Source organism: Streptomyces sp. AC555_RSS877, assembly GCF_019049245.1.
GTDB lineage: Bacteria > Actinomycetota > Actinomycetes > Streptomycetales > Streptomycetaceae > Streptomyces.
Genome location: NZ_JAGMUK010000049.1, coordinates 43544 through 224322 on the forward strand (window position 1 = coordinate 43544; position 180779 = coordinate 224322).

Consider the following 180779-nt stretch of genomic DNA (forward strand, 5'->3'; position numbering starts at 1 on the left):
ACCTGCCACAGCCTCTTTCCCTATAACTGCGAAGCAATCCGCCGGAGATGGCCGACGTGACCTCGGCCGGGACACGCGGTCTAGGAACGCCCCCGCCTCGCCATCGCAATGGCTGTCCCGACTCCCGCCATCACCAGCCCGATCCCACCGAAGATCAGCGGCAGCAGCCAGAGCGAGGTGAATCCGTTGATCTGCGCATCCTCGGGGGCATCGGCGCGGTACAGCACCTCGACCCGCTCGCCCTCCTCGTACGAGGGCGGATTGGAACCCGTCGAGCTCCGGAACGTCCGTTGCGTACCGTCCGCCGACGTGAACTCGACCACCGGGTACGCCGCGGGCTTGTCGTTCTCCCGCTTCTTGCGGGATACGCCGTCGTGGTCGTTTCGCCACTCCAGCGCCACCACCGTGCCCCGGGCACGCTCCGCGTCCGCCAGGAACGACACCGACACCCCCGCCAGGATCACCCCGACGACCAAGAACAGCGCTCCGAACGCGATCAGCGCGAAGGCGATCCACCGGCGGGCACCACCCCGCCCACGCACCTCAACCTGCACGATGTCCCTCTCACTTGTCCGGAGTGAGAGGGACGCTATCCCAGGTACTCAGGTACTCAGGTCGCCGCCTCCCGCCCCCAACCGCTCGGCATCGTGCCGCCGTTCAGGAACACGAACCCACGCGCCCGAAAGACATCCCGTCGGACTCTGCACGACACCATGCAGGATGGGCTCCATGAGTGAGCTCGAGCCGTACACCCCAGTCCCTGCCAAAACCCGACCGCGCGCGTTCAACAGCCCGTCCTTAGAGCGATGAAGGCCGTCCTGATCGTGGCGGCCGTAGCGGCTGCGGCGCTGCTGCTGTACATGGCTCTCTTCATCGGCGTCTTCGTCCTGGCCAGTTGAAGGTTGCGCCGGTGCCCCCAGGCTGGCCCGCGGCGTTACAGAGCGATCAGACCCGCTGTCGTCTCGTTGAAGCCGCAGGCATCGAAGTAGAACGAACGCAGGTGCTCTTCGAAGTCGACGTGGAGCCATTCACACTGTGCGGCACGGGATTCTCGGGCCGCCGTCGCGACAAGCGTGGCGCCGACTCCTCTCGCCCGGCAATGCTGGGCGACCACCGTGTCGAGGATGAAGGCGTGCACGCCACCGTCCCATGCAACGTTGACGAAGCCGATCAGAGAGCCGTCCTCCCACGCACAGACCCAGCCGAGGCTGTGGCGTTGCAGTCGTTCTCTCCAGTCCGTCTGAGCGACCGGATGGCCGAATCCGGCAGCGTGGAGAGCGTTGAGGGCAGCATTGTCGAAGTCGCCCCGCCACTCGTACTTGATCGTCACGCCTCGATCGTATTATCCAGGGCGCCGGTCCCGCTGAGCCTCGTGCACGGCGGCGGTACGCCCGCACGGCTCTCTCGGGTAGACCCTGGTCCCCGGCTATTACAGTGCGGCCATGGAGATCACGTGCACGCAATGCCAGGGTGTTGACCTTCAGGCCGGCTTCGTCGAAGACGGCGGCGACCACTCCAACGGGTACACACGCTGGATACCCGGGCCGCTGGAGCGTGGGCTCTTCGGAGGAGCCAAGCGCTGGGGCCGCCCCCGGTACCAGATCGACGCCTACCGATGCCCGTCCTGCGGTCACCTGGAGCTCTTCGCCCCGCACGAGGTCTGAACCAACCGGACGCACCCGCCTGAACGCCTCGCCTCGCCTCGCCATGAGGAGAGCATTGGTTCCCAGCCCTACCGCCACGTCTCCGGTCAGACGCGAGTCAGCGCCGCTCCGCCGCGCCGAGAAATTCGACTGCGTGGTCGGGACGGGGCCTCTAGGGTCCGCGCATGGACTGGCATGTGTGGCACGGCGACTACGACGGCCCGGCCTCCTTCCTTGGGCGGCGGCTTGACGTCGTCCAGGAGCGGATAGGACTGGCTCTGGAGGCGAGCCCTCCCGGCCCTCTTCGGGTGGTGAGCATCTGCGCCGGCCAGGGGCGGGACCTGCTCGGAGTTCTGCCCGGTCATCCACGTCGTGGGGATGTGGTTGCGCGTCTGGTGGAGCTGGATCCGCGCAACGTGGCGGAGGCCAGGCGAGTCGCCACGAGTCTTGGCCTGGATCAGGTCGAGGTGGTGGTCGGTGAGGCCGCCGTGACCGACCACTAGGAAGGAAGGGCACCAGCGGATCTGGTGCTCGTTTGCGGAGTGTTCGGCAACATCTCCGACGCCGACATCGAGCGCGTCGTCGGCTTCTGTACCCAACTGTGCGCGACGGGCGGGGTGCTGGTGTGGACTCGCCATCGCAAGCAGCCCGACCTGTCCCCGCAGATCCGCCGCTGGCTTGAGGAGCGTGGCTTCACCAGGGGGTGGCTGTCCGAGCCGGGCGCCGGGTTCGGCGTCGGAGTCCACCGCTTCACGGGCCGGCCTCAGCCGCTGATATCGGGAAGGCGCATGTTCACGTTCGTCGGATACGACGTACTGGCGCGGCGGGCAGCGGCCAGTGACACGGGATCAGCACCATCCGCGTGACGGCGAGGACTACGGTGTTCCGTCGCTGCGGCGTCGCGTCATTGCCCAGGAGGGGCGCCAGGCTGCCTCGGGGAGCGGTGTCAGGCTTGCGAAGTGGTTGATGACGGCCCGGAGTCCTGGGTGTGGGTTCGCTCGGGGGAGGATGAGCGAGAGCGGGTATGCGAGCGTCGGATTCACGATCGGGATGCGGCGTAGGTCGTGGTTCGTCGGCCAGATGTACCGGTCGCGCGAGCCTACGAGGGTTGCCACGTCCGCGGAGTCCGCGAGGACGTCGAGGAGGACCTCGTTGCCGAAGTTCGGGCCCGCGGCGTCAATGCGCAGGTCGAAGGCGGTGACGAGCTGATCGTAGAAGTCCGCCCATTCGCTTCTCGGCGCGATACCCGGCACCCAGATCCGGTGCCGACGCAGCTGGGATGGTGTCAGTGTTCGTGCGGAGGCGAGCGGGTGCCTCGGGCCGACGAGGAGTTCCAGCGGGGAGTCGAACGCGTGGACCATTTGCACGTCACGCGGCAGTGCGGCCGGATCGGTGACCGAGCGGAACGAGGCGTCGATATCGCCTGCCTGGACGGCGGCGACCGCCACGCGCGGGTCGTTGGCCCTGAGGGTCACCACGTCGAGGTCCGTTTCGGGGTGCGACCGCCAATAGTCGTGCAGGACGACGGCCTGCGCGGATCGCAGGCCGAGAACGTCGACGCGTAGGGCTCTCGAACCCGGTCTGATCGCGGTGATGGCGCGATCGACACCCGTGACGATGTTCCGGGCGTGCGGGAGGAAAGCCTGGCCGTCGAGTGTCAGCTCAACCCCTCGGGCGGTGCGGGTGAACAACCGGACGTCGAGTTCGCGCTCGAGGGATGCGATCCGCTTCGACACGGCCTGTTGCGTGACGCCGAGCTCGCCGGCCGCGTGTTGCAGCTGTCCCAGCTCGGCGGCGCGGACGAACGATCGCACCGCCTCGGTATCCATTGATCCAGCCTAAGCGTGCCCAACTGATGGTTGTGGCTCGCCCGGGAGCCGGTTGTTTGATCCCGCGACGGTGCGACCGGTGTGATGCGGAGACCCAAACATCGGTTGTCCCGAGGGAGTCGCATGCGCGTGCAGTTGGGGCGCAGTTTCTGCCGGCTGTGGTCGGCCTATGCCGTCAGTACGTACGGTACGTGGATCGCCTTCGGCGCCTTCCCGCTGATCGCGGTGGGAGTGCTGCACTCGTCGGCATTCGCGGTGTCGGTCCTGGAGGCAGCCGGGCTTGCGGTCGCGGCGATTGTCGCGTTGTCGCTCGGGCCGTGGGTCGAGCAGCGGGCCAAGCGTCCGGTGATGATCGCGATGGACCTGATCCGGTTCGTCGCGATGGCCAGCGTCCCGATCGCGTACGTTCTCGGATTGCTTTCATACGGCCAACTGCTGGTCGTCTCGGTCGTCTCCGGGACCGCCGGTATCGCCTTCACCGCCGCATCCGGCGCGTATCTGAAGTATCTCGTCCCCAGCGATCACCTCATTGTGGCGAACGGGAGATTCGAGGGCACGAGCTGGGTGGCGACCGCGGCGGGCCCGCCCCTCGGCGGTGCACTCATAGGGATGCTCGGCCCGGTCATCACTGTCATGGCCGACGCACTCAGCTACCTGCTGTCCGCGCTCGGGGTCCTCCGCATCCGCGGAGGCGACGTCGCGGCACCCCGCGAGGGGGCCACCAGGCTGCGGGGAGGCGACCTTCTCGGCGGCTGGCGGTTCATCTTCCGCGACCCCGCGCTGAGGCGCCTGTTCCTCAACTCGATCCTGGTCGGCGGCCTCATCATGGCCACCGTCCCGCTCCTGTCCGTCCTCCTGCTGGGCCAGTACCACTTCCCGGCCTGGCAGTACGGTCTCGCCTTCGGCATCCCGGCACTCGGCGGCTTCGTGGGCGCCCGCCTGTCCTCACATCTCGTGACCCGCTTCGGCCGCCACCGGGTCATGATCGTCTCCGGCTGGTTGCGCTCGGTCTTCCCGCTCGGTCTCGCGTTCGTCCGTCCCGGCGTCCCCGGACTCCTCACCGTGATCATCGTCGAAGGCCTGCTCATCACCTGCATGGGCATCTTCAACCCGGTCTACGCGACAGAACGTCTGCAACGGACTCCCGCGCATCTCACCGCCCAGATTCTCAGTACATGGAGTGCCGTCAGCAAACTCCTCCAAGCTGCCCTGATGGTGATCTGGGGCATTCTCGCCACCCTCACCAGCCCACTCGCCGCGATCGCCCTGTCCGGCGTGCTCCTGCTCTCCACCCCGCTCTTGCTGCCCAGGCGGATACATGTGTCCGCCCCCGAGCCCGTCACGTCGGCCGAAGACGTCCGGTTCGTATAACTCACCTTCCGGTGAGCGGAGTGATGAAGTGCGTGATCTTGGGAAGACGGCGGGAGTGATCTTCATGTCGATCTCTGTGGGGGGATGCACTGCCGTGGCCACGTCCATACGTCCTTTCCGATCCGCGAACCGTCGCCGCCGCCCGTTCGATCTCCGTCGGACAGCAGCCTTCTTCGGCCTCCTCGCTCTCGTGGTGATCGCCGTGGGCCTCTCGGCACGTGCGGTGGCCGGTGCCGTCGAGCGTCGCCCCGCCTGGGCGCTCGTGTTGGGCTTGGTCGGTGTCGCGGTCGCCATGTCCCTTTGGCACCGGCGGCGTCGCCTCTCCGTTTCAAGGGTGGCGCGGCGGGCCGCCGCAGCACTCGACGAGGGGGCAGGTATGGCGGTCGCCGTGCTGGAGACGCCGTCATCCACGGAAACGGGCCCACGATCCACCGCCGTCGGCGTGGATGGTGACGAGACGGTCGTCCTCCCACGCGGCGTCGCGGCCGCCCATGACGCCCTTGACCCGGAGGAGTTCGAGGAGGCGATAGCCGCCCTGTGCGAGCGGGACGGCTGCTCGCACGTCGAACTCGTGGGCGGGGCAGGTGATCTCGGCGCGGACATCCTGGCCGTCGCTCCGGACGGACGCCGCGTGGTCATCCAGTGCAAGCGCTACGGCGGCACGCACCGGGTCGGCTCCCAGGACCTCCAGCGCTTCGGCGGCACGTGCTTCACCATCCATGAGGCCGACGTCGCCGTCGTCGTCACGACGAGCGGCTTCACTGCTCCGGCGGCCGAGTACGCCGAGCAGTGCGGGATCGTGTGCTGGGACGGGCAGGCGTTGGGGGCGTGGGACGCCGGCATCGGTCCAACGCCGTGGGACGCGCAGGCCGAAGGGGTTGTGGACTGACAGCCGGCGGCGATGTCCGCGCGCCGGGCGGGGCCCGTGACGACGTCCTGATCGAACGGAGGCAGGGGCCTGGGACGCGGCCTCAATCCCCGGAAGGATGAAGCCGGCTCAGCTGCCGTCCGGCCGTTCGGCGCTTGCCGGGCGGAAGCACGCCGTCACCGTCTTGCCGTGCCGCTGACACTTCATCTCATATCCATCAGCGAGCATCCGCACGATGCCCACTCCGCGACCGGACACCTCGCCCGCCTGCGGGTGACGCTGCCTCGGCAGTGTCGGGTCCTCGTCATGGACGCTCACATGGAGGCAGTCGCCATCCCAGGTGAGGACCAGATGCGCGTCGCTGTGCGCGTGGACGTGAGCATTGGTGATCAGTTCGGACACAGCCAGGACGACAGCATCCACCGTCTCCGGCTCAGCAGCGGTCCACGGCAGGGAAGCCAACTGCGTTCGCGTCCATTGCCGTCCGGCGCGTACACCACCAGACATGGGAAACGAATGCGCCCAACCCATCGCCTTGACAGCCACCCCCGCGCTCCTCTCCCTGCCGGTCCACACTGATACGTACACACACCGTGTACCCCTCGCTCGCGGTCGCAGGCACTCAAGCGGTCAGCCCTCTGTCCCCACGGATCGGCGCAGTCTCGCTGCCCGTGCCTGGACTTCGTGACCCGTACGAGTGGAGACGATACGCATCGTCTTGTATGGTGGGGGCATGGTCTTCTACTACTTTCTCTGAGTCCGGGCACGGCCGACGCCGCCGTTTCTGCTGCCCGTAGACCCTTCGCATTCCCAGGGAAAGTGACATGCGCGAACGCGCCCATACCGCTGTGCCCGCTGCCGTGGCGCAGCTGTCCGTCAAGGACGTGACCAAGTCCTACGGCACCCGAACCGTCCTCGACCAGGTTTCCTTCACCGTCCGCCCCGGCGAGAAGGCCGCCGTCATCGGCGAGAACGGCTCCGGCAAGTCCACCCTGCTGCGGCTGCTCGCCGCGGCCGAGGTGCCGGACGCCGGGGAGATCACCATCAGCTTCCCCGGCGGCACCGGCCACCTCGCCCAGACCCTCGACCTCGACCCGCACTGCACCGTGCAGGACGCTGTCGACTTCGCCCTGGCCGAACTGCGCGGCATGGAGCGCCGGTTGCGGATGGCGGAGGAGCGCCTCGGCGAGGCGTCGGAAGAGGAACTCACCGCGTACGGCGAGCTGCTGAACGCCTACGAGGAACGGGGCGGATACGGGGCGGACACCCGTGTGGAAGCCGTCATGCACGGGCTCGGGCTCGCCGGGATCACCCGCGACCGCCTGCTCGGCTCGCTCTCCGGCGGCGAGCAGTCGCGGCTCGCGCTCGCCTGCGTACTGGCCGCCGCCCCCGAGCTGCTGCTCCTCGACGAGCCGACGAACCATCTCGACGCGGCGGCCGTGCGCTGGCTCGAGGAGCATCTGCGCGCGCACCGCGGTACCGTCGTCGCGGTCACTCACGACCGTGGCTTCCTGGAGCGCATCGCCACCGCGATCCTCGAGGTCGACCGGGATGCGCGCACGGTGCACCGGTACGGCGACGGCTGGACCGGCTACCGCGCCGCGAAGGCCGCCGCCCGACGCCGGGCGGAGCAAGAACACGTGGACTGGCTGGAGACGGTGGCCCGCACCGAAGAGCTGCTTGAGGCCGCCGGGAAGAGGCTGGCCACGACCGGCGGGGACCCGCGACAGGGCTTCGGCAAGCACCGCCGATCGCATGAGGCAAAGCTCGGCGGGCAAGTGCGGTCGGTCCGGGAGCGGTTGGCCCACCTGAAGCGCAACCCGGTGTCGGCGCCGCCCGAACCGCTGCGGTTCACGGCGGCGCTGTCGGCGTCGGGCGGCACGCATTCCGTCGAGCCTCCGCTTGTCGAACTGGACGGCGTGAGCGTCGGAGAGCAACTGTGTCTGGACGGACTGCTGGCGATCGCGCCCGGGCAGCGGCTGCTGGTCACGGGCGAGAACGGGGCGGGCAAGACGACACTGCTGCGGGTCCTGGCGGGCGACCTGGAGCCGGACGCGGGCACGGTACGCCGTCCGGCTCGGATCGGGTACCTGGCGCAGGAGCTGCCCGCACGCTCCACGCGTCTTCCGCTGCTCGCCGCCTTCGCGGCCGGGCAGCCAGGGCTGCCGGAGGAGTACGCCGATCAGCTGCTGGCGCTGGGGCTGTTCCGCGCGGAGGATCTGCACGTCCCGGTCACGGCACTGTCCGCCGGGCAGCAACGGCGGTTGCAGTTCGCGAGGCTGGTCACCAGGCCCGTGGACCTTCTCGTACTCGACGAACCGACGAACCACGTCGCGCTCGACCTGGTCGAGGACCTGGAGGCGGCGCTCGCGGCCTACCCGGGTGCGGTGGTCGCGGTGTCGCACGATCGCGGCTTCCGCGAGCGCTTCCCTGGGGAGCGGCTGGAACTGCGGGGCGGCCGCAGATGCTGACCCGCGAGCACCAGGCGGGCTCGCATCGGGTCGGGTCGGGTCGGGTCGGGTCCGCCGGGTGGGTGTCGCCGGGACGGCGGACCGCACCTGCTCCGGCCGGGCCGGGTCGGGTCGGCTCCTCCACGAACCGCCTGCACGCCGAGCCCCCCCGCCTCACCCGACCCAACAGTCAGAAATACACCTGGAGGGATTGCGTCATGACCGATTTCGCGACACCACAACACCGGGCCCGCCGCACCTCCGCCGCAGTCGACGCGGCTGTCGGAGCAGGGCGTGCTCTCGGTCTCGCCGTGGCTGATGCCACGGTGCTCCACGACGTCTTCTCCGTCGTCGTGCACCTCGCGCCCTCACCGGTCGTGGCCCGGATTCCCACCGTCCTGCCGCCCCGCGAAGACCTCGATTCCCTTGCGCGTCGCCAGCGGGCGGAACTGGACGTGACACGATGGCTCGCCGACCAGGGAACCCCCGTGATCCCACCCAGCCCGTGCGTGCCTCGGGAACCCGTTCAGCGCGACGGGTTCTCGATGACGTTCTGGCAATTCGTCGAGGAGGACCGGGGCAGAGAACCCGACTACGTCGCGAACTCCGAAAGCGTTGCCGACCTGCACGCTGCGATGCGCGCATACCCGGGCCGTCTGTCGTTTCTGTCCGCGGCCGATCCGCGGTTCGTCGCGGAAAGCCTCACTCTGCTCGAAGGGTTTCCCAGCCTCATCGGCGCGTCCGAGCTGGACCGGGCACGACGCGAGTGGCAGATCCTGGAACCCCTGGTGCGCTCACGCGCTGCGTTTGAAGAGACGTTCCCGGGTATCGACCTCCAGCCCATCCACGGCGACTCTCCACCCGCGAACATCTTCTCCGGGGTCGACGGGGACCTCTACTCGGACTTCGAGCTGGTCACGTTGGGCCCCGTCGAGTGGGACCTGGCCGCTCTCGGACCGGTCCACGAATCCGCCTACAACCGCGGCGCGCGGCGCAACGGCACAAGACTGCTGAACGAGGATGTCCTGAGCTTCGTGAACGCCGTGGGGATGCTGCGGATCATCGCCTCCCTCACGCTCGTGCCGCAACTGCCCGAGTTGGTGGACTACCTCAAGCCGGCCGTCGACCAATGGCAGAGGATGCCGTTCGCCGGGGGCATGCTCGACTGAAACCGACAGGTACGCGGCAGCAGCCGGACACCTCCGCCGCTGATCCCCTCCACGCCGCCCGCGCCGCGGAGGTGACGTCACTGTGGCGTCTCGTCGGCAACTGAGGATCAGCGTCGGCCGGCAGCGGGGACGAGCGGGAGGCCGCCGGGACCGGCCGGAATGTGGCGGGATGGCTGAGAGGCTTTGCGCCGTGCATCGGTCACGGAGGCGGCCGACGGATCCGGTACGCGCCAATATCATCCACGGGCACCACAGGGCCGTCCGGTCTCACCGGCCTCCTGGAACCGCCGCTGCCTCACCCTCCCCACGTGCGCTTATGCGGGCACACCGACGACCACACGACTTCGCCATATGATCTTCACGCAACACGCGCTTCCGGCCGGGTGGCGTCGACCGCCTCCCTGCCGGGGCAGACGGTGCATTCGCCGGATGCCTAGCCTCCCGGCCATGCGATCACTCCTGATGAGACGTCTCGGCCTCGGTGCCGTCCTCGCTCTCGCTCTTGCCACGTTCGGCCTGGCGCCCAGCGCGAGCGCGGCCGACCCGGCACCGGCCGAGCTGACGTTCGCCACCGACATTGCGACCACCACGCCCGGCGGTACGGTGAATCTGTCGATGACGATCACCAACAACAAGACCTACGACATCTGGTTCATGTACCAGACGATCGAACCGACGTGGCTGACCACTCAGCGCCCCGACCTGAAGTACGGCTTCACCGGGTGCAGCCTGGCCACGGCCGCCGGCTCCACCCCCTGCTCCGGGACCGGTCCCGCCAACCTCGGCGGCAACTACGGCGCCACCGTCCCGCCCGGCCAGAGCCGTACCGTCACCCTGACGCTGCAGGTCGCCGCCGACTCCGGCTGCAACGGCAACATCGGCTTCTACTCGTACTTCTACGCCGAGTTCAGCGACAGCACGAACACCAGCGGTGGGCCGGTCTACACGCCCGAGACGCGAGTGCTGTGCGCCTGACGGCCCGTCGAGTGCGTCGGCCGCCGTGCCGAGGGTGACCTGAAAACGCTCTTCGACCAGGCGCGCACAGTGGTCTGAACCACTGGCACTCCGCACCGGCGGGCCCGGCGGACCGCCGGTGCGGTGCGCAGGGCCCGGACCAGCGCGACGGGCTTTCGGGGCCCTCGGGTCCGGCCGTCCGGCCGCCCCCGAGGCGTCACCGGACGACTCAACTCGCCTTCGCCTCTGCCCTATTGGTCACCTGCATTTTTCCGTCATGTTTCGCAACATGACCACTAAAGCTACACACAGACCTCACTATTGGCGGAACGGATGCGTCGACGACTGGTTTCTGAGGGGGACGCCGGCGTCGCGCAAGGGGGTCGGTCCGCTCTCCATGGGAGCTGTGCTCACCCCTGCCCGGGGAGGGGACTTCACCGCATGAAGCGGACCATACGCACCGCCGTGCTCACGGCCGGTGCGCTGATCGCCGCGCTGGGCCTGCCGGCCGGCGCGGCCCAGGCCGACACGAGCACACCCCGCGTCGACCTGCGGGTGCTGGTGGTGAGCGACGGGGGGCCGTCCACCGACGCGATCGCAGCCGAACTGACCGCGGCCGGCACGCCGTACACCGAGGTCGATCTCACGCAGTCCGGCCGGCCCGTGATCGACGCCGCCTTCCTCGCGGACACCGTCGACGACCGGCCGCGCGCCAGGTTCCAGGCCGTCGTCCTGCCCAACGACAACCCGTTCGGGGCCGGTTCCGCGGAGATGGCGGCACTGGCGGCGTACGAGCAGACCTACGACATTCCCCAGGTCGACGCCTACACCTACGCACGTCCGGAAGCCGGTTTGCAGTATCCGGTCTACGGCGGTTACTCCGGTGGCGTCGACGGGGTGCAGGCGGAGGTGACCGCCGCCGGGAAGTCGGGCCCCTTCGACTACCTCGACGGCGCGGTGCCCTTCGAGGACAACGACCCCGCTGTGGGCGAGAGTTACGCCTATCTGTCGACACCCGTGCCAGGCGCCGACTTCACCCCCTACGTCGACGCGGCGATCCCCGGGAAGTCGACGCGAGGCTCGCTGGTGGGCGAGTACCGGCACGACGGGCGGCGTGAGCTCGTCGTCACCTTCGTCTACAACCAGTACCAGCAGCAGTTCCGGTTGCTGGCCCGCGGCATCGTGGAGTGGATGACCGGCGGCATCCATCTCGGCGCCTCCCGCAACTACTTCGCCGTGCACGTGGACGACGTGTTCGCCGCCGACGACCGCTGGAGCACCGAGCTCAACTGCACGCCCGGCGACGTCGACTGCACCGACCCCAACGCCACGGCCGACCCGATCCGCATGACGGCCGCGGACGTCGACCACGCCACTGCCTGGCAGGACAGCCGCGACTTCACCCTCGACTTCGCCTACAACGGCGCCGGCAGCGTCGACCAGCGCGAGGCCAACAACGGAGTCGACGCGCTCGCCGACAGGCTGATCGCGGACCGGGGCGAGTTCCGCTGGATCAACCACACCTACTCGCACCCCTTCCTCGGCTGCGTGCAGGACACCGCGACGGTGCCCTGGAAGTGCGCCACGAACACCGACGGCAGCACCCGGTGGGTCAGCCGCACGGAGATCTCCGACGAGATCGCCACCAACCGCGTGTGGGGGCAGACGGCCGGACTCCCCCTGGAGAACGACGAGCTGGTCACCGGCGAGCACTCCGGCATGAGGGTGCTTCCGCAGCAGACCGAGGACAACCCCAACCTGGCGCTCGCCCTCGACGACAACGACATCTCCTGGCTCGGCTCGGACAACTCCCGTGAACCCGGCCAGCGTCAGGTCGGCCCGGCCACGACCGTCCCCCGCTACCCGATGAACGTCTTCTACAACGCGGGCAAGGCGGCCGAGCAGGTCGACGAGTACAACTGGATCTACACCAGCCGTGCCCAGGGCGGCAGTGGCATCTGCGAGGACAACCCGGCCACCACCACCTGCCTCGCCGCGCCGCTGGACACCACCACCGGCTACACCGACCAGATCGTGCCGGTGGAGAAGCGCATCGCTCTCGGACACGTCCTGTCCAACGACCCGAAGCCGCACTTCATCCACCAGTCGAACCTGGCCGAGGAGCGCATCGCCTACCCCGTGCTGAGCGGCGTCCTCGACGGCTACAACGCCCTGTTCGCGGACAACACCCCCGTGGTCAACCTGCGGATGAAGGACATCGGCACCGAACTGCAGCGCAGAGCCGCCTGGCAGTCCGCCCTGCAGGCCGGCCAGGTGACCGCCTACCGAATCGGTGACACGGTGACGGTCGAGGCACCGGACGCAGTGGCCGTGACGGCGACCCTGCCCACCGGCACCACGCTGGCCGGCTCCGCCTTCGGCACGGCGTACGCGGGCCAGTTGTCCGGCTGGGCGCCCTCCGCGGGCGCCCCGCTCGACCTCACCCTGCCGGCGTCCGCCCCGGCCCCGGCCGTCGGCTCCTCCGATCCCGCCGCCCCGGCCACGGATCCCGCACCGGACACCCGCGTTCCCGCCGGCGTGACCGAGCAGGTCCCGTACACCGCGGGCGACTGAACGGGACACCGACCCAAGGACCGACCGAGGTCCCGGCCGCCCTTCTGCGGCCGGGACCGGCACGAAGAGCCCACACCTCGGCCCCGTGGAGCACATCCATGCACGTTCCCCACGGCGCGCGACGCCCCAGCGCAACGCGCGTCACCCTGCTCACCGAAGGCACCTACCCACACAGTCACGGCGGCGTGAGCGTCTGGTGCGACCAGCTCGTCCAGGGCATGCCCGATCTCGACTTCGACGTCATCGCCGTCACCGGCACCGGACGCGAACCCGTGGTGTGGGATCTGCCAGCGCACGTCTCGCGCGTGCTGTCCGTCCCGATGTGGGGCGACCCGCCCGAGGGCCGCCCGCCCCGGGGACGTGCCCGCAACCAACTCGCCGCCGCCTACGAGCGGTTCCTGACCGCCCTGCTCGATCCCTGCGCCGAGGACGAGTTCGCCCCCGCTCTGTACGCGATGGCCCGGGCCGCCGCGGACGGGACGCTGAGCCCGTTCCTGCGCGGCGACCGCGCGATCGCCCTGCTGACGGCCGTGTGGAACCGACGCGGTCTGGCCGTGCGCGAGGCCGGTCCGACCCTCCACGACGCGCTCGCCGCGACCGCGCTGCTGGAACACGCCCTGCGCCCCCTGGCCGCACCGCTGCCCGAGAACGGGGTCGCGCACGCGGTCAGCGGCGGCGTCGCCGCACTGCCGGGCCTCGCCGCCCTCGAACAGCACGGCGTCCCGCTGCTGTTGACCGAGCACGGCGTCTATCTGCGCGAGCGCTATCTCGGCTACCGGATCGCGCCCTACCGCTGGCCGGTGAAGGCAGTCGTTCTCGGCTTCTTCCGGCTGCTGGCGGAGGAGACCTACCGCCGGGCCGCCCTGATCACCCCGGGCAACCGCTACAACCGGCTGTGGGAGGAACAGGGCGGTGCCGATCCGGAGTCGATCCGTACGGTCTACAACGGCGTGGACCCCGCCGCGTTCCCGCCGGCCGGCCCCGAACCGGACCGGCTCACCCTCAGCTGGGCGGGCCGCGTCGACCCCATCAAGGACCTGGAAACCCTCATACGGGCCTTCGCCCTCGTCAGGGACCGACTCCCCGACGCGCGCCTGCGGCTGTTCGGCGGCACCCCACGCGGCGGCGAGGCCTATCGGGAACGCTGCGAGGCGCTGGCCGCCGAGCTCGGACACGCGGACGCCGTCACCTTCGAGGGGCGCGTCGACGACATCAAGGACGCGTACGCGGCCGGCAACGTCGTGATGCTCTCCAGCATCAGCGAGGGCTTCCCCTTCACCCTGATAGAGGCCATGTCGTGCGGCCGGGCGACCGTCTCCACCGACGTGGGCGGGGTGAGGGAGGCCGTCGGCGACACCGGGCTCGTGGTGCCGCCCCGTGATCCGGCGGCGATGGCCGCCGCCGCGCTGCAACTGCTGGGCGATCCCGGACGACGCAGGGTGATGGGCGAGGCGGCGCGGCTGCGGGTCATCGAGCAGTTCACGCTGCGCCAGACCATCGACACGTTCCGGTCCATCTACCGGGAACTGCCCACGCTCGGACGGCGGTCGGCGCCGGTACCGGCCCCCGCGGCGCCACCGCTCACGCCCGTGGCCACGGGGAGCCTGACCGGATGAGCGGGCCGATATCCCTCGAACCCGGCGGCGCCGAACACGAAACGCTGACGCTCCGGCTGGCCGAGACGCGCCCGCCGCGCCGCCGCCCGCGCTGGGCGCTCGACGACAGCGCCACCCTCGCCATCCGGTTACCCCGGCACGGCCCGGACGAGGAGGCGGTCAGCGAGCTCGCCGCCGAACTCGCCGACCGTGTCGGCCCCGCCGTCCACCCCTACGAAGTGGCCGCACTGCTGGAGGCCGAGGGCCTGTCCGCATCCCTGATCAAGGAGCGGTACGGCCACCCGAACCTGTTCTCGCTCGCCTCCGCGCTGTACGAGCGGGTGCCGCGGACCTTTCCCGAGCCCGCGCCGCCGGCCGACCCGTGGCGCCCGGACACCGTGCGCTGTCTCCTGCGGGGCGTGCTGTTCGCGCTCCCGGGACTCGCCTACCTGCTGACCGCACCGCTGTGGAACGCCTCAGCGAACGCCTCGGCCCTGATCGTGGCGGGACTCGTCTCCTGGGCCTGGGGGCAGGCACTCGGCCACCGCGCCCACCTGCGACTGGCGACCGGGCGGCGCGAGGCCGGCCGTACGCTCCTGGTCGGTGCGCCGGTGGGGGCGGCGGTGGCCACGGCGATCGCGGCGCTGCCCGCCGGGGGCGGCCCGGTGACCCTGGCGGCGGCCGGACAGTCGGCGTACCTGGCGGCGGCGGGCATCCTGCTGGTGCTGGGCCGGGAACGGCTGCTGCTGGCCGCGCTCAGCCCGCTGATCGCCGGTGCCGCCGTCCTGCCGTGGTGGGAGCCCGGCACCCCGCTGCGGGTCGCGCTGCCCCTGCTGGCGCTGCTCGCCACGCTCGCCGTCACCGGCCGGACCCTGTGGGCCACCCGCGCGGTCCCGGCCGCGTCCGCCGCCGCCCGCCCGCGCCTGCTCTGGTCCCTGCCCTACGGACTGTTCGGGCTGGCCGCCGGTGTGCTGGTGCTGTTGGAGGGCCGGCAGGAGCCGTACGCGGTGATCGTGCTGACGGTGAGCATGGGGCCGGCGGAGTGGCTGCTGTACCGCTACCGCGGGCTGTCGATCGCCGCGCTGCGCGCCACCGCCACGCCCGCCGGGTTTCTGCTCCGCTCGGCCGGCATCCTCGGTCTCTGCCTGCTCGCCTACCTCGCGCCGCTGCTGCCCGCGGCCCTGCTCACCGGCGCCGATCCGGCCACCCTGCTGCTGCTCGCGGCCACCCTGTGGACCGCCCTGCTGCTCCAGGCGTTCGGAGCCGCCTGGCCGTCGGCCGCGATCTGTCTCGCGGCAGCGGGCGGCGCCGGGGCGGTCACCGTGCTGGACCTGCCACCGGGCTCGGCCGCACTGCCCCTGCTGTGCGGCGCGGCCGCCCTGTGTCTGTCGGCCTGCACGCTGTGGTCCCTCGGACGTCCCGCCCCGCACGCCTGACCTCACCGGCCGACCCCGCGCTCTCTCCGCCTGCCCAACCAACCGGAAGGACCCCTGAGTTGACCTCCGCACCGCTCGCCGCAGTCACCGGAGCCGAGGGTTTCATCGGCTCCCACCTCACCGAGGCGCTGGTCGCCTCCGGACACCGGGTCAGGGCCATGGCCCAGTACAACTCCTTCTCCTCCTACGGCTGGCTGGAGACCCTGCATCCGGACGTCCTCGACCAGGTGGAGATCGTCCTCGGCGACGTGCGCGACCCCGGGTCGGTCCGCGGCCTGCTCGAAGGCGCCGACACCGCCTACCATCTGGCCGCCCTGATCGCGATCCCGTACTCCTACCAGGCACCGCACAGCTACGTGGACACCAACGTCACCGGCACGCTCAACGTGCTGGAGGCGGTGCGTGCCCTCGGCACCCCCCGGCTGGTCCACACCTCCACCAGTGAGACGTACGGCACCGCGCAGACCGTACCGATCAACGAGGACCACCCCATCAACACGCAGTCCCCGTACGCCGCTTCGAAGGCGGGCGGGGACCGGCTGGCCGACAGCTACCACGCCAGCTTCGACACCCCGGTGGTGACGCTGCGTCCCTTCAACACCTTCGGGCCGCGCCAGTCGATGCGCGCGGTCATCCCCACCGTCATCGGCCAGGTGGCGGCCGGGGAACGCACCATCACCCTCGGCGACCTGCGTCCCACCCGCGACTTCACCTTCGTCAAGGACACCGCCCAGGCGTTCCTGGCCGTGGGCACCGGGCCCGCCGAGCAGGTCGTGGGCCGCACCTTCAACGCCGGCACCGGCGGGGAGATCTCGGTCGGCGACCTCGTCGCGCTGATCGGCAAGGTGATGGACACCGCCCTCGACGTCCGCGAGGACACCGCGCGTATCCGCCCTGCCAACTCCGAGGTGATGCGGCTGGTCGCGGACGCGAGCCGGCTCGCCGACGCCACCGGCTGGCAGCCCGCCCACACCCTGGAGCAGGGCCTCGCCCACACCGTGGAGTTCTTCCGCGACCCGGCCAACCTCGCCCGTTACAAGACCGGCATCTACAACATCTGACCCGCCCGGCACTTCCCGTACAGCCCCGCACATCGATGAAGGAGGAGTTCCCATGCACGTTGTGATCCTGGCGGGAGGCAAGGGCGTGCGGCTGCGGCCGTACACCACGGCGCTGCCCAAGCCGCTCGTGCCCATAGGCGATCAGCACGCCATCCTGGAGATCGTGCTGCGACAGCTCTCCACGGCCGGCTTCACCCGCTGCACCATCGCCATCGGCCACTTGGGCGAGATCATCCGTGCGTACGTCGGCGACGGCTCCCAGTGGGGGATGAGCATCGACTACGCCACCGAGGAGAGCCCGCTGGGCACCATGGGCCCGCTGCTCACCCTGCGCGACCGGCTGCCCGAGACGTTCCTGGTGATGAACGGCGACATCCTGACCGACCTCGACTACGCCGACGTCCTGCGCCGGCACGGGGAGTCGGGCGCCCCGCTGACCATCGCCACGTACGCCCGCAAGGTACACATCGACTTCGGGGTGCTGACCACCGACAAGGGCAGGGTCGTCGCCTTCACCGAGAAGCCGAGCATCGACTACCGCGTCTCCATGGGCGTCTACGGCCTGTCCCGCTCGACGCTCGACGGCTACACGCCCGGACTGCCCCTCGGCTTCGACGAGTTGGTCCTCGACCTGCTGGCCGCCCAAAGCCCGCCGCACGCCTATGACTTCGACGGGTACTGGCTGGACATCGGGCGCCCGGACGACTATGACCGGGCCAACGCCGAGTTCACCACCCGCAAGTCGCTTCTGCTCAAGGGAGCCTGAGTACCGCATGCGCATTCTCGTCCTGGGCCACACCGGCTACCTGGGCAGTCACGTCGTCGAGCGGCTGCGCACCCTGCCGGGCACGCTGGTCCTCGGCGGCGGCCGCTCGCCCGCCGCCGAGTTCCCCGTCGACCTCGCCACCGTCCGCCCGGAGCGGCTGGCGAAGACCGTCGAGGCGGCCGCACCCGACACCGTGATCAACTGTGCGGGCGCGACCGGCGGCGACGCCGTGACCCTCGCGGAGGTCAACGCCCGCGGCCCCGCGGTGCTGTGCGCCGCCCTGCGGGCCGCGGCACCCTCGGCGCGTCTGATCCATCTGGGCTCGGCCGCCGAGTACGGCCCCGGAGTCCCCGACGTCCGCGTGACGGAGACGGCGGCCACCCACCCGGTCGGCCCCTACGGAGCGACCAAGCTGGCGGGCACGGCCGCCGTGACCGCCTCGGGCCTGGACGCGGTGGTGCTGCGGGTCGGCAACCCGGTCGGGCCCGGGGCGCCGCCCACCGGGCTGCCCGGCCGGATCGCCGGACTGCTGCGCGCGGCCGGCCCCGATCCGGACGCGGTGCTGCGGCTCGGCGACCTGTCCGCGTACCGCGACTTCATCGACGTACGTGATGTGGCGCGGGCGGCGGCGTACGCGGTCACGGCTCCCGCTCCGCTGCCGCCCGTGCTCAACATCAGTGGAGGCCGGGCCGTCCCGGTGCGCGACCTGGTGCGGGGGCTGGCCGACAAGGCCGGGTTCCGGGGGCGGATCGAGGAGACCACCACCGGCTCGGCCCGCTCGGCCGACGTGTCGTGGCAGTGTTCCGACATCACCGCCGCCGACAAGGCCCTGGGCTGGCGCCCGGCCCACACCCTCGGCGACGCGCTGGCCGCGTTGTGGGAAGGCGATGCCACCCCGTGAACCTGCTGATTCCGCTGTATGTCCACCCGGCCGAGGACCCGGGTGCCTGGCACCGTCTGATCACGGCCGCGACCCGCACGTACGGCGTCGTCCTCAACCCCGCCAACGGTCCCGGAAACGGCCCCGATCCCGCGTTCACCGCGGCGGCCGAGGCGCTGCGCACGGCAGGGGCACGGCTGCTCGGCTACGTCGACACCGACTACGGGATGCGTGACAGCGCCGAGATCGCCGCCGACGTGCGACGGCACCAGGAGTGGTACGCGGCCGACGGCTGCTTCCTCGACCAGGTGACCGCGACGCCGGAGGGGCTGTCGGCCTGTCGCCGCCTGGTCCGGACCGTACGCCGACTCGGTGCCCGGACGGTCGTCATCAACCCCGGGGTCCACCCGGCGCCCGGATACGCCCGCCTCGCCGACCTGACCGTCACCTTCGAGGGCCACTGGTCGACGTACGTGTCGGCTTTCAGCAGACCGGCATGGACCGCGCGGCATCCGCCCGAGGAGCTGTGCCACCTCGTCTACGGCGTGCCCGAGGCGCTCGTACCGCTCGCCGTACGCACGGCGCACGAGCGCGGTGCGGCGGTCTGCGGGCCCGTGACCGGGCAACCCCCCAACCCCTGGGCCGAGTTGACGCCCGCCCTGACCGGGACGGAACGATGAGGAACACGCGGCTGTCCTTCGCGACGCTCCTGGCGGCTCTCGCGGCTCTGGCGGCGTCGGCGCTGACGGGCTGTTCCGGCGGCGCGGAACGGCCTGCCGACGCGCACGGTACGACGTCCGCTCCCTCGCGCACGACCACAGCGGCCGCGACGCCCGGCACCGGGGAACCGCCCACACCGAGGACGTCCTCCTCCCCTTCCCCGTCTTCGTCCACTTCCCCTGCCGACAAAGCCCCTGCCGGGCGCGGCACTTCGGCAAGCCCGGCCAAGGCCCTGTGGAAACCCCGGCCCGGGCTGGCCTGGCAGTGGCAACTGGACGGAAAGGCCAGTCCCTCGGCCGACGTGCCCGTGTACGACATCGACGGCTTCGAGAACTCGGCGGCGGACGTGGCCCGTCTGCACCGGGACGGCCGCAAGGTCATCTGCTACATCAATGTCGGTGCCTGGGAGGACTTCCGGCCCGACCAGGACGCCTTTCCGCGTTCGGTGCTCGGTGAGCCCAACGGCTGGTCGGGCGAACGGTGGCTGGACATCCGGCAGATCTCCGTCCTGCGGCCCCTCATGGAACGACGCTTCGACATGTGCCGCGACAAGGGATTCGACGCGGTCGAGCCCGACCTGGTGGAGGGCTACGGCAACGACACCGGCTTCCCGCTCACCGCACGCGACCAGCTCAGATACAACCGCATGATCGCGGCCATCGCCCACGAGCGCGGACTGTCGGTAGGGCTCAAGAACGACCTGCCGCAGATTCCCCAGCTCCTGTCCCACTTCGACTTCGCGGTCAACGAGGAGTGCGCACAGTACGACGAGTGCGCGGAGCTCACCCCGTTCATCGCGGCCGGCAAGGCGGTGTTCCACGTGGAGTACACGGAACCGAGGAGCAGCTTCTGCCCGCGGTCCCGACGGCTGAACCTGTCGTCGATGGTGAAAGAACCGGAACTCGGGGTGTGGCGGAAACCCTGCTGAGACAGTCGGGTCGGGGTCGGACCGCCGACCTGTGCGGCCCACTGGAACGCTGAGTCAGAAGACGGCGCGGTCGGCTGCTTGCCTGATGGCGGCGATGCCTGGTTCTGACTGTCTCGTGGAGAGCCAGGCCATGGCTGCGGTGGAGGGCGTGAGGTCGGTGACGTCGAGGTAGCGGACGCTGGGGCGGGGGAACAACTCACGGGCGGCTGCGGGGAGGAAGCAGATCGCTTCTCCACCGGCCACGATGTGGAACAACGACTCCATATCGGTGGCGACCGGCCCGTAGCGCACGGGGCTGCCGTCGGGACGAGGGTCCACCGCCCAGAAGTCCCACCACACCCGCGGTACCTCTTCGGGCATGGCGACTACGGGATGGTCGGCGAGCTGGGCCAGCGTGAGGCGGGGCAGACCGGCCAGCATGTCGTCTGCCGGAAGACAGGCGACACGGGGTTCGGTGGCGAGGTGATGCAGCTCTATGCCCTCCGGTACCGGAGGGCGCAGGAAGACCACATCGACGTCCTGACGGAGCAGGGCGGCGATGTGCTCGACGAAGTTGAGACTGAGCAACTGCACCGTGATGCCGGGGTGGCTGTCGTGCAGCGCCCGCAGAACGGCGCGAGTGTGGGGCATGGCGGCCTCGGCTCCGATACTCCCCACTAGCAGCCGGCCCGAGAGTTGGCGGGTCTGCGCGTCGGCTGTACGCCGTATACGGTCGGCGGCTTCGACCGTCGCCCGGACATCGGGAAGCAACGCCCGTCCGGCCGCTGTCAGGGCGACCGTCCGGCTGGAGCGCGTGAAAAGCCGCACGCCCACGCGGACCTCCAAGTCCCGGATCTGCTGACTCAGTGCGGGCTGGGTGATGAACAGGCGGGCGGCGGCGCGCCCGAAGTGCAGTTCTTCGCTCAGGGCCAGGAACAGGCGTAATTGGCGAATGCTCGGGTCCGCAGCCGGCGCGGCACCTGCACGGGTCGTAGCCACGGTCTGTCCCCCTGTGGTCATAGGGATGATCTTATGGATCGACTGGAATCCCGCATGTCTGTGACTGCTGACAACACGAGTTATTTCATGTGAGCGTTCGTATGATCCGATACGGTCGGTGGCAGGCAGTCCAGGAGACGGGAAGATGTGTGAACCCCCTTCACTTCGGCGCCGCACTGACCGGAGCGCAGGAGTCCGGTTTCACCGCGTACGGCGGCGACGATGCGGAACTGGCAGAGCTGAGGGGCCGATGAGCGGCGTAGTGGTCCATCTTCCCCCGGAGGGCGACGAGGGCCCGGTGACCCTGAGGCTGGGTCCTGGGGACGTGGCCCGATTCGGACGTGGCTCCGGTTCGACACCCGTCGAGCTGCGGCTGATCGACCCGGCGGTCTCCAGGCTGGCAGGAGAGATCCGGGTGACCGACGACCACTGGCAGCTGAGCAACTACAGCTCCACGCACAGCTATCTGGTGGAGAACCCGGAAGGGGCGGGGGAATACCTGAGGGTGCCGCCGCGCCGCGTCGGCGCGCCCATTCCCTTCGAGTTCGCTCGTGTTCTCCTGCCGACCAGGGGCTCCACGGTCGGCTTCCAGGTGTTCGCGCCGGACCACGTCTACCTCGACCCGGACAGCAGGGGCGGCCGGTGGGGGACGCAGACCCTGACCGCGTACTCGCTCGACGAGACCGCCGCCTACTTCCTGGTGCTGGTCGCGCTGTGCGAGCCCCGGCTGCGCGACGAGTCGGCGGTCGCCGTCCCGACCACGCCCCAACTCGTCGAAAGGCTGCGGAACCACCCGGAGTACAGCCAGTTGACGGCTCGCGCGATCAGCTCCCACATCGACTACCTCGCCGAGGAGAAACTCCGCATCGAGTCACCGGCCGCACCGGAACCGGGGCAGGGCGCGCGCCGCAACGGCAAGCGCGAGGCGGTCGTCGGACTCGCACTGCGTTTCGGGCTGGTCCGCGAGGAACATCTGGCGCTACTGCCGTCCCGTTCGGCGGGGCGGGTGGGAACGGTGGGGACGGCGGGAACGGCAGGTCCGGTGGGGTCCAGATGAGCGAGTCCGTGAGCGTACCCCTGGAGCGAGTTCCGCGCGGCTACCGGGTCGGCCCATTCGAAGTCACCGAACCGATAGCGGCCGGGGGCTGGGGGACGGTCTACGAGGGTCGGTTCGTAGGATCGGACCCGGCACCGGGCGACAGCCCCGAGGCGGGCCTCAACGGCGCGGGAAACGACGGCGCCGGGCAGGGCTCAGCCACAGCGATCCGTTCCGGTGGCGTGGTCGACGCCGAGGGCGGCGCGGACGACACGGGTGGTCCGGATGGCACCGGTGGTCCGGACGGCACCGGTGGTCCGGACGGCACCGGCCGATCCGGTGGGGCGGAAGGTCCGAAGAACCCGCCCGGCGAAGGACAGGTCGTCGCGCTCAAGTTCCTGCCCACCGCGGGGCTCGCGCCGCGCCAGGTGCGCGGGCTCGTGGAAACCGCCCGGCGCGAGATCGAGTTGGGCCGCCGGGCCCGCCATCCGCGGCTGATCCGGCTGCTGGACTCCGTCGTACTGAGCGAACCCGGGGATCCCGCTCTCGACGGGGCCGTCGTCCTGGTCATGGAACGTGCCGAGCGGAGCCTGCGTCAGCTCATCGAAGCGGAAAAGGACCTGGGAGAAGGCGAGAAAGGCCGGCTCCTCACCGGGATATTCGAAGGGCTGGCCCATCTGCACGGTCTCGGCTGGGTGCACGGAGACCTCAAGCCCGACAACGTTCTTCTCATGGCGGACGGCTCGGTGAAACTCTCCGACTTCGGGCTCGCCGCGGAGCTCGAGGGCACCCACGGCACACACGGCTACATTCCGCCCTTCGGCACCCCTGACTATCTGCCGCCCGAGCGCTGGCAGGCTCCGCTCGGCGAGCGGGGTGTGCAGGTGCGGCCGAGCGCCGACATCTGGGCTCTGGGCATCGTGATCCATCAGGTGTTCGCGGGCGGCACCTCCCCGTTTCCCGGTGCCACGCCCATGGCGCGCAGGGCGGCCGTGCAGGAGTACGCCAAGGGGCGAACGCCGCTTCGCGTGGACAACGCCGTACCGCCCTTCTGGCGTGAGCTGATCGGCGACTGTCTCGCCCCGACGCATGCGGCCCGCGCCGAGCACACCGCCGCGAGTCTGCTGGCCCGTATCGAGGCGGGCGGGGCGGCGGCCGGTCCCGGTGGCCGCGTCCGGGTGCGCCGGAAGGCGTTGCTCGCTGTCGCGGTGGCGGCCGCCCTGTGCGGAGCGACCGCCGCCGCCTGGTCCTACGCGGCCCCCGCCGATGACGACCGCTCCTCGGGTGCGCGTCCGGACCGCACCGCCGCTTCAGACAGTGCGGAACCGGCCGGCCGGGTCGAGGTGTTCAACGTGGAGAAGGGGTGCCGCGACCGCGCCGAGGAACGCGACCAGCAGTGCAGTCTCGGTCTCGCGGTGGATCCTCTCGCCGCGTACACCGTCGACAACGTCGTGGCGACCCGGGTGTGGCACGGAGACGTCCTGTCCGTCGACTGCCGGATGCCGCAGGGCCTGCCGGTCATGGACGAGGCCGGTAGCCGGTCCACCGAGTGGTTCCGGGTCCGTCTGCCGGACGCCCCGAGCGGGACCGCCTGGCTTCCCGCCGTACGGACGCGGGACCTTCCCACCGTCCCGGAGTGCGCGTGACTCAGCACGAACGGATCTCGCGTCCGTCGTTGTCCTTCGCCTCGTCGTTCCCCCAGCGCTGCAGGTAGTACGCGGAGACATAGGCGCGCCCCTGGCCCCCGGGCGTCACCTCGTCGAGGTCGGTCAGCAGCCACCAGTGGTTGTACGAGCCGCCGGCCCGCACCTCGTCGCCCCACTTCTTGCACAGGACGTAGTTGGTGCCCTGGAGCAGCGTTCCCTGGGCGGTGCACTCCGGCCTGGTGTCGCCGACGCAGTCCACGGCGGCGTATCCGGTGGCGTCGGCGAAGGTGTCGACCCAGTACTTGTCCGGGTCGCCGCTTCCTCCGCAGGCATTGGTACTGGTCACGCGGGGGAACGGCCCGTCGGGTGAGAGCCGGTACTCGGTGCCCTGGAGCACCGGGTTGACCATCTCGTCCGTCTCCCCGTCGTTGTCCCCGTTGGTATCGTAGAGCTGCTCGTAGTGCAGATGTGCCGAAGTCGTGCCGACCAGCCCGAGTCGTCCGAGCGTCGCCCCGGAGGCAACCTGCTGCCCGAGGCGCACGTCGATGCGGTCCATGTGCAGGTAGACCGTGAACCAGCCGCCGCCGTGGTTGATCTCCAGCCCGCCGGGCTCGAACAACTCGGTGACCGTGCCGGCGGCTGAGGCGGCGACCTGGGCACCGAGGGTCTCGCCGCCGACGCGGTACATGTCGAGTTTCTTGTCCTCCGGAGTGTGTCCCCGGTACGTCTGCAACTGCCAGGTCTGCCCGCAGGCGAACGGCAGCTTGAAATCGGGCCGGGCGGCGGGCACGGCGGCCGCTGTCGCGGGCGCCGCCGTCATACAGAGCCCGAGCGTCATCAGCAGTGCGAGCACCGCCGCCCAGCCCGAACGTGTCCCCCGTGGGAGCCGCATGGAACCTCACCCCTCTTTGGTGTCCTGTCTGCCAGGACAGTGCCGTACGAGGGCCGAGAGCGGACTCCCGCACGTTACGGAATCAGCTGGAACACCGGGTGGTCACACCGCCCTTGTCGTCGCCGGTGAGGAAGATCGCGCTGACGTAGCCGACCCCGCCCGCCCGCAACGGCAGTTCGACCCACTTGTCGTTGGTGTAGCCCTCGGCCGTGACTGTCTGGCCGACCTTCCAGCAGTTCGCGGGGTAACTCTCGTTCGCCTGCACCGTGCTGACCACGTCGCACGACGTCGACGCGCAGCCACGCACATTGGCCTGTGTCCACGCCGTGACCGTCGTGGGACCGCCACCGCCGTCCGTGGGCTGGAAAGTGACGTCCACCCAGTCGTTGTCCGTCATGCCGAGGCCGTCCCAGAAGGTGCCGTCGGCGAGATCGATCCCTGCGGGGTTGGCGACCCTACGGCCGAACTCGTCCCGGCCGCCGTTGTAGCCGTTCTGGTACGCCGCCTGGGCCTCGGGCCTGCCCTGAGGCAGGTCGCCCCACATCTCACGAACGGAGGACGGGTTCCAGTAGTCGTCCTTGGTGTTCCAGGGGCCGACGTCCCACACGGGTGCGGTCTCGCAGCGGCCGGTACGCGGATAGCAGAGCCGCACCTGGTACTCGTGGCCGCCGTTGCTCGCCAGCATCCGGCGCGAGGGCAGGGCCACGAAGTGGTCGCGGGGCTTGATGACATGGCCGTTCGCGGTGGTGCGTCCCTCCAGGCCCTCGCGGGTCGCGAAGAGGCGGTACGTGGTGGCGGTGGCGCCCACCGCGCTGCGCGCACCGGCCGAGGGCCTGGGCTGTTCGCGGTCCGCGTGGACGGTGACGTCCGAGACCGAGGGGCCGGCGTCCCGGTTGCCGAGAAACGTCAGCCGGACCTGGAGCACGGAGACCGCCTCGGCGAGCACGAACTTCCCGGCCCGGTCCGGCGTACGCCACTCCGTCCAGGTACCGGGATGAGCGCTGCCCCGTACCTCGGTCAACAGCCGGGTGCCGGACGGCACTTCGGCCTGGCTGCGGAGGGTGAAAGCGCTCGCTTGGCGGCCGAGGCTCTGCACGGGCGCGGTGTAGACCGCGAAGGACGCCTCGGGCTCCGACGGAGTGCGCACACGGGCGCTCTTGACGGTGATGCTGTCGTCCGGGCGGTGTCCGATGTTGCGCTGGTCGGCGGAGGTACTGGTCAGGTCCACCCGCCAGCTGTTTCGCGGGGTCTTGTCGGCCGCGGTTTCCGCGACGGCGGTGGCCGGTGGCAGGCCTGCGAGGACAAGCAGGGCACACAGGCTTCCCAGCAGCCTGCGGGATATCGGTTTCACGTGGTTCTTCCCCCAACTGATCTTCAAGCCGCTGCGATTCAGCGAGCTACAGAGCCCTATCGGGGGTCGCGGTGCGCTGTCATTCCGTAACGTTCCGGATGCCCTCCCCCGGTGTCGCACGGATACGTTCCGAGCCGTTCGGTTCAGCAGTCACACAGGAACCGGACAGCAACTGTTCGGGAACCTCTGGGAGGAAGCACTCGTGCGTCTTGGTCTGCCCGGCTTCAATCTGCGTGCCGGTCTCACGGCGGCAGCAACCCTGCTCCTGCCGCTCCTGGCGGCGGCACCCGCCGCGGCCGAAGCACCCGCCCAGCCCAGCGGAGCCGCCGCCTTCGCCGCCTCGTGCCCCGCTGCCGGCACCGTCAGTCAGGGCTACAGCAGCACCCACGACGGCGTAGACATCGCCAACGCCGTCGGCACCCCCATCCACGCGGTCGGCGCCGGCGAGGTCATCGCCTCCGGTCCGGCAAGCGGCTACGGCCAGTGGATCCGCATCCTGCACTCCGACGGCACGGTGACGGAGTACGGCCACATGTACCAGCGGGACGTCTCCGTCGGCCAGCAGGTCCAGGCCGGCCAGCGCATCGCCCTCATGGGCAGCGAGGGCGAGTCCACCGGACCGCATCTGCACCTGCGCGTCAGGATCGGCACCTCCACGACGATCCGCGGCATCGACCCCGTCCCGTATCTGCGCGACCGGGGCGTGAGCCTGCCCTGCACTCCGGGAGGCGGTGGCGGCCAGACCACGGTGACCGCCTGGACGGAGGCCAACGTACGCAGCTGCGCGTCGACTTCGTGCGATGCGGTCAGCAAGGTGTACCCGAACGAGAGTTACCCGGCGAACTGCTGGGTCACCGGCCAGCTCGTGAACGCCGAGGGCATCTCCAACGACAAGTGGGTCCAACTGCCCCTGCGCGCGGGTGGCGTGGGCTACGTGAGCGCGATCTTCCTCAAGGGCGACGAGACGGGCGGCGTCCGCCGTCAGTGCGCCTGATCCGAGGCAGGCACGGAGAGTCGAGATGAAGCTGAGAATGTTGCGGTGGCTCTGCGCCACGGTGGTGTGCGCGGGTCTGGTGGCCGCGGCCGTCCTGACCGGCGGCGGCGACGGCTCGGCCGCCCAGCCGCCCCAGGTGGGCCACGACCGGCTCCGAGAAGCGACGAGCGCGGAACTGGACGTCCTGCACCGGGCCGAACAGCTCCTGACCCGCGGCTGCATGGCGGAGCGGGGCTTCGCGTACTGGCCCGTTCCACGGATCCCGGCGCCGGACTACCGCACGTTCCCCTACGTGGTCGACGACGAGAAGTGGGCCGCCCGGCACGGGTACGGACGGGACATCCAGAAGCGGCTCGATGAGCAGGACCGCGACTCCCCGTCGGCGCGCTACCTCCACGGCCTGGCCAAGGAGCGCTACCAGGCCTGGGGCGTCGCCCTCGACGGCCCGTCCTCGGACCGCACGGCACTGCGGGCCGAGGTTCCCATGGGCGGCACCTTCAGCCGCAGCGACCAGGGGTGCGTGGTGGACGCCTGGCGCACCCTCTACGGCGACATCCGCGCCTGGTACCGGTCGACCCGGATGGTCGACAACCTGCCCGGCTTCCGCATCGGCCGGGTGAGCGAGGACCCCGCGTTCAGGAAGGCCGTCCGTTCCTGGAGCGGCTGCATGGGCCGGCACGCGATCAGCGCCGGGACGCCTGCGGCGCTTCGCGGAGAACGGCTCGCCGACAAGGGCCCCGGCGCCCAGTCCGAGGACATCCGCGTCGCCACCGCGGAAGCCCGCTGCGCGCACACGTCCGGCCTGGCTGCCACCGCGGCACGGCTGGACCAGAAGTACGCCGATGAGCTCTACGACGAGCACTCAAAGGCTTTCGACACGGTACGGCGCCTCCAGCAGGCCGCCCTCCCCAAGGCTCGCGACATCGTCCGTAAAGGCTGACGTCGCGGTGAGTACAGCTATCGACAACCGAGAGGTGAACGAGAGAATGTCCAAGATCCGCACCATGCTCGTGGGTACCGTCTTCGCCGCCACCGCGGTTCTGGCCGCCCCCGGCATCGCCCAGGCAGCGCCCTGCAGCACGGGTGAGTTCTGCGCCTGGGCCGACGGAGAGGGAGAGCTGCACGCCCAGGGCAACACCGCCGACTGGCCGGACAACGTGCAGAACAAGGTGGACGAGGTCCAGAACAGCGGCACCTCGGGTGGCCGGGACGACGTCAACATCTACTACAACGAGTCGTACGCCAGCGCCTACGCCTGCCTGCCGCGCGGGGAGACCTGGAACCTGCGCGACGGCTCGAAGATCTTCAGCTGGGTGAGCAACCAGGTGGACTCGAACAAGCGCTACCAGGGCTGGAACGCGGGCGTCCACGACAACGCCGCGTCCCACAAGTGGGTCACGGACTGCGGCCCCAACACCTGATCCGCTGCGCTGAGCAGCCCACGATCAGCACATGAAGGCAGGGCCTCCGGCCGCTCGAGGTTGTCGAAACCAACCGATGCGCCGGGGGCCCTGCCGTCGTTGTCGCGTGATGTCCGCGCCTCGACTTGATAGGCAAGTGAATAGTTGCCTATCCTGGGGTCGTGGCCGACGACGTGTTCAAAGCCTTGGCCGACCCGACCCGCCGCACCATCCTCGACGAGCTCACCCAGAAGTCCGGGCAGACACTGTTCGAGATCTGCTCTCGACTGAGCATGAAGCACCAGCTCGGCATCTCGCGCCAGGCGGTCTCCCAGCACCTAGCCGTGCTGGAGGCCGCCGGGCTCGTCGAGACCAGGCGAGACGGCCGCTACAAGTTCCACGACCTGAACACGGCCCCGCTGCGGCAGATCACCGAGCGATGGCTCGCGCCCGACGCACCCGGACCAGGGAAGAGCACCCCATGAAGATCCATCTGACCAGCGTCTTCGTCGACGACCAGGCCAAGGCCGAGCACTTCTACACCGAGATCCTCGGCTTCGTGAAGAAGCACGACGTCCCGGTGGGCGAGAAGGACCGCTGGCTGACCGTCGTCTCGCCCGAAGAGCCCGACGGCACCGAACTCCTCCTCGAACCTGCCGGCCACCCCGCCGTCAAGACCTACCGGGACACGCTCGTCGAGGACGGCATCCCGCTCGCCCAGTTCGCCGTCGAGGACGTGACGGCGGAGTATGAGCGCCTGCGCGGCCTCGGCGTCCGCTTCACCCAGGAGCCCTTGGAGATGGGCCCCGTCACCACCGCCGTCTTCGACGACACCTGCGGCAACCTGATCCAGATCGCGACCAAGCCGCAGTAGACGGTTGCCCCCCACGTGCAGCCGATCCGGCCTGCCGGGCCGACGGGTGCAGGCGCTTCCTTAATCCGGTGTACGAAACGCTGCGTGCCACCTACGGTGAAGCGCGATGACACTCCTACACGTTCATGACTACGGGGGCGATGGCCCCCAACTGGTTCTCCTGCACGGATACGGACGGTCACTCACCGACTGGGACGCCGCAGCCGCCCTGCTCACCGTCGGGCACCGTGTCCTCGCCGTCGACCTTCCCGGGCACGGCCGCTCTCCCGGCATCACCCCCTGGACCATCCCCACCGTGGTGCGGCACATCGCGGACACGCTCGACGCGCATGGCGTGCCGGAGGCCGTTGTGGTGGGCCATTCCCTCGGCGGACTGGTCGCGGTCGAGTACGCCCGGGCTAATCCGGACCGTGCCCGTGCCCGCGGCGCCGTGAATCTCGACGGCTTCTGGTGGGGACCCGAGTACCCCGGCGCTGAAGGGGTGAGTGAATGGCTGCTGGCGTCGGCCGGGGCCATCGCACCACCCGAGTACATCGAGATGCAGCTCACCCACTCCGCCCGACTCGGGATTCCCGCCGACCGTGCGGAGGCCGCTATCCGCGCGGCCGTACGCCCCTTGCCCGACGGCAGGTGGCAGACGCTGCCGGAGCGGAAGGATGCGCTGGGGATCCTGGACGAACTCCACAGGCTCGGCGCGCTCGGTGTCACCACATGGCTGGACGGGGTCGACCGCCCGCTGCTGCTGGTGCAGGCGGACCGTCGGCCACCCCCCGCGCCCGGCATGGAGTGGTTCGGCGAATTCAGCACCGGATTCGCACGCGAAGTCTCCGATCAGCTGGCCGCGCTCTCCCGCACCCGGTCGGCGATCAACGTCAACCGGATCGACGCCACCCACGTCATGCACATGGAATTTCCGGAAGCGGTGGCGACGATGGTCGCCGGTTTCGTTCGAGGACTGCCCGAACTCCTGGTCCGATGACCCCGCAGCAGTTTCGCGGCCACCGTCCGTCCGTCAGGGCGGACGGTGCCGGCCCCGGCCTCCGACCAGATCGCGCGCTTTCCGGTTCCGGCCGGGAATTCACAGCTCTGGCAGGATCGACCGAATACCGTCTGATGTCAGGCTGGAGCTGCCGATGGACGAGACCGGGTCGGCGCATTCCGCGCGGGTTTCCGCATACGCGACCGTCGGAGCACGGCTGTCCCTGTTGAGCGACCGTCGACTTGAAGATGCGGTGGCCGCCGCACCGAGTCTCGGCTCCGGTATCGGCGGTAGGTCCGCGGAGATGGAAATCGAGGGGAAACGCGTCTTCGTCAAACGGGTCCCGCTGACGGACATCGAGCTGCAGCCGGAGTGCGTACGGTCGACCGCCAACGTGTACGAGCTTCCTCTCTTCTACCAGTACGGGGTGGGTTCGGCGGGATTCGGTGCCTGGCGGGAGCTGGCGGCGCACATCATGACGACAGACTGGGTGCTGAAAGACGAGTACGCGGGCTTCCCGCTGCTCTATCACTGGCGGGTCTTGCCCGACACTCCCCCGGCCGACTTCGCTGACGGACTCGGAGGCATCGAGGGGGCCGTCGCGCACTGGGAGGGCTCGCCGGCCGTGCGCCGCCGGCTGGAGGCCATCGGAAGGTCCTCCTCCAGCCTGGTGCTCTTCCTGGAGCATGTGCCCCAGACGCTCGCCGCCTGGCTCAGCGACACCCATGACGCGGCCCGTCCGGAGCCGGGAGGCGAGTCGCTCTACCGGTGGGTCGAGGATGCGCTGCGGAGAGGGACGGAGTTCATGAGCGCGCGCGGACTGGTCCACTTCGACACGCACTTCGCCAACCTGCTCACCGACGGCCGGCGGGTGTACTTCGCGGACTTCGGGCTCGCGTTGAGCCGCGACTTCGAACTCTCGGCGGAGGAAGGCGCCTTCCTCGCCGATCACCTCGTGTACGACCGCACCTACGCGCCAAGTCACCTGCTTCGCCACCACCTGCCCGGCGCGGTGCGTGCCGGCACCGAACACGGGGCTTTCCTGCGCAGCTGGTTGGAAGGTCACCCACCCGTCGGCGTACCACCCGACATCGGCGAGATCATCGACCGCCACGCCCCGCACGCAATCGTCCTGGACGACTTCCACCATCGACTGCTTACGCGGAGCAAGCGCACGCCCTTCCCTGCGGCTGAGGTCAGGAGGGCCTTGGCACGCGCATCACGGTCGCCTTTGGCGTGAGAGCTCGTCGCGATGACGTGGGCGTTCCAGGCGATGCTCAGCGTCGGCCCTCGGTGTGCCATCCGGAGGACCCGCGCTGAGGCCTTCTGAGTACAGGAACTCATGTGCGAGGTCATTTGCCATGGGCAGACTGTGGTGTCCATGACGGATCAAGAAGGAGCGAACGTGGGACGGATGAGGAAGGCGCTGGCGGTGGCGGCGCTGGCGGCGTTAGGGCTGACGGGTGTGACGGCGGGGCCTGCCGCCGCGTCAACCGACGTCTTGTTGCCCCACCCTGGCCCCGAGGGCTTGGTGTGGGTGCCCGAACGCACCGGAGATGGCGGTGTCGTGTCGGGGGGCGCGTGGGAAGGGCTGCCGACCGTACTCACCGTGGCCTGCGAGGGTGGCGGGAACGTGGGGGTGACGATGGAGTCGCAGCGAGGGCAGGTTGCCGCGTTCTCGGTCGATTGTCCGGCCGGAGATGCCGGGGTGGGCTCGGTAACGATGAAGGCCGGCGCGGTTCGTTCGGGATCCTTCTCCGTGGCTGTAGACGCTTCGACCGAGTCGATCAGGTGGGCGCTGACCGTGACACAGCCGGAGTAGCCCTCTGCCGATGCGTGGTCACCCGCCCGCGGGCGGGTGACCACGCATCAGTCCTCGGGGACCCGGACCCCCGGTACCTGCTCAACCTGCCCGCCAGGTCAGCGTCTTCGCGCCTTTGCCCTCGCCCTGGAACGACACCATCGCCGGCTTGTCGCCCTTCGGGAGCAGGTGGACGGTGCACAGGGTCAGCGCGGAGTTCGGCTCCAGGCGGGTGTTGGGGATGCTGCCCCGGCATTCGTCGATGCCCTCGCCCGCCCCGGTGTTGGAGAAGGAGAGGTCGAGCAACGCCAAGGGCTGGACATCGCGGCCGCCGGCGCTGCGCAGGCTGACGCCGTCGTCCATGGTCGGCAGGAGCTTCTCCGTGCCGGCGTTGCGGTACGCCAGGGTCACGTACCAGGGCACCATGTTCTTCTGGGTGTCGCTCAGTTCGTAGTCGCCCAGGTCCTTGAGGCTCCCGGCGCGCACGCTCTTCGGGGTGACACGGATCGGTACGGCGCCGGACTTGGTGGTGAGGTTCTCGTACGTCGAATCGGCGGTCGTGCCCGCGGCCAGCAACCGGCCCCCGTTGTCATCGCCCTTGCCGTCGCCGACCTTCCACAGAAGGGTGTCACCGGCCTCGTCGGCGTACGCGACCGCGGCGGGCTCGTGCCCCTTGGGAACCAGCACCAGCCGACAGACCTTGGCCGTGGCGCCGGCCGCCACGGAGGCGGGACCCGCCTTGTCGCAGTCGTCAGGAAGGGAGGAACTAGGTCCGGTGGCAAGGGAGTTGGAGTTCCACAGGAAGACCGCCTTGCCGGGCGTTCCGTCTGCGAGGGTGACGGTGAAGTTCGCCTCCGGGTCCGGCTGTTGCAAGGGCGCCGAGCCGGTGTTGGTGTAGGAGACGGTCAGGTAGTACGGGACCATCCCCTTCAGGTCCGCTTCCAGCTGTACGTCTTCCAGGTCCGCCGCCGTGCCGCGCGCGAGTCGGCTGGGCGCGAGCGTCAGCTGATACGTCGCAGTCCGGTCGGACCACGTCGCCTTCCGCGCCGTCGACTCGACCGGTAGCGCCGTGGCCGCTTTGCTCGTTCCCTTGCCGGAATCCGAGCCCGTCCCACCGCCGGAACCGGCAGAGTCCGAGCCGCCCGACCCGCACGCCGTGACGACCAGCGCGAGCACGCCAGTCCCCGCGATGCCGGCCAGTGTTCTGCGCGTCCGCATGTGCATCCCCGTGAATTCTCGTTGTTCCGTTCGCAACGCGATCAGCTTACTTGTGCAGAGATCGACCAGCGGTCGACCCAGGTTCCGTCTGGCAGATGATCACCACCGGACACCCCCGTGACTCGGATCAATGACCTTGCCGCGGTGGTGCCGGGCCAGAGATGCTGGGCCGGTGCCAGGGCAGCGGAAGAGGAAACGTCGGCAGCAGGACGCGGGGCAGCGGGCTGCCATGCGCACGGATCCCGGCACGGGTCACTGGCAGGTGATCTTCGAGACCCGGGACGAGTCGGAGTGGCACGCTCACCTGCGGCGCCTACGCGCCGGGGCGGAGCGAATCGACTGGGCGATGACTCGGATCGACACCCTCTGCGGACGCCTGATGCACCCGACCACCTACCGGCTGAGTCTCTTCGTGCCTGGCCCTGCGCGCGATCCCAGCGGAGACCACCCTGGAGGCGGAACGCCCGCCACAGACCCGCAGGCCACATACCCGCACGCCACGAAGGGCCAGCGCGGGGCTCCGGACGGCCACGTCATCTGAGCCATCGGACAGAGCCACGCTTGAGCCGCAGGGCAGGCTTAGCCATGGCCGCCCCTCTATGCGATCGTTCGCCCATGAGTAGCGACTACGACCGCATCCGCGCCGGCATCGAGTTCATGACCGCCTACGTGTCAGGAGATGACCTGCTGTCGGAGTACGTCGCCGAACGGCGACGTGAGGACCCCATGGCGACCGAGGCCCTCATGGACGGTACCGCGGCCCTGTGCGCGCAACTGCTGCGCACGATGGCCCGGATGACCGGGAAGAGCGAGCACGACATCCTGCAAGAGCTTGCCCGTGGGACCCACCGGCATGAACAGCAGTCCGGCGACTGACACGCTCCGAACAGAGCCCGAACCCGTGTGGCCCGGCACGCTGCTCCCGCCGGGCCACCCGGAATGAGCGAGGACCGTCCGGACGGATCCGGTCCGCCGGAAACGGGCATGCGTCTCGGGAGTCCACCCACAGTCAGTCAGACGCCGACAGAACCTGGCGGCTACGTTCCCGGACAACCAACGCCGTTGGCGGGATGCCCACGGCGTCCAGCCGAGACAGGAGATCGGGCTCCTCCTCCGTACGGGCGGCATGGGACAAATGGCAACTCGCTTGGTCCTCCTAGCAGCCCGCCTCGACGCCGCTGTTCACGAACGAGTCGATGTTGATCGAGTAGCCGGCCCCGGTGGTGAGGTCGGGGCGGCTTCCGTGTCCGTCCTCCGCGAGGAGCTCGGCGGTGAGGAAAACGACCTGCAGGACCATTTCCTCTCTGGTGAAGCACAGGTCGTCGGGCAAGGCTTCGGGGCCCGCCTTCCATCCGTCCCGTACCGCCGCCGCCCGGTAGTGTGCGGCGACTTCGGCCTGCGAGCCTGGGAAGGCGTACGTCCGGCCGGCATACACCGAGACATCGCCGCTGTCCGCCCAGCAGCCGGCGTCAACCTCCTCGAAGCCCCGGGCGACCGTGGCCCCGGCGGGGCGGGAGTCGAGGATGTCGAGCGCCGCCACCTCCTTCACCCGGTCGTCGGTCCCCTCACAGTCCTTGGTGAGTTCCAGCAGCGCGCAGCCGGTGAGCGTTGCGGCCGCGAGAGCGGTCGACAGGAGCAGAACTATCGGGCGGGTGGTACCGGTCCGCAGAGGCAAAGCGGGCTCCAGGTGAAGGCCGGGGCGGAGGGAGGCGGGGATCCGCCCGACAAAGAGTTGTCCGTGCCCGCTCCAAAGTGGGCACCGCCCAGTTCTACCAAGCAACCGTCACCCGCGCATCGCTCAGCCGGTTCTGGTGACGGACACCGACCTCCGACCGCCGTGGAGGCAGGACGTGATCCGTGATCTGCGGGAGCGCGTGACCTGCGGGAAGGGGCCCTAGTCCTTGGTGGCGGGTTCCGACGCGACGCCCGGACGCGTCCCGGGGGCGGCCGGCTGTCGTTCCTCGCGCCTGCCCAGCGCCACCAGGGTCAGGGTCACGGTGACCGATCCGGTCGCCATCAGCGTCATCGCCGTGGCCGGGGAGGTCAGTTGGGCCGCCGTGCCCGCGAGGACGGCACCGACGCCCTGCAGGGCGGCCATGCCGGTGGCGTGCAGGCCGAGGGCCTGACCCGCGAGGTCGTCGGGGGTGAGGGACATCAGGCGTTCCTGCAGGACGAGACTCGCGGCGAAACCGACGGAGGCGACGGTGACCGCCACGGCTGACAGCGCCACTCCCGGCCGTAGGACGAAGAACAGGTAGGGAGCCGCCAGCAGGAGGCGTAGCGGGGTCGCGAGACGGGTGCGCACCGCGGGCGGTACCAGGCGGCCCACCGCCATGTCGCCCACGAACATGCCCAGCGCCCCGAACGCGTACAGCGTGCCGGCGGCTTGGGGAGCGTAGGACACGTAGAGCGAATCACCACCGACGATCAGGCCGTTGGGGACCCACAGGCCCAGGTAGGTCAGGCGGCGTGGGCGTGAGGACCACAGGAGGGCGTTGGTGCGCCAGGTCGCCGAGACGGACGGGCGGCCGGAGGAACGTGGTGGGCGGGCCGTGAGCCCCAGGCGGGTGACGATGGCCGACATCAGGTACAGCGCCGCCGCGAGGAGCAGGCAGGTCCGTGGGGACAGGAGCGTCAGCAGTGCGCCGCCCGTCGCGAAACCGGCCATCTGTGTCAGTCCCCAGAGCATGTTGGACACCGAACGGCCCAGGACATAGCCCTCCTTGGACAGGATGTCGTTCAGCAGGCCCCCGCGCACTCCCCCGCCCAGCGACGCGACCATGCCCTGCAGGAGTACGACGGCGAAGACCCCCCAGACCGGCAGGCCGGGCAGCGCCAGCACCGCCGTGCCGGCCGCGAAGACGAGGGCGAGGCCGGACAGGCTCGCGCGCGCGGGCAGACGGTCGGCGCCCGAGAGCAGGAACGCGCCCCCCAACAACTGCGCCAACTGCGGGCCGAACATGCTCACCGCCGACAGGAACGGGGAGCCGGTGGCCCGGAAGACCAGCGTGGCGAGGGCCAGGCCGCCGAGCGTCTGGGCCGCGGCGAAGGCGGCGAAGGAGAGCAGATACGGGGTGAACTCCGGGGTGCGGAACAGGGATCTGTAGCTGCGCATGGGGCGAAGTATCGGAGCGGCCCGGCAGCCATGTTTACTGTTTCGCCGACACGCGAAAGGTCGTACGCATGGGCTTATGGCAGATCGACACCGACACCCTCGCCCGCAGTCGGTTCGTGCTCTCGCCGTTCGCCGAGACCTTCGCGAGCCTGAAACTGCTGCACGCGGGGACCGGCGCCCATCCGGGCGAGGAGGCCTGGCTGCGCGCCCATCTGCCTGGCTACTGCGCGCGCCTCGCGGCCGACCCGGTGGCCGCGCTGCTCGTGCAGGCGGCACTCGGCACGTCCTGGATCGCCGACTTCTTCTGCCCCACCTCGTGCGTCGGGGAGAGCTTCGAGGAGACCGTGGCCCGGGTACGGGCGGCCGGGGCCGGGGAGGCGCGGGCCAACCTCCGCGTGTCTCTCCGGGGCCCGCTCCCCGCCGCCCTGGAGCGGGACGACCTGCCCGAGCGGGCGACCGCGCTCCTGACCCACGTCTGGGAGGAGACCGTACGGCCGTACTGGGAGCGTCGGCGGCGCGTTCTGGAGGCGGACGTCGTCGCGCGGACCGCGCGGGTGGGCCAGGGCGGCTGGGCGGCCCTGCTGGACGAGCTGCGGCCGTGGACGCGGTGGCTCGGGGAGAACGGGTTCCAGGTCAACCCGCACCCGTATCCCCCGCGGGAGGTCGCCGCCGGAGCCCAGCTGCTGTTCATGCCGGTGACGACGGGGGCCGGGTGGGTCTCGTGGGAGGGACGGGAACGGTACGCCGTCGTCTACCCGTGTCTCGGTGTGCTCGCCGAGGACCACGACCGGCGGCCCGTCCCGGCCGGGCTCGGTGCGCTCATCGGGACCTCACGGGCCGGATTGCTGGTGCTGCTCGGGACTCCCATGAGCACGACGCAGCTGGTCGCCGTGACAGGCCAGGGGCTGGGGTCGGTCGGGCGGCATCTGCGGGTGCTGCTGGACGCCGGGCTGGTGGAGCGTCGACGGGCCGGGCGGTCGGTGCTGTACGTGCGGACGGCTGCCGGCGAGGTGCTCGTGGAGGCGTCGGGGGCAGGGGCCGGAGGCCGGTGACCCGGAGGGCCGGAGTCGGAGTCGGGACTCCCGTGCGAGTCGGCTGTGGAAATCGGTCCCCGGTATGACGTCGCTCCCGTACGGCTGCCCAGCAGTGGCGGGACCGTGCGGCGAAACGCTACGACCACCTGGTGCTGCGCCACCCGGAGGCGTACGCCGACCACGCCGCCGACTTCTGGCTCATGGTGGGAGCGAACGTCGACCGAGGACTCCAACTGGCCTTGCGGGCCCTGGTCATGCGCCAGACGACCCGCTCGTACGCCCTGGTCCAGCGCGCCACCACTGCGCGCAACCAGACGGCGCGCGACGCACCGTAGGAAGCGGCACCTCCGCGGAACATGCGAGTCACGTGCCGTCTCACGGAAGGCTGCCCTACACCGAACTCGCCGCCCTGTGACGCGAGTTCACCGATCAGCTCCATGGTGCGAGAGCGCCGCCGCATCGGCCATGCTCATGCCGCCCGCAGGGTGTTCCGCCGTCGCGCCTACACTGCACGGCACCGTGGCCGCCCTGCAAAGGCAACAACACTTCCGACTAGCAGCAACCCCGTTTCCTGGCTGGTTTCTTCGGCGGGTCGTTCGATGAGGACGGGCCCAGCGGACCTCTTCGGTCCTAGGATCGGACCATGAGCAGGACCGACCGCGCCAACCGGGTGATCGCGGCACCACCGACGACTGTCTACGGCGCACTCCTCGACCGGGAATCGCTCGAGGCCTGGCTGCCGCCGGACGGTATGAGCGGGCGGATCGAGCGGTGGGATCCCCGGCCCGGTGGCGGGTTCCGGATGGTCCTCACCTACCTCGACCCCACCGGCAGCCCCGGCAAGTCCTCGGAAGCGACGGATGTCGTCGACGTCGGTTTCGCGGACCTGGTGCCACCGGAGCGCGTGGTGCAGCGGGCGGTGTTCGAGGCAGACGACCCGTCGTACGCGGGCACCATGACGATGACCTGGTACCTCGCTGCCGCCGGAGACGGGACCGAGGTGACCGTCACCGCCACCGACGTGCCACCCGGCATCGACCAAGCGGCCCACGAAGCCGGCATCGCCTCCTCGCTGGCCAACCTGGCGTCGTACGTCGAAGCAGCCCGCTGACCCGAGCCGGCTGCGCCCGGGCCCGGGCCCGGCCACGATGCCGCGCGACATGGCCCCGTCCCGGCGCAGGGCGGGCAGCGGGCGCAGCTCAGAGGTATCCGACGTACGTAGTACGAAGTCGGACGGGAAGGTTCACACCGGGCAACCGGACACGAGGCAACCGCACGACAAGGGAGCGTCCAGGCCATGGGAACCGCAGTCCACGTCCCCCAGACCCGGGACATGATCGGAGAAGAACTCTCCGGCGACGAAGCGTTCACCGCGCTGCGGCACTACGGAGGGCTGCGGCTGCTGACCGACTCCTTCGCCCGGTTCCGTTACGCGGACGGCTTCACCAACGCACGCGCGCTCGCCTTCCAGGTGGTGCTCGGTCTGGTGCCCTGCACCGTGGCGCTCGTCGGGCTGGCCACGTCGGTGCACACGGAGGGGGCGGGCCGGATCATCGAGCTCACCCTCGGCCGGATCGTGCCGGGTGCGAGCGCGCACGTCGTCGAGGACGCCTTCGACGGCACCCGGCGCACCGCCGACGGCGACGTGTGGAGCACGCTCGCCCTCTGGCTCGGTCTGGCCTTCGCGCTGCTGAATCTCGCCTCGGCCATGGGGCAGATCGAGCGCGGCGCCAACCGCATCTACGGCATCGAGCGCGACCGTCCCTTCCCGCGCAAGTACGCCAGGGCGCTGGTCCTGGCGCTCTCGGCGGGGCTCCCCCTGGTGCTGGGCTTCGTCGTACTCGTCGCCGGTGAGGCCGTCGGCGCCGCGGTCGCGGAATCCGCCGGCCGGGAGGACGGCGGGCCTTCATGGTGGGGCGTGCTCGACATCCCCGTGGGACTCGCGCTGGCCTGGGTGGCCTCCGCCGTGATCTTCCGCTGGTCGCCCCGTCGCGTGCAGCCGGGCTACACCTGGCTGGCCTTCGGCTCTGCCGTACACCTCCTGCTGTGGGTCTCGGCCACATGGCTGCTCGCGCTCTATGTCGAGAAGAGCGGTGCCTTCGGCGCCGTGTACGGGCCGCTCACCGCTTTCATCGCTCTGCTGCTGTGGGCCAACCTCACGGCCGTCGCGCTCTTTCTCGGCATCGCGTTCGCCGCCCAGCTCGAAGCGGCCCGTGCCGGCATCGAAGCGCCCGTGCGTCCGGATCCAGGCCCGGGTGCGTGATGCGTCCTTCTCACGTCCGTGTGGGGACTCCCCCTGGGTCGCCCTCTGTGGCCTGCCCGGGATGGCTGCTTTCCCTCCTCAGGCGCTGAGGGAGGCGCGCCTGATCGCGTCGAGCGCGCGCGTCACGTCGTCGTCGGTCGTCGACCAGTTGCTCACCGAGATCCGCATGACGCGCCGGCCTTTCCAGGTGGAACCGCTGATCCACGCCGTGCCGTCGTCGAGCAGCCGGGTGAGTACCCGTTCCGTGCGCTCGTCGTTGCCGAACTCGGCGCAGACCTGGGTGAACACCACGTCGTTGAGCACTGTCGCGCCGTCGATCCCGGCGATGCCGGTGGCGAACGCGGAGGCGTGTCGGCACAGCCGCTCGACGAGGTCGGCCACACCTGACCGGCCGAGGGACCTGAGTGCTGCCCACACGGTGAACGCCCTGCCGCGCCGGGAGAGCTCGGGGACCTTGTCGATGGGGTCGCCGTACTCGTCCTGGATGAGATAGTCGCCGTGCAGGCCCATCGCCGCCCGGATCGCGGACGGGTCGCGCACGACGGCGAGGCCGCAGTCGTAGGGGACGTTCAGGGTCTTGTGGGCATCCGTCGCCCAGGAGTCGGCGTTCGCGCAGCCCGCCGTCAGGTGTGCGTGGATCGGGGAGGCGGCCGCCCACAGTCCGAAGGCGCCGTCGATGTGCACCCATGCATGCGCGTCGCGAGCGGCACGGATCGCCTCGACGAAGGGATCGAAGGCGCCGGAGTGGATGTCTCCGGCCTGAAGGATCACGATCGTGGGGTCCTGACCGCCGGCCGCCAGGGTGTGCCGAAGGGCCTCGGGCTCGATGCGTCCTTGATCGTCCGCCTTCACCAGTTCGGGTCTGCCCAGTCCCAGGTAGCGCAGCGTCAGGTCGATGGCCATGTGCCGGCTCTCGCCGACGACGACGCGTACGGCCGGGCCGCCTACGAGTCCGTCGCGGGCGATGTCCCGGCCGACACGCCGCAGCACCGCGTCCCGCCCGGCGGCGAGACAGGTGAAGTTCGCCATCGTGGCACCAGTGGTGAAGCCCACGGCGCTGCCGCTGGGCAGGCCGAGCACATCGAGCAACCACGTGCTCGCGATGTCCTCCGCCGCCGTGTACGCGGGCGACACGGCACGCATCACGCAGTTCTGATCCCAGGCACTGACCAGCCAGTCCGCGGCCAGCGCGGCCGGCTCGGTGCCACCGACCACGAAGCCGTAGAAGCGGCCGCTGGGAAACGCGGTGAGCCCCGGTTCACATGCCGTGACCAGCAGGTCGACGACGTCGGCGGGCGCGCTGGGAGCGTCGGGCAGCTCGGCACCGAGCGCGCGCACGATCTCGTCGACCGAGGCGCGGGCGGGAACCCGGCGGTCGGACAGGCTCGCCAGCCAGCGGACGGCATGGCCGTATGCCTGGCGGAGCGCCGTCTCGCGCTCGTCCATACCTCGGACTATGGGACAGTCGCCGCGCCGGCGCAAGCCACGATGTGCTCGACCGCTCCCCCGGCCTGATCCATCACCGAACAGCAGCGGAACGCATGCTTCACACATCCGGCGACGGCTCCCGCATGGCTTCCGGCCGGCACGCGTGCCCAGGAACGGGAACGGCCTAGCCCGGTTGCCTGATGCTCTCGATGATGCGGGCGAAGCCTTCCTCTCCATGGCCCGCCTCGATCTGGCGTTGGATGAGCCGCTGGACCGTGGCGAGCAGCTCGGTGCTGATGCCCTGGTCGGAACTGGCGGCCAGGAGATGACTGAGGTCGGAGAACCGGAGGCTCTGTTGCCCTTCGACGGTGTAGTCCCCACCGTCGATGACCTCGGCGAAGCCTTCGAAGCCGCTGGTCATGGCAGTCAGCCAAGGTGTGGCCCGAGCGGCGAACTCGCCCGCCGTCACCCCCGCCGGGGCGACCATGGCGGCCCCGTGCATGAATCCGGCGAACATGACGTACATACCCGCGAGCAGAGCGAAGTCGTACAGGGACGCCAGTCCGGCGTCCTCACCGAAGTAGGTGCTGGTTCCCCACAGGTCGAGCAGCGGCTTGTTCTCACCGAAGACCTCGGCCGATCCGCTGTAGAGGATCGATGCCGCAGGCAGGCCGATCATGTGCGGTACGGCCATGATGCCGCCGTCCAGATACGCGGTCCCGGCCTGGGCGGCCCAGGCGGCCAGCTCCCGTGACTGGGCCGGTGACGTCGTGGTCACGTTGACCAGGGTTCGTCCGGCCAGCTCGTCGGAGAGCGGATCGAGCACCTCGTGGACCGATGCGTGGTCCAGCAGGCATGCGATCACCAGCCGGCTGGAGCGGACCGCGTCGCCGGCCGTGGCAGCGGCCTTGGCGCCCTGCGCAACGAGGTCGTCCGCCTTCCCCGGTGAGCGGTTCCAGACTGTTGTCGCGTATCCGGCCTTCACCAGGGCGCCCGCGAGAGCGCCGCCCATCGCCCCGAGCCCGAGAACACTCACGTGAACGCCGTTGTTGGTTGTCATTTTTGGGATTCCCCCTCGTGTTCGTGGTTCGACTGAATCCTCTCCGCCGCCGATAGGATTGACCAGTACGGACTAATTAGTGAGGTACTCACTCGTGGGTAAGCACGTCTCGGAGGGGCGAATGGCGACATCAGCACGACGTGGTCCCTACTTCTGCGGCATCGACGCGGCGATGGACGTAGTCGCCGGCAAGTGGAAGTCGCTGATCCTCTGGGAGTTGAGCCACCACGGGACCCGCCGGTTCGCCGAGCTTCGACGCGGTCTGCCGGGCGTCAGCGAGAAGATGCTGATTCAGCATCTGCGGGAGATGGAAGCAGACGGGCTCGTGCATCGTGAGGTGTACCGGGAAGTGCCACCGAAGGTCGAGTACTCGTTGACGGAGCACGGCGTCTCGCTCAACGCGGCCCTGGCCTCGCTGGGAGCATGGGGCACTGACCGCATGCGGCGCATCGGGGCCGAGAAGGTCTCCGTCAACTAGGACATCCTCGTGGGGCCCGCTGCAGACGTCCGGTGCGAGGGTCAGCCCCTCGGCCAGAGAGGCATGTCTGCGTGCCGGACCCGGTATCCCCCCTTCGTGACAGGTGCGAAGGCGGCGGGTGCCATGCACGAATTCACCGAATCCATGTGTGTGTCGGCGCCGATCGTCCAGTTCACCCCGTCGTCCCAGGGGAATCCCACCCGGTCCCGGGGCATCCTCCCGGGCTTGTTCTCGCCGCCGTCATGGACACTGAACCCCAGTCGCTGTCCCAACCATTTCGGACCCCCGGCGCTCACGTCTGTGATGACCGCGCTCAGGGTGGCGCTGCCGGGCGCGGTGACCAGACAGTCGACCGTGCCTTCGGCGGTGTACGTGATGCCCCGGTCTGCCGAGAAGTGAGAGATCTTCACCGTTCCGTGCGCGTCGGTCGGCAGTCCGCTGGGCACACCGGGAATCGGTCGGCTGAAGGGTGCGGCTTGGGCGTCGAAAGTCAGCGAGCGGAGGTCGGCGTCCTCCATGTACGGCAGACGGAACGCAGCGGACCCGTTGACGCTCGCCTGTAACGGCCGCTCTTGCGGGCTGCCGGACGCTGCTGTGGCGCCGGTGACCGCGGTGGCCGAGGCCGCCACCGCGACGACCATGGCCAAGCATGCGGCCTTACGGGTGCGGAGCAGGGAACTCACAGAACACATGGGGCCTCCGGTCGGCTGGTGCGGGAGAGCGGAGGATGGCCTGCCCCCTCGCACCCATCCTCTGGTCAGCGCATGCCGAGCGCGTCACCCCGAAGAAGCGACCGTCCATGGGGGCTGAGGTCGTACGGCCACGGCACGCGTGCGCCCAGAGGCTGACCCGGTGCGCGCGGATGTCAGTAGACGATGGACACGATCTGGCAGGCGGCTTCGGCAATCTGACGCTCTCCGCTGATGCGGGCCCGGGCGAGGGCAGTGCCGGGGTCGATGCCGCGGGTGCAGAGTCGCCAGGCGGTCTCCGGATCCAGCCGCACTGACGCGGCCGGCCGGCCGCTGGCTGCTTGGGCCAGGGACCAGCGGTCCGCGGTGGCGGTCACGGTCCAGGTGCCGACAGCCGGCTCACCGATGACCATCTGGAGTTGTGTCCCGGCGGGTGCCGGCGTGTTGCGCAGGGTGTGGGGCAGGGCCCGCATGAAGGTGTCCAGGACTGCGGACAGAGCCTCGGGCTCCGGGTCGGTGTCCCGGCCCGTGGCGTGGCGGATCTGCTGTCGGTGGGTCCAGTACTCGGTGAACTCCCGGGCGACGTCCAGCCACTTGGGCGCCGGGTCGGCCCCTGCCCAGGACACTCCCAGGCCCGTTGAGGCGAGGTCTGTGCCCTCGAATTGACGGGTGACCCGGGTCCCGGCCAGTTCCAGGGCCTGGATGAGCTCGGCGGGGCTGTGCTCGGCGTGCAGGTCGATCCACTCCTGGTTGACGCGGTGGATGAACGCCTCCAGCGTCTCTCCGGCCGCCATGGCGCGCGTATGGCTCTCCGAACTCCAGCCGAGACGGCCGTGGTAGTCGCCAAGGATGTGGGCCGCAAGGTCGTGCACGGTCCAGTCCGGGACCGCAGTCCTGCTCCACTCACTGCGCCGCAGACCGCGTAGCAGGTCGAGGAGCGACGCCAGCTCCGGCCCGAACAGCGGGCGGGCGTCGGTCGGTTCGCCCAGCCAGGCGAGGTCGGATACGTCGTGGAGCTGGAGACTCATGGTCGAAACCTGACAGCCGGGAGGCTCGGTCCTCCATCGAATACCCCCTCATCGCACGGAGGGAAGGTGTCTGCCTGTATCCCTCCGACGGACCGACCGAGGGCGTCGCTGTCCGGGTCGCCCAGCACGTCCTCGCCTCGGCCGCCACGATCCGGCGAGGCCACCACAGAAAGCACCCCCTGGGGACGGAGACCGCCCCAAGGGGTGCCAAGTCACGCGCGCACCAGGGCCTGGACGTACGGCACCAGCCGGACGGGGCCCGTGAGCCCGTACGCCTGGCGGGCAGTGGTGCCGAAGACGGCCGGCTGGGCGACGCGGAGGCGGTTGATGAGCGGGGTCGCCACCTCGACCTCGATCACGTTGCCACCGCGCCGCAGGCGCCCGCCCAGGTCGACGACAGGGTGGAGTCGGTCGGCGGGGGCCAGCCGGGTGCCGTTGACCGTGACCCGGAAGGTGTCGCTGACCTGGCCGAGTTCGAGGTACGCGCCGTGGGACGAGGTCCATGCGGAGGGCAGGACGACGGTGGTGCGGTAGCGGCCGATGCCGGCGGAGTCGGCCAGTTCGGGGATCTGCGACCAGGGCCGCAGGGTGTCGAGGGTGAGCGTGCGGCGGACGATGTCGGTGCTGGTCGCGTCGGCGCCGGGGTACCAGTCCTCGACGTCGAGCTGCCAGCGGTCCGGTGTGACGGGGTCGGGCACGGCGGGCACCTTGGTGGTCACCGTACGGCCCCGGGAGAGGCGGGTGGTGTAGGTGCCCGGTACCGAGACACGCACGGCCAGACCGCGGTCGGTGAACAGCACCTGGTCGGCGTCGCCGGACACCGCGTGCGGGCTGCTCCCGTGTCGGTCGCCGAAGAGTCCCGGTCTGCCGAGCGCGACGACCGTGGCCTGGCCGGGGCCGAGGGTGACACGCACCGTGATGGCGTCGCCTTCCTCGGTGTAACGGCCTATGCGGGTCGCCTCGCCCGTCCACGGATCGAGCTGGTAGGGCACGGTGGCGCCGCGCCTGGTGCGGTGCAGGGTGACGTCGTGGTCGATGGTCGCGACGGGCGGCTTGACGGTCTCGGCGTGCTTTCCGTTGCAGAGGTAGTAGAAGTCGGTGTCGCCGCTGACCCGGTGGTTGTTGAGGAGCGTGGAGTGCGTCGCGTGGCGCACGTCCGGTGTGACGCCGAGGGCGGTGAGGGCGTCCCCGACGGCGGCCTTGTCGGTGACGGCGATGACGTTCGGCAGGGCGAGGAGATCGGCGAGGACGCCGCGCAGCCGTACCGTCTCGTCCCGGTCGGGCACGCCCGGCGTGAGCGCCTGGTCGAAGGTGCCGAGCAGCACCAGGGGCAGTCCGGCGCGGGCCAGTTCCAGCAGCTTGCGTGCGTCGGTCAGGGCGAGGGTCGGGGTGGAGCCGTAGAAGAAGTCCCCCTCGACGAACAGGGCCTTGTATGCGGGGCCGTCTGGGGCGAGGCGGCCACCGCAGACGCGGGCGGCAGGCAGGTCGAGGAGCGGTCCGCTGAGGAACTGGTGGGTCCAGCCGAGCGGCACGCCGGTCGCGGTGAACCAGGAGGCGCCGATGCCGGTGGCGGTGTAGCCGGTCTGGCGGAAGACGGCGACGTCGGTGCGCGGGGTGCCGGTCTGCAGGACCTGGTGGACGCGGCCGAGATAGCCGGTGATGTCCTCGGCGTGCCGCCAGGTGGGCTGCCGGGGTCCCCAGGACTCGCCGTAGCCGGCCGCACCGTTGTAAGGGCTGAAGGCGGCGAAGCCGGGCCAGCTCACCCCGGGGGCAGTGGCGTACGAGAATCCGTGCACGACCGTCTGGTTGACGCCGGCCGCGTAGGCGCCGCCCATGGTGCGCAGGAACCTGTCCCATGTCGTGCTGTACGCGGAGCCGTTGTAGGCGCCCGACTCGCAGGACAGCACGGTGTGGCCTGCCATGTCCCGACCGCCTGCCAGGCAGCGGTAGTCGTCCAGGTTCTTGAAGCCGAGCGACTCGCCCTCCGCGATGTCCAGGATCGCTGCGGAGGCGATGGCGTCGGTCTGCAGTCCGTACGGCTGCGCGCGCAGCGACATGCCGAGCGAGTGCGCCCAGTCGCGCAGGGCGGTGACGTGGTGGGTGTTGAACAGGTGGGAGACGGTCTCCCAGAAGTCGTGCCGGATCTGCCGGGTGAGCTGGGCCTCGAACGCGAAGACCTGGTTGCTCCTGTCGAGGACGAGCGCGGGCAGACAGGGCAGGAGGGAGCGGCCGGTGCGCTGCTCGAAGACGTCGGGCAGGGCGGAGGTCCACACGAGGGAGTCGGTCTCCAGCTCGATGGAGTCCTCGAAGAAGGCGCCGCCCGCGGCCTTGAGCAGTCGCCGCAGGGTGCCGGTCAGGACGGTGCGTTCCCAGAAACCGGTGACGGCGGCGGTGCCGGCCGGGCTGAAGTGGTCGACGACGTAGGCGGCCGGGGAGGAGTGCGGGCCGGACTCGGGCTGCTGGGCGGTACCGCGCTGCCAGTAGGAGATCAGCACCCAGTCGCCCTCCGCGGGGGCGGTCCAGGTCAGGGTGGCGTCGCGGACGGTGGCGGTGAGGTCTCGGACACTGGCGAGGTCGAGGCCGGTCTCCTTGCGGGTGGCGTTGGCGGGCTCGACGCGGGCGGCCTGGACGGCGAGCAGGCGGCGCCGGGTGACGGTGGAGGCGGCCTTGTGCACGGGTTCGGGGACCGGTCCCTGGTACGTGGTGCCGGCGGCCACGGAGGCGCGGCCGTAGGCGAGTTCCTGGGCGGCGGTGTCGTCGTCGGGGGTGACGCCGGGCACGGCGACGGGCCAGCTGGGGCCGAGGGTGAGGTCGATGGTCAGGCCGCGTCGGGCGGCCTGGCGCAGGGCTGTCACGACGCCGTCGCGCCAGGGCGCGCTGCCCCAGCCGTGGTGGGCGGTGTCCAGGACGGACTTGTCCTTGATGCTGTGGTGGACGGCGGCGATCTCGGCTCCGCCGAAGCCGGCGTCGGCGATCTGGTCGATCTCACGGGCGATCTCCGCCGGGTCGACCAGACCGTCCGGCCACCACCAGCGGAACTTGGGGCGCACGGACCGCGGCGAGGTGGCGAACCAGTCGCCGGACAGGTTCTGACGACCGGTCAGAAGGACGGCGCCGGCATCCGTCGAGCCGACGGCGGCGAACGCCGTGGTGGCGCCGGCGGCCAGGGAGGCCGCGAGCATCGTCCGCCGGGATATCCCGCCACGCTGCGGAATAGACTTCTGCATGTGTCGCCCCAAGTGATTGAATCGTTTCAGTTCCCTGTAAACGCGGGAACGTTAAGCCCGAAATCCACGAGGGTCAAGATCGACGCCCCAATTCCCCGCTGCGCGCGGCCTCTTGACGTCCTTGGTCCAGGCTGCTTTAGCCGTCGGGGGAACAGCCCACGCGGCATCGGCGGGGCATCCTTGTGATGCCCCGCCGATACTTGTCGTCACTCTCAGCGAAGTCCGGTGAGGAACGGCGTGAGGGTGTGGGTCAGGGTGTTGTGCCGCGCGGCGGCGAACAACGGGTCGAGATGGTTCATCCCGTCGTCAGACGCGTATTTCCCGTACGGGATACGGGACTTGGCCACCACCTCGCGAGCGGACGACACGATCGTCCCCCTCGCGTAGCTCGTCTCGAAGGCGTACAGCGGGACGTCAAGTTCCCCGGTGTGCCGCAGCCGCAGCCCCAGTGAGCGGGTCAGGCCGGTGTCGGCGTAGGGATCGACGACGTCGAGGTCCACCGACAGCCGGGACGGCCAGTACCACTCCCACACCAACGGCTCCGGGCCACCCGCATAGGCCGCCGCCACCCGGCTGATGGGCGTGATGCCCGTGTCGACCCAGCCGCGTACCTCACCGCTGTCGGCAAGATGCCCGGAGTGGACGCTGATGTCGTTGGGCCAGCCGAATCCGGCATCCACCAAGGTGCCCAGCAGACCGGCGTTGGTGACGGGATACGGCGGTTGCAACGCGCCGGGCAGCCGGGCCTGGAGGACCGAGCGGCCGCCCGGGTCGCGGTGTGCGTACCAGCCCGCGAGCTGGTACCAGATCTGTGTGCTCTCCGCCCGGTCGCCCAGCCCGACTCCGCTCAGGGGCATGTCGAAGACCGCCCCGCCGTCGACGGCGGCCAGCCGTTCCCGCACCTCCTCCGGAGAGTTGTGCACCGGCTGCCCGGTCCCGTCGAAGGCCCCGTGCACGCCGCCGTCGACAAGGACGAGCGCGGCGAGGTCCCGGTACCCGGGGCGACCGTCGAAGTCCCATGCGGCGTAGGCCATCGCGGCGGAGGCGCCCCAGGAGTGGCCGCCGAGCACCACCCGCCGCGGGCCGCCGCGGGCCGCGGCGGCTACGACCGTGCGCAGGTCCTCCACGGTGCGGGAAAGGCCCCAACGGGCGGCGAAGGTGGAGGTTGCGGGGTCCTGGGAACGGTAGCGGCCGTCCAGGTAGTACCCGACGGGGTCGGCGGTGGTGAACCCCGAGCGGTCGGCCAGGTTCTCCTCGCGCCGGTCGAACGCCCACACCTGCACACCGGGCACAGCCTGGACGAGGTCCCGGGCGAGCAGGCGGAAGTCGCCCGCCGCCCCGAACATCCCCGGGACCAGCACCAGCACGGTGTGGGCCGTGTCCGGACCGAAACCTTGAGCACGTGGACCCGGTCCGATCCTGCCGGCCCACCTCCGCCGGCCACCGCCAGCGGGACGTACGGCTCGCGGTCCCGCCCGGCGGCGACGGCCGGGCCGGCCGGCAGGACGTGAGGGCGAGCCCGCCGACGAGCCCGCCCAGCACCGCCCTGCGAGGCAGGTCTCCCGTCATGAGGCGCACCCGCCGACCCGCTTGCTGCTCAGTGCCACGTCGTCCATGCGGACGTCGTACGAGGACGGCGTGGGGTCGGACTGGTACAGCTGCCCCCCAGCTTGAGTGTGTCGAAGTGCGGGAAGACGAAATCGTCGCTCGTCCCGCCGTGGTCCTTCGTGGAGACCGTCAACTCGGACTGCTCCGCCCCGTCCAAGTAGACGGTGACGCGGTTGTCACGAGCGTCGAGGTGGAACTCGAAGCACTGCCATGTCGCCGCGGTGGCGGGAGCGGAGGTCTTCCAGGCGGTCCAGTCCCCGGTGACGCCGAGATCGGAGCCGGCTCCCCTGAAATTGGCGCGCGAGGTGCGAACGTACTGACCGCCCAACGGGCGTACCAGCGTGGGGACATCGGACCGGATGCCTCGCGACGGTCCAGTGCGCCCAGTCCGGGGCCGTCGGGAAGTCGTTCACACGCAGCCGCAGCCGGGCCCAGAAGCTGTTGCCGCGGGGAGCGAGGTCGGACAGGACCATGAAGGCACGGCCGTTGCCCTCTGTGCGGAGCCGCAGTTCGCGGCCGTGGCCGGTGGTGCTGGGCTCGACGGTCAGCGAACCGTCTGCGGTGTCGGCGGTCCAGCCGCGGCCCGCCGTCACCGGGCCGAGAGGGAGACGGTCGAAGCTCTCCTTGAAGTGGGTGGTGTGAGTGGTCGGGGTGGTGGAGGCGGAGGTGGTGGGGGGTATCGCGAGCAGCGCGGCCGATGTGGCCGGCAGAGCGGCGGCGACCTTCCTCGTGCGAGCCATGCGGTCAGCCTGCAACATCCGTCACTGCGTTCACACAGTGCGTCTCTCGTAGCAGCAAAGGCCCACGACCGCCTAGCAGCTGGGTGCCCGCCTGTCGGGCGCTATCGTCTTCCAACGGTTCAATTCCCCTCCGGCCCAGCTCACTTCGCGGCCGAGGCCGATCGCGGCAGGCGCGGAGTCGGCCAAGCCGGGTCCCACCTCCATTCGGCCCAGGCGTCGGCCTCCGCGAAGGGGCCGGAGCGTTCCTCGATCATCGCCAGGACCTGGGCCCGGGCGACGTCCACGGCCTGGTGCTCGGAGTCGGTCACGATGCCCAGCCGTCGCACGTGGGCGTACTCGTCTTCGTCCTTCCACGTGAGGGTGGTCAGATCAGGGTCGACGACCAGGTCCACGGTCAGATCAAAGGTGTCGAACCCGTCGACGGTCCGGACCGTGGGGTGCTCGAAGTTCACGTACCAGTTCCGCAGTCCGGCCGACGTGTAGAAGGCGTAGATGCTGAACCATGTGGCCGGCGGCTTCCACAGCAGCAGCTCGGTGTCCTGCCACGACCCGGGCGAGAGGTCCCACTCCCCCGTGGCCAGCGCCTCGAACGCCTCGGTACGCATCGATCGGTCGTTGTCGGCGCGGGCCTTGGCGTACAGGGTGGGCCAGCGGGCGTCCGCCCCCGGTGCGCAGGCTGCCACCAGGGCCTCGCTCGTGTCGGCGACGACCCGCATGGCCTGCTCACACCACACCCGCCCGGTCCGGTGCACGTCACGCCGTACGACCGTCTGCCCTGCCTCGAAGATACGCACCGCTCTTCCTCCGTCCCGGCCGGGATGCCCGGCAACGGGCAGCAGTTCAGCGCCTGGGCGGGCGCTTGGACAAGCCGCCGCGCGGGCTTTGAAGGGTCGCTTCGGGTCGCTTCAGGTTTCCCCGGGCAGCAATCGACGAGAACCCGGCACCGACACCGCTGCTGCGGGACTTCTGGGTGAGTGTCGCGGGGAGCCCGGGTGTGCTGACCGGGCAGGTGGGTGACGGCTGGACTGCGGCGAGGAGACCTGGTCTCCGGGACGAGGGTTTTCCTTCAGGGAGGGTGGTCGGCACCGACGTTCAAACTGGCCAACTGAGGGGAACTGGCCGCGCTTTCGTGCCTCGGTCACAGGCTCGCGAGGAGGTCGTCGAGCGGGGCCGGTACCTGTCCGGGGTCCAGGGTCTCCACCAGGAGAGAGCCGTAGCGGATCTTGCGGCCCTTCTTCGTGCCGAGGAAGCGCCGCAACTGCTGGTGCCGAGGCCGACCGAGCTGTGCGGGCTGGCGCTGGAAGGTCTGCCAGGCCCGGGAGTCTCCCTCGGCCCGGATGATCTCCTCGACCCGCGCCGTGCCCAGCGCGCGGATGAGCTCGTCCTCCAGGTCCGCCGCGCACACGAAGAAGCCCCGGTGCGGCGCCCGGGCCCGCTCCAGACCGCGGTCGTAGAAGCGCTGCTCACCCTCGTCGCACAGCCCTCTCAGGTGCAGGCCGAGACCGGGTGGCCCGAGAAGACCGGCGTAGCGGCCGACACTCATCGCACCGCCCATCGGCACGACGCACACCCCTTCGGCGGCCAGGTCCCGGCCACGCCGTGCGGCCAGCGCCTCGACGGCCGCAAGGTCACTCGGCCCTTCCAGCAGCACCGCCGTGCGCAGCCCCAGTTGTACCGCCAGGTCACTCGCCGTATCGCCGGGACCCCCGGCCGCCCAGCGGCTGACCTCGTCCCGGAATGCGCGCATGTCCGCCATGGAGGGAGTCTGCACTCCCACCGACCACCAACGCACTGCATATTCGACGGCTCCCCACTCGACAGGCCCGGCGCCCTCGTCACCCTCGGCCTGACGTCCGCCCCTGTCACTTGCGCCACTGAGCCGGCGGAGGCTCAGCACCTGTCGGGCTCCTGAAGGGAGAGGACATCCGCACCGCTGTGAGCACCTTGTTGATCCGGCCGTCTCTCCGCACGGGCCGGGCTCTCGGCAAAACGCGCCGGCCGTCAGGGGGAGCGGAGCAGGAGCGCCTGCCTACGGGGAGGCCAGTTTCCGCAGGAGCACCGCGGAGACCGGCGTGGGCAGGGCACGCAGGGTGCGGGCCAGCGCCGCTGTGGGCCAGGGGAAGTACGCCTGCGCCGGTTCCTTCTCCAGGGCGCGTACGACGTGCCGGGCCGCCTGCTCCTGGCTGATCTGGAACGGCTTGGGCAGGCCGTCCTCGCTGATGCGCTCGGTGGCGACGAAGCCGGGGTGGATCGTCGTGAAGCGGATGCCCCGGGGTGCCAGTTCGACGCGCGCGGCATCGATGAGCGTGCGCGCGGCCGCCTTCGCCGCCGAGTACGGTCCCTGGCGAGGGATGCCCAGCAGCCCTGCCAGCGAGCTGGTGTGGGCGATCAGCCCTCCGTCCTTCTGGCTTCCCATCTGCCCGATCAGCGGGATGAGGTAGTTGACGACGACGTCGTAGTTCAGCGCCATGATCCGTGAGACATCGTCCACGGTGACCTGGTCCATGGACATGTCCGGTCCCTGGCCGGCGTTGAGCAGCGCTATGTCGATGGACCCGTACTCCGCCGCCACGGCCGCAACGACGTCTGCGGCAGCCCGTGGATCCAGGGCGTCGGCGGCGATGTCCAGGCAGTCGCTGCCCGCGGCTCGTATCTCGCGCGCGACGGCGGCCAGCTCGGGAGCGCGCCGTGCGGTGATGACGAATCGGTTGCCACCGGAGGCGAGGCGGCGCGCCACCTCGGCGCCGATGCCCGACGAGGCGCCGACAATCAGGATGGTTCTGCCGATGATGCGCGCCATTGCGTTCCATTCGCTCGAAATCCCGTGCCGCGTCACAGCAGCCACCGGTGTCACAGGCAGTGTCACGTCTCCACGCGGTTCCTGGACACGGTGCCGACAGCCCCGCTGCCCCTGCCGCGCGGGTCGGTCGTCGCCCCTCCGGCGAAACCGCGTACGCCACGCGCATGCCCGGAAGTCAACACCAGGCCGCCACTGCACCCCGTTCGAGGACTGAGGGACAGAACGCGAGTACGCCCACGTCCGGGCGATGCACCAAGCGCACACGTGAGACTTCTGAGTTTCAGATCTCCGCCTCCCCTGGCTCGCTCTACACTCAGCGCGTGGGGCTTGCTGGCCGCGGAGAGAGCGGTGCCGGACGGGCCCCGTGACGTGTTCGCTCCTATCGTGGAACGGCACAGTGACGCTCGGCGCCGAGGCAGGCAAAACATGAAGGAACCGCACATCGACTATGCGGTGGTCTTCCGGGCTCTGCCCGGCATGGTGGCTCTGCTCACCCCTGACCTGGTGTACGCCGACGCCAACGACGACTTCCTGCGGCTGGCCGGGCGTACCCGCGAGCAGCTGCTGGGCCGCTACATCTTCGACGTCTTCCCCGAGAACCCGAACGACCCGGCGGCGGCCGGCATGCGGGAAACCCGGGAGTCGATGCTGCGGGTGGTGGCCACCGGCGAGCGCGACACCATGGCGCTGCTCCGCTACGACATCGAGGATCACCAGCGGCCCGGGCACTGGCAGGAACACTATTGGAGCCCGGTCAACGCACCCGTCATCGGCCCCGACGGGCAGGTGGCGCTGATCGTGCACCGCGTCGAGGAGATCACCGAACTCATCCGCGCCCGCGGCGGCCCGGGCAGAGACAGCCGAGCTCGTGTGCTGGAGGCCGAGCTCTACACCCGCGCCCGCGAACTGCAGGAGGTCAACGAACGCCTGCGCAAGGCCCACGCCCACGAACGCGAGGTCGCCCTGGCTCTGCAGGCGGCGATGCTGCCCGCCCCCAGGCCCCTCGGTCACCACCAGGCGGCCGTGCGCTACCAGCCCGCCATCGGCGCCCTGAACGTGTGCGGCGACTGGTACGACCTGGTCGAGCTCACCGGCGGGAGGCTCGCCGTCGCCGTCGGCGATGTCGTCGGCCACGGCCTCGCCGCCGCCTGCGTCATGGGACAGCTGCGCAGCGCCCTGAGCGCTGCCTGCCGCGTCGCCGCCGGCCCGGCACAGGCCCTGGACGCTCTCGGCCTGTACGCCCGCTTCGTCGAGGGCGCCGAGTCGGCCACCGCGGCGACGACCTACATCGACTGGAACGACCGCTCCATCACGTACAGCAGCGCCGGCCACCCGCCGCCCGCCCTGCTCCATCCCGACGGCACCGTGGTCTTCCTCGACCAGGCCACCGACCCACCGCTCGGCGCCCGGCCCGAACCGGTGCCCCGCCCCCAGGTGCGCGCGCCCTTCACCGAAGGGTCCAGCCTGATCCTGTACACCGACGGCCTGATCGAACGCCGTACCGAGGACATCGACACCGGTCTCAACCGCCTCGCCGACTCCCTCACCCACCATCGGCACGCCGCCCCCGAGGCCCTGGCCGACGCCCTACTGACGGACCTCCTCCCACCCACCGGCAACACCGACGACACCGCGCTGATCGTCCTCCGCCTGTAGCCCGAACCCACTCGGCGGCCCGCGGCAGGAGGAGCCGTGGGAAAGCGCCGGCGAGCGGAGCGGTACGGAGCCGGTGCCCGCGTCCCCCGGCCTTGTCATGGTCGAGCGCGACGGTCGCCGAGGCCGCGGTCGCCTGCCTCGATCCCAGCCGTGGTTGGCCCGACTAACCTACGGTGCTGCCGGTGTTCCGGATCATCTGCTGGAGCACCTTCAGAGTGGTGACGTAGTCGGCGTCGTCGATGCCCCGGTGGATCTGGTCGCGGATTGCCGGCGCGTGCTGCTTGAGACCGGCACGAGCCTCGTCCCCCGCCGAGGTGATCCACAGCCGTCCCTCGCCGTCACGGCTGAGCCAGCCTCGCTCCAGCAGGACTTCCGCCTCAGCTCCCAGATCGTCCTCCGGCCTGATGTAGGAGTTCATGGACTGCTTGAGTTCGGGAATGGTCATACCGTGGCCGTCGGATGACAGGTCGTTCTTCGACAGGTTGCGCAGCAGCCAGTACTGAGGCTGGGTGAAGCCGTGCTCAGCCTGCCGGGCACGGGTGAACGCGATGAGGGCTTCATAGGCCATGCCGGTCCAGTACGCAGCAGGCTGTGCGGAGAGCTCGGTGTCGGAGGCGTGTTCTGTCCGCATGTGCGGTCCCTCGTCTCGGTGATCGCTGATGGCTGATGGCTGATGGCTGATGGCTGATGGCTGATGGCTGATGGCTGATGGCTGATGGCTGATGGCAGCACCGTAGAACCTGAAGTCAGGTTGAGGGCAAGGCTGCGGCTCGGGCAGCCTCGCTGCGGGAACCTTGACGCCCGCACGGCAACGAGGCGGCATGTGACCGCAGTTCCGCGATGACTGCGGCTGGAGAAGGGCGCGGACTGTGCGGTTGGATGACCCGATGGATCGTATCGAGGCTGAGCTGTTCACGGACCGGGGAAATGACGCGGTCATCCGTCTGCCCCCGCGCAATTTTCCCGGCGTGCTGATCCAGGGCGATTCCCTGGCGATCATCCGCACCGACGTGGCCGAGATCCTGGAAGCCTGCGATCACGGCGACTTGGGCGCGGCTCGAGAGACTGCGGCCATCCTCCTCTCCGACCTTGACGACCTGTTGGCTCGCTACGCCACCGCCCTGGAAGCACACGGCATCCCCCTCCCCTACTGACCGGCGGACACTGGTCTCCAGGTTCCCGACCGTCTCGAACGCCGACTGCCGACTGCCGACGTGCACGAAGTAATCGTGGGCCAAGTAGTCGTGGTCCAGGCAGGATGCCCTCTGTGAATCACGTCCTGTGCGGGCTCGCTGCCAATACGGCCCTGCCGTCCTACCTCGTCGACCGGCTGATCGCGATCGCGGACGCCGACATTGCCGTGCACCTCGCCGGTCGTCCGGACCTCGGCCACGCGCAGGCGGTTGCGCTGCTCTCGCGCGTCGAGGAGAGCGGTGTGCAGCTCGCGTACCAAGGGCTGTTGACCGCCGCCGACGTCGATCCTGCGGCACAGCCGGACGCCGCTCTCGCCTTGCTCGACGAGCGCGCCGGCAGCCCGGAGTGGGCGCGTCTCCTCGTGACGGATCCGCTCTCGGAGCGCCGGGAGAAGCTGGCCGGCTGTTCCGCTCTCCCGGCCGATGTGGTGGAGGCACTCGCCACGGACGGGGACGTACGCGTTGTCGCGGAGCTCGCGTTGTGGACCACACCGGAAGTGGCCGCCGGGCTTGCCGGGCATCCGCATGCCGAGGTCCGCCGCGCGGTTGCCGCCAACGAGGCGACTCCTCCGGACGTACTCACGGCGCTCCTCACCGGCGAGGGGCTGCCTCCGGCGCGGCGATACCTGGTCTGTGACCATGAAGCGACGCCGTTCGTGCACGAGCCGCAATGCCCGTGGCCCGACTGCCAGTTGGTGTCAGGCGCCTCCTGCGACGGGTCCCACGAGTCCACCCTGCACGCCATACAGGAGGCGGCGCTGCGGAACCCGTCGACACCCGCGGAAGCCGTCGTCGGTTTCGCGGACCATCCTTCGGTGCTCGTTCGTTGGGCGCTCCCCGCCCGCCTTGATCTGCCCCCGGAGGTGTACCGGCGGCTGGCCGCAGACCCGGTTCCCGGCATCCGAGCAGACCTCGCGGAGAATCCCGCGATCGACGACGCCCTCATCCGCACACTGGCCGACGACCGCGGCAACGACGTGCAGCGCAGGCTCGCGCACAACCCACGGGTGCCGCTCGATGTACTCACCCGCCTGGCCGGCGCGGCCAGGATCGGCGCCACGCTGCTGCCCCGGATCGCCGCCGCATCTCCTGCCGAGGTCCAGATGCTGGCTCAGTCGCCGGACCCGGCCGCCCGCATGCTCCTGGCCCAACGGCGCGATCTGCCGTCTGCGATCCGTGACGCGCTGGCCGGCGACTCCGACACGAAGGTGGTCAAGGGCATCGCTCCGCACCGGGGCCTCACCGAAGCACAGTTGCGCGCCATGGTCGACCGCCACGGAGTCCGGGTCCTTGCCAAGGTGGCGTGCAACCCGGACGCGAGTCCGGCGCTGCTGGAGGACCTGACCCGGCACGAACCATCAGCGCAGAAGGCGCTTCGCGAGATCGCCCGGCACCGAAACGCGACGGCCCAGGCCCTGCTCGCCTGCTTGGCGGACAGACAGGCAAGGCCCTGGGCCGCCGGCCATCCGGCACTCCCGCCGCCGGTCATCGTGGAACTGCTCACCGACGCCGACTGGCAGGTGGCGGAAGCAGCAGCAGCCAACCCGTCGCTGCCGCTTTCCGTGATGACGGATCTCGTGCCCCAACGGCAAGCGCCTTGAGATGACATCGAACGCTTTCGAAGTCCGAGTCCCGAGAGTGCCGCTGCTGCTAGGCCGTGCTCGGCGCCGCCGTCGGGCCGATACCCCGCAGTTGCTGGATCATCCCGCCGAGCTTGTTGCGGAACTGCTCCAGCATCTCCGGCTCTTTCGCGCTGACGATCCAGCGGGAGCCGACCAGGTACTTGCCCCCGTAGACGGCGGCGGACTCCAGCCAAGCCTGCTTGTACCGCTCCTCGGGGAAGGTGGTGATGAGGTAGTCGACCTTCGGCGTGTGGCACAGTCCCTGGCGCAGTTCATCCGCCTCGATGCGGATCTTGGCCTTGCAGCCGGTCAAAGAAGCGATCACCTCGACCTGCGCCGGGGCCACCACACCAGCCGCCGGGGCGGCGGAGACCTCCGACGGCTTGCCGCTCGCCGAAGTGTTGTCCTCATCGCCACCGCTGCAGGCCGTGGCAAGGGGAAGAAGAGCCAGGCTTGCGGCCAGCGCGGCACCGCGTGTGAGGCGGGCCGTGGGCAGACTACGGCCGGTGCGTCCTCGCCGTGGCTGCTGTGAGTGCTCGGGGTGCTGTGGCACGTACCTCTCCGTGTCCGGGTTTGTTCCTGCTCGCATGAGCGGCTCGTGTACGACAAGGGGTACGAGTGAACGCCGGGGGCTGTTCATCCGCAGCATTGGATTCGGGAGCAGTGCGAACTCGACGCCCGTCTTCACGGGCGGGCGGCGGCGGCGCGGTCGACCGCGGCATCTCCCGACGGATACGGGCGGCGGTGCGGTCGACCCGTGGCACCTCCCAGCACCACGTCATCGGGGGTGCGCAGAGTTGCGACAGTCCTCAGGCCGGACGGCCATGCTCCGCCACGGCGCGGGCGCGACGACACGTCGCCTCACATGGTGATGACGATCTTGCCGCGTGCGTGGCCCTGCTCCAGATGCCGGATGGCTTCCGGAACCTCGCCCAGCGAGTACGTCCTCTCGATGACCGGCGTGACCTGGCCGGCCTCAATGAGCTGTGTCAGGAACTCAAGGTCCGCGCTGCGTTCCGCGGACATCAGGCCGCGCAACTTCTGCTTGGTGAACGGCGACAGGACCATCGCCTGCAGGGTGCGGTCCACACCCTGCAGCCATCGCCCGTCCCCCTCGCCGCCCACCAGGACAAGGGTTCCGTCCGGGGTGAGGGCGCGTCGGAGGAGGGACAAGGGGCGGTTGCCCGCGGTGTCGAGGACGAGGTCGTAGCGGCGGGCCCCGTCCGTGAAGTCCGTGAAGTTCTCGAGGGTGTAGTCGATGACGTCGTCCGCGCCGATCGACCGGACCAGTTCCGTCTTCGTCGTACTGCACAGGCCCGTGACGTCCGCCCCGAAGGCCTTGGCCAACTGCACGGCGTACGTACCTATGCCTCCTGCCGCGCCGATGACCAGGACCTTGTGCCCTGGCCGGACCTTTCCCCTGTCGCGAAGGCCCTGGAGGGCGGCAAAGGCAGCGATGGGAACGGCCGCCGCCTGCTCGAACGTGAGGTTGGCCGGCTTCGGTGCCAGCCTGTCGTGCCGACCACTCGCGTATTCGGCGAAGGAGCCGTCGCAGACGCCGTACACCTCGTCGCCCGGACGGAAGCGCGTCACGTTCGTGCCGACCGCCTCGACCCGTCCCGCGACATCCAGGCCGCGGACGCGGTTCTTGGGCGCGCGCAGGCCGTATCCCATCAGACGCATCAGGTAGGGCAGGCCCGTCATGCAGTGCCAGTCGGCCGGGTTCACTCCTGCCGCGAGCACCTGCACGAGCACGTCGTCGGGGCCGGGCTCCGGCTTGTCGATGTCCCTGAGTTCCAGGACTTCCGCCGGGCCGTACGTGTCCTGAACAACTGCCTTCATGGTGTCTCCTCTTCGTGGTCCGAGTACTGGAACACGTCGTCCAGCGGGACTTGGAACACCTTGGCGATCTGAAATGCCATTTCCAGGGAGGGCGAATAGCGGCCCTGCTCGATGGCGATGACGGTTTGGCGGGATACACCGATCAGGTCCGCCAATTGCGCCTGGGTCATTTCTCCGTGCGTGAATCGGAGGGAACGGATCGAGTTCGTGACTCGGGTGGTGGGCTTGGGCTTCGACTTGGGTTTCACCACGGCTGGAAGCCCCGGCGGTAGGCGACGATCCTGGCGGCGGACCCGAGGATCGCGGACAGGACGAACGCCAGGTAGATGGTGTTGGAGATCCAGAAGTGGTCCAGCTCGGCCATCGACATGCCGAGGGCCGACACTCCGCCCACGACGAGGAACGACTGGCCGATGTATTCGCCGAACCGAATGATTTCCTTGTCGCGCTGGTCCTTCTTGCGGGCGTCTTTCGGCGAGAACGTCGCGACGAGGACGTGCAGCACGATCGACGCGGCTATCGAGGCACCGACAGCCCACAGCATCGTCGACACGTACGCCACGTCGGCGAGGGGAACGCCTCCCGCCCGCCCAAGAATGACGGCGCCGTAACCCGCATATGTGCCGATCGCGAGGACCGCCATGATCCACGCGCTCTTCTCTTCGAATGGCATACCGTGAATGTAAAGCAACATTGACATGGTGTCAAGATTTCTTTACATGACCGAGCGAGCGTGCTGGCTGGTCACCCGTGGCGCGGTGCCGACTCCTGCCGATACGCGGCTGCGATCCGCTCCCGGAACGGGCGGCGGCGTACCGCGTCCGCGACCTCCGTCAGCAGCTCCGCCAGCGGCATCGAGAGTTCCGCGTCCAACTCGGCCATCGCCGCCACCGTCGCGTCCCACTCCGCCTTGATCTGCGGCACTAGAGCATGAGCCTTGGGCGTGAGCTCGATCAGCCGACGGCGGGCGTCCAGCGGATCCGGGGTGTGGGTGACCAGGCCGGCGCGGGCCATCTGGGCCGCCGTCTGGCTTGCGGCCGAGTGCGTCACACCCACCGCCGCGGCCAGGTCGCGGACCGGCAGCGGGCCTTCGGACAGGAGAGCCCGTACGACCGGGGAGAAGCGGGGCCGGTACTCGGCGAGGTCCAGCTCCTCGTAGACCTGGGCCACGTCACCGTCGAGCAGTTCGAGGACATGGCGGAGCAGGGCGCCTACGGCGGCCGGGTCCGGATGATGCTTCATGCGGCTAATCTAACAGCACTGTCAGATATGAGAAGGGTGGTGCGTCTCAGTGGCCGAGCTATATCCCCCTGCCGAACCGTACGAGCACGGCATGCTCGACGTCGGCGACGGCAACCGCGTGTACTGGGAGACCTGCGGGAATCCCGCGGGTAAGCCCGCCCTCGTCCTGCACGGCGGACCGGGATCCGGGGCGGGACCGTTCTGGCGCCGGCTGTTCGACCCCGCGGCGTACCGCATCGTGCTCTTCGACCAGCGCGGGTGCGGGAGGAGCACGCCGGACGCCGCCGATCCACAGACCGCGCTCGCCGCCAACACCACCCCGCATCTGATCGCCGACATCGAGCTGCTGCGGCAGCACCTCGGCATCGACGCGTGGCTGGTCCTCGGCGGTTCCTGGGGTGTGACCCTCGCGCTGGCATACGCCGAGCAGTACCCCGGGCACGCATCCGCGTTGGTGCTCTTCAGCGTCACCAACACCACCCGCCGCGAGGTGGACTGGGTCACCCGGGACATGGGGAGGGTCTTTCCCGAGGAATGGGCCCGGTTCTGCGACGCCGTACCGGAGCGGGAGCGCGACGGCAGCCTGGTGGAGGCGTACGCCCGGATGCTCGAAGACCCCGATCCTGCCGTACGGGATCGGGCGGCGAGGGAGTGGTGCCGATGGGAGGACGTGCACGTGTCCACTCACCGCGGGTACAAGCCGGACCCTCGTTTCGAGGACCCGCACTTCCGGCTGCGCTTCGCCCGTCTCGTCACGCACTACTGGCGGCACGCCGGTTTCCTGGAGGACGGGGCGCTGCTGCGCGACGCCGGTGAACTCGCCGGCATCCCCGGCGTGATGATCCACGGGCGGATGGACATCAGCGGGCCCCCGGACGTCGCGTGGCGGCTGGCGCAAGTGTGGCCGGATGCGGAGCTGGTACTGATCGACGAGGAGGGGCACGGACTGTCGGGGGATGCCACGACGGAGGCACTGTTGGCGGCTACGGACCGGTTCCGGACGGCTCAGTAGGACACAAGTCCGTGCCTGAGCCCCCACGTTGCTGATTCATGCAAGGCGCTGGAGAGCGAGGGTCCATGGATCTCGAGGCTCAGTATCTGCTGTCGCTGGGAAGCCGGCAGGGGAACGCCCACGTGCACTGGCACATCGCAGGACTGCCGACCGGCGTCCCTTACGAGCGCCAGCAGTTTCCTGCGCTGATGGCCGAGAACGGGGTGTTGACCTCCACTCCCGAGCAGAGCGCCGATACGGGAAGGCGGCTACGCGAGGCGATCAGCGGCGGCCAACGCGCCCAGCGGGGCTGGCTGTGATCCTCACGGAATTGGAGACCTCAGGGGCACCCGGAACGGGGCCGTAGGCGGCGTCGGCGGGCCCAGGGGCATGTTCCGGGTGTGGTGCCTGACCTCTCAGCCGACCGCTCTCCGGCGCGCTCTCACTCGCCCGTCCACGGCCTCAGCGAAAGGGCTTTGACCTGGTGTTTTCCTGGATTCTGCCTAAAGTGGGGAGGTCTGCCGGATGCCATGGGAGGGGACTTCGTGAGTGGGGAAGGCGCAGGGTACGACGTTGCCCGGATCGAGGTGCTGGAGGGGCCGGAAGCCGTTCGGAAGCGGCCCGGGATGTGGGTCGGCTCGATCGGCGAACGCGGTGTGCATCAGTTGGTGTTCGAGGCCGTCGGCCGGGCGGTGAACCAGGTCCTGGCCGGGGGCGGCGGCTCCGTCGACGTCACGCTCACGCCCGACGGCGGCGTGCGAGTCGCCGACGACGGAGCGGGAGTTCCCCTCGAGGCCGTCGGGGACACCGGCGGGCCGGGCCTCGAAGCGCTGCTGACCGGGTTCTCCGCCGGGCCCGAGCCCAGCGGCCGGCACATCGCGGCCGTGGGCCATGTCGGTTCGGGCCTCTTCGTCGCCAACGCGTTGTCGAGCCGGCTGACGGCCGAGGTGCGGTGCAAGGGCGTCCGCAGGGTGCAGAAGTACGCGCGCGGTGTCGCTCTCGCCCCGCCCGCCGCCGTGGGGCCCGCGACCGGGATCGGGACGACCATCGCCTTCTGGCCCGACACCGAGATCTTCGATACGACGCGGTGCTCGTTCGCCGTGCTGGCGGAGCGTTTCCGGCAGGTGGCCTTCCTCAATCGCGGCCTGGGCATCTCACTGACCGACGAACGCCCGGCGGGCGAGCCCCGGGCGGTGCTGTTCCGGTTCCCGGACGGAGTGCGGGACTTCGTGGCCGCCCTCGACGCGGAGGCAGGGGCGGACCTCCATCCGGACGTCATCGGCTTCGAGCGGGAGGACCCGCGGATGGCGGGCACCATGGAGGTGGCCCTCCTGTGGAGCGGCTTGCGCGAGGAGCGGATACGCAGCTTCGTCAACAGTCGGGCCACTGCCCAGGGCGGCACGCATGTTGACGGCCTCCGCGACGGAGTGGCGGCCGCGGTCACCGCGTACGCGCGGAAACGGGGGCTGCCGGCAGCGGCGGACCCCGAGCCCGGCGCCGACCGGATCGGCCACAACCTCACGGGGGTCGTGTCGGTGAAGCTCGACCGTCCCGAGTTCCTGGGCGCCACACGCGCACTGCTGGGCAACAACGATGTGCGGGTTTGTGACGGGGAGGCCGTCCGGGAGCACCTCGGCAACTGGTTCGAGGAGCAGCCGGAGCGAGCCGCGGAGGTCGTCGACCGAATCTTCCACCAGGAGGGAAACAGCAGCGGAGGGGCCCGGCAGCAACCGCGCGACGGCGTTGCCGGCTGTGACTGAGCGCTGCGGTTGGCTGTGCCCTCGACGCGGTGGCTGATCGAGTCGACGCAGGACGGCGATGATGCGGGGGTCGTAGCCGTCGCGGAAGCGCGGCCACAGCCACGTACGGCGGCCGCCTCGCCGCCGAGCGACAGGGTCGATCGACGCGCTCAGCGACGGGGCCGGCCCGGGACGTCACGGGACGGTCTGGGGTCTCGCGCCGGCGGCGCTTTTAACACATGCCGCGCCTCCGCGCATGACATGCGCACTCCCCCATACGGCCCCATCCTGGGAAGCAGCACCATCGGCTGCACAGGCCGACCATCCCCCGGGAGGTCCTGTGATCCTGCTCGTTCTGCTCGCGCCCGCCCTGATGATGGCGTTCCTCTTCGCCATGGACGCTCTCGAGGAACGTCTGTTTCCCCGCCTGCCAGGGGCGGATGACGTGGGACCTTCAGCCGACGACACACCAGCGTCCTCTTCCTCTCCCTGACAGCGGCATGGTGAGGATCCCTCGACGAGGTGGGGCGTGCCACCGCCCCACCCAGGGACGCAAGTCGGGCATCCTCGCGTGAACTGCGCGGATGCGGGCCGGTGCGGCTCGGATGATCCTGGAGCCATGGCCGGACAGCTGCGCGTCATCGTGTATCCGCCGTCACCGACGGGCGGCCGGCGCGTGCGCGTCGACGGCGAGATCCTGGGCCTGGCCCACAACCTCTCCGACATCGCCGAGTTCCTTCGTCGCGCCGGGTTGGACATCGATGCCGCCGAGCTGCCTCACTCCCCTCTCATCGACTGGCGGGGTTCCGGCCCTCAGTACTGGAGACCGGAGCCGGATAGCTGAGTCATTCGAGACCCTCGATCGACGCGGACGTGCACGGGTTGCCACAGTGCCGCGCCTTCCTCGGGGTGACTCCTCGAATCCATCCGTTGCCGGCGGGCATAGGCGTGGCGGTGATCGCCCCACCTGCGCTCCGGTGGCGTAGCGTTCGAAGTAGGGACGCCCGCTACGCCGGTGACTGCGCCGGTGTCAGTGGCGGCCGCACTGGAGGTTTCCTTCGGACGTTGGACTCCGTCGCCCCGGTGGCACGACGAGACGCCGACGAGGGCCGCGGCCCCGTGAAGGAACCTGAGATGAGCGCCGACGACACATATGGCAACAGTCACCTCACCCAGTGGCTGCTGGAGACCGACTCGCTGGAAGACTTCCTGCAGACACTGGCCGACGCCGCCCTCGAGCTGTCCCGCGTCCAAGGCGCCGGCCTCACCCTGGAACGCGACGGGCGGCCGCTGACCGTGGTCAGCGCCGGAACCGTGGCCACGAAGCTGGACGAGAAGCAGTACGGCCAGGACGACGGCCCCTGCCTGCAGGCTTTGCGTACCGGCGAGGAACTGCTCGTCCGGGACATGCTGCAGGAGTCCCGGTGGGGCGACTATCCCCCCTACGCCGCGGCCTGCGGGATCCGCTCCTCCCTCTCCTTGCCGATCGCCGCCCACACGCACACCGCATGCGCCATCAACCTCTACGCGGCCCCGCCGGACGCGTTCGGACAAGCGGATCTCACGGCATTGCGTTCACTCGCCGCGGAAGCCACCGGCGCCATCTCGTTGGCCCAACGCATCGCCGACACCCAGGAATTCGCCGACCAGCTGCAGACCGCCATGCATTCCCGCAGCGTCATCGACCAGGCCCTCGGTGTGGTCATGGGACAGCGCCGCTGTTCCGCCGACGAGGCTTTCGGCATCCTGCGGTCAGCCTCCCAGCACCGCAACATCAAACTCCGTGACCTGTGCGCCGAGCTGATCACCAATCTCACCGGCCGGCCGCCGACCGCTCCGGAACTGCGCCCCCGCCCCTGAAAGGGCGGTCCACGCGTTCCTCATGGCCGGACACCCTCACGTGCCGCCATCTGGTCGGCGCGTCCGCCCGCTCCGAGTGGGCCGGTGGAGCGGAAGGGTGCGTCGGCCTCGAGTCGGGGCAGCCGACGCCGGGACACGCGTAGCACGACGGGCGGCAGCGCGGCACGCCCCGCCTGGACGAGGCGCAGCCAGGCGGGCATGTAGACGGCGGTACGGCGGTGCTCCACGGCCCAGGCCAGGCATGCGGCGACCCGGTCGGCCGGATACACGCGGCGAGCGGGCGCGGGCATGGCGGCGCGCAGTTCCCGCAGCACCGCGTACCGGTCGGCGTCGCGGATCATGTCCGTGTCCGTCCAGTTGATGTAGGCGACCCCCACGGCCACTCCGTGGTGGGCCACCTCGGCGCGCAGGGCGTGGGCGAAGGCCTCGACGCCCGCTTTGGAGGCGCAGTAGGCGCTCATCAGGGGCGCGGCGCCGAAGGAGGCGAGTGAGCCGACCTGGAGGTAGTAACCCGCCGTCTCCATGAGGTCCGGCAGGAAGGTGCGGGCCGTCAGCGCGCTGCCGGTCAGGTTCACGTCGATGACCCGGCGCCAGTCGGCGGGGTCCAAGGCGGCGAACGGGCCGCCCTGCGAGATGCCGGCGTTCGCCACGACGGCCGAGACAGGGCCCAGACGCGCCCGTACCTCCTTCGCGGCCCGGGCCAGCGCCTCCCCGTCGGTGACGTCGGCCTCAACGGCCACGGCCGACGTCCACAGGGATGCCGCGACGTCCTCCAGCCCGGCCTTCTCGTGGCCGAGCAGGGCCAGCCGGGCCCCGCGACGTGACAGGTCCCGGGCCAGGGCCGCCCCCAGCCCGCGGGCGGCTCCCGTCACAACCACGGTGCGGTTCTCGAGCGGGCTGCGTGTCATGGGCCGTTCCCTTCGTGCCGACGCCCCGTTCAGTCCGGGCTCATCCTCCGCTTCCGGCCAAGGCCCCGCACCGGATGCGGCTCACGCCTGTGGCGTCCCCTGCCGTAGGTCCGTCGTCGATTGGTTCCGCTCCCGTGCGGAGGTGTCGGGCTCGCGCGTGGTGTCCGAACGGGCGGTGTGATCGGGGTGGCCGACCGTGCGGCGGGCTTCCTTCAGCTCTGCCTCGTACAGGTGGTCGCGGCCGTCGGCGAGTTCCTCCACGGCGGCATGGGCGAGGTCCTTGAACGGCTGGTAGTAGGTGCTGTCGTAGGCCTCGACGATCTGGAAGGTCCAGTGCCCCGGAATGACGTTGCGGCCCAGGACCTGCGTCCGCACCATCTCGGCCCACTCGGGACGACCGGCCTCACGCAGCAGCCGCACCGCCCGGTCCAGTTCGAAGTCCGCGGTCCCGGTCAGCTGGTGGAAGCTGTAGAGGTGGCCGCGGGCGCGCTCGGTCGTCTCCAGCGCCTTGGACAGTGATCCGAGAGCCTCCACCGTCTCGTCGGTGACGCCTTCAGGCCGCTGATGGTCACGGTCGGGCCCGTCGCCTTTCATGGTCATGGTTCGCCTCCAACGGTGTGGCACGGAAGGGTCCTCCCGCAGGCCGGTGGGGCCGGCCCCATGCCCACGACTGGCGCCCGCTGCCGCTGCCCGGGGTGCCCGGGTCTGCCGACCGGCCCGGTACACCGGACAACGCGCTCGTTCGGCGCGCTGTGCCCGCTCGGCGCGGGGCTCATCCGTCGTCCGCCTGTCGGTCGCTGTGCGCACGCCGAGAGCCGGTGCGGTCACGGCGGGCCAGGATGCGTTGTGCCTTGCTCCCGCCCGGTGGCAGACGCCGACGCAGTGCGGCGCGTGCGGCGTTCGCGCCCGGAGCCCCGTGGACCCCGCCGCCCGGATGCGCGCCCGCGGACGCGAGGTAGAGGCCGCCCACAGGGGTCTCCGGCCGCCCGGTACCGGGTATCGGGCGGAAGAGAAGCTGCTGGTGAAGGGCGGTGGTACCGCCGTTGATGGCTCCGGCGACCAGGTTGGCGTCGAGTGACTGCAGCGTGGGCGGAGCGAGGATCCGGCGGGCCCGGATCAGGGAGCGGAAGCCGGGGGCGAACCGTTCGACTTGACGTTCGACGCGGTCGGCCATGATCTCCTGTTCCCTCGCGTCCCAGCTGCCCGTCAGGCCCTCTGCACCCGCGTCGCCGCCGACCTCGCGGGGCACGTGGGTGTACGCCCACGCGGACTCGGTGCCGGTCGGCGAGCGCGAGGGGTCGGACGTCGTCATCTGGCCGAACAGGGAGAAGGGGCGGTCGGGGACCTGGCGCATGGCGATCTGCGCGGCGAAGCGGGTGAGTTCGTCGACGCCGTCGGCCAGGTGGACCGTCCCGGCCCGGGCGGCCTGCGCGGCCTGCCACGGCACCGCGCCGTCGAGGGCCCAGTCGACCTTGAACGTGCCGAAGTCCCATTGGAAGCGCCGCAGGTCGTCCAGCAGCTGGGCGGGGAGGTGCTCCTCGGCGACGAGTTCGCCGTACAGAGCGGGCACGGACACGTCCGCGAGCACGGCGCGCCGGGCCGGGACCGATTCGCCGCCGGCGGCACGCACGCCTACGGCGCGTCCCTGCCGGACGACGACTTCCTCGACTCGCTGCCCGCAGCGCACGGTGCCGCCCAGCGTGTCCAGCCGGCGGGTCAGCGCTGCGGTGAGGGCACCGGAGCCGCCGACCGGAACGGGAAAACCGTAGGTCTGTCCGAGCATCGACATCAGCCAGCCGAAGCCGCCGCTGCCCGCGGCTTCCGGCGCCAGGTCGGCGTGCAGCGCATTGCCGGCCAGCAGCAGCCTGCCACCCTCGCCCCGGAACTCCTCCTCGCCCATGCGCCGCACCGGCAGCAGCAGGCTGCGCGCCAGACGCAGACCTCCCGCCCCCCGCAGGCGTAGGGCGAGGCGCGCCCCGGCACGCACCGGCGGGAAAGGCGTGAACAGGGCCCGCAGAAGGTCCTCCCGCACGCCCTGCCACACCTCGTGCAGACCGCGCCAGGCGGCTCCATCGCCCGGCGCGAAGGCCTCCAGCGAGTCCGCGGTGACGTCGAGACGCCGGTCGAGGACCGCGCAGCTGCCGTCGGTCAGCGGGTGCGCCAGCACGTGCGAGGCGTGGCTCCACCGCAGCCCGTGGTCCTGCAGGCGCAGCCCGGCCAGGATCGGGGAGGCCGCGGCCAGTGGGTAGAAGGAGCTGAAGAGATCGCTGACGAACGCGGGGTCGACGCCTCGGTCGTGGCGCACGGCACCGCCGGCCTCCGTCTGCTCCTCCAGGACGGTCACGCTCCACCCCGCGTCGGCGAGCAGGTTCGCCGCCACCAGTCCATTGGGGCCGGCCCCGATCACCACCGCATCAGGCATGGCCGCTCTCCGCTGGGCCGATGTTCGCACCCGCGTGCGACTCGGCACCATGCTCGCGCCGCTCGGCGTCCCCTTCGCACACCTTGGCGAGCCGGGGGAGCATCGCGCGGTGCCGCAACTGGATCAGTGCCTCGGTCCCCACGGTGTGCAGCGTCCCGCCGACGCCCCGCAGGGGATGCTCGTCCACGATCACCAGACAGTGCTCGCCCCAGGGGCGCAGCTCGATGGCGATCCGCGCCGTGCCCAGCCATCCGGCGTGGGCTTCGAGTTCCAGCGCGGTCCCCTCCTCGCATCGCCGTACCACGGTCTCGTTGGTCAGCCGGGCCGGACCCAGCCGGACCTCGTAGGTGATCGCCGCGCCCTTGTCCGGCCAGCGTCCCCGCAGTGGGGTCGAGTCCGACGTGCCCACCACCCACTCCGCGTACCGGTCACCGTCGGCAAGAACGGCCCACACCGTCTGTGGGCTGGCCGTGATCAGACGATGGCGTACCGCCATTCGAACCTCCCGCGCTCGGTGTCCTGTCCGTCGTCATCGCGGAGTGCCCTGCCCGCCCGATTCAAAACGGGCCATTCCGGGCGCGAGCGATGACGACTCGACCGGGGGCACCGTCACCTTCGGTCCGATCGGCGGCCGGTGGCGAGGGGAGTCATCTCTCTTCCCTCAACGGCGACTCCCTTCCCTTTTTATGGTTACCATGTATCCGTAAAGCAGGCGCGCCCACTCCTCCTGGAGGCAGATGATGAAGGCAGCAGTAGTGGCAACGGCGGGTGGCGCGGTGCCCGAGGACCGGGACTTCCACGATCCCGAGGCCGGAGAGGGCCGGCGGATCGTCGACCTGGTCGCGACCGCGATCCACCCCGTGGTGCGCGCCAAGGCGTCCGGCGGGCACTACAGCAGCACCGGGCAGTTCCCGCTGGTGCCGGGCGTGGACGCGGTGGCCCGCACCGCTGACGGCACGTTGGTGTACACCGGTGACGTCGAGGAGCCGTGGGGCACGTTCGCCGAACGGATGGCGGTCAGCATGGCGCTCCCGCTTCCGGGCGGGACCGATCCCGTCGCCGTGGCGGCGGGCATGAACCCGGGCATGTCGTCCTGGATGCCGCTCACCGGCCACGTGGACGAGCACCGCACGCCGGACACCGTGATGATCCTCGGGGTGACCGGGGCGGCCGGCGGTCTCGCCGTGCAGAACGCCCAAGCGCTCGGCGTGCCGCGCATCATCGGCGTCGGCCGCGGCGCGGACGACCTCATGCGGGTGGCGGGCCTCGGCGCCGAGACCGTCCACATCGTCGGCTCCAAGGAGGCGGACGCGGCGGCCATCGGTGCGGCCCTCGACGGCAAGGCGCCCGACCTCGTTCTGGACTTCCTGTGGGGAAGCGCGGCCGAGTCCGCCTTCCAGGCGCTGGCGGACATTCCCGGCGGCGCCACCAGCTACGTGGAGATCGGCGGCGCGGCCGGCGAACAGGCCACCGTGCCCGCCTCGCTGCTGCGCAGCCGCCCCTTCCGCCTCAGCGGCAGCGGCATCGGCTCCTTCGACATGCGCCGCTATGTCCACCAGGTCTCCACGTACGTCCAGCTCATCGCCGACGGCAAGGTGAAGGTGGACGCCCAGGCCTACCCCCTCTCCCGGGTCGGCGAGGCGTGGACGGCTCCGGCAGGCCCCCGCCCCGTCCTGATCGCCGGCTGAACGGCCACCCCGGCCGCACCTTGGCGTTCTCCCGGCGCCATCGTCCGGCTCCCGGTCTTCGCATGGGGGTGAGCCGGGCACTGGTGGAGGTGGGCGGCGTCTTTGTCATGCTGCCTTGCGGGCGGTGACGAGACCGCCAGGCTCGACTGGATCGGCTGGTACTGAGCGGTGAACCCGTCGACAACGCCGGCGCGCGACCGCGATCCCGGAGGGCAGGATGCTCCTTGGGGACCACGGTCGTCGGCGACGGAGGACGACACCACACCCATGCCGCACGGGACCACACGTACTGGCGGGCTCAATGCCCCCTGGCATGCCCCCTGACCTCTTCAGGCTCCTGCGACGAGTTGCGTCTGACCTTTTCCAACCCGTCGAGGAGCAGGTCCAGGCCGAATCGGAACTCCTCGTGCAGCGGTACGGAGGTCAGCTCGTCGGCCGCAGCCGTCGTGGAGGGATAGGAGTCCGGGTCAAGCGCGTTGTAGTAGTCCCGCAGCTGTGACTGCTCCTCGGGACGGGGTGTCCCGGGGCCGTGCTGCTGGATGGCGAAGCCGATCACGTAATGTCCGAGGGCCGTGAAGGCACGAGCGGCCAGGCCGACCGGGAAGCCATGGCTCAGGAACAGCGTGATGAGCCGTTCCCTGGCCCGGAGACCGTTGGGGCCGACGGGAACCTGGGCCGCCAGCAAGGACAGCGCGTGGGGGTGCCGGCACAGGGTGCCGTAGAACGCCTCGGCCGCGACGGTCACGGCTTCCCGCCAGGACAGTCCGTCCAACTCCTCGGGCGGGACGCGGACTTCGCCCAGGATCCGGTCGGCGACCAGGGCGAGGAGTTCGTCCTTGCCATCGAAGTGCCGGTAGAGCGTCGCCGTGCCCGAGTCCAGGGCGTCGGCGAGCATCCGCAGGGTCAGCGCCTGGATCCCGACCTCATCGATGAGCTTCAGAGCCGTGTCGACGATCCGCCCGACGTCCATCGGAGGGCGCCCGCGCCGGTACGCGGGGGCGGGCGTCCGGCTCGCCCACCAAGCGGGACTTCCCGGAACCCGCTGGGCCTCCGAAGCCATGAAGCGGTCACCCTTCGACCAGGTCCACTGCGCGCACGCATTCCGAAACAGGAATTTCGGCCTTATCGTATCCGGAACTCCGGCTGGGTCACCCGGCCGTGCGAACCGTCAGTGGTGGGCCGCCCGTGCCGGTGTTCCGCGAGGACGTCCAAGCCGAAGTCGGAGGCCGGGTCGTGTCATACCGAGTGGGCGTGGTTGGCCTGCCGTTGGGTCTTGTCGTACTCGACGAGGATGCCCTGGGCCCGTGGAGCCGGTAGGGGTGCGGTTCGCCGGCGTCCAGGCTGTCGGCCCAGCTGAAGTGGACCTCGTCGAGGAAGCTGTCGCTGGCGTAGTGGGCGCCGTAGTCCTCGGCAAGGTCCTGCGGAGCCCGGCCGGTGTACAGGCACAGCAGCCGCCGTAGCCCGTGGCGTTGCTCCTCGTCCAGGTCGCGTGCGCTGACGCCCCGAGGAGGGACCGTGATCGCCACGCGCGCGTGATCGTCCTCGGTGTACCCGGGCGGGGTGGGCCAGGCACGCCTGCCCAAGGGCGCCATCCGCTGCTGACGCCGGGGTCGAGGCCAAGGAGGCACCCTCACCTCAGCCCAGGCGCAGATCCTCCGCCGATGCCCGATCCGGTTCGGCTTCGGCTTCACTTGCGCGGTCCGGACGGAACGTGACCGAGTGGCCCGAGAAGTGGGCGCTCAGGCCGGTTGCCGTGGTGGTGACGGTGCGCAGGTGCAGGCCCGCGGGGATGTTCCGCAGCTGGATCGGCTCGTCCCAGGCCTTGTTGAGCAGTTCTTCCCCTACGGCCGGCAGCCGCCCCCGGTGACGTGGAAGTCCTTGAACGCGATGCTGTTGCCGGAGGCCGCCGAGACGCTCGTGGTCACGGTGACCTCGTCGCCGGGAGGCAGCAGGACGGCCGCACTCACCTGGCCGGGACGTGCGCCTTGGGAGATCTCCACGCCGAGGGCGTTCGACACGTCCGTGTACGACAGGTGAGCAATGGCCTCCGCCGAGCGCGCGCGTGCCGCACTGTCGTCGTCGGATTCCGCACGTCGTCGAGGCGGAGGGCGAGTTCGGTCACCGGTAGGGGACGCCCGGTTCCCTGGGCCGGTATGTCGTGCGCGGTGATGTCCACGTGGCTCAGGGTGCCGTCAACCAGTTGGGTCAGGACGGGAAAGCCGCGCACGTGGACCTCCGGCGGCAGCGGGATGTCCATGCCCTCCTGGAACGCCTTGGCGGTGCGGGCCTCCACCCAGGCTGTCGTCAAACGGTCGGCCGAGGCGACGAGGAAGGCCAGCGTGAGGAGAGCCGCGGCGGCGATGACGTTCGTCCGCAGAGGCCTGTGGTCCACGGGGCGTTGATACATGGGGACTCCTGGAGAGGTGGGGTGCTCTTACGGTCTGCCGGGCCGGGTGGCGCGCAGGCGGTGGACCGTCGAGGCCGCGACGCCTGTGTCGACGCCCGCGGCGATCAGCGCCGCGGTGGCGGCGCTCGTGCCGTCGTCGGCCCAGATCCCGGAGTGACGCTGTCGAGCAGGGCCAGCAGGTGCGCTTCCAGGCCCCTGCCGAGCGGGCCGGGCGGCACGCTGGTGTGGAAGACGTCCCGCTGCAGACCGGCGTACGGCTGCTGCCGTTGGCCGGCGCGGTCTTCGTCGGCGCCGCTCTCACCGGCCGACTGACCCCGCTGTTCGGCATGAAGACGTCGGTCGTCGCCGGCATGGTGATCGGCACCGCAGGGGTCCTCCTGCTCACGCAGGTCGACAAGAGCTCGACGTACACCGACTTCCTGGCGCCGATGATGATGCTCGGTTTCGCGATCGGACTGAGCGTGTCCCCGGCCACGGACGCCATCATGGACTCCTTCCCCGAGACCGAGCTGGGCGTCGGCGGCGGCGCCAACGACACCGCCCTGGAACTCGGCGCCTCCCTCGGCATCGCGGTCCTCGGCTCACTCCTCGGCACGAGCTACCGCGACGAGCTGACCGGCCTGGTCGGCGGTCAGCTGCCGACCGCGGCCCTCGACACCGCCAAGGATTCGGTGGGCGGCGGCCTGGCCGTCGCCGAGCAGGTCGCCAAGGATCCGGCCGCGGGGCCGCAGCAGGCCCAGGTCCTCGTCGACGCCGTCCATCAGGCATTCGCCCATGGTGTCGCCCAGACCAGCATGGTCGGCGGGGTCGTCATGGCCGCCGGTGCCCTGATCGTCCTGGCGGTCCTGCCCGGCCGCTCCGGCGCGGGGAAGCGCCGGTCGGAAGACGCGGTCGCACAGGGAGCGGACTCGACGGAACTGCACCACACGCACGTCGGCTGAAGCCCGGCCCTTGTGCCCCCTCCCGAGCGCCTCCGGCCGCTACCCGCGGTCAGGCCAGGTCGGGCAGGGGGCGACGGGCGATGTCGCGGGCGTCGGCGGCGGGAATCCCCAGCATGCGCAGCACCATCGCCGCCAGGCTGGCGGCCGCCTCGTCGGTGTCGAGCTCGGGCGGGCGAAGCTCGGCACCACCTGGGACAGCAGGGACCCGCCGAGCGCGGACAGGGCGACGGTCGGGTCGACGCCGGCGAAGCGGCCCTCGGCGACAACTCGCTCCAGGTCCCGCAGGGCTCGGGGCGCCAGCCCCCGGTCGGAGTGGATGTGGCGAGTCCGCGGTGACGCAGTACCTGCATGGGCTCCGGGTGGGAGTCGACCGCATCCAGAATCGGGGTCAGGCCGAGCGATCGCCGGCTCGGCGGCCGGATCACCTTGACGGCGGCCAGGCCCGTTCCGCCCGTGCCGGTCGGTTCCAGACGGCGTCGAACCGGCTGACGATCCGGCGCAGTTCACGGGCGCTTCGAGGTGAGACGGCCTGCATCACGGTGTCGAGAAGCGCGCGGGCTTCGAGAGGGCTGGCGCAGCAGTACCAGTGCACGTTGCCCCACTCGTAGTCGTGCCACAGCTGGCCTTCGGGACGATGGACGTAGTCCTTCCACAGGCGCACGGCCGCGCTGACGTCTCCTGGCTGCAGATAATTGCGGGTGTTCTCGAGACGGAAGATCTCGGACAGTGCACGCGAGGACAAGCCGTCGATGACCGGCTGTGCGTCTGGTGTCCGGCGGCGGGAGGAGCCGGTCCGGACGTGCCCTGGCCGGCTACGCGGCATGGACCTTTCGGTTCGTCGTCATGCCGCACATGCTGCCACGGTTTCGAACGATCTCGCGAACGAGTTCGCTCGGCTGGGATTCGCCGGACGTACGCGCTGCCGTTCCTCCCCTCTGCGCTCCGACCCCGACCAAAGGGCATGTGGCCCCTCGAAGACGCGTGACGTACGAGCCGATCTCCGTCTGCCGGCCGTCATAGGCCAGGATGGGTCACATGAGCGTAGTCAAGATCAACGTACTGACCGTCCCCACCGAGCAGCGCGAGACGCTGGAGAAGCGCTTCGCCTCCCGAGCCCACGCCGTGGAGAACTCCGACGGGTTCGAGTGGTTCGAACTCCTCCGCCCCGTCGAGGGCACCGACAGCTACCTCGTCTACACCCGGTGGCGTGACGAGGAGTCCTTCCAGGCATGGATGGAGGGCCCCATGAAGGCGGCCCACCAGGGCGGTGACGCCCAGGGCGGTGAGCGTCCCAAGCCGGCAGCGAGCGGATCCACGCTGTGGTCCTTCGAAGTGGTGCAGCAGGCGGAGCCGAAGAACGCGTAGCAAGCCGTTACGGGCAGCGAGGGCGCGATAGCCGCAGTCCGGCCCCGCCGGGACGGCGGCGGAGCCGTCCGTTCCCGACCACGGGTCACGGGTTGCTCCCCTGTCCGGCGGCCATGAGCCGTTCCCCTGACTGCAGCCTTCGCCCGACAACGAGTGCGGCGGTCCGGCGTCCCACCCCCTCATTGCGGGGAGTGGGTGCCGGGCTGCCGGACCGCCGCCGCTGTTCAAAGTAAAGCCCACAGCACCACTCGTGCCTGGTCATCCGACCGGGCACCGTCACCGCACCAGAGCCGGCCGGCGCGGTTCGACGCACTTCATGTGGCCCCGCGGCGCCTCTGGTCCCGAAGGTGACGAGGGCGGCGAGTCCGGCGACCAGTACCAGAAGTCCGAACACCCGCGGGTGGCCGCCCAGGGGTGCGACCAAGGCGGCGCCGACGAAGGGGGCCAGTGCGGAGGTTGCCGCGGTGGGCGCGGCGAGCAGCCCGGACAGACGGCCGTAGTGGGTGGTGCCCCAGCGGTCGGGGATGGCGGTGGTCTGAAGGAGGGTGAGGGTGCCGCGCTCCATTCCGGCCACGACGGACAGGGCGACCAGCAGGGCGTACGGTCCGGGGACGAGCGCGAGGAACATTGTGGTCAGCGCACCGAGCGCGATCAGTGCGGTCGTGCGGGTCGCTGTGCCGGTGCGGCGGGCGATGGTCGCGTACAGGGAGCGGCCCAGGGTCTGGCCGACGCCGCCGAGGCCGAGCGCACGGGCGGCTTCGGTCGTGGAGTAGCCGCGTTCGAGGAGGAGGGGCACGAGCGCGACGACGACGGCGGAGACGGCGAACGCGGGGAGGGTCAGGGCTCCGGCCAGCATCCGGAAGGAGTGGCTGCGGGACACTTTTTCCGCGCCTGATCCTCGCCCACAAGGCCGGTCTGCACAGCTTTGCCGGTATCGCCCTCGACCCCGCCTCCACCGCCAACTGAGGAGTACGCCATCGCGTGAGAGCCGGTCTGCAGCATCACTCCGTGGAGAGGTGCCACGACGAACGGTCCGCCGAAGCCCGGGTCAATTCGGCGTCGTACTGGTCGGCGTCGAAGTGAAATGCCGGGGGCCGCGCTTCGTCGCCGGGCACCTGCCAGTCTGACCACTCCACGACGCCCCCGTGCCGCTGCACGAACACCGAGAGGTAACCGCAACATCCGCCGGTGCACTCAGGCTCCCCCACCACCACCCGTCGCCCCTCTCCGGTGGCCCACAGCGGGCTGCGGCCGTCGGCGGGCAGCATCTTCTCCGCGAACGGGCCACGGCCTCCCCCGCCCACCACCTCTGCCACCACATCCTCGCCGTCGATCCGCAACTGCAACTGGGCGGCCCACCGAGGCCCCGGCGGCAACGCTCTGACCTCAATCCTGTTGAACATCCGATCACCCTAGGGGCTCGTGACACGAGTGCCCTGGTAGGGCGTGACCGACAGCCCTCGGCGTGCAGGTGCACAGTCGCCGTATCGGCGCCGAAGTCGACGAACCTGAGCGCGGCCCCGGTCAGGCTGACGGCGGGTTGTTCTGCCGTCGCGTCTACGTGACAGTGAGGGCATGACTGCGCCCTTCGTACAGCCGCCATTCCCTCGCATGGTCGCCCTCGCGCGCGGCGACGCCGAGAGGAATCGGCCCCGTGGGTGAGGTCGAGGCTGTCGAGAGCTTCCGGCGACGTATCGGGGTGCCCGGGCTTGTCGACGTGCACACGCACTTCATGCCGGAGCGGGTCCTGCGCAAGGTGTGGGAGTACTTCGACGCGGTCGGCCCGATGACCGGCATCGAGTGGGGCATCACCTACCGGCAGGAGGAAGACGAACGGGTCGCGCTGCTGCGGCAGTTCGGAGTGCGCGCCTTCACCGCGATGCTCTATCCGCACAAGGGCGGCATGGCATCCTGGCTGAACGAATGGGCCGCCGACTTCGCGGAACGCACGCCCGACTGCCTGCACACGGCCACGCTCTATCCCGAGGAGGGCGTGGAGGAGTACGTGCGCGCGGCGGTCGAGTCGGGTGCTCGGGTCTTCAAGTCCCATGTGCAGGTGGGGGCGTACGACCCCACTCACGAACTGCTGGACCCCGTGTGGGGGATGCTGGCCGAGGCGGGAGTCCCCGTGGTCATGCACTGCGGCTCGGGTCCCGCGCCCGGCAAACACACCGGTCCGGAGCCGGTGGCACGGCTCCTCGCCCGGCATCCGCGCCTGCCCCTGATCGTCGCGCACATGGGGATGCCGGAGTACACCGACTTCCTGGACCTGGCCGAGCGGTACGACGAGGTGCGTCTGGACACGACCATGGTGTTCACGGACTTCAGCGAGCGCTTGAGCCCCTTCCCGGCGGCCGAACTCGGCCGGCTCGCGGACCTCGGCGACCGGATTCTCCTCGGCTCCGACTTCCCCAACATCCCCTATGCGTACGTCCACCAGCTCGAAGTCCTTGAACGGCTCGGACTGGGTGACGAGTGGTTGCGCGGGGTCTGCTACACGAACGGGGCGAGGCTCTTCGGGCTGTAGCCACCCCTGCACCGACGCCGGGGGACGGGCGGCGGTCAGCCGAGCCAGCGGCCGTCGCGCATGAGGTCGCGTCCCTGCAGCTCGTTCGCCTCCCGCCAGGCCTGGATGCGCCGCGGCCGGATCCGGAAGTACTGGTAGGGCTCGTCGAGTTCGCGCGGATCGAAACCGGTCCTGGTCGCGAACGCGTCGCCCGTCTCCGGGTCGAGGCCTGCGATGTCCACCGGCTCGGCGGTGCCCTCGACAACGACGACGTCGCGCGTCGGCCCGAGGCTGAGGCGCACCCGGCTGTCCGCCAGCAGGTTGCGGCCGGTGATCGAAGCACGCGCAGTCGAGACGAGAAACGCGGTCCCGTCCCAGAGGTACGAGAGCGGGATGAGGTGGACGCCGCCCGGGGAGCCCGACGTCGCGACCCAGAGATCGACGTCGCCCTCCAGCCGTGCGCGAGTGTCCCGCAGTCGCTCCTCAAGCCCACGCGGCGGCGCGCCCGTCATGCTTCCTCCAGTCACTTCGTCAGGAGTCCCTTCCTCCGGGAAAGTCTCCGTCGCCAACGGTCGGTTCACCCGACGGCCGTCTCGTGATCGGCTGCCGGGCAGGGCGGACAACAGTGCCACATCAGGGCGCGGGCGTCAGCGACGCGGCCTCCCATGCGAAGCCGTCCGGGTCGGTGAAAGGCCCGGCCGCGCCGCCGATCGCGAGCCGGTGCGATCCGCTGCCGTCGGGAGAGACGCCGGCGTCCTTGGCAAGGGCACGACGTCGGTACAGCGCCAGCTTGACGGGACTCGGTCCGGCGGCGAACTCGATGTACATGCGACCGAAGCTCTTCGCGACAGCAAGGCCCTGGCCGACGTAGAACCGCTTGCTGGCGGCCACGTCCGCGACTCCCAGCAGGAGCACGATCTCTTCGATCTGACGGGTGGCAGGGCCGGTGTCCTTCTTCGCCGAGGTCGCGACCTTCCAGATCGTCCCGTCCGGGGCTTGTACGACACCGCCGTAGCCCCAGAGCGACTTCGCGGCAGGCTTCAGCGGCGTGGCGCCGGCGTCGAGGGCGGTGTCGATGAGGCTGTCGACAGTCGCCGACTGGGACACGGTGAGCGACAGAGTGAACCCGCGGAAGCCGGTCGTCGGTGCCTTGGAGGCCCGCAGGCGTATCTGCGTGTCCAGCCCGAAGGCGGCGGTGTAGAAGCGGTTGGCGGCCGTGGGGTCGGCCACGCCGAGGGTGACGGATTCGATGGATGCCATGGCCATCACGCTAGGTGCGGTTCGCCGACCGGCGCTTCTTCATTCCTGACCGATCCGGCGGGCTGCGCTCAAGGCCGGCGGCACCGGACGCGTACGGCCGGCCGGTCGAGACGGCGGCAGCGTCCCCGCTCATGTCGGCGGGCACAGAGAGGCGCCTTCGCTGCTCACCGGTGGGCTGTGGTCCGCCCGTCCCTCGCGTGGTCCGGTCCCAGCATGTCGGGTTCCGGCGTGGAGAGGGACGTCCGGAGGAATCGGCGCAGAACCGGGGAGTCCTCGTCAGCAGGAGCGCTAGGCGAGGCCGCCGTTGCTCATCAGCAGCTGTCCGTTGACCCACTGGCCCTGCGGTGAGCAGAGGAAGTCCACGAGGTGGGCGGTGTCCTGCGGGACGCCGAGGCGGCCCAGCGGTGTCTGGCCACGTACGTACTCGCGCACCTCGTCGGACATCCAGCCGGTGTCCACCGGCCCCGGATTGATGACGTTGGCGGTGACGCCGAGGTGAGCGAGCTCGCGAGCGGCGGCCATGGTGATGCGGTCCAGGGCTCCCTTGCTCGCTCCGTAGGGAAGATTGCCCACGGTGTGGTCGCTGGTGAGGCTGATGACCCGTCCGGTTCCGGGAGCGCCGGTGAACCGGCGGCCGTATTCGCGGATCAGCAGCCAGGTGGCGCGGGCGTTGACCGCGAAGTGGCGGTCGAAGCTCTCGACCGTGGTGTCGAGCAGGCCGGAGTCGACCGACTCGCAATGACACATCACCAGGGCGGTGACCCCGCCGAGGTGACGCTCGGCCTCGTCGAAGATGCGGGCGGGCGCGTCCGGATCCGTGAGGTCGGCCTCGACGGCCACCGTGTCCGCGCCGCGCGCCGTGAGCTCTCGGGTGATGTCGTCAGTCGCTCCCTCCTCGACGCCCCAGGGCATGCGCTGGTCATAGGGCGTCCAGTACGTGAAGGCGATGTTCCAGCCGGACGCCGCGAGTTGGCGAGCCGTGCCGGCGCCGATGCCGACCGTGCGGCCGACGCCGGTCACCAGCGCCAGCGGCCGAGGTCCGTCAAAGCCGTGTGCGTCTCCGGCGCTTGTCACAGCACCAGATCGTTCGCGACCGGCGCCGGTGAGGCAAGCGCTTTTGTCCGCACGCTTCCCGTTGCCCGGACGTTCCGGGCTCGCGAGCCCGGCCTGACTTCACAAGCCTGTGACCAGCCGATGCCAGCCAGAAGCGATACATGCCAAGGGTGTTGACCGCGACGGGAGTTCGGGTGGTGCGCGACCTTGGCTAATCTGCACGGGTGACCACCGACCTGACCTTGCTGCCGCGTGTCGCCTGTCGCGGACAGGAAGTCACCGCGCCCCGGCTCCGCGGCCTCCTGGCGCTGCTCGCGGGTGACTTGCGCACGGGCTGCAGCGCCGAGCGGCTGGTGGCTGGGCTGTGGCCGGACGCGTTGCCGGAGCGGCCCGGAAAGGCGCTTCAGGTCCTCGTGTCCCGGGCGCGGGCGCAGCTGGGCGCCGACGTCATCGCCAGCACGCCGACCGGATACCGGCTCACCCTCACCGAGCAGCAGGTCGACAGTTCCGCTCTGCTGCTGCACGCCGCCGCGAGCGCGGACCGGGCCAGGGCCGGGGACCACGCGGGTTCGCTGGCCGCGGCCGAGGCCGGGCTCGCGCTGTGGGAGGGCACCCCTGACGGGGGCGGCGACAGCGACGACCCCGTGGTCGCGCTGCGCAGCGAGCGCGCCCCCGTCCGCGACGCGATCGTCCGCGCGCGGGCCCTCGCGCTCGCCCGGCTGGGGCGGCACGCGGAAGCGGCCGGGCCGCTGGCCGCGGCCGCCGCGGAGCATCCACGCGACGAGGAGGTGCTCGCCGAGTTGCTGCGCTGCGAGGCGGCGACGGTGGGCCCGTCCGCCGCGCTGACACGGTACGAGGCCTACCGCCGTCAGCTGCGCGATCAGCTCGGGACGAATCCGGGCGCCGGCCTCAAGGCCGTACAGCAGGAGCTCCTGCGCGGCGAGGCGCCGGTGGTCAGGCACGGCGTGCCGCACGAGCCGAACCCGCTCGTCGGCCGGGACGAGGACGTCGCGGCGGTGCAGCGGCTGCTGCACACCTCCCGCGCCGTCACCGTCGTCGGCCCCGGCGGCCTCGGCAAGACCCGGCTCGCCTACGCCGTCAGCCGCCGGGCCGAGCAGCGCGTGGTGCATTTCGTGCCGCTCGCCGGTGTCACCTCGGACGCGGACGTGGCCGCAGAGGTGGCCTCCGCGCTCGGTGCGGGCGAAATGCGGCCGGGCGCCGTGAGCGGCCACGCCGCGGCCGACCCGGTGCCCGGCATCATCGGCGCGCTCGGCTCCGGGCCCGCGCTGCTGGTGCTGGACAACTGCGAGCAGGTCATCCAGGGCGCCGCCGACCTCGTACGGGCCCTGGTCTCGTCCTCGAAGGACCTGCGGGTGCTCGCCACCAGCCGGGCCCCGCTCGGCCTCACCTCGGAGGCGGTGTACGCGCTGCCGGAGCTCGGTCTCGACACCTCGGTGGAGCTGTTCACGCAGCGGGCCCGGGCCGCCCGGCCCGGCGTGGAGCTGCCACCGGACGCGGTGGCCGAACTGTGCCGTCACCTCGACGGGCTGCCGCTCGCCGTGGAGCTGGCCGCGGCGCGGGTGCGGGTGCTGTCGGTCCCGGACATCGCCCGCCGCCTCGGTAACCGGTTCGCACTGCTGCGCGGCGGGGCGCGGGACGTGCCGGAGCGCCATCGCACGCTGCACGCGGTCGTGGAGTGGAGCTGGAACCTGCTGGGGCCGGACGCCAGGGCGGCGATGCGCATGCTGTCCGTCTTCCCCGGCGGTTTCTCCGGTGAAGCGGCGGAGCAAGTGCTGGGCGAGGACGCGCTGTTCCTGCTGGAGCAGTTGACCGATCAGTCGCTGCTCACCGTCGCCGACACCCCGGCCGGCGTGCGGTTCCGGATGCTGGAGACCGTACGGGAGTTCAGTGCTGCCCGGGGCGCGGAGGCGGGTGAGGAAGACGAGGCCGTCGGCCGGTTCCTCGGCTGGGCGCGGGACTTCGGGGTCGCGAACCACGACTGGCTCTTCCGCTCGGAACCGCTGACCGACTTGGAGCGGATCAGGGCCGAGCAGGACAACCTCGTGCTGGCCCTGCGGCACGCCCTGGCCCGTACGGACGGCCCCACCACCGCCGCTCTCACCGCCGTCCTCTCCGCCCTGTGGTCCATCGGTTCCAGCTACCCCCGCCTCGCCGCCCTCGCCGCGGACACCGGCCCGCCGCTGTCCCACTACCACCCCGAGCCCGAATACGTCGAAGTCGCCCGCGCCGCCGCGGTGTTGTGCACGACGAGCCTGTTCATGGGCTACGGCCCGGTCGCCATACGCCAGCTCGTCACCCTCCGGCGGCTGCCCCCGGCCCCGCCGGACACGCTGCTGCGCGCCATCGCGCTGGTGCTGAACGCGGTCCCCGAGATGCTGCCGCCCGACTACGAAGTGCTGCAGAAGCTCTGCGACAGCGAGCAGCCGCTGCTCGCCGGCACCGCCGAGTGCGTCGCCACCTACGTCTGGGAGTCGGAGCACGACATCGACCGCGCACTCGCCTCGGCTCGGCGGATCATCGTCGCACTGGGGCCCGCCGACAGTCCGTTCCTGCAGGTCATGGGCCACTCCCGGCTGAGCGAGCTGTGCTTGCAGACGGAGCGGGGCGAGGAAGCGTACGGACACCTCAAGGCGGCGCTCCAGGCGCTGCTGCGGCTCCGCGACGAGCACGACCTCATCGGCATCCGCTGGGGCCTCGTCCTCGCCTGCCTCCAGCGCGGTGACCCCGACGAGGCCGAGTACTGGCTGCGGCAGGCGGAGGGCGCCACCACCACGCAGCAGGACGACTACAGCATGGACCTCCTCGGGCGCGCCGAGATCGCGCTCGCCCGCGGACTGACGGAGGTCGGGCTGGGCCTGTGGCGCAGCGCCGTGCAGCCGCTGCCCGCAGTCGGCTCGATACATGGCGGCGACCCCTTCTTCGACCGGTGGGTGCTGGAGATCCTGGCGGTGGCGGTGACCGCGCACGCGCACGCCGGCCGTCTCGAGCTCGTCGCGGAGCCGCTCGACCGGCTGCGGCAGGGGCTGACGAGCCTGCTCTCCGGCCCGTCCGGCTCGCCCATGGAGCTCCCGGTGCTCGGTACGGTGCTGCACGCCCTTGGCATGGCGGGTCTCGCGTCCGGTGACGCCACTGCCGTACGGATGATCGCGCTGGCCGAACGGCTGCGGGCGCTGCGCTCGTTCCAGCCGACGATGTCGGCGGACCGTGCACGGAAGGCGGCCGAGGACGCCGACAGGGCGGCATACGCCGACGCGGTGTCGGAGTACGCCGCCCTGGGGCGGGACGAGCTGCGGGAGGCGGCCCGCGCTGTCATGGCGGTTACTTCGGGTCGCGGTTGAACAGCGACGTGGACCAGCGGTAGCCGAGCGCGGTCAGGCCCACGCACCAGGCGATCGCGATCCACCCGTTGTTGCCGATCTCGGTGCCGAGCAGCAGGCCGCGCAGAGTCTCGATGGCGGGCGTGAAGGGCTGGTACTCGGCGATCGGCTGGAACCAGCCCGGGATCGCGTCGATGGGGACGAAGGCGCTCGAGATGAGCGGGAGGAGGATCAGCGGCGTTGCCATGTTGCTGGCCGCCTCGGGGTTCGGGCTGGCCATGCCCATCCCGACCGCGATCCAGGTGAGCGCCAGTGTGAACAGCGCGATCAGCCCGAACGCCGCCAGCCACTCCAGCGCCGAGGCGTCCGTGGACCTGAAGCCGATGGCCACGGCGATGGCACCGACGAGAACCAGGCTGGCCAGCACCTGAAGCACGCTGCCGACGACGTGTCCGACGAGGACGGAGCCGCGGTAGACCGCCATCGTGCGGAAGCGGGCGATGAGGCCTTCGGTCATGTCCATGGAGACGGAGATCGCGGCCCCGATCACGGTGGAGCCGATGGTCATCATCAGGAGGCCCGGGACGAGATAGGCGATGTAGTCGGAGCGGTCGGCGCCGCCGCCACCGATGCCCGCGCTCATCACCCCTCCGAAGACGTAGACGAAGAGCAGCAGCAGCATGATCGGCGTGAGCAGCAGGTTCAGGGTCATGGACGGGTAGCGCCGTGCGTGCAGCAGGTTGCGGCGCAGCATCGTGTTCGAGTCGCGTACGGCGAGGGAGATCCGGGTCGGGCGGGCGGGAGTCAGGGGGGCGCTCATCGGACGGTCTCCTTGGGCTGGTTGGTGACGTTGGTCCCGCCGGTCAGGGCGAAGAACACGTCGTCGAGGTCTGGGGTGTGCACGGTCAGCTCGTCCGCCTCGACGCCGGCCGAGTCCAGCCAGTCGAGGATGGCGCGCAGTTCGCGCTGGCTGCCGTCGCTGGGGATCTGGAGCGACAGCGCCTCGTCGTTCCGGGTGGCCTCGCGCAGGGCGACGGCGGCGGACTGGTACGCGGCCGGGTCGGTGAACCGCAGCCGCACGTGCCCGCCCGGGATGAGCCGCTTCAGCTCGTCGGCGCTGCCCTCGGCGGCGATCTTGCCGTCGTTCAGCACCGCGATGCGGTCGGCGAGTTCGTCGGCCTCCTCCAGGTACTGGGTGGTGAGGAACACGGTGACGCCGTCGGAGACGAGTTCACGGATGATCTGCCACATGTTGTGGCGGCTCCGCGGGTCGAGGCCGGTGGTCGGCTCGTCGAGGAAGATGATCCGCGGGTTGCCGACCAGCGTCATGGCGATGTCGAGGCGGCGCTTCATGCCGCCGGAGTAGGTGGAGACGGGCTTCTTCGCGGCCTCCACCAGGTCGAATCGCTCAAGGAGTTCGGCGGCGGTACGGCGGCCCTCGCCGCGGGAGAGGTGGTGCAGGTCCGCCATGAGGAGCATGTTCTCCTCGCCGGTGATCAGGCCGTCGACGGCGGAGAACTGCCCGGTGACGCCGATCGCTGCCCGTACGGCATGCGGGTCGGTGGCCAGGTCGTGTCCGCCGACGTGCAGATCGCCGGCGTCGGCGGTGATGAGGGTCGAAAGGATTTTGACGGCGGTGGTCTTGCCGGCGCCGTTCGGGCCGAGCAGGGAGAAGACGGTACCGGTCGGCACCGCGAGGTCGATGCCGTCGAGGACCGTCTTGTCCCCGTAGGCCTTGCGCAGCCCCTTGGCCACGATGGCGAGTGAGTGCGATGTCGTTGTCGTCATGCCGCAGAGAGTGCGGCAGGGCGCATTCACCGCGGTTTCACGATGGTTTCAGCGCCCTGGAACCGGGGGTGCTTCGGGCGGCTGTGGCGCGCCGGAGCCACGGAGAATCGGTTTGCGGCGGGACGACGTCACTCGATGATGGGGGGATGACCGAGCAGCTGGCGATCAGTACCTTGACCTTGCAGCACAGAATCCTGAACGACTGGGCTGCGGACCCCTGGGCCGAGGTGCGGCCTCTGATCGACGGCGTGGATGTCCTGAAGGAGGTCCATCCGGATGGGGTGGCGCTGAGTTGCCGGTACTGGAGAGGCCCCGCCGCTGGCTGGCCGCTGGCGGTCACGGAGGAGCCTCGCAGGATCATGATCACCGAGCCGACCTGCACCGCCGGCTGCTGCGGCGCCCTGTACGTCACCATGCGCCGCGAGGGCGATCGGGTGATCTGGGACTCCTGGGAGAACACCAGCAACATCACTGCTCTGCCGGCGGCGATCCGCTTCGACGCCGCCCAGTACGAGGCCGAACTCGCCCGGGCCGCGGCGGATCGCAGTTGGGAGGAGCCGCTGGACACCATCGCCCGGCTCCTCGAACAGGCCCTCGCGGAAAGCGGCTGGTTCGAGCGGTGGGGCTGCGTCCTCACGAGTGTCTCGCCCCGACGCGAGGAGCCCGACATCCCGGCGGAGCTCACAAGCCCCGAGGGCGTCGATGTCGAATTCCAGGAGGCCCAGGAGTCAGGCGGCCGTACGGATCATTACGAGTACGAGTTGTTCGTCACCCGCGACCAGTCCGTGGAGGAGCAGGTACGCAGGCTCGCGGCCTCCATTCTGGCCGATGATCCGCGCAAGACCGCTGAGCGGCGAGATTACTGAGGAGACGTTCGCCGAGTGGCGCAGCCGGTCGAACAATTCGACCAGGCACGGCTGTCCACCCTCACGCTCGCCGACATCGCCCGACCCCATATCGCCGAACTCGCCGGCCAGGTGAAGGAATCGGTTTCGCTCGCGGTCCCTGCGCCCCCAGGCGCTGACCCCCGCACACCCTCACCTCGCCCGAGGCGCTCGCCGCCGCCATGGAGCGGGCCGTCGACGTAGGCTTCGCCCTGGTCGAGCGAGAGATCCGCGCAGGCGCCGGACCTACCATCGAGGCATGCCCCTCGACCTCTTCGCCGGTATTCCCGTCAACGACTACGCAGCGGCACTGACCTGGTATGAACGGCTGTTCGGCTCCCCGCCGACGTTCGTCGCGAGCGACACGGAGGCCGTATGGGAACTCGCGGAGCACCGGTCAGTGGTCATCGAACAACGGCCCGAGCATGCCGGCCACGCCCTGCACACCATCTTCGTCGGGGACCTCGACACCCTCGTCGCCGGGATCACCGGCCGGGGACTGGAGCCCACGAAGCGGGAGACCTACGCCAACGGCGTACGCAAGGTCACATACCACGATCCCGAGGGAAACGAGATCGGCTTCGGCGGCGCTCCGCTCCGTACCGAACCCGGCTGAGTCAGCCCCGCGGCATGTCGGCGGTGGGACACGGCACGACGGCCGTCACCGTCTTTCCCGCCGCATGGACCCGGACCCGCACCTCCGTCGACAGTTCCTGCACCACGTGGCAGCCGAACCCGCCGGGCTTCGCGGCATCCCATGGCATCGGCCGCAGTGGCAGCCGGCTGGCGTCCGCCACCGCCACCGTCACCCTCCCCGGGCCCGCGTCCAACCGGAATCCGGTCACCCCGCCGGCATACTGCACCGCGTTGGCGATCAGCTCCGACACCACCAGCAGCACCGCCTCCACCCCGCTTCCGCCGTCCGGCGCGGCAACCGACAAGAAGCCACGGGCCACGTTCCTGGCCTGCTCAGCCGTCCGCACGCTGCCGTCGTCGGCGGGATCCTGCTCCTGCCCGGACGCATACACCATCGCGATCTCCGGAGTTTCGGCACCCAGACCCCTCCGCCTGCCCCCCTACGGGACACTTCACGCACAAATTCAGCCACTGGCTGACATTCTTCGCAGAGAAACGGACTACCAGCCCGTCGAGGGAGAGGGCCTTTCCGGGCACACCGCGTGTGTTGCCGACGGCCGCGTCCCATAACCTCGTGCATGGAAACGTCCGATGCCGTGGGTATGTATGCACTCTGGGGAGGCGATGGTGCTCGGTAGGGGCACGTATTTGCTCGCGGGCGCCGTGATCGCGGCCTGCATGGTGGCCATCGGCCCCAGTGCACCACGCGGTGCCCTCTTCGCCGGGTCGCTGCCCGTCGAAGCCGTCAAGGATGTCGTACCGAACCGGGTCATGACGTGGAACATCTGCAATCCCTGCGAGGTGAGCAACGTCGACCGGGCAGCGGAGATCGCCACGTATGCGCCGCAGGTCATCGGCCTGCAAGAGGCGTGCGTGCGGGACGTCGAGAGCATCCGGGACTATCTGAAGAGCCGTCACGGGCTGGTCTACCACGTCAAGTACGGGTCGGTTCTTCGGAATTGGGGCCGCTGCGGGGGCGCGCTGTGGAGTCCGGGGGGCTACGGCCAGGCGGTTCTCTCGGCGGCACCGATGACGGACCACGTCACCGTCGAGTACCCCGACGGTGGATCCGAAGACCGTGGGTACATGGCGGTCACCACCACGGTGGACGGCCGGTCCGTCCGGGTCTTCAACACACATTTCGCCGAACGGCGTCAAGAGGCAGTCCGAGCAGACCAGGCCGGCGTACTCGCCGCAGCCGTCGCCCGGCACGACCGCGCGATCGTTCTCGGCGACTTCAACGCCGTGCCAAACGCCCCCGAACTCACCAGGATGTGGGCACTGGCCACGGATACGGATCCCCAGTGCCGTCCCTCGGCCATCGGCGACTGCAAGACGACCACCGACTGGCAGAGCAAGTTCGACTACGTCTTCCTGCGAGGCATCGTCCCCGTCGAGCACCGTGTGCATCCGACCGCCTCCTCGGACCACCACCTGCTGCACACCGACGTGGACATGACTTGAGTGGGCATCCTGGCCTGCCCTAACGCGTCCTCACGAACCGGGCCCGCCGGCCCGGCGCCAGGCGCTCGGTCGCGTACCGCACAGTGATCCGCGGCAGCTCGGCGAGATGCCGGTCGAGGAAATCCACCAACAACTGCTCGTCCCGGCGGCCGATCTCCCTCAGCATCCACCCCAACGCCTTGTGGATCAGCGGCTCCGGATCGCGGCGCAGCCCGAGCACGAGCCGGAGGGTCGGCTCGAAGCGACCGGCCCGGATCAGGGCCAACGTGGCCAGCACGGCGATCCTGCGGTCCCACAACCGCGTCGACCCGGCCAGCTCGTCGAGCACGTCCGACGCGTCGAGCGGTCCGTCCAGCAGCCACGGCCCCAGTACGACATGCGCGGAACCGTCCACCAGATCCCAGTTGTCCACGCAGTCGGTGCGCGCCAGATAGAAATCGGCCAGTGCCTTCCGGTCGGCGCCCCGCGCACTGCGTACCTGCTCGGCCAGGACCAGCAGACCGGTGAACCGCTCCTCATGCACCCGGCTGTGCAGCAGAACGTCCACGTCCCCCAGCGACAACTCCCGGTAGTGCCGGGCCAGTCCGCGCATCACCGGGACGCGTACGCCGATCAGCTCGTCGTCGTCCGCGGGGCTGAGCACCCGCACCAACTGCGCCCGGACACGGGGCTCCGCATGATCCCTCAGCTCGGACCGCAAGGTGCTCAGGGCGCCAGTCGTCATGCTGACGAACGCTAGCGCCCGAAGCGTGCGATCTGTACCGAGTTCGGCGAGCTGACAATCAAGTCCTGTGTCGAGTCAGTTCCCCTCGGATGTCGCATCCGACGCCGCTCAGTCCCCCGACCGGCGCGCGAGCATGCCGCCGCGTTTCAGCGAGCTGAGGACGAGCGAGGTGTCCACGGACGCCACGTCCCGCAGCCAGGGGGCCCGGGTGACGAAGTCGTACAGCGCCGACTCGCTGGGCAGCGCCGCCAGCACCAGGACCTGGTGCTCCCCGGTGACGAAACTGGCGTACCGGACGTGGACGTTGTCCGCCAGCGCCGCGGCCACCGCCTCGGCCCGGGCCGGACCGACGCGTACCCGCAGCATCGCCTCCACCGGCAGTCCCAGCAGTGCCGGCTCGATCACCGCGCGGATGCGTACCCTGCCCTCCCGCCGCAGCGCGCCGAGGCGCCGCCGTGCGGTGGCTTCCGACACCCCCGTGACGCGGCCGAGTTCCTCATAGGTGCACCGCCCGTCTCGGCGAGCGCGTTCAGGAGCAGCCGGTCCGACCGGGAGAGTTCGTGTGTCGTGTCGGCGGGCGGCATCACGTCTGCGTCGGCCGAGGACGGTGCGGGCGCCTCGGAGGGGTCCTCGAGCGTGGCGATCTCGTCGTCGGTGAGCAGACCGGAGTGCCACTCGCGGATCGTACGGATGTGGCGCAGCACCGGCAGCGTGAACGTCTCCAACATGCCGGGCAGGCCCGGCAGTTCGTCCATCACCAGGCTTGCCAGTCGGTCCTGGGGACAGAGCAGCTCCGCGACACAGTCCGGGGAGCCGGTCAGCACATGGGTGAAGACGCAGTCGGACCGGCGGGCCAGCGCGCTCGCGACCATCCGCGCCTGTCCCGGGGCGCAGCGCACACCGACCACCGTGCTGCGGCCGTGCAGTGCCATGGCGCCGATCCGCACCAGCCCGGAGTCCAGCAGCCGGGTCCCCCGGCGGACGACGGTGCGCTCGGCCTCGCCCAGCGCTGCCGCGATGCGGTGCCACGAGGCCCTGCCGTCGATCTGCAGGGCGCTGATGATGCGACGATCCAGCGAATCCGCCACGGGACCGGTCCTTACGACGGTGTGGACGTCGACGCCGCCGCCGCGCGCGGTGTGGTGGTCACCCACACCCCCGACGTACTCGCCGAGACCACCGCCGACGTGGCGATGGCGCTGATCCTGATGGCGCGGCGGCGCCTGGGCGCCGGCATGGACGCGATGCGGCGCGGCGAGTGGGGGGCCTTCAGGATGGACGCCTTCCTGGGGCTGGACGTCCAGGGCGCGACGCTCGGGCTGATCGGCTACGGACAGATCGCCAAGGCTCTCGCGCACCGGGCGGCCGGCTTCGGGATGCGGGTCCAGCACCACCATCCGCGCCGCAAGGAGGACGACGGGCTGTCCCGCTGGGTCACGTTCGAGGAACTGCTGCGGACCAGCGACGTGGTGTCCGTGCACACTCCGCTGACGCCCGAGACCACCGGCATGATCGGCGCACCGGAACCTCGCCCTGATGAAACCGACGGCGACGCTCGTCAACACCGGACGGGGCGGAGTCGTCGACGAGGCGGCCCTGCTCACCGCTCTGCACGACGGGAGCCTGCACTCGGCGGGGCTGGACGTGATGACGAACGAGCCGCGAACGGATCCGTCCGATCCGTTGTTCGCCGAACCGCACCTGGTGGTGCTGCCGCACGTGGGGTCGGCAACGGAGGCGACACGCGCGGCGATGGTGGAGCTGGCGGCACGCAACATCGAGGCCGTCCTGGACGGGGAAAGGGCGCCGACCCCCGTGCCGGGGACTCCTGGACGCACCGATCTCCCGTAGGTGTCCCGCCTGCCGGTCACGAGGGCGTCCGCGGTCGGAGGGTTGGCCGTGCACCTCGCGGGTACTCCGACGATCTTCCGTTGAGCCGCGAGAAGCAGGAAGGTGCCGGTGCCTGACAAGAACGTGAACGATGCGAAGAACATCTTTGTGATCGGCCTCGACGAGGCCAACCTGCCGACACTCCAGGCGGTGCCGGGTGCGAAGTCACTGCGTTTCCACCCTCTGCTGTCGACGGAGGAGCTGCAGGGCGGCGAGGTGTCGGTGCCGGAACTGATCGACAAGGCGCAGGAGGTGCTGGACGCCTTCGACGGAGGCATCGACGCGATCGTCGGCTACTGGGACTTCCCGGTCAGCACGCTCGTCCCGATCCTCAGCGAGCGCTACGGCACCCGCAGCACCAGCCTGGAGTCGGTGGTCAAGTGCGAGCACAAGTACTGGAGTCGGCTCGAGCAGCAGAAGGCCACCGACCGGATTCCGCGGTTCGGCAAGGTCGATCTTGAGTCCGACGACCCGTGCCCTCCCGAGGGCGTGCGGTTTCCCATGTGGCTCAAGCCCGCCCTCTCGTACTCCTCCGAACTCGCCTTCGGTGTCAAGGACATGGACGAGTTCCGTGCCGCCGTCGCCGAGATCCGTGAGGGGATCGCCCGGGTCGGCCGGCCCTTCGAGTACATCCTCGACCGAATCGAGCTGCCGCCCGAGATGGACGGCGTCGGCGGCCAGGTCTGCCTCGCCGAGGAAGCGATGTCAGGTATCCAGGTCGCCGTCGAGGGCTACGTCCATCAGGGCGAAGTGACCGTCTACGGCACCTTGGACTCCATCAACTACCCCGACACCTCCTGCTTCCTGCGCCACCAGTACCCCTCGACGCTGCCGCCGCAGGTGATCGACCAGCTCCACGACGTCACCGGGCGGGTGATGCGCCGGATCGGCTTCGACTCGGCCACCTTCAGCGTGGAGTACTTCTACGACCCCAAGACCCAGCAGGTCAGTCTTCTGGAGATCAACCCCCGCCACTCCCAGTCCCACGCCGAACTGTTCCAGTACGTCGACGGCGTACCGAACCACCACTGCATGGTCAGCCTCGCCCTCGGCGACGACCCGCACATGCCGCACCGTGAGGGGCCGTACGCGACGGCCGCGAAGTGGTACTACCGCTGGTTCACCGACGGTGTGGTGGGCCACGTGCCCTCGCCCGAGGACATCGCCCGTATCGAGCGTGAGACGGACGGCGTACGCGTGGACGTCACGCCCCAGGAGGGGCAGCCGCTGTCGGGTCTGTCCCAACAGGACAGCTACAGCTTTGAGTTGGCCCACGTCTTCACCGGCGGCAACAGCGAGGAGGAGCTGCGGGAGAGGTACGACCACTGCGTGGCCTCACTGGGATTCACCTTCGACGAGAGCCCGCAAGAGTAAGGAGCGCGTCGGCCTTATGCGTTACGTGACCAACCTGCCGTACGCCACGAAGGAAGAGGAGCACGTCAGCATCCCCATGCCCGACGGCGTACAGCTGTCGGCACGCGTCTGGCGTCCCACGTCCTCGGACAACGAGCCCGTGCCCGCGGTGCTGGAGTACATCCCCTACCGCAAACGCGACCTCACCTCCGTACGGGACTCCATCCACCACCCGTACATCGCCGGGCACGGCTACGCCTGCGTCCGCGTCGACGTACGTGGCACCGGCGACTCGGACGGGGTGCTGAAGGACGAGTACCTGGAACAGGAACAGGCCGACGCGGAAGCCGTCCTCGCCTGGCTGGCCGAGCAGCCCTGGTGCGACGGCACCACCGGCATGATGGGCATCTCCTGGGGTGCCTTCGCCGCCCTCCAGGTGGCCGCCCGGCGGCCGCCGAGCCTGCGCGCCATCGTCATCGCGTCCTTCACCGACGACCGGCACGCCGACGACATGCACTACATGGGCGGGGCGATGCTCTCGGACAACCTCGCCGAGGCGGGCACCATGTTCGCCTACGCCACCTGCCCGCCCGACCCCGCCGTGGTCGGCGACCGGTGGCGCGACATGTGGCACGAGCGCCTGGACAACACCGGCCCTTGGGTCCTTCCCTGGTTGCGGCACCAGCGCCGCGACGACTACTGGCGTCACGCCTCCGTCTCCGAGAACTACCAGGACGTCCAGTGTCCCGTCCTCGCCTCCAGTGGCTGGGCGGACGGCTACTCCAACGCCGTGACCCGTCTGCTCGGCAACCTGGACGTGCCGCGCAAGGGACTGATCGGCCCCTGGTCGCACAAGTTCCCGCACCTCGGAGAACCCGGGCCGGCCATCGGCTACCTGCAGGAAGTGGTGCGGTGGTGGGACCACTGGCTCAAGGGCGTCGACAACGGCGTCATGGACGGCCCCATGCTGCAGACATGGATGCAGGACAGCGTGCCCCCGTCCACCTCGTACGAGGAGCGGCCGGGCCGTTGGGTCGCTGAACCCACGTGGCCGTCTCCGCAGATCCGCCCGGTCACCTGTCCGCTGACCCGGCACCGGATCGGCTCTCCGGGCGAGGACGGGGCGGCCGGCGAAGGGGACGGCGCCGCGATGACGGTGCGCTCGCCCCTGTCCGTCGGCCAGTTCGCGGGCAAGTGGGCCTCGTACAACGCACCCCCGGACCTGCCCTACGACCAGCGTGAGGAGGACGGCGGCTCCCTGGTCTTCGAGACCGAGCCGCTGACCGAACGGCTGGAGATCCTGGGCTCGCCGTCCGTGGAACTCGACATCTCGGCCGACGAGCCGGTCGCGATGGTGGCCGCGCGCCTGTCCGATGTGAGCCCCGACGGTGCCGCCACCCGTGTCACGTACGGCCTGCTCAATCTGACCCGGCGGGACAGCGCCGAGGACCCCGAGCCGCTGGAGCCGGGTCGGCGCTACCGCGCGACCGTCCATCTCAACGGAGTGGCGCAGGCGTTCCCGCCCGGACACCGCATCCGCCTCTCCCTGTCCACGTCGTACTGGCCGCTCGCCTGGCCGCCGCCCAAGCCGGCCCTGCTCAGCGTCCACGAGGGCTCCAGCACCCTCACGCTCCCCGTCCGTCCGACGGACGAACCCGGCGAGGTGCCCTCGAAGCCGTTCGACGAGCCCGAAGGAACGCCGCCACTGGCCGTGTCCCGGCTGACGCCCCCGGAGCAGCGGTGGGACGTGAAGCGGGACCTGATCGGCTACCACTCCGAACTGGAGATCGTGAAGGACCAGGGACTGATCCGCTTCGACGAGATCGGACTCGATGCCGGCCGTCGCGCCTACGAGCGCTATGGGACCGTCGCCGACGACTTCACGTCGGTCCGCGGCGAGTCCACCTGGACCATGCGGTTCCGACGCGAGGACTGGGACGTTCGGGTGGTGACGCACACGCGGCTCAGCTGCGACGAGCAGGACTTCTTCGTGGACGCCACCCTGGACGGCTACGAGGGTGACCGCCGGGTGTTCTCCCGCACCTGGAACGAGACGGTGCCGCGCGACCTGCTCTAGGCGGCGGTTGCCCTGGGGAGGGTTCACGCGGCAGTCGGCCGTGGTGCCGATAGGCCGGTCCTGACGGGGTATCCGGGAATCGGCAGCGGTGTCACGTCGATTCCGAGGAGGTACGTGCCATGCGCGCCTTCAAGCGCTGGCTCGACCGCAGTCTGATCGCGCAGGCGGTCCTGGTCTTCCCGTTGGCGGTGGGGATCGCCGCCCTGTTCCGCCGGGACGAACATCCGGTCCTGTGGGTGGTTCATGGTGCGAGCTACGCAGCCGTCACCATCGCGTTCCTGGCCGTGCAGCGGCGCAGGGTCGGCCGTGCGGTCGGCACCGACCCGGCTGGACTGGCCGCTCTCAACCGGAAGATCCGGCACCGTGAGGTGCCGAGCGATCCCGAGGAGCAGGCGACCATGCGGCGGCTGGTCGCCGAGCAGCTGGGGAAGATGGAGCGGGGAGGCCGGTGGCTGCCGTACTGGCTGGGCCTGATGGGCCTGATCGCGGTCGGCATGCTTGCTCTCGGGGTGGCCTCCGGCTCACTGACCTTTCCGTTGGTCTTCGCGGTCGCCATGTCGGGGTTCTGTTACGGGGTCATCCGGATGCGCCGCGTCGCCCTGGACCGTCATCGCTACATGCGCTCGGCTCTGCAGGGCCAGAGCGAACGGGTGTCGTGAGGTGCTGACGTAGGCCGTCAGCGCATGGGAGGCAGTCCGGGCTCCGGCTGTACCTGCAGGGAGTTCAGAGCGAACGCCAGCAGATGGTAGTGGCCCACGAGCATCGGCAGTTCGATCAGCTGGCGCTCCGTCAGGTGCTCGGACAGCCCCTCCCACGTCGGCCGGCTGATCCGTGCCCCGGAGCGCAGCTCGTCGGTCGCCCGCAGCAGGAGTGACTGCCGTTCCGTCCAACCCGGAGCCTCGGGACCTGCCGCCACCCGAGTCATGTCGTCCGGTGACAGCCCGGCCTTCGCGGCGATCCTCACGTGCTGGCCCCACTCGTAGGGCGAATCGCAGTTGCGCGCCACCCGGAGTATCACCAACTCGCGGTCGGCGAAAGGAAGTTCGCCTGCGAGCAGCAGTTGGCTGCTGAACGGAAGCCAGGCGGCGAACAGCTCCGGATGACGGGCGAGGGTGGCGAAGACATGCGCCTCGCCGAGCGAAGACACGCCGAGCCCCAGTGAGCCGATGTCGGCGGACAACGTCTCCCGTACGGACTCGTCCCACTCCTCGGCAGGCTGCGGAGGAATCCTGGGCGCGGCGGGCGGCAGCGGCGACTCTGACACACGGCCACGCTACGCCACACACGGACAGGAGGAAACGCCGACGACAAGCCACCTCACGAGCCCGCTGCCCCGCCCTCGGCCAGTGGGCCTCCCCCGATCGTCGCGCCGGCCACCGTCATCACCTCGGCGTCAGGATCCCGCAGGCCCGTGCGCACCGGGCCCACTGTCCGCCGAAGCAAATGACCCGCAGTCGCGGCCAGTTGGGCCCAACAGTGGCTGACGCGCAGCGGTGCCCGGCTCCGCTTCGAGGGCCGCGTTCGCCGGGCCGTCGCCCGGATCCGCCTGCAATCGGGCCGAGTCGTGCCCATGCATTGACCCCTGGCAGGCGGCGCGCTTTCATCGCGTGAGTCCTCGTGAGTCCTCTGCGCCGGGCCGAGGCACGGGGACATCAGAGGGACGGCTGCGGCCGTCCCCGGCCGAAGGGGGAACCACCTGATGAGACCTTCCTTACGCATCTCCATGACCGCCGCCCTGGCGGCCGCTCTCACCTGTCTCGCCTGGCCTGCGGGGGCGGCGAGCGAAGACCCGGTCCCACGTACCGAACGGATCAGTCTGGCCCCCGACGGCACCGGCGGCAACGGCCACTCGACGGAGCCGGTGGTCAGCGCGGACGGACGCGTGGTGGCCTTCCAGTCGTCGGCGACCAACCTGGTACCCGGCACCGACGTGAGGAACAGCGTCTACTACCGCACGGCCCCCGGCGCACCGCTGCAGCGTGTGGTGGTGCCGGGCGAGACGACGTCGACGCCCCAGCTGTCCGAGTCGGGGCGCTACCTGACCTTCAACTCGTACTCGACCACGACCGGAACGTCGTCCGTGCACGTGACGGACCTGCGCACCGGGCGCACCGAACGCCTGGCGCCCGCGGTGGACGAGGGCTACCACCTGTCGTACGGGATCGCCCCGATCAGTGCGAGTGGGCGGTACGTTGCCTTCGTCGCCCGGCCCACCGTCGCCGAGAGCGGCGCGTTCTGCCGGGTCATGCTCCTGGACCGCAGGACGCAGGACGTGCGGCGGGTCAGCCGGCCGGCGGACGGATCGAAGACCTCCCACCAGTGCCAGCAGATCTCGATGAGCGCCGACGGCCGCAAAATCGCCTATCTGGAGGGCCATTCCGGTCCGGCCGCCGGCGACCAGGGCGACATCCTGGTGTACGACCGGGTGACCGGGCAGACCGTGCAGGCCGACGCCACTCATGACGGTGCGCCGGCCGACATGTCGTCGATCGCCCCGGTGCTCAGTGCTGACGGCTCCAAGGTCGGCTTCAACTCGCAGGCCACCGGCCTGGTCCCGGAGGCCGATGCGAACAACGGCTGGAACGCCTTCGTCCGGGACCTGCGCACCGGCACCCTGCGGCGGTACGACGGCCACTCCCCCGCGGATCTCACCCTGGTGTCGGACCTGTCGGTGAACGGCTCGAAGCTGCTCCTGAACACGGCGGACGCGGACCGCAGGACACTGGGGTTGATCCTGCGCGATCTGCGCACCGGCCACGAGGAGTTGCTGTCCCCGGGAGAGGACGGCAAGCCCGTCACCGTGGGGCGAGCGGCCCTGAGCGCGGACGAGTCGACGGCCGTCTTCGACTCCTACTACCCCGGTCTGGTGGCCGATGACACGAACCTGACCGGGGATGTCTTCGTCCGCACCCTGCGCTGAACCGCCGGGCCTCAAGGGCGACGGCACCGGCCACGACGGCGACCCCGGCCGGTGACCGCCGGTCTGCGGTACCAGCCACGGGTACCGCAGACCGGTCACGTCGACTCCCCGTACCGCCCTAGGCCTGTCCGGCGGATCATGCCGCAGACGCGGGGCCTGGCACGCCGATCTGCGGCGTTGTCGTCGGTTGCCGACTCCCCCACTCTCGACCTCGCTCGAGCGGGGGGACCCCCATCGCGTCGACGCCCTCCTCCGCCTCGCAACTCGACGCACCAGGCCCCGCTCACCTGCGTCGACGAGGCGCCGCGCATTTCCTGCGACCTGATCCGCCGGACAGGCCCTAGTCGGGAACGCCCACGGCTTACACCCTGGCCGACGGGCTCAGTGCCTGGCCCGGACGCCGGTCGCTTCCCCTGCAGGGCGGTGCTCCACGCGAAGGGTGCCGCACCCGGTTGAGCGGGACTGTCACGTGAACGAAGGCCACCCCACAGAGCCCGACCCCAAGGAAGCGATGACACACCCATCATGACAGGTCGGAGGGTGTTTTGCGTAGGACGGACGGCACAGGCCACCAGGCTTGTTCGGCCCTCTCCGAGACGCCCAGAATCTCCGTCATGAATCACTCGGGGAAAGTCGATCAGGACGACATCATGCGGGCGCGCAATGTACTGCTCGCGTCGGGACGCCGCACTGCACGCGAGGAAGTCGACGCCTACCGGGTGCTTGCTCAGGTCAGCCCCGCCTCCTACCTGCCCCGCTTGGTCAAGGCCCTGCAGCACCTGAGTTACGACTCGAGCTCCGGCCGGCCGCATCCGGCTTCTCTCGCGTTGTGCGAGGAGGCGGTGGCCGCGGCGCGGGCCGTCGATCCGGCCGACCCCGCCCGCGCGGATCTCCTGTACGGCGCACTCGACACGTGCCAGAGAGAGCTGTTCACCGTGGGCCGACGCACCGAAGGGCTCGCCCTGCGCGCCGAGATGCTCGCCATCGGCCGTGCGCAGGCCGAACTGTCCCGTAACCCCGCGGTCAGGGGGCTGCGTGACTGGGCTGCCGGTCTCTCCGAGGAAGGCAGACATGCCGAGGCTGCCGACGCCCTGACCGAGTGGGTCGCGGCGGTCCTGCCCGGCGGGCCCGCCGGTGGAGGGCTCGCCTGGTCACTCCTGGAGTGGATCGGTGCTCTCGATGACGCCGGCCGGTCCGACGAGGCACTCGCCGCGTTCGAGAGCCTCGTCGGCATGATGGGGGCCGAGGCCGCGGACGACCGCGGCTGGATGACCTGTCACCTCTACTGCCTGATCGGGTACGCCCAGATGCTCGACACGTACGGCCGAGGCGAGAAGGCGGTCGCCGTACGGCAAGAGGCACTCGCCTTGCTGACGGAATTGGCCGCCACCGGGGAGCGCACGTCCTGGAGTGATTATGGGGCGTCCTATTGGGCGGTCCTGCTGTCCCTCTCCGGCGCCGACAGCGAGCGGTCGACGACCGGTGGTCCGCGTCCTCCCTCGGGGGCGACGCCCATGGAGTGGTCCCCTGATGTCAAGCGGCGCTACTTCGACAGCCGTGTCACTCTGCGGGAAGAGGTGGACACCCTTGCTCCGCGAGCCATCGAAGATCCGGACCAGCACCTGGCCGAACTGGTCCGGCTGCACCGGGTCCTCACCGTCCGCTCCGCTGTCTACTGGGAGCACCGCACCCATCTGTTCGCGGAGCGAGTGCGCTCCCTGTTCGATGACGGAGTGGGCCTGGCCCGCCGGCTGTCCCAGCACCGTCCGGCGGACGGAACCCCCACACTGGCCAAGGTCCTGATGGACCGCTCGACCTTCCACACCGCTGCCCGCGAGTTCGGGCCCGCCCTCGATGACTTCCGCGAAGCTTTGAGCTGCCTGGGGGAGGCCGACTGACGCGAAACCGGGCGACGTCCGCACCGCTACGCGTGCGCACGAGTCAGCTCGCGTCAGGTCGAACGCTCCGAACTCGATGGCGGGCGAACGGCTTTGGCTCCGCCGAATACTCGGATGCGGGTGACACCCGCTCACCCTTAGGCTGCCGCCCGAGGGGCTGACGAGGCGCCCTGTCGACAGCGGTCAGTCAGTGGATCGGAGATGCGCAGGGTAATGACTTGTCAACTGTTCGCGATCTGCTTCGATGCGAGCGAGCCGCTGGATCTCGCGCGGTTCTGGTCCGGGGTCCTGGGTCGGGAGACGGCCGACGATCCCCATGACGGCGCCATGATCCTGCCGGGTGATGACACCGAGTTCCGGATCCGGTTCCTTCCGACTCAGGAGCGGAAGGTCGGCCAGAACCGGATGCACTTCGATCTGACGAGCGCGTCCCTGGAGGACCAGCAGCAGACGGTGGCCAGGGCACTGGCACTCGGCGGACGGCACATCGACGTCGGCCAGCTCCCGGAGGAGGATCACGTGGTGCTCGCCGACCCCGACGGCAACGAGTTCTGTGTCGTCGGGCCGGGCAACAAGTTCCTCGCCGACTGCGGATTCGTCGGAGCGCTGGCCTGCGACGGTTCGCAGGAAGTCGGATACTTCTGGAGCGAGGCGCTGGGGTGGCCGTTGGTCTGGGACCAGGACCAGGAGACCGCGATCCAGTCGCCGCACGGCGGTCCGAAGATCACGTGGGGTGGTCCACCGGTGGCGCCCAAGACGGGCAGGAACCGGCTGCGGTTCGACCTCGCTCCCCCTGTCCACGGTGATCGGCAGGCAGAGGTCGACCGTCTTGTCTCCCTGGGGGCGACTCGCGTCGACACCGGCCAGGGCGAGGGCAGTTGGGTGGAGATGGTCGATCCCGACGGCAACGAGTTCCGTGTGTTGACGCCCCGGTAGCCGGCGCGGAGCCGTTCGTGGCAGCAGCGGGCGGCGGCGAGTCCGCCAGGTGACGGTCCGGAAGGTTCCTCGACCGGCACGGCCCGCGACCGCCCCGTCCGCCGGGCACCGGACAGACGCCCTCACCGGGTGAGTCCGGCCTCGTCGCAGGCGGGGCGGAGTTTCCGGGTACAGATCTGGTCGATGGTGTACACGCCGTCCTTGACGAGTGTCTGCTCGATGTTGTCGACCGTCACCGCGGTCGGAGTGAGCAGGACGGACGGGATGTCCCGGGTGGTGGGACTGTCGGTCGCCGTCCTGGCGACGTCGCGGGCGTCCTCGCCGCGTCCCAGGGCGACCGCCATGGCGGCGGCCGCGGAGGCTTCCGCTTTGAAGGGTTTGTACACCGTCATGTACTGCTCGCCCCTGATGATGCGCTGCACGGCCGCGAGTTCGGCGTCCTGGCCGGTGACCGGGGGAAGCTCGCGCACATGGGCGCCTTTGAGGGCGGAGATGACGCCCGCCGCCATGGCGTCGTTGGCGGCCAGGACCCCGCCGATCCCGTCCGGGCCCAGACCCGACACGGCGGCGGACATGTTGGCGTGGGCGTTCGCGGAGCTCCAGCCCAGGGTGTCGTACGACCTGGCGATCTTCGCGTTGCCCTTGAGGACGGACAGGGCGCCCTGACGATACGACGCGGCGTTGGGGCTGGTGGGATCGCCGTTCATCATGACGACGTTCTCGTCCTTCGCTCCGTCACCCATGGCCTCCAGAAGCGCCTCGCCCTGGAGCTTGCCGACCTGCACACCGTCGAAACTGACGTATCCGGAGATCGGCCCCTCGGCGAGCCGGTCGTAGGCGACGACGGGGATACCCGCCTGCCGCGCCTCCCGGATCGCGGAGCGCAGCGCCCTGGTGTCGGCGGCGTCGAGGATCAGGACCCGGACCCCCTTGGTGATCATGGAGGTCATCTGTTGCAGCTGTGTCGTCGCGTCGTTCTCGGCGTTGGCGTACTCCATCGTGCAGCGGGGGCAGAGCTTCTTCAGCTGCTGCTCGATGAAGGGCTTGTCGGAGTGCTCCCAGCGCGGGACCGTCCGGCTCGGCAGCAGCAGGCCGACAGTGAAGCCGTCCGCGCCCGCCTCGTCGTCGCCTCCGCAGGCGGCCAGAGGGATCGTCATGAGGCCGGCGACGAGCGCCGCGACGACATACCGGGTACGTGTCCTCACGGCGTGACTCCTCGTCCTGCCCGGGACTCCGGGTCCGCGGGAGCGGGCTCGCTGCTCTGCACGGTGATCTCGCTCCATACCTGCTTGCCGCCGGCGACGGGCATCGAGCCGAAGGAGTCCGACATCGCCTCGACCAGAAGCAGACCCCGGCCGCCGGTCGACTCCCAGTCCACGATCACCGGCTTGGCGGGTGCTCGCGGCGAGGAGTCGCTCACGCTGACGCGCACCCGGTCACCGCGCAGCGTCAGGTCCACGCGGACCGGGCCCTGGGTGTGCACCAGCGCGTTGGTGACCAGTTCGGACACGACGAGGAGCACCGCGTCGGCCGCTTCCTCGGTCTTCCAGCGGCGCAGGGTGCGGGCGGTGAAACGGCGGGCGTGCATGACGGCGTCGGGCAGCCGCCACACCACCCAGTCGGCCCGGATCGGCCGGGTCTTCAGGCCGTCGTAGCGCAGCAGCAACAGCGCCACGTCGTCCTCACGGCGGCCGGCGTCGCCGAGCAGTTCGTCGGCCATGCGCCCCGGGTCGGCCGGGTCGGCCGCGGCGAGTGCGGTGCGCGTGCGCCGCATACCCTCGTCCAGGGGCAGGTCGGATGCCTCGACCAGGCCGTCGGTGACCAGGGCGAGCACCGTGCCGGGCTCCAGCGCGACCGCGGTCATGGGGAACTCGGCCTCGGCGAGGATGCCGAGCGGGAGACCGCCCTCGACCTGCACCTCCTCGGTACGTCCGTCAGGGTGGCGTACCAGCGGTGAGAGGTGGCCGGCCCGGACGAACAGGGTGTTGCCCTCCTCCAGGTCCAGTTCGACGTAGCAACAGGTGGCGAACAGGTCGGTCTCCATACCGACCAGGAGGCGGTTGGCGTGGGAGACGACCACGTCGGGCGGATGGCCCTCCACCGCGTACGCCCGGACCGCGGTACGCATCTGGCCCATGATCGTGGCGGCTCCGGCGCTGTGTCCCTGCACGTCACCGATGACCAGCGCGACCCGCTCCTCGGACAGGGCGATGACGTCGTACCAGTCGCCGCCCACCTGCAACCCCCGCATGGCGGGCAGATAGCGTGCGACGGCCGTGCACCCGGGCAGTTCCGGAAGGCGTCGGGGCAGCAGACTGCGCTGGAGCATCGTCGCGAGTTCCTGCTCCGCGTCGTGCGCGTGCGCACGCTTGAGGGCTTGTCCGACCAGCGCGGCGGTGGCGGTCAGCAGGGTGCGTTCCTCGGGGACGAACTCGTGCGGCTGGTCCCAGCCGACCAGACACACGCCGGCGACCCGGCCCTTGGCGGGGAGCGGCAGCACGGCCAGACCTCCGCTGCCGATGCCGGCCAGTCCGGATTCGAGGGCCGATCCGGCGGGCCACAGGTCCATGCGTCCGTCCCGCAGGGCCAGCTGCAGGGTGGGCAGAGCGCTGACCGGCGCGTCGGGCCATTCCGAACGCCACTGGGAACGCCATATCTCCGGCCAGGAGGTGGGCTGCGGCGGATCCAGCACGGTGACCATGAGCCGGTCGTCCTGCAGTTCGGCGAGGGCGACCCGGTCGGCGCCCAGCGGCTCGCGCAGCGCGGTGACGGCGACGCGGCCGACGTCACGGACCGTCGCGGCGGCATCGAGCGCGGCGGTCAGCCACTGGATGCGGGAAACGTCATCGGCGCTCCGGCTCAGGACCGAGGTCGCCGTCACCACGCCCAGCACCTGCTCCGGCCGGACCTCGGTGCCCGTCGCCACCCGGCAGCTCAGACTCAGCCAGCGCATCTCGCCGGTGGGGCGCCGGACACGGAACTCCAACTCCCGCCGTCCGTACGCCTGGCCTCGCGGTTCCAGGACCGACATCAGCGCGTGCATGTCCTCGGGGAAGGCGTGCGCGAGCAGGGTGTCGGCCTTGCCGTCGAAGTCGTCCGGCGTGATGCCGACCAGTTCGAGCAGCGTCTCGTCCGCCTCGATCAGCCCGGTGTCCGGCACCAGGACGAAGGAGCCCACGCGCAGCCTCCGCAGCGCGGGATACAGTACCGCCGAGGGATCGGGCCGACCGGTCCCGGCCTGCAGCATGTCGGCGATCACCTCGGCATAGCGCTCCAGGAAGCGCCGTTGCTCGGCCGCGAAGCCGTCCACGGACCCGCCCATCACGACGAGGCAGCCCAGCCGACGGCCTGCCGGCGCGAGAGGCAGCGCGCCGAGAGCCATCTCCGCCCGCGGCGGCGTCGGCGCGTTCTCGAAGTAGGAGGTGAGCACGGCGGGAGTGAGCCACACAGGCCGGTCGGTGTGGAAGGCGTGGGCCGCGGGCGAGCCACCTGACAGTGGCAGGCGCTCCGGCACCCCCTCCGGCACTCCGTACCGGGGAGCGGCGCGTCCGGCTGTCTCGGACAACCGCAGCTCTTCGCTTCCGGCATCGGGCACGTAGACCGCTGCCAGCTCCACGCCGGCGAATGTCAGGGCCCGAGCGCTCACGGCCGCTTCCGGCATCGCAGGCTGAGGAGAACCCGTGCCTGCCGTGCCGGCCTCGGCTGCCCGCAGCTCGGTGACTCCGGCCCGGGTCCGGCCGTCATGCGGCATGTCCGCAACGTACCTCCCGCCCATGGCGCAGGTGCCGACGCGCTGGGAGACCCACGCACTCACCTACAGAGTCTCATATGCGAACGAAACGGACAGATCTCCTTCCGTGGTGACCGGCCGCGGACCGCCGGTCCGTTCGCAGATCACCGCCCCCGGTGCCAGACTGACGACGTGGTCGTCTTGCTCCTGCCACGCGGTGCGGTTCATCCCGGCTTTCGGCTTCGGCATCACGGCAGCCCGCCGACTGCCGATGCCGGGACCGTCGGGCGGAGGTTCCAGCGTGCCGGTGGGACCCGCCGCGCGCCGCTCAGGGTCCCGGCCTCGCGTGAGGGTTCCGGCCGCTTTTCGCCCGGCTCCCCTGCCGACGTGGCGAACCGACTCGATGCACCGAGTGCCGTCGTACCGCGTCACGCACGGCCGGTACGGTCCCGGCCTCGCGCGGGCCGACGGGGCGCAGCCGTTGGACCTCACGCCCGGCGGAGGCCGGTCACGGGCAGCCGAAGAAGGAGGCCCCCCGCATGAAGGCCTGCACACGGGAGGCGGCCCTCGCCATGACCGCCGTCTCCACCGCCGTCGCCCTCGCGGCCTGCGGATCCGACGCCGGGAACGACGGCGGCGGGGAGGACGCACCGAGGATCGGCCTGCTCCTGCCGGACGCCACGACGGCCCGTTGGGAGGGGCAGGACAGACCCCTGCTCGAAAGGAAGATCGCCGAGTTGTGCGCCGAATGCGCGGTCGAGCACACCAACGCCAAGGGCGATGTGGCCATCCAGCAGGAACAGATGGACTCGATGATCACCAAGGGTGTCGATGCCATCGTGCTCGTGGCCGTCGACGCCAGATCACTCGGCGCCACGGTCAGGAGGGCCGACGAGGCGGACATCCCGGTCATCGCCTACGACCGTCTCGCCGAGGGCCCGATCGCCGGCTATGTCTCCTTCGACGGCGAGGAAGTCGGCAAGCTCCAGGGCAGGTCGCTCCTCAAGGCCATGGGTGCCACGGTGAGGGGCGGCCAGATCGTCATGATGAACGGCGATCCCAGTGACCCCAACGCGGTGTCGTTCAAGAAGGGCGCGCTGTCCGTGCTCGAGGGGAGAGTGAGGATCGGCAAGGCGTACGACACGCTCCAGTGGCGGACCGAGACGGCGAACATGAACATGTCCGGTTCCATCTCCGCCCTCGGCGTCGGCAACATCAACGGGGTCTATGCCGCCAACGACGGGCTCGCCGCCGGCAGCATCGCCGCTCTCAAGGCGAACAAGGTCGATCCGCTGCCCCCCGTCACCGGGCAGGACGCCGAACTCGCGGCCGTCCGGCGCATCGTGGACGGCGATCAGTACATGACCGTCTACAAGCCCTTCGGCCCCGAGGCGTCCGCCGGAGCCGCGTTGGCCGTGGCCGCGGCCCGTGGTGAAAGCGTCGACCGGGTCGCCACGGACAAGGTGAGGACCAGGAACGGCGAGGAGGTTCCGGCCGTCATGCTCGCCCCCGTGGCCGTGACGGTCGGCAACATCAAGGACACCTTGGTGAAGGACGGCGTGTACACGGTCCAGGAGATCTGTACGCCCCGGCTGGGTGCCGCCTGCAATGAGGCCGGCCTGACCTGACAGGCCGGTTCCTCACCAGGCCCGGTCCGGGAAGGAGATGTTCTCCGTGCCGCATCCCCCCTTGCTGGCGCTGCACGGCGTGTGCAAGCGCTTCGGTGTCGTCGAGGTCCTCTCGGACATCGAGCTGGAGATCCGCGCCGGGGAGGTCGTGGCCCTGCTGGGCGACAACGGGGCCGGCAAGTCCACCCTGGTCAAAGCGATCTCCGGGGTGTCGCCCGCGGACCGGGGCGTCATCGAGTGGGAGGGCCGGACGGTCCACATCAAGCGCCCCCACGACGCCCGGGACCTCGGTATCGCCACCGTCTACCAGGACCTCGCACTGTGCGGAAACCTCGACGTCGTCGGCAATGTGTACCTCGGGCGGGAGATCCGCCGGTTCGGCTTCCTCGACGAAGTGGAGATGGAGCGCCGCACCCGACACCTGTTGGAGGGCCTGACCAGGGGCATCCCCGATCTGCGTGCCCCCGTGGTCTCGCTGTCCAGCGGTCAGCGGCAGACGGTCGCCATCGCCCGCTCGCTCCTGGGCGACCCGCGGCTGCTCCTCCTGGACGAACCGACCGCCGCGCTGGGATTCGACCAGACGACCGAGGTTCTGGATCTCGTCGACCAGTTCCGTGACCGCGGTCTGGGAGTGCTGCTCATCAGCCACAACATGGGGGACGTCAAAGCGCTCGCGGACCGGGCCGCCGTCCTGCGGCTCGGTCGCAACAACGGCTTCTTCAACGTGAACACCGCTTCTCAGGAACAGATCATCTCCTCCGTCACCGGCGCCACGGAGAACGTGCCCCGCCGGATGACCCACCGGGAGGCGGGATGGTGAAAGGGACGCGCAACATGGCGGACAACACGCAGCCCGAGCCCGCCGCGCCCACCGCCCGGACCCGTCAGCCGCGCCGCGGGCAGGCCGTCACCCGTGCCGTGCAGGGCTGGGGTGGCGTCGTCCGGCACAAGCTGAGCGCCGGCGAACTGGGCTCGCTCCCTGTCGTCCTCGTCCTCGCCACGGTCTGGATCATCTTCCAGGCCCTCAACGAGAACTTCCTCTCGCCCCGGAACCTGTCCAATCTCAGCGTGGACATCGTCGGCACGGGCTTGATCGCGGTCGGGATCGTCTTCGTGCTGCTGCTCGGTGAGCTCGATCTGTCGGTCGGCTCGATCAGCGGTCTCGCGGCTGCCGTCTTCGCCGTATTGAACGTGAACAACGGCGTGCCGGAATGGCTCGCCCTCATCATCGCCGTGCTCGCGGGCACCGCGGCGGGAACCGTTCAGGGCTACTCCTTCGCCAGGACCCGGGTACCGGCCTTCGTCGTCACGCTGGCGGGACTGCTCACGTGGAACGGCTTCATGCTCTACATCCTCGGGACCAGCGGCACCATCAACCTCGACGAGAACGGGCTGGTGGCCAAGCTGACCAGCCACTACTTCACCCATGACGGCGCCGCCTACGGACTGGCGGCGGCCGCGGCGGGTGCGGTCTTCCTCGTGTCCCACCAGGACAGACGGCGGCGCATGGCCGTCGGCATGCCGCACCGCTCCCTCCGCGGGATCGGAGCGCGCACGGGAGCGCTCGCGGTGATCGCGTTCGCGGCGGCGTACGTGCTCAACCGGTTCCAGGGCCTGCCGCTCGCCCTCCTGCTGTTCCTCGTCCTCGTGGCCGGCCTCGACGTCGTTCTCCGCCGCACGCACTACGGGCGGCAGGTCTACGCGCTGGGCGGCGGTGTCGAGGCGGCCCGCCGCGCCAGCCTCAGTGTGACCCGGGTACAGACCGCGGTACTCGCGGTCTCCGGCACCATGGCCGGGATCGGCGGCCTGTTCCTGGCCTCGCGGATCACCTCCGTGAGCCAGAACTCCGGCTCCGGCATCCTGCTGCTCAACGCCATCGCCGCGGCCGTCATCGGCGGCGCGAGCCTGTTCGGTGGACGCGGCTCGACGTGGAACGCGGTGCTCGGCATCCTGGTCATCCAGTCGATCGCCTCGGGCATGTCGATCACGGACACGCCCACCGCCGTCCAGTTCATCATCACCGGCGGAGTGCTCTTCGCCGCGGTGGTCATCGACTCCCTGTCCCGGCGGTCGCACGAGGCTCACGGGCGGGCATGAAGGTCCGGGGGCGCCCTCAGTCGTCGGACTCGCCGTCGCCCTCCGGCTCGCGCCGGGCGCCATCGACACCCTCCAGCGGCTTGCCCGCCGTCGTGCCGTGCTCGGACCGGTAGCCTCGTGGCTGTGCGCCCGGTCGTAGCGGACTTTCGGAGTCCCCTGCGACCAACACCGCAAACGGTGCCGCGTCACGTCGCCGACCGGTCCTGACCCGGCCTGCGCAGCACCGTGAGCAAGCCGTCCCGGGTGGCCAGCGCCTCGAGGGACAGCGTGTGGTAACCGGCGTGGTCGAACAGAACAGTGATGCGGTCCCGGTCCTCGCTCAGCACCGTGCCCTCGCCCCATTGCTCATGCCGTACCTCGGTCCCGACGGGATACGTTGCCGCCGCGGGGTGGGCGGTCGGCTCCCCGTGCCCCTTCTCGGCGCCCTCCTCGTCGCCCTCCTCGTCACACGTGTCGCAGTTCCCGCACGATGCCGCGTACTCCTCTCCGAAGTAGCCGAGCAGGAAACGCCGCCTGCAGCCGGTCGTCTCGGCGTACGCCCGGGCCATCTCGACGCGTGACTTGTCGCTCCGGCGATGCGCCTGCGCGGCCTGCGCGGCCTGTTCCGCCGCCTGGCCGGGAGACACGCCGGGAGCCGGATGTATCTCGCCCTCGTCTCCCGTGGCGACGGCGTCGACCTCTTCCAGGAGATTCACCGCCGCGGTGACCCGGTTCCCGGACAGGCCCGTTTCCTGACGCAGCTCGTCCAGACCGGCGGGGTCTCCACGGCGGTCGTGGACGGCGTCGGCCACCTCGGACAGGGTGTCGCGCCCGGCGCCGCGGGCGGCGAAGTAGGTCTGCATACCCGTGTCCTGTGCGCGGTAGTGCAGCACGGCGAGGGCCCGACGGCCGTCCCTGCCGCAGCGGCCGATCTCCTGGTAGTAGGCGTCCAGGGAACCCGGCAGCGAGGCGTGGAGGACGAACCGTACGTCCTCCTTGTCGATGCCCATGCCGAACGCCGAGGTCGCCACCACGACGTCCGCCGCACCGGACAGGAAGGCGTCGTGGATCCGGGCGCGTTCGGTGGCGCGCAAGCCGGCGTGGTAGCCCTCGGCAGCCAGCCCCAGGGAGGCCAGTTCCGCGGCGTAGAACTCGCTGTCCTTGCGGGTCGCGGCGTAGACGATGCCCGGCTTCGGCTCCGTGGCGGCCCGCTCCACCAGCGCTCGGCGCCGGTCGTCCTCGTCGAGGAAGCGGCGGACCTCGAGCGTGATGTTCGGTCGGTCGAAGCCGGTCACCATCAGCCGAGGCCGACGCATGCCCAGGCGCTCGGTGATCTCCTTGCGCACCGGTGGCGCGGCGGTCGCGGTCAGAGCCAGTACCGGGGGTCTCCCCACCCGGCGTACCGCCTGTTCCAGGCGCAGGTAGTCGGGGCGGAAGTCGTGGCCCCATGAGGACACGCACTGGGCCTCGTCCACCACGAACAACGCGGGACGCACCGCGGCCAGCCGCTCCACCACCTCGTCCTTGGCCAGCTGCTCCGGCGACAGGTACATGAACCCCGCGTCGCCGCGACGTACCGCCTCCCAGGCGGCCTCCGTCCTGGCTGCCCCCAGGTCGGAATTGACCGCGACGGCACCAGGGGCGCGGTCGCCGTCCGGCAGGCCGGCGATCTGGTCCCGCTGCAGGGCCAGCAGCGGCGACACCACCACGACCGGTCCGGACAGCATCAGGGCGGGCACCTGGTAGACGGCGGACTTGCCGGATCCGGTCGGCATGACGACGAGGGTGTCCTCGCCCGCCAGCACCCATTCCATGGCCGTGAGCTGCTCGGGCAGGAGCGTGTCCCAGCCGAACACGTCCGCGGCGATCTCACGCAGGCGCGCGGCTCCCCCCTGCCCTGTCCGCGGTCCTTCGAGTCCCATGGCGCGCTCCCTCACTGCTCGTGCGGACGCGGTGCGGAAGGTCGCGCCCATGGCGCCCCCTGAGTACCCGCAGGGCCGGCGGACACGCTGTCATCATCCCCGGCAACGCGCCGGCCGCCCTGCTTCGGCCGGCTCCCCGACCCGGTCGGCACACCGGTCCGCCGGACGGTCGACGACGGAGTCGGCGTGTGTCACCTCACCGGCAGGCCCTGCGAGGCGGCCCGCTGCCAGGCCGCGTCCCTCAGTAGCCGCAGCCCGTTGAGGCCGACGATCACGGTGGACCCCTCGTGGCCCGCGACGCCGAGCGGCAGGGGCAGGGTGCCCGCGAGGTCCCAGACGACGAGGCCGGCGATGAACACTCCGGCGATCACGAGGTTCTGCACGACCAGCTGCCGGGCACGCCGGGAGAGGGCGATCACGGCGGGCACGGTGGCGAGTTCGTCGCGGACGATCACCGCGTCGGCGGTCTCCAGCGCGAGGTCGGAACCGGCCCGGCCCATGGCGACGCCGATGTGGGCGGCGGCCAGCGCCGGGGCGTCGTTGACGCCGTCCCCGACGACCAGGACCTTGCGGCCGGCGTCCTGAAGCTCCCTGACCGCCTGCACCTTGTGCTGCGGCAGCAGTCCGGCCCGCACATCCTCGATACCGACCTCGTCGGCCAGGCGCGCCGCCGCCCGCGGATTGTCGCCGGTCAGCAGTACGGGCGTGGTGCCGGTGAGCGCCGTGAGGGATACGACCGTGGCGGCGGCGTCCGGGCGCAGACGGTCGGCGATTCCCAGGACGCCGACCGGCACACCGTCGGCTGTGACAAGGACGGCGGTACGCCCCTCCTCCTCCAACTCGGCGGCCAGGGTCACCGCGTGAGCGGCTGCCGCGTCGGACGCCCCGTCGAGCACCCGGGCCGGTGCACCCACCGCGACCACTCGTCCGTCGATGGTGGCGGTCACTCCCACGCCGGGCGTGGAGGTGAAGTCCTCCGCGGGTGACAGCCGCAGGCCGCGCTCTCGCGCCGCCTCCACCACGGCCCGCGCCAGCGGATGCTCGCTCGGATGCTCGGCCGCGGCCGCGAGCGCCAGCAACTCCCGCTCCCCCAGCCCCGGTCCGGCCAGCGGCCGGACATCGGTGACCCTCGGCACGCCCTCGGTCAGCGTGCCGGTCTTGTCCAGGGCTACCGCGTCGACCTGCCCGAGCCGCTCCATCACCACCGCCGACTTGACCAGCACGCCACGCCGTCCGGCGTTGGCGATGGCCGACAGCAGGGGCGGCATGGTGGCCAGCACGACCGCGCACGGCGACGCCACGATCATGAAGGTCATGGCCCGCAACAGCGCCTCGCTCAGTTCCTCACCGAAGGCGAGCGGGACGAGGAAGACGGCGAGCGTCGCCGCGACCATGCCGAGTGAGTAGCGCTGTTCGACCTTCTCGATGAACAGCTGGGTGGGTGCCTTGGTCTCGGACGCCTCCTCCACCATCCGCACGATCCGCGCGATCACCGTGTCGGAGGCGTCACGTTCGACGCGGACGCGCAGCGCGCCGGTGCCGTTGAGGGTGCCCGCGAACACCTCGTCGCCGGGCTCCTTCGCGACGGGGAGCGGTTCGCCGGTGATGGTCGCCTGGTCGACCTCGCTGGTCCCGTCCAGGACGCGGCCGTCACCGCCGACGCGTTCGCCGGGTCGTACGAGGATGGTGTCCCCGACCGCCAACTCCGCGGCGGGGACGGCCTGTTCGCCGCCGTCCGGGGTCAGCCGGGTGGCCGTGGCGGGGGCCAGGTCCAGCAGGCCGCGGACCGAGTCTGCGGTACGGGCCGTGGCCAATGCCTCGAGGGCGCCGGAGGTGGCGAAGATGACGATCAGCAGGGCGCCGTCCATCACCTGACCGATCGCCGCGGCGCCGAGCGCGGCGACGACCATCAGCAGGTCCACGTCGAGGGTCTTGTCCTTCAGCGCCTTCAGGCCCTCCCAGCCCGGCTCCCACCCGCCGGTGACGTACGCCAGCGCGTACAGCGGGCCCCACAGCCAGGCCGGCGTGCCGGTCAGGTGCAGCGGCAGCGCGAGCAGGAAGGAGACGGTGGCCGCACCAGCCCAGCGCACCTCGGGCAGCGCCAGGATCCGCGTGCGCCGGCGGGGCGCACCAGCTTTCCGTACGGGCGCGGCCAGGCCGGCCGGAGACGGACTGAGGGTGGAGGTCATCGGAGTGGAAGGTCCTTCACGAGGGGGCATATGAGGGCATAAGGGCACGCGGCGCACCGCCGCTCCCGCACTCTCCACACCATACAGGAACACATGAATACCCATTCATTTCTTCATGGACAGTGAGCCTCAGGCTCCCACGGGCCGCTCCACCAGGCGGCGTGAGCGGTTGAACCCCGAACAACACATGCATGAATCGCCATATGTTAATGTCGCCATGTACGGCCTGCGGAGCACTAGCCGCAGGGACCCAAGAGCACCAGCGGGAGCACCACATGACCAGCGCCACCGAGCACCGCACCCACGACAGCCACACGCACACCCACGGCGAGGGCTGCGGCCACGTCGCCCTCCCCCACGGCGATCACACCGACTACGCGCATGACGGCCACGTCCACCGGGTCCACGAGGACCATGTCGACGAGTGCGCGAACGCGAGCCACGCCGCCCACGAAGGTCACGACCACGAGCACGGCGAGAGCTGCGGCCATGTCGCCGTCCCGCACGAGGACCACGTCGACTACGTCCACGACGGCCACCGCCACGCCTCCCACGACGGGCACTGGGACGATCACTGACCGGGCCGGCGCGTCGCGCGCCAGGGAAGCCGGAGTCGGAGTCGGAGCCGGAGTCGGAGCCGGGGTCGGAGCCGGGGTCGGAGTAGGTAAAGCGAACGTCAAGCGAAAACCATTGTCACATGCTAATGTGTGCATGTGACACCCACTCCGCCCTCCTCGACACCCTCGACCGACGAGCCGCTACGCGACCTTCAGGCCGCCAGTGACCTGCTGAAGGCGCTGGCGGCTCCGGTCCGCCTCGGCATCGTGCGCGAACTGTCCCAGGGCAAGAAGTACGTTCACGAACTGGTCACCGCCCTCGGGGTGAGTCAGCCGCTGGTCTCCCAGCACCTGCGGGTGCTGCGCAACTCCCGGATCGTGACGACCCGGCGCCAGGCCCGCGAGATCCAGTACTGCCTCAACGACGACCACATCGCCCACATCGTGCTGGACGCGATCCGGCACGCACAGGAGTAGGCCCCTTCCCGACAGGCGAGGTCACCGGGGGTCAGCACTGCCGAGGAGCGGATCCGGGACCGCCGTCCATCCGGCCCGCCCGTGGGACAGCTCCGCGACCGTGAGCAGGGCCGCGTCCAGAGCCTCCCGGATCTCCTGCCCGGCGAGGGTGATGCCGGTCAGGGCGATCTCGTTGCGGCGTTCGCCGTAGTAGTCGTCCCAGAACCAGGAAGCGAGAGTGCGGCGTTGCGGGGAAGCGGCCGCCCAGGCTGCCGCGTCCAGCGGCTCCAGCCAGCGGTCCGCCTCCCTCAACTCCAGGGATGCCCCGGCCGAACACCAGGTCACGACCGCGTCCGGACGGCTGCACAGCCACAGGTGGCCCCGGCCGCGGACGACACCCCGCATCACCACGGGAAGCGCGTCCGCCAGCCGCCCCGGATGCAGGGGGCGACGGGACCGCCAGAGCACCGACTCCACTCCGCGGTCGGCGTCGCATCGCGCACGCGGTACCGTCACCGGCTCCAGCCGTGCCCGCCACTCGCCCTCGACACCTGAAGGCACGGCCCGCATCAGCGAGGCCCGCGACTCGGGCCCGGCTCCCTCCAGGCCCGATGTCACCAGGCGGGCACGTGCGTTGAGATGAGAGGCCACCGCGGCGGCAGCGGGCGCCTGCTCCTCGTCCTCACTCGCGGAACCCGGCACGATCAGCACGTCCGCCGCCTCCACCTGGCGAACGGCGGCCTCGGCCGGGCTCAGGGCCTCACCGCGCTCGCGTCCGTTCCACAGCCGTACCGCCTGATGGACGCATCCGATGTCCACCATGAACGACGCCGGCTCGACACCGACCACCACAGGTGCCGATTCGTAGGAGTCCCCGAGATAACCGCTGGCGACGCGCGCACGCCACAACTCCACCAGGAACGGCAGGACATCAACGTCTCCCGGCAGGGCGAGAACCACGTGCACCGGCCCGGAGCCGCGCCGCAGGGACATCAGATCCTGGCGGAGAATCACCACCGGGTCGCCCGTGGCACTCCATGACGCCTCCCGGACGGACGCGTCGTGGCCCGACAGGAAACGCTGGACGACCGGATACCCCTTGTCGCGCCCCTGGATGGACACGGACAGCAGCACGGCGCGCGGGGAGAGCCGCCGCAACCGGTCGACGACATCGGCCCGGATGCCGGGAGTGTTGCCGGCCACCACGCTCAACAGACCCTTGGGCACACCCTGGTCCCTCAGTTGAGGCGGGCGACGTGCTGGGGGGCGGGCGCCGCGCGGAGCCGGTCGGGCAGCGTGCCGTCGTCGGGCATTCCGGCCCGCAGCCAGGTGCCGACCGCTTCGGCGTCGGCCGCGGTGACGAGCGGACCGAGCCGTACGACGGCACCGGCGGGCCTGCGATCCGCCGTGCACGGTTGCACGGCCGCATGGAGTCCGCGGTCGCGTCGGCAGTGCAGAACCTTCGCCAGGCAGCCGGTGGAGACCAGGACGCCGTGGGGGCAGCCGCGGACTGCCCGGCGCAGCCCGTCCATCAGCCGGCTGGTCCCGGCGTGGCAGGACGCGCAGACGACGAGGGTGAACGGACGGCTCCGACGGCCGTGTGCGGCGTCATCCATGCCCGGCCCCCTCTCAGTTATTGAAAATGGTTTCCATTTGTATAGCACACCCCGGGCGTCCGGACGAGACCCTCCTCGCCGCGAGCACCGCGAGCGTCAAGCCTTGGCAATGGTTTTCATATCGATCGGTTTCAGCCATGTTCTGACATTCATTTCCATCTAGCGTGTCGCATGTCCGGTCCACTCCGGGCTGACCAGCTCCCGGGAACACCCCTGTTTCCGCCCGTCCGTGAAGGACCACCCATGCCCATGCCCCCGTCCCGGCGCCTCGCCCTGGTCACCGGCGCCTCCCTGGTCCTCCTGGCAGGCTGCGGCAGTTCGTCGGACTCCGGCAGCGACGGGAACGCCTCCCAGCGCCCGGCCTCCTCGTCCTTGATCCCAGTGGTCGCCTCGACGAACGTCTACGGCGACATCGTCGAGCAGATAGGCGGGGCGAAGGTCGACGTCACGTCGGTCATCAGCGACCCCGACCAGGACCCGCACTCCTACGAGGCCAACACCCAGAACCAGCTGGCGCTGTCCAAGGCGAAGGTCGTCGTCGAGAACGGCGGCGGCTACGACGACTTCATCGACCGCATGCTGAAGAGCAGCAACTCCTCCGCCGAAGTGATCAACGCCGTCAAGGTCTCCGGCAAGACCGCCCCCAAGGGCGGAGAGCTCAACGAGCACGTCTGGTACGACTTCCCCACCGTGCGCAAGATCGCCGACAACGTGGCCGCCGCCCTGGGCAAGGCCGACCCCGGCAGCGCCGCCGCGTTCACCAAGAACGCCGAGACCTTCAAGGCGAAGCTCCAGCCGCTGGAGACCAAGGAAACCCAGATCAAGAAGGACCACGGCGGCGAGGCCGTCGCCATCACCGAGCCCGTGCCGCTGTACATGATCGACGCGAGCGGTCTGGTGAACAAGACGCCCGCGGAGTTCAGCGAGGCCATCGAGGAGGGGGACGACGTCTCCCCCAAGATCCTCCAGGCGACGCTGGCCCAGTTCACGGACAAGCAGGTCAAGGCTCTGGTCTACAACGAGCAGACCTCCGGCCCGCAGACCGAGAAGGCGGAGGCCGCCGCCAAGGCGGCCGGAATCCCCGTCGTGCCCGTGACCGAGACCCTGCCGCAGGGCAAGGACTACCTCGGCTGGATGACCGCCAACGTCGACGCGCTCGCGAGCGCGCTGGACAAGTGAGGCAGCCGGGTGTGGCCTCCGTACCCCAGGCCCGCCAGGGTGAGCCCGACACCGGCACGGTGATCAGTCTGCGCGGGGCGGCCGTGTCCTACGGCGAGCGCGTGGTGTGGCAGGGCCTCGACCTGGACGTACGGCCCGGGGAGTTCGTGGCCGTCCTCGGGCCGAACGGCTCGGGCAAGACCAGCTTCGTACGGGCTCTGCTGGGCCGGCAGCCCCTGTCCGCCGGAACACTGTCCGTCCTGGGCCGGCCCCCGCGCGAGGCACGCCGGCACCTCGGCTACGTCCCCCAGCAGGCGGAACTCTCCGCGCAGGCCATGCTGCGCGCCCGCGACCTCGTTCGCTTCGGGATCGACGGCCACCTCTTCGGACCACGGCTGCGCACCGGCGCCGTCCGCCGTCGCGTGGACGAGATCCTGGAGTCGGTCGGGGCCTCGGATTACGCCGACGTCCCCCTCGCCCGACTGTCCGGAGGCGAGCGGCAGCGCGTGCGCATCGGCCAGGCGCTGGCGACCGATCCGCGAATCCTGCTGTGCGACGAACCGCTGCTCTCCCTCGACCTGAACCACCAGCGGGCCGTCACCGAACTGGTGGACGCCCGCCGCCGCTCCCACGACACCGCGGTGATCTTCGTGACCCACGAGATCAACCCGGTCCTCGGCCTGGTCGACCGGGTGCTGTACCTGGCACGGGGCGGTCACCGGGTCGGCACACCGGAGGAGGTGCTGACCTCCGAGTCGCTGACACGGCTGTACGGCACGCGGGTCGACGTCGTCCGCGTCCAGGGCCGTGTCGTGGTCGTCGGAGCCCCCGACGAGACGGCCGCACCACCGCACCACCCCCATGAGACCGAGGAATCGCGCACATGACGCTCGCCGACGGAGTCTGGCACCAGATCTTCAGCTTCGAGAACTACGGCGAACTCCTCGCGCTGGTGCGCAACTCCCTCATCGCAGGCGCCGCGCTCGGCCTCGTCGGCGGTCTGGCCGGGGTCTTCGTCATCATGCGCGACCTGCCCTTCGCGGTGCACGGCATCAGCGAGCTGTCCTTCGCGGGCGCGTCGGCAGCACTGCTGTTGGGGGTGAACATCGCGGGAGGCTCGATCGTCGGCTCGCTCCTTGCGGCGGGCGTGATCGGCTTCCTGGGTGCGCGCGCCCGCGACCGCAACTCGGTCATCGGCATCATCATGCCGTTCGGCCTCGGTCTGGGCGTGCTCTTCCTCGCCCTCTACAAGGGCCGGGCGGCCAACAAGTTCGGCCTGCTGACCGGCCAGATCGTCGCCGTCGACACCCCGCAGACGACGTGGCTGCTCGGCACCTCCGCCGTCGTCCTTCTCGCCCTGGCGATCGTGTGGCGGCCGCTCACCTTCGCCAGCGCCGACCCGGACGTGGCCGAAGCTCGCGGCGTACCCGTGCGCGCGCTGTCCTTCGCCTTCATGGTCGTGCTCGGCCTCGCGGTCGCCCTGTCGGTGCAGATCGTCGGCGCACTGCTCGTCCTCAGCCTCCTCGTCACCCCCGCCGCGGCCGCCGCCCGCGTCACCGCTTCGCCGGTACTGCTGCCGCTGCTCAGCGTCGTCTTCGCCGTGCTCTCGATCGAGGGCGGCATCCTGCTCGCGCTGGGCAGCAGCATCCCCATCAGCCCCTACGTCACGACGATCTCCTTCACGATCTACGCCGTCTGCCGCCTGCTCGGCAGCTACCGCTCCCAGCGCCGGGGAGCCAGGAGAGCGGCACCGCAGCCGGCGTGACGGACCTGGTTCGGCTTCCGGGCGGGCAGTTTCATCAGATCCGGGATCGACTGGCTCGATCAGGTGGTCGGACGACGTAAGACTTCCGTCATCTCTGCGGGGTTACGGGACATCCGCCCTGCTGCGTTGAATGGGGCGGAGATCAGGCGACTCTCAAGAGGTGGGGCGGGGATGGGGCGCGTGCGGAAGGTACTGACCGGGCGTTTGGCCGTCGGAGCACTGGTGCTGGCGATCGCCGGGGCCGGCTTCGGACTGTACTGGTTCCAGCCGTGGAAGCTGTGGCAGGACGAGACCGTCGACGAGGCTCTGCCCGGGGTCGTGCAGGCCTCCGAGCCTCCTGCGGCGGCACCCTCCGGAAAGCCCTCCGAGGCGCCTTCCCCGCCCGCTCGGCCGCAGGCGCTGGCGAGCGGTGAGCTGATCAGCCACGAGCACGCGACATCGGGCAGTGTGAAGCTCGTACGGCTGGCCGACGGCTCCCACGTCGTCCGGCTGGAGAACCTCGACACCAGCAACGGGCCTGACCTGCGCGTGTGGTTGACCGACGCGCCGGTGAAGGCGGGGAAGGCCGGCTGGCACGTCTTCGACGACGGGGAGTACGTGAGCCTCGGCAGACTCAAGGGCAACAAGGGAAGCCAGAACTACACCCTTCCCGATGACATCGACGCCGCCCGCTACACCAGCGTCAGCATCTGGTGCGACCGCTTCGACGTGTCCTTCGGTGCCGCCGAACTCGCCCGCGCCTGACACCGGGGGACGGTGGGAGGCGATCCCGAGTATCAGAAGACAGGCGCCGGATCCGCCACCATCCGTGCGGCACTCAAGTCCGCCAAGGACGCGGGCGGGCACTTCGTCACCTCCTCGGGCATCCGAGCCACCACCCGCGATTCGGCGACCCGCCGTGCGGGGGTACCAGGCTCCCGCACGGTCCGCCCGCCCGGTCGCCCGAAAAACGCCCATGCGGTCTGGATGGACCGGACTCGGAGTCCTACTCTGCGAATTCTGCATGCAGGAACCACGATTCCGCAGAGGGGGACCTGTTGGACGACTTCCGTTCCGAGGCCGAGAAGATCTACGAGACCACCCGTGACACCGACACTCGTGGCATCATCGCCGCGGTTCTGCACCTGGCCGACACCATGAACCCGGCGGCCGCCGGATACGCACATCCGGTACCGGAACGCGCCGCGTGGCAGAGCGCGGCGCTGTCCTACCTCCTGGGCAAGCCCACGCGGCGGAAGACCGCCGACCGCATCGCTTCATGGCTGACCGCACAAGGATTCGAAGTCGACGCCTGGACCGTCAACCAGGGCATGTGGCAGCTCGTCGCCGACGGCAGGGTCGCGGCCGACACCTCCGGCATGGAACCGGTGTTCGCCGCCGTCCGCGACTGATCCGCAGCGCCGCCGGGCGGTACGGGGGGGCGGGTCGACACGACACGGTTTCTGCTGCCGGCCAGGGCGCGCCCCCTGGCCCTACCCGGCCACGTCGGTCAGCATCCGCCAGCCCGGCGTGTAGTTGCCGTGCAGCACCAGGGACGCGGCTCCGACCGCGCCCACCGTGTCGCCGATCAGGCTCTGCTCGACGGTGACCGCGCGGATCGTACGGGCGACGGACGTGCGGTTGACGGCGGCCTCGATCTCCTCCCGCATGATCGGCTCGATGCCGCGCAGCGCCTCGCCGCCCAGCACGATGCGGCCGACGTCGAGCAGGCTGGCGGCACCGCGTGCCGCCTGGCCGATCCGGCGGGCGGCGCGGCGGACGACGTCGCAGGCGTCGGGGTCGCCGGCGCGGGCGGCGCGGCGCAGGGCTCTCCAGTCGTCGTGGACGGAGTCGGGCGTGCCGGTCAGGCCGATGCGGTCGGCGGCCGTCCGCCCGTGGCGGCGCAAGAGGTCGTCGATGAGGGCGGGTGGGCTGCAGTACGGGCCGAGGCAGTCGGTGGCGCCGCAGTGGCAGACCCGGTCGCCGGGTTCGACGGCCATGTGGCCGAACTCGCCGGCGTTGCCCGAATCACCGTGCAGCACGGCGTTGTTGAGGACGATGCCGGCCCCGATGCCGGTGCCCAGGTAGATGAAGAGAAAGCTGCCCGCCCGGTCGGCGCCGCCGATCCAGCGTTCGCCGATCGCGGCGGCGGTGGCGTCGTTGTCGAGGGCGACGGGCAGGCCCGTGGCCTCGACGAACATCTCCGTCAGGGGGACGCGTCCCCAGCCGGGGAAGTTCGGCGGGGACACCACGGCGCCGGAGGTGCCGTCGACCGGTCCGGGGGCGGCGACGCCCAGGCCGAGCAGGCGGGCGCGGTCCACGCCGCTCCGGTCGATGAGCCGTTGGGCGGCTCGCGCGACACGGTCCACGACGTCGGCGGGGTCGCCGGAGTCGGTCAGGCGCAGCCTGCGGGTGCCGATCACGTCGCCGGCCAGGTCGACCACCACGATCACCGCGGCCTCGGGGTCGAGGTGGACGCCGACCGCGCAGGCGCCGTCGGCGCGCAGGGACAGCAGGGTGCGGCGCTTTCCGCCGCTGGAGGGGGCCTGGCCGGACTCCGCCACCAGGCCGGCGTCGAGCAGTTTGCGGACGACGTTCGAGACGGTCTGGTTGGTCAGGCCGGTGAGCGCGGCCAGCTCGACCCGGCTCACCTGGTCCCTGGTCCGGATGGCGTCCAGGACCACGGCCTGGTTGTAGCCGCCGACCCTCGGCAGATTCGTACCGCTGAGCGTCGTCACCTGTTGGTCACCTGAACCCCTCACGTCAGCCCTGGTCCTGGGGCCGCCCTTGTCGCCGCGGGTGTCCGCGTCCCTCACGGCCGACCGGGGATGGTCTCCCACGGGCGCCCCAGGGCGAAAGTTTACAGGTTGGAAGCATTGACTTAATCCATCAATTGGATTTAGCTGACGCCACCAAAATCGGCCACACAGGCCAGGCAGCGCAAGGTGGCGCCCAGCTCGGGGCGCTGTCCGGCCTGGCCTCCTTGGCCGGAACTCGCGGCTTCCCCTCAGGTTTCGCGTCCCGGAGGAACCACTGTGCGCTCAAGACTCATCACCGCCGCGGCCCTCACCGCCGCCACCTCTCTGGCCCTCACCGCCTGCGGTTCGGACTCCTCAGGCAGCTCGGCCAAATCGATCAAGGTCGTCTACTGGCAGAACCTGGACAGCACGAACAAGCTCCAGGCCAACTACCTCGCCACGATGGTGAAGGACTTCACCGCGGCCAACCCGGGCACCAAGGTCAACCTGGTGCCGGTGACCGCCTCCGAGAACGACTACTACACGAAGATCCAGCTCATGATGCGCTCCCCCGCGACCGCTCCCGACCTGGTCTACGAGGACACCGCACTGATCAACTCCGACATCGCGGGCGGCTACCTCAAGCCGCTCGACGCGTACACCGCGAAGTGGGCCGACTGGTCGCAGTACGCCGACGCCGCCAAGGGCGCGGTGACCGGCGCCTCCGACGGCAAGGTCTACGGCGTCCCGGACAACACCGACACCCGCGGGATCTGGTACAACAAGCAGCTTTTCCAGCAGGCCGGGATCTCCGTGCCCTGGCAGCCGAAGACCTGGGCCGACGTCCTGAGCGCCGCCAGGACGGTGAAGGCCAAGCTTCCGGACGTCACCCCGCTGAACCTGTACACCGGCACGGCGGGCGGCGAGGCGTCCTCCATGCAGGGCTTCGAGATGCTCCTGTACGGCACTCCGGCCGGCGACAAGTCCCTGTACGACGCCTCGCAGAAGAAGTGGGTCGTGGGCAGCAAGGGCTTCAAGGACGCGCTGGAGTTCGTGCACACCGTCTACAGCCAGGGACTCGGCCCGGCCAAGGAGCAGGCGCTGGGCGCCAACTTCGGCACCACCGTGGGCACCGAGCTGATCCCCGAGGGCAAGCTGGCGATGGACATCGACGGCTCCTGGATGCCCAACAACTGGGGCCCCTCCAGCGCCAAGCCGTGGACCGAGTGGCAGTCGACGATGGGCACCGCGGCCATGCCCACCCAGAACGGCCAGGCGCCCGGCCGGACCAGCATGTCCGGCGGCTGGGCGTGGTCGGTCCCGGCCAAGGCCAAGAACCCGGACCTGGCCTGGAAGTTCCTGTCGACCGCGCTGGGCACGAAGACCAACTCCGCGAAGTGGAACGAGCTCAACGCCACCATCGCGGTGCGCACGGACGTCGCGGCCGACCCGACCTACCTGAAGTCGGTGTCCACCAACGAGTTCTTCACCGAGCTGGTGACCGACACCCACTACCGGCCCGGTCTGCCCGCCTACAACCAGGTCTCGACCGCGATCCAGAAGGCCATGGAGTCCGTGACCACCGGTCAGTCCTCGGTCGACAAGGCCGCCGAGACGTTCGACAACGATGTCAAGTCCGCGGTGGGTGACGACAAGACCGTCGAGGGAACCTCGTGACCGCCGTCGCCCCGGCGCCCCGCGGGACCGGCGGTCACCGCCGGTCCCGCGGGGTGTCCACCCCGGCCGTCCGCACGCTGCTGCGCGGCCTGCCGACACTGCCCGCCGCGTTCCTGCTGGCCGTCTTCCTCGGCGGCCCGATCCTGTACTGCGTCTACTACGCGTTCACCGACATGCAGCTCACCGGCGCCTCCGGCACCCGTTTCGTCGGACTGGACAACTTCACCCGGGCGCTGCAGGACACCGACTTCCTGAACGCGGTCACGCTGACGCTGGTGTTCGTGGTCGGCTCCGCCGTCGTCGGCCAGAACACGCTCGGGCTCGCCCTGGCCGTTCTGATGCAGAAGGCCACCAAGCCGGTGCGGGCGCTGGTCAGCGGCGTGGTCATCGCCGCCTGGGTGCTGCCCGAGGTGGTCGCCGGCTACCTGATGTACGCGTTCTTCTACGACCAGGGTTCGCTCAACTCGCTCCTGGAGGCCCTGCACCTGCCGCAGCAGAACTGGCTGTACACGATGCCGATCCTGGCGGTGTGCCTGGCGAACGTCTGGCGCGGCACCGCGTTCTCGATGATGGTCTTCACCGCCGCCATCAACGACGTGCCCCAAGAGCTGGTGGAGGCCGCCGAGATGGACGGGGCGAGCCCTTGGCAACGGCTGTGGCGGGTCGTGCTGCCGGTGATCAGGCCGTCGATCCTCACCAACCTGATGCTGATCACCCTGCAGACGCTCTCCGTCTTCGGCCTGATCTACACCATGACCCGGGGCGGACCCGGCAACAAGAGCGAGACCCTGCCGATCTTCATGTACCAACAGGCCTTCCAGAACAGCCTGATCGGGTACGGCACCGCCATCGCCCTGGTCCTGCTGGTGGTGGGCGCCCTGTTCTCCGTCGTGTACATCCGGCTCCTGAAACTGGAGGACGACTGATGGCCGCCGTGGTCACGCCGCCGCCCCTCACCTCCGCCGGGCGCACCGCCGTCGTGCCCGCCACGCGGAGGCGACGCCGCCTGCGGCCCGGCCGCGTCGCGGTCAACGCCGTCCTGCTCGTGGTGTCGGTGCTGTACGTCTTGCCGCTGCTGTGGATGGTCCTCGCCTCGGTGAGCGACACCAACTCCTTCCGTCTGACGCTGCCCTCGTCGCTCACCCTCGACAACTTCGACGCGGTCCTCAACGTCGACACCACCTACCGGCCGATGCTCAACAGCCTGCTGCTGTGCGGCTTCGGGACGGCGGTGACCGTGGTGGTGTCGGTGTTCGCCGCCTATCCGCTGTCGCGCTACCGCTCGCGGCTGCGGCGGCCCTTCCTTTACACCATCCTGTTCTCCACCGGGCTGCCCATCACCGCCGTGATGATCCCCGTCTACAGCATGTTCGTGCAGGTCAACCTGATCGACTCGATGCCGGGCACGACCCTGTTCCTGGCCGCCTCCGCGCTGCCGTTCGGGATCTGGCTGATGAAGAACTTCATGGACGGCGTACCGGTCGTCCTGGAGGAGGCGGCCCGGATCGACGGCGCGAACACGCTTCAGGTGCTGTGGCGGGTGGTGCTGCCCCTGATGCGGCCCGGCGTCGTCGTGGTCACCATCTTCACCTTCATCGGCATGTGGGGGAACTTCTTCGTCCCCTTCATCCTGCTGCTGTCCCCGGAAAAACTCCCCGCGTCCGTCAGCGTGTTCACCTTCCTCAGCGCCCACGATCAGACGCAGTACGGGCAGTTGTCCGCGTTCTCGCTGCTGTACTCACTGCCCGTCGTCCTGCTCTACCTGCTGCTGGCCCGCAAGCTCGGCGGAGGCTTCGCACTGGGCGGCGCGCTCAAGGGCTGACCCCAGGCCGACCCCACGCGCACGGCCGTACCCCCACCCGCCCCGCCACCACGGAGAAGACACCCCATGCACAACGACCGTGACGTCACCGAACAGCGGCTCGCCCGCGTACTCAACGAGCGTCTGCGGCCCGCGGTCCATGCCCGTTCCGTCCCTCTCGACGTAGAGGTCTGGAACGTGCCCGGCGAACCGGTGCCGGTCCACGAGGGCCTGGCCGCGCCCTACCGCCCGGCCCGCGTCGGCGACCGGTGGGGACCTGCCTGGACCACGAGCTGGTTCAAGGTCAGCGGCCGGATCCCCGCGGAGTGGGCCGGCGCGACCGTCGAGGCCGTGCTCGACCTCGGCTTCTCCCCCCACTCCCCCGGTTTCTCCGCCGAGGGCCTGGTCTACCGGGCCGACGGCACCGCCGTGAAGGCGCTCAACCCGCGCAACACCTGGCTGCCTGTCGCCGAAGCAGCAGCAGGCGGCGAGGAGTTCGTGGCCTTCGTCGAGGCCGCCGCCAATCCGGTCGTCATGCACACCGGCCCCGACGAACTCACCTTCGGGCCCACCGCGGTCGGCGGGCCGGCGCCCTGGCTCGGCGACCCCGCCGCCGACCCGGGCGAGCCCCTGTACCGGCTGCGACGGCTTGACCTCGCCGTCTTCGACCGGGTCGTCCACGAACTCGTACAGGATCTGGACGTCCTGGGTCAGCTGATGCACGAGCTGTCCCCCGAGTCCCCGCGTCGCTGGCAGATCCTGCGGGCCGTCGCGCAGGCCCTGGACGCCATCGACCTGCAGGACGTCAGCGGCGGCGCGACCGCGGCGCGGGCCGCCCTCGCCCCGGTGCTGGCGGCTCCCGCGCACGCGAGCGCGCACCGGCTCTCGGCGGTGGGACACGCCCACATCGACACCGCCTGGCTGTGGCCGCTGCGCGAGACCGTCCGCAAGGTGGCCCGCACCGTCTCCAACGTCACCCAACTCATGGATGACCATCACGAGTTCACGTTCGTCATGTCCCAGGCGCAGCAGCTCGCCTGGCTGAAGGAGCACCGGCCCGAGGTGTACGCGCGGGCGCAGGAGAAGGTGAAGACGGGGCAGTTCCTGCCCACCGGCAGTCTGTGGGTGGAGCCCGACACCAACATCACGGGCGGTGAGGCCCTGGTGCGCCAGTTCGTCCACGGCAAGCGGTTCTACCTGGAGGAGTTCGGCGTCGAGACCGAGGAGATGTGGCTGCCGGACACGTTCGGCTACAACGCGGCCCTGCCGCAGCTGATGAAGCTGGCCGGGGTGCGCTGGTTCCTGACCCAGAAGATCTCCTGGAACACCATCAACAAGTTCCCGCACCACACCTTCTGGTGGGAGGGCATCGACGGCACCCGGATCTTCAGCCACTTCCCGCCCGTCGACACCTACAACAGCGACCTGTCAGGTGCCGAAGTCGCCCACAGCGTACGGAACTTCCAGGACAAGGCCGCCGTCAACCAGTCTCTGATCCCGTTCGGCTACGGCGACGGCGGTGGCGGCCCCACCCGCGAGATGCTCGCCCGCGCCGCCCGGCTGAGGAACCTGGAGGGCTCCGCCCGGGTCGAGATGGACAAGCCCGCCGACTTCTTCGAGCGCGCGCACGCCGAGTACGAGGAGAACGGCGGCGCCCCGGTGTGGTCCGGCGAGCTGTATCTGGAGTTCCACCGGGGCACCCTGACCAGCCAGCTCGCCACCAAGCAGGGCAACCGGCGCAGCGAACACCTGCTGCGCGAGGCCGAGTTGTGGGCGGCGACGGCTGCCGTGCGGCACGGGCACCCCTACCCGTACGAGGCGCTGGACCGGCTGTGGAAGACCGTTCTCCTGCACCAGTTCCACGACATCCTGCCCGGCACCTCTATCGCCTGGGTCCACCGGGAAGCCGAGGAGACCTACGAGGCCGTCGCCCAGGAGCTGACGCAGCTGATCGGCGAGGCCCAGCGCGCGCTGGCCGGGCCGCCCGGAGGAACGGTCGTCTTCAACGCCGCACCCCACGCCCGTGGCGGCGTCCCGGCACTCGGCGCCGGCCTGCGCCCCGAGCCGGCCGACCCGCCCGTGCCGCCGGTGGCGGACGCGGACGGGGGCGGGTTCGTCCTCGACAACGGCCTGGTCCGGGTGACGGTGGACGGCCGCGGCCTGATCACCTCCGCCTACGACATCACCGCGGGCCGGGAGGCTCTGGCTCCCGGCGCGGTCGGCAACCTGCTCCAGCTCCATCAGGACTTCCCGAATCAGTGGGACGCGTGGGATGTCGACGTCTTCTACCGCAACACGGTCCGCGACCTCACCAAGGCCGAGTCGGTCACCGCGACCGGTGACGGCATCCGTGTGGTCCGCGGTTTCGGCGATTCGCGGATCGAGCAGACCCTGACCCTGCCGGCCGGCTCCCGGCGGCTCGTGGTCGACACCGTCGTCGACTGGCACGAGCGGGAAAAGCTCCTCAAGGCGGCCTTCCCGCTGGACGTACGGGCCGCGCACTCGACCGCCGAGATCCCCTTCGGGCACGTGCAGCGGCCCACCCACACCAACACCAGCTGGGACGCGGCCAAGTTCGAGGTCTGCGCCCACCGCTTCCTGCACGTCGGCGAACCCGACTGGGGCACCGCGCTGGTCAACGACTCCTCCTACGGCCACGACGTCACCCGGGACGTCCGCGCCGACGGCGGTACGACCACCACGGTCCGGCTCTCCCTGCTGCGTGCCGCCCGTTTCCCCGACCCCGACGCCGACCAGGGCACTCACCGGCTGGCCTACGCGCTCGTGATCGGCGCGGACATCACCGACGCCGTGCGCGAGGGCTACCGCTTCAACCTGGCCGAGCGCACCCTGCCGGGCAGCGCGGCCGTCGCCCCCCTGGTCTCCGTGGACCACGAAGGCGTGGTCGTCGAGGCCGTGAAGCTCGCCGACGACCGCACCGGCGACATCATCGTCCGCCTCTACGAGGCCCGCGGCACGCGCGCCCGCGCCACCCTCACGCCCGGGTTCCCTCTGGCCTCGGTCGCCACGACCGACCTGCTCGAACGCCCCCTCGACGACCCGTCGAGCCACCAACTCACCCATGGGGCGGTCCAGTTGGCCTTGCGCCCCTTCCAGATCCTCACCTTGCGGATGCGGCCCCTGCCACAGGACTGAGGGGATCATCCGGCTCGGTCACCCCAGGCGGCCTCCCCGGGGCGGCGTCCGTCACATTCGTACGCGCAGGGCGGCTTCGCCTCGGAGAGAACCGCAGTTCAGGTGCTCGAATGCCTTCAGATCATGGATCACTTTGAGTCCAGGCATTGGACGCATGCATCCCTGGTCTCCCATGGTGGTCCGTGTCCCCAGTTCCCGACCGTTGAGGAGTAGTCATGGGCACGCGGAGGAACGCCGTCGATGGTCTGATCCGAACGACCGCCCGCGGACATGCCGTGCTGAACAACCCCCGTCTGAACCGGGGCACCGCCTTCACCCGGCAGGAGCGACAGGATCTGGGCCTGGAGGGCCTGGTGCCGCCCCAGGTGCTGACCCAGGACCAGCAGGCCGCCCGCGCGTACACGCAGTTCCGTTCCCAGCCCGACGACCTCGCCAAGAACGTCTATCTGACGGCGCTGCGCGACCGCAACGAGGTGCTGTTCCACCGGCTGCTCGCCGACCATCTCGCCGAGATACTGCCGATCGTCTACACCCCGACCGTCGGCACCGCGATCGAGCGCTACAGCTACGAGTACCGCCGCCCGCGCGGCGTGTACCTGTCGGTGGACGCGCCCGAGGACATCGAGTGCTCCCTGCGCGCGTCCGGGCTGGGCCCCGGTGACGTCGACCTGATCGTGGCGACCGACGGCGAGGCGATCCTCGGCATCGGCGACTGGGGCGTGGGCGGTATCGACATCGCCGTGGGCAAGCTCGCCGTCTACACCGCCGCCGCGGGCGTGGACCCGGCCCGCACGCTGGCGGTGATGCTGGACGTGGGCACCAACCGGCAGGAGCTGCTGGACGACCCGCTGTACCTGGGCAACCGGCACCCGCGCGCGGACCGCGAGAGCTACGACGCCTTCATCGACGCGTACGTCACCGCGGCCACCGAGCTGTTCCCCGACGCCCTGCTGCACTGGGAGGACTTCGGCCCGGCCAACGCCCGCCGCGTCCTGGACCGGTACCAGGAGAAGGTCTTCACCTTCAACGACGACATCCAGGGCACCGGCGCGGTCAACCTGGCCGCCGTACTGTCCGGGGTGCGCGCAGGCGGTGTCCCGCTGCGCGAGAACCGCATCGTGCTCTTCGGCGCGGGCACCGCCGGCATCGGCATCGCCGATCAGCTGCGCGACGCGCTGATCGCCGACGGGCTGACGCCCAGGGAAGCCACCGCACGCATCTGGGCCGTCGACCGTCACGGCCTGCTCACCGAGGGCCAGCAGGATCTTCGCGACTTCCAGACGCGCTACGTCCGCCGCGGCGCCGAGGTCTCCGACTGGCGGCGCGACGACAGCGTCGGCGGCATCCCGCTGGCCGAGGTCGTCGACCGCGTGCGCCCCACCGTTCTCATCGGGGCCTCGGGGCAGGGAGGGGCCTTCACCGAGGACATCGTGCGCGCCATGGCCGCGCACACCGACCGCCCGATCATCCTGCCCCTGTCCAACCCGACCCGGCTGGCCGAGGCCGTCCCCGCCGACCTGCTCCGCTGGACCGACAGCCGGGCCCTGATCGCCACCGGCAGCCCCTTCGACCCGGTCGAGATCGACGGCGTCACCCACCACATCGGACAGGCCAACAACGCGCTGGTCTTCCCCGGCCTGGGGCTGGGCGCCGTCGTCGCCCGCGCCGAACGCATCACCGACGGCATGCTCGTCGCCGCGGCGCGCGCCGTCGCGGACCAGACCGACGCCGCCGCGCCTGGCGCGCCGGTGCTGCCTCTGATCGACCGCCTGCGCGACACCTCCACCGCGGTGGCCGTGGCCGTGGCCCGCGCCGCCACCGAGGGCGGCGTCGCCCGGGAGACCGCCGACGACACCGTCGAGGAGCGCGTCCGCGCGGCCATGTGGCACCCGGTGTACCCGCCGATCGAGGCCGTCTGACACACACCGGGCCGCGGACAGGGCCACGCCCGCAGCAACCGACAAACCGTAAGGACTCGGCTCTCTGACGTGTCGTCACCGGCCCCGTGGCCGAGCCCCCTTTCCAAAGGATTGACGCAGCATGTCTTTCGCCGAGATCTTCACCGTGGTGGTGCCGGTCTTCCTCATCATCGCGGTCGGCTACGGCACCGGCCGCCGCGCGCTCTTCGACGCCGGCGGGGCGCAGGCGCTGCGCGAGCTGACGATGCAACTCGCCCTGCCGGCCGCCCTCTTGCTGAGTATCTGGCAGACGCCACGGCATGTGCTGGTCGAGCAACTGCCCCTGGTGGGCCTGCTCGCCTTCGGGCTGCTCGGGGTGTACGCCGTCCTGCTCGGCGTACTGCGCCTCGCCGCCCGCCGTCCGCTCCGACGGGCGGCCCTGTTCGCCCTGGCGTGCGTCCAGCCGCAGTACGCCTTCATGGGTACGTCCATCCTCGGAGGCCTGTTCGGCAGTGCGGAGGCCGCCGTGCCGATCGCCGTCGCGGGCATCCTCGTCAACGTCGTCCTCGACCCGGTCGTCCTGATCCTGCTCGGCATGCCGGAACACCCGGCGCGCGGGACGGCCGCCACCACGGCGGACTCCACCTCCGCGCTGCGGCAGCCGGCCCTGGTGACGGTCGGCGGCGGCGCGCCCGCGGAAGCCGCCCCGCCGGTCGCCGCCGGAGGCGCGTCGCCCGAGGACCGTCCCTCCGTGCTGCGCACCGTGGGACACGCGCTGCGCGAGCCGTTCTGCTGGGGCCCGGTCCTGGGTCTGATCCTTTCGGTGAGCGGGGTCGGTCTGCCGGAGGTCGCCGACGCGTCGCTGACCCTGCTCGCCGGGGCCTCGTCGGCCGCCGCGCTGTTGTACGTCGGTGTCTCCGTGTCCCGCATCGGCCGTCCCAAGCTGACCCCGGCGGTGTGGGCGATCTCGCTCACCAGCGTCGTCGTCCTGCCCCTGCTCGTCTACGGTGTCGGTCTGGCCGTCGCCTCCGCGGCCGACGCCGCCCAGGCCGCGCTGATCGTCGCCTTCCCCGTCTCCCCCGTCCCCCTCATGTTCGCCGCCCGCCACGGCTCGAAGGCCGACATCCAGGCCATCGGCTCCGCCGTCGTGCTGAGTCTGCTCCTCTCCTTCGTCACCCTCCCGCTCCTCATCGAGCTGGTCGGCTGACTTTGGCCTCGGGGCACCTGCAAGCCAAGTCGGCCCCCGCCCACGCGAAAGTCCGCCCCCGCGACCGAAAGGACAAGGCCGTATGACGCCGGCAGCAAACGCGCGACCGCACCGTCCGCCCCGTACGCCCCGTCTGCGGTGGCCGCGTTCCGCCGCCGGCGTCGCGCCCGTACGCCTGCCGCTCGCGGCGGCCGCGCGGGGCGCCGTCGCTCTCGCGCTGCCGCTGCTCGTCGGGCTGCTCACGGGATGGGTGGTGCCGTCGGTGATCGCGGCGATCGGCGCGCTGTGGGGCGTGAGCCAGGACGGTTCCGATCCCTACCGGGTGCGGGTGAGGCGGCTGGGCTGGACCGGCGTGTCCAGCGCAGTCGGCCTGCTCGCCGGTGAACTCGCCCTGCGCAGCGGGGAAGGGGCAGCCGTGGCGGGATGCCTGGTGGCTGCCGCGCTCGTGGCGGGCACCCTCGGTCTGCGGGGGCGGATCGCATCCGTGTCGGGCATGCACCTACTGCTCGGCGTCACGATCGGCAGTGGCATCCCCGTGCCGGGGCCGTGGTGGCAGCCGCCGCTGGCCCTGCTCGCCGGTGTCGCCCTGGTCCTCGTGCTGTCCACGGCCCCGTGGCTGTGGCGCCGGCACCACGTCGAGCGGGCCGCCGTGCTCGCCGTGTACCGGAGCGCGGCCGAGGCGCTGACCGCGGCCGGCACGCACGACGCCGAAGGAGCCCGCCGACGGATGACGCTGGCCCTCAACCACGCCCACGAGGTGATGGCAGCCCACCTCGCCCCACGGACCCGGCAGCGACAGCAGGCGGAGCTCCGGGAGCTGGTCCGGGCCTTCCACAGCGCCGTACAGCTGGGCGAGGCCGTGACGGCACTGATGTGGGAGGCGCGTCCGCTCCCGCCCGCCGTGACCGGCGTACCGCTGCACCTGGCCGAGCGCCTGCTGCCCGGCCACTACTCGGCTCCGGCCCCGGCCGTTCCGGCGACCGAGCAGGCGGTGCCGGCACTCGACACCGACTCGCCGGGCAGGCGCGCCCTGGCCGACGTGTGCGCGGCCGTCGACAGCGAAGCCGACGCAGCCGACCCGGCGCTGCGCCTGCCGGCGCACTCGTGGCCCGGGCGGGCGGCGCACCTGCGCTACGTCACGCTGCTGACCGGCTGCGTGCTCGTCGCCCATCTGCTCGCCGAGACACTGCACGGCCCCCGTGGCTACTGGCTCCCCATGACGGTGGCCTTCGTCTACAAGCCCGACTTCGGGCCGGTCTTCACCCGGGCGCTGCACCGCTGCGTCGGCACGGTCGTCGGCGTGGCCGCCATCGGGGCGGTGTCCCTGCCGTCGCCCGGCGCCTACACCGTGATCGGCGTCGTGGCCGCCTTCGGCGCCCTGATGGCCGTCGGCGTGCGCCATCACTACGCGCTCGCCACGCTGGGCCTGACGGCGGTCGTGTTCGTGCTCCTCGACCTGCTGGGCGACGACCGGCCGCTGTACGGCACGCGCATTGTGGACACCGCCCTGGCGTCCGCGCTGGTGCTCGTCGCGCACTTCGCGGTGTGGCCCGACTCCGCGGCGCACCGGGCCGAGGCGCAGACCGAGGCCGCCGTCGCCGCCGCCCGCCGCTACCGCGACGTCGCCCCCGAAGCGGGCCAGGTCCAGCGGCAGTCGCTGCGCCGGGCCGCGTACCACCAGCTGGCCGATGCGCGCCGGGCCGTGGCCCACGCCCGCGGTGAACCGGCCCGCCCCGGCCGGTCGCTGCCCGATCTGGAGGGCGCGATCACGGCGGCGGAGCGGCTCTGCGACAAGGTGACCGCGCAGGCGGTGGCGGGCACGGCGGCCACGAACCGGTAGACGTCCTGCGCGCCGGCACGGGCGATCGAGGCTGCCTCCTGCCCGTGCGGTCGGTGATCCATGCCGGTGCCGCCCGGATCCTCCCTGATCCATGACCGGGGAGAATGGCCGGATGGACCTTGAGGTACTGCGCTCCTTCCAGGCCGTGGCAGAGGGAACGACGGTGACCGACGCCGCGGCCGACGCCCGGATCACCCAGCCCGCCCTGTCTCGGGCCCTGAACCGGCTCGAGGACGAGGTCGGCGCGGAACTCCTCCAGCGCGTCGGACGCGTTCTGCGTCTCACCCCCGCCGGTCGGGTGTTCAAGGAGTACGTCGACTCCATGCTCGCCAGTTACGACCGGGGCCGGCGGGCCGTGGCCGAGATGGTCGACCCCGACGGCGGTGTGGTGTCGCTGGCCTTCCTCCACACCCTGGGCACCTGGCTGGTGCCCCGGCTCGTCACGGAATTCCGGCAGGTCCTCCCGCAGGCCCAGTTCGAGCTGCATCAGGACGGCGAGACCGGTCTGACGCGGCACCTCCTCGACGCCACCGCGGACCTGATCATCACCGGCGTCGAGCCCGCGCACCCGCTGATCACGTGGCGGCGTCTCCTGGTGGAACCCCTACGGCTGGCCGTGCCCGCCGGTCACCGGCTGGCCGGGCGCCGCCGGGCCCGCCTGGCCGAGGTGGCCGAGGAGCGGTTCATCCTTCTCAAGGCCGGATACGGGCTGCGTGACATCACCGAGACGCTCTGCCGCGACGCCGGCTTCACCCCGCTCGTCGGCTTCGAGGGCGAGGAGGTGGAGACCCTGCGCGGCCTGGTCGCCGCGGGTCTCGGCGTGTCCCTGATCCCCTCGTCCCCGGACGGCACGGCGACCGCGGACGCCCCGATCCGCTACCTGGAGATCACCGACGTACGCGGCGCCCGGGACATCGGGATCGCCTGGCTGAACTCCCGCGCCCTGCCGCCGATCGCCCAGCGCTTCATCGACCACGCCCTGGAGTCGGCCGACGCGTCCGCGACCGCACGCGCGACCGAAGGGGACTGACGCCTTTTCAGGTGCGTCCAGGGACGGCGACGCGAAGGTCCAGGAGCTGTTGGGTGTGTCCTGGCACGTGGTCCGTGGCGAGGCCGTCGCTGAGGGCCTCGAGCGGAATCGGCTGGTCCAGCACGAGTGCCCCGTTGGACAGCAGGAGCGACGGCACCAGGACCGCGGCGGCCTCCTCGTTGAGCAGGTCGGCGATGTCGCACAGGACGGCGGCCTGGCTCCGGACGTGCCCGGCCAGGTCCGCCCTGCCGGTGTGCTCGGCGACGATCCGGTCGAGGTTCCAGGTGTCGAGGGAGATCCGGTTGTCGAAGGTGGGGCGCGAGCCGGCGCCGACACCGAGAGCGACCGCTGCGGCAGCGGCGTCGACGCTGAGGAGATGGGCCAGTATCCGGTCGGCGTTCCATCCCCCGTCCGCCGCGTCGCCGAGGTCGGGGCCGGCCGCCACGTCGAGCAGTCTGTCGTAGGCACCGCGAAGGGCTGTCGTATCCATGGCGTGCTCCTCTCGGCCGGGTTCTGTCGAGCGCGCGGCCCGTCGGGGACCGACGCCGCGGCCCCCGGTGTGTGGCCAGGGTCCGTCGGCGGGGCTCATTCGGGTCCTGTCGAGCGCGAGTCGCGCTCCGCTGCCTCGGCGACGCGTTTGATGTTCGCCAGCCGTCGGTCCCAGTCGGCCGCGAGCGAGGCCATCCACCGCGCCGTCGCGTCCAGCGCCGCGGGCCGGACGGCATAGCGCACCTCGCGTCCCACCCGGCTGCCGGACACCAGGCCGGCGGCGTCCAGGACGGCGAGGTGCTTGACCACTGCCTGCCGTGAGACGGGGAGGGGTTCGGCGAGCGTCGTCGCGGTGGCCTCGCCCCGCGCGGCGAGCAGGTCGAGCAGTTGGCGTCGGGTCGGGTCGGCGAGAGCGGCGAGGACGCTGTCGACCGCCTCGCCGGTGTCGCGGTGTTCCGGTGTCACGCGGAGGGCTGTTCGGCGCGCGTCCTGAGCGCGTCGAGCTCCAGCGGCCAGCCCTGGGCGTGGTCCTTCAGGTTCTGGCTGCGCAGCTCCTGGGACCCGGCCAGTGCCGCGAAGCCGCTCTCCACGACGCGAAGCCGCGTCCCGTCGCCCTCCGGGGTCAGTGTGAACTCCACGAGGGTGCTGTTGTCCTCGCGCAGTTCCTCACCCGGGAACGCGCTGGTCCAGCGGTACGCCAGATACGTCGGCGGCTCGACCTTCTCCACGCGCACCGGGAAGTCCCCGTGTTCGGCGTTCTTCGCCACCATCGACTCGCCTTCCTTCGCCACGGTGCCGGGCAGGCTCGCCTTGTCGGCCACCCAGAACCCGGGCTGGGCCACCAGCGACCAGACCCGCTCCAGGGGTGCCGCGATCAGGGTTTCGCGTTCGATCCGGTCCTCGCTCATGAGGGAACTCCTTCGTTGCCGTCAGCGGGTGTGCAACTCCAGAGTTGCACGTCGAGACCCCAGGCGCAACCCGCAGGTTGCACTACCGGTGGTGCCCCGTTGACAGGGCACTGCCCCGCTCACACAATCGTCGCCATGACCGGACACTGGTTCGACACGACGGGACCGTCGCTGGTCCCCGATCGGACCGGATGCGAGCGCTCAGGGCGCTAGCGGACTGCCGCCGAGCCGTGTGCTCGCCGTGCGTGGCAGCCCGGGCCGGGCCGGTCCTCTTCCTTCCTCATGCTCCGGACGACTCGGGGCACAGGTCCGCACCACGTCACGAACCCCTCCGTTCGCGGAACGCGAGGACACGCGTCTTGAGGCAGCTGCCGTCCGTCACCCGCGGAACGCGTACGAGGAGAGGGATTCGATGACTGTCACGAACGCCGGGCCGCAGCCCACGCTGCGCGAGGCGCGCGTACCGGAGGACGGGATGTACGAGGGTGCGCGTGTCCTGCGCCGCGTGCCCGAGGGATGGGAAGAGCGCCCGTACGAGCACGTCGAACTCGTACCGCAGGGACGCACGATCGGGGCCGAGATACGGGGCATCAGTCTCGCCCGGCCCTTGGGGGACGCGCTGCGCGAGGAGTTGCACCGCGCGCTGCTGGAGTGGAAGGTGCTCTTCTTCCGCGGCCAGCGGCTGACCTCCGCGCAACAGCGTGACTTCGCCCGGCAGTGGGGGGCGTTGGAGACCAACCCGCTGCTCGCCCAGGGTTCCAGCGAGGACGTCGTGCGCTTCGACAAGGGCGATGGCGCCGCGCCCACCTTCGAGAACGTCTGGCACGCCGATGTGACCTTCCGGGAGCGGCCGGCGCTCGGCGCCGTGCTCCAGCTGCACGAGGTGCCGCCGTTCGGCGGGGACACCATGTGGGCGGACATGGCCGCCGCCTACGACAACCTGCCGCAGGAGGTGAAGGACCGCGTCGACGGGGCCACCGCCGTGCACGACTTCATCCCCGGCTTCGCCCGCTTCTACCCGCCCGAGCGGCTCCAACCGTTCCAGTCCGCCTTCCCGCCCGTGGAACATCCCGTGGTGCGCACCCACCCGGAGACAGGGCGGCGGCTGCTCTTCGTCAACACCTCGTTCACCACCCGGATCACCGGCATGGAACGCGCGGAGAGCGACCGGCTGCTGCGCTACCTCACACAGCAGGCCCACGTGCCGGAGTACCAGCTGCGCTTCCGGTGGCAGCCGGGCGACGTCGCGTTCTGGGACAACCGGGCCACCCAGCACTACGCGGTGAACGACTACGCGCCGCACCGACGGGTCGCGGAACGGGTCGCCATCGCCGGCGACCGCCCGTTCTGACACCTCATACCCGCAGGGTCACTCCCGCCCCCCTTCACCACCGAACTTCCGCCGTCCTTCGGCTGGTTCACAGTGAGGGAGCCGCGCGGCACGACACGGGCCGCGCGGCACACCGTTGTGAGGTTTCCGGGTCAGAGGACGGAGACGAGCAGCGACACGGCGGACTCCTGCCTGCCGATGCTCGCCTGGTCGAACGGACCGGACCAGCTCGTCCCGTACTGATCGGAGCTGTTGCGAGCGTATTGGTAGGCGGAGCGGGCCTGGGCGAGCAGGTAGCCCCGGTAGGGACGGCCCGGCAGCAGGGCGTCGAGTTCGCCGAGATTGCGGGCGAAGATTCCAGCCATGGCCGAGCGCGCCGCGGCGCTCGTGCCGGACGAGAGTGTGATCGTGCTGGACATCGGTACCAGCACCCAGCGGATCGCCCGCCGGCTGAAGGGCCGGCCCGTCACCGTCATCACCAGCAACCTGGCCGTGGTGGACGAACTGCGGGACGACGAGGCCGTCCGGCTGATCCTTCTGGGCGGGGTCCTGCGCCGCAACTACCCGTCCTTCGTCGGCTCGCTGACCGAGACGGCACTGCGTCAGGTCAGCGCCGACCTGGTGATGCTCAGCTGCACGGGGGTACGCACATACGGACACGTCGTGGACGACATGGCCGTCGAGGCGCCGATCAAGCAAGCCATGATCGAGGCGGCCGACCGGGTCGTCCTCGTCGCGTCCGAGGCGAAGTTCCCGGGCACGGGCTCGCTGCGCATCTGTTCGCTCGCCGATGTCGACGTCGTGATCACGACCGGCGGCGCCGATCCGCACACCCTGGACCTCTGCCGACGGGCGGTGGGCGAAGTGGTCGTCGTCTGACCGTCGCCGGTCGCGCGGACGGCAGGGGCGCACGCACCGGAGCGGGCGCCGTCAACTCGCCCGGCCGCCTTCGGGTTGCCGATCACCGGCACGGGGCATCAGGAGTGGGCAGGACCGGCCGCGCAAGACCTGTCGCGGCGCCGGCGAGCGGCCAGGCCGCGGATGTGCCGGGTGTCCCAGGAGGGGAAGTGATCCGCCATGCGTGCGCATCGGCGTACCCATCGGCGTTCCGTACGCGTGGAGTATCTGCTGCCCGACAACGCCGAGTCGGCCGGACGGGCGCGGAAGCTGACCACCGCGTTCCTCGCCCGCTCGCGCCCCCGGATGGCACGGGTGGATGCCGGGCAGATCGACGACGCGACGCTGATCGTGTCCGAGTTGGTCGCCAACGCCACCCTGCACGGACGCGGCTCCTGCCGTCTGCGCCTGCAGGTGTCCGACGAGCGGGTGACCGTCGAGGTCTACGACGACAACCCGGCCCCGCCCCGGGTGCGGCCGTTGACCGACGGGGGCGAGAGCGGGCGGGGCCTGGCCATGGTCCGGTGTCTGGCCCAGCGCTTCGACGTCGCCCCGGTCCGCGGGGGCGGCAAGATGGTGCGTGCGGTCCTGGCGCTCTGAACCACGCCGAGCCCCTGCCGTCGCGATCCGCGTTGCCGCCCGGGCCGTCCTGGGAGGCGGGGCCCCGCCGGCGCGGTGCGTCCGGCGGGACCCCGTGGCCGGGCGACAACCCGGCCGGGCTCAGCGGAAGTTGACGTCGCTGCACAGGAAGTACGTCTGGTCCATGTGCGACGCCTGCCAGATGGCGTAGACGACGTGGCGGCCGGTGAGGCCCGAGGTGCTCACGTCGATGGAGTAGTTCTGGCTGGGGGCGTACGTACCGGTCCGGGCGACGAGTTGCAGGTCGCTCCAGGTCAACGGCTGGGTGGTGGGGTCGAAGCCCTGCCGGGTGACGTAGACCAGGAAGTAGTCGGCGCCGTGGCTGGCCTGGTCGTACAGCCGCAGGGTGAAGTTGCTGCCGACGTCCGTGGTCTTCCACGGACCCACGGTGTCCAGGGAGTTGTAGCGGCCACCCTCGGTCCGACCACCACTGCACAGCTGGCCGTCGGGGACGACCGCCTGGAAGTTGCCGGCGGAGCCGTTGCGGTACAGGCCGTTCCAGTTCCACATGGCGTTCGGGTTGTCCTGCCATGCCTGCCAGCACATGGGGTCTTCCTGTGCCATGGCCGGGTTCTGGAAGTCACTCCCCCAGCGGAGCCAGCAGCCGTAGTTGCGGGACGCCGGGTCGACGACCGAACCGTGGGCCACGGCCGTGCCGCTCCAGGGGATCAGACAGAGCAGCACCGCGACGAGCATGCTCAGGGAGAGTGTCAGACGTGCACCGACTTTCTTGTCGTGATCATGACAATTCATGATCTCCCTCTTTCCGAGTGGGGGGATGTGGGGTGTGGGTTGCGCGGGACGCCAGTGGGAGCGCTCCCATATGAAGCAGGCTGCGCCCGGTGAAACGAAGCCGCAACACCCGATTGCGCCACTTTCTCGCCCCGCATGGCGCGTTCGGTTCGCTGGACAGGCCGGTTGCGCCCACCCGCGCCAAAGGCCGGCCGACCATGGAACTTCGGGGAGTCGGAAGGAGTTGGCAGAAGGAGGCGCGGAACAACGCGGCCGACCGGAACGACACGGGCGAAGCAGAGGTAGTACAGATGGCGATGTGGGATCGGCTCAAGGACCAGGCCAAGGGTCTGCAGCAGCAGGCGCAGGGCACGCGGAGCGCCGGCGGACACGGGCGGCCGGGTTCGGGGTCCTCCGGGGGATCGAAAGCGCAGCTGGTGAACACACTCAAGTCCCAGCTCACTTCCCTCAAGACCGAGCTGAAGAGCGGCGCCTACCGAGACGCCAGCATGGCCATGTGCGCCCTGGTCGCCGCCGCCGACGGGCATGTCGACCCGGCCGAGCGGCAGCATGTGGAGTCGCTGATCCTGAGCAACGACGTGCTGCAGAACTTCCCGTCCGAGCAGCTGCGGCAGCGCTTCAACAAGCACGTCGACCAGCTGGCGGTCAACTTCCAGCAGGGCAAGGCCGAGGCCCTGCAGGAGATCGCCAAGGCCGCGAAGAAGCCGACGGAGGCCAGGGCGGTCGTCCAGACCGGCTTCGTCGTCGCGGGTGCGGACGGATACGTCGCGCCGGCCGAGGAGCAGGTTCTGCGTGAGGCATGTTCGGTACTCGGCCTGTCCACCCAGGAGTTCGGCCTCTGACGGAGACTGCCGGGGGCGCCCGCCGGTCCCGGGAGAGAACCGCCTGGGCCCTGTCGTCGAATTCCCGTCGTCCGCCCGGAGGGCGGGCCTCGCGGCGCCAGGTGCGTGCTCTCGGCGTGCCGGGCACAGGCCCTCGTACTGGTCGTACGCGGGTCTGTGCCCGGTGCGGCGAGAGTGCGTGCATGGCGCCGCGAGGCAGGCGGGAATTTGACGACAGGGCCTAGAGGCGCGGCGCCCCCGTCACCGACATCATCAGTGAGTACAGGGAGGTGGTGGCCGTGATGAACAGGCGGTTGTTCTTGGCGCCACCGAAGGCGATGTTGGAGACGGGTTCGGGCAGGCGCAGCCGGCCGATGAGGGTGCCGTCGGGGTCGTAGCAGTGGACGCCGTCGTCCAGGGCGGCGGCCCACAGGCGGCCCTCGTCGTCGAAGCGGATGTTGTCGAAGTGGACGTCGCCGCGCGCCGCGGCGAAGACTCTCCCGTCGGAGAGCGTGCCGTCCTCGCGGATGTCGAACACGTGGATCCGGGCGCTCCGCGAGTCGGAGACGTACAGCTGCTTCTCGTCACCGGACAGGATGACGCCGTTGGGCCCGGCGAACCCGTCGGCGGCGAGACGTACTTCCTGCGTGGCGGGGTCGATCCGGTACACGTTGCACGCCCCGATCTCGGATTCGGCGCGGTGGCCCTCGTAGTCGCTGGTGATGCCGAAGTCCGGGTCGGAGAACCAGATCGTGCCGTCGGAGCGTACGACGGAGTCGTTCGGGCTGTTGAGCCGCTTGCCGTCGTAGCGGTCGGCGAGGACGGTCACCGTCCCGTCGGGCTCGGTGCGGGTGACACGGCGGTTGCCCTGCTCGCAGGTGACCAGGCGGCCCCGCGGGTCGAGGGTGTTGCCGTTGCTGTGTCCGGCCGGGGTGCGGAAGACGCCGACCGTGCCGGTGGCCTCGTCCCAGCGCAGGATGCGGTCGTTCGGGATGTCGCTCCAGATCAACTGGCGCCAGGCGGGGAGATACAGCGGGCCCTCGGCCCAGCGGCAGCCGTCGTACAGGACCTCCAGCCTGCTGTCGCCGTTCGCGCAGCCTCCCGTGCGGAAGCGCTCGTCCAGGATCTCGTACAGGCCGTCGGCGGGCATGGCGTCCTCCCAGAGGGATCGATCAGGATGTTGTTCAACGTAATACGCCCAACGCCGAAGCCTATATGGTCGACACATGAAATCAGTGGATGCCATCGACCGTCAGCTGATCGCATTGCTCCAGCGGGACGCCACCCAGCCGTACGCCGCACTGGGCAAGGTCGTCGGCCTGTCGGCGGGTGCCACGCACGAGCGCGTACGCAAGCTGCGCGAGCAGGGGGTCATCCGGGCCACGACGGTCGACGTCGACCCCGCGGCACTCGACCGCGGGGTCCTGGCCTTCGTGCTCGTCGACTCGACGTCGTGGATGGGCGACCGGGCCGAGGACTTCGCCGCCGTCCCGGAGATCCAGGAGGCGCACGTCATCGCGGGCAGCGCTGCCGTCCTGGTGAAGGTGCGCACCGCGACCACCGAGCGGCTCCAGGACGTACTGCGCCGCCTCTACGCCATCGACGGGGTCAGCGGGACGCAGGCGACGGTGGTACTGGAGACCTTCTTCGAAAGGCCGTTGGACGCCGGTTAGGGCGTGCCCCATGGCCCGCGCTCGGGGACTGCGGGCACGGCCCGCTCACGACCGGCCGGGATTCCCGGAGGGATCATCCGCGGGGCCGGAGTCTGCGTATGCGCCTGCGGACCTGCCGCACCGTCCCCCTGGCGACGGACGGCCGGGGCTTCGACGACGGCATGACCCGCCGGCTCCCCGACCAGTCCGGGACGGTGACCCTGTACGTCTCGTCGGGAATACCCGTCCGCCGGTCGCGGAAATACGGATAGACGAGGTGCAGTTTTCCGGCTCGGCCGTGGTGGACCGCTTCCGGCACCGTCTTGGCGCGGATGAATTCCAGAATGTCCTTCAAGGCGTCCAGCCTGCCCATGGCGACGCAGGTGAGTATCAGCCGTTCGTTGACCTTTATCCGGTCGGCGACTCCCGTGGTCCAGTACGCCGCCGTCATCGGAGCGGCGAGTTCCATCCTGTGTGACTGCTCGCTTTCCGGCTGTTTCAGCAGGCCGGCCCCGAATTGCTGCAGCAGGCCGACCGTGAAGGGCCTGACCATCAGCTGATCCCGCTCGGCACCCGGCGGCACGAGTCTCGCGATCAGGTCCATCAGCGCGTGAATGGCGGCGAAGCGGGCCGTGTAATCGCCTCTTCGCGTCGCGTGTTTTCCGTCGTCCCGGCCCACCAGGTAGTAGCAGACGTAATCGGCGACGACGGACACGCCGTTGCCGCTCAGATACGCCTCCATGGTGAAGAGCGCGTCCTCACCGGTGGCGAGGCTCTCGTCGAACCTGAGGCCCAGGCGCAGGAGCAGCTCGCGCCGGAACAGCTTCTGGGCGCTCAGCGCGAAGATGACCTGCGAGGTGTAGACGTCGGCGCGTTCCTGGGTCCGGGTGAACATCGACCTCGCGACCCCGCGGTTGACTCCCTCCATCTTCCCGAGCACCACGTCCGTGCCGGCGCGGTCGGCCATCGCGACCATCCGCTCCAGTGCTTCGTCCCCCAGATAGTCGTCGGCGTCCAGAAAGAAGACATAGCGGCCGCGAGCCAGCGACAGCCCGACATTGCGCGGGCCGCTGGGACCACCGGAGTTGGCCTGACGCACCACCCTGGTGGGCACCTTCGACGCGGCGGCGAAATCCTCCAGATATTCGCCGGTGCCGTCACTCGATCCGTCATCGACGGCGACGATCTCTAATCGGTCCGCACCCAGTGTCTGTGTCTCGACTGATTCCAGACAGCGGACGAGATAGGGCATGGCTTCATACGCCCCGACAATAACCGTGACGTCGGGCACAGGTTGACTATTCATAAACCGCAAGACAACTTGTCGTGAACGAAGGTTGTCCGGAATTACAAGATCCGGATATCGTGATCGGTAGGTGACCTTCCGAATCTTCGGCGCCGCAGAGCGAAGACAGCAACCGCTCGTCCTACTGAAGGCGGACGGCCATCTCCACGGCCACCTCGTCACCTGCCGAGAGGCCCTGCGGTTTGCGCACAGCGTTCTTGAGCGGCAGCAGGTAACCGCCGTCCCTGGGGAAGAGCGACGTCGTGAAGGCGACCTCGCCGATCCGGGCCTCGACCGGGATCACGCCCCAGCCGTACGTGGCCATGGCGGCCACCTCGCGGATGTCGGCGGACTCCTCGTCCGGCACGGCGACGAAGTAGTACGGCGACGGCCCACGCCATTCGATCACCCGGCCTGCGAAGGCGAACTCCATGGGGTCGGTGTCCTTCCGCGCTGACGGGCAGGTCGCGCCCAGCGTACCCACGGTGCCGCCACTGCCGGTCGGGGAACGACCGGCAGCAACCAGCAGGAACCGTGCGGCACTCCGGCCGGTTGACCTCCCGCGCAGGAGATCGTCAGTGCCGGAGCCGGTCGTAGCGGAAGGGTGTCAGGGCCCCGGGCCGGTGGCCGGTGAGGACGTACTCGGCGAGTCTGTGCCCGGTGACCGGGCCCAGCGTGACTCCGAGCATGCCGTGGCCGGTGGCCGCGAAGGCGTTGTCGTGGCCCGGGACGCGGTCGATGACGGGGAGCCCGTCGGGGAGGAACGGCCGGCCGCCGACCCACGGGTCCCTGATCAGGCCGACCAGGTCGTCCGGATCGTCGAACCAGCGGCCCAGGTACTGCCGGCTGGCGAGGGCGACGGCGACGATGCGACGCCAGTCGAGGCGGTTGTTGTTGCCGCTCAACTCCATCGTGCCGCCGATCCGCGTCGTACCGCCGATCGGTGAGGCGACGGCACGGCGCTCGCCGAAGTACAGGGTGTGCGACGGGGCCTGGTCCAGGTCCACCGAGAAGCTGTAGCCCTTGCCGGCCTGCAGGGGCAGCGTCTGTCCCAGGGAGCGCAGCAGGCCGGGAGAACGCGTTCCGGCGGCGATGACGACGGCCCCGCAGGGAATGTCGCCCTGCGCGTTTCGCAGCGCGGTGACCCGGCCACCCGCGGTCCGGAAACCGATGGCCTCCGCGTTCTCGTGGACCTTCACCCCCTGGGCGGCGAGTGCCTCGCCGAGCGCCCGGGCGAACGCCTCAGGGTCGACCACCCCCTCCCCTTCGACGAGGTACGCCGCACGGACCCGGGGCGACAGCGCCCCGTCCAGCAGATGCGCTTCGGGCCCCGTGGTGACGTCGGCGGGCATCGGGTAGTGGCCGTCCGCCATCTCCCGCTGGAGTGCGTGGTGGTGACGGGCCTCGGCCTCCGAGAGGAAGGCGTGCACCATGCCGGGCCGGGTCAGGGTCGTGTCGACTCCGGCCGCGCGCAGGCCGTCGAAGAGGTCGAAGGTGCCGCGGTTCAGCTCGGCGATGGCCGCGTACCCGCGCCGGAAGGCGGCCGGGGTGCTGCTGCGCCAGAACCGCCACAGCCACCGTACGAACGCGGGATCGGGAAGGGGGCGGAGGTAGAGCGGTGAGTCCGGGCGCCCCAGGGAGCGCAGGGCGTAGCGCACGATCCCCGGGGCCGGGACGGGAGTCGAATGGCTGAGACAGACCCATCCGGCGTTGCCCCGGGACGCCCCCGAGCCGAGGCCGCGCCGCTCGACGACCTCCACCGCGACACCGGCCGCGGCGAGGTAGTACGCGGTGCACAGCCCTATGACTCCGCCCCCGACGACCACGACGGGTCCGGCACGGTCGTCGAACGCCTGGGTCATGACGCGGTCCCGTACGAGGCGAGGAACTCACGGGTCCGGGTCCGGGCAGGACGGTCGAGGACCTCCTCGGGCCTGCCCTCCTCCACGATCCGGCCGCCGTCGACGAAGACGACGTGGTCGGACACCTCGCGGGCGAAGGGCAGTTCGTGGGTGACCAGCAGCATCGTCATTCCGTCCGAGGCGAGTTCCCGCATCACGCTCAGCACCTCCCGGGTGGCCTCCGGGTCGAGGGAGGAGGTGGGTTCGTCGAAGAGCAGTACTTCGGGTTTCAGGGCGAGGGCCCGCGCGATCGCGACGCGTTGCTGCTCGCCGCCGGAGAGCTGGTCGGGCTGGGCGAGGCCGCGGTGGGCCACCCCGACCCGGCGCAGCAGCGCGACGGCCCGCTCCAGTGCCTCCTGTTCGGGGACGCCGGCCTTGCGCTGCGCCAGTACGACGTTCTCCACGGCCGTGAGGTGGGGGAACAGGTTGAACCGCTGGAAGACCATGCCGACGGTGCGGCGCAGCGCGGGCAGGTCGCGGCAGACCATACGGCCGCCGCTGTGCACGATCTGGCCGGCGACCTCGACCGTGCCCTGGTCCGGGCGTTCCAGCAGGTTGACGCAGCGCATCAGGGTCGTCTTGCCGCCGCCGCTCTGCCCGATGACGCTGACGATGCGGCCCCGGCCGACGGTGAGATGGACGTCGTCGAGCACCAGCCGGCCGTCGAAGGACTTGCGCAGCCCTTCGATCCGTACGACGGCTTCGGCGGGAGTGGGGGCCGGGGCCTCGGTGGTGATGACGGGCTCGGTCATACCGCCGCCTCCTTCACGGCTACGTCCGCGGTCGTGCCGCCGGCGAGCAGGGCGCGGGCCGCGCGCATCCGCCGCCGTCGCCACGGGGACAGGGGAACGCCGGTCCGTACCTTCCGTTCCAGCAGGAGCAGAAGCTGGGAGAGCGGATAGCACAGGGCGAAGTAGATGGCCGAGATGACCAGGTACACCTCCAGCGCCCGGAAGGTGGCCGAGGTGATGAGGCGCCCCTCGGACATCAGCTCGGCGGCGGAGACGGTGACGAGCAGTGAGGTGGATTTGAGCAGGTCGACCAGCATGGTGTTGGTGCCGGGCAGCGCCTGTCGGAGGGCCTGCGGCAGGATGATGTGGCCGAAGATGCCCACTTTGCCGAGGCCCAGCGCCTCGCCCGCCTCGGTCTGTCCGGCGTGTACCCCGCTGATCGCGGAGCGGAAGATCTCGGACAGGTAGGCGGCGTAGAAGACGACGAGGCTGAGGCAGCCGGCCGTGAACACGTCGAGCCGGATTCCGGCCGAGGCCAGTCCGAAGTAGGTCAGGAAGATGATGGCCAGCAGCGGGATGTTCTTGAAGACCTCGGTGTAGACGGCGGCGACGGCGCGTGCCGGCCATGCCTTGCTCAGTCTGAGCAGCGCCACGGCCAGGCCGAGCGCCACCGCGCCGACGAAGCTCACGACGGTGTAGGAGACGGTGCGCCCGAGCGCGTCGAGGAGGTCGGACTGGTAGTCGGACCAGGGGACTTGGAAGAGACCGGACATGTCTGTCATCGCCTCACTGGGTCGCGACGGACGGCGGCGTCCAGTCCCGGGGGCGGTCCACGCCTCGCCGCGCGGTGGCGACGTCGGCGGCCGGCGTGAGGAACTGCTCGGGGTCGCCGCCGTACTTCTTCACGAGCTTCGCCATCTCGCCGTTCGCGTACATGGCGTCGATCTGCGCGGAGATGGCCTGCTCCAGCTTGGTGGCCTGCTTGGGCAGGTAGAAGCCGGTCTGGTACGGCTGGAAGTAGGCGTAGGCGGGCTTCGCCTCGACCTGCGCGGCGGTCGGCGGCGTCAGGTACTGCGTCTCGATCTTCAGTTCCGGGCGTTCCTTCTGCGCCGCGATGATGATCAGCGGGTCGAGGAATCCGACGTCGACCCGGCCGGCGCCGAGATCGTCGAGCACGCCGTTGGCGTCGGGGTAGGCGTGCAGTTTGGCACCGGGCACGGCCTGGATCGACTTGACCCAGACGTACCCCTCGACCGTGCCGAGGTCGAGGCCCTCCAGGTCCTCGACCGTCTTGTACGTCTTGCCGGACCGGACGGCCATCGCCGGGGGCGAGTAGTAGGGCGGGTCCGTGAACAGCCCCTGTTTCTGCCGGTCGGCGGACCAGGCGACGCCGCCGATGGTGATGTCCACCCGGCGTGACTGCACCCCGGCGAGCATGCCGGCGAAGTCGGTGACCTGGGGCTTGACCTCAAGGCCGAGCTTCTTGGCCGCGTAGTTGAGGATGTCTCCGTCAAGGCCGACGATTCTGTCGCCCTGGACGCTGGTGTAGGGGGCGTACGGCTGGACGGCCACCTTGATCACGCCCGGCGTGAGCGTGCCCAGCGCGGCGGTCTTCGCGGACACGTTCTTGGGGGCGTCGTCGTCGCCCGAGCCACAGGCTGCGGCGGTCGGTATCAGGAGAACCGCTGACAAAGCGGCAACAAGTGAACGCACACGGATCATCGGCTTGGGCCTTCCGGAACGGCGTAACGGCGTGTGGGCGGATCGGCGTGTCGGCGCTGAAGGGACCCGCCGTTCACCGCGCTGTGCCCCCGGCGGGGAGGTGATGGAGCCATACGCTATGGACCGGCCTGCGGTACGTCACCGGTCACTTCGTACGAACTTATGGCCGAAATCGCTCGCTCAGCTGTACGGTGCGTCCATCCCCGCCACGGGAGGAACGTTCGTGCTGAGTCCGTCACTCGCGCAGGAGATCGCCGGGGACACCACCGCGGTCATCGGCTTCAACGTGCTGATCACCGACGCGCAGGGCATGGTCATCGGCAGCGGTGACAGCAGCCGGGTCGGCACCTTCCACGAGGCGTCCGTCGACGTGATACGCACCAAGGAGCCCGCCACGCACAACGCGTCGCAGGCCCAGCAACTGCGCGGAGTGCGGCCCGGAGTGACCCTGCCGCTGGTCACGGGAGGGCAGGCGGTCGGCACGGTCGGCATCACCGGGACTCCCGCCCAGGTGCGCCGGTTCGGACTGCTGGTGAAGCGCCAGACGGAGATCCTGCTCAGGGAATCCGTGATGCTGCGCTCCCGCCTGCTCGCCGAGCGGGCGGCCGAGAAACTGCTCGCCGACATCGCCTCGTACGATCCGCAGGTCGTCGAAGGCGACTTCCTCGAGTTCCGGGCGGCCGAACTGGGCTTCGACCTGCGGCTGCAACGGGTCGCGGTGGCGTTCGAGGTGAGCGTGCCGCCCGTGCCCGACACGGGTTCTCGCCGCCAGGCCGTTCCTCCCGCCCGCGACATGGCGCTGGTCCGCTCGGAACTGCTGCGCACGGTCCGCGACGTCTTCGCCGACCCCCAGGACGTCGTGGCCGGCACCTCGCCGGGATGGATCGGCGTACTGCATCGGCTCCCGGCCCGCGGCCCGGCCACGTCCGTGGCCGACGACTGCCGGCGCCTCATCGACGTCATAGCCGCTCAGGACGGGCTCCTGGCCCGCGCGGGAATCGGCGAACCGGCCACGTCCGTGGGCGGCTTGCACGATTCCTACCAGGACGCGTGCGACGCGCTCCGCCTGGGCGCTCGTCTGGCCGGTGACTCTCCCGTCCACCTGATCACGGAACTGCGCGTCCACCAGGTTTTGGCCGCCGTCGGCCAGCCGGCCCGCAGCCGCCTGCTGGATCGCACCGCCGCGGAGCTGCGTGCCCAGCCGGACTGGCCGGTGCTCCGCGACACGATCACCGCCTGGTGCGAGAGCGGCTTCAATCTCGTCCGAGCGTCCGCGGCCCTGCACATCCACCGCAACACCGTCGTCTACCGGATGAGCAAGATCGAGCAGATCACCGGCCGCCCCCTGCGCGACCACCGGTCCGCCATGGCCCTCTACCTCGCCTGCCTGGCAGACCGACTGGGCGGCGGCAGCACCCCTGCGGGCGGGTGACCACGGGCGCGGGCCGCCCGGTGACCGTGTCACCGGGCGGCCCCACGTGCCGATGCCCGCACCCTCTCATGGGCGCACCGCGAGGGTCAGCCGATGTGGTAGCTGTCCCCGTACACCTTCCAGTCCAGCGGCGGGTTCAGGTCGAGGTTGCCCTGACGCAGGAAGACGCGCTGCGCGGTGTCGACCCGGCTGGTGTCGCTGTGGGCCTCCTCCTGCTTCATCGCCCACACCCGCGCGTCGAGGAAGGCGTTGAGGTACGCCGTCTCGTCGCCGCCCTGCGCCGGCGGCTTCGCCGTGCGCAGGGCACGCTTGCGGATACTGCTGAAACTGGCCGAGTCGTCCCCGTCGCCGTGCATGACGATGGCGTCGTAGTAGGCGAACTGACCGAGCGCACGCAGGCCGTCCGCCTTGCCCCGCCTGACCGCGGGGCCGAAGTAGACGCGGTCGCGTTCGTCGTTCTGCGCGGACCGGAACACCGTGTCCTGCGCGGCTTTGCGCCAGTCCTTGGGGAAGTTCGGGTCGAGGCCGTCGTGCGAGTCGGTGCCGTCGACCCGGCGCAGTGCCGGCAGGTACTTGGCGAGCACGTTGCCGGGCCGGCGCTCGGCGTAGAGCTCCACGAGGTCGAGCATGTCGCCGGTGCCGGAGCAGAAGCCGATGATGCCGGCGGTGTAGCCGCGGCCGTCGCCGATGTCCTCGATGTACTGGTACTGGGCCTTCCAGTCGAGCGTGGAGTTCTCCGCGCTCGACACCAGTTTCATGGCGATCTCCTTCTTCGCCGGGTCGTCAAGACCCGGGGCGGCGGCCGGCACCGCCGCTACGGGCGGGGCGCCGAGCACGGTGACGGGGGTCAGTGCGCCGACGCCGATCACGGCGAGGAGGGTGCGGCGGGAGGGAGGGGCGGGGGCTGCTTTCCCAGGTTCCACGGGAACTCCAAACAGGGTGGGGGGTTGGAGGTTTGGTCCAGACCTGAATCATTAGGAAGGTTTCCTATCAGGCCGAACGCACAGCGGTAACCCGCCCCGCAGGAATTCGTAGGATCAGATGAACAAAGTTCGGCTCCTGCCCGGACCCTGCCGCCACGCACGCACCCTCGACATACCTTGACCGCATGACAACTCCAGCCAGTGCAGGCACCGCCTTGGTCACCGGGGCTACCCGTGGCCTCGCAGCCGTCATCGCCCGCCGGCTCGCGGCCGACGGGCACCCGGTCGCGGTCAACTGCCGGGCGGGCACCGAGGCGGCCCACGAGTTGGTGGCGGACATCCGCGCACGCGCGGGACCGCCGAGGCATTCGCCGCGTACGTCACCGAGGAGACCGCTGTCACGGATCTCGTCAGGGACGTCACGGCCCGCCTGGGCCCCGTCGCCACTCTTGTCGTCAACGCCACCGGCCGGCAACCCGAGCAGGATCCGACAGAGGTGACATGGGAGACCCACCTCGCCCAGCTCACGTTCTTCGTCAAGAGCCCCACGCAGCTGATGCAGGCGGTGCTGCCGGCGATGCGGCAACGCGGCGGTGGCCGGATCATCCAGATCGGCTCGGACGTTCTGGAGCGAGCCCTGCCCGAGATGTCCGCGTACGTGGCCGCCAAGGCCGCCCAGCACAGCCTGACCGAGTGCTGGGCCCGCGCACTGGGCGGGTACGGGATCACGGTGAACACCATCGCCCCGGGCTGGATCCCGGTCGAACGGCACGCCGGAGCGAGTCCCGCGTCCCTGGCCGCCTACGCCGCCGACGTGCCGATGGGGCGCATGGGCCGGCCCGACGACGTGGCCGCCGCCGTGTCCTTCCTCGCCTCCCCGAGGCGGCTTTCGTCACAGGCGAACGCATCAGGATCAACGGCGGTCACACGCTCGGCTGAGTGACCGCCGAGCGAGACGCTTCGCACCTGGGGACGGTCAACGCCCCCAGGCGCCGGCCCGACAGGTTACAGACCGTCACGCACCATGGCGGCGACGATCTGGACGTGCCGATCGCCCGCCGTGTTCGAGAACTCGTTCTCGTAGTTCAGGCCGTAGGGCCAGAAGTGCCCACCGCCGGTGGACAGTTTGGCGGCCGAACCGTCGAACTGCTTGACCAGTGCCGTGGCCTGGGCGCCGCTCCAGACCCCTTGACCGGTGTGGGAGGACCAGCCCGAGCTGGTGCCCACTCCGATGGTGTGGGCGATCTCGTGCAGCGCGGTCCTCTCCGTCATGTAGCTGCGGTTGCCGAAGCGAATGGTTCCGTTGATGTTGCCGTCAGCGGTGGGCACGCCGGGGTCGTAGCGGACGGTGATGCTTTTCCCCAGGTCGCTGAGGTTGTTGTAGCGGGCCACCGCGGCGTTCATGGCCGCCGTGATGAGGTCGTACGCGGTCCGTTGGTCCTGGGTGGGGTTGCTCGCCCGTTCCAGGTTCCAGGTGATACTGGCCGCCGCCACCTGCTCCCGGGGCGCCGATGCGGCCGGCGGGGCGGCCTGCGCGACGCCGGGACCGGCCAGCACGGCGGCCGCCAGCGCGGCCACGACCATCTTGTTGCGCCACGGTACGGCCGTGCGTCCGCTGGTGGGCTCCGGGGTCTGTCGTGAAGTCATGTGGGGATCTCCTGTGGGGGGGCCGCCGGGTGTGGGGACGACGGCACGATCGGTGCGTCCGCCGGGGTGCGGTTCGGTAACCGAGGGGCGGGCCCCGGGAAGTTGGCGGAGAGGTGGTTCAGGCGCCGAGCTTCCCGACACCCGCGCCGGCCCGCACGAGAGAGGGAACGTCGGCCGCGGGGTCCAGGGTGTACGAGTAGTAGGTGCGCGGTTCGATCACCGTGCCGTTGATCTCGCACGGACCGGAACCGGTGAAGACGTTGCCGCGCTGCACCAGCCGGCCCGGCCCCGACTCGTCGTAACCGGCGGCGGAGTAGCAGGGGTGGGGAACGCTGTCGAAGTAGTTGCCCTCGACCAGCACGCCGGCGTTCATGGTGGAGGCGACGCCGTACAGGGCGTTTCCCTTGTAGTAGTTGTTGTAGACGTGCACGGGCTCACCGAACCGCACCCGTGGATGCCGCTGCCGCGAGCCGTCGAAGAAGTTGTGGTGGATGGAGACCTTCAACTTGCCGGCGTCCTGGCTGCCGTTGCCGTCGGAGTGCCCGAGCAGCATGCTCTTGTCGGTCCGGTTGAACCAGTTCCACGACACGGTGACGTACTGGGAGCCGCGGACGACGTCGATCGCCCCGTCCAGGGGCGCGACGAACTCGTTGTGGTCGATCCAGATGTGGTGCGACTCCTGGCCGACGTTGACGGCGTCGTCCTCGGCGTTGGTGAACCTGATGTTCCGCACGATGACGTTGTAGGAACGGTAGAAGTCCAGGCCGCCGCCGTTGATGACGGCCGAGGAACCGACTCCGATGATGGTCTTGTTCGGGCGCACACCCTGCTTGCTGGTGATGTCGATGGTGCCCTGGACCCGGATGACCAGCGGGCCCGTGGTGTCGATGTAGTCCAGGAACTGTTGCGTGGTGGTGGCGGTCACGGTCGGTCCGGCGGCTCCGCCGGTGGTGCCGTTCTGACCGAGCGCGTTGACCGCGGCGAAGCCGGTGGGGGACGTCTCCGCGAGGGGTGCCGGCGGCGCCTGGGTCTGCGCGGCGGCGCTGCCGCCGCCGGCCGGTACCGCCGTGGCGCCGAGCAGCAGGGCGAGCAGGAGAGCGGGAACGCCGCGCTTGCGCGGCGGGGCCGTGCGGGGCGCCGGGCGAGTGCGTAACGACGACCTCATGTGGTTCCTCCCGGGGGTTGGGCGGATCTTCTCGGGTCGTGCGGGAGCGGGAGCTCAGAGCGAGGAAAGCGCTTTCTCGATTTCCCGAATGCTAAGCAGGTGTTTTGGGCATGTCAACGAAACCTGCTCACCTCTGTGTTGTGGAAGGAAGTGCCGTGTCCCATCGGCATCGCATCATCCGGGCTTTGGCGCCGGCGGTCCCCCTGATGCTCGGCGCGGGTCTCGTGGCCGCACCCCCGGCGAGCGCGGACTCGTCGCCGCGGAGCGCGGTCACCGTGCGGATCGACCCGTCCTACCAGCAGCAGGAGTTCGAGGGATGGGGCACGAGCCTCGTCTGGTTCGCCAACGCCACGGGCCGCTACCCCGAGCCCATCCGAAGACAGCTCGTGGACATGCTGTTCGGCGAGGACGGCCTCGGCCTCAACATCGCGCGGTACAACATCGGCGGCGGCAACGCCCCGGACGTCCGCAAGGACTACATGAAGACGGGCGCGACCATGGAGGGCTTCTGGAAGGCCCCCGAGGGAACCACCCGGCAGGACACCGACTGGTGGGATCCGAACAACCCGGACCACTGGGACTGGGGCGCCGACGCGGGCCAGCGCTGGTGGGTGGACCAGATCAAGGACAAGATCACCCGCTGGGAGTCGTTCAGCAACTCGCCGCCCTGGTTCCAGACGGTCAGCGGATACGTCTCCGGAGGCTTCGACGCGAGCGCGGACCAGATCCGCCCGGACCGCGTCGACGAGTTCGCCACCTACCTGGTGCGCGTGACCGAACAGCTGGAGAAGGCGCACGGCATCGAGTTCGACACCATCGCCCCGCTCAACGAGCCCAACACGCCCTACTGGGGCACCCAGCTCGGAGCGGACGGTCAGCCCACGGGCGGACGCCAGGAGGGCGCGCACGCGGGACCGGCACTCCAGCAGCAGGTGCTCCTCGCGCTCGACAAGGCGCTCGACGGGGCGCGGACCGACGCCGAGATCTCCGCGATGGACGAGACCAACCCCAGCATCTTCACCCAGAACTGGAACGCCTACGGCGCCCCCGCCCGAGCCGCTGTCGACCAGCTCAACGTGCACACCTACGGCACGGGCATGCGCACCAGCGCACGCGACATCGCCAAGGGCGCGGACCAGAAGCTGTGGATGAGCGAGGTCGAGGGCACCTGGGGTACCGGCACCGACTTCACCGGCATGGATCCGGGGCTCGGCATCGCCACCCGGATGGTCGACGACATGCGGGAACTGGAGCCCTCGGCCTGGGTGTTCTGGCAGCCGATCGAGGACGCCGTCCCCCAGGCCGCGGCGGGCAAGAACTGGGGCAGCATCCACGTACCGTTCAACTGCACGGCCGAGGACACCCTGGAGACCTGCCCGATCCGGGCCAACTCGAAGTTCCACACCATCCGGAACTTCACCCACCACATCCGCCCCGGCGACCACTTCGTGAAGGTCGACGATCCGTCCAGCGTCGCCGCGGTGAAGAAGTCCGGCCGTGCGGCGACCGTGGTGCACGTGAACAGCGGCACGTCCGCGCGCTCCGTCACCCTCGATCTCTCCCGCTTCGGCAAGGTCGCGCCCCGGGCCACCGTCACACCCGTGGTGACGAGCGCCGACGGGGCCCTCGTCAAGGGCGCACCGGTCCGGGTGACCGACCGTTCGGCCACGCTCGCCGTCCCCGCGAAGTCCGTCACGACCTTCCTGGTCGAGGGTGTCGGCGGTGTGGCGAAGGACGCCGCCCTCGTTCAGCCCGGGCATGTCTACCGACTCCAGGGCGCGCAGAGCGGAAGGTCGTTGGCCCCGTCGGACGACGGCAGCGGTGTCGTCATCCGCACGACCGACCCCGGCAGGGCGCAGCAGTTGTGGTCCGTGGCGAAGCTGACCCGCGGCACCGACAACCGTGAGCGTTACGCTCTCACCGCCGCCACGACCGGCAAGCGGCTCGCAGTGCGTGACAACCGGGCCGTGCTGGAGGACCCGGAAGGCAGCCAGGTCCCCGAGGCCGCGCAGTGGATCCTGTCGACGACCGGCGACAGCACCTGGACGTTCGTCAACGTCGCCACCGGCCGGCTGCTCGACGTCGCCGGACAGTCCTCGTCGGACGGTGCCACCGTGTCCACGTACACCCCGACCTCGGCGGCGAACCAGCGCTGGGGCATGACCGACGAGACGGTGCTGCGCACCGAGCGGGCCGAGGCGTTCACCGTCCCCGGGCTGCGTCCGGAGCTGCCGACGACGGTGACACCGGTGTTCCGGGACGGCGCCCGGGGCTCGCTCCCCGTGGTGTGGAGCCTTCCGTCGGACCGGAGGTGGCGCGGCCCCGGGACGGTACGTGTCAGGGGCGAGGCGACCGACTCCCTCGGGCGGAAGATCCCTGCGACGGCGCTGGTCACCGTCGACACGATCGCCTCGACGCTGCCCGGCCGTGCCAAGACCTACGTGAGCGGGAAGCCGGAGCTGCCGGCCACGGTCGTCGGCGTCGGCGAGAACGGCGGCCGGACCGACCTGCCGGTGACCTGGAAGCCGGCGTCCGACGGGGCGTTCGACACGGCCGGGGTCGTGACGCTGCGGGGCGTCGCACAGGTCGTCGGCGGTGGCACGGCCGACGCGGCCGTGCGGGTGCAGGTCACGGAGGCGGCGGAGGCCGACATCGCCTCGGGCGACGGTGTCTCGGTGGCTGCCACGTTCACCGAGAGCGGCTACTCCGCGGAGCGCCTGCGCAATGGGGACCTCTCGGACAAGGCCTGGTCCAACTGGAAGCCGGGCAACACGAAGAATGCGTCGGACGCCATCACCTTCGCCCTGCCCGAGGCACGCGACCTGAACCGGATCGTCGCGCACTTCCACCGGGACGGGAGCACCGCATCCTTTCCCGAGAGCCTGAAGGTGCAGGTGCGGACGGCCGACGGCTCGGCCTGGGTCGACGCGAGCGACGTCATCACGGTCGGGGCCGAGGGCACGCCCGTGGTCGACGTCCCGCTGGACGCAGGACCGACGACCGGGGTGCGCGTGGTCATGACGGCACGTCAGGGCGGCTACATCACGATGAGCGAGATCGAGGTGTACGCCAAGGCCCCCGGTGTCTCCTCGGACGCCGCCGCCACGTCCATCGAGGTGGCCGGTGCCCCGATCGCGTCGTTCGACCCGGACACGACCACCTACCGGGTCGTCACGGCCGACCCGCACCGGAGCGCGGTCACGGCGACGGCACGCGACCCCTACGCGAGCGTGGCCGTGGACAGGGCGGGCGAGTCCGGCCGGACGTCGTCCGTCGTCACGGTGACCAGCGAGGACGGTTCGCAGACCCGGAAGTACCGGATCGACCTCGTACGACGCTGAGGCGTGCGCCTTCGCTGCGGACCGGGCCAGGGCGTGAACTGCCGTGGCCCGGCTCGCAGCGGCGCGGGAGACCGCGTGGCCACGCGGCCACGCGGCCGCGTGCGGTGGCGGGGCCCGTAAGGCGGCGAAGCCCCGTTGGGTCACATACGCGTACCGGCCCCACTCGGGACCGGCGTCGCCCACCACCTCACTGCCCCACCCGCGGGACGTGCGTCGAGGAGGGCGGCCGTGCGCGAACCCAGCCGAACAGCACCACCGAGCACATCGCCGCGAACGCGCACCAGGTCGAGACGAACTCCAGCCGCCACAGAGCCCAGCAGACCAAGGCGCCCACGGCGACCAGGACTCCCATCACCAGCAACCGCCGGTCGCCGGACAGCAGCAGGGAACCCACGGTGGCCAGGAGGTAGCCGATGACGAGCAGAAGGGGATGGGAAAGGTCGACTGCGTAGCCGACCGTACGACCGCGGATCTCGGCGGTCACCGGAGCGGCGGCGAGGCCGTGTGCCAGCATCGCGGCTGTCGCGGTTCCGGCCGCGAGAAGGACCGTCAGCCGGGGCCGGGCGTGCGGTGGGGCGGCGCACAGCACCCCCGCGGGCACCCACACCGCCAACACGGGCAGCGCGATGACGGCCCAGATGACGGTGGCCGGTCCGCTGCCCCCGTCCGAGGCCCAGACCACCGACTCGACGATCTGATGGGCCCCGAGCAGCAGCGGCAGTGCGGCGAGCGGCAGGTCCCGGACGCTGCGCACCCGCGCCACGCAGGCCACCCCGACGGCCGCGACACCGACGCCCGCCACCAGATCGGCCCTCGCACTCCAGCACATCACGCCACCATGGGGTCGACCGTCGTGTGTATCCGCCCTGCCGTGCGGACCACGCTACGTCGCGCCCGGCCGGCGCGGCGCGGGTGACACGAGGACCGCGTGACGATCCCCGCGGCCTCACCGACCTGACTGCCAGCGAGGTGATGGACAGGACCACGAGCAGGACACCGAGGGCGATGCCGGGCAGGGAGCGGATCCCGTAGATCAACAGGCAGGCGACGGCGACGCCCGTGGGCGGCCACATGGGGGTGACCACGGCGCTCTGGACGACGAGCTGCCGCACGAGGCCCAGCCGCCCCGCAGCGAAGTAGCAGGCGGCGACAGCCAGCGTCTGGAGGGCGAGGACGGCCGGTCGACGCAGATCCTTGATACCCACCACAGCAGTCATCAGATACCGGTGCCGCCCGGTCGGCGAGCCGAGAGGGCGTTGCTTCCTACTGCCGGTCGTCGGGTCCGTCGTACCCGACGACCAGGACGGCCGCGTCGTCCTCGTGCCCGACCCGCTCCGCACCCTTGATCGCGGCGGCGGCGAGGGAGCTCGCGTCCATGCCCGCCACGGCGGCGACGACTGCGAGCCTCACCACCTGGTCGAGGCCTTCGTCGACGTTCAGTGAGGGCCCTTCCACCACGCCGTCCGTCAGCAGGACGAACACTCCGCCCGTGCTGAGCCGGTACCGGGTCACCGGGTACTCCTGCCCCTTCTGTACACCCAGGGGCGGTCCCCCTTCGTCCTCGGCGATGCCGGACCTGCCGTCCGCGGTGGCCCAGACGCAGGGAGTGTGTCCCGCCCGGGCGCTTTCCAGCACGCCGGTGGACGGATCGAGCCGCATGAAGGTGCAGGTCGTGAAGAGGTCGGTGCCGAGGGACAGCAGCAGATCGTTCGTTCTGGCCAGGAGTGCGCCCGGCTCGCTCGTGACCGAGGCGAGCGCGCGCAGTCCGACCCGGACCTGCCCCATGAACGCGGCGGCCTCGATGTTGTGGCCCTGCACGTCGCCGATGGAGAGTCCGATGCACCCGTCGGGCATGCTGAAGGCGTCGTACCAGTCGCCCCCCCCCACGTTGAGACCGTGGAAGGCGGGCGAGTACTGGACGGCCAGGTGGAACCCGGGGGCGACAGGCAGGTCTCCGGGCAGCATGCCGCGTTGCAGGGCGACGGCCAGTTCGACCAGGGAACGCTGGAGCTCGGCCCGCTCACGCGCCTGAGCGGTCAGCGCCCCGAGCCTGGCCAGCAGTGCGTCGCCGTCGTCGGTCGAGCGGTTGCGGGGCATTGACCACTCCGGAAAGTTGGCGTCCCTTTGACTACAAAAACCCATTTTGACCCATTCGGATGAGGTCGGCCGACGGCGCGGCCTCGGGCGTCGGTACGGGGCCGAAGTGCTGGATGGCCTCCGGCCGTGTACGCCGAGGCGAGTAGGCGGGGTTACTCCCGCCGCCAGACGTCCTCGTCGTGCCCGCCCGGCACTGTGTCTCGGGTGAAACTCAGCCGCCCCGCACGCCGGGCCTCCCTCGTCGTCCATGCCGCCGCCTCCGCAGGCTGGCTCGGGCTCACGCTCGGGCTGTTCGCACTCGGGGTCACCGCGGCCACCACCGGCTCCGCGGTGACCGTGGAGGCCTCCGTCAGAGCCATGAAGCTCTTCGCCGACTGGCTCCTGCTCCCCCTCGCGTTCCTCACCCTTCTCAGCGGCTTGCTGCTCGCCCTCGGCACCCCGTGGGGCCTGGCGAGGCACCGGTGGGTCTACACGAAGTTCTGGCTCACGCTGGCCACGACCACCGCCACGGTCTTCGCGCTGCGCCCCGGGGTGAACGACGCGGTCTTCGCCGTGGCCGCGGGAGAACCGGTGCCCGACGCCGGCGACATCCTGTTCGGGCCGGTCGTCTCCCTGTCCGCCTACCTCTTCATGACCGTGATCTCGATCCTCAAGCCCTGGGGCTTGACCCGGCGCGGCCGCAGGCTGCGGGCGTCCGCCGACTCGCGGAGGGACGCCCGCGGCGCCCGGCAGACCGCCTGACCGGTGGCCGGGTCGGCTCGTGCACGGTCTCTCCGGCGAGTGCGAGGAGGTCAGCGGGTCCGCATGAGGAGTCGGCAGCCGCCGCCCCACCGGGTTCGTCTCGTACGAGGCCGCACTCCCGTCCGATCCCAATTGGCCTCCCTGTCACATACGTTGACCACCATGTGCTGCAACAGCACAATGAGCGCGCACGCTTGAGAGCGCTCTCAACACCGCCATGCCCCATGTCCAGCACCGCGTCCCACACCTTCGAGGAGACCAATGACCGGCAGCCAACGCCCGGGACTCAGCCGCCGTGCACTCATCGGGACCGGACTCGGTGTCGGTGCCGCGGCCCTCACCGCGGCCGGCTCCGGCGCGGCCCAGGCCGCGGAGCGCCCCTCCGGCAGCGGCGGCTCCGCGCAGCGCCGCGCGTACGCCTTCCTCGCCGCCGCCATGGACGGCTATCCGGATCACGGCACCGTCCGGCTCGCACAGAGCTACACCGACCAGTCCGGCCTGTTCAGCACGGCGTTCACCTACGACAACGCGCTCGCGATCCTGGCCCACCTCGCCTCGCGCACCGAGGACCGCCGCTCCAGAGCCGTGGCCCTCGGCGACGCGCTCCTCTACGCCCAGGCCCACGACCCGGTGTACGACGACGGCAGGCTGCGTCAGGCCTACAACGTAGGGCCGTACACCTTCTACGACGGCTCCCCGCAGCCGGACGGCTTCGTCCGAGCGGACGGCACGGCCAACGTCGGAACGCAGTTCGGCTTCACCGGCACCGCCGTGGGTGACATGGCCTGGGCCGGAATCGCCCTGGGCGCGCTCGCCCGCCGGACCGGAAAGCGCCGCTTCCTCACGGGTGCGGTGCGCATCGGCGAGTGGATCGAGCGTGTCGGCCGTACCGACGAACCCCTCGGCGGCTACAAGTTCGGGGTCAACGGGGCCGGCGAGAAACTGCCCTTCACCTCGACCGAGCACAACACCGACCTGATCGGCCTGTTCGGGCAGCTCGCCCGGCTCACCGGGGACCGGGTGTGGCTGCAGCGGCGTGCGCGCGCCCAGGCCTTCGTCACGAAGATGTGGGAACCGTCCGAAGGCTTCTTCTACACCGGCACCAACGACGGCGTGACGATCAACAAGTCCCCGATTCCCGAGGACACGCAGACCTGGACCCAGCTCGCCCTCTCCTCCCCCGCCCATGCCCGGTCGCTGGACTGGGCCGCGAGCCGACTGGCCGTCCTGGACACGGCCGAGCGGCCCAACAGCACCGTCCCCGCGGGCCAGTCCTACGACGGGGTCACCTTCAGCTCCGCCAGTCTCCTGGCGAACGAGGACGCCCCGATCGCGGAGGGCCAGCCCAAGCCGAACCGCAACGGCGTCTGGTTCGAGGGAACGGCCCACCTCGCGCTCGCCCTGCGGAACCGGCGTGCCCCCGGGGACGAGGCACGCGCCCGACGGCTGATCGCCTCCATCGAGGGGGCCCAGGACCTTCTGGGCGACGGCCAGACCATCGGGAGCAGGGCGGTCGCCCCGGGCTCCGGCGTGGTGTCGGCGAGCAGCCCGCTCGACACCGGTTTCGGGTTCGGCTACTACCCCTACCGGCACACGGGCGCCACCGCCTGGTACCTGCTCGCGGCGACACGCACCAACCCGCTGCGCGCCTGAACCCGACTCACGATCCGGCCCGCCCGCCTGACGAAATGTCCCCTTGCGCGTGGTGTGCCCCGGCTTCACACCGGACTCTTACTCCTCCCCCAACTCCCTTGCGCCGCAGTCCATTTGCCTCACCGCAGGGCCCTGAGTGCCGCGGGATCCCTCCCAGGGATCATCGTCGCGGCTAGTTAGGTTTGCCTACACTCAGCTCGCCCTGGCCGGACTGCGACCGGGCCGTGCCCGAGAGGAGTTCCCCCGGTGTGGGACAACGCGCTCCCGAGCTTCCTGATCGGCCTGCGTGAGGGCCTGGAAGCCGGCCTGATCGTTTCGGTTCTGGTGGCCACCCTCGTCCGCTCCGGGCGCCGCTCCCGGCTGCCACACGTGTGGACGGGGGTGTTCGCCGCGGTCGGGGTGTCGATGGGGTTCGGTGCGGTGCTGACGTTCACCTCGGCCGGCCTTACCGGGCAGGCCCAGGAGGCGTTCGGCGGTGCGCTCAGCCTGGTCGCGGTCGCCTTCGTCACCGTCATGGTGTTCTGGATGCGCCGGTCCGCACGGAGTCTCTCCGGCGAGATCAAGGAGAAGGTCACCGCGGCCCTGGGCATGGGCTCGGGTGTACTGGTCGTCACCTCGTTCCTCGCCGTCGGACGGGAGGGGCTGGAAACCGCCCTGTTCCTGTGGACCACCGGGCAGGCGGCCGGCGAGTCCGCCGGGCCGCTCATCGGTGCCGGAGCGGGCCTGCTGCTGGCCACCGCGGTCTGCTGGGGGCTGTACCGAAGGGTCCTGCACCTCAACCTGACCCGGTTCTTCACTCTCACCGGTGCCGCGCTGATCGTGATCGCGTCCGGGGTGCTCGGCTACGGCCTGCGTGATCTGCAGGAGGGCGGTGTGCTGCCGGGGGCCGCGGCGTACGCCGTCGACCTGTCGGGAAGCATCGATTCCAGCTCCTGGTACGCCACCCTGCTCAGCGGCACACTCAATCTGACGCCGCAGATGACATGGCTTCAGGTCACCGCCTACGGCGCGTATCTCGCCGTGGTGATGACGCTGTTCGTCCGGGGCGTGCGCGGCGCGGACGCGCCCGTCACCACCCCTCCCGTACCGGCGGCGCCTGCCTCCGGGTCCCTCGCCGAACCGGCCGCCCCACGTCCCGCCGTCGCCCGACGCCTGCCCCGGTGGGTTCTGCCGGTGGCCGCGCTCGCCGCTCCTTCCCTGCTCGCGGGCGTGCTGGTGGCCGTCGGCGACGCGAAGCAGGCCTCCGCCGCCACCATCGCCGTCTCCCCCGCGCACTGCGGCAGGGGTTTCACCGCGCCCCAGCGCGGCCGGCAGTCGTTCCAGGTGCGCAACAGCGGCAACACCACCGTCGAGGCGTACCTGATCGACCCGGCCACGGCGGCCGTCTACGGCGAGGCCGAGGGCATCGCACCCGGCACGACCCGCGCGCTGATCGCCACGATCGGCGGCGGGAGTTACGCCTGGCGCTGCGTACCGACCAGCGGTGCGGCCGTCACCTCCGCCGCGGTCACAGTCACCGGCGGCGGCACGGTGAAAGCCGTACTGCCCGTCACCGAGAAGGACCTCGCCGCACCGCTCGCCACCTATCGCGCCTACGTACAAAAGGGCCTGACCGTCCTGCTGACCAGAACCCGGACCCTGCAACGCGACATCGAGGCCGGCCGGCTCGACCGGGCCCGTGCCGACTGGCTGCCCGCTCATGAGCAGTACGCCTCGCTCGGAGCCGCCTACGGCACGTTCGGCACCTTCGACGCGCGGATCAACGGGACGACAGCCGGACGGCCCGACGGGCTGAAGGACCCCGGCTTCACCGGTTTCCACCGAGTCGAGTACGGCCTGTGGCACGGCGAGCCGGCCGCCTCGCTCGCCCCGGCCGCCGGGCGGCTCACCGCCGACGTCACCGCCCTGCAGAAGGACTTTCCCCGCCAGGACTTCGACCCGGCCGACCTGCCCCTGCGTACCCACGAGATCCTTGAGGGCACCCTTCAGCACGAGCTGACCGGTGCCACCGACTACGGCAGCGGCACCGAACTGGCGACCACCGAGGCCAACATCGACGGCACCCGGGAACTGCTCGGCCTGCTGCGCCCGCTGATCGACGCACGCGACCCCCAGGTCTCCCCGGCGGTGGCCGGCTGGCTGCGGCGCACCGAGCAGCTGGTGCTCTCCGCGCGCCGCGCCGACGGGAGCTGGACGCCGGTCGGCGAGCTCCCCGGCGACACGCGTCGGCGGCTCGACGGTGCCATGGGCCAGCTGCTGGAGGAACTGGCCCCGATTCCCGACCTGTTGGAGATCCGCAAGGCGGCCTGAAGACCCCTGCGCCTCACCACTGCCCGCACCGCCGCACGCCAGGAAAGGACCATCCGATGACGCCCCAGCAGCCCGGCACAGAAGCAGGTGACGGGGGTGCCCGCCCCGCGGGCCGTCGTACGTTCGTCAGGACCGCCCTCGGCATCGGCGCGGCCGGCGCGGCACTGGCCGGGGCCGGACTCGCAGGGGCGGAGCTCACCGGCGGGCAGGCCGGAGCTGCCGACGGCACCACCACGGCCGCCGGCCCCGTGCCCTTCCACGGCGCCCACCAGGCCGGGATCACCACCTCTCAGCCGGCCGCCGCCGCTTTCGTCTCCTGCGACGTCATCGCCGAGGGCCGCGCCGAACTCACCGACCTGCTGCGCACGCTCACCGCCCGGGCCCGCTTCCTGACCGCCGGCGGCGCCCCCGAGGACCTGGGCGTGGGCGCCCCGCCGTCCGACAGCGGCATCCTCGGCCCGGACATCCCCGCCGACGACCTGACCGTCACCGTCGGGGTGGGCTCCTCGCTCTTCGACGACCGCTACGGCCTCGGCGCCGACAGGCCACGTCATCTCGCACCGATGCGCACCTTCCCCAACGACGACCTCGACGCGGCCGAGTGCCACGGCGACCTGTCCCTCCAGATCTGCGCGAACCACTCCGACACCGTGCTGCACGCCCTGCGCGACATCGCCCGGCACACCCGCGGTGGCCTGCAGGTCAAGTGGCGCGTCGACGGCTTCCAGAACCCCTCCCGCCCGTCCGGCGCGCAGCGCAACCTCCTCGGTTTCAAGGACGGCATCGCCAACCCCGACATCGCCTCCGCCCGCGAGATGAACAAGCTCGTCTGGGTCACGGGCGCCGACGGTGAGCCGTCCTGGGCGGTCGGCGGCAGCTACCAGGTGCTTCGGATCATCCGGATGCGCGTCGAGTTCTGGGACCGAGTCTCCCTCACCGAGCAGGAGCAGATGATCGGCCGGCGCCGGGACAGCGGGGCCCCGCTCGACGGCGCCCAGGAGACCGACACGCCGCACTACGCCAAGGACCCGCACGGCCAGGCGATCCCGCTCGACGCCCACATCCGACTCGCCAACCCGCGCACCGCCAGGACGGACTCCTCGCGCATCCTGCGCCGCGGCTACAACTACGACCGCGGCATCGACCCGGTCGGCAACCTCGACATGGGGCTGGTGTTCTGCTGCTACCAGCAGGACGTGGTCCGTCAGTTCGAGGCCACCCAGCAGCGGCTCGTCGACGAGCCGCTGGTCGACTACATCACCCCCACCGGCGGCGGGTACTTCTTCGCGCTTCCCGGCGTACGCGACCGGTCCGACTGGCTCGGACGCTCCCTGCTGCACGGCTGAACCGCCGGGACGGCCCGGCACCCAAGACGTCATCGGCCCGGACACGGTGGTGGCGAGCAGTGACGTGAAACACGGTTTCACGTCGCCCGGAAGCGGTGAGGCGGCTGGGATGCCCCGCTCGAACGCCACAGCCACGCAGGCCGCGCACAGCCATGTGACGGTGATCGGGGCGCCGGCCGCTGCCCCGGCCGCGCCCGACCGGACCAAGCAGCGCGACGCCTTCTTCGACAACGCCAAGTACCTGGCGATCGTGCTGGTGGCGATGGGCCACGCCTGGGAGCCGCTGCGCTCCGGCAGCCGTACCGTCACCGCGCTCTACATGATCGTCTACGCCTTCCACATGCCGGCGTTCATCGTGATCTCCGGGTACTTCTCGCGCGGCTTCGACGCGAGCCCGGAGAAGATCAAGCGCCTGGTCACCGGTGTGGTCGTCCCCTACGTGGTCTTCGAGACGGCGTACACCCTCTTCACGAGGTGGACCGACGGCGTTCCGGACCGCCCGGTCAGCCTGCTGGATCCCCTGTATCTGACCTGGTTCCTGGCGGCACTGTTCATCTGGCGGCTGACCACCCCCCTGTGGAAGAGCGTGCGCCGTCCGCTGCCGCTCGCGCTCGGTGTCGCTGCGCTCGCAACGCTGGCGCCGTCCATCGGCGACGACCTCGACCTGCAGCGCACCCTGCAGTTCCTGCCCTACTTCGTGCTCGGCCTGTGCCTGAAGCCGGAGCACTTCCGACTGGTGCGGCGTGGCGAGGCGCGGGTTCTGGCCGTGCCGGTCTTCGCCTGTGCTCTCGCCACGGCGTACTGGGCGGTTCCGCGGATGAACTACGCATGGTTCTTCCACCGCCGCGGCGCCGAGGAACTCGGCGTCCCCGCGTGGTACGGGCCCGTCATGACGCTTGCCCTCTTCGGCTGCTCGCTGACCCTGGTCGCCTGTTTCCTCGCCTGGGTGCCCGGCCGCCGGACCTGGTTCACCGCGCTGGGCGCGGGCACGCTGTACGGCTATCTGCTGCACGGCTTCTTCATCCAGGCCGCCAACCACTGGCACTGGTCCCACCTCGAGTGGACCCACCGGCCGCTCGGGGAGATCACCGTCACCCTCGTCGCGGGCGCGGTCGTGACCGCACTGTGCACGCCTCCCGTCCGTCGGCTCTTCCGCTGCGTGATGGAGCCGACGATGGCGTGGGCGTTCCGGCCGGACAGAGCCACCGGCCCCCGCCCTGAACGGCCGTCACGCCTCGCCGGGACCCTCGCTCGACACGAGCGGTGACGCACCGGTCACGGCGTCATGACGCCGCGGTCCTCGTCACCTCCACGGAGAGCTCGTTGTCGACCGTGTAGTAGGGGCGCAGGACGGCGTCGCCGGCCGTGGCCTTCGGGTAGACGAACACCTCCTTGCGGTCCGCGACGTCGTCCAGAAGGCGGGCGAGGCGGATGGCGGGGGCCTGCGCCGCGGGCCGGACGAAGGCGTCCCAGACGCCGGTCCCCTCACCCGCACCGGTGCCCAGCTCCTCGAATCCGACCGTGAAGGAGAAGCTTCGGCCGTCCGGTGCGGCCTGTGGCTCCACGGTGCGTTCGGTGCCGCTGCCGCCCCGCAGACGCAGGCGCACGACGGCTCCCTCCTGGAGCGAAGACCCGTGCAGGCGTGCGCCGACCGTCATCGAGCGGTCCGTCAGGTTGATGTGGCCGACCTCCGCGTGGGCGGGGCGCAGCCAGGCCCGTACGGCGAGATAGCCGTCCTTGGTGACGTAGGGGACCCGGACGGCCAGTGGTGAATGCCGATCGCGGAGGTGTCCGTCGACGAGGGCCCGTGTGTCACGCGGGCCCGGGCGCAGTCGCTGCCGCTGGGAACCCGGTTCCTGGAGCAGGTACACGTCCCACCGGCCCTCCGTGAGGACGGGTTGCGCGCCGAGGACGGCGTGGTGGTGACCGTCGTCTGCGGGCTCCAGATCGAGGACGTGGAGTGTCTTCTCGGGCTGCCCCTTCTTGGGGCGCCACCGCAGCAGCAGCTGCCGGCCTTCGGCCGAGCCCGGCGGCAGGTCGAAGGCGATGGTGCCGTCCGCGTCGACCAGGCAGGCGACGCGTGGAAGCGCACTCTGTTGCTCCGTACTCACTGCTGTCCCTTCCGTACCATGCGCAGCGCGCCGCCGGCCGCGCCGACCGCGGCGTCGCGGACGGCGAAGCCCTGGCTGACCAGGGCACGGCGTGCGCCGGTGCCTTCCCGTGCGGCCGCTCGTCCCGTCCTTCTCGCCGAGACCGCCTCGTCGAGAAGACGCTCGGCCTGCTCGACCACGGGACCGGGAGCGAACCGCCGCGCGTTCTCCATGGCGGCCCGGCCCATCCGACGGCGTCGTTCGTCGTCGCCGACCAGTTCCAGCAGGGCGGCGCCCAGCGCGTCGCGGTCACCGACGGGCACGAGCCGGCCGTCGGCCCCGTCCTGGATGATCTCACCGGGTCCGTAGGGGCAGTCGGTGCTCACCACCGGCAGTCCGCAGCGCATCGCCTCGACGATCGTCATGCCGAACGGCTCGAAGTTGGAGGCCGCCGCACCGATCGAGCCCTTCACCCACTCCGCTTCCATGGGGGCCGCGGCACCCATCAGGAAGACGTTGTTCCACAGCCCCAGGTCCGTGATGAGCCGGCGCAGCCGATCGTGTTCCTCGCCCTTGCCGTAGATGCGCAACTGCCAGTCCGGGTGTTCGGCGGCCACCAGGGCGAAGGCCTGTATGAGCAGGTCGTATCGTTTCACCGGGACCAGCCGGCCGGCCGCGACGACCACCTTCGCGGTGCCGTCCGCGGCGCGCAGCACGGGATCCGGCACGCTGTTGGGCAGTGCCTCCACCCGGACACCGGGCAGCCTCATCTTGAGTCGGTAGGAGGCGGCGTCCGCCTCGGTCACCGTGGTGAGTACGTCGAGCCTGCGGTATGCCCGGCGCAGCGCGTTGCGCAGCCGGGGCGGATGGTTGTCCAGGGTCAGGTGCTCCTGCCCGATGCGCCCCACGTGGCTCGGAGCCTGGAGCGCGAGATGCACGTTGAGCCCCGGCCGGGTGCCGATCACCACGTCGGCGTCGACCGTCGCGAGGCATTCGCCGATCCGCTGGTCGGTCAGCTCGCTGTACTGCCCGTACCGGTACTCGGCTCGGGGAAAGACCTTTGCCGGTCTCAGATGTAACGGATGCTCCTTCTCCTGTCTGAGATCCACCAGAGGCCGCAGGCCCACCCGCGGGTCCAGGGTGAAGTTCGGGTCCTCCCGGTGCCGCAGCACGGAGATGATCTCCACCTCGTGCCGCTCGGCCAGTGCCTGGGCCAGGTTGAAGGTGGTGGCGATCGTGCCTCCGATCCCATAGGCGTTGTGAAGCAGGAAAGAGATCTTCATAAACGGACTAGACCACGCCAACTCCCCTTGCGGTTGCCTCTTGTTACCACTTCGTAGTAATCAACGACGTCCCTGGGACACCCAGCGGTGGGACCGGGGGAAACGGAGTTGCCGCGTCCGGCCGGGCGTGGATAGCGTCACCGCGCGCGACAAGCGCGTGAGCACATGCGGCAAGGGAGGTTGATGAATATGGCTGCCGTCGGCCGTGTTCAGCATGCCCTTGTCCGGTCCGCGTTCTACCAGAGCGTGGTCCGGGTCGTCCCAACGACCAGGAGTGTCACGTGCCTTCGTCTCTCACACCCGCCCACGCCGCAGATCTGCTGACCGGCCGCCTCGTGCTGCGGCCGTGGTCCGCTGCCGAGACCGATGCCGTTCTGCGCGGGATCCGGCTCGGCCATTGGGCCGATGACTTCCCCGCGGAGGGCGATCAGGTCGTCGCGGGTCTCTTCGCCGAACATCCCGGGTGGCTCGGCGAGTACGGCCACCGTCAGGTCGTCGAGCGGGCCAGTGGTCTGGTCGTCGGCTCGGTCGGGCTGTTCTGGCCGCCCGCCGACGGCCGACTGGAAATCGGCTACGGAATCGTGGCCGGCCGTCGAGGACTCGGCTACGCCTCTGAAGCCACCCGAGCCCTCACGGAATTCGCCCTCACCGCACCCGGCGTGCACGCGGTGCACGCCGACGTGGAGCAGTCCAATCCGCCGTCGGTCCGCGTGCTGGAGAAGGCCGGCTTCCGCCTGGTGGGCTCCGAGGAGCAGTTGCTCCGGTTCCGGGTCACGAGGGCGGACCTGGCTCAGCGGTGATCGCCGGGCTTCGCCGCCCTCGGTGGTGTCGTCTGCCGTGATGCCCGTGCATCGGCCGCTGCGTGCGGGGACCTGCCCGCGTACGGCCGCCCCACGGCCGTGATGGCGATGTCCCGGACAGAGCACGAGCGCTGTCCGGGACAGGTGGACTGGTGGAGGCGGCGGCTCCGTACGCCGGGGCTCGCCGCCCCGGGGATCAGACCAGGGGAGCCGGGTAGGTCGGGTACTCCACCCCGGAGACGTGCTGGACGACGCGGATGACCTGGCAGGAGTAGCCGAACTCGTTGTCGTACCACAGGTAGAGGATCGCGTTGTTGCCGTCCACCTTGGTGGCGCCGGCGTCGACGATGGAGGCGTGGCGGGAGCCGATGAAGTCGCTGGAGACCGCGTCGGGGGCGGTGGTGAAGTCGATCTGGCGCTTGAGCGGCGAGGTCAGCGACACGTCGCGGAGGTGGTCGAGGACCTCGTCGCGGGTGGTCTCGCGAGCGAGCTGGAGGTTGAGGATGGCGATCGAGACGTCCGGTACGGGAACGCGGATCGAGCTGCCGGTGATCGGCGCCTTGAGGTCGGGCAGCGCCTTGGCGACGGCGGAGGCGGCACCGGTCTCGGTGATGACCATGTTGAGCGGCGCCGAGCGGCCCCGGCGGTCGGCACTGTGGTAGTTGTCCAGCAGGTTCTGGTCGTTGGTGAACGAGTGGACGGTCTCCACGTGGCCGCGCAGGACGCCGTACTCGTCCGCCATCGCCTTCAGCGGCGGGACGATCGCGTTGGTGGTGCAGGAGGCGCAGGACATGATCTGCTCCTCCGGCTTGATCGTGTCGTGGTTGACGCCGTGCACGATGTTGGGGACGTCGCCCTTGCCCGGCGCGGTCAGGACGACCTTGTCGACGCCGGGGCGCAGGTGCTGTGACAGGCCCTCGCGGTCGCGCCACTTGCCGGTGTTGTCGATGAGGATGGCGTCCTTGATGCCGTACGCCGTGTAGTCGACCTCCGACGGGTCGTTGGCGTAGATCACCTTGATCTCGTTGCCGTTGGCGATGATCGTGCTGTTCGCCTCGTCGACCGTGATCGTGCCCTGGAACTGGCCGTGGATGGAGTCGCGGCGCAGCAGCGAGGCGCGCTTCACGATGTCCTCGTCGGCACGGCCGCCGCCGCGGACGACGATGGCGCGCAGTCGCAGGCCGTTGCCGGAGCCCGACTTCTCGATGAGCAGGCGGGCGACGAGACGGCCGATGCGGCCGAAGCCGTACAGGACGACATCGCGTCCCTCACGACGCTCGGTCTTGTTCGCGTCCGTGGCACCGGCGACGGCCTCGGCGGTGAAGTCCGCCACCGACAGGCCGCGGTCGTCGCTCCGGTACGTCGCGGCCAGCATGCCTATGTCGATCTGGGACGGGCCGAGGTCGAGCGTGGTGAGGGCCTGGAGAAACGGCAGGGTCTCGGTGACCGACAGTTCCTCTCCGGCGATCTGCCGGGCGAACCGGTGGGTCTTGAGAATGCTGACCACTGACTTGTTCACCAGGGAACGGCTGTGGAGCAGCACGGTCACGTCCCGCTCCCGGTGCAGCCTCCCGATGATCGGGATCATCGACTCCGCGATCTCCTCGCGGTTCTTCCAGTTGGTGAACGAGTCCTCGTTGACAGTCACAGTTTTCTCTTTCGAGCTAGGTGGCGCTCATATGCTAGTACCTCTCTGTTTCGGTCACTGTGGCGGGGTTCCGGTGGTACGCCATGGTCATCGCGTCGGGTTTGACCGTGACCACGGCCTGGGGGCGCGGGGCGCGTGAGGTGAGTTCGAGGACGGGCCAGGTCCTGAGAACGGTGGCCAGGATGATCTGGAGTTCGGCCCAGGCGAAGTTCTCCCCGATGCACTTGCGGCGGCCGTCGCCGAACGCGAGGAACGAGCCGCGGGTGCCCGCGGCGCGGCCCGGCTCCCAGCGGTCCGGGTCGAAGGTCTCGGGCTCGGGGAAGTGGGCGGGGTCGTGCTGGTGGAGATACGGGCTCCAGACGACGTCCGCGCCCTGGGGGATCCGGTGGTCTCCGAGGTCGACGTCCCGGGTGGCGGTACGGGTGACCATCCAGGCGGGGCCGTACGTGCGGATGGTCTCCTGCAGCACCTGCCGCGCGTACGGGAGCCGGTCGACGTCCTGGTACCGCAGGGGGCGGTTCTCGCACACGGCGTCGAGTTCCTCGCGCAGTCGCTGTTCGACCCCGGGGTTGCGGGTGATCTCGTACAGGGTCCAGGCCAGCGTGGTGCCGGTCGTCTCGATCGCTCCGGTCAGCAACGTGATGGCCTCGTCCTGCAGTTGCTGCCGGCTGAGCGGTTCCTCGGCGGTCAGCAGGGTCTTGAACAGGCCTGTCCGTTCGGACTGTTGGGCCGCGGCGTGCGGGCATGCGGCGGGGGCCGCGGTCTCCGTCGCGTCGGCGTGGTGGTCGATGGCCTGGTCGATGAGGGCGCGCAGGCGCGCGACGCGTTGCGCGTGGGCGCGGTGGGCGGGCAGCGGCAGGGCGGCGATCCAGGAGGGCAGGATCGTCTGCCGGATCGTTCCCTTCATGATGGCCGGCATGAGGGCGGTGAACTCGCCCTGCAGGTGCTCGGGCAGGTCGGCGCCGAACAGGGCGACCAGGAACGCGGCGAGCGTGATGTCGTTCATGTCCGCGTACACGTCGCGGGCCTCACCGGCCGGCCAGGCGCCGACCATCGCGTGGACCTGCTCGATCATCGCGTCGCCGCGCTCGGCGATGTGGGCCTTGTTGAACATGGGCTGCATCAGGCGGCGGTTGCGCAGGTGGGTGTCGCCGTCGGCGACGGTCGCCAGCCCGTCCCCGAAGAAGACCCGCAGGGCGTCGATGATCTTGCCGCCCTTGGCGAAGTGCGCGGCGTCCGTGACCAGTACCCGGCGGGTCAGGGCCGGGTCGGTGACCACGTAGGCGGGTGTCGGTCCGATGCGTATCCGCACCACGCTGCCGTGCTCTCGCAGTGAGGTGAAGAACGGCAGCGGATCACGGGCGAGCCGGTGGGCGTGGCCGATCAACGGCCAGGCGCCGGGGGCGGTGGTGGTGGGGGCGGGTGACGTCGCGGGGGCACTCATCGGGTGCATCACTCCTCGTGGGGGCCGACAAAACCCCCGAATGCATGCCCGACATCGCGGCGCGGAATGCGAGCCGACCGTGATCGGAACGTCACATTCACGGATGTTTGCGCGGGCGGCGTGCTCTAGCCGAGGGAGCGCAGTGCCTCGCCGAGTGCCGCCACCCCTTCGGCTATGGCACCGGGTGGGGTGGCCGCGTAGCCGAGGACGAGACCGGGGCGGCCGGGGAGCTGGCGGTGCCAGGAGAGTGGCTGGCACTTCACACCCCGGGCCAGTGCGGCGGCGGCCAGCTCGCTGTCGGGTACCTGCGGCGTGTACGTGACGGTCAGGTGCAGGCCGGCCGCGGCACCGTGCACGGTCGCGCCCGGCAGGTGTGCGGTGATGGCGTCGATCATCGCGTCACGTCGGCGGCGATGCCGGCCACGCAGCAGTCGCAGGTGGCGTTCCAGGTCCCCGGAGTCCATGAGCCGGGCGAGCACCAGCTGCGGCAGGACGGCGTTGCCCAGGTCCGTGAAGCGTTTCGCCTCGGTCAGCGCGTCGCGGTAGCGGGGCGGGGGTACCAGCCAGCCGGTCCGCAGGGCGGGGGCGAGGAGCTTGGAGACGCTGCCCGCGTAGCACACGTGGTCGGCGAGCAGGGCGCGCAGCGCGGGGACCGGCGGCCGGTCGTAGCGGTGTTCGGCGTCGTAGTCGTCCTCGATGATCAGGCCGCCCTCCTCCGCCCAGCTCAGCAGCTCGCGGCGGCGTTCGCCGCTCATGACCACGCCGGTGGGGAACTGGTGGGCGGGGGTGAGCAGCGCCGCGCGGGCGCCGGTGGCGCGCAGGGCGTCCACGCGGACCCCGTCGTCGTCCACCGGTACCGGTGGGGTGGACAGGGCTCCGTTCACCAGATGCTGGCGGGTACCGAGCGAGCCCGGGTCCTCCACCGCGACGCTGTCGATGCCTGCCGCCCGCAGCACGGGGTGCAGCAGGGTGAGCGCCTGTGCCGTGCCGGCGACGATCAGTACCTCGTCCGGTTCCACCCGGATGCCCCGGCTGCGCGCCAGCCACCGGGCGACGGCCTGGCGCAGCTGCGGGGCGCCGCGGGGGTCGCCGTAGCCGAGGTGTTCGGCGGACAGGCCGGTGAGCACGGCCCGTTCCGCACGCAGCCAGGCCGTGCGGGGGAAGGCCGCGAGGTCGGGCTGGCCGGGGGTGAAGTCGACGCGCGCGCGGACGGCGCGCAGGGCGTCGAAGATCTCGGCGCCCGGTTCGCCGACGAACAGCGTGCCCGGTACGGCGTCGTCGACGGGACCGGCGGGTCCCGTGGGGGACGCGGGCGGTGGCACCGCGGGGGCCGCGACCACCACCGTCCCGCCGCGCCGACGTCCCTCGACGTGGCCGTCCTCGGTGAGCCGCCGGTATGCCTCGGTGACCACCCCTCGGGAAACGCGCAGCTCACCGGCGAGCACCCGGGTGGGCGGCAGCCTGCTGCCCACCGCCAGCCGGCCGTCGGCTATGGCCTGGCGCAACCGCGCGGCCAGCCAGTCGGCCTTGCCCGAACCCGAGGCGTCACCGGCGTCGAGCTGGAGGAAGTCGGAGCCGTAGGCCGGAGGGCCGCCGTCCGGCGGCGGGGCCGCATCGCGGCCCTGGGACGCGGAACCGTCGTTCCGGAGCGGGGCCGCATCGGCACCCCGGGACGCCCAACCGCCGTCGCCCGACGGGGCGCGGCCTGAGCCGTACGCCCCAGAACCGCCGCTCCGGGGCGCGGCGGAGGCGGTATCGGGCACAGGACGGCCGTCGCCCGACGGGCGCTTGCCGGAGTAGTCGGGCACAGAACGGCCGTCGCCCGACGGGCGCTTGCCGGAGTAGTCGGGCACAGAACGGCCGTCGCCCGACGGGCGCTTGCCGGAGTTGTCGGGCACAGAACGGCCGTCGCCCGACGGGCGCTTGCCGGAGTTGTCGGGCACAGGGCCTCGGTCTGCCTGCCCGGCCTCGCCGGAGCCGTACACCCGGCTCCGGCTGTCCGTCGACCGGCCGGCTGCTTCAGCGCCGGGCACCGGGCCCCCGCCGACCGCCGACGGGGCGGTGCCGGAGCCCTGGGCCGGCCAGGCACCGTCCCCCGGTGTGGGCTCGGCGGCGGCGCGGCGTCCGTGCGATGTCCGCTCCCCCTCGTTCATCCGGCCAATGGTGTCACGCGCGCCTCTGCGCCTCGGGCGGGACCTGGTCACCGAACGCGAACTCCGGCGCGACGCGGGTGAGGACGGCCGACGCGGTGGTCACCGGCCAGTGTGCGGTCAGTTCCTCGGCGACGGTCTTCAGCAGCTCGGGCACGGCATCCGCGCCGCCCTCGTGCATCGCTTCCGTCACGACGAGGATGCGGCTGGTGTGCTCGCCGACCGCTGAGTGGCCGCTCTGGCGGTTGGTCCAGCGGCGGGCGTGTGCCCGGCCGGCCGAGTCGGCGAAGGTCACCTCGCCGGGTGCGGGGTGCTCGGTGCCGCCGCCGAAGGTCGTGTAGTGCTCGCCGCCGTGGGCCTGGCGCACTTCGAGCAAGGGGCCGGAGATGCGGTCGACGTCGAGGACCGCGACCGGTACGCCGTACGCGACCGAGAGTGCGTTGCACAGGTCGACCACCGGGTGGATGCCGGGCAGTTCGCCCTCCTTGCGCAGTCGCCGCAGCAGCGATTCCGAGGCGCACCGGTACTGCGTCGGCTTGAGCCCCATCCGGGAGAAGGCCCGCCGCCAGGCCAGCACCTCGGGGAAGGCGCTCTCGGATGCGCCGGCCAACCTGGTCATGGCCCGTGAGGTGTACTCGGCGACGCGCGGGGCGACGTCGGCGATGGCGTCGATGCCGGTGGCGTGGAGCGCGCCGGCGGAGAGTTCCGGGTAGTCGGCCCAGAGGGCGTCCGCGTGTCGGAAGAGCATGCTCACGCCACCGCCAGTCGTGCGCTCAGGGCCACGAAGGAGACGGCGAACACCCGGCGGATGCCGGTCATCACCTGGGGGCGGGCCAGCACGCGGTGGCGTACGGCGGCGGCGCCGATGCCGTACGCGGCGAAGACGACGAAGGTGAGGGCCATGAAGACGGCGCTGAGCCGGAGCATCGCGCCGAGGGAGCCGGACTCACCGGCGGGCACGAACTGCGGCAGGAACGCCACGAAGAACATCGTGAGCTTCGGGTTGAGCAGATTCAGCAGCACCCCCGAGGCGATCACGCGGACCGCCGGTCGTGGCTCGGACTGCGTCTCGACCGTCAGCGCGTCCTTGTCGCGCAGTGTCGCCCACGCCATGTACAGCAGGTATCCGACGCCGAGGTACTTCACCGTCTCGTAGGCGACGGCGCTGGTGTGGAGCAGTGCGGCGAGGCCGGTGACCGTCGCGATCAGGTGCGGCACGATGCCGAGGGTGCAGCCGAACGCGGCGATGACGCTCGCGCGGCGGCCGTGGGACAGTCCGGCTGCCAGGGTGTAGACCACGCCGGTGCCGGGGGTGACCACCACGACGAGGCTGGTCAGTAGGAACGCGATGCTCAAGGAGGGCCTCCGCAGGGTTCGTTGTCCTGCCACCCTGTCGCGGTCATGGCCCGGCGGACAGAGCCAAAGTGGGCGGGGTTCAGTGGTCCATAAAACGTTGCGCCGTTCGAGTGGTGCATCACCGGCCACGGCCGTAGCGTCGGTACCGACACGGGCGCGGACGGCCGGGAGCGGGACATGCGCGGACTCGCGGTGACCAAGGCGGCGGCACTGTGTGCCGCGACGGCGTTCGTGGCGGCCATGGGCCCGGCCTCCGCCTCCCCCGCGGCGGCGCCGGCGTCGTCCGGGCGGGCCGCGGTTCAGCAGGTCAGGCCCACGGTGCTCGTCGACTGCCTCTCGAAGCCGCAGGTACGTCCCGTCGACTTCATGCTGGCCTGCGGGGACGGCAACAGTCGCCTGGCCTCGCTCCGGTGGGCGCGCTGGGACGCCGCGTCGGCGGAGGCGAAGGGCGTCAACCGGGTGAACGACTGCAAGCCGTACTGTGCCGCGGGGACGTTCCACTCGTATCGCGTCGTCGTCCGGCTCGACGAGCCGCGGAGCTGGAAGAAGGATCCGCAGCAGAAGCACTACACACGGATGACGCTCACCTACACCGGCGACAGGCCGGAGCGGCTGGCGCGCACGGTGACGTACACGCTGTGGAACTGAGTGACGCCCCGGCAGGACGGCCCGTCGGCCCCGGCCCTCACCCGGCCTCGTCCGGCTCTCGCCCCAGCAGGTCGGCGAGCAACTGGCCGCTGGTGACGGTCTTGTCGTCCTTGTGGGCGTGCCACCGCCCGAAGGTGTCCGCCGCGGCGTCGGCGAAGGAGCCCGGCAGGCCGCTCTCCCGCCAGGCGTCGGCGATCTCCCTCATCTCCGGCTCCCAGCGCCAGGCCCGGGGGCCCGCGCCCGCCAGTTGTTCCGGCCGGGCCAGTGGGGTGTCGGGCAGCAGGTGTGCGGCGACGTCGAGGAGGTCGTCCAGGACGCCGTGGTCTTCCGCCAGGGCGCAGGCCTCGGCGGCGAGGGCGTACGAGATCTTGTTGTAGGCGGCGAAGGACAGCTTGAGCGCCGATGCACGGCCGACCGGGCCGGCCAGGGCGACGGGCGTCAGCAGTGTCCCGGCGAACAACGCCCGGACCCCCGCCACGGCCGTGTCCTCGCCCGACAGATACAGCCGGGTGGTGTCGGCCGCACGCGGTGGTGGGCCGGTGATGCCTCCGTCGACCAGACTCGCCCCGGTGCCGTGCAGCACCTCGGCGATCTGCGCCATGCGCTGCGGGCTGACCGCGTTGGCATCGACGTAGACACCGTCGAAGCCGGCTGTCGCCACCTGGCGGGCGACGTCGAGGGCGGCGGCCGGAGGGCACACGCTCAGGAGCAGGGTGCACCGGGTGGTCAGCTCCGCCATTTCCGCCGCGGGCCGCAGCCCCCACTCGGCGGCCCGCCGCCCGGTCGCGGCCGACCGGCCCTGCGGCAGCCACCAGACCCTGCTCCCCGCGGCCATCGCCTGTGCCGCCACCTGCGCACCCATGGCACCGGGGTGCACGATCCCCACGTCGGTATGAACCATGAACGGGACCCTATCGCCGTCGGCGAGAGACCCCTTCGACGCCAGGCGCTTCACATTTCACGCACATTCTCCTCACGTCATGTCCATGAGGGAGATAAGCTCCTGCCGCTCCATTCGCACCACTGGGGGGATTCCTCATGCGTACACGCCACGTCCTGGCGCTGGTCGCCGCCGCCGGCTCGATAGCCGCCCTGTCTGCCGCGCCGGCGCAGGCCGCCGAATACACGTCCGCCCTGAAGCTCAAGGGTGTTCAGTACGACGCGCCCGGCTCGGACTCCAACAGCTGCTCCACCGGCAACACGAAGGACGAGTACCTGACGATCAAGAACTACTCGGCCTCGGCGACCGTCAACCTCAAGGGTTACGTCGTCAAGGACGCCGTCGGCAACAGCTTCACGTTCACGGCCAGCCACAGCCTGCAGCCCGGCGACTACGTGAAGCTGCGCGGCGGCAAGGGCACCGACTCCGACGCGAAGAACGTCGTCTACCGCCAGAACTGCAACTTCATCTGGAACAACGACAAGGACACGATCTACCTGTACAAGCCGTCCGGAAGCCGGGCGGACGTGCACGGGTACACCAAGAGCGGTTCCGACCCCGACCGCAACGGTTACATCACCTTCCACAGCTGACGAACCGCTGCGGCCCTGTCGGTCAGCGGCGGGTGCGCCACTTGCTCAGCAGACGCTGCGCCTGAGCGCGGCGACGCGGGTCGGACGCAGTGCGTCGTGCCTGTTCCATGGTGCGACGCCCCTGAGGGCTCCTGGTGAACTGCTTGATGCGCTGGATGACGCTCGGCATGGTCGTCCCTCCTCCGGTCGGCAGGTTTCGCTCCCTCATCGCTGCGTCTACCCGGTGCCGGACCATTCAGGCAGCGGTCACGCCGACAGCCGGTCCGTCGCCTGCCGCGTGGCGTGGGGCGTATCCGACGCGGTCGGGTACGCCCCACCGCGTTCGCGTGGCTCAGCGGCCGTCACGCAGCAGCGCGCAGACGAAGTCCTCCTGGACGGCGCGCAGTTGGCGCAACTGGGCGGGCGCCTGGGTGCGGTTGATCTGGGTGGTGACGGAGAACGTCAGCGAGCGGCTGCCGTCCGGGGTGGCAGCGATCAGCTGCGTGTATCCGGGGAAGTTGCCGGTGTGCCCGAGCACGACACCGCAGCGGGTCTCGTAGCGGAAGATCGCGAGGCCCGCCTTGTTGCGTCCCGGTCCCGCGGGCTCGGACGCCCCGGCGATCCAGCGCCGCTGTTCGCGTACGACGTCCTTGCCGTACAGCGCTCCCCCGGCGTAGCCGCGGATGAAGCGGTTCATGTCGGCGGGAGTGGAGACGATGCCCCCGGAAGCCCATACGCCCGAGGCGCTGAGGATCTCGCTGACGTCCTCCGGTGGTCCGGGCGGCGTCACGTCGTATCCGTGCAGGTAGGGCTCGGGGAGCCGGTAGCCCTGCGGAAGACTGGTGTCACGCAGCCGCAGCGGCTCGTAGACCAGCTCCCTCAGGAGGCGTTCGTACGGCGTGCCGGTGACCGCTTCCGCCATCAGGGCCACGGCGATGTTGTCGGAGTTCGAGTACTGGTACCGGCTGCCCGGCCGGAACAGCAGGGGCTCGTCGGCCACGTAGTCGAGGAGGCGACGGGAGTCGAAGCGGCGCCGCGGATCGGCGAGCACCTCCTCCAGGAAGGCGGGGTCTTCCGAGTAGTCCGGCAGGCCGCTGGTGTGGTTCAGGAGTTGCCGCAGGGTCACGGAGCCCCAGGCGTCGGGGAGCCGGGGCAGCCGCTCGCGGAGGGTGTCGTCCAGGCCCAGGACGTGGCGGTCGACCAGGGTGAGGGCGACCGCTCCGCTGAAGGCCTTGGCCGTGCTCGCGATGCGCATGTGGTCGTGCGGGCCGGGCGGCCGGCCCGTGGCGAGGTCGGCGACGCCGGCCCGGAGGATCTGCCTGTCGTGGCCGCGCTGGAGGACGGCGATGATGCCGGGCGGCCCGCCGGGGCTGTTGACGAACCGGTCGAGCCGGCGTTGCAGCGTCCGCTCGTCCGACGGCCGTGGGGTGGCGTCGGCGGCGGTGCTGACGGCGGCCGGGACCAGGCCCGCGAGGCAGACGGCGATGACGGACGCCGCCCGTAGCCGAGGGCGACGGGTGCGGCGGGGCGGTGCGGGGCGTGGAGGCATGGCGGCTCCTGAGGGTGGGGTTTGTGCTGTCCCAGCCTCACCGGGTGCGCAGGGCGCCAGCTCCTCGTGCTGCTGCATACGGCCCAAGGAAACGGCGACCGGGCGGCCGCCGTTTGCTCAGCTCCGGAGCGCTTCGATGTGGTGGCTCAGCCGGTCAGTGGTGCGCAGTGCACGTTGTTCGCCCCGCCGCTCTGTCCGGCGATCCGCCCCCAGTAGCTCACGCAGTGGCCGGGGTGGCCGATGTACGCCGGACCGGCGTAGGTCGTGTAGAGACCGTCGTCGAACTCGGGGTCGACGTCCTGGGCGTCCGTGAGCGCGGCCAGCATGGACACCGCGGTGCCGGGACGCGCGCGCACGGTGACCACGCAGTCCAGTCCGGTGGCCGGGTTGTACGTCAGGTAGACCGTGCCCGCCGTGCCGACCGGCGACGAGTGGACCACCGTGTAGCCCGCCCCGCAGACCCCGTTGTACTTCGCCGGGGTCGTCGCCGCCCCTGCCTGCGGTGCGACGGCCCCCAGGGTGCCGACCACGGCGGCTGTGACCGCTCCGACCGCTGCGGCACTCTGAATGATGTTCATGTGAATCCCCCGTTTCGTCGACTGCTCCGACAGCGTGTCGACGTCGCAGGGTTTGACCGCCGTCACCCGGCCGCCGTTGTGGGCCACCGGCACCGGTTACGGAACCCGGACACGGAGTGAACGGGTCCGTGGCCATGTCCGCTCAGTCCCGGGTACTGACGAAACCGTCGAGCGCGGCGGTGAGTTCCGCCGGCTTTTCCACCGGCAGTTCGTGGCCGGCGTCCAGGATGCGCACGACGGCGTCCGGGTAGGCCGTCGCCATGCGCAGCATCTGGGCGACGGGCAGTTGGACGTCGTGGTAGCCGTGCACCAGAAGGGTGGGGATGCTGATCTCGGCCACGCGGTCGAGGACGTCGAAGGCCCGCATGGCGCCGTAGAGCGTCATCACCACCTCGCGCGGGGTGGCCGACGAGGCGCCGATGTAGGCGCGGATCTCCTCACGGGGGTAGCCGGGGGCGAAGGCGCGCTGGATGTTGGCGGCGACGAACAGCTTGAACGGGACCAGGGTGGAGGCCGCCATCAGCAGGCCTCGGCCCCGGCTGTAGGCCATCTTGCTGATGGAGTTCACCAGCACCATGCGTGCGACCCGGTCGGGGTGGGCGAGGGCGATGGTCTGCGCGATCATGCCACCCATGGAGTGGCCGACGGGGATGAAGCGGTCGACCTTCAGGTGGTCCAGGAGCGCCATGACGTCACCGGCCAGGTCGTCGATCGTGCGGGCGCCCGATCCGGTGCTCTCGCCGTGGCCGCGCAGGTCCAGCCGGATCACCCGCCGCTTCGCGGCGAAGTGGGCCAGCTGGTGGTCCCAGCGGTGCCGGTTGGCCGTCCAGCCGTGGATGAACACCAGCGGGATGGCGTCATCGTCGCGGGGGCCCTCGTCGTCGTACGTCAGTGAGGCACCGTCGAGGGCGAGCTGTGGCATGGGGCCTGGCCTCCTGGGGGCGATGGAGTTACTGCCGAGTACGGTAAGGGGCGGGCGGGCCGCCGTCACCGTCGACGTCCGAGGAAACCCAAGATGTGACCGAACACGTCGAGGGCGGCGCCCCGGCCCAGGAACGTGTCGAGGTGGCCGTAGCCGGGGATCTCGGTGTAGGTGACGTCGAGTTGGGGCTGCCGGTGGGCGAGGATGTCGTGGCAGAGCCGCTGGGAGTCCTGCCACAGGCCGTTCTCACTGCCGGACAGCAGCAGGACGGGGGTGTCGATGCGGGCGGCCGCGTCCAGGGCGTTCTGCGGCAGGGCCCGGTAGCGCAGGTCGGTGTCGTGCCAGCGGACGACCGTGCGGGCCAGCTCGATGCGGCGCAGGTGCGGCAGGATCCACAGGGGCGCGGGTCCGAGGAGTTCGGCGAGGCGGTCGTGGGTCGTCCCGGTGAGGTGCTCGTGGACGAAGAGCGAGGCGCCCGTGCCCCAGGCCGAGTTGTGCAGGATCTGGCAGGTCGGGTCAGGGCAGCTCGCCTTGCGGGAGGCCACCGCGAACAGAGGGGTGTACTTCGACCACAGGCCGACCTTGCGGATGTCGACGGGGATGTGGTCGATACGGGACTTCAGCAGCTCTCCCGCCAGGGTCATGCGCAGGGAGGTGCGGCCGGCGAGCTTCGGCGTGAGGAAGACGCCCTGGGACACGACACCGGCCAGGCCCGGCACCAGGCCGGCCGTCATGCTCAGCGAGAGGGTGAGCGAGCCGATGCAGTGGGCCACGACGAACAGGGGCCGGTCGCCGATGCGGGCGCGGATGTGGGCGACGGCTTCGGGGATGTCGTACAGGGCGACGTCGTCATAGGTGTACTTCTGGCCGGTCTCGTTGTACGGCAGCCGGCAGCTGCCGCGCCAGTCCAGCAGCCATGGCTCGTAGCCGTCGTCGAGCAGGACGTCGACGAGGTTGCGGGTCTCGGGCAGCAGGAACATGTCGGCGGAGGCGGTGTGGCCGTGCAGGAGCAGGACGGCGGGACGGCGGGCCTCGCCGCTGTCGACCCGGGTCAGGCCGAGGCGTAGGCCGTCGCCCGCGCGGAAGGGGATCTCCTCGACCGAGGCCGGGTCGAGGCGGTGGCGGAGCGGGCGCAGGGCCGTGGTGGTCCGCACCTTGCGCAGCGTGGGTCTGGTTCTGGTGTTCGGCGTCCTGAACATCATCGATTGTGCTCCGTGGGAGTCTGGGTGCGGCGCAGGTCGAGCAGGTCGGCGGCGGCCCGGGCGAAGGGGCCGAGGAGGCCGCGGCCCATCTCCAGGCCGAACCAGGCCAGCCAGGTCAGCTTGGCGGCCCGCTTCTCCTGGCTGGTCAGGCGCGAGTCGACCTTGATGCCGTCGATCTGGTCGCGTACGTAGCTGTCGGCGGGGACGACGATCTCGCCCGCCAGGTGGGCGGCCTCGCCCTCGCGGCCGATCTCGACGCTCAGCGCGCGGGTCTGCCGCCACACGTCGCGGCGGGCGCGGGCGTACTTGCGGCCCTCCAGCCACCAGCGTCCGCCGTCCGCGTCCCGCAACCGCAGCCGGTAGCGCAGGAGTTGGTGCCGCAGGCCGTGCTGGTGGGGGATGCCCTCCTCGGGGCGGATCCAGACGTCGCCTTGTTCCACGACGAGCGGTTGTGAGTGGAGGGCGGTGCAGTGCAGTTCGCCGCGTACGTCCACCCGGCGCTCGGTCACCAGTTGGTGCATGCTCGCGATGGAGAGCGTGAGCTCCGTCGAGCAGGGAGTGGCGGGCGCCGACGTTCCGATAGGGCGTACGGCGCCCTCCGCGGTCTCCGCGAACCACAGGTAGGGCTGGTCGTCCTTGTGCGGCAGCCGGGCCAGGCCGTCGCCGGCGAGCCGCTCGAACGTCTTGAGCTGGGCCCGTGCGTCGTAGCGGGCCGCGGGCTCCAGCGCGAGTGCCTCGACGAGCGCGGCGGTACGGTCCATGGTGGCGGCCGGACCGGTGAGCGTCGCCTCGCACAGTTTGAGGGCGGTGGGGCTCTGCAACACCCGGGACAGGAAGGTCAGTTCGGGCACCGGGTCGGCCTGGAGGCGGGCGAGGGTGTCCGTGCGCCACTCGTCCCAGTCCTGGACGCGGACGTGCATGCCGCCGAGGGCCAGGTCCCGTACGACGTCGTCGAGGGTGTTGGGCACGCCGGTCAGGTTGTAGTCGTAGCCCCAGGCGTCGGGTTCACAGATCGCCGCGACGGCGGCCCGGCTCACCCAGTCCACCGGGGCGGCGTTCAGGTGCCTGAAGGCCGGGACGGTCCGGAAACGGGCGAAGGCCGAGAACAGGCCGCTGCTGAGGTCCTGGGGGTTGTAGGCGCCGGTCTTGGTGTGGCCGCCGATGCCGCCGGGGCGCAGCGCGGTGACGACCAGGCCGTGGTCGCGGGCGCGGCGCAGGGCGACCTCGGCGGCCCACTTCGTCTGGTCGTAGCCCGCGATGAGTCGGTCGGCGTGGGCGAGCGGGTCGTCCTCGCCCATGGCGGTGATGCCGACCTCGTTGAAGACGGCGATGGAGGAGATGTGGTGCAGCGGCTTGGGCCGGCCGGTCGCGGCGAGCTCGGCCAGGGTGAGCGTGCCGAGGACGTTGCTCTGGCGCAGTGACGGGTAGCCGCGCAGGAAGTCCACGGCGGCGGCTACGCCGACGACGCTGTCCAGTTCGTGGGCGAGGGTGTTCCAGCGGTCGTCGGGCAGACCCAGGTGCGGGCGGCGGATGTCGCCGGGCAGCACGGTGATCCGGCGCCGCACCTCCGAGGACCAGGGCAGGTGGTAGCTCCCCAGCGCCTCACCGAGCCGGGTGAGGGCCGCGTCCTCGTCGGCCGCGCGGACCAGGCAGTAGACGTGCGCGTCGCTGTGCCGCAGCAGGTCCAGCAGCATGTGACTGCCGAGGAAGCCGGTCGCGCCGGTCAGCAGGATGCGCCGGGGCGGCAGCGGCTCGGGAGAGCCGACGAAGGGCAGGCGGTCGGCGAGGGCGAGGTCGGCGAGGATCTGGTCGAGGTCCTCGCGGCGGGCGGTGGAGTGGGGGGCGGGCGCGGCGGGGGACGGTGCCGTGGCGGGTGCGAAGGCCGGGATCGGTGCCGTGCCGGGC

Annotated in this window: 173 protein-coding genes and 6 pseudogenes; 91 read left to right on the top strand and 88 right to left on the bottom strand. The window is 70.5% G+C overall.

The features are described from left to right. Positions 1-80: 80 nt before the first annotated feature. Both KUM49_RS21020 and KUM49_RS21025 read right to left on the bottom strand, forming a co-directional pair. Positions 81-554 (bottom strand): DUF3592 domain-containing protein, encoded by a 474-nt coding sequence (locus KUM49_RS21020; RefSeq protein WP_217238431.1) that lies wholly within the window; start codon positions 552-554, stop codon positions 81-83. Between the two features lie 380 nt (positions 555-934). Next, entirely contained in the window at positions 935-1330 is a 396-nt protein-coding gene (locus KUM49_RS21025) for a GNAT family N-acetyltransferase (protein ID WP_217238432.1), read from the bottom strand. 112 nt (positions 1331-1442) lie between these two features. Here KUM49_RS21025 and KUM49_RS21030 point away from each other — a divergent pair, with 112 nt between their 5' ends. The 3 genes from KUM49_RS21030 to KUM49_RS50255 all read left to right on the top strand — a co-directional run bounded on the left by KUM49_RS21030 (position 1443) and on the right by KUM49_RS50255 (position 2509). Then, positions 1443-1664 carry a hypothetical protein gene (locus KUM49_RS21030; protein ID WP_217238433.1) on the top strand — a complete coding sequence of 74 codons (222 nt, stop codon included), beginning with the start codon at positions 1443-1445 and terminating at the stop codon, positions 1662-1664. A 164-nt stretch (positions 1665-1828) separates the two neighbouring features. Continuing rightward, on the top strand, positions 1829-2146 hold the full coding sequence (locus tag KUM49_RS50250) for a hypothetical protein (protein ID WP_308406680.1): 318 nt from the start codon (positions 1829-1831) through the stop codon (positions 2144-2146). Positions 2147-2185: 39 nt separating this feature from the next. After that, on the top strand, positions 2186-2509 hold the full coding sequence (locus KUM49_RS50255; RefSeq protein WP_308406681.1) for a hypothetical protein: 324 nt from the start codon (positions 2186-2188) through the stop codon (positions 2507-2509). Positions 2510-2518: 9 nt separating this feature from the next. Here the strand turns inward: KUM49_RS50255 and KUM49_RS21040 are convergent, their stop codons facing one another. Further along, positions 2519-3472, bottom strand: coding sequence for a LysR family transcriptional regulator (locus KUM49_RS21040; protein WP_217238434.1), 954 nt, complete (start codon positions 3470-3472; stop codon positions 2519-2521). A 123-nt stretch (positions 3473-3595) separates the two neighbouring features. On the opposite strand from KUM49_RS21040, the gene KUM49_RS21045 reads away from it, so the two are divergent. Then, positions 3596-4843, top strand: a complete 1248-nt coding sequence (locus tag KUM49_RS21045; protein WP_217238435.1) for an MFS transporter — start codon at positions 3596-3598, stop codon at positions 4841-4843. A gap of 376 nt (positions 4844-5219) precedes the next feature. After that, the gene (locus KUM49_RS50260) at positions 5220-5732 is read left to right on the top strand and encodes a restriction endonuclease (protein ID WP_308406682.1); all 513 of its coding nucleotides are present in this window, start codon (positions 5220-5222) and stop codon (positions 5730-5732) included. Positions 5733-5840: 108 nt separating this feature from the next. On the opposite strand, the gene KUM49_RS21055 is transcribed toward KUM49_RS50260, so the two are convergent. Continuing rightward, positions 5841-6257 (bottom strand): ATP-binding protein, encoded by a 417-nt coding sequence (locus tag KUM49_RS21055; protein WP_217238437.1) that lies wholly within the window; start codon positions 6255-6257, stop codon positions 5841-5843. A 278-nt stretch (positions 6258-6535) separates the two neighbouring features. On the opposite strand from KUM49_RS21055, the gene abc-f reads away from it, so the two are divergent. The 11 genes from abc-f to KUM49_RS21110 all read left to right on the top strand — a co-directional run bounded on the left by abc-f (position 6536) and on the right by KUM49_RS21110 (position 20244). Continuing rightward, a complete protein-coding gene (gene abc-f, locus KUM49_RS21060; RefSeq protein ID WP_217238438.1) occupies positions 6536-8182 on the top strand; it encodes a ribosomal protection-like ABC-F family protein in 1647 nt (548 codons plus the stop codon). Positions 8183-8379: 197 nt separating this feature from the next. Continuing rightward, positions 8380-9330 carry a phosphotransferase gene (locus tag KUM49_RS21065; RefSeq protein ID WP_217238439.1) on the top strand — a complete coding sequence of 317 codons (951 nt, stop codon included), beginning with the start codon at positions 8380-8382 and terminating at the stop codon, positions 9328-9330. Between the two features lie 447 nt (positions 9331-9777). Then, positions 9778-10305, top strand: coding sequence for a hypothetical protein (locus KUM49_RS21070; RefSeq protein WP_217238440.1), 528 nt, complete (start codon positions 9778-9780; stop codon positions 10303-10305). Between the two features lie 420 nt (positions 10306-10725). Next, on the top strand, positions 10726-12858 hold the full coding sequence (locus KUM49_RS21075) for a hypothetical protein (RefSeq protein ID WP_217238441.1): 2133 nt from the start codon (positions 10726-10728) through the stop codon (positions 12856-12858). Positions 12859-12956: 98 nt separating this feature from the next. Beyond that, positions 12957-14474, top strand: a complete 1518-nt coding sequence (gene pelF / locus KUM49_RS21080; RefSeq protein ID WP_254401564.1) for a GT4 family glycosyltransferase PelF — start codon at positions 12957-12959, stop codon at positions 14472-14474. Next, the gene (locus KUM49_RS21085; protein ID WP_217238442.1) at positions 14471-15889 is read left to right on the top strand and encodes a hypothetical protein; all 1419 of its coding nucleotides are present in this window, start codon (positions 14471-14473) and stop codon (positions 15887-15889) included. Before pelF ends, KUM49_RS21085 begins: the two co-directional genes overlap by 4 nt. A 59-nt stretch (positions 15890-15948) precedes the next feature. Next, positions 15949-16950 (top strand): GDP-mannose 4,6-dehydratase, encoded by a 1002-nt coding sequence (locus KUM49_RS21090; protein ID WP_217238443.1) that lies wholly within the window; start codon positions 15949-15951, stop codon positions 16948-16950. A 52-nt stretch (positions 16951-17002) separates the two neighbouring features. Continuing rightward, complete coding sequence (locus KUM49_RS21095) at positions 17003-17716, top strand: sugar phosphate nucleotidyltransferase (protein ID WP_217238444.1); 714 nt, start codon at positions 17003-17005, stop codon at positions 17714-17716. 7 nt (positions 17717-17723) lie between these two features. Continuing rightward, complete coding sequence (locus KUM49_RS21100; protein ID WP_217238445.1) at positions 17724-18617, top strand: NAD(P)-dependent oxidoreductase; 894 nt, start codon at positions 17724-17726, stop codon at positions 18615-18617. Continuing rightward, positions 18614-19276 (top strand): spherulation-specific family 4 protein, encoded by a 663-nt coding sequence (locus tag KUM49_RS21105; protein ID WP_217238446.1) that lies wholly within the window; start codon positions 18614-18616, stop codon positions 19274-19276. Before KUM49_RS21100 ends, KUM49_RS21105 begins: the two co-directional genes overlap by 4 nt. Beyond that, on the top strand, positions 19273-20244 hold the full coding sequence (locus KUM49_RS21110; protein ID WP_254401565.1) for an endo alpha-1,4 polygalactosaminidase: 972 nt from the start codon (positions 19273-19275) through the stop codon (positions 20242-20244). Before KUM49_RS21105 ends, KUM49_RS21110 begins: the two co-directional genes overlap by 4 nt. 54 nt (positions 20245-20298) lie before the next feature. Here KUM49_RS21110 and KUM49_RS21115 read toward each other — a convergent pair whose 3' ends face one another. Then, complete coding sequence (locus KUM49_RS21115; protein ID WP_217238447.1) at positions 20299-21243, bottom strand: LysR family transcriptional regulator; 945 nt, start codon at positions 21241-21243, stop codon at positions 20299-20301. Between the two features lie 229 nt (positions 21244-21472). Here KUM49_RS21115 and KUM49_RS21120 point away from each other — a divergent pair, with 229 nt between their 5' ends. Together KUM49_RS21120 and KUM49_RS21125 are read left to right on the top strand one after the other, a co-directional pair. Then, positions 21473-22279 carry a serine/threonine protein kinase gene (locus KUM49_RS21120; RefSeq protein ID WP_217238448.1) on the top strand — a complete coding sequence of 269 codons (807 nt, stop codon included), beginning with the start codon at positions 21473-21475 and terminating at the stop codon, positions 22277-22279. Beyond that, on the top strand, positions 22276-23904 hold the full coding sequence (locus KUM49_RS21125; protein ID WP_217238449.1) for a serine/threonine-protein kinase: 1629 nt from the start codon (positions 22276-22278) through the stop codon (positions 23902-23904). The genes KUM49_RS21120 and KUM49_RS21125 overlap by 4 nt, the downstream gene beginning before the upstream one ends. Before the next feature lies 1 nt (position 23905). Here KUM49_RS21125 and KUM49_RS21130 read toward each other — a convergent pair whose 3' ends face one another. Further along, positions 23906-24796 (bottom strand): M23 family metallopeptidase, encoded by an 891-nt coding sequence (locus tag KUM49_RS21130; protein ID WP_217238450.1) that lies wholly within the window; start codon positions 24794-24796, stop codon positions 23906-23908. A gap of 82 nt (positions 24797-24878) precedes the next feature. Next, complete coding sequence (locus KUM49_RS21135) at positions 24879-26147, bottom strand: SH3 domain-containing protein (RefSeq protein WP_217238451.1); 1269 nt, start codon at positions 26145-26147, stop codon at positions 24879-24881. 202 nt (positions 26148-26349) lie between these two features. Between KUM49_RS21135 and KUM49_RS48480 the strand changes: the two genes are divergently transcribed. The 8 genes from KUM49_RS48480 (at position 26350) to KUM49_RS21175 (ending at position 32216) form a co-directional block, all read left to right on the top strand. Beyond that, positions 26350-27141 carry a M23 family metallopeptidase gene (locus tag KUM49_RS48480; protein ID WP_308406684.1) on the top strand — a complete coding sequence of 264 codons (792 nt, stop codon included), beginning with the start codon at positions 26350-26352 and terminating at the stop codon, positions 27139-27141. A gap of 25 nt (positions 27142-27166) precedes the next feature. After that, a complete protein-coding gene (locus KUM49_RS21145) occupies positions 27167-28081 on the top strand; it encodes a hypothetical protein (RefSeq protein ID WP_217238452.1) in 915 nt (304 codons plus the stop codon). Positions 28082-28127: 46 nt separating this feature from the next. Continuing rightward, on the top strand, positions 28128-28562 hold the full coding sequence (locus KUM49_RS21150) for a peptidase inhibitor family I36 protein (RefSeq protein ID WP_217238453.1): 435 nt from the start codon (positions 28128-28130) through the stop codon (positions 28560-28562). A gap of 161 nt (positions 28563-28723) precedes the next feature. Continuing rightward, a complete protein-coding gene (locus KUM49_RS21155) occupies positions 28724-29026 on the top strand; it encodes a helix-turn-helix transcriptional regulator (protein WP_217238454.1) in 303 nt (100 codons plus the stop codon). Then, complete coding sequence (locus KUM49_RS21160; protein WP_217238455.1) at positions 29023-29415, top strand: VOC family protein; 393 nt, start codon at positions 29023-29025, stop codon at positions 29413-29415. Before KUM49_RS21155 ends, KUM49_RS21160 begins: the two co-directional genes overlap by 4 nt. A gap of 106 nt (positions 29416-29521) precedes the next feature. Beyond that, positions 29522-30394 carry an alpha/beta hydrolase gene (locus tag KUM49_RS21165; protein WP_217238456.1) on the top strand — a complete coding sequence of 291 codons (873 nt, stop codon included), beginning with the start codon at positions 29522-29524 and terminating at the stop codon, positions 30392-30394. A gap of 154 nt (positions 30395-30548) precedes the next feature. Next, a complete protein-coding gene (locus tag KUM49_RS21170; RefSeq protein WP_217238457.1) occupies positions 30549-31634 on the top strand; it encodes a protein kinase family protein in 1086 nt (361 codons plus the stop codon). A 174-nt stretch (positions 31635-31808) separates the two neighbouring features. Beyond that, entirely contained in the window at positions 31809-32216 is a 408-nt protein-coding gene (locus KUM49_RS21175) for a hypothetical protein (protein ID WP_254401567.1), read from the top strand. Between the two features lie 81 nt (positions 32217-32297). Here the strand turns inward: KUM49_RS21175 and KUM49_RS21180 are convergent, their stop codons facing one another. After that, entirely contained in the window at positions 32298-33413 is a 1116-nt protein-coding gene (locus tag KUM49_RS21180) for a hypothetical protein (RefSeq protein ID WP_217238458.1), read from the bottom strand. A gap of 229 nt (positions 33414-33642) precedes the next feature. Here KUM49_RS21180 and KUM49_RS48485 point away from each other — a divergent pair, with 229 nt between their 5' ends. Both KUM49_RS48485 and KUM49_RS21190 read left to right on the top strand, forming a co-directional pair. Then, on the top strand, positions 33643-33954 hold the full coding sequence (locus KUM49_RS48485) for a hypothetical protein (protein WP_254401568.1): 312 nt from the start codon (positions 33643-33645) through the stop codon (positions 33952-33954). 74 nt (positions 33955-34028) lie between these two features. Further along, entirely contained in the window at positions 34029-34289 is a 261-nt protein-coding gene (locus tag KUM49_RS21190) for a hypothetical protein (protein WP_217238459.1), read from the top strand. 280 nt (positions 34290-34569) lie between these two features. On the opposite strand, the gene KUM49_RS21195 is transcribed toward KUM49_RS21190, so the two are convergent. Next, the gene (locus KUM49_RS21195; protein ID WP_217238460.1) at positions 34570-35088 is read right to left on the bottom strand and encodes a hypothetical protein; all 519 of its coding nucleotides are present in this window, start codon (positions 35086-35088) and stop codon (positions 34570-34572) included. A 219-nt stretch (positions 35089-35307) separates the two neighbouring features. Beyond that, positions 35308-36528 carry an MFS transporter gene (locus KUM49_RS21200; protein WP_217238461.1) on the bottom strand — a complete coding sequence of 407 codons (1221 nt, stop codon included), beginning with the start codon at positions 36526-36528 and terminating at the stop codon, positions 35308-35310. Between the two features lie 68 nt (positions 36529-36596). Here KUM49_RS21200 and KUM49_RS21205 point away from each other — a divergent pair, with 68 nt between their 5' ends. The 4 genes from KUM49_RS21205 to KUM49_RS21220 all read left to right on the top strand — a co-directional run bounded on the left by KUM49_RS21205 (position 36597) and on the right by KUM49_RS21220 (position 39825). After that, positions 36597-37580 carry a helix-turn-helix domain-containing protein gene (locus tag KUM49_RS21205; protein ID WP_217238462.1) on the top strand — a complete coding sequence of 328 codons (984 nt, stop codon included), beginning with the start codon at positions 36597-36599 and terminating at the stop codon, positions 37578-37580. 131 nt (positions 37581-37711) lie between these two features. Beyond that, positions 37712-37897: a hypothetical protein gene (locus KUM49_RS21210; RefSeq protein ID WP_217238463.1), complete on the top strand. Its 186-nt coding sequence runs from the start codon at positions 37712-37714 to the stop codon at positions 37895-37897. Positions 37898-38205: 308 nt separating this feature from the next. Then, on the top strand, positions 38206-38673 hold the full coding sequence (locus KUM49_RS21215; RefSeq protein WP_217238464.1) for an SRPBCC family protein: 468 nt from the start codon (positions 38206-38208) through the stop codon (positions 38671-38673). 186 nt (positions 38674-38859) lie between these two features. Beyond that, positions 38860-39825: a YihY/virulence factor BrkB family protein gene (locus tag KUM49_RS21220; RefSeq protein ID WP_217238465.1), complete on the top strand. Its 966-nt coding sequence runs from the start codon at positions 38860-38862 to the stop codon at positions 39823-39825. Between the two features lie 78 nt (positions 39826-39903). Here the strand turns inward: KUM49_RS21220 and KUM49_RS21225 are convergent, their stop codons facing one another. Both KUM49_RS21225 and KUM49_RS21230 read right to left on the bottom strand, forming a co-directional pair. Further along, complete coding sequence (locus KUM49_RS21225; protein WP_217238466.1) at positions 39904-41271, bottom strand: pyridoxal-dependent decarboxylase; 1368 nt, start codon at positions 41269-41271, stop codon at positions 39904-39906. A gap of 166 nt (positions 41272-41437) precedes the next feature. Beyond that, positions 41438-42313: an NAD(P)-dependent oxidoreductase gene (locus KUM49_RS21230; RefSeq protein WP_217238467.1), complete on the bottom strand. Its 876-nt coding sequence runs from the start codon at positions 42311-42313 to the stop codon at positions 41438-41440. A gap of 121 nt (positions 42314-42434) precedes the next feature. Here KUM49_RS21230 and KUM49_RS21235 point away from each other — a divergent pair, with 121 nt between their 5' ends. Then, complete coding sequence (locus tag KUM49_RS21235; RefSeq protein WP_217238468.1) at positions 42435-42791, top strand: helix-turn-helix domain-containing protein; 357 nt, start codon at positions 42435-42437, stop codon at positions 42789-42791. A 41-nt stretch (positions 42792-42832) separates the two neighbouring features. Here KUM49_RS21235 and KUM49_RS21240 read toward each other — a convergent pair whose 3' ends face one another. The 8 genes from KUM49_RS21240 to KUM49_RS21275 form a co-directional block, all read right to left on the bottom strand. Further along, positions 42833-43432 (bottom strand): hypothetical protein, encoded by a 600-nt coding sequence (locus KUM49_RS21240; protein ID WP_217238584.1) that lies wholly within the window; start codon positions 43430-43432, stop codon positions 42833-42835. 224 nt (positions 43433-43656) lie between these two features. After that, positions 43657-44508, bottom strand: a complete 852-nt coding sequence (locus KUM49_RS21245; RefSeq protein WP_217238469.1) for a maleylpyruvate isomerase family mycothiol-dependent enzyme — start codon at positions 44506-44508, stop codon at positions 43657-43659. A 212-nt stretch (positions 44509-44720) separates the two neighbouring features. Further along, the gene (locus KUM49_RS21250; RefSeq protein WP_217238470.1) at positions 44721-47735 is read right to left on the bottom strand and encodes a glycosyl hydrolase; all 3015 of its coding nucleotides are present in this window, start codon (positions 47733-47735) and stop codon (positions 44721-44723) included. A gap of 212 nt (positions 47736-47947) precedes the next feature. Continuing rightward, positions 47948-49102 (bottom strand): alpha/beta hydrolase, encoded by a 1155-nt coding sequence (locus KUM49_RS21255; RefSeq protein WP_254401569.1) that lies wholly within the window; start codon positions 49100-49102, stop codon positions 47948-47950. Positions 49103-49332: 230 nt separating this feature from the next. Next, on the bottom strand, positions 49333-49671 hold the full coding sequence (locus KUM49_RS50265) for a hypothetical protein (RefSeq protein ID WP_308406685.1): 339 nt from the start codon (positions 49669-49671) through the stop codon (positions 49333-49335). Positions 49672-50223: 552 nt separating this feature from the next. Continuing rightward, positions 50224-50877: a DUF402 domain-containing protein gene (locus tag KUM49_RS21265; protein ID WP_308406686.1), complete on the bottom strand. Its 654-nt coding sequence runs from the start codon at positions 50875-50877 to the stop codon at positions 50224-50226. A gap of 344 nt (positions 50878-51221) precedes the next feature. Further along, a complete protein-coding gene (locus tag KUM49_RS21270; RefSeq protein ID WP_217238471.1) occupies positions 51222-51839 on the bottom strand; it encodes a TOPRIM nucleotidyl transferase/hydrolase domain-containing protein in 618 nt (205 codons plus the stop codon). A 273-nt stretch (positions 51840-52112) separates the two neighbouring features. Continuing rightward, positions 52113-52883: an SDR family oxidoreductase gene (locus KUM49_RS21275; protein ID WP_217238472.1), complete on the bottom strand. Its 771-nt coding sequence runs from the start codon at positions 52881-52883 to the stop codon at positions 52113-52115. Positions 52884-53309: 426 nt separating this feature from the next. On the opposite strand from KUM49_RS21275, the gene KUM49_RS21280 reads away from it, so the two are divergent. Continuing rightward, on the top strand, positions 53310-54539 hold the full coding sequence (locus tag KUM49_RS21280) for a PP2C family protein-serine/threonine phosphatase (RefSeq protein ID WP_217238473.1): 1230 nt from the start codon (positions 53310-53312) through the stop codon (positions 54537-54539). Between the two features lie 163 nt (positions 54540-54702). Here the strand turns inward: KUM49_RS21280 and KUM49_RS21285 are convergent, their stop codons facing one another. Further along, a complete protein-coding gene (locus KUM49_RS21285; protein ID WP_217238474.1) occupies positions 54703-55170 on the bottom strand; it encodes a MarR family transcriptional regulator in 468 nt (155 codons plus the stop codon). 256 nt (positions 55171-55426) lie between these two features. Between KUM49_RS21285 and KUM49_RS21290 the strand changes: the two genes are divergently transcribed. Beyond that, positions 55427-55693: a hypothetical protein gene (locus KUM49_RS21290; protein WP_217238475.1), complete on the top strand. Its 267-nt coding sequence runs from the start codon at positions 55427-55429 to the stop codon at positions 55691-55693. Positions 55694-55806: 113 nt separating this feature from the next. Then, positions 55807-57333 carry a hypothetical protein gene (locus tag KUM49_RS21295; protein WP_217238476.1) on the top strand — a complete coding sequence of 509 codons (1527 nt, stop codon included), beginning with the start codon at positions 55807-55809 and terminating at the stop codon, positions 57331-57333. Positions 57334-57382: 49 nt separating this feature from the next. Here the strand turns inward: KUM49_RS21295 and KUM49_RS21300 are convergent, their stop codons facing one another. The 5 genes from KUM49_RS21300 to KUM49_RS21320 form a co-directional block, all read right to left on the bottom strand. Then, positions 57383-57907 (bottom strand): hypothetical protein, encoded by a 525-nt coding sequence (locus KUM49_RS21300; RefSeq protein ID WP_374200185.1) that lies wholly within the window; start codon positions 57905-57907, stop codon positions 57383-57385. A 308-nt stretch (positions 57908-58215) separates the two neighbouring features. Then, positions 58216-59196, bottom strand: a complete 981-nt coding sequence (locus KUM49_RS21305; RefSeq protein ID WP_217238477.1) for an NAD(P)-dependent alcohol dehydrogenase — start codon at positions 59194-59196, stop codon at positions 58216-58218. Next, a complete protein-coding gene (locus tag KUM49_RS49845; protein ID WP_308406687.1) occupies positions 59193-59447 on the bottom strand; it encodes a helix-turn-helix transcriptional regulator in 255 nt (84 codons plus the stop codon). Before KUM49_RS49845 ends, KUM49_RS21305 begins: the two co-directional genes overlap by 4 nt. Next, positions 59441-59869: a hypothetical protein gene (locus KUM49_RS21315; RefSeq protein ID WP_217238479.1), complete on the bottom strand. Its 429-nt coding sequence runs from the start codon at positions 59867-59869 to the stop codon at positions 59441-59443. The genes KUM49_RS49845 and KUM49_RS21315 overlap by 7 nt, the downstream gene beginning before the upstream one ends. Positions 59870-59940: 71 nt before the next feature. Continuing rightward, positions 59941-60438 (bottom strand): MarR family winged helix-turn-helix transcriptional regulator, encoded by a 498-nt coding sequence (locus KUM49_RS21320; RefSeq protein ID WP_217238480.1) that lies wholly within the window; start codon positions 60436-60438, stop codon positions 59941-59943. Between the two features lie 49 nt (positions 60439-60487). On the opposite strand from KUM49_RS21320, the gene pip reads away from it, so the two are divergent. The 5 genes from pip (at position 60488) to KUM49_RS21345 (ending at position 65028) form a co-directional block, all read left to right on the top strand. Beyond that, entirely contained in the window at positions 60488-61450 is a 963-nt protein-coding gene (gene pip, locus KUM49_RS21325; RefSeq protein ID WP_217238481.1) for a prolyl aminopeptidase, read from the top strand. Positions 61451-61515: 65 nt separating this feature from the next. Then, positions 61516-61749: a hypothetical protein gene (locus tag KUM49_RS21330; protein WP_254401570.1), complete on the top strand. Its 234-nt coding sequence runs from the start codon at positions 61516-61518 to the stop codon at positions 61747-61749. A gap of 225 nt (positions 61750-61974) precedes the next feature. Further along, positions 61975-63189 (top strand): ATP-binding protein, encoded by a 1215-nt coding sequence (locus KUM49_RS21335; protein ID WP_308406688.1) that lies wholly within the window; start codon positions 61975-61977, stop codon positions 63187-63189. A 598-nt stretch (positions 63190-63787) separates the two neighbouring features. Continuing rightward, entirely contained in the window at positions 63788-64012 is a 225-nt protein-coding gene (locus tag KUM49_RS21340; protein WP_217238483.1) for a hypothetical protein, read from the top strand. A 290-nt stretch (positions 64013-64302) separates the two neighbouring features. Further along, a complete protein-coding gene (locus tag KUM49_RS21345) occupies positions 64303-65028 on the top strand; it encodes a GAF and ANTAR domain-containing protein (RefSeq protein WP_217238484.1) in 726 nt (241 codons plus the stop codon). A gap of 20 nt (positions 65029-65048) precedes the next feature. On the opposite strand, the gene KUM49_RS21350 is transcribed toward KUM49_RS21345, so the two are convergent. The 4 genes from KUM49_RS21350 to KUM49_RS21365 form a co-directional block, all read right to left on the bottom strand. After that, positions 65049-65936 carry an SDR family oxidoreductase gene (locus KUM49_RS21350; RefSeq protein WP_217238485.1) on the bottom strand — a complete coding sequence of 296 codons (888 nt, stop codon included), beginning with the start codon at positions 65934-65936 and terminating at the stop codon, positions 65049-65051. Between the two features lie 81 nt (positions 65937-66017). After that, entirely contained in the window at positions 66018-66536 is a 519-nt protein-coding gene (locus tag KUM49_RS21355; RefSeq protein ID WP_254401571.1) for a hypothetical protein, read from the bottom strand. A gap of 172 nt (positions 66537-66708) precedes the next feature. After that, positions 66709-68358: an NAD(P)/FAD-dependent oxidoreductase gene (locus tag KUM49_RS21360; protein WP_217238486.1), complete on the bottom strand. Its 1650-nt coding sequence runs from the start codon at positions 68356-68358 to the stop codon at positions 66709-66711. Then, positions 68351-68854, bottom strand: a complete 504-nt coding sequence (locus KUM49_RS21365) for an SRPBCC family protein (protein ID WP_217238487.1) — start codon at positions 68852-68854, stop codon at positions 68351-68353. The genes KUM49_RS21360 and KUM49_RS21365 overlap by 8 nt, the downstream gene beginning before the upstream one ends. Positions 68855-69098: 244 nt before the next feature. Between KUM49_RS21365 and KUM49_RS21370 the strand changes: the two genes are divergently transcribed. Continuing rightward, complete coding sequence (locus tag KUM49_RS21370; protein ID WP_217238488.1) at positions 69099-70046, top strand: zinc-binding alcohol dehydrogenase family protein; 948 nt, start codon at positions 69099-69101, stop codon at positions 70044-70046. A gap of 298 nt (positions 70047-70344) precedes the next feature. Here KUM49_RS21370 and KUM49_RS21375 read toward each other — a convergent pair whose 3' ends face one another. The 4 genes from KUM49_RS21375 to KUM49_RS48490 form a co-directional block, all read right to left on the bottom strand. Next, entirely contained in the window at positions 70345-71106 is a 762-nt protein-coding gene (locus tag KUM49_RS21375; protein ID WP_217238489.1) for a TetR/AcrR family transcriptional regulator, read from the bottom strand. 88 nt (positions 71107-71194) lie between these two features. Next, entirely contained in the window at positions 71195-71572 is a 378-nt protein-coding gene (locus KUM49_RS21380) for a DUF3500 domain-containing protein (protein ID WP_217238490.1), read from the bottom strand. Between the two features lie 315 nt (positions 71573-71887). Further along, on the bottom strand, positions 71888-72013 hold the full coding sequence (locus KUM49_RS49850; protein WP_302185462.1) for a hypothetical protein: 126 nt from the start codon (positions 72011-72013) through the stop codon (positions 71888-71890). Further along, positions 72010-72438, bottom strand: a complete 429-nt coding sequence (locus KUM49_RS48490; protein WP_308406689.1) for a DUF2993 domain-containing protein — start codon at positions 72436-72438, stop codon at positions 72010-72012. Before KUM49_RS48490 ends, KUM49_RS49850 begins: the two co-directional genes overlap by 4 nt. Positions 72439-72692: 254 nt before the next feature. Between KUM49_RS48490 and KUM49_RS21390 the strand changes: the two are divergent. Beyond that, positions 72693-73394: pseudogene (locus KUM49_RS21390) on the top strand (MFS transporter); the annotation flags it as partial. 49 nt (positions 73395-73443) lie between these two features. On the opposite strand, the pseudogene KUM49_RS48495 reads toward KUM49_RS21390, so the two are convergent. Further along, positions 73444-73762 (bottom strand): annotated as a pseudogene (locus KUM49_RS48495) (TetR/AcrR family transcriptional regulator); the annotation flags it as partial. Positions 73763-73815: 53 nt separating this feature from the next. Continuing rightward, positions 73816-74136, bottom strand: coding sequence for a hypothetical protein (locus KUM49_RS21395; protein ID WP_254401573.1), 321 nt, complete (start codon positions 74134-74136; stop codon positions 73816-73818). A 293-nt stretch (positions 74137-74429) separates the two neighbouring features. Here KUM49_RS21395 and KUM49_RS21400 point away from each other — a divergent pair, with 293 nt between their 5' ends. Further along, complete coding sequence (locus KUM49_RS21400) at positions 74430-74759, top strand: antibiotic biosynthesis monooxygenase (RefSeq protein WP_217238492.1); 330 nt, start codon at positions 74430-74432, stop codon at positions 74757-74759. 85 nt (positions 74760-74844) lie between these two features. Here KUM49_RS21400 and KUM49_RS21405 read toward each other — a convergent pair whose 3' ends face one another. Then, positions 74845-75639, bottom strand: coding sequence for a hypothetical protein (locus KUM49_RS21405; RefSeq protein ID WP_217238493.1), 795 nt, complete (start codon positions 75637-75639; stop codon positions 74845-74847). A gap of 121 nt (positions 75640-75760) precedes the next feature. Continuing rightward, complete coding sequence (locus tag KUM49_RS21410; RefSeq protein ID WP_217238494.1) at positions 75761-76162, bottom strand: hypothetical protein; 402 nt, start codon at positions 76160-76162, stop codon at positions 75761-75763. A 251-nt stretch (positions 76163-76413) separates the two neighbouring features. On the opposite strand from KUM49_RS21410, the gene KUM49_RS21415 reads away from it, so the two are divergent. Then, complete coding sequence (locus tag KUM49_RS21415) at positions 76414-77286, top strand: amidohydrolase family protein (RefSeq protein WP_217238495.1); 873 nt, start codon at positions 76414-76416, stop codon at positions 77284-77286. A 35-nt stretch (positions 77287-77321) separates the two neighbouring features. Here the strand turns inward: KUM49_RS21415 and KUM49_RS21420 are convergent, their stop codons facing one another. From KUM49_RS21420 to KUM49_RS21430, 3 genes are all read right to left on the bottom strand, one after another. Next, positions 77322-77777, bottom strand: coding sequence for a pyridoxamine 5'-phosphate oxidase family protein (locus KUM49_RS21420; protein ID WP_217238496.1), 456 nt, complete (start codon positions 77775-77777; stop codon positions 77322-77324). A 121-nt stretch (positions 77778-77898) separates the two neighbouring features. Next, complete coding sequence (locus KUM49_RS21425) at positions 77899-78525, bottom strand: glyoxalase (protein ID WP_217238497.1); 627 nt, start codon at positions 78523-78525, stop codon at positions 77899-77901. 288 nt (positions 78526-78813) lie between these two features. Continuing rightward, complete coding sequence (locus tag KUM49_RS21430; protein ID WP_217238498.1) at positions 78814-79599, bottom strand: SDR family oxidoreductase; 786 nt, start codon at positions 79597-79599, stop codon at positions 78814-78816. 203 nt (positions 79600-79802) lie between these two features. Between KUM49_RS21430 and KUM49_RS21435 the strand changes: the two genes are divergently transcribed. After that, positions 79803-82937, top strand: coding sequence for a BTAD domain-containing putative transcriptional regulator (locus tag KUM49_RS21435; RefSeq protein ID WP_217238499.1), 3135 nt, complete (start codon positions 79803-79805; stop codon positions 82935-82937). On the opposite strand, the gene KUM49_RS21440 is transcribed toward KUM49_RS21435, so the two are convergent. Further along, entirely contained in the window at positions 82918-83736 is an 819-nt protein-coding gene (locus tag KUM49_RS21440; RefSeq protein WP_217238500.1) for an ABC transporter permease, read from the bottom strand. The two genes, KUM49_RS21435 and KUM49_RS21440, sit on opposite strands and share 20 nt — an antisense overlap. Continuing rightward, complete coding sequence (locus tag KUM49_RS21445; RefSeq protein ID WP_217238501.1) at positions 83733-84704, bottom strand: ATP-binding cassette domain-containing protein; 972 nt, start codon at positions 84702-84704, stop codon at positions 83733-83735. Before KUM49_RS21445 ends, KUM49_RS21440 begins: the two co-directional genes overlap by 4 nt. A 146-nt stretch (positions 84705-84850) precedes the next feature. Between KUM49_RS21445 and KUM49_RS21450 the strand changes: the two genes are divergently transcribed. Both KUM49_RS21450 and KUM49_RS21455 read left to right on the top strand, forming a co-directional pair. Next, positions 84851-85570 (top strand): hypothetical protein, encoded by a 720-nt coding sequence (locus tag KUM49_RS21450; RefSeq protein WP_217238502.1) that lies wholly within the window; start codon positions 84851-84853, stop codon positions 85568-85570. A gap of 277 nt (positions 85571-85847) precedes the next feature. Further along, entirely contained in the window at positions 85848-86204 is a 357-nt protein-coding gene (locus KUM49_RS21455; RefSeq protein ID WP_217238503.1) for a VOC family protein, read from the top strand. Position 86205: 1 nt separating this feature from the next. Here KUM49_RS21455 and KUM49_RS21460 read toward each other — a convergent pair whose 3' ends face one another. Further along, positions 86206-86619, bottom strand: coding sequence for an ATP-binding protein (locus KUM49_RS21460; protein WP_217238504.1), 414 nt, complete (start codon positions 86617-86619; stop codon positions 86206-86208). A gap of 229 nt (positions 86620-86848) precedes the next feature. On the opposite strand from KUM49_RS21460, the gene KUM49_RS21465 reads away from it, so the two are divergent. Then, complete coding sequence (locus tag KUM49_RS21465) at positions 86849-87688, top strand: endonuclease/exonuclease/phosphatase family protein (protein WP_217238505.1); 840 nt, start codon at positions 86849-86851, stop codon at positions 87686-87688. A 19-nt stretch (positions 87689-87707) separates the two neighbouring features. On the opposite strand, the gene KUM49_RS21470 is transcribed toward KUM49_RS21465, so the two are convergent. The 4 genes and pseudogenes from KUM49_RS21470 to KUM49_RS50280 all read right to left on the bottom strand — a co-directional run. Next, complete coding sequence (locus KUM49_RS21470; protein WP_217238506.1) at positions 87708-88412, bottom strand: DNA alkylation repair protein; 705 nt, start codon at positions 88410-88412, stop codon at positions 87708-87710. Positions 88413-88520: 108 nt separating this feature from the next. Then, positions 88521-88817 carry an Lrp/AsnC ligand binding domain-containing protein gene (locus KUM49_RS50270; RefSeq protein ID WP_308406695.1) on the bottom strand — a complete coding sequence of 99 codons (297 nt, stop codon included), beginning with the start codon at positions 88815-88817 and terminating at the stop codon, positions 88521-88523. A 57-nt stretch (positions 88818-88874) separates the two neighbouring features. After that, positions 88875-89441 (bottom strand): annotated as a pseudogene (locus KUM49_RS50275) (hypothetical protein); the annotation flags it as partial. After that, positions 89432-89566, bottom strand: a pseudogene (locus tag KUM49_RS50280) (AsnC family protein); the annotation flags it as partial. The pseudogenes KUM49_RS50280 and KUM49_RS50275, both read right to left, overlap by 10 nt. Between KUM49_RS50280 and KUM49_RS50285 the strand changes: the two are divergent. The 5 genes and pseudogenes from KUM49_RS50285 to KUM49_RS21495 form a co-directional block, all read left to right on the top strand. Beyond that, positions 89555-89872 (top strand): annotated as a pseudogene (locus tag KUM49_RS50285) (NAD(P)-dependent oxidoreductase); the annotation flags it as partial. The pseudogenes KUM49_RS50280 and KUM49_RS50285 overlap by 12 nt on opposite strands. Positions 89873-89948: 76 nt before the next feature. After that, the gene (locus KUM49_RS50290) at positions 89949-90263 is read left to right on the top strand and encodes an NAD(P)-dependent oxidoreductase (RefSeq protein ID WP_308406690.1); all 315 of its coding nucleotides are present in this window, start codon (positions 89949-89951) and stop codon (positions 90261-90263) included. A 108-nt stretch (positions 90264-90371) separates the two neighbouring features. Beyond that, positions 90372-91676, top strand: a complete 1305-nt coding sequence (locus KUM49_RS21485) for an ATP-grasp domain-containing protein (RefSeq protein ID WP_217238507.1) — start codon at positions 90372-90374, stop codon at positions 91674-91676. A gap of 16 nt (positions 91677-91692) precedes the next feature. Next, the gene (locus KUM49_RS21490; protein WP_217238508.1) at positions 91693-93732 is read left to right on the top strand and encodes a CocE/NonD family hydrolase; all 2040 of its coding nucleotides are present in this window, start codon (positions 91693-91695) and stop codon (positions 93730-93732) included. Positions 93733-93851: 119 nt separating this feature from the next. Continuing rightward, positions 93852-94391 carry a hypothetical protein gene (locus tag KUM49_RS21495; RefSeq protein WP_217238509.1) on the top strand — a complete coding sequence of 180 codons (540 nt, stop codon included), beginning with the start codon at positions 93852-93854 and terminating at the stop codon, positions 94389-94391. Positions 94392-94408: 17 nt separating this feature from the next. Here KUM49_RS21495 and KUM49_RS21500 read toward each other — a convergent pair whose 3' ends face one another. Then, positions 94409-94996, bottom strand: coding sequence for a carboxymuconolactone decarboxylase family protein (locus tag KUM49_RS21500; protein WP_217238510.1), 588 nt, complete (start codon positions 94994-94996; stop codon positions 94409-94411). A gap of 435 nt (positions 94997-95431) precedes the next feature. Here KUM49_RS21500 and KUM49_RS21505 point away from each other — a divergent pair, with 435 nt between their 5' ends. The 3 genes from KUM49_RS21505 to KUM49_RS21515 all read left to right on the top strand — a co-directional run bounded on the left by KUM49_RS21505 (position 95432) and on the right by KUM49_RS21515 (position 99486). Beyond that, positions 95432-96652 carry a hypothetical protein gene (locus KUM49_RS21505; RefSeq protein WP_217238511.1) on the top strand — a complete coding sequence of 407 codons (1221 nt, stop codon included), beginning with the start codon at positions 95432-95434 and terminating at the stop codon, positions 96650-96652. Between the two features lie 614 nt (positions 96653-97266). Then, positions 97267-98550 carry a hypothetical protein gene (locus KUM49_RS21510; RefSeq protein ID WP_217238512.1) on the top strand — a complete coding sequence of 428 codons (1284 nt, stop codon included), beginning with the start codon at positions 97267-97269 and terminating at the stop codon, positions 98548-98550. Between the two features lie 213 nt (positions 98551-98763). Then, positions 98764-99486, top strand: coding sequence for a VOC family protein (locus KUM49_RS21515; protein WP_217238513.1), 723 nt, complete (start codon positions 98764-98766; stop codon positions 99484-99486). A gap of 122 nt (positions 99487-99608) precedes the next feature. On the opposite strand, the gene KUM49_RS21520 is transcribed toward KUM49_RS21515, so the two are convergent. Both KUM49_RS21520 and KUM49_RS21525 read right to left on the bottom strand, forming a co-directional pair. Beyond that, the gene (locus KUM49_RS21520) at positions 99609-100691 is read right to left on the bottom strand and encodes a substrate-binding domain-containing protein (RefSeq protein ID WP_308406691.1); all 1083 of its coding nucleotides are present in this window, start codon (positions 100689-100691) and stop codon (positions 99609-99611) included. Continuing rightward, entirely contained in the window at positions 100688-103147 is a 2460-nt protein-coding gene (locus tag KUM49_RS21525) for a SpoIIE family protein phosphatase (RefSeq protein ID WP_374200188.1), read from the bottom strand. The genes KUM49_RS21520 and KUM49_RS21525 overlap by 4 nt, the downstream gene beginning before the upstream one ends. A 608-nt stretch (positions 103148-103755) precedes the next feature. Here KUM49_RS21525 and KUM49_RS21530 point away from each other — a divergent pair. Genes KUM49_RS21530 through KUM49_RS21540 form a run of 3 tightly spaced genes read left to right on the top strand, consistent with a single transcriptional unit; the run spans position 103756 to position 106941 of the window. Beyond that, positions 103756-104844: a substrate-binding domain-containing protein gene (locus KUM49_RS21530; protein WP_217238516.1), complete on the top strand. Its 1089-nt coding sequence runs from the start codon at positions 103756-103758 to the stop codon at positions 104842-104844. Between the two features lie 37 nt (positions 104845-104881). Next, on the top strand, positions 104882-105664 hold the full coding sequence (locus tag KUM49_RS21535) for an ATP-binding cassette domain-containing protein (RefSeq protein ID WP_217238517.1): 783 nt from the start codon (positions 104882-104884) through the stop codon (positions 105662-105664). Between the two features lie 14 nt (positions 105665-105678). Beyond that, entirely contained in the window at positions 105679-106941 is a 1263-nt protein-coding gene (locus KUM49_RS21540; protein ID WP_254401574.1) for a sugar ABC transporter permease, read from the top strand. 185 nt (positions 106942-107126) lie between these two features. Here KUM49_RS21540 and KUM49_RS21545 read toward each other — a convergent pair whose 3' ends face one another. Then, positions 107127-108842, bottom strand: coding sequence for an ATP-dependent DNA helicase RecQ (locus KUM49_RS21545; protein ID WP_217238519.1), 1716 nt, complete (start codon positions 108840-108842; stop codon positions 107127-107129). Between the two features lie 191 nt (positions 108843-109033). Beyond that, positions 109034-111031, bottom strand: coding sequence for a heavy metal translocating P-type ATPase (locus tag KUM49_RS21550; RefSeq protein ID WP_217238520.1), 1998 nt, complete (start codon positions 111029-111031; stop codon positions 109034-109036). Positions 111032-111306: 275 nt separating this feature from the next. Here KUM49_RS21550 and KUM49_RS21555 point away from each other — a divergent pair, with 275 nt between their 5' ends. Together KUM49_RS21555 and KUM49_RS48510 are read left to right on the top strand one after the other, a co-directional pair. Continuing rightward, entirely contained in the window at positions 111307-111609 is a 303-nt protein-coding gene (locus tag KUM49_RS21555) for a hypothetical protein (protein WP_217238521.1), read from the top strand. A 135-nt stretch (positions 111610-111744) separates the two neighbouring features. Then, positions 111745-112065, top strand: coding sequence for a helix-turn-helix transcriptional regulator (locus KUM49_RS48510; protein WP_217238522.1), 321 nt, complete (start codon positions 111745-111747; stop codon positions 112063-112065). A 21-nt stretch (positions 112066-112086) separates the two neighbouring features. Here KUM49_RS48510 and KUM49_RS50295 read toward each other — a convergent pair whose 3' ends face one another. Further along, entirely contained in the window at positions 112087-113271 is a 1185-nt protein-coding gene (locus KUM49_RS50295; protein WP_217238523.1) for a GTP-binding protein, read from the bottom strand. An 11-nt stretch (positions 113272-113282) separates the two neighbouring features. Next, on the bottom strand, positions 113283-113660 hold the full coding sequence (locus KUM49_RS21570; protein WP_217238524.1) for a hypothetical protein: 378 nt from the start codon (positions 113658-113660) through the stop codon (positions 113283-113285). Between the two features lie 243 nt (positions 113661-113903). On the opposite strand from KUM49_RS21570, the gene KUM49_RS21575 reads away from it, so the two are divergent. The 5 genes from KUM49_RS21575 to KUM49_RS21595 all read left to right on the top strand — a co-directional run bounded on the left by KUM49_RS21575 (position 113904) and on the right by KUM49_RS21595 (position 117974). Then, a complete protein-coding gene (locus KUM49_RS21575; RefSeq protein ID WP_217238525.1) occupies positions 113904-114839 on the top strand; it encodes a metal ABC transporter solute-binding protein, Zn/Mn family in 936 nt (311 codons plus the stop codon). A gap of 11 nt (positions 114840-114850) precedes the next feature. Beyond that, positions 114851-115705, top strand: coding sequence for a metal ABC transporter ATP-binding protein (locus KUM49_RS21580; protein ID WP_374200186.1), 855 nt, complete (start codon positions 114851-114853; stop codon positions 115703-115705). After that, entirely contained in the window at positions 115702-116583 is an 882-nt protein-coding gene (locus KUM49_RS21585) for a metal ABC transporter permease (RefSeq protein WP_217238526.1), read from the top strand. The genes KUM49_RS21580 and KUM49_RS21585 overlap by 4 nt, the downstream gene beginning before the upstream one ends. 171 nt (positions 116584-116754) lie before the next feature. After that, the gene (locus KUM49_RS21590) at positions 116755-117327 is read left to right on the top strand and encodes a DM13 domain-containing protein (RefSeq protein WP_217238527.1); all 573 of its coding nucleotides are present in this window, start codon (positions 116755-116757) and stop codon (positions 117325-117327) included. A gap of 293 nt (positions 117328-117620) precedes the next feature. Further along, the gene (locus KUM49_RS21595) at positions 117621-117974 is read left to right on the top strand and encodes a hypothetical protein (protein ID WP_217238528.1); all 354 of its coding nucleotides are present in this window, start codon (positions 117621-117623) and stop codon (positions 117972-117974) included. Positions 117975-118055: 81 nt separating this feature from the next. On the opposite strand, the gene KUM49_RS21600 is transcribed toward KUM49_RS21595, so the two are convergent. Further along, positions 118056-119300 (bottom strand): ROK family transcriptional regulator, encoded by a 1245-nt coding sequence (locus tag KUM49_RS21600; protein WP_308406692.1) that lies wholly within the window; start codon positions 119298-119300, stop codon positions 118056-118058. Between the two features lie 297 nt (positions 119301-119597). Here KUM49_RS21600 and KUM49_RS21605 point away from each other — a divergent pair, with 297 nt between their 5' ends. The 8 genes from KUM49_RS21605 to KUM49_RS21640 all read left to right on the top strand — a co-directional run bounded on the left by KUM49_RS21605 (position 119598) and on the right by KUM49_RS21640 (position 131909). Next, complete coding sequence (locus KUM49_RS21605) at positions 119598-120977, top strand: extracellular solute-binding protein (RefSeq protein ID WP_217238530.1); 1380 nt, start codon at positions 119598-119600, stop codon at positions 120975-120977. After that, positions 120974-121903: a carbohydrate ABC transporter permease gene (locus KUM49_RS21610; RefSeq protein ID WP_217238531.1), complete on the top strand. Its 930-nt coding sequence runs from the start codon at positions 120974-120976 to the stop codon at positions 121901-121903. Before KUM49_RS21605 ends, KUM49_RS21610 begins: the two co-directional genes overlap by 4 nt. After that, the gene (locus KUM49_RS21615) at positions 121903-122799 is read left to right on the top strand and encodes a carbohydrate ABC transporter permease (protein WP_217238532.1); all 897 of its coding nucleotides are present in this window, start codon (positions 121903-121905) and stop codon (positions 122797-122799) included. The genes KUM49_RS21610 and KUM49_RS21615 overlap by 1 nt, the downstream gene beginning before the upstream one ends. A gap of 66 nt (positions 122800-122865) precedes the next feature. Continuing rightward, positions 122866-125934 carry a glycoside hydrolase family 38 C-terminal domain-containing protein gene (locus KUM49_RS21620; RefSeq protein WP_217238533.1) on the top strand — a complete coding sequence of 1023 codons (3069 nt, stop codon included), beginning with the start codon at positions 122866-122868 and terminating at the stop codon, positions 125932-125934. Between the two features lie 215 nt (positions 125935-126149). Then, positions 126150-127853 carry an NAD-dependent malic enzyme gene (locus KUM49_RS21625; RefSeq protein WP_217238534.1) on the top strand — a complete coding sequence of 568 codons (1704 nt, stop codon included), beginning with the start codon at positions 126150-126152 and terminating at the stop codon, positions 127851-127853. 121 nt (positions 127854-127974) lie between these two features. Next, positions 127975-129039 carry an AEC family transporter gene (locus tag KUM49_RS21630; protein WP_217238535.1) on the top strand — a complete coding sequence of 355 codons (1065 nt, stop codon included), beginning with the start codon at positions 127975-127977 and terminating at the stop codon, positions 129037-129039. 82 nt (positions 129040-129121) lie between these two features. Continuing rightward, the gene (locus KUM49_RS21635; RefSeq protein WP_217238536.1) at positions 129122-130879 is read left to right on the top strand and encodes an FUSC family protein; all 1758 of its coding nucleotides are present in this window, start codon (positions 129122-129124) and stop codon (positions 130877-130879) included. A gap of 91 nt (positions 130880-130970) precedes the next feature. Next, the gene (locus tag KUM49_RS21640; protein ID WP_254401575.1) at positions 130971-131909 is read left to right on the top strand and encodes a LysR family transcriptional regulator; all 939 of its coding nucleotides are present in this window, start codon (positions 130971-130973) and stop codon (positions 131907-131909) included. A 7-nt stretch (positions 131910-131916) separates the two neighbouring features. Here the strand turns inward: KUM49_RS21640 and KUM49_RS21645 are convergent, their stop codons facing one another. From KUM49_RS21645 to KUM49_RS21655, 3 genes are all read right to left on the bottom strand, one after another. Then, positions 131917-132399, bottom strand: coding sequence for a hypothetical protein (locus tag KUM49_RS21645; protein WP_217238537.1), 483 nt, complete (start codon positions 132397-132399; stop codon positions 131917-131919). Between the two features lie 95 nt (positions 132400-132494). Next, a complete protein-coding gene (locus KUM49_RS21650; protein ID WP_217238538.1) occupies positions 132495-132863 on the bottom strand; it encodes a helix-turn-helix transcriptional regulator in 369 nt (122 codons plus the stop codon). Next, positions 132860-133306, bottom strand: a complete 447-nt coding sequence (locus tag KUM49_RS21655; protein WP_217238539.1) for an SRPBCC domain-containing protein — start codon at positions 133304-133306, stop codon at positions 132860-132862. Before KUM49_RS21655 ends, KUM49_RS21650 begins: the two co-directional genes overlap by 4 nt. 412 nt (positions 133307-133718) lie before the next feature. On the opposite strand from KUM49_RS21655, the gene KUM49_RS21660 reads away from it, so the two are divergent. Further along, on the top strand, positions 133719-134657 hold the full coding sequence (locus tag KUM49_RS21660; RefSeq protein ID WP_217238540.1) for a TauD/TfdA family dioxygenase: 939 nt from the start codon (positions 133719-133721) through the stop codon (positions 134655-134657). Positions 134658-134788: 131 nt separating this feature from the next. On the opposite strand, the gene KUM49_RS21665 is transcribed toward KUM49_RS21660, so the two are convergent. Next, entirely contained in the window at positions 134789-135001 is a 213-nt protein-coding gene (locus KUM49_RS21665) for a hypothetical protein (protein WP_217238541.1), read from the bottom strand. Between KUM49_RS21665 and KUM49_RS21670 the strand changes: the two genes are divergently transcribed. Then, positions 135000-135515 (top strand): DeoR/GlpR family DNA-binding transcription regulator, encoded by a 516-nt coding sequence (locus tag KUM49_RS21670; protein ID WP_217238542.1) that lies wholly within the window; start codon positions 135000-135002, stop codon positions 135513-135515. The two genes, KUM49_RS21665 and KUM49_RS21670, sit on opposite strands and share 2 nt — an antisense overlap. 198 nt (positions 135516-135713) lie before the next feature. Then, complete coding sequence (locus KUM49_RS21675; RefSeq protein WP_254401576.1) at positions 135714-136133, top strand: ATP-binding protein; 420 nt, start codon at positions 135714-135716, stop codon at positions 136131-136133. A gap of 120 nt (positions 136134-136253) precedes the next feature. Here the strand turns inward: KUM49_RS21675 and KUM49_RS21680 are convergent, their stop codons facing one another. Then, positions 136254-136925 carry a lytic polysaccharide monooxygenase gene (locus KUM49_RS21680; RefSeq protein ID WP_217238543.1) on the bottom strand — a complete coding sequence of 224 codons (672 nt, stop codon included), beginning with the start codon at positions 136923-136925 and terminating at the stop codon, positions 136254-136256. A 290-nt stretch (positions 136926-137215) separates the two neighbouring features. Here KUM49_RS21680 and KUM49_RS21685 point away from each other — a divergent pair, with 290 nt between their 5' ends. Next, positions 137216-137767 carry a tellurite resistance TerB family protein gene (locus KUM49_RS21685; protein ID WP_217238590.1) on the top strand — a complete coding sequence of 184 codons (552 nt, stop codon included), beginning with the start codon at positions 137216-137218 and terminating at the stop codon, positions 137765-137767. Between the two features lie 220 nt (positions 137768-137987). On the opposite strand, the gene KUM49_RS21690 is transcribed toward KUM49_RS21685, so the two are convergent. Beyond that, positions 137988-138896: an SMP-30/gluconolactonase/LRE family protein gene (locus tag KUM49_RS21690; protein WP_217238544.1), complete on the bottom strand. Its 909-nt coding sequence runs from the start codon at positions 138894-138896 to the stop codon at positions 137988-137990. A gap of 85 nt (positions 138897-138981) precedes the next feature. Between KUM49_RS21690 and KUM49_RS21695 the strand changes: the two genes are divergently transcribed. Further along, the gene (locus KUM49_RS21695; RefSeq protein WP_217238591.1) at positions 138982-139419 is read left to right on the top strand and encodes an Lrp/AsnC family transcriptional regulator; all 438 of its coding nucleotides are present in this window, start codon (positions 138982-138984) and stop codon (positions 139417-139419) included. A 73-nt stretch (positions 139420-139492) separates the two neighbouring features. On the opposite strand, the gene KUM49_RS21700 is transcribed toward KUM49_RS21695, so the two are convergent. From KUM49_RS21700 to KUM49_RS21725, 6 genes are all read right to left on the bottom strand, one after another. Continuing rightward, positions 139493-140704, bottom strand: coding sequence for a glycosyltransferase family 2 protein (locus tag KUM49_RS21700; protein ID WP_217238545.1), 1212 nt, complete (start codon positions 140702-140704; stop codon positions 139493-139495). A 121-nt stretch (positions 140705-140825) separates the two neighbouring features. Then, complete coding sequence (locus KUM49_RS21705) at positions 140826-141116, bottom strand: DUF1905 domain-containing protein (protein WP_217238546.1); 291 nt, start codon at positions 141114-141116, stop codon at positions 140826-140828. Positions 141117-141258: 142 nt separating this feature from the next. Continuing rightward, complete coding sequence (locus KUM49_RS21710; protein WP_254401579.1) at positions 141259-142545, bottom strand: FAD-binding oxidoreductase; 1287 nt, start codon at positions 142543-142545, stop codon at positions 141259-141261. After that, on the bottom strand, positions 142542-143336 hold the full coding sequence (locus tag KUM49_RS21715) for an amino acid ABC transporter ATP-binding protein (protein WP_217238547.1): 795 nt from the start codon (positions 143334-143336) through the stop codon (positions 142542-142544). Before KUM49_RS21715 ends, KUM49_RS21710 begins: the two co-directional genes overlap by 4 nt. Continuing rightward, on the bottom strand, positions 143333-144097 hold the full coding sequence (locus KUM49_RS21720) for an amino acid ABC transporter permease (RefSeq protein WP_254401580.1): 765 nt from the start codon (positions 144095-144097) through the stop codon (positions 143333-143335). Before KUM49_RS21720 ends, KUM49_RS21715 begins: the two co-directional genes overlap by 4 nt. 4 nt (positions 144098-144101) lie before the next feature. Then, positions 144102-145007, bottom strand: coding sequence for an ABC transporter substrate-binding protein (locus KUM49_RS21725; RefSeq protein ID WP_254401581.1), 906 nt, complete (start codon positions 145005-145007; stop codon positions 144102-144104). A gap of 253 nt (positions 145008-145260) precedes the next feature. On the opposite strand from KUM49_RS21725, the gene KUM49_RS21730 reads away from it, so the two are divergent. Further along, positions 145261-146469, top strand: a complete 1209-nt coding sequence (locus tag KUM49_RS21730; RefSeq protein ID WP_217238549.1) for a sugar diacid recognition domain-containing protein — start codon at positions 145261-145263, stop codon at positions 146467-146469. An 86-nt stretch (positions 146470-146555) separates the two neighbouring features. Here the strand turns inward: KUM49_RS21730 and KUM49_RS21735 are convergent, their stop codons facing one another. Beyond that, positions 146556-147392 (bottom strand): chitosanase, encoded by an 837-nt coding sequence (locus KUM49_RS21735; RefSeq protein WP_217238550.1) that lies wholly within the window; start codon positions 147390-147392, stop codon positions 146556-146558. Positions 147393-147687: 295 nt separating this feature from the next. Here KUM49_RS21735 and KUM49_RS21740 point away from each other — a divergent pair, with 295 nt between their 5' ends. After that, complete coding sequence (locus KUM49_RS21740; protein WP_217238594.1) at positions 147688-148335, top strand: SDR family NAD(P)-dependent oxidoreductase; 648 nt, start codon at positions 147688-147690, stop codon at positions 148333-148335. Between the two features lie 62 nt (positions 148336-148397). Here KUM49_RS21740 and KUM49_RS21745 read toward each other — a convergent pair whose 3' ends face one another. Further along, a complete protein-coding gene (locus KUM49_RS21745; RefSeq protein ID WP_217238595.1) occupies positions 148398-148976 on the bottom strand; it encodes a hypothetical protein in 579 nt (192 codons plus the stop codon). 181 nt (positions 148977-149157) lie between these two features. Then, entirely contained in the window at positions 149158-150204 is a 1047-nt protein-coding gene (locus KUM49_RS21750; protein ID WP_217238551.1) for a polysaccharide lyase family 1 protein, read from the bottom strand. A gap of 155 nt (positions 150205-150359) precedes the next feature. On the opposite strand from KUM49_RS21750, the gene KUM49_RS21755 reads away from it, so the two are divergent. Further along, positions 150360-153545 (top strand): glycoside hydrolase, encoded by a 3186-nt coding sequence (locus KUM49_RS21755; RefSeq protein WP_374200187.1) that lies wholly within the window; start codon positions 150360-150362, stop codon positions 153543-153545. 187 nt (positions 153546-153732) lie between these two features. Here KUM49_RS21755 and KUM49_RS21760 read toward each other — a convergent pair whose 3' ends face one another. The 3 genes and pseudogenes from KUM49_RS21760 to KUM49_RS21770 form a co-directional block, all read right to left on the bottom strand. Continuing rightward, complete coding sequence (locus tag KUM49_RS21760) at positions 153733-154374, bottom strand: DUF6629 family protein (protein ID WP_217238553.1); 642 nt, start codon at positions 154372-154374, stop codon at positions 153733-153735. Between the two features lie 136 nt (positions 154375-154510). Next, positions 154511-154762: pseudogene (locus KUM49_RS21765) on the bottom strand (MASE1 domain-containing protein); the annotation flags it as partial. A gap of 46 nt (positions 154763-154808) precedes the next feature. Then, on the bottom strand, positions 154809-155642 hold the full coding sequence (locus tag KUM49_RS21770; RefSeq protein ID WP_217238554.1) for a PP2C family protein-serine/threonine phosphatase: 834 nt from the start codon (positions 155640-155642) through the stop codon (positions 154809-154811). A 204-nt stretch (positions 155643-155846) separates the two neighbouring features. Between KUM49_RS21770 and KUM49_RS21775 the strand changes: the two genes are divergently transcribed. From KUM49_RS21775 to KUM49_RS21795, 5 genes are all read left to right on the top strand, one after another. Beyond that, entirely contained in the window at positions 155847-156383 is a 537-nt protein-coding gene (locus tag KUM49_RS21775) for a DUF2269 domain-containing protein (protein ID WP_217238555.1), read from the top strand. Between the two features lie 261 nt (positions 156384-156644). Beyond that, the gene (locus tag KUM49_RS21780; protein ID WP_217238556.1) at positions 156645-158036 is read left to right on the top strand and encodes a Tat pathway signal sequence domain protein; all 1392 of its coding nucleotides are present in this window, start codon (positions 156645-156647) and stop codon (positions 158034-158036) included. A 246-nt stretch (positions 158037-158282) separates the two neighbouring features. Beyond that, positions 158283-160346, top strand: coding sequence for an iron uptake transporter permease EfeU (gene efeU / locus KUM49_RS21785; RefSeq protein WP_217238557.1), 2064 nt, complete (start codon positions 158283-158285; stop codon positions 160344-160346). A gap of 56 nt (positions 160347-160402) precedes the next feature. Then, positions 160403-161692, top strand: coding sequence for an iron uptake transporter deferrochelatase/peroxidase subunit (efeB, locus tag KUM49_RS21790; protein ID WP_217238558.1), 1290 nt, complete (start codon positions 160403-160405; stop codon positions 161690-161692). A 109-nt stretch (positions 161693-161801) separates the two neighbouring features. Next, positions 161802-162959, top strand: a complete 1158-nt coding sequence (locus KUM49_RS21795; RefSeq protein ID WP_217238559.1) for an acyltransferase family protein — start codon at positions 161802-161804, stop codon at positions 162957-162959. Between the two features lie 16 nt (positions 162960-162975). Here the strand turns inward: KUM49_RS21795 and KUM49_RS21800 are convergent, their stop codons facing one another. Both KUM49_RS21800 and KUM49_RS21805 read right to left on the bottom strand, forming a co-directional pair. After that, positions 162976-163803 (bottom strand): hypothetical protein, encoded by an 828-nt coding sequence (locus tag KUM49_RS21800; RefSeq protein ID WP_217238560.1) that lies wholly within the window; start codon positions 163801-163803, stop codon positions 162976-162978. Further along, positions 163800-165065, bottom strand: coding sequence for a glycosyltransferase family 4 protein (locus tag KUM49_RS21805; RefSeq protein WP_217238561.1), 1266 nt, complete (start codon positions 165063-165065; stop codon positions 163800-163802). The genes KUM49_RS21800 and KUM49_RS21805 overlap by 4 nt, the downstream gene beginning before the upstream one ends. 281 nt (positions 165066-165346) lie before the next feature. Here KUM49_RS21805 and KUM49_RS21810 point away from each other — a divergent pair, with 281 nt between their 5' ends. After that, positions 165347-165865, top strand: a complete 519-nt coding sequence (locus tag KUM49_RS21810) for a GNAT family N-acetyltransferase (RefSeq protein ID WP_308406693.1) — start codon at positions 165347-165349, stop codon at positions 165863-165865. Positions 165866-166061: 196 nt separating this feature from the next. Here KUM49_RS21810 and KUM49_RS21815 read toward each other — a convergent pair whose 3' ends face one another. The 5 genes from KUM49_RS21815 to KUM49_RS21835 form a co-directional block, all read right to left on the bottom strand. Beyond that, the gene (locus KUM49_RS21815) at positions 166062-167513 is read right to left on the bottom strand and encodes a glyceraldehyde-3-phosphate dehydrogenase (RefSeq protein WP_217238562.1); all 1452 of its coding nucleotides are present in this window, start codon (positions 167511-167513) and stop codon (positions 166062-166064) included. Positions 167514-167547: 34 nt separating this feature from the next. Next, complete coding sequence (locus KUM49_RS21820) at positions 167548-168957, bottom strand: cytochrome P450 (protein WP_217238563.1); 1410 nt, start codon at positions 168955-168957, stop codon at positions 167548-167550. Positions 168958-169082: 125 nt separating this feature from the next. Further along, positions 169083-170474, bottom strand: a complete 1392-nt coding sequence (locus tag KUM49_RS21825; protein WP_254401614.1) for a PLP-dependent aminotransferase family protein — start codon at positions 170472-170474, stop codon at positions 169083-169085. Between the two features lie 649 nt (positions 170475-171123). Next, positions 171124-171855, bottom strand: coding sequence for a B3/4 domain-containing protein (locus KUM49_RS21830; RefSeq protein WP_217238564.1), 732 nt, complete (start codon positions 171853-171855; stop codon positions 171124-171126). 2 nt (positions 171856-171857) lie between these two features. Further along, positions 171858-172463: a LysE family translocator gene (locus KUM49_RS21835; RefSeq protein ID WP_217238565.1), complete on the bottom strand. Its 606-nt coding sequence runs from the start codon at positions 172461-172463 to the stop codon at positions 171858-171860. Positions 172464-172640: 177 nt separating this feature from the next. Between KUM49_RS21835 and KUM49_RS21840 the strand changes: the two genes are divergently transcribed. After that, positions 172641-173111, top strand: coding sequence for a hypothetical protein (locus KUM49_RS21840; RefSeq protein WP_217238566.1), 471 nt, complete (start codon positions 172641-172643; stop codon positions 173109-173111). 37 nt (positions 173112-173148) lie between these two features. On the opposite strand, the gene KUM49_RS21845 is transcribed toward KUM49_RS21840, so the two are convergent. Further along, the gene (locus KUM49_RS21845) at positions 173149-174012 is read right to left on the bottom strand and encodes an NAD(P)-dependent oxidoreductase (RefSeq protein ID WP_217238567.1); all 864 of its coding nucleotides are present in this window, start codon (positions 174010-174012) and stop codon (positions 173149-173151) included. Between the two features lie 137 nt (positions 174013-174149). Between KUM49_RS21845 and KUM49_RS21850 the strand changes: the two genes are divergently transcribed. Further along, positions 174150-174644 carry a lamin tail domain-containing protein gene (locus KUM49_RS21850; RefSeq protein ID WP_217238568.1) on the top strand — a complete coding sequence of 165 codons (495 nt, stop codon included), beginning with the start codon at positions 174150-174152 and terminating at the stop codon, positions 174642-174644. Between the two features lie 22 nt (positions 174645-174666). Here KUM49_RS21850 and KUM49_RS21855 read toward each other — a convergent pair whose 3' ends face one another. The 6 genes from KUM49_RS21855 to KUM49_RS21880 form a co-directional block, all read right to left on the bottom strand. Then, a complete protein-coding gene (locus KUM49_RS21855) occupies positions 174667-174813 on the bottom strand; it encodes a hypothetical protein (protein WP_217238569.1) in 147 nt (48 codons plus the stop codon). Between the two features lie 162 nt (positions 174814-174975). After that, complete coding sequence (locus tag KUM49_RS21860; protein WP_217238570.1) at positions 174976-176172, bottom strand: serine hydrolase; 1197 nt, start codon at positions 176170-176172, stop codon at positions 174976-174978. Between the two features lie 146 nt (positions 176173-176318). Then, positions 176319-176750, bottom strand: coding sequence for a spore-associated protein (locus KUM49_RS21865; protein ID WP_217238571.1), 432 nt, complete (start codon positions 176748-176750; stop codon positions 176319-176321). A gap of 142 nt (positions 176751-176892) precedes the next feature. After that, positions 176893-177672 carry an alpha/beta fold hydrolase gene (locus tag KUM49_RS21870; protein ID WP_217238572.1) on the bottom strand — a complete coding sequence of 260 codons (780 nt, stop codon included), beginning with the start codon at positions 177670-177672 and terminating at the stop codon, positions 176893-176895. 65 nt (positions 177673-177737) lie between these two features. After that, positions 177738-178826: an alpha/beta fold hydrolase gene (locus KUM49_RS21875; RefSeq protein ID WP_308406694.1), complete on the bottom strand. Its 1089-nt coding sequence runs from the start codon at positions 178824-178826 to the stop codon at positions 177738-177740. A gap of 44 nt (positions 178827-178870) precedes the next feature. After that, positions 178871-180779 (bottom strand): thioester reductase domain-containing protein (locus KUM49_RS21880; RefSeq protein WP_217238574.1); only part of this gene is annotated, 1909 nt, incomplete at its 5' end.

Bases quoted from the DNA above. Each gene is read 5' to 3' on its own strand.
- KUM49_RS21030 (WP_217238433.1), top strand. From the start codon at position 1,443: ATGGAGATCACGTGCACGCAATGCCAGGGTGTTGACCTTCAGGCCGGC.
- KUM49_RS50250 (WP_308406680.1), top strand. From the start codon at position 1,829: ATGGACTGGCATGTGTGGCACGGCGACTACGACGGCCCGGCCTCCTTC.
- KUM49_RS21040 (WP_217238434.1), bottom strand. From the start codon at position 3,472: ATGGATACCGAGGCGGTGCGATCGTTCGTCCGCGCCGCCGAGCTGGGA.
- KUM49_RS21045 (WP_217238435.1), top strand. From the start codon at position 3,596: ATGCGCGTGCAGTTGGGGCGCAGTTTCTGCCGGCTGTGGTCGGCCTAT.
- KUM49_RS50260 (WP_308406682.1), top strand. From the start codon at position 5,220: ATGGCGGTCGCCGTGCTGGAGACGCCGTCATCCACGGAAACGGGCCCA.
- abc-f (WP_217238438.1), top strand. From the start codon at position 6,536: ATGCGCGAACGCGCCCATACCGCTGTGCCCGCTGCCGTGGCGCAGCTG.
- KUM49_RS21065 (WP_217238439.1), top strand. From the start codon at position 8,380: ATGACCGATTTCGCGACACCACAACACCGGGCCCGCCGCACCTCCGCC.
- KUM49_RS21070 (WP_217238440.1), top strand. From the start codon at position 9,778: ATGCGATCACTCCTGATGAGACGTCTCGGCCTCGGTGCCGTCCTCGCT.
- KUM49_RS21075 (WP_217238441.1), top strand. From the start codon at position 10,726: ATGAAGCGGACCATACGCACCGCCGTGCTCACGGCCGGTGCGCTGATC.
- pelF (WP_254401564.1), top strand. From the start codon at position 12,957: ATGCACGTTCCCCACGGCGCGCGACGCCCCAGCGCAACGCGCGTCACC.
- KUM49_RS21085 (WP_217238442.1), top strand. From the start codon at position 14,471: ATGAGCGGGCCGATATCCCTCGAACCCGGCGGCGCCGAACACGAAACG.
- KUM49_RS21095 (WP_217238444.1), top strand. From the start codon at position 17,003: ATGCACGTTGTGATCCTGGCGGGAGGCAAGGGCGTGCGGCTGCGGCCG.
- KUM49_RS21100 (WP_217238445.1), top strand. From the start codon at position 17,724: ATGCGCATTCTCGTCCTGGGCCACACCGGCTACCTGGGCAGTCACGTC.
- KUM49_RS21110 (WP_254401565.1), top strand. From the start codon at position 19,273: ATGAGGAACACGCGGCTGTCCTTCGCGACGCTCCTGGCGGCTCTCGCG.
- KUM49_RS21115 (WP_217238447.1), bottom strand. From the start codon at position 21,243: ATGACCACAGGGGGACAGACCGTGGCTACGACCCGTGCAGGTGCCGCG.
- KUM49_RS21120 (WP_217238448.1), top strand. From the start codon at position 21,473: ATGAGCGGCGTAGTGGTCCATCTTCCCCCGGAGGGCGACGAGGGCCCG.
- KUM49_RS21125 (WP_217238449.1), top strand. From the start codon at position 22,276: ATGAGCGAGTCCGTGAGCGTACCCCTGGAGCGAGTTCCGCGCGGCTAC.
- KUM49_RS21130 (WP_217238450.1), bottom strand. From the start codon at position 24,796: ATGCGGCTCCCACGGGGGACACGTTCGGGCTGGGCGGCGGTGCTCGCA.
- KUM49_RS21145 (WP_217238452.1), top strand. From the start codon at position 27,167: ATGAAGCTGAGAATGTTGCGGTGGCTCTGCGCCACGGTGGTGTGCGCG.
- KUM49_RS21150 (WP_217238453.1), top strand. From the start codon at position 28,128: ATGTCCAAGATCCGCACCATGCTCGTGGGTACCGTCTTCGCCGCCACC.
- KUM49_RS21160 (WP_217238455.1), top strand. From the start codon at position 29,023: ATGAAGATCCATCTGACCAGCGTCTTCGTCGACGACCAGGCCAAGGCC.
- KUM49_RS21165 (WP_217238456.1), top strand. From the start codon at position 29,522: ATGACACTCCTACACGTTCATGACTACGGGGGCGATGGCCCCCAACTG.
- KUM49_RS21170 (WP_217238457.1), top strand. From the start codon at position 30,549: ATGGACGAGACCGGGTCGGCGCATTCCGCGCGGGTTTCCGCATACGCG.
- KUM49_RS21175 (WP_254401567.1), top strand. From the start codon at position 31,809: ATGAGGAAGGCGCTGGCGGTGGCGGCGCTGGCGGCGTTAGGGCTGACG.
- KUM49_RS21180 (WP_217238458.1), bottom strand. From the start codon at position 33,413: ATGCGGACGCGCAGAACACTGGCCGGCATCGCGGGGACTGGCGTGCTC.
- KUM49_RS48485 (WP_254401568.1), top strand. From the start codon at position 33,643: ATGCGCACGGATCCCGGCACGGGTCACTGGCAGGTGATCTTCGAGACC.
- KUM49_RS21190 (WP_217238459.1), top strand. From the start codon at position 34,029: ATGAGTAGCGACTACGACCGCATCCGCGCCGGCATCGAGTTCATGACC.
- KUM49_RS21200 (WP_217238461.1), bottom strand. From the start codon at position 36,528: ATGCGCAGCTACAGATCCCTGTTCCGCACCCCGGAGTTCACCCCGTAT.
- KUM49_RS21205 (WP_217238462.1), top strand. From the start codon at position 36,597: ATGGGCTTATGGCAGATCGACACCGACACCCTCGCCCGCAGTCGGTTC.
- KUM49_RS21215 (WP_217238464.1), top strand. From the start codon at position 38,206: ATGAGCAGGACCGACCGCGCCAACCGGGTGATCGCGGCACCACCGACG.
- KUM49_RS21220 (WP_217238465.1), top strand. From the start codon at position 38,860: ATGGGAACCGCAGTCCACGTCCCCCAGACCCGGGACATGATCGGAGAA.
- KUM49_RS21225 (WP_217238466.1), bottom strand. From the start codon at position 41,271: ATGGACGAGCGCGAGACGGCGCTCCGCCAGGCATACGGCCATGCCGTC.
- KUM49_RS21230 (WP_217238467.1), bottom strand. From the start codon at position 42,313: ATGACAACCAACAACGGCGTTCACGTGAGTGTTCTCGGGCTCGGGGCG.
- KUM49_RS21235 (WP_217238468.1), top strand. From the start codon at position 42,435: ATGGCGACATCAGCACGACGTGGTCCCTACTTCTGCGGCATCGACGCG.
- KUM49_RS21240 (WP_217238584.1), bottom strand. From the start codon at position 43,432: ATGGTCGTCGCGGTGGCGGCCTCGGCCACCGCGGTCACCGGCGCCACA.
- KUM49_RS21245 (WP_217238469.1), bottom strand. From the start codon at position 44,508: ATGAGTCTCCAGCTCCACGACGTATCCGACCTCGCCTGGCTGGGCGAA.
- KUM49_RS21250 (WP_217238470.1), bottom strand. From the start codon at position 47,735: ATGCAGAAGTCTATTCCGCAGCGTGGCGGGATATCCCGGCGGACGATG.
- KUM49_RS21270 (WP_217238471.1), bottom strand. From the start codon at position 51,839: ATGGCGGACATGCGCGCATTCCGGGACGAGGTCAGCCGCTGGGCGGCC.
- KUM49_RS21275 (WP_217238472.1), bottom strand. From the start codon at position 52,883: ATGGCGCGCATCATCGGCAGAACCATCCTGATTGTCGGCGCCTCGTCG.
- KUM49_RS21280 (WP_217238473.1), top strand. From the start codon at position 53,310: ATGAAGGAACCGCACATCGACTATGCGGTGGTCTTCCGGGCTCTGCCC.
- KUM49_RS21285 (WP_217238474.1), bottom strand. From the start codon at position 55,170: ATGCGGACAGAACACGCCTCCGACACCGAGCTCTCCGCACAGCCTGCT.
- KUM49_RS21290 (WP_217238475.1), top strand. From the start codon at position 55,427: ATGGATCGTATCGAGGCTGAGCTGTTCACGGACCGGGGAAATGACGCG.
- KUM49_RS21305 (WP_217238477.1), bottom strand. From the start codon at position 59,196: ATGAAGGCAGTTGTTCAGGACACGTACGGCCCGGCGGAAGTCCTGGAA.
- KUM49_RS21315 (WP_217238479.1), bottom strand. From the start codon at position 59,869: ATGCCATTCGAAGAGAAGAGCGCGTGGATCATGGCGGTCCTCGCGATC.
- KUM49_RS21320 (WP_217238480.1), bottom strand. From the start codon at position 60,438: ATGAAGCATCATCCGGACCCGGCCGCCGTAGGCGCCCTGCTCCGCCAT.
- KUM49_RS21330 (WP_254401570.1), top strand. From the start codon at position 61,516: ATGGATCTCGAGGCTCAGTATCTGCTGTCGCTGGGAAGCCGGCAGGGG.
- KUM49_RS21340 (WP_217238483.1), top strand. From the start codon at position 63,788: ATGGCCGGACAGCTGCGCGTCATCGTGTATCCGCCGTCACCGACGGGC.
- KUM49_RS21345 (WP_217238484.1), top strand. From the start codon at position 64,303: ATGAGCGCCGACGACACATATGGCAACAGTCACCTCACCCAGTGGCTG.
- KUM49_RS21350 (WP_217238485.1), bottom strand. From the start codon at position 65,936: ATGACACGCAGCCCGCTCGAGAACCGCACCGTGGTTGTGACGGGAGCC.
- KUM49_RS21355 (WP_254401571.1), bottom strand. From the start codon at position 66,536: ATGACCATGAAAGGCGACGGGCCCGACCGTGACCATCAGCGGCCTGAA.
- KUM49_RS21360 (WP_217238486.1), bottom strand. From the start codon at position 68,358: ATGCCTGATGCGGTGGTGATCGGGGCCGGCCCCAATGGACTGGTGGCG.
- KUM49_RS21365 (WP_217238487.1), bottom strand. From the start codon at position 68,854: ATGGCGGTACGCCATCGTCTGATCACGGCCAGCCCACAGACGGTGTGG.
- KUM49_RS21370 (WP_217238488.1), top strand. From the start codon at position 69,099: ATGAAGGCAGCAGTAGTGGCAACGGCGGGTGGCGCGGTGCCCGAGGAC.
- KUM49_RS21375 (WP_217238489.1), bottom strand. From the start codon at position 71,106: ATGGCTTCGGAGGCCCAGCGGGTTCCGGGAAGTCCCGCTTGGTGGGCG.
- KUM49_RS21400 (WP_217238492.1), top strand. From the start codon at position 74,430: ATGAGCGTAGTCAAGATCAACGTACTGACCGTCCCCACCGAGCAGCGC.
- KUM49_RS21410 (WP_217238494.1), bottom strand. From the start codon at position 76,162: ATGTTCAACAGGATTGAGGTCAGAGCGTTGCCGCCGGGGCCTCGGTGG.
- KUM49_RS21420 (WP_217238496.1), bottom strand. From the start codon at position 77,777: ATGACGGGCGCGCCGCCGCGTGGGCTTGAGGAGCGACTGCGGGACACT.
- KUM49_RS21425 (WP_217238497.1), bottom strand. From the start codon at position 78,525: ATGGCATCCATCGAATCCGTCACCCTCGGCGTGGCCGACCCCACGGCC.
- KUM49_RS21440 (WP_217238500.1), bottom strand. From the start codon at position 83,736: ATGAGCGCCCCCCTGACTCCCGCCCGCCCGACCCGGATCTCCCTCGCC.
- KUM49_RS21445 (WP_217238501.1), bottom strand. From the start codon at position 84,704: ATGACGACAACGACATCGCACTCACTCGCCATCGTGGCCAAGGGGCTG.
- KUM49_RS21450 (WP_217238502.1), top strand. From the start codon at position 84,851: ATGACCGAGCAGCTGGCGATCAGTACCTTGACCTTGCAGCACAGAATC.
- KUM49_RS21455 (WP_217238503.1), top strand. From the start codon at position 85,848: ATGCCCCTCGACCTCTTCGCCGGTATTCCCGTCAACGACTACGCAGCG.
- KUM49_RS21460 (WP_217238504.1), bottom strand. From the start codon at position 86,619: ATGGTGTATGCGTCCGGGCAGGAGCAGGATCCCGCCGACGACGGCAGC.
- KUM49_RS21465 (WP_217238505.1), top strand. From the start codon at position 86,849: ATGGTGCTCGGTAGGGGCACGTATTTGCTCGCGGGCGCCGTGATCGCG.
- KUM49_RS21470 (WP_217238506.1), bottom strand. From the start codon at position 88,412: ATGACGACTGGCGCCCTGAGCACCTTGCGGTCCGAGCTGAGGGATCAT.
- KUM49_RS50290 (WP_308406690.1), top strand. From the start codon at position 89,949: ATGAAACCGACGGCGACGCTCGTCAACACCGGACGGGGCGGAGTCGTC.
- KUM49_RS21490 (WP_217238508.1), top strand. From the start codon at position 91,693: ATGCGTTACGTGACCAACCTGCCGTACGCCACGAAGGAAGAGGAGCAC.
- KUM49_RS21495 (WP_217238509.1), top strand. From the start codon at position 93,852: ATGCGCGCCTTCAAGCGCTGGCTCGACCGCAGTCTGATCGCGCAGGCG.
- KUM49_RS21505 (WP_217238511.1), top strand. From the start codon at position 95,432: ATGAGACCTTCCTTACGCATCTCCATGACCGCCGCCCTGGCGGCCGCT.
- KUM49_RS21510 (WP_217238512.1), top strand. From the start codon at position 97,267: ATGAATCACTCGGGGAAAGTCGATCAGGACGACATCATGCGGGCGCGC.
- KUM49_RS21515 (WP_217238513.1), top strand. From the start codon at position 98,764: ATGACTTGTCAACTGTTCGCGATCTGCTTCGATGCGAGCGAGCCGCTG.
- KUM49_RS21525 (WP_374200188.1), bottom strand. From the start codon at position 103,147: ATGCCGGAAGCGGCCGTGAGCGCTCGGGCCCTGACATTCGCCGGCGTG.
- KUM49_RS21530 (WP_217238516.1), top strand. From the start codon at position 103,756: ATGAAGGCCTGCACACGGGAGGCGGCCCTCGCCATGACCGCCGTCTCC.
- KUM49_RS21535 (WP_217238517.1), top strand. From the start codon at position 104,882: ATGTTCTCCGTGCCGCATCCCCCCTTGCTGGCGCTGCACGGCGTGTGC.
- KUM49_RS21540 (WP_254401574.1), top strand. From the start codon at position 105,679: ATGGCGGACAACACGCAGCCCGAGCCCGCCGCGCCCACCGCCCGGACC.
- KUM49_RS21545 (WP_217238519.1), bottom strand. From the start codon at position 108,842: ATGGGACTCGAAGGACCGCGGACAGGGCAGGGGGGAGCCGCGCGCCTG.
- KUM49_RS21550 (WP_217238520.1), bottom strand. From the start codon at position 111,031: ATGACCTCCACCCTCAGTCCGTCTCCGGCCGGCCTGGCCGCGCCCGTA.
- KUM49_RS21555 (WP_217238521.1), top strand. From the start codon at position 111,307: ATGACCAGCGCCACCGAGCACCGCACCCACGACAGCCACACGCACACC.
- KUM49_RS21570 (WP_217238524.1), bottom strand. From the start codon at position 113,660: ATGGATGACGCCGCACACGGCCGTCGGAGCCGTCCGTTCACCCTCGTC.
- KUM49_RS21575 (WP_217238525.1), top strand. From the start codon at position 113,904: ATGCCCATGCCCCCGTCCCGGCGCCTCGCCCTGGTCACCGGCGCCTCC.
- KUM49_RS21585 (WP_217238526.1), top strand. From the start codon at position 115,702: ATGACGCTCGCCGACGGAGTCTGGCACCAGATCTTCAGCTTCGAGAAC.
- KUM49_RS21590 (WP_217238527.1), top strand. From the start codon at position 116,755: ATGGGGCGCGTGCGGAAGGTACTGACCGGGCGTTTGGCCGTCGGAGCA.
- KUM49_RS21615 (WP_217238532.1), top strand. From the start codon at position 121,903: ATGGCCGCCGTGGTCACGCCGCCGCCCCTCACCTCCGCCGGGCGCACC.
- KUM49_RS21620 (WP_217238533.1), top strand. From the start codon at position 122,866: ATGCACAACGACCGTGACGTCACCGAACAGCGGCTCGCCCGCGTACTC.
- KUM49_RS21625 (WP_217238534.1), top strand. From the start codon at position 126,150: ATGGGCACGCGGAGGAACGCCGTCGATGGTCTGATCCGAACGACCGCC.
- KUM49_RS21630 (WP_217238535.1), top strand. From the start codon at position 127,975: ATGTCTTTCGCCGAGATCTTCACCGTGGTGGTGCCGGTCTTCCTCATC.
- KUM49_RS21635 (WP_217238536.1), top strand. From the start codon at position 129,122: ATGACGCCGGCAGCAAACGCGCGACCGCACCGTCCGCCCCGTACGCCC.
- KUM49_RS21640 (WP_254401575.1), top strand. From the start codon at position 130,971: ATGACCGGGGAGAATGGCCGGATGGACCTTGAGGTACTGCGCTCCTTC.
- KUM49_RS21645 (WP_217238537.1), bottom strand. From the start codon at position 132,399: ATGGATACGACAGCCCTTCGCGGTGCCTACGACAGACTGCTCGACGTG.
- KUM49_RS21655 (WP_217238539.1), bottom strand. From the start codon at position 133,306: ATGAGCGAGGACCGGATCGAACGCGAAACCCTGATCGCGGCACCCCTG.
- KUM49_RS21660 (WP_217238540.1), top strand. From the start codon at position 133,719: ATGACTGTCACGAACGCCGGGCCGCAGCCCACGCTGCGCGAGGCGCGC.
- KUM49_RS21670 (WP_217238542.1), top strand. From the start codon at position 135,000: ATGGCCGAGCGCGCCGCGGCGCTCGTGCCGGACGAGAGTGTGATCGTG.
- KUM49_RS21665 (WP_217238541.1), bottom strand. From the start codon at position 135,001: ATGGCTGGAATCTTCGCCCGCAATCTCGGCGAACTCGACGCCCTGCTG.
- KUM49_RS21675 (WP_254401576.1), top strand. From the start codon at position 135,714: ATGCGTGCGCATCGGCGTACCCATCGGCGTTCCGTACGCGTGGAGTAT.
- KUM49_RS21680 (WP_217238543.1), bottom strand. From the start codon at position 136,925: ATGAATTGTCATGATCACGACAAGAAAGTCGGTGCACGTCTGACACTC.
- KUM49_RS21685 (WP_217238590.1), top strand. From the start codon at position 137,216: ATGGCGATGTGGGATCGGCTCAAGGACCAGGCCAAGGGTCTGCAGCAG.
- KUM49_RS21690 (WP_217238544.1), bottom strand. From the start codon at position 138,896: ATGCCCGCCGACGGCCTGTACGAGATCCTGGACGAGCGCTTCCGCACG.
- KUM49_RS21700 (WP_217238545.1), bottom strand. From the start codon at position 140,704: ATGAATAGTCAACCTGTGCCCGACGTCACGGTTATTGTCGGGGCGTAT.
- KUM49_RS21705 (WP_217238546.1), bottom strand. From the start codon at position 141,116: ATGGAGTTCGCCTTCGCAGGCCGGGTGATCGAATGGCGTGGGCCGTCG.
- KUM49_RS21710 (WP_254401579.1), bottom strand. From the start codon at position 142,545: ATGACCCAGGCGTTCGACGACCGTGCCGGACCCGTCGTGGTCGTCGGG.
- KUM49_RS21715 (WP_217238547.1), bottom strand. From the start codon at position 143,336: ATGACCGAGCCCGTCATCACCACCGAGGCCCCGGCCCCCACTCCCGCC.
- KUM49_RS21720 (WP_254401580.1), bottom strand. From the start codon at position 144,097: ATGACAGACATGTCCGGTCTCTTCCAAGTCCCCTGGTCCGACTACCAG.
- KUM49_RS21745 (WP_217238595.1), bottom strand. From the start codon at position 148,976: ATGGTCGTGGCCGCGCTGGCGGCCGCCGTGCTGGCCGGTCCCGGCGTC.
- KUM49_RS21750 (WP_217238551.1), bottom strand. From the start codon at position 150,204: ATGAGGTCGTCGTTACGCACTCGCCCGGCGCCCCGCACGGCCCCGCCG.
- KUM49_RS21760 (WP_217238553.1), bottom strand. From the start codon at position 154,374: ATGTGCTGGAGTGCGAGGGCCGATCTGGTGGCGGGCGTCGGTGTCGCG.
- KUM49_RS21770 (WP_217238554.1), bottom strand. From the start codon at position 155,642: ATGCCCCGCAACCGCTCGACCGACGACGGCGACGCACTGCTGGCCAGG.
- KUM49_RS21780 (WP_217238556.1), top strand. From the start codon at position 156,645: ATGACCGGCAGCCAACGCCCGGGACTCAGCCGCCGTGCACTCATCGGG.
- efeB (WP_217238558.1), top strand. From the start codon at position 160,403: ATGACGCCCCAGCAGCCCGGCACAGAAGCAGGTGACGGGGGTGCCCGC.
- KUM49_RS21795 (WP_217238559.1), top strand. From the start codon at position 161,802: ATGCCCCGCTCGAACGCCACAGCCACGCAGGCCGCGCACAGCCATGTG.
- KUM49_RS21805 (WP_217238561.1), bottom strand. From the start codon at position 165,065: ATGAAGATCTCTTTCCTGCTTCACAACGCCTATGGGATCGGAGGCACG.
- KUM49_RS21820 (WP_217238563.1), bottom strand. From the start codon at position 168,957: ATGAGTGCCCCCGCGACGTCACCCGCCCCCACCACCACCGCCCCCGGC.
- KUM49_RS21830 (WP_217238564.1), bottom strand. From the start codon at position 171,855: ATGCTCTTCCGACACGCGGACGCCCTCTGGGCCGACTACCCGGAACTC.
- KUM49_RS21840 (WP_217238566.1), top strand. From the start codon at position 172,641: ATGCGCGGACTCGCGGTGACCAAGGCGGCGGCACTGTGTGCCGCGACG.
- KUM49_RS21845 (WP_217238567.1), bottom strand. From the start codon at position 174,012: ATGGTTCATACCGACGTGGGGATCGTGCACCCCGGTGCCATGGGTGCG.
- KUM49_RS21850 (WP_217238568.1), top strand. From the start codon at position 174,150: ATGCGTACACGCCACGTCCTGGCGCTGGTCGCCGCCGCCGGCTCGATA.
- KUM49_RS21855 (WP_217238569.1), bottom strand. From the start codon at position 174,813: ATGCCGAGCGTCATCCAGCGCATCAAGCAGTTCACCAGGAGCCCTCAG.
- KUM49_RS21860 (WP_217238570.1), bottom strand. From the start codon at position 176,172: ATGCCTCCACGCCCCGCACCGCCCCGCCGCACCCGTCGCCCTCGGCTA.
- KUM49_RS21865 (WP_217238571.1), bottom strand. From the start codon at position 176,750: ATGAACATCATTCAGAGTGCCGCAGCGGTCGGAGCGGTCACAGCCGCC.
- KUM49_RS21870 (WP_217238572.1), bottom strand. From the start codon at position 177,672: ATGCCACAGCTCGCCCTCGACGGTGCCTCACTGACGTACGACGACGAG.